The organism is Nocardia coffeae, from assembly GCF_019890715.1.
GTDB classification, from domain to species: Bacteria; Actinomycetota; Actinomycetes; order Mycobacteriales; family Mycobacteriaceae; genus Nocardia; species Nocardia jiangxiensis.
The window spans coordinates 345,411-576,096 of sequence record NZ_JAINZY010000004.1 but is presented as its reverse complement, the minus strand read 5'-3'; the positions used below and the strand labels follow the sequence as shown (position 1 = coordinate 576,096).

The following is a 230,686-nucleotide window of genomic DNA, read 5'->3' as shown; positions in this document are numbered from 1 at the left end:
TGGCTACGAGAAACTCGACCTGACCGGTGAGGCGAGCGCGTTGCGTCGCCGCCACCGGAATTGGTACCAAGCCTTGGTGCTTACATCGGAAGTCGAGTGGATCAGCACACAACAGATCGATTGGATTACCCGCCTGAAACTGGAACAGCCGAACGTCCGGGAAGCCCTGGAATTCTGCATCGACGACGATCTAGCCGCCGGTCTTCGTATGGCGGCCGCGCTCTACTGGTTCTGGGGCTCCCAGGGTCTGTACAACGAGGCAAGTCGCTGGCTCAACAAACTGATCGTTCGCCAGACTGGCGTACCCACCGTCGAATGGGTGGCAGCGCTCTACTGTGCCACAGTGATGGCCGGCGTGCAGGGCCACCACGAGGACGGCGCGACTCTCGTGAAGAAAGGGCGCACGGCCATCAAGCGGACGGACGACCGAATGATGCACGCCCTCGTCGATGCCGCAGACGGCATGCTGGCCCTCTACAGAGGCGATCCCACACGGTCACACCCTCACCTCGAGGCGGCCCTGGCCGAGTTCCGCGAACAGGGGAAAAACGCACTCGAAATCAGCGTCGGGTACGCACTGGGCTTGGCCTATGGCCTGTGCGGTTTGACGCAGCAAGCCACCGAATGCTTTCAGCATGTTCTCGCGATTACCGAGAGGCGCGGCGAGCAGATGTATCGGTCCTACTCGCTGTGGGCATTAGCAATCGTTATATGGCGACAAGGTAATGCTGACCATGCGGTGCGACTGCTTGATCAATCGCTGGAGCTGGCCCGGCAAGCGCACAATCCACGTGTCGCCTCATCGTGTCTTGCAGCGCTGGCCTGGATCACTTGTGAACTACGCGACGAGTCGAGGGCTGCGGTGCTGATGGGGGCTGCGGAAGGGTTGGCGCAGTCGATGGGGACTTCTGCCGTTATTCATGCGAGTTTGCTTGTCTATCAACAGGAATGCGAGGAAGAAATACTACAGAAACTCGGCGATAAGCCATTCGAGGCGGCCCGCCGGAGGGGACGAAATCTCGGTTTCGATGGCGCGATCCGCTGCGCTCTTCGTGAGGAGCCCATGAGTGCATCGGTGTCCGCCGCAGCTGCGTCGACGCGATTGACCCGAAGGGAACGCGAAGTCGCCGATCTGATCAGCGAGGGCATGACGAATCAAGCCATCGCAGACCGCCTGGTGATCTCGGTCCGGACCGCCCAAGGCCACGTTGAGCACATATTGACGAAATTGGGATTCACCTCCCGGACACAAGTCGCAGCCTGGGTTGTGGCACAGACCCATGGTTAGTCTCCTCTAATCCCACTATGGAGGTGTCGCTGGTCACGATGCAGGCGCATAGCGGGTCGAGGGCCGTATGCATGCGAGCAGCGACGAACGCGCGACCGCTCGATGACATCGGTGTTTCCCGCTCAGATAGTGGCCGCGTTATCCGGGCAAGTGTTTCAAACAGGTCCCCGTGCACTCGAGGGTCGATGATCTGGCCGTTGGCCAGTCCAGTCATGCTCGCGTAGCCCACTACCCCTTTCCGATCGACGACTGCGGCGGTCCCCACTGAAATCGTCGTACTCTGCCCGTTGTTCGCAACGAGACCGAATTCGGATCCCTCGGGAAGCCGGACCAGTGAGAGGGTGACGTCGGTTTCGATGAACTCGACGCCGTGGTCACCCCAATTCGAGACGACATTGACCACGTCAGACACCATCGCCGCCTGTTGGAACGGGGTCGGAAGCTCACCGTTCACCACCGGGGTCGGGAAGTGCCAGGTCTGCTTGCGCTCCGCGTTCTGGTGCGGCAGAGGAGATCCCGTCCACCCCACTTTTCCGCTGTAGTAGATGCGTGGGGCAACAGGCGAGTGCCGTGCGCGCTGCCGCAGCCTTCAACCGCGAAGTATGGGCTGGAAATCATTAGGGTCCCTCTGCACCGTATTCGCGGGTTTCGCGAATCAGACCGCCACCGATGAGGCGGTGAATGTCGTGGTGTTCTGCTAGAAGCATCAGTGAGTGCACGTCACGGCTACCACTCGCTGCTGGACCAGCACATCGCCGACCGGAGACCGATTCCCGGCCACAGCGGAAGCACCAATCTTTTCGCGATGGCGCTGACGCTCGGCTGCTCACGCAAGGAGATCGAGCGGCATCGAGCCAAGATCGGCGGGGCCACAGCCATCGTCGACCTTGAGCACCGCTCCTGGTTCGACATGCCAGCCACCGCACAACTCGATGGGCGTCCCTGGATCCGCGCAGCCGTGGGCTCGCGCCGACTGCCTGACAAGCTCAGCGAGCTGACCACGATGCCGCAGGCGCAGCCCATGTCGTGATCACTTTCTAAGCTTAGTCGTGGAAGTCGGACTGTGCTAGCCGGGGGCAGTGCGGCGTGTAGCGCGGTGGTGTTGATGTTCAGGGTCGAGCTGTCGTTCCTGGCGAAGTCGGGGTGTCGCGAAAGTTCGAGCGGAGCGGCGCGGACCAGCCGTCCTTCAAAGAGCTTTCGTCGGCCGCTGTGGCCGTTGACTCACATCTAGCGTTCATTATAGGGTGCGCCCATACAGAATGATGAACACGGAATGCGTCACGCCGTCCTTGGGGTGGCCGCCGCGTCCACTTAACTTCCGCACCGGAGCGAAGGAGAACGACCAATGGGACTCATGGACGGGCGGGTCGTGCTGATCACGGGCGCGGCGCGCGGCCAGGGCCGTTCGCACGCGATCCGGTTTGCCGAGGAGGGTGCAGACGTCGTAGCGATCGACGTCTGCGCACCGATCCCCCATGCGCTGTACCCGATGGGCACCGCCGACGAGCTCGCCGAGACCGCCCACGAGGTGGAGAAGCTGGACCGGCGCTGCCTCACCTATCAGACGGATGCGCGGGACAGCGGGCGCCTGCGCCAGGTCGTGGCGGAGGCGGTCGGTGAGCTGGGCCGCCTGGACACGGTGCTGATCAACCACGGCATCGCCCGGCCCCACACCACGGACGATGAGGACACTGACGAGGTGTTCGACACGCTGGTCGAGGTGAACCTTTCGGCAGTGTGGCGCACGGCCACCGCCACTATTCCGTACCTGAAGGAGAACGGTGGCGGCTCGATCCAGGTCACCGGATCGGCGGCGTCGCTGGTCGGCATCTACAACAATGCCGGGTACACGGCGGCGAAGCATGGTCTCGTCGGACTCGTGCGCTGCCTGGCCGCCGACCTGTCGCCATTCTGGATCCGTTGCAACCTGGTGTGCCCCACCAACGTGCCCACGCCGCTGATGATGAACGAGTCCAACCTGGAGCGGTTCGTCCCGGACAATCCGAACGCTACGTTCAAGGACATGGAGTTCCCATTGGCGTCCGTAAACCAGCTGCCGCTCGCCTGGGTCGAGCCGCGGGTAATCTCGGACGCGATGCTGTTTCTGGCCGCCGACACCGGGAAGTACATCACCGGCATCTCACTCCCGGTCGATGCAGGTATGACCAGCCAGCCCCCCGGGATCACCCATTTCCTGGGCAAGCGCCTCGCCGAGCTCGCCCAGGCGGCGGGGACGACGGTCGGCCCAGCCGCGCCCTGATTCGTGACATGACCTCTGCCTGGGGCGGTCAGGCTCGAAGGAGGGGATCCACACCGAGGCCCTCCCGTGGCCACCTCTCACGACCGCGGATTTGCGCGACCGGCCGCTGACAGGGAAGGCGCCGTCGACGGAGTGCACTCGTCGATGGTCGAACTGGATGTGGCTGCCGGACGAGACGGCGATTGACCGGGATCTGTTCTCCCGTAGGCACGCGGTTATGCGCCCGGTCGTGCTGCCGCGGTCGTTGAGGTCGTGGGGCTGCTCGACCGTCATCAAGCGAGCCCTCGCACCAGCGCCATCGCGCGGCCGCCTGATGTGATCGGCAGGCGGTGTCGGCCGAGGTAGATCACAACGGCGTTGACTCCGAGTGAGCGTGACCGTGTTCGGAATCGACGTCGCGGGAGACATGCTCACGACGAAACCGCACTTTTGCGCTACTCGTCCGCAGATGCTCGTCGGCAGTGTCGGGTCGCTACGGCAGCCTGCGTCTTCTTGCGGCTTGGACAAAACGACTTCCTGGTGATCGCCGTGTGGTCGCGTTCGCGAACTGCGCTGCCCAGTTCGACAACTCGGTGCAGGTCGGCGATGCTGGCCGACTGGATCGTGGTGGTCATGATCGGTATCGGCGGGCGTCCTCGAGCGCTGGAGTGCCGCTCCGGTGTTGTGGAGGCCGCCGCCGGGATCGCTTAAATCCGAGTCGCAACCGGACATCACGCTCGGATTGACCTGCGGTTGACCGCGTCCCACGCCAACGTTATGTTCGCAATAAGGTATGTACGTTCATAAAAGAAGACGGCCTGATCGGGGTGGGCGAGGGCCGGAGAGGCCTCCACGCCCCGGACAGCGCTCGTGGACGGGAGGACGATGGAGCCGGACAACTCGCGCGGTCTCGCGGCGCGGCTCCGCGCGGTCTCTTGGTGGCGTTGGGGACTGCTGGTTGCTGCGACCATCGTGGCCACCGTGGCCCTCGGGTGGGTGGGCGTCCAGTCTCCGGCGCTGTTCGCCGGGCTGGCCGTTGGAGTGGTGCTCGCCCTCGTCGGAATCGGGCCCCGCGGCGTGCCGCGGCGAGCCTCGACCGGGGCTCAGGCGGTGATCGGGGTGACGATCGGGGTCATGGCCCGGCCGGAGACGCTCCTGACCGTGTCCGAGGGCTGGCTTCCAGTCTTGCTCGTCAGTCTAGGCACGCTGCTCATCAGCACAGCTGCCGGACTCCTGCTCGGGATCCGGCGCGGGGTGACACCGCTGACCGGAATGCTGGCCCTCACTGCGGGTGGGGCGACCGGGCTCGTCGCGATGTCCGGTGACCTGGGCGGCGACGAGCGGATCGTCGCGGTGATCCAGTACCTGCGGGTCGGGCTGGTCACCGCCACGCTGCCGCTCGCCGCAGGGCTCGCCAGTGGTGCGGTGGATGGGGTAGGCACCATCGGGCCGGGCGGCTTCGCGCCCTGGTATCTCGGGCTCGCGCTGGTGGTTGTCTGCTCGATGGTCGGCGCGCCGATGGCAGAGTGGCTGCGGATCCCTGCCGGTACACTGCTCGGTCCCATGGTCGTGGCGCTAGCTCTATCGCTGAGCGGATGGACGTTCGGCGCTGTCCCGCCGGACTTGCTGGTAAACGCGACCTACGCCGTGATCGGCTGGCAGGCCGGGCTCGTCTTTACCCGGGAGGCATTGAGGACGGTCCTTCGACTGCTCCCTCTCGCATCCGTGCTGATCCTGGGGATCGTCGCGATGTGTGCGGGCCTGGGCTGGACTCTGTCCGCCGCAACCGGCACCAGTGTGCTCGACGGCTACCTCGCCACCACCCCCGGAGGGCTCAACGCCGTGCTCGCCACGGCCACCTCCTCCGGTGGGAACGTCGCATTCGTTGTGGCGGTCCAGGTGATTCGGGTAATCCTCATGCTCGTCGTCGCGCCGTTGTTGGCGCGCCTGGTGGGCTCCCGGCTAGGGTCCGGGCCTCCGGCGTGCGCTTGACCGTGCACGGAGATACCATATAACGTATAGGCGTTCGATATTATGAATGAAAGCTCTGCTCAGGGAGAGGTGCGATGATCCGGCACGAAAGGCTGCAGGGCGGACTGGTGTCGCAAATCGTCGTGGACCGGCAGGAGCGGCGCAACGCATTGGATCCGGAGCACTGGTCGGCGTTGACTTCCGCGATCGCGGAGGCGCGCGAGCAAGGCGCGCGGGCTGTGGTCCTCACCGGTGCGGGCTCGACCTTCTGCGCGGGGGGTGACCTCAACTCGGACCCAGCGGAGACCGGCGCGAGGTTGGAGGATGCCTTCGAGGCGATCCGCCGATCACCGGTGCCAGTGCTCGCTCATCTCAACGGCCCGGCGATCGGCGCGGGTGCCCAGCTGGCCGTCACCTGCGACCTCAGGGTAATGAGCCCGGCGGCCGACTTGCGGGTCCCTGCCGCCGCGATCAGCCTCCCGGTCAGCCCCGGCACGATCCGCCGGATCGTCGCTCTCGCTGGCGTTGGCGCGGCGCGTGCCATGCTGATCGGGGGGGACGTGCTGAACGCCGACCGTGCTTTTGCGCTCGGCCTCGCCGACCGAGTCGGCGAGCTCGCGGTCGCAGTCGAGTGGGCCGGGCGGATTGCGGGGTACGCGCCGCTGTTGGTCGCCTACTTCAAGGAGCAGCTGCAGGTCGAGGATCTCCCGGGGGATGCCTGCGAGTTCGAAGCGACCATCGGCTGGGTGAGACAGACGGAGGACTACGCCGACAGCGTGGCGGCGCGCAGGGAGCGACGCCGGCCCGTTTTCGTCGGACGCTAGGCCGTGCTGGCAAAATGAACGACTCGGAAGGACTGGCGATGCCCCCGGAAACGTTGCGCAAGCCCACCACCGACGAGCTGATCGCCCGGCTCGGGGATCTGCAGGGGTACCTGGCCGACACCGGTCTCGGTGCGGTGCTGCGCACCATGGTCGACGATCGGCTGCGGGCGATCGAGGGGCTGCTGCGCATCGGTGTCGGGACGTCGGCGGCGGATGGTGCGGACCTCACAGCGACTTCCCGCTCGGATTTCCTTCCAGACCATGTCGTTGACGGACTCGACGCCGAGTCGGTACGGGGCCGGGTCACATTCGCCGACTTCTACCACGGCAGCCTGGGCGTGGTGCACGGTGGCGCGACCGCGCTGCTGTTCGACCACGTACTCGGGCTGGTATCGCTTGGCGGTGGGCGGGACGAGACCCGCACGGCTTACCTGCACGTGGACTACCGCGCGATGGCGCCGCTCGGCGAGGAGCTCACATTCTCCGGCGGGATAGACCGGGTCGACGGACGCAAAGTGTTCCTGGCGGGGGAACTCTGCCGGGGTGACGTCGTCGTCGCGCAGGCACAGGCCCTCTTCGTCACCCTGCACCCTGACGTGGGGGCGACCACGCGCGGCAGCGACTGAGGACGAACCGACACCTAGTGCAGTGGGAGGATCCGTGTTCGACCCGATTCTCGAAGGACGTGCCCGGCATCGCTTGTCGATGACCGTGCTGATGACACCCGACATGGCCAACTTCTCCGGGCACGTGCACGGAGGACTCGTCCTCAAGCTCCTCGACCAAGTGGCGTTCACCTGCGCGAGCCGGTACGCCCAGTCCTATGTGGTCACCCTGTCGGTCGACCGGGTGGTGTTCCGAGAGGCGATCCACATCGGTGAGCTGGTGACGTTCCAGGCGTCCGTCAACTACACCGGCCGGACGTCGCTCGAGGTCGGGATCCGGGTGACCACCGAGGACATCCGACTGCACCAGGTGCGACACACAAACAGCTGCTACTTCACCATGGTCGCGGTCGATGACGAGGGCCAGCCGACGCCCGTCCGCGCGCACGTCCCAACGACGGACGAGGAGCGGCGCCGCTGGCGGGACGCGGAGAGGCGGCGTGAGCTGCGGCGCGCGGCAGAGGTCGACTGAGGCGACGACGAGCGACCGGCCCGCGTTCGGGGATTCTGAATCACTGCTCCTGTGCGGAGGCAGAAGCCTCGACGTGGACCGGCGGCAACTGCTCAAGGAGCAGACACTGCCACGGGGCTGGATCGCGGGGCAGAAGAGGGACGGCTTACGGTTATCCTCTTGGTAAACCCAAGCTTGGGCAGACTCCAGTCCCGCCAGGATACGGATCTCTCAGCGGTTGCCTTACCCGACGTCGCCACCGCGGCCTCCGAACTCCTCCATGCCTCATATCGGACGGTGAGCTCGTCGTCCTTGCGAAGGGGGCCGGAGTTCTTGTCAGCGGCGGGTGAAATCTTGTTGCTGGTCGGCCGAGTCGATGGCGGCGGGGTCGGTCATGATCGAGCTGACGGCTCGTCGGACGGACGGAGGTTTGCGCGGCGGTTGGTGAATGCGCGCGGTCGTGCGGAATTGGTGCATGTAACGGCGGACGAGGGTTGGGCGGCCGCGGTAGGCGCGTGCGGTGATTTCATCGAAGAGCACGGCGACTTGGGCGCATCCGGCGTTCCAGCGTTCATGCAGGTAAGGTTTGAATTCGTTGAGCAGGCTGGGCCCGTGGCTGGCTCCGTTGCGGGGTCAATAACTCATTCACTATGCCGCCGCGCGCAGCGGCGCACCGTGCCGACACGAGGCCGAGGCGGCAAATTTCCTTGATGGCAAGGCCTTCGGCGAGCAATGCGTGCACCGCGGCGTGACGTTGCCGGCGGCAATGGAGGGTCTGCGGGACCCGCCGGGCCGTCACCGTCCTGCGCCTCGTGGGCACCGCCGTCGATGTCGGTCCCCACGGCGAGCGCGGGGGGCAAGCAGGTTTGGTGGCGGGCCACCGCCCGTTCAACTGCCTCAGCCAGGTTGTTGGGTCGGGCCCGGGGCGCGGTGCCCGGATTGCTCTCGCTGCCGCGACGATGCCGAGCAGCAACCCTGTCGCGCCTGAATAGAGCGTGACGTCGCCGCGGGAAATCCCCCGCACGGCAAGATATCAGCGAGTGGGGCGGGGACCCGGACAACCGGGACGTCCGATCGGGCTGTCCATGAGGAGGCGGCGAGGGAAGATTGCTCGGCGTAACAGCGAGAGGGAACGGCGGCCAGCTTGCGCTGTAACAGGGCGTCTCGCTTTGCACGGGACAGGCCAGCGAGCTCCTAAGGGTCGATGATAACGACCATTCAGCCGCACCTCCTCCGACCATCCCAGCCAATGGGAACATATGTTCGACAGCAGCTAGTGGTACCCGTCAACGGCAACATCCCACGCACCGCCGCAGCCCCAGCAGGCTTGCGAGCCTTGCCGGGGATCCACCATCGACGATGGCGATCTTCCAACTCAGCCGGTTCTCGCCGAGCATTGGGGAGTCGGCGAGCACACTCCCATCCGACAGCGGAAGAAGGGTTTCGCGCTCGACGGCGCCGGGCGACTCAGAACAGTTCGGGCGTGGATCTGCCCGGCCGCCCCGAAGCCAGCCGAGGGCGGCGACCTGATCTGTCCGGATTGGCAACGCCACTATCGAACTTGGATGCGGTCGTGACGGAGTCTCTTGCGGCACAGTCGTTTTCATGTCTGCGCAATTCGGGGCCGCTACGCCCCAGCCGCCCCAGCGCGGTATGCTGCGGATTCCCCGGGACGGGCAAATCGACTGCGGCGCGGTCGGCGCCCGTATACGCTGAAAACCGTTGCGGCGCTGAGTAAATTAAAACGCGAGTATCGGTTGGGGTGTCCAGGACGATGCGACAGGAATGTGTTTGATCGGCCGGGAAGGTATCCTCGCTCTGAAGCGGGGAGCTTAACAAGACAGGGAGGGCCGATATGGAGAGCTCCGGCGCACACAAGCCTGCAAGCCGCGCGCGGTTCGCGCGCAGGGCAATGAGCGTGGCGGGGGTACTGCCTATCCCTGAGTCGTTGGTCGGGGCAATCCTGGCGTTTCGTGGCGAGTACGTAGGTCGCGCTTGGCTCGAGCGCTTGCCCGCGCGTATCGGCCGATATTTGCGACGGTGGCATTTGACCGCACGGACGATCGCCGACGGCGCGGCCACCCCGTGCTGCGTGTATTGCGTCAGCGAGGGCCAGGTACCGGTTGTGCTGAAGATCCCGGCCGATCCCGCGGCCGGTCGCGTCGAGGCTGACCTGCCGCGGTGGTGGACACACACCGGCGCCACACCGATTGTGCTGCATACCGATCCGGACTTCGGGGTGTTCGTCACGACCCAGCCAGGCACCATGCTCGCGGGCACGCCCGCCGCCGCCGACGCCACCGCTTTCTCTCAGCTGCTGACCCAGCTCCATCAACCTTCACCGGATCCGCTACCGCCGTTGGTCGACTTGGCCCACGTCATGGAGATGCGAGTCGGCTGGGCGCGGGAGCTGGCCACCGACCCCCGCTACACCGCGCCCGACCGGCAGCCCGCCGCCATCGCGGCTCTCGACGACACCTGTTCGGTGCTCGAAGTGCTGCTGCGCTCCACACCGGCTCGGCATGTGGTGCATGCGGATCTGCATCCAGGCAACATCCTCGAAGGCGGCGGAACCTGGTGTGCCATCAACCCTTTCGGTGCTATCGGAGACCTCCATTCCGATGCTGCCCTGTGGGCGGTCTGTCAGATCGGCCCCAGCCGTGTCCCGTCGGTTGCGGCACTGATGGACCAGCTCGACATGCACCCTCTTCTGAGCCTGAACAGGCTCCGGGCGTGGGCGTGGGTGACCTCGATCCTCGAACACCGGCCCCACCAGCAGCCACAGCTCGCTGCCAGGATGCGCACCTTCACTGCGGACTACACCCCGCTGCGCCCATCGACGCAGTACAGCCATGAAACTGAAACATGTTTCTGCGCAACGGATATCGCGCTGGACGAGCGTCGACGGATCAGGAACGACCACAAGCCGTCGACGCGACACTTCACCACGTGCCCGGTTCCACGCTGAGCGGCCGGATTAGAGAATGGTGTCGGTGCAATTGCTTGTGGTTGCGTGACAGGCGCACTCGTTGTTTCCGCGCCGCCTTGTTCATCCGGTAGGGTCCGGCCAGCAGGGGAAGTTCTCACGACGGCACGACGTCGACGGCATCTATCCCGCTGCGGCCGTGCTGTCCAAGGCCGACTGGGTGAACTCGCACAAGGACGTGGTGCAGAAGGTTGTCAACGCCCTCGTCGACACGATGCACTACATCCACACCCACAGCGCCGCCGATATCACGGCCCACAAGCCGCCGAAATTCGTCTCCAACACCCTGACCACCACAGGCCGACTACATGAAGACGCTCGACCAGGACAAGGACCAGTTCGTGCCCGACGGCATGATGCCCGACGGCGCCGCGCAGTCGGCTCTGTCCGTCGACCAGCTGGCCGGTCGTCCAGGCGAACAAGACCGTGGCTCCGGCAACTTGAAGCCGAGGCCCCGGCGATGAGGGGCAGCTCCGGGCACAACAGCCACCGTCCTGCCCGGAGCTGTCGACGTCCGCGACAATCAGACCTACTCATCGACCGATTCCACGATCACATTGGCTGCCGCAACGAGATACCGAACATCGACCTCCGGCAGTCCGAATGCGTCATCGTCCGTTCTGACGCCCGCAGATCGCGGTCGCGCTCGGGTTCCTCGCCTTCCTGACCGCCCTTGTCCTGCAACTGCCGGCTCGCCGCTACATCGCATGGACGTACTGGCTCGCGGAGGTCATGGTCGGTGTCTTCGGCACCATGGCCGCCGACGTGATGCACGTCCTCCTCGGTGTACCTACACCGTTTCCACCATCGTCTACGCCGCAGCCATGTCGACGGTGTTCCTCGCCTGGTACCGGATGATCTAACACACGCTGTCCATCCCACAGAGTCGATACCCCCAGCCTGAACTGTTCCGCGGTGCTGCGGTCATAGTCACCTTCGCCATGGGTACTGCTCTGGACGACTTCAGCGCCTACACACTGCATTCGGGTTACGCCGCCTCGGCGGTGGTCTTCGCCGCCGTGATCCTGGCCTCCGCTGCATCAGCTTCGACCAGGTCGGTGACGACCTGGTCGAAGCGCCCAGGGCTATTGCATATCAGCCCTCGCGTGCTGGCGATCGAACCGTTACCTCTCGCCGTTCTGACGAGAACCGCCATCGCGATCGTGATCGTGACTACCGGTGGCTCGGTGGTGGCCGAAGTGGGGCGGGGGGTCGAGGTCGTCATCGGGATCGGAAGAGGCGGGCGGGTGGTCGGTTGCGACAGGCAAATGGGCCGCGACGCCGACACAGGGAGCCGCTGCGGCAACCGCGCCCGAACCGCCTATTGCAGTGGCAGCGAATGCGACACTGACCGTAGTAGCCACAATTCGTTTCATACTGTGCATCAATCATTCCTTTGAGAGTCGAGAGTCATTGCGCGGCAACAAAACTCGTACGTTATCGATGTGATCCTGAGATTTCGCTGTGCCGCGCCGAGAACGATCTCAGTCACAACGACCGCATCGACTGCGGTGTCAGCGACCAGCGCGCGGTGCGGCAGGAGGGCGGGATCGATCGCCGGCCCGCTGCGTCATCTCGCCGGCCAGGTGGCCAGTGCCGGGTCGGCGCTGATGCGCCGGGAGTGATGTCGAAAGATGTTCGCCTCCAGCAGAGCGATCGATGAGGCCACCCCGACGTCGCTGTCACCGACCTCAGCCAAGCGGCCGTCGTCAGCACGCAGCTTCAGCAGCATGTCTGTCATAGCCGCGTGCGCGGCGAACAGGCACGGTGTGGAGTAGATCGCCACATCGACGCCGAGTTGCTCGAGTTCGCTCAACGACAGCCGCGGTGAGAGACCACCGGCGATCTGGTTGAACAGCAAGGGTTTGGACCCGATCACCCCGCGCACCTTCGCGATCCATTCGACACTGCGCACACCGTCGACCAGCAGTACGTCGGCGTCCGTGGCCGCCAACGCCTCGGCACGAAACAGGATCTCGTCCTCGTCGGTAGCGTCGGTGCGCGCGACGACGACCAGATCGGTGCGTGTTTCCAGCACCAGGTTCAGCTTCTCCAGGTACTGCTCGAGTGGCAGGATCTGCTTGCCGGCCACATGACCACAGCGTCGTGGACGCTGCTGGTCCTCGAGGATCACTCCCGACGCGCCGAGCGCCTCCAGTTGCCCGACGACATGGCACGCCACCTCCGGATCGACGTAACCGTCATCGATGTCGACCAGCACATGCTGGTCCGGAAACGCCCCACGCAATCGCTGCACGAACCCGACCATGTCGGGCCAGGCGATGAAGCCGATGTCCGGTAGCCCGTAATGGGACGCGGCGAACCCGAATCCGGAGACGAATAATCCGCCGAAATGCTGCGCCGCGATCGAGGCCGAATACATGTCGAAGATCCCGATCAACGGGGTGACTCCGCCCCGGGCGATCTCCTCACGCAACGCAGTGCCGTACCTCATGTCCTTCCGCCTTCCCGTACACGCGGACACACAACCCGGCAGGCCGGTGCCCATTCTGGTGGCTGACAGTCAAATGGATCACTACAACTTCGGGTCCGTTGCGCACTAAATGCGAACCAAGGACCCGACATGGCCGCCCGCACAACCGGGCAACAGACGCCAGCAACAAGGCTGCTCTTCGACCGCTGAGAGGACACTGAGAGCGCACAACCAGCCGACACAACAGCGGCTGGGGCTGCCCAGGCACTCCGGTGGTGCTCCGCCAAAGGACGTGAACCAGAACGGCTTTCCGCCGAGCATCACCGGTAATCAGGAGTAGCACCCATCGACGTGGTCGAATTCCTCAGCACCACTGGGACTGTCTGAGAGATCCGTACACGCCCTTCGACTCCGCAATGCCCGGCAGGGGTGCCGGTGAGCTGTTGCCGAGACTCCGCGACTGTCTGTAATCCCTTCTGGGATGAGGGCTTACACCCCATCTGCGCCCGTGCACTTTGCTGTCCTCGTCGCGTGCCGGTCGCGCGCATTGCCCGTCCACGTTCTACGCTTGCTGCTCCAGGAATGTGATGAAGACAAGGGGCAGATTCGTATGGCGAAGAAGGTCACCGTCGAATTGATCGACGATTATGACGGTAAGTCCGCGGCGCAGGAGACTGTCGTGTTCGGTATCGATGGTGTCGAGTACGAGATCGATCTGTCGGTGAAGAACGCGGGCAAGCTGCGCAACGCGTTCGAGCGGTGGGCTGAGCCCGCCCGCAAGGTCGGCCGGATCCCCAAGTCCAAGAGCACGGTCAGCAATCGCACTGTGGCGGATAAGGAACAGACCAAAGCGGTTCGGGAGTGGGCCCGCAAGAACGGCTATGACGTTTCCAGTCGCGGGCGGATCCAGGCCAGCATCCTGGAGGCATACAACAAGGCGAGTTAGCCTGGCGCCCGCACCGGCGTCGTGTCAGCGGGTGAGAGGCTGCCCGATTCGCCGGGCAGCCCTCGGAGCGAGCACCGACACGGTCACACGTGCTGCTACTGATCGACTCCGTCGACGGGGTTCTCACCGCCGAAATCGAACTGTCGGGCACGTGACCGGATCCGGTGCTGATGCGTACCGCGACTACAGGTCCGGAAAGCGACTATTCGGTATCAGCAGATTAACACTCACGTATCCGGTTGATCTTGGTCCGTGGAATGCTTGAGCGCATGTCAGCGCTATCCGCGGTCGACCAGGAACAGCCCATGGTGATGGTCGAACTCGAAAACCTTCGCGAGCACAGCATTTCACTCGCGTTCAACCCGCTTGGTGGGCAGAGCCCCGTCGCGATCGGGACCCTGACACGCATCGTGAAAACGTTACGGCCAGGCACATGGATCAGCGCGGAACATCGCATCGACGCGATCACCGATGTCCTGGCCGGAGCCATCGCGCAGTTGCCGGACGAAACGCTTCCTGGCGCCGCCGAGAACTCCCCGATCACCTGGCGCAGTGCGGCGCGGATCCTGTTCCAGGCACCACCACTGCCGTTCGAGGTGTTCGTCGCGGTCAAGAAGACCGACGCCGGCGTATCTGCTCCGTTCTCTGCCAAGGCTGCCCGCTATATCCAACACGCGGCGGGATTGCCCAGCGGCCAGGAGACGATCACAGACCTCACCCGGTTGCTGAACCACGAACTCGCACAGATTCTCTTACGAGAAGAGAAGGCGATGACTACTTCGGTCGGCGAGCCGGGACGCCCCAGGGGTCTCTGATTTGCACCACAGCCCGGACTGCCCGTAAACGGGCTGCCTGCTGTCGCGGATGTCGGGATCATCGCCCTGTGAGCCGTCCCCCGTGAATAAGGCTCGCTCGTTCGGACTGGCTGACTCGGCAATCGAGTCCGGCCGGAGCCCTGGACGGGAACCGGCCTCTACGCCCGAAACTCCTGCGCGATCCCGGCCACGACGGTGCGAGAGGTGTTCTCGGATAAGGCTATTCGGCTCAGTTCATCGGTAGCGGCCTGATAGCGGCAGATTCCGCCCTCCCGTTGCAAGCGCAGGACCCCCGGGACACCGTCGAGGAATACCTCCGGGGGCTCGGGCGGTTCACCAGCCAGCAGTTCCCCGAACTCCAGCAGAACGAAACTGGCGAGGTGAAAACCGATGTGACTGTTCACTTCTCGGCCAATGATGTGGATCGAGACCGTCTGTCGCTCGCTGATCTCCACCAGATGCGACAGCTGAGCGTGCATCACCTCCGGTCCACCTATGACGTGCCGCAGCGCCGATTCGAGGAGGTATATGCGAGCCTGAAAGTTATTGGTGTGGAGTCTTTCCCAGTGCTGCTCGGCCAACTCGACCCGCCGGGCGATATCGGCAGGCGAATCCCGCGGGTACAGGACCCTCTCCAGCGCGCAACGGTAGTCGGCGGTGTGCACCAACCGCGGCACCAGGGTGCTGCCGAATGCCGTTCCCGCTATCGCGTGCTGTTCTAGCACAAGCCGATCCAACTCGTCTGCGGACAGCAGATCGGCGAATGGACTCCACCAGCTCGCCGATCGCCGGGCTTCGCGCACCTGCTGCACCAGCCCGAGCAAGACCTCGCGGCCGTCCCCGGTGACCCCGTACAGGTCGCACAGGGCGTTGATGTGCAGGTTGGACACTCGCGTGTACTGGCCGTCCTCTATACGGCCGATGGACTGCGGAGACAGGAACACCGCTGTTCCTACCGCGCTTTGACTCATACCAGCCGCGATCCTAAGCGACCGCAGGCGACGGCCCAGCGACCGCCGAACAGGATCCAACATCCTCAACCCTCTCATGGTTCATGGTTTTCCACATCTGCGTGCACTCTTGCAACCGAGGTGCCCCGGCGGGCACAGCCGTAACCGATCACCTGTCACACGCTCCCGGCGCTGCGATTTCGAGCGCGCAGACCCGGCACAAGGCGGCGGACCTCACGAAGCGACATCCCGAATGCCCTGACCATCGACGCCGGGACCGTGCCGTCATCGGGAAGCCCAGCCAGAAACAACGCGTCACGCAGGCGGCGAGCGGAGGCGAACTCGGCTGTCGCGGTGATCATTTCCGCGCTCGCCTCCTCTTTCCCCGGCCGTAGCGCGTGCTTGGCCATCTGTAGCGCGATATCGGCGGCCACGACACGGTCCACAACGAGAGCGACCCGCTCCTCAGGCACCTGACACTCGGGCACCGGGCTCGATGCCGAATCGCAGGTAATCCCCTGTTGCCCACGTTGTTTGGCTCGGCACGAGCGCTCATCGCAATGGTGGTGCAGGTCCAGCAGTATCCGGCCCACGGGCTCGGGGACCGGACCGGGGTCGATACGGCAGTACTCGTACGGCACCTCAACCACCGCAGCGGCCGCCACCAGCGCATTGACCCGGTCGGCGGAAGAGTTGTACGCGCCCTCGACGCACTGCCGCGGCGGGCACGGCTCGATCCCGAACTCGTCGAACGCCTCGCACACCCGCGCATGCATCCTGCACTGCAGCGGGTCGCACCCACGCGTCAGATCAGCCCACGCAACCGCGATCGCCACCGAGACTATCGGGCCCGGATCCTCATCACAATCGTGCCAGGCAAATCCCCCAACACCACCACCGAACACCGCAAACCCCTTCCCGCGCACACCACTCCTCCCATCCCCGTCAGCGACCGCGCCCGGTTCCTCCCGCAACCGGGCCATGGCCGCACGCAGAACCGGGCATTCGTCGAGCGGGTGCTCGGCATGGAACTCGGCCAACTCCTGCGCGCGGACAAATGTCAACGAGTCGTGAAACTCCACCCCACACAGGTCCTCAGCGAGGCGACTGTCAGCGGTGACGAACATGTGCGGATACGCTCGATCAGCCACGATGATCACCACCCCGACAACTCGGATGTTCTCGATCGACACAGGACACGTTCGGTCCTCCGTTCCTTCAGATTCGGCCGCCAGCTTTATCGCTGCGGCACAAGAGATTTCGACGCAGATTCAGACCCTGGCCGGTGAGCCAGTACACCGGCTCACGACGCGTCCCCGCAGTGTGCGATGCGCTCGAAGCCACGTACCCGCCCTCGAGCAGCCAGCGCAGCGCGGAGATGGTCGGCCCAAGGGGGAAGCTGCCCGCCAGACTGCGGGCCGAGATCGGCTTCCCGATCAACCCCAACACCCGAGCAGTCCGGGGCAGGCTGCGCGAGAACTCCGCGTGATCACCGGCAGGACTAGACACCCGGTCCATCCCGCCGATCCACTAGATCGTCCCGCGTGAATTCTGTTGACCTGGAGACACTTCCGCCCCGAACTTGCCGCGGATAGCACTCCCGGTCGAGCGTGGCCTCTCATGGGCCGCACACGCGCCGCCCATGGTCGCGATCGGCCACGGCGCACTGTCTCTCCTGGTCAATCCCACCGCCGCCCCTCCCCACGGTTACTCACCGAGACGTGTGGAGCCGGTGACAGCCACACCCAGAATTCAGCCCGTACCTTGTCCCACAACGGACCCAGCGCCGGAAAACGCTCCCGCGCGGCCACCAGATCAGTGCCCGGCGCGAACATCACATCCTGCTCCGTACCACCAGAGATGTTGTGCACCTTCATGATTTCGATTTTCCTGTCATCCAAATGAGCGGGCCGCCACGTCGCCTCGACGCCGTCGACCTCGGTGTGATGCTCCTCGTCCATGACTGTCGCCTCCACCGCGCTACACGGTCTCGGCTACACACGGCACCGACCGCGCATCCTCAGTGCCCGAACAACTCTCGTGCACCCGCGCCCACGTCTCGGGCGGCACGACAGTCTCGAGATCGAACATCTCGCACACCCGCGCGGGCGACTGATCCACCGCACCCAGGTCGTAGACCACGACCACATCCGCACCCAGCCCAGCCGCGATCCCCAGGGCGTACCCGACCGGGTCAGCGTGATCCTGCGGCGGCCTGACCATGTAGACAAGCTCGTACCCCAACCTGACCGCACGCCGACGCACCTCGTCCGCATGCCACGGCGCATCCAACCTCGACACCTCAGGACGCACCACACCGACCGCCTTGGACCGATCTCCCCTTCCCGCTGTATCTCGTTGCACTACTTGTTCGTTCATCGTTTCGATGCCTTCGGTCGGATGAATGCCCGGCCCGCACCGGTGAGGGACCAGCGCCGGTCGAAGCTTCGGATTGTGATCAAGCCGCACGGCCATACAGGGCTTGCAGAGTGCATCCCACCTCCCAGTGCACGAGCCGGACCGAATAGCCCATATCGAGATCGGATGGCGCTGCGCTCACGCCAAGCATTGTTACGCGAAAACCGCAGGTAGGGACATGCAAGAGGGGCGCCCCGCGGAAAGTCTTACGAATTGCCACGATCGGTTCGTGGTTGCCAACTACGCTTGGTCGGAATCCGACCACGCTGGACGGCGGAATCCGACCGGCAACCAACGCAAGGGGTTTCGATGGCCATTGCCGCTGCGGCCGAAAACGATGAACCGGAGGAGTTGGGTTCGAGTCTGCCGCGCCGCGAGCTGGGGCGGCTGCTACGCGAGGCACGCGACGCCGCCGGGCTGACACTCCAGCAGGCGGCAGACCTCATGGAGTGGGGCAAGACCACGCTCCAGAACCACGAGACAGCCAAAACCGCCAAAATTCGAGAGCGCGAGATACGTGAGCTATGTGAGCTGTACGGCGTCGACGATCCCGACCGGATCGAAGGCATGCTCCAACTCGCACGGGAGACCGCTGGGCAATCGTGGTGGCGCAGCTTTGATGATGTGATGAAAGCGAAGTTCGATACCTACATAGGACTGGAGGCGGGCGCAAGCGTTCTGGACATCTTCCAACCACTCGTTCTCCCAGGTCTTCTCCAAACTCCGGAGTACACAAAAGCTTTGGATCGTCTCGCGTTCCCGAAGGACAGCAAAGACGCACTCGACAGGCGTGCGGCTCTACGCATGCACCGCCAACATCTCATCACTCGTACCCGGAAGCCCGCGCGCATCAGCGTCATCCTCACCCAGGCCGTGCTTCAGGGCATGGTCGGTGGTCCCGGTGTCATGGGGCCTGCACTGCGGCACGTCGCCGACCTGAGTACGCGGGATAATGTGGAGATGCGAGTTTTGCCGTCGCGCTCTGGCTTGCCCACGGGCTACGCGGTGTCGCAGTTCATCATCATGGGATTTCCCAAGGTGCGCGGCCGTAGGCAGACCGAACCTGCCATGGTGTATGCCGAGAGCTTCGCCGGGGACGTCTACCTTCAGGGGCGCGAGGATGTTGCCCGGTTTCGGAGTGTGTTCCGTAGCCTGCAAAGTGCGGCGCTGGATGTTCGCCGGAGCCGAGACATGATCAGAGAGATAGCAAGGGAGTATGACAGTGAGCGCTGACCTCACGGGGGCGCAGTGGTTCAAGTCGAGCCGTAGCAACGGGGGCGGTGAATGCGTCGAGGTGGCGTGGCTCGACAACGGACAGGTGGGAGTCCGGGATTCCAAGAACCCCACCGGCCCGGCCCTGGTGTTCATGCCGGGTGAATGGGATGCATTCACCGCTGGTCTGCACGATGGCGAGTTCAAACGTCCGGTGTCGTAGCTTCTTCAGGCTGCGCACTACACCACAGTCAAGCGGTCTCACTCCGAACTGGTGTCGGAGGCGGGACCGCTTTCTTCTCATTGCTGGTATTCCAGGCTCAGTGCGCGACAGGCCCGGCGTCGGTGAACTCTATTCACTGCTGGTGAAGGGTCCATGTCGGACCTTCGGGAGTGTCGGTGACGTTGATGTTGGCGGCAGCCAGGCGATCGCGCGCCATGTCGGCGGCGGGCCAGTCTTTGGCGGCGCGCGCTGAGGCTCGTTGTTCGAGTTGTGCGGCCACCAGGACGTTGAGCGCTTGATGAGTGGCTGTGGTGTCTGCGGGCTGGGCCCAGTGTGGGTTCAGCGGATCCAGGCCGAGGATGTCGAGCATTCCGCGCACCTGGGTGGCGATGTCGGCGGCTGCGCCTGTGTCGTTTCCGGCGAGTGCCTTGTTGCCTTCGGTTACTAGCTTGTGGATCTCGGCGAGCGCTTTGGGCACGGCGAGATCGTCGTTCAAGGCGGAGGCGAACGCATCGGTCCACTTGCCAAGCGGCACGTCACCCGCGGCATCGTTGACCTTGCGGACGAAGCTTTCCAGCCGCCGGTAGGCAGCGGCGGCATCGTCGAGTGCCTGCTCGGAGTACTCCAGCATCGACCGATAGTGTGCACTACCCAGGTAGTAGCGAAGTTCCACGGCCCGAACCTGTTTGAGCACATTCGGCACAGAAAGCACGTTGCCCAGCGACTTGGACATCTTCTCCCCACCCAGACTCACCCATCCGTTGTGCAGCCAGTACCGGGCGAAGCCGTCACCGGCGGCGCGAGATTGGGCGAGTTCGTTCTCGTGGTGCGGGAACACCAGATCGATACCGCCGCAGTGGATATCGAACTCGGCACCGAGATAACTGGTAGCCATCGCCGAGCATTCCACATGCCATCCCGGACGGCCGGGTCCCCACGGCGAGGGCCACTCGGGCTCTCCGGGCTTGCGCGCCTTCCAGAGGGTGAAATCCAGCGGGTCACGTTTGCCTACACCGAGGCTTTCCCCCTGCTGTTGGTCTTCGGGGTTGAGGCGTGCCAGCGCCCCGTAGTCGGGGAAACTGTGCACGTCGAAGTACACGTCGCCTTGTCCGGCGTAGGCGTGGCCGGTATCGATGAGCCGCTGAGTCAATTGGATGATCTGAGTGATGTGCCCGGTTGCTCGGGGCTGCGCTGACGGTGGCAGTACGCCGAGTGTGTCGTAGGCGTGGTCGAAGGCGCGTTCATAGGTGGCTGCCCATTCCCACCAGGGGCGGCCGGCCTCGGCGGCCTTGTCCAGGATCTTGTCGTTGATATCGGTGACATTGCGTACGAAGGTCACCTCATGGTTGTTGGCTCGTAGCCAGCGGCGCAGCACGTCGAACGCGACACCGCTGCGCACGTGTCCGATATGCGGCTCGCTTTGCACGGTAGCGCCACACAGGTAGATCGTCGCCTGTCCGGGGATCAGGGGAGTGAATTCCCGCAGGCTTCGCGTGGCGGTGTCGAACAGGTGCAGCGTCACGGGCGACGATGCTACCGCTCGCCGCTCGGGTTCGGGGCTTGCCATCCTGGGGTCCGCCGCCATCACGAAGCGAGTTGTTGTCGTGGCGTGGCACTTTGGCGGTCGTGCTCACGGTTGGCCCACCATTGCCGTCCCTCCGGCGGAAGAGTGTGGATGGGGTCGTAGTAGGCGTGCAACCGGCTCAATGCGTCGTGGTCGGCGGCCTCTGCCGCAGTGCGGTAGTTCTTGGACCAGTAGGAGATTCCGCGTATCCGGTCGTACTCGGCCGGTTGGTGCACCCATCGCTTGCCGACCATGGGCACATCGCAGACGACCCGTGGGGTGGCGAAACCCGGGAGGTACCCCATGATGTCCAGTTGCAGGGTTTGGGCCTCGGCTACCGAGACCCGCCAGTGCTCACTGAAGGGGACCATGTCGCACAGGTAGACGTAGTACGGCATCACCGCGGCCTCGTCGAGTAAGGCGAAGCACAGGTCGAGCTGCGCGCTCGGGCTGTCGTTCACCGACCGCAACAGGACTGCCTGGTTGCGGATGTGCCGGAGCCCGGCCTCCAGCAGGCGCCCGGCGGCAGCGCAGACACTCGGGGTCACTTGCTGAGCCACGTTGGCGTGGGTGTGCAGGGACAACTGGATTCCGCGACTATGGGCCGTGCCCGCTAGTCGTGCGATACCGGCGACCACGTGATCAGCGGCCCAGTGTTGAGGCAAGCCGATCAGCGCCTTGCTCGCCAGGCGTATGTCGCGAATGGAATCGATGTCCAGCAAGGCGTCGACGAAGGCTTCGAGCCGTTGCCATGGCATGTTGGCCAGGTCTCCACCGGAGACCACGACATCCCGCACGGTCGGTGTCGCCCGTAGGTAGGCGAGCATCGCATCCAGGCGTGCCTGCGGGCGAAGGGTGAATCCGTTCTTGCCGATCTGCGGAGTGGAGTTGCCTACCAGGTCCATTCGGGTGCAGTGCCCGCAGTACTGCGGGCAGGTGGAGACCACCTCCGCCAGGACTTTGGTGGGATAACGGTGAGTCAAGCCCTCGGTGGCCCACATGTCACGCTCGTGCAGTGAGTCTCTCTGGGCATAGGGATGGGAGGGGAACTCGGTGCAACGGTCGGAAAAGACCGGAAGCATGTAGCGGCGGACCGGGTCGCGATAGAAGGCGTCCGTGAGGCTTGCCGGTCCGCGGACCGGGGCCTCGGCGGACATCGTATTGATCATGTGGGGTGGGATCAGCATGGACATGGTCGCGCGTTCGCGTTGGTCGCGCTCGAGATCTGCGAAGAAGGCATCGCTCAGCAGCGTGTCGGTGACATCGCGGAGTTGCCGGATGTTCTTGACGCAATGGGCTCGCTGCCACTGCGGCGAATTCCATTCCCGCTCAGTCGTTGTCCGCCAGCCTGGGAACCGCCGATGGTCGGGTTCGTGCGTGCTCTGCCGCCGGTAGGAGTAGGGCTGTTGCAGATCGGGAGACATGTGTCGTCCTCGGATTGGTTTGGCAGGTGATTGGCTCGCTGGCCGAGGAGGGTCAGCTATCCGATGCTCGGTTTGGTATCGGTGATCTGGCTGAGCAGTTGCGTGGCTTCGCCTGCTCGTTCATTGATCGTGCTGGTCAGGGACTCGACCTGGTCGGCGAGGAATCCATCGGCTCCGATCAGTGCGGCTTCGGCGGTTCCCAATCCGCTGAACAGGCGTGCTGCGAAGCGATGGTTGGATGTATGCCGATGACCGGATGCGTCGAGGATCTTGTCGATCGAGACGGCGTGGTCGCGGGGATGCCAGATATAACGCTCGAGCCGGAACCGCAGCTCGACAGGCCCGAGTTCCCACCATGCAGAACGGATTCCGAGCTCGTTGTCGGTGATGTCCGAGAAGTCCCGCGTGTTGCGCAGATGCAGACGCTCATACAGCGCCAACAGCTCGTGCAGGCTTTCGTGGCTGCCCGGCGGCTCACCGTGCTGAGCAACAGTGTCCGCGGCCGGGACAACCTGCGGCGCAAGCCCTTTGCGACCTCGATCCAGCGCATGCAGGATCTGCGGACGATAGGCCCACCATTCAGCCATGACCATGTGCGCCAGATTTTCTCGGATGGATCGCTCGGAACGCAGCGGCGTCCTATCCAGCAGTGCGTCGGGGACACCGACGAACAGCGACTGGAATTCGCGGTAGGCGAAACGGTGCTGGCCCAGCAGGCGGTGTGTGTCGTTGAATTGCGGCCCGTGCTGCGCGCGTTCGCGTTCGGCAGTGACGGCGAAATCGCAAAGTTCTTGGTATGCCTGTAGGACGACTTCACGAAGGCAGTCCGAATACCACTGCCAGTCACCGGCTCCGGGCTTGCCGATCCAGTCCTGCATCAGAACGCTGTCGGGCAATACGGCGACCGTCTGGGCGAAACGTTCGACTGCGGCAGCGAGCGGAGAGGTGGTCACCTGGTGATGACGATCCCAAGTGGACTCGATGACACCGCTACTCCGGGCGACCTTACGCCAGCGAGCAGCCTCCTCAACCGTGACGCGATCACCGGGGTGGCGAGCGAGCGCTTCATCGAAGAGACCAATCGCTTTGCCGTACTTCTTGCTGCGTAGCGCTGCCTTGCCGCGGGCGACGAGGAACTGGGCTTTGAACACGTCCGGTGTCAGATGCCCTGGCGTGTCATGGAAGACCGTCTGATAGCCGACAGACAGACGAGTACGGCGCGGTGCCCCATTCCATTCGTGGTACCGCGTCTGGTCGGGTGCGAGCAATTGGATTGTCGGCGACCAGATGTATATGTGGTTATTGATGATATCGGTACTCGCCCGGTCCGGAGCCGTGGTGCCGACCCGGACCGGGAACGTGTGTTCCATGACGTCACGAACGATATCGGGATCCGAGTAGATCCGTCGATCATGATTGACACAACCGGAGCAGTCAGGCGAGTGCAGATCCAGCAGAACGGGTTTATCCTCGACCTCCGATCGTTTCAGTAGCGCGTGAAAGTCGTGTTGGTTTGCCCACTGAATCTTCAACTTTCTCATCTCCATCAACAGGGTCTTGCGGATCTTTACTGGCGGAGTCAGTGAAACGGAGGTAGATCATCGACCTCGATAGGTCGAGCTACCCGATCGTGATCGAGGCGACCGGTCCAGAGCCTGCGCTGTCGAGGGTCGTGCGGTGGTCTCAGGTCCCAGGCCGTGTCGATCATGTCGTCGTCTTATGCAGGGCCGGGAGGATGGGAGGTGGTGGCATTCGGGCAGGCATCGTGTACGGGTCGAAGGTGACGATCAGCCCTTCCAGTGCCCGCTGGAACGCCCCAGAACGCCACTTCAGCTCACCATCCAGCCGCATGTCCGGAAGAGCATCGATGAGCTGCTCGACCGCGCCCTGCGCGATCAGATACGCGGGCGACGTCGCGGGGCAGCCGTGCGGGCCCGCTCCCCAGGCCAGGTGCGAACGGTTCCCGAAACGATCGCCCGCGATGTGCGGATCGTTGTTGGCTGCGGTGATGCCGATCAGGACCGGCTCGTGCGGCGGCAGCCACACCTCGTCGAACAGCACAGGTGTCGTCGGATAGCGGACACAGAAGACCCGCATCGACGGGTCGTAGAACAGCTCCTCGTCCAGGCCATCGCGCAGAAGCATGCTTCCGCCCAGCAGACCACCACCGAACCGGTCATCGGAAATGATGTGACAGGCCGTATTGGTGATGAGATTCACCAACGGCTGAATACCCGCGCCGTAGCAGGACATACACGCGCCGACGAGCTCTGGATCGTCCAGGTCGTTGGGGTGACGGATTATGTGCGAGACGATGTCGTTGCCGAGGTGATGGCGTTTCGCTGCGGCGAACTGTTCGAACGCGGCTTTGGCCCGGTTCGCGCCTGCCACAGATTCCTCGCCGATCGCGTTGAACCGCAACATCATTCCTGCGGCGATCTCCCCGGCGAAATCGTCAGGACAGCCCATCAGGCGGTTCAGGACATCGAATACGAGGGGAAACGCGTAGTCATAGAGGAGATCAGCGCTGCCCTTCTCGCTGAACGACTCGATCAGCGATAGGGCGACGTCTTCGACCTCGTCATGAAGACGATTGGGATCGATGCTGTCGATCGCAGCCTTGATCGGTTGACGAACCCTCGTATGCTCCGGGCCGTCACAAAACCGAGTCGACGGATAGTACCCGAGCATGGCCAGGATCGGCTCGGACGGCGACAGCTTCGCCTGCCACTCGCGAGGATCCGCGGGGAAGTGCGCGGGATCGTGCAGAATTCGCAGCGCCGCTCGATACCGGACAGCCATCGTGGCGTAGATGCCCGGGGCGAGTTCTACCGGTACCAGCGAACTCCCGGTTCTGTACATTTCCTCGTAGTAACGGTACGGATCGGCTGCGAATTCTTCGGTGTACAGCTTTATCGCGGAGACATCACCGAAGGTGAATGCCGTCATGAATTCTCCAAAACCGACAAGAAAAGAACATGATCAGAGGACTCTTAAAACGCTTCTGCTTCGATGATCGACAAAGCACCCAGCGAAGGAGGAGTGATACCAACAATCCGCAAACCTGCCGCGTCGAGAAGGCGTTCGAACTCCTGCCGAGTGCGTTCACGGCCGGTCACGATGGACATCATGACGATATCCAGAACCTTGGACTGATCGGGCTCGTTGCCGGGCGGGACGATCATATCGTGGATGATGACTCGTCCACCGCGAGCCATTCCACGCCGACAATTCCGTAGAATCGTCAGGCACTGCTCGTCGGACCAGTTATGCAGGACGTACTGGATCACATACACATCGCCCCCGGCAGGAACGGAGTCGAAGAAGCTGCCGCCGACCACCTGCCAGCGGCTCGCGTCCTCGATTGCTCCCATGCGGTGATTCCTGATGACATGGGGCAGATCGCACAGAACCCCCTGGAGCCGCCGGTGCCGTTGCAGAATCAGCACCAGCAGCTCCCCCTGACCTCCGCCCACATCCACCACGGTGCCTGTCTCGGGCAGCCGGCAGTCTCGGACGAAGTTCTCGCTCTCGATCATCGAGTACTGCCCCATTCCGGAATGAAATTCCGTCCCCTCCGGGGTGTGAGAACCGAAGTATTCGAACAACGACTGACCGAACACATGAGCCACTGCGGGCTCGCCTGTCAGCACCGAGTGCAGTAGCTCGCCACCCGCGCGATAGATGGCCGGTGTCGTAGCCGCCATAATTCCCTCGCGCACCGACCGCCTCGAATCGGACCGCAGCGATGCCCCCCGCTCCATCAGCACGAAAACCCCGGCCGCCGTCTCGCAGAAAATCCCCCGGGTGGACAGCAACCGCAACACGCGATACAGAGCCTGTTCGTCGGCGCTCACACACTTGGCCAGATGCCCGACGTGCACGGGCCCATCCGCCAGCAGATCAGCCACCCCCAACTGAGCCACCACACGCAGACAGCACGCATAGATGTAACTGTTCGCCTCGGCGGTAAGAAACCTCGCCGACTGCCGATCCTTCAACATCTCCTCAGCCAGCGATTCCCGCAGGCCCGGCGTAGGCGTCGAATTATGTAGCGCCCCTTGCGAACGCCGCCCCGAGAAGATACTCATGTCAATTGTTCCTCTCCGGGAGATCTTTCGTGCAGCGGGAGAATCGCAGGGAAACACGCTGCACGTGCGGAAGGAACAGGAAAATACCGTAAGGGTGATCACTTTCAGCAAGCAGCATAGGATCACGGTATGAAAGAGCGCTGGTCGAGTTCCAGCTCTATGCACGTGTTCGAATTATTTGCCGCTCCGGAACGTGCGCGCCAGGCTATCGAGAAAGTTGCGGGCATCCTCTCCCCAGAGGGCGCGGGAAGAGAATAACTCGAACAATTCCCGGTAGTGGTCGACATCTTTTGGGTCGCGCAATACCAACTGACCCGTGAAAAGCTCAATGGTCACCAAATGCGCATCGTAAGCGACGAAGGAATGATATGCCCCGTCGGGAATATCCGCCGCTAGCGGAAGTATTCCAATGCTTATATTGGGCAGTCGTGACAGTGACACCAGTCGGTCGATTTGGACGGCCATGACCGAGTCTGAGCATAGCCGCCATCGCACGGCGGACTCGGTGAGTATGAACTCAAAATGCTTGCCCTGATCGTGCAGCACAGCTTGGCGACGCAGTTTCAGTGCGATCGCCGGATCGGTGTCGGCCGTCGCCGGTTCTACCGGAGTATTCATCGCCGCATGCATGTATTCCGGAGTTTGCAGGAGGCCAGTAATGAGCGCAGGCAGAAAGTATCGAATCCGCGTGGCGGCGCGCTCCAGAGAGGCCAGTTCGCGCTGTCGATGATGCAGCCCCCGACGCACCGATGCCCGCACATCCTGATATTCCGTATTAGCGACCCGAGCCAACGTGAGTAACTCTTCTCGCGTCGAGTGGTCGACCCCCAGGCCAGCAAGCATCTGCTCTACATCCGTCACGGATGGCAGTAGACGACCGGTCTCGATCCGAGACACCTTGCTCTGACTCATTCCGCAGCGTCGGGCCAGCCGTTCTCCAGACAGGCCCGACGCGTTACGCAGGTCACGAAGGGCGGAGGCCAAGCTTTTACGGTCCCGCCCGGCTTGCGTAGGATCAAGTTTCAAATTCGCTGTTTCGAACAGTAGTTGGTGAACGGTTCAGCGTGGCGTAACGCAGTCTCCTTCCACCTCACATATGGCGCGGGATCTATACCCTCCAGAAATTCCCGGCCAAGTTGGGTACCATCGGCGGCATAATACATTCGTACCACCTTCGCGTCATCGAACAGCCAGAAATCCTGAGCAGGCAGACCCGGATTCGACTGGCCGGTAAGATCGAGAATACGTACATCCTCACCGGCGGTGACAGTGTGTCGATATACCGCAAATTCATATCGCAGATAGTCCGTCAGCGGCCTAGTGATAACGTGAACGCGGGCGATATTGCGACCCGTTTCACGGAACTTGCGGACCCTCGCCAGCCATGGATCATCATCGGGTATATCGAGCTGCGCCGTGGTCAGAAAATTATCGTACTCGTCCTTCTCGCTACCCACGTTGTAGGCAGGTAAAGTCTCCAGCCGGAAAGCGTCCCGAGTGAAAGAATCGAAGAACTGTCGCCACGCGTCACCATCCAAGCGCACGAACAGCCTCCCGCAAGACACTCTCCGGAATCTCAACGACGGCCTCACCCGACGGCGTCTCTCTGTCCACTATGTAACCCTGAACAGCAATTCCGCCTGCACCAGTGGTGAACACCGTCGGACAGTCATCCCGACCGCAATTCCCACCGCCGATAATCGTCCACTCCGCCATCACAGCCTCCTAATCTATGCAAACACGCGACTTGACGTTGACAGATAAAGTGTGAAGCCGTCAAGCGTCATGCACGAACCCGCATAAACCGCATGCAAATGCCGCGATCCGATGCAGCAGCCCAAGCTATGAATCGGCCGGAACCGCCGCTGCCGAGTACCGCTCCTCCGGCGGGCCCTCCTGGAGCGTTGATCCGTCGAGGGCGGCGAGATCGCCGTAGATACAAACAGCGTCTGGCTGGCCTCTCCGCCCTGTACCACCACCTCCTTGCTGTGCGCAGGGACCGCAGCTGCGGGAATCGCGATCCTGTCCGCACGCCCAGGACCCTAGCGGCCCACATCGAGTCACATCGCTAGCTGGGGCAGGCATGGCCGATCCGAAATCGGCTGGCCCGCCACCTCAGAGGAGGAACAGGAGGAGTGACCGCACCCGCAGAACTCCCGCCCACGCTGCGAGACCGAGACACAGCCGTCGTCGACGTGGAGGGTAACGGCCAGAACCCGCCCGAGATCATCGAGATCGCGATCCTGTCGGTGACCGGATCCGCGGTGACTTCCGACGACATGCGCTCATGGCTGGTCCGGCCGCAGCAGCCGATCACGCCGATCGTCACCCGCAAGGTTCACCACATCAGCAACAAGGACGTCGCCGATTCTCCGGTGTGGGCGGAGTTGGCGCCGACGATTCAGATCGCGCTGGACGGCCGAATCCTGGTGGCGCACAACGCGAAGGTGGAGCACGGGGTGATCGGTCGGCACCTGCCCGACTGGACTCCGCCGATGGTGCTGGACACGCTGCGCCTGGCGAAGAAGGTGTGGCCCGGCCTGGAGGGCGGATACGGGCTGGACAAGCTGATCGCTCACGCGAACCTGGACACCGAGGCCATGCGCGAGCAGGGCTACCACCGTGCCGCCTACGACACGTGGGCCGCGTGGCAACTGCTGGTCCAGCTCACCACCGACAGCGGCATGGACTGGCCCGCCCTGGTCACCGCAGCCGCACCGCCGGAGTTCGTTCCCGAACCCGAACCCGAAGGAGGACTCTGGTGACCGAGAGCATCGAGCAAGTGACCCGGCCGGTCACGATCGCTCTGGTCGGGACGCACTCGACCGGCAAGACCACGTTCGTCAACGCGCTCGCGGATCGGCTGCGCCGCAACCGGGTTGATGTCGCAGTGGTCAACGACCTCGGAGTGAACGCGCTGGAACTCGGCCTGCCGATCCTGTGGAACCACACCTGGGCCTCCACCATGTGGATCATCACGCGCGGGATCAGCCTCGAGCTGGAGGCGTGGGTCAAGGCCGACGTCCTGTTGGTCGACAGGGGAATTCCCGACGCGCTCGGCTACTACGAGGCCGCCCTCGCCTACAGGGACACCCTGCCCGAGCCAGGACGGTTGGAACAGCTGGGCAGGATCGTGGCCGACCACGCGCAGCACTACGACCTCATCCTGCGCACGGAGCTGGATCCGAGCATCCCACTCGGCGCGGAGAAGCGCCGAGACGCCGACATGCGGTTCCGGGCCATGGCAGACCGATACGTGCAGTCGGTCCTGGACCGACTCGGCATCCTGCACGACGTGTTGCCCTCCGACGGGCACGCCCGCGCCCTGGTGGAGGCGACCGCGCTGATCGAGGGCCGATTGCCGATTGTCCGCAGGAGAGCAGTTCTCATGGCCTGACTCGGTGGAGGCAGGGTCCGAGCGGGAGGCCAGCTGAGACCTAACAGGCTGCCACCCCGATCTGCAACCGCCAGCGAACCCCCAGCCATTCCCGCCGATCCCACTCGCGCCGTCTCCAGCCGGGGTGACGCGCGGTGACCGTAGTCAGCGGCGCGACCAGAACACCGGGTGTGCCGCCGCACACCATCACGTTCCGCACGTAGTTATGTAGTGGTTCATTGCGGGTGGAGTCACAGTGCAATGGAGAACAAGGTCTCGTCTGATCGTGGCATCTGACCGGTAGGCAGGCCGTGCTCGGCAAACGATAGCGCGGTTCCGGGTGGGTGGACGATCAGGCCGCAGCGGCTGTAGAACCGGGCTTGTCCTGTGGCGGTGGTGAATTGGCCGTAGATGATCCGTGCTCCGGTTGCGGTGTATGTGTCGATGCTGCGTCGGATGAGGGCATGGCCGATGCCGACGCCTTGGTATTCGGGCATGACCGTGATGGTGTGGATCTTCGCCATGATTTCGACCGCATGCCGGGCGAGATCGGGGGCGGCGAGCCCGAGCGGACTGATTGCCCGGTACGAAGGGCCTGCGGTCAGTCCTCCGACGATCTCGTCGCTGGATACCGCGACAAGAGCGATCGAGCGCGCGGCCACCGCCGCAGGCAATCCTCCACGGGCCCAGGCGTCATCGAGTGTCTGGGTGTGATGGGGTTCGAGTCCGGTCGAGAGCAGTCCGGCTTTGTGGGCGAGCCACATTTGGCGCGCGGACCGTGTGGCATTGTTTGCACCGGCCATGGCGTTCAGTCCGCGAAATTTTCGGAACTCAGTGCGGGTGCGGGCGGGCCGGATATCGAACCACAGCTGCAGCCCATCGGTAACGGTGTCGTTCATCGAAGTCCCCTTCTGCTCATTGGACGGCGAATCTTGTTGTGTTGCCTCGTCTTCAGCGGTCACGTCGGGTTGTGGTGTGTTCAGGCGCCTGCGCGCAGACCGCGAAAGTCCGGCCCGAAGCCCAGTTCCTCGACCGGGGTGGCGGCGCCGTGCAGGCCGAACCAGTTCGGCGGGACGCTTGCGCCGGTCAGGCCCGGGTGGGGTATGTGCCGGTCGGGTGTGCAGCGGTGCAGTGGCCCGTTGGCGGCTTCGAGGATGTGACGCATGTGTGGGTCGATGTGGTTGACGAACAAGGTGGACATGGCGGTTTTGTCGTCTGCGGTGCGTGCGGCTTCGAATACTGCGTGCAGGGCGGCGAATCGGACCGCGACGCCGTGGTGGGCCCACCATTGGCGGCACCAGGTGTGTTGGCCTTCGCGGTTGTTGCCCGAGATCCGCACGGCAGTCACGGGCAGGAGCCAGTGTTCGACGAAGTCTACGTAGTGGGTGTACCGCGGTGGATTCTTCTTCTGGGCTGTGGGTTTGGGTGGTTGACCGAACCAGCCCGGTGGTACTGGATCGGAGGGAAGTGGTTGCAAAGCAACGTGTTTCGTGCGTGTGCATCGGTGCAAGGGACCGTTCGCGGCGTCCAGGATGACGCGGAAGTGGGCGTCGATGTGCGACAGCAGGTAGGTCGATACCGCGCTACCGCTTCGGCTGCGTCGGGTGGCTTCGAAGGCGTTGTGCAGATGAGCAATTCGGACTGCGACGGGTCTGTGGCGCCACCATTGAGTGCACCAGGTCATGGTTTGTTCGCGGTTGGCTTCGGCCAATCGCGTGGTCACGAACGGGAATAGCCAACTCTCCGCGAAAACAGTGAAGTCGCGGTATTTGGGCGGGATCGGCGTCTGCTTCGGTGTCCCGGCAGCTGCCGGCGGTGGGGTGGCGGGGTAAATCGGCGGTGTGGTCATAGTTCGGTTCCTCGTGTGCCGCTGTCGTTTTCGTCCTCTGGCAGTGAGTCGATGGCTGCGTCAGCGGTGGGGTCGTTGTTGAATCGCTTCAGGGAGGTGGTGATGATTGGGGCGAGGTCGGGGTTGTCCCACCAGAAGTGTTTTTTGATGAGGATGGGTTCGTGGCCCGGCAGGCGGATCAGGGCTCGGTCGCGGGGGAGTTTGTTGAGTTTGGCGATGTTGAGAACGGGTTCGGGGCGCCACGAGGTGGTGCGGTTGACCCCGCCGGGGCCGACGGAGCGGGAGTAGTCGGCGACGTCGTGGTCGTCGATGAGGCGGGCCCATTGTTCGAGGTAGGAGTCGTTGGCGATGTTGCCGCCGAAGATTTCGATGGATTGCGCGCGCATGGTGCGTAATCCGTTGACGCTCCAGAGGTCTTCGCCTTGCTCGATCACCTGCAGGATCGTCACCAGGATCACCCCGCTCCCCGCGGCGTACGTGTAGTAGGACGGGAGCTCATCGATGCGAGCGCAGTTCGCGGCCTCTTCCAGCACAGCCAGCAGCGGGACCGCCAGGCGTCCGCCGCGCCGGGATCGCGCGATCTTCAACGCGGCTTCCAAGATCTGCCCGACCAGCGCCGCGGTCAGGGCCCCGGCGGAGTCAGGCCCGGCGATAGACAGTGCGTAGAGGGTGTCGGTGCTGGTCACGAACTGTGCCGGTCGAAATTCGGGCAGCTGATGAGTGATCAGCTCGGCGGCGGTGTCGATGACGATCCCGTCGGCACCCTCGTACACGGTGAACCGCGTGCGCGAGGGCGGGGTCACCATCTGCGCGTACCCTTCGTCGGACAAGGTGTTCAGGAATCGTCTGGCCATGTCGTACAAGCCATCTCGCTGTCTGGAGTAGAGGGATTGCGCGTCCAGGATCCGGCGCGCGGGCACCAGGTGGCCCTTCGCGCGCAGGATCAGCGCCGGAGTCTGATCCTGGTCCGCCGAGAGCCATTCGGACACGTGCAACAGGTCCCCGCCGATGCAGGCGGCAGCGAACAGGTGTAATCCGAGGAGCTCCTGTGCGCCGCCGTCGAAGTAGGAGTCGACCTTGGCGCCTGATCTCTCGCTCGCCGATCCCGAGGCCGCGGAGACGAAGAACGCGGCGAGCTTGCGGGCCGCGGGCAGATTGTGCACTTGGGCCAGCAGGTTCACCCAGAACCCGCAATGTGGTGTGCCGGTGACTGCTTGCAGGTCACACATCCACACCGTGCCGCGCTCCTCTGCTCCCGCGACGGTGTGCTGGTAGAGGTCCGGCCTGTTACTCGTGGCCAGGACCGGACCCCACGCCGACAGGACCGCGGGGATCGCCCACGCCATGGTCTTACCGGTGCGCTGCCCTGCGGCGATGACCAGAGACTGCTCGGCCGGTAGAAACAATTCGACCCCGCCCAGGACGGTGCTGCCCAGTGGTGGCCCGGCCAACGTCCGCACCTTTTTGGGTGCATCCCTGAGGAGCCGTTTCGCGGCGATGGCGTTGTCCTGACGGCGGGCCAGGGTGATCGTGCGCGGGTGATCCATCGTGCGTGCGGCGGCGTCGATGCCGCTGCGCCGCGGCCACCGGCGCGGGGCATACAGTGTGAATGCTGTTGCTGCCGTGGCGATCACGGCACCGATCGCGGATGCTTGCCAAGGCCATCGATGCCTGCCGAGGATCACTTCGAGCACAGCGATGAGCGGATTGGCGACAACAGGCAGTCCGGCGCACCAGCTTCCCAGGCTCAACGCGATCCACGCCAGCACCACCAGGCCCACCACGGCCAGAAATGCGAGCAGTAGCCAGGTTTCCTCGCCCAGGGCGCCGGTGGTGCGGCGTCGAGTCTGTCTGGCCATCACAACATCGCCTCAGGTGACATCGACGCCCCCGTGAACAGTTGTGGACAGTCCTGTGCAGCAAGAGTTTTCACGATCCGACCTCTGCTCCGAGTTCGGCTTGCTCGGCTGGCTGCTGCTCGTGCTGTGTGGGTGAGTGCCAGTCGGTGCCGCGATTACCGGTCAGTGCCGCATCGACTGCGTCATCGATGACCGTGCCCGGCGAGGCGGTCAGCTCGCCGATGCTGCTGGCGGAAGCGGTTGCCTGCCCGCTTCGGTCCGGGCTCGTCTCGACGGTGGTATGTCGTTGTGGCGGGTCGAGGTTCCCGGGCGGACGGTCCGCAGGCTGGCTCTGCAGGCTGGAGTTGTCGCGTCCACGCTGGTAGGCGCGGTAGGTGATGTCGTGGGGCACACCGGCATCGATCGCATCGGCGCGGGCGGAGCGCAGCGCGACCTGTAGTCGGTCGAGTCGTTCGATGGTGGCTTGGTCTGCGACTGTGTCGCCGGTGAATGTCTCGGCGGTGCGGGTGTGTTCTGCGGCCAGGTCCTGGATCTGCCACAGCAGCCGTGCCTGCACCTCGGGTCCCAGGGCAGTCCGGGTGTCGGGGTCCAGGAGGGTTGTCTCGCGTAACTGCGGTGGTAGCAGGAGTGCTCGCTGCTCGGCGCGGCTGAGGTATTCCTCGGCCAGCAGCATTTCATCGGTCGCGGTGATTGCCGCATCCACCGACGCCAAGCTGATCGCACTGCTTGTGGTACGTGGGGCGCCGAGCGTCTTGTCCACCGCGGTGCGGTGGTCGGGGACTTCCTCGCGGGAGCCGTCGCGCAGGGACGCGCGGTCCGTGATCGGCTCTGGTCGGGATCGAGCCGCGTCCTGGTCGGATCGGGCCGGCAGTTCGTGTGCGTGGCCGGTGAGTTGGCGGGCGTGCCGCCCGGTCAGCCACAGCTCCGAGTCGGGGGCGAGGTCTCCGCGCATGTGGGCGCGACCGAGTTGTTCAGCTATCCCCCGGGCATGGTCGGGATCTGTTTCCCAGAGGTCGACCGAGTCTTTGAGGTCAGCCCACATGCGGCGTAACCGAGGATCTCGGTGCTGGGCCCATTCGGTGTCGAGCTGCTCGGCTGTCTGCTCGAATTGATCTGTCTGCCTGCCAGTTTCGCCGTACGGGGCGACTTGCTTGAGCAGGTGCTGGTGGGCGAACGCGGCGAACAGCTCGCGCACAGCCGGGTCGTCGATATCGGTGTAGTGGTCCGGGTCGGTGATCCCGGCCCGTGTGTCCGGCCAGCTCACGGCTGCACCTCCTGCCCCGTCGATCGCACCCCGGCAGAGGTGTCCGTACCGCTGGGGTGGACGCCCGGCTCCCAGGCTGTGGACCTGTCCCCGAGGTCTGTTGCGGTGACGGCGTCCTGGATCCCCGCTCCCTCGAGGCGAACATCGCTGTCCGATACGGGCTGCTGCTGCGGGGACGGCACCGCTCGGAGCCGGGGCGCACCAGCTTCGACCGAACCGGGTGCGTGGGTCGGGTCGCTGGTGGGTTGGGCGAGTTGCTCACGTAGTGCGGTGATTTCGGTGCGCGCCTGGTGTTCTCGCTGGAGTGACTGTGCGGCGACCATGGCCAGCACGGTTGAGCCGGTGTGTGCGTCGGCGAGCTCGGCGGTGAGTTGTTCGATCCGTCCGAGGTAGCGGTGCGCGGGAGCGTGCGCCCACGGCACACCCGACTCCCCCAGTTCCCGGGCGGCGTGGATGTGGTCCTCGGTGATTCCGGCTGTCGTGGCAGCGTGGCAGGCGTGAGCCAGCGCTGCGGCCAGTAGCTGCTGTCGGTTGGTGGGATCGTCGTCCAGGACAACGCCCTCGATGTGGCCTGCGGTGATCGCGGCCAAGTTCTGGACCTGCCGCAACCGAGCAGCCGCCACGGCATCGTCGGCGGCGCGGCGCCCGTATGTCTGGGTGACCGGTCCGTCGTAGAGAGCTGGCGGGACCGCCATTCTGAGGTACAGGCTCGCCAGCTTGTGTTCGACCGCGGCCTCGGTGTTGGCCTGTGCGGATGGAAACAGCGGTGGCGGAGAAGTTTCCGATGCGGGGATGGGGTTGGTGTTGGACATCGCGTCCTCGCTGGTGAGCGGACCGGACCGGTGTTTCCACGCGGTGTGCGCGGATTCGGCGGCGGTGTGGATGTCCCTCGCGGAGAAGTGAACTGCGTCGTAGGGGGCTGTGATGGGTGGCGTCAACAACCACCACAGCCAGGAACTCGAGGGGTATCGCGTACGGCTGCTGATGTGCCGTAGTGCGAGTGACCGCCAGGGCTACGGGTCCGGGCCGATGTCCGGGCCCGACGGTGAAGCGGTGGCCTCGGGGCTTTCGCCGGGCGCCCAGGTGCGTGTGGTGTCGGCGGGCAGCGCCGCCTCCACAGTCTGGCCGGTCGGGGCCGCGCCGTCGGCCCGGGTTCCCGCGGTGGTGGGAGTAGGGCTGATCAGGGCGGTGGAAGCGAGAGTGATCAGTTCGCTCGGTGTCGGCGGGATAGTGTGCGCGATGCCGATGGGCAGGTTGGTGTGTGGGTCGACCGGGATGTAGGGCGGGATCGCGGGGTCGGTGTCGCCGAAGGCGTAACCGCGCCAGGCGTGTTCGAGTTCGAGATCGTTCATAGTGTGCGCTGTGACCCGTGTCAGGTGCCGCCAATGCTCGGGCTGGGTGTTCCAGAACCGGTGGCCTTCGGCCGGGGTGAGCTCGGCGGCGGCTGCCAGAGCGCTGATCCGCAGGTGCAGCAGATTCATGTTGCGTTCGACCGCGGCGACCAGGTGTGGGCTGGGCTCGAATCCGTACTGGCCGGTGTCCAGGCGGTGCTGGCGGGCAGCGGTGAGCATCGCGATGCGTTCGAGGTGGAACATGTCCACGGTCAACATGTCGGTGAAGAACTCCGCCACATGTTCAGGAACCCCGGTCGTGGCGGATGCCGGAACTTGTTGCGGTGCAATGCTTATCGTATCTGCCTGCTGTCGGGCTCGGTGGATTGCCGGTTCGCGCAGCCCTGCGGACATCGCGGCCTGTTCAGCGTGCTCTCGCTGTGCGGCCAAGCCGTCCAAATGTGATTGCCATGCTTCGCGGGCCTCGGCGTCGGTGCCGTCGTAGCCGGTGTGGCCGCGATCGGCGACCCGGGTGTGCTCGGCGCTGAGGTGGGTGATGATTCCCAGGAGTTCGGTGTGCCATCGGGTGACCGGGTTCGATTCCGGTGTGGTCATGAGTGATGTCCTTCCGTTCGCTGATGGGCTGCGTGGTTCGGAAGTGTTCGGGGCGTTAGGGTTCCAGGCCTTGCCCTGGTTGTGGGCCAGTCGTGTCGGTGTCGCCGTGGGTGTGTGGGGTGGTGTCGGTTTCCCAGGTCCGTGGTCGGTCGGTGGCCGGGATCACCTCGGCGATCGCTGTGCCGATACCGCCGTCTGCGGGTGTACTGGCGGCGATCTGGTCCAGGGCGTGGCGGGCGCGAGCAAGGAAGTAATGCGGGGCAGGTGGGAGCAGTTCAGTGGCCGCATGCAGGCTGGTTGTCCGATGGTCGTGACCGAGCTCGTCGAACGACTCGCGTGCCTGCGCGGCGATCTCCGGGACCGCGTACTGATGCCAGAGGGTGTCGACCTCGTGGCGGGGAAAGCGCACAAGGTGATGGACCCGGGTGATGCAGTCGCGTGTACTTGCGCTCCAGATCCGGCCACGCTCTTGAGCAGTCAAGCCAGCGACCTGCGCGGTCCGCGCCGCACGCAACCACAGTGCATCCATGGTGTGCGCGAGCTGCTGCCGCGTGTGCGGCGTATCGACACCCGGGTCGGTTGAGTACAGGTGATCGCGGGCCACAGTGAGTGCGGCCATGTCGGTGACGTGGCGCAGATCGTCGGTAACCTGTTCGGCCGCACGGTGTCTGGTGTCCAGGATCGGGGTTACCAGGGGCTGGTCCGGGTGCCATTCGCGGCCGAGGTGTCCGCGTATCCGTGCCCAGGCGATCCACTGCAACGACACTCCCGCGGCGTGTGCGCGGATCTCGGCGGCCTCACGGTGCCGGTCGATCTGGCCTGCTCGCGCGACCATGTTCGCCAGCACACGGAAATCTCCGCCAGCGGCAGTGAGGGTGGTGTCCTGTCGCATCTGCGTGGCCTGGGCTGCCAAGCGCTGCACCTGACGCAGCCATCGGCTCGTCTGCTGAGGAAGGTCTCCGGCCTCGACCGGAACCCGGTGTCCCCAGACCGGATCGGTTCGGCGGATATCAGGTGTCATCTGTTGCGCCCACCGGTGGATGCCTTCGGGGTCGGACAGCTGGCCGGGTTCGGGCTCGATCCAGCGATGGCCGCCCTGCCCGCACAGCCGCACCGCGGCAATGCTGCTCTCGGGAATGCGCAGCAACCGCGCATGGTGGTGGGCCACTGCCAGATCCGTGAGATTTTCGTGGCGCCGACGGGCCGCGGTGTTGACGATCCAGTCCGGTCCGCCGAACGCCAGGACCCGCTCCAGCACCGCGGTGCTGGTGGCCAGTTCGTGGATCCGGTGCAGCGTCGTGGCCAACTGCTGGTCATGCGCGTCCGGTCCGCGCAGTGGGCCGCTCATCGCCGCGGCCTCCCCACACGCACCAGCTCGAGGTCCTTGGCTTCCCCGTTGCCGCTGGAGTCCTGCCGGGATGCTCGTGCGGCCGCGTTCATCGGCCGACCTCCGGGTGCGCCCCGGGGTGCTCGTCCGCCGACGCTGGCCGCGGTTCTGGCGGGGACCAGTGGGGCTGGTCGTTGTCGGGCATTGCTGCGCCGACCGCGTCCCCGATCCGGTGACCGCTGTCGGCGCTTTCGGTCCCGGTATCGGCGTCGGGTGCGGTAGAGATCGGGTCGGGGCCGGGCGGGTCGGGTGCTGGTCCAGTGGTGCGGGTGGGCCAGCCGTGGGCAGCGAGGTCCTCGGCCAGGTCGTTGACCATCGAGCGTGCGTGCACCAGGCCGTTGCTGAGAGTGTCGATAATCTTGTGCAGGGAATCGAAACGCTCGGCCAGATCTCCGACCAGGCGGCGTCCGGCCTCGGCCCGGTTGTTCGCGTCGAATACCTCTCGGCTGAGTAGTTCGATGCGGCCCAAGTGGCGGTGTGCGGGCTTGTCGTTCCAGGGAACTCCCGCGCTGCCGAGAGCTTCGGCTTCGATGATGTCGGTAGCCTGGACCCCGCCCTGCTCGGCAGAGGCTCGCGCATGGCGCACGTCGGCATCGATGCCGTTGGGATACAGGGCCCACCGCCAGCTCGGATCGCTGCTGTCCAGATCGTGCGCGACCGCGTCGCTGACCCACGCTGCCCGCAGCGCTGAGGTGTCCTGCACTGTGCGTAGAAGTTTCGCGTGCACCGCGTCGAGATCCTCGGCGCCGAACCGGTGCGCGATCGGCCCGTCCCGCAGCTCGGCGGGAACGGCTTCGGGCGGCCCGAACCGTGCCTCGGATGGTTCGCGCGGTGGGCCCGCGGGCTCGGGCATCGTGTGCCGAGAGGGACTCTGCTCGCCCGCGCCAGCCGGATCGCTGGGGTGATCGATGTTCTCGGACAGGTAGGAAGGTTGATGAAAGGTGTACTCGGACATCCCTTGTGCCGCCTTCGTGTTCCGAAGCGGACCGCACCAGTTCCTGGGCAGAACCGGTACGGCAGTGCGATGTCCCTCGCGAAAAAGGTCGATGGATTACCGGGCATGCGCGTCAGCCAGCGTCAATGACTCGGAAAAGGCTCGCGGCAGTAGCAGTGAGCGTGTGGGTTCCGTCCCAGCGCGATGCCCGCGCGGCCACTACGGGTCCGTGCCCGAACACCGTTCCCGGCGCAGCCGGGACGAGGACGGTCTCGGCGACGACTCTCGCATGTGCATCATCCCTCTCTCCTTGGTCGAAATGGTCTGTGTCCCAGTGGTGTTCACACTGCGGTCTCAGGGATCGGGTCCGCCCTCGAGATTCCGGTGAACGCTCGAGGCGATGTCGGATCCGGTGTCCGTGGCCTGTGTGGTGTTGGTGCCGGGTTCCCACACGCGAGTCACGTCGGTCTCGGGTAGCACGTCGGTGATGGCCACCCCGATGAGCGGGCTCCGCTGCTCGGTGAGCATGACATCGAGGGTTTCTCGGGCGGCCGCGAGGAACTGCTCCGGCGCCGGAGCACTCGCCTCGGGATCTGCGCCGGCCTGCGGTGCCGCGTGGCGTAGATCGCGCAGCGAGTTGCGCAACCGGCCCGCCAGCCCGGGGGCCGCATAATGCTGCCAGAGCATGTCGACCTCGGCGGGACTCAGCTGCAACAGCCCGCGCACGCGGCCAGTGATCGCCTGCTGGTCGATGCCCCAGGCTCGCTCCCGAGCTCGGGCACTGATCGTGATCATGCGTCCGGTGTGGGTGGCTCGCATCCGCAGCGCGTGCATGGTGCGGCTGTACTGGACCGCGATGATCGGATCCCGGACTGGGAGCGCATTCAGACGCCCGGCCAGGTGCTCGCGCACGACAGCAATCCCTGCCATGTCGGTCAGATGCTGTGTGTCGTGCGCGATCCGGTAAATCGATCGGCGCTGGGTCAGCGCGATCGGGTTCGGCAGCAGGTGGTCCTCGTGCCACCCGATACCCTGTTGTCCCAGCCGCGTGACCCGCTCGATCCAGCTGCCTGGTATGCCCGCTGCGTGCGCCTGGGTCTGTATCGATGCTTGGAGCCTGTCGAGTTCCGCTGTGCCAGTGGGGGTTCGAGTTAGGTTCTCTTCATCAGGCCGGTCGTCGATGCGTTGACCGCCTAATTCAGTGGCCCACGTGGCGAGTTCCTGGATCTGGCGCAACATCATCGCCTGCTTCTGCGGGACCTGCCCGGCACGAATCACCAGTCCCTGCGGACCTGTGATTACCGAGCCCCCGCGGACCGGGAAGGTGTTTACGAGATCGTCGTCCGACGTGCTCACGGTTCGACCTCCGGGACCGAGTCCACTACGGGATCGGCGATCCCCGAAGGGGTGCCCCCGGGCTCCCATCCCCGGTCGGTTCCGTCCGGTAGGACGGCGTCCACGGCCAGCCCGGCACCGATATCGGCCGCTATCTCCTCGTTCAACTGGCGCAAAGCGTTGTCGTACAGGCGCACCGCCACCTCCGCGACCTGTTTCCCGCTGCGGGCGGTCCTGGGATGGGCCATGGCGTGGTCGTGCAGTTCAGTACGGCTCTCGAGTTGTTCGATACTGCGCAGCACCGTGGTTTCGAGGTCGGCGTCGGTGTATTCGCTCCAGGCCCAGTCCAGGTGTTCTCGTGCCTCCGGTCCCAGAAACGGTGTCAGATAGTGCTGCTGTGCGGTCCTTGGCAAGTCCCACAACGATTCCCAGTCCGAGTCACTGACGTCGATCAGATCCGCACGCATCGAGGTCTGTTTGAACAAGGCAGCCATGTTGAGCACGAGTTGCTCGGCTTTCACAGAATCGCGGTGGGCACCTGGCTGGAACTCGTGGCTGACCAGCACCGCCGCCATGTTGTGCAATTGCCCAGCATCGGCCAGGAGTTCTCCGGCCACGACCGACCGAAGCCCCAAGGTCGGATCCTCGGGCTCCGCAGGTGTCCATTCGGTATCGCAATGCCCGGCAAGCCACGCCATCGTGGTCAACTCGCGCGGAACACCGACCTCATGGGCTTGGTGTTCGGCTTCCTCGCACCGCTGGTTCAGGCGCTGGATATCCGTCTGCCACAGCGCGACTGTCACCGACGGCCACGCGCTGTCGGCGAGGTCGTGGGTGATCGCGGTACCGGCGGCGGCCAAAGCATGGATCCGCTGCAGCAGCTGCACCGCACGAGAAGTGGACCTCTGCTCTGCCTCGGGCCCCGACGTCCCGGTGCTACCTTCGGCCGCGTGCCACGTAGGCCCGCTCACGGTTCGAGCCCGCCCAAACCGACCCCTGTCGGCGGTGAGGGATCCGGATCGGCTGGACTGCGGAACACGGGCCGCAAGTTCCCACCCAGCCCCGCGGCATCGACGGACTCGGCGATCTGATTACCCTCCACTGCGCTGAACTCGGCCCGTAGATCACCAGGCGAGCTGCCGGTGACGACTGCGGGGCTGGTGGGTTCGCGAAGCTGCTGCCAGATCCGTTGCACCATGTGCGCCGCGGATGGTGCGGGGTTGCCAGCCATTTCGGCTCCGATCCCGGCGTCGGTCAACGCTGATACCAGCACTGCGGCAGACCGGGTGTCCGCGCGGGCGACGGTGCGCCAGCGGTCCTTCAGCGCCGCCGCGGACATCTCTCGCACCCTGTTTGCCTCAGCGGCCCAATGGCTTTCACGCCCCCACAGATGCTCTGTCTCGTCCGCCGACAGGTTCAGTATGTGCGCGATCGCGGCCACCCGCCGCACCTGGGTGTCGAAGTTCCGGGCGAACAGCTGAGACGTGCCGGCCTCGGCGAGCGCGCCGCGCTGCCCGTACGCGGCAGCGACCGCGGCGATTTCACGCACCTGCCGCACCTCGTTGCCGAGGTTCGTGAGCAGCTGGGGCCGGTCGATCGGTGCGTGTTCGCGCCAATGCAGGTCCGCCCGCCACGTCATGCCCAACTCCCCGCGGTAGCGGGTCTGATCGATCCACTCCCGCGGAACACCACCGGCCACCGCCGCGGCCTCGAGTTCGCGGATCTTCAACACCTGCCGGTGATGGGCCGGGCTACGCGCCCCGTCCATGCGGCGGCCGGTGTCCGATTCGGTGTGGGCCAGAAGTTTTCGCGCTGCCATCGCTTCCTCGGTAATCGCCCGCAGGACTCGTTTCTGCAGCGTGCTGGGTTTGTTCATCTCGGCCTCCATCCCTCATCACCAGCCAGTGCATCCACGAATCAGCGGTAAAAGGGTTGTGTTGCAAGCGATCACGGCTATGGCTCCATTCCGGGTTCGGCCACATCCAGTCGCGCCGGTTCCGGTGCGGGCGCCGGTGATTCCGGGGTGGCTTCGGGCGCGAGTGGTGGTTCGCCGGCTGGCCAGGTCGCGTCGACGACTTCACCGATCCATGTGCCGGTGTCCGGGGCCGCGTCATCGCCGAGCCCGGCGGCTTGATACTGCTGCTCGCCGTAGATGCCGTACGCCAGTTCCTCGGCCAGGCCAGCAACAGGCGCGAAAGCCTCCGAGGGCCACTGCCCTCCGCCCTGCTGCGCGGTGTCGTCGAAGTCGTCGTCCGCACCATGGAAGATGCTCGCGAACGAGCGCCCGGTGTCCTCGGTGTACCGGTCGTCCCACGCCTCGGCCTGCTCGGCATAGTCCTGGGACAAGTCGCCGGCACTGTGCGCCGCGGCCCACGCCGCGGTGGACACACCCGAGGTGTAGGTGGCCCGATCATCTTCGGCGGCAAGGGTTTCCGCGAATCCGAGCGCGCGCTCGCGGCCTTCGATGAGCAGCTTCTTGTACTGCACATCCAGCGAATGCAGGTGCCGGGCGTAGGTGGCGCGAGTGTTGTAACCGTCGACTTGTTTGGTGTGGATCGTGTCCTTGCGGTTGCGCTCAGCCCGCTGCCCCTGCACGTGGAAGCCGTGCAACTGATCACGGCGTTTCTCGGTGCTCTCGTGCGCGGTCTCCCGGCGCCCAGCTTCGGCGGCATCGTTATCCAGCCGCGCCTGTTTGACCTGTTTCTCCAGATCGTGCAGCTCTACGCCCTGCTGGGCTCGATCCACGTATCCCTGCCATTGCAGACCGGCGATGCCTTGGCGGGTGTTGAATTCGGTGACCGATCGCGATTCCGCGCCGCGGCGTTGCAGCAGATTCATCGTCATCGCCGCGGTCTGCATCGCCTGGACGAACCCGGTCCGTACTGCTTGCCCGCCTTCCTCGACGGGATCCCCACTGCCACTCACGTTTTCACCTCCAATTGGGTGATCCGCCAACCCGACACCGGGTCCGCGCGCTGGGTGCGCGCGTAGACGATGAGCTCGATCGGCGGGCTGTTGTCGCTGGGACGCTGCGTCACCGCCAGCACACGCGCGACGCTCGTGGCGGTGTCCGGAGGATGGTCGTCCCCGGTGACCTGCACATCGGCTGTCACGATCACCCCGGCGCTGGCCCACTGCTGCCACATCAGCGGGGTGATGGGAGCCAGCACTGCCGCAGCCGGTTCGGCCCGCGCAGCGTAGTCCGGGCTCATCAGCGACGCGGCGTTGTCGAATGCGGCCTGCGCGGTGATGTGTTCGGCAGGACGGTAACTGAAAACAGTCGCGACGGCCGCGGTCATCACGCTCTGCGCCGAGCAGGCATCCACGTGGTCGAACGGCACGGGCAACACCGCGGTGCAACGCTGGCCCGCGCTGCGCGCAGGCGGGTGGCCGCCGGCACACGCGCTCGTGACCGCGCCCAGCGCACATATTCCGGCGATCAGGAACGTAGTCCTGGATGTGCCGGTCATGATGCGTTCCGGGGATCGTGGATCAGCGTGCCCAGATCGGCATGGCGCCAATCGATCAGCGCCCCGGTGGCGCACAATTCCACGGCCGGGTTGGCAGGCGCGTCCACCACCAACTCCAGCACAAGTCCGGTCGCGATCGCGGCGGTGTCGAGCACGACCGCGGTCATCGGGTGCCGGGGTGTGAGAACGAGCCGCACCATGGCCGCGCTCGCTGTGCAGCGTTCGCGCACCCGTTCGGCCAGCCACAGCGCGTGCATTCCAGCGAGTTCGGTCGCGATCGCCTCCGACTCGACGATCAGGTCGGCGTGGAACGGTGCGAGCCACACCGGTGTCCCATCCATGGCACACACCGCGAACCGGTCCCGCCGTGCCGCAGCGCACATCGCCAGGCGCGGCCCCCGCGCCGCCTCGGCAGCCACCCGCGCCCGCGCACCCGCCAACATCCCCCCGACACCATTGGCTCTAAACACAGCCTCCACCCGCTAACATCAAGTGACGCAATGGTTCCCACGATGGCGCCGCGAGGCTGCAAGCCCCGCCGGGGTTCGTGAGCGTTGCCGGGTGCGTGGTGCACGAATGCCGCGCCCGCAGCTCCTCATCGCATGTGCCGGCTCGGTGGCACGTAAGTGAACGTTCGATCGACGAATAGGTTTGTGTCATAGTCGATTTCCTTAGTCCCGACCCGCTGGTCCCGGTGCACTGCGGCCGGGTGCGGGTGCGGGCGGTGAGGTGTTGTAGCGGCGCACATCCAGTCGGTCGGTTCCTTGCACCGCGGCGAGCGGGGCGATGCGCACCGTTTCGGGGAAGTCCGGGGCGTGCACAACCATGTCCTGCCCGGATGCGTTGTGGCCCAGGTAGATCGCGACATGATGGGAAGCGCTCTCGCCCGGTTTGGTGAAGAAGATCAGGTCCCCCGGTTGCCGGTCGGCGAACGAAACCGGCCGTGCCTGGCGTGAGTCTTGCTGGTATTGGGTGTAGTGCGGCAGCCGGATCCGGCCCCCGGATGCCTGGTAGACCGCGTACAAGGTGAGCCCGGAACAGTCGAACCCGCCACCGGTCGGCCCGGTAACGTCTCCCCCAGCCCACACGTACGGGGTACCGATCCACCGCTGGGCCGCAGCGACCACCGCGGCCCCGAACGCCCCGTCGTCCCCGCTCAACAGCGCCCCGGATCCCTCGCTCCCGCAACCGGACGGCTGCTGCTCGCCGGTCGTGCCGGTCACCGATGGGGGGTCGATGCTCGCGAACATCGCATACAGTCGGCGCGCCAGTTCCATCTGTGTGGCGTAGACATCGGGGGCCGAGCGTTCGACCGCCTGCGCCAGCTCGGGCGATGACAAGCTCTGCCCCGCGTAGCGATCGGCCTGCTGATAGAACCAGTTGATCTGGTAGACCGGGTTCATCAGCGACACCATTCCCGCGCCACCCCACACGCTCGCGCGCATCTGGTGCGGGCCCACCGAGTCGTGGTCGTACCCCAGCCCGTCGTTCGCGTACCGCAACGATTCTGGAACAGCGGGATTGGCCAGGTTCCGCAACGTGCTCTCGGTCGCTTGGGCGGCGAGTTCGGCGATGATCACCGGTTCGGGCTCGCGGCGTTGTCTGCCGATCACCACTCCGTTGCGCGCTAGCTGTAACTGGCGATCGTTCAGCCCCGCCACCGATTGGCCCGTGGGCTCCTGCATGCCACCGCTCACCGCTGCCGCGCATGCTTGGCCCGGGTCCGCGCCGATCAGCACCACCATCACGATCAGCAACAGCACCGGGACCGACAAGCAGAGTCCGGCAAGGAGTTTCGGCGCGCCCACTACTCACCTGCCCGCCCTCCCCAACGCCTCGTGCCCGCCGCACAGCAGGCCGAGGATATGTTCTGGCCGGACACCGGGACGTTCGTCGGCGGGCTCACAGGTCGACCCCTGAATCTGGGTTCTGGGCCGGTGGTGGTGCGGATTGTGTTGTGGCGGTGTCGATGTCAGCTGCTGTGTCCGAGCCGTCGGGAAGTGCGGCGTCGATCATCTCGGCTGTGGTATTCGGTGCGTGAGGGTCGGCCGCGTCGGTGCTGGTCACCTCCGTCCCTGCGAGCAGATCGTCCAGCCTCTGTCTTACCTCCAGCGTCAGTGGCGGGACATGTCCGGAGGTGTTTTCCTCCATCGTCAGCGCGACCGGCCCGTACCAGCCGGTGGGATGGTGATAGCCCAGTCCGGCGAGTACCTGATCGGCCAGCGGGTTCGCGGCCAGGGCCGGGTCGTTGAAGTTGTCGGCGAACCAGGCCCGCACGCGCCCCATCCCCTGCGTGCTCAGATCTGGAACATGCTGGGCAATCGCGGCGCGCAACCCCGCATACTGATCACGCATGTCATAGAGCACGGTGCCATCCGGGGTGATCACCACGAAGTCCGCTTCATCACTCATCGCGGCCCGCCATCTTCGATGGGCAAGCTGGTAATCCTTAGCGATCGCACCACCATTCGGCATGCGAAGCTCCTAAAATAGTTGCGGCACAGTATATTTGATTGTTCTGTTCGGGTCATTCGCGTCTCCTTCACGACTTGGGTGTCAAGTGGTCGAAGCGGCGGTTGGTGTTGTGGATGTCCGCATCACGCTCGGCCGGGGTGAAGCTCATCCGGACCGGGATTCCTGGCTGGTTCGCCTCGCCGGTTTTGATCAGGAAACAGCCTGTGCCCGGCGGTGTTTCACGCACAGCGACCCCGTCGTCGCGGTCGTCGGTCGGCGGTCGGGGGGCGGCCCAGGAGGTGACGAGGAGTTTTTCGGTGTCGGTGATCGATACCGCGCCGCGGATCCGTTCGATCTCCTCGGGACCGACGGGGCCGATGATCTTCGCGCGGGCTCGTTCGAACAGGCCCAGCGCTTTGGCCGCCGCGGCTGGGGAATCGAACCCGGACAGGTCCTTGATGGTGTGGCTGCACATGATCAGCCCGGTCCCCAGTGGCCGGTTCAATCGCGAGAGCGCGTCGGTGCGCTCGACCATGAACTCCCCCGCGCCCAGAACTCGCCAGATCTCGTCCATGACGACCTCGAAGGTGCGCGGTGGCGCGAGCCCAGCATCGGCCAGCGCGTGCGCGGCCGCGACGGCGCCGAATCCTTCGGACCAGCACACCATCAGTGCCGCGGCCAGGAGTTTGGTGTCCCCCTCGGGAATGCGGGAGACATCGATGCAGACCGCAGGGCTGGACAGATCCAACGGTGTGCTGGTGTGGCGATCGAAGATCGCGCCCCACGGGCCTTCCACCAGCGCACGCAGCGAGCGACGCAGCATCTTCGTACTGGCCCGATAGGAAGCCGTATCGTCTTCCTCCGCGAACTGCCGTAGCCGGTCCGCGCCCTGCGAGATCACCTCCAGCAGGTCCGACAACAATGGCGGCGCACTGGGAGTGAATCCTCCTACAGGGCTGTAGAGTTCGCGAAGTCCCGCCATCAGGAGGGTTTCTTCGTAGTCCGCGACGCGGCTGCCACGCACCAACTCGATCAGCCCGGCGACGATATTGACCTGTCCGGCCTCCACCCGCGCGGCGACCTGCCGACGTTGATCACGGTCGGGCAGCCGGTCGATGACAGTGCCGAGCGCGCCGACCGCGAGCGGGTTGATCGTGCTGTACCCGTATCCCAGATCGATGACCTGCCCGCCGAGCAGCCGGACCAGGTCGCGATAGTCGGGTTTGGTGTCGCCCATGCACAGCGCAACCGACCCGGACGCGACAGCGCCGGTTACCAGTCGGCGGATCAGCGAACTTTTGCCGAATCCGTTGAGCGCCAGCACGAATGTGATGGGGGCGGTGATGAAGCCGCGGACGAACCAGCTCATCTGGTCGAAGTGCACTGGGGCGCCGGTGATGTAGTGGGTGCCGATCGGGGTACCGACAGTCGGGGCGGTCGCGCCGACGGCGAACGGCCACAGTCCGGCGACTTGTACTGTTGTGGAGCGCCATTCAGGTGTCGCGGGGACGACCGCCGCGCGACCGCCGCCGCGTCCGGCGTAGCCGCGGTCGGTGAGCCGCGCAAGTGGCCGGATGAATTCGTCGCTGCCGGTATCCTCGATCCGATGCAGTGCAGTGGCACGGCGATGGTCGTCCCGAGACAACGTCAGGCGCGCGCGAGCACCGCGAAGGCCACCCTGCCGGGCCTGCTGTTCGATGGCAGACCGCACCTTGATGGTCAGCACGCGAATTCCATTGAGCTGGGTGTATTTCGGCTGACGTTCGGTGCGTCGAGTCACTGCACTCATGCGCTCACCCGCCGGGAGATCGATAAGTGTTCAGGCAGGATCAGCCCGATCCCCAGGCTCGCGGCGAAAGTGGCTGCCTGCGCGGCATAGCAGCGCCGGATCCCCAGGCGCGAGGCAGCGGCCATGTCTTTCACCGAGGCCTCGATGCCGAGCATGTCCGCATCCAGCGGTGCGGTAGCGGTGATGTGCACCCCGAACCTGGCCAATCCGGCGCCGCGGACTTGTTCGTGCCTGGCTGCCCGGGTGTTGTCCACGCGCATCGATGCCGCGGCCGAGGCGATGCCGCGTTCGGTCTGTTCCGCCGCGAGCGCGTCGCGGAAGTCGCGGTCGACGAGATCGCTGGCCTCGGCCGCGGAATGCAATCGGTACACGATCGCGATCCGTTTGCGCGGCACGTCCGCGCGCGGGCGCAGAAGTTCTTCCAGACCGGTCTCGTATACCGCGCCCCGGGGCGCGAGGTCCATTTCCCAGGTCACCGACCGGGCTCCGTCGTGCAGGTAGTGGTCCCAGCGGTCCTCATGCGCCACCGGGCCAGCGCTGCTCCAGGACTGCGTTCGCACCAGATCCCGGCCAGCGGCTTCGATATCGCGCTGAGAGGCCAGGTCGTAGCGACTGCGGACCATCCCGATCACTTCCCACGCCTCGAGCGGGTTCGCCGGCAATCCCGCCCGCGACAGTTGCGAGAGCACCCCTTGCAGGCGTTGTCCGATCTCACGAGCCTGCTCAGCGGTATCTCGGCGCGCCCGGCCCTGCCCGAACGCCCGGAAGGTGATCGATATCCGTGCTTCCACTCGGACCCCGACGCCGCCGATATCCGCCGCCGCCTGCTGCATCACCGTGCGCGCGAACTCCGGCGCGTCGGGGCGGATCAGGCGCGCGACCTCACGCCGTTGGGTCAGATGGGTTTCCACCACATGGTCCAAGACCGTGGTCACCGCCACCACTTCCCCGCCGCGGGACTGATTGGCGAGGAACTGCCCGTATTCGCTGACCCAGCTGTCGATCTGGGTTTGGTCCACCAGTTCCTTGCCGCGGGGCAGCACCCGCAGCACCACGGTGAAATGGTCCGTGCGCCGGATGTGGATCAGCGCGAACCGTTTACCGCCGGGGGTCTCGTACTCGAACAAGCGCGAACCGGCCAGCAGCCCAGGCAATCTCGCTGTCCCCGGGATGGTGGAGAACCGCCCGGCGCGATACAGATCTTCGCCGCGAGCGCGCGCCAGCGCGAACTGGATCCGCAGGACTGCGATCTCCCAGCCGGTGCGCCCGCCGACCGTGATCGCCATCGGAGTGAATAACACTGCCGCACAACCGATCACGATGATCGTGGTCTGCAACGATCGGGTGATCATGAACGCGAGCATGATGAGCACGATCAAGGCGAGCCCGAGCATCGACACACCCCACGTCAGGCCGAAGAACCCTGCAGAGCGCGGACGCTCCCACCGCCCGTACATACGCGTGCTCATCGCCGCACCTCCATCGGACCCAGCGCATCGGGATCCACACCCGACTCCGCGGTATCACGAGCTGCTGGCGCGGCAGACGAACCTGCCTGCTGCACACCGTCATGCGCCGACCGAGCGGCGGTCACCGCGACCCCGGCCGCCCCGCCGGCGGCTCCACCACCAGCGGCCCCCGCACCGCTCGCGCTCGGCGCGGCGGCATTGCTCTCGGTCGGCGCAGCAGCGCCTGTTCCCCCGCTCGTGCCCGCACCGTCAGTCCCTCCTCCAGCAGTGCCGCCACCCATAGGGCGACCGCCACCCGAAGGCCCACCAGGAGGCGGGAGGCCACCCGAAGGAGCCGAAGGATTACCGCCACCGCCTGCGCCACTGTCGTTTTCGGTGACTTTTCGTGCTTCCGAGCGGTCGCCACCGGCGCTGCCCATCGCGACACCGGCCAGCCCTCCGGCCAGGGTGGCTGCTGCGCCGCTGCCGCCTCCCATGGTCGCCACGACCGGTGCGATCAACCGCATCAGTGCGGGCAGCACCACGGCCACCATCAGCAGCAGGATCAATCCGAGCAGCACCATCTGTGGATCTTGGTGTTGGGTATTGCTTTTCGCGCCGGCTGCGCTGAAGGCGATGGCGTAGCACAAGGCACCGACCGGCTTCCACAGCAGAAACGCGAGTGACCAGGAAAGCATCCGTTTGTATGCCTGCGAGCCCGGTCCGGTCCCGGCTGCGGCCGCGGCGATCGGCAAGGCGGCGACGACCAAGATCAGGAAGGCTTGACGCACGACCAGCATCACCAACTGGACCAACATGCTGATCAGCCCGAACAGCCCGATGATCAGTACTACGCCAGTCCCGAGACCAGCGTCGGTTTGCGAGATCCCGTTCAGTAGTTCGGCGGCGTTGTTGGAATCGCCGCGGGTAGCGTCGAAGATCACCCAGTTCGAGAATGCGTCGCCCGCTCGTGTTCCGACGGTGACGACTGCGGCGAAGGTCATCGAGGCGAACACTGCGCGGGCGAACATCAGGAATGCTTCTTGTGCTTCTCCGGCGACCCCTCCGCGTTTGGCCAGCGCCAAGCGCGCGGCGGCGAACATGATGCCAGCGGTCAGTAGCAATACCTGCAGTCCGCTGGTGTATCCGCGGATCGATGCCAGCGCAGGTCCCGGTTCACCGGTGGGTGCAGCCAGTGTTGGTGATGGCAGGTCAGTCCACCACGTCAAGTCGTAGCGAAGGAGTATCCCCATGCCTTTGATGAGGCTTTGCACGAAGCTGTCGAAGGCGGAGCTGACGGCCGCGTCCGCGGCTTGGCCGCCGAGTCGTAGACCTTTGCAGACCGTGCCGACGATGTCGGGCAGGTTACAGACGGTGTCGGGCAGTTGGGTTTTGGCGTCTGGCATTGCCGCGGTGCTGGTGAAAAGTGCTGGGTTCATTGGCTTTTCCATTGCCCGAAGCCGACCAGGGTGTCGAGGGGGACTGCCGGTTGCCAGAGAGTGTCGATGTTGTCGGGGACGCGGACGCGCCAGTCGGCGTTGTTCCAGATCATCGGCCAGGTGCCGTAGGCGAAGCTGTCTCGGGTGCGGACCGCGATCTGCACGACCGCGAAGTCCGGCCGATAGCCAGGCAGGATCCGAATCCCTTCGGGCACCGTCACGTACTGAGCGGCATCGGGAGTGCCGGTGCGGCTGGCAGCGAACCGATCGAGCAATGGCTGCCCACCGCCGAAGTAGCGTTCGCGTACGGCGCTCTGCCAGATCCCTTCCGGCGCAGCCAGGGCGCGGGCGATCGCGTCGCAGGCTGCCAGTGCCGCGCCTTGTGGTGTGTCGGCGAATCCCGATGCGAGCCCGTCGTGGATCTGCGCGGGACCGTCGCTGACCGAGACCGGGGCTGCGGCTGCGCCCCAGATGCGCTGCCAGTCGATGCCTGCCGGGGCTGCGGTCAGGTAGTCCAGGCTGTGTGGATCGGCGCGGCCCGCAGAGCTTTGCGGCATCGCCCGACCAGCGTCGTCGGTGACGTCTAGTCGGTTGCCGTACACGTCGGTGGTTGGTTCCCTGGGCTCGCTGGTCGGCGGCGGCCCGGGGGTGCTCGTGAGGGTGCGGGTGGATGCTGACCGCGGTATCGAGGCGCTGTGATGCGTGGTCGCGACGAGTGTGACGGTGGCGGTGAGGATTGCGGTGATGCTGATGATCGCGATCAGCCAGAGGCGGCGGGTGGACACAGGGCTTCTCCGATCTCAGTGCAAGGCCAGTACGACCATGTCGGCCGGAGTGGTGGGTACGGACGTGACCGCCTGGGTGCGAAGTTGGTCCGGCAGCAACAGCTTCCAGTCGCCGTTCTGCCAGACGACGATCTCGCTGTTACAGGTCAGGGAGTTGTCGGGTTGCCGGGCGTAGATGGCGATCTCGGCATGAGCGGGCGTGTAAGCGCGAACGCAGTAACCGAGCAGTTCTGGCGGGGTGTCGGCGGGCGCGGTGATCGAGACCTGGGCGCGTGCTACCGCCCACGCATCGCGCCCGGGTCCGGGGGCGAGCATGCGTTGCCCAACTGCCGGGAACTGGATGTCGGTGGCCACCGACATCCGCACGCTGGCCTGAATCGCGGCCAGGGCCGCGCCCGCCGGTGAGTGCTCGAACCCGGCCGCGACGGTGCCGTCGTCACGGTGCGGGCCTTGACCAGCGACCGGGAGTGTAATCCCTTGAAACACTGTCTCTCTCAGGTGCGTCGGCACTTCATGGAGGTCGGCTGCTGAGAGGTTGTGCCGGGCTGGCTGGGTCTGGTGGTGTGCGGCACTGCAGGCCGAGGCCGTGGTCAGCACGACAAGCCAGAGCGCACCGGCGACGGCCCGGCGGGGTATGTGTCGATGTGGATGTGACATCGTCTGTCTCCCAACCACTTTCACTGCACGGGTAGGAGCGCGCGGGCGAATCCTCCGGCAGCGCCGAGCATGGTCACCGCGAGCAGAGATCCCAGCAGTCCTTCTATGGCTTCCTCGCGGTAGAGCCGGACCGCTAGTTGGCCGCCGATCCACACCAGTCGCGCCACGCACAGCAGCAGCACGATCCAGTCCAGCCAGCTCAGCAGGGTGGTCACTTCCTGCAGCACAGGCCCGGGCAACGGTCTGCTGTTCACAGCGGATCCTCGACGGCCTCTGGTAAGTCGGGAGTGCCGAATCGGTCGGTGCGGTAGGCGATTTCGAGGGCCTGCAGGATGGTGTCCGCGGTGCGGTCGGGATCGGTCCACGGCAACCAGTGACCGGTGCCGGAGACGAGTTCGTATTCGGACCAGATCCGGTCCGCGAGCCGGATCGATTGCCCTGGGGGCACGATGCGGTCGTGTTCTCCGGCGACAACGAACGAGGGCACGCTACGCAGCTGCGCGGCGTCCTCGTCGCTCAAGGTTGCGCGGCGGCAGGCGACCAGGACATCGACCAGAACGGTGTGGTCACAGCGGAACAGGTGGGGTGGGCTGGCGCTCGTTTGTCGGAGCGTGCGCGCCAGCAAGACCGACACGGCGGTGATTTCCGCATCGAGGGACCCGGGCCACCATTGCTGCAAGTCTTCTGGCCAGGTGCGGTAGATGGCGGGCAGGCCGGGGAGGTCGGGGAATTCCGCGCTGCCGTTGATCAGCACGAGCCCGGACAGGGTTGCTGCGCGCTGCGGGTAGCGCTGCGCCCACGCTTGCATGAGCAGAGATCCGGTCGAGTGCGCGACCAGCACGACCGCGCCGACTGCGTGTGCCAACACGGTGTCCAGATCCTCAGCGAGCCGGTCCATCGTTGTGCTCGAGCGCCGGGGCGGGCGTCCGGAATTGCCCTGTCCGCGTTGGTCGTACACGATCTGGGCGATCCCACCCTCAACTCGGTCGTGCAGACAGCGCGTCAAGCGATCCCACACGCCCGAATCGGTGAGCAGACCGTGAACGTAGACGATGGTCGCCGCTGCCGGTCGCGGTCCCCAGCGTGTTGCTGCCAGCTGAACACCGTCGGTAGCGGTGATGGTCATCTCATCGTGGTCGGGATGCATTGCGAGTGCCTTCCACTCTCGAATGGATTGGATCCGAACGGAGTAACCCTGTAACGGTGCTGACTCCTGTATGAAAACCGTTCTGAGGCAACGGGTTCGGATCTCATTTGGAGGAGGTGATGATTTCGTTCATGATTCCGCCGGCGCTGGTGGCGATGATTCCGCCGACCAGGGCTCCCAGGATGATCTTGGGAGATTCGACCGCGCCGCCGTGCCATCGCTCCCACCCGAATTTGCCGCCCGCGTAGATGAGCGCGGCGATACCTGCGAGCATCGTCAGCCAGGCCAGCCAGTTGACGATGTGGATCAGGCCCGGGGAGCCGGGCGGGGCGCTGGGGGTGATCGTCACGGTGTCGAGTGAGACGAGGTCGGCCAGAAGTGTGTGAATCATGAGCGTGTGCCCTTTTCGTTCCGTGTCGCGGCGATGCGGTCGGTGATGGCAGCGCCCGCGCGGTGCACGTCGACAGGTACCGCGTGGGTGAGATGTGCGCGCCGTGGCGGCGGTGGATCGGACGGGGTGTATCTGGCCAGCTCGCCGAGCTCGTGTACCAGCAGGTCCTCGTGCCAGCCGATCGACCACACCGTCTCGGCCAGTTCGCTGACGGTGCGTCGGAACCGCCGCACGGGTGCGGGGGTGCGGCCGGGCCGTGCGGCGATCAGTACCAGCGCCACGATGGCGACACCATCGGGTGTCAGTCCGGCGTGCCATTCGCGTAGCCGGTCCGCCGCCGCGGTCAAACCGGGAATGCAGTCGCGGGCGACGAGAACCACCCGCTGAGTGGTGTGGGTTGAGCCCGGCCAGGCCATGCCCGTGTCTGCCGCGTGCACCCACCATCGGGCCAGCGTCGAGGCTCCGGCCCCGCCGTGGGCTCCCATCACCGCGAACAACGGTGGGTGCGGTCCGGTGATCGGCAGCGGGAGCTCCCGCACCAGGGCGAGCCGCTCGGTACTGGGCACCTCGATGGTGTTCGCATCCCATCGCCCGCGCGCGGCGGACTCATTCGTGGGGTCGATGGCACGTAATCTGTTGGCAGACATCGTCATTGCTGCCTCTGAATGTTGCTGATGACCAAACCGGTTGGGGTTCGGTGGGTGTTGACCAGCTGCAGGTAGTCCACGCGGGTGTGGTCGGGGTGTAACTCGACGACATGCACGTCGGCGGCCTCACCGGCCAGCGGGTTGATCGCCACGCAATGACGGGTCCCCGGAGGAATCGAGGCGATCCCCGCCGCCAGGGCCTGCGGCACGATCCCGCTGTCCGGTGCCACCGTGCGCATCGCCTGATCGACCGAACGCGTTGTGTAATAGTCGAATTCGAACGTCGCGATCAGCCCCGCGATCGTGTCGGCGTTCCCGGCCCGATCGGTCACCGTCGCACCGGTCAGTCCTGAGCACGCCGCGCTTGTTGCTGGTGTGCTCGTGCTTTGCGGCGCTGTGGTCGCCGCGGGCGCGGCGCCAGGGTTCCCGGCGGGGCGCGCTAGGAGTGCACCTGTGGTGACTCCTGTCGCCACGATCGCGGTCAAGCCCGCAACGATCGTCGCGCGCAGGCGTATTCGTGTGCGTGGTTGCGAGGTCGGGCGAGTGGCGGGCGCAGTTTGGTCGGTGAGCCATTCCCATTCGTCGCCGTCACCGGTGTCGGGGTTGCCGGGTGTGCTGGGGTGCAATGGGATCGGTGGCGCGGTGGTTGTGGTGATCCAGCCCCAGCCGTGGTCGTCGTCGGTGTCTGTACCAGTTGTGGTGTGGGGCATCGTGGTTACCTCCTTCCCGGGGTGGTTGTTCGGTGCTGGTGTGGTGGCTCGGCCCTTCGGGGAGACAGCTCAGGCCCGCGAGGGACTACCCGGCTTCTCTGACGCAGAGACAGGTCTCCGCCGAAGGGGTCTTTACGGACTCGCCGCCGCCGGTGACGGGCGCGCTGTGGTGACCGGGCCGGTCGACGTGGCGGGTGGCGAGTCGGTGGTTTCGGTGTCGGCCGCAGGTGGGGTGGTGTTGGTAGGTTCGGCTGTCGGGGACGAGGAAGGTTCGTTCGTGGCGGCGATGTCGTGGGCCAGGGCGGCGAACCAGTCCGCGGCGGCGGCGAAGACCGGTGTGCCCTGCGGTGTTGCGGGGTCGACGGTGTATGCCTCACCGTGGCTGGTGGAATCGCTGTATTGGGCTTGGGTGGCCACGCCGTACAGGTCGTTGTTGCTCACGGTGGAGGTGATTGCGCCGAAGGCTTGATCGACCCAGCCCAGTGCTGTGGTCGGTGGGACGAGTTCGGCGACCGCGCCGGCGACTTTCACCCCGAGGTCCGCGATCGCCGCGCCGGGATTGGTCATCCCGACTGCGGCCAGTTCCGCGATGGTGGCGGGAGTCAGGACCTTCTGCGCGACCGTGACCACAGTGTTCAGTCCAATTGTTCCGAGTCGGAACAATGCCGACAGGATTTGGTCCGGGCCGGGAGGTGGGGTGTTCGGATTCGAGGCTTCCGCGAGGCGCTGGCCGAGAGATTTGGTGGGCTGATACGACAGCTGATCGAGGCTGTCGCCCTGGATGTCCTGTCCCGCGACTCCAATCGCCGTTTTCCAGACCGTTCCCGCCAGCGCTTGAGCGACAGTGGTGACGGCGCTGAGGGGATCGTGCAGGTTCGATTGTGTCGTGATGTTCTGGATCGTCTGCGCGATCGGCGATTGCGCGGGAGTGTCACAGGCCAGATCACCCGGGACACACAAGTCCGCCACCCGGCCCGTCAGCGCACCGTAGGCCGGTGCCGACCGAGATGACTGGGCTATTCCGGCACCGTTGATCTGCTGGCTGGTCAGCGTGACCGTGTGCGTGCGGGAACCGCTGGTCCCTGGAGCCGGATCGGGGGTAGCTTGCCCTGGGCGGCCGGGGAAGATCGGTGTCCCGGCCGGGCGCCCGGGATTGGCGAACAAGGCGACCGCGGCGACAGCGTCAGCCGGGATCGCGCCGCTCCCAACTCCGATCCGTTGGGCGAACGCCGCTACGGCGGCGGCACCTTGGCGGTCGCCGACAACCCCGATCCTGGTGTGCGGGCAGCGGTTCAGGACTTCCCGGGCTTGGGTTCCCAGCTGGGCCGCGGCGGTGGTGACTGCTTGGTCGAAAGGTTGCTGTGTCGTGCCGTCGGCGGAGTATCCGTAGGGAACATATGCGTGTTGGATGTCGTGGCCGGCTGCGGATTCCAGTGGGGTGAAGAACTGTCCGAGGGCTCCGGTATCGGTGGTCGCCGCAGCATCGGGCGAGGTTTGATCTGCGCCTTGAACCCCCAGCACATACAGAGCCGGGCAAGTCTCGCCCAACGGGACAGTTGGCGACGCCGGTTGCGCTACAGCCGTTCCGGACAGCCCGGCCAGGAGCATCGTGGTCAACAACGCGCAGATCACGGTCGAGCGACGCCCAGGTCGGTGTTCGACGCCGTCCTTCGATTGATGGGTGTTTGCCTTGCGTGGCATGTTGTTTCACCTCCTTCGGCGGATGGATAGAGTCGAATCTGCTGTGGCAGAACGAGATTCATTCAGCTCTCAGGCTCCGGAGCAATTTCCATACGCCCAGGGGGCGTCGGTGGGTTGAGTGCTTGGCGGGAACCAGGTTCTCTGTGAGGCGGTCGAGTGCTGCGGCGGTCCCGTCGAGGGCGGCGCCGGTGTGGTCTGTGGCGTATTCGTTCCAGGCCACGCTCGCGCCCGCAGCCAGGTAGTGCCTGTACACCGCGTGTCCCTGCTCGTCGGGGACCAGGGCGTCGTGGGTGCCGTGATATAGGTGCACCGGCACGTGCGGTACCGCTAGACCGATCTTTTCCTTGGCCAGCACGTATCGCCACATCGGGTCGTTCCACGGGTCCGGGCGTTCGGACCAGCTCCCAACTGGCTGCTGATAGCGGTCTGCAAGGGCTTCTGCGCTGAGTTTCGCTGCGGCAGTGGTCATCCGGCGTCCTTCGTCGGTGAGCACGTGTCGCAGCGGTAGATGCTGATGAGCGCGAGACAGCCCGACGAAACCGGCCAGCACCAGGAAAGCCCACTCGTTCTCGGACAACCTCGCAGCGAGCTGTCCTGGATCGGCGAGTACTGCGCCGGCTGCGACCGCGCGCAAGCCGACCTCGGGCGCGTACTCCCGATGTTGTTCGGCCGCGGCGATCACCGCGCGTCCACCGTCGGCATATCCCCACATCACCACCGGTGACGCACTTGCGTGGGCGGCCGCCAAATGCGCGGTGGCGCGGGCGATATCGAGCCCGGTGTGGGCGGCCGCGTTCGCGGCGAGGAACGTGTACGGTCCAGCACCGACGATGCCCATGCCTTCGCCATCAGGCACTGCCACGATGAATCCGCGTCCAAGTGCAGCATCGATCCGGCTGGATTCCGGTTCGGTCCCGGCGGCCAACAGTTGCGAGGGTGCGGGACCACCAAGACCATGAAAACTACTGCAGTAAACCAGGATTGATGCGGAAGCACTCGCCTGAACATCTTCGGGTAGCAGCACCATTCCCGAGACGGGGATCTTTTCCAGGTAGGAATCTGTGGACACGTACACCACCTGCCAGGCTGCACGGGCATGATCCAGGCCGGGCGTGGTGGTTCGCCGAGTGCGGAGAAGGTCGCCGGGGCGGCGGTCGCTGGCGATGACCGTCTCGGCGTAATGGGTGTCGATCTGCGGGGTGGGATTCATGGGTGACTTCCGGCGAGGTCGTGGGCGCACGCGATCAGCCAGGCGATGCCCGAGGCGAGTTGCCCGTTGCTGGCGTAGCCGGTGTGTGCAGCGACGGTGTCGGCGAAGTGCGCCCACACCGCAGGGTTGGTCAGATCCGCGTTGTCGCCTGCGATCTGACCGACCGCGGCGGCGAGCTGCCCGACGAGTTTGGGAAGCGTCACGATCGGGTTGGCAGCTACAGTGGCGGTGATCTGGCCCCATCGAGCATTGGCCGCATTCGTCTGCTCCGCGGTGGGTGCGGGGTTCCTTGGGTCCGCAGCATCGACGAACCGCTGCGACAACGACTTTCGAGGCGTGTAATCGACGGTGCCGTTCGCGAGCGTGAAGTCGTTGCCGACGATGGTGGTCCACGCGGCCCCCAGCGCACTGGTCAGCAGGGTGTTGAGCGAGCCGAGCGCCGCAATGGGGTTACGCAGGTCGGCTTGGGCGACCAACCGCGCGGCGAACCGCAGGATCGCGGCGTGATCGGGTGCCGAACACGCCAGATCACCGGGAGCGCAGATTTCCGCGACACGGCCGGTCAACGCGCCGTACCCCTGCCCGTTGTTGCCGATGCCGGCGCCACCGACCGGGCGACCGGCGATCTGCACGCCGGACACCGCGGCACCGTTGGTGCCCGGCGGCGCATCTGGTCTGGTCTGGCCGGGTCGCCCCGCAATAACGGGTGCCCCGGCAGGGCGGTCGGGATCCGCGTACAGGATCACCGCCGCGATGCGGTCCGCGGGGATTGGGCCGCGGCCGTCCCCGATCTCCTGGGCGACCTCCGACCATGCCTGCGCGCCTTGCGAATACGCGACACCAGCGATTTTGGTGGACGGACACGTGGCGGCGACTTGCTTGGCATCGTCGCCGATCAGGCGGATCGCTTGGCTCGCCGAAGTCGCATAGGGCGCCGCTCCCCCGCCTGGGACCGCGCCGCCGAAGCCCGCGTCGTAGCCGATGTAGCTGCGCTGCACCAGATTCGACCCGAGCGCAACAACCGGTCTCAGAAGTTCCCCGAGCACACTAGTGTCCGAGGTCGGGCTCGCGCCGGGCGTTGATTGCCCGGTGCCCTGCACCGCCAGCACATATAGAGCCGGGCATCCTGTGATCGGCACCGCTGCCTGCGCGGGCGTTACCAGCGTCCAGGCCGTCATCACAGTGGCTGCGGCCGTGAACGCGGCCCGGGTAGTCGTCGTCACCGGCCCACCCCGACTCCAGCGCCGAATCCCGCGCCGACGGTGCCGCCGATGACGGCACCGATCGCTGCCGCCGGGATACCGATCACTGCCGCGCCAGCAGCAGCACCGGCAGCAGCACCCGCGGCCGTTCCTGCGACACCGCTGGTCACCGTGCCGATCACCGGCACCGCGACAACGGTGCCCAGCGCCGCACCGGCGATGCCCGCGACAGTGCCTCCGATCAGCCCGCCAACCGCCGCCCCCACAGCCACAACCGGAGCTCCGGCCACTGCGGCTCCAGCGGCACCACCAACCGCGGCACCTGCCACGGTCGCACCCGCCACCACATCCGATCGGCCAGCGGGCAATCCGACCGAATCCAGAGCAGTCGAGACCTGCGCTTCCGCACCGGCGGCTGTGTTGTTGATCGTGTCGCGCACATTCGGCGGCAACCAGGACGGCGACGGAGTCTGGAATTGGCCGATACGAATCATGTTGTCCGGCGGGCGAATCGGCGCAACGGGTGGCACCGGTCGCGGGAGATGAAGGTCCTGGACACGCACCGGCGTGACCGGTTCGTTGCGCGGCTCAGGCCGGGGAACAGGTCCGTTACGCACTGCCGCAGGCTGCGGGGAGTCAACGACAGGAGCCGGGGGCGGTGGTGCTACGGCACGAGGTGGCGCGGGGGCGGTGGTGCCCGGCTGCGCCTGGGTCGTCACTCCCGGCTGACCGGGTCCGGTGTCCGCTCCGGACGCCACTCCTGTGCCAGCGCACACCACGATGACCGCCATCGGCACCGCTGCGGCCAAAGCCGCCATTCCGCGGCCCCTGCGGGCAGTGACGACCGATCGGCCAGAGCTGATTTTGGGCATACCAAATAGACCCTTCTGGGCAAGATCATCGAAATCGGAGATAGAGAATGAGGGGTACCGAGCGGGGCCTCGCCGGTCCTGTGTCGCCAGGTGGAGGCCCCTCACCGAGACGGTGGTCAGTGCGGCAGCAACGACAGGATCTGTCCGGCCCAGGTCAGCCCGTCGGCCACCACGACCAGACCGTTCCATGCCAACGCCAGGATCGAAATGGGATCCACTGGTTTTCCCTTCTGTGTGGTTTCACTTGCAGAAACCACACAACACCCGAATCTGTCGAAAATCTAGGTTCTTAACTGATGCTGTTTGCATATATGCAGCCAGCATAGAAATGATGAAAAGCGCTTTCTTTCGTTCTTCCTGATGTTTTGATGCTCCGCGCATCAGATAAGTCTTTCCGCATCGGGAGGGAAAATTTTTGAATTGACGAGTCATCATCCGCAGACTCCGCCATCTCTGCTAACTATTCGCTACCCGCTGGCGAAGTCTTGGTGTTGCCCGCCCTTCCCAACTCTGGTAGTCGTAATAGTGCCAGGGGGAACCTTTCAGTTTATCCGTGGTCACCCATGTTCGAAAGCCCCAAGGGAGGGGGGCATCGCATGAGACAGCCCGATCCACCACGACGCCGCAAACCACACCGCATCAAACGTTCGAAGCCCGTGCTTTCGATCCCGGAGCTGCCCTTGTTCCTGGGGCAACTCCGCGACGAGCGCGAGCTCACCCGCCGCGTCGCCTCGGAAACGACCACGATCAGTGAGCCGTACCTGATCCAGCTCGAGAACGGAAAACGACATCCCAAACCGGAGACGCTCGACCTCATCGTCGCCGGCTACGGCCTGACCACCGCGCAGGCACGCCACGCCCACGAACTACTCGCGGCCCCGCTCCCGCTGCGCGACATCGCCAGCTACCGCCGCTACCTCGAGGAGACTCCCGCACTCACCGACCACCTCACCGATCTGGGTGAGCAGCACGTACCCGCCATGTACCTCGATCCACTGTCCAACGTGCTGGCCGTCAACAAACCCATGACCCTCGCGTTACCCGGCCTCGAAGACGTCGGCAACCTAGCGATCTACTGGTTCCGCCCCATTGCCCAACAACTCTTCCCCGACTGGCCCACGCAAGCGGACTACATCGTCGGCAGACTCAAGGCTGGAATGGGACGCTACCGAACCGCACTGCAAGCCAGAAAGCTCCTACGATCCTTGGGTAAGTCACCGGAGTTCGCGACCCGGTGGCTTTCGAGCACACGCATCGCATACAACTGGGAAACCAGCGATCACATACGTTGGAGAAACCCCAGCACAGGGGAGGAAAAGCTCGTCAGCGTGCACCGAGCAGAAATCAGCGAAAAGGCCGTGATGATTATGTACAGCGCGTACGTCAATCGGCACATCAATGGGCCCGGATAGTCATCTACCCAGCGACTGCTGTGAGACACAGCGCCGACCCGATTTCGTAGTTCCAGTGCGTTAACTGATGCAATTTGCATCAGTTAACGCACTGGAATCATTGAACGATGAGCGCTCTTGGAAAGCGAACTCCATCGGAGAGTGACCGGCACCAGACCGCGAGTCCGACTGCGTCGCCGAAACTCGACTGGCCCTACTGAGCCGCAAGACCAGCCTGTCACGTAGCGAGAGCGAATCCAGCTGCATCGCACTGGATTCGACAGGAGTGCATCTACTCAACGGATGAACATTGCAAGTGTGCAACGGCTTTCGCTACCAGCAGGAAGGCGATACAGTTGCAGCAGCGAGGGACTGACCGGTGCGCTAAACCTGTCAGGAGTTAACGATGGACAGAAACCCTCGAGAGCCACTCAGCGACAAGGCATTGCTGGAGCGTCTTCTGAACGAGCCGACAGTGTCGGTTCCCGACGCAGCCCAACTTCTCGGCGTCGGCCGCTCCACGATGTACGCTGCGGCACACTCGGATGAGATACCCGCGGTCCGCATCGGCAATCGGGTTCGCATCCCCACGATCTGGCTACGCCGACTACTCCAGATCCAGCCCGACAGCAAGACGGATACCGAGTAGAGCGCCTATCTCATAAGCAGCTTCGCGTGTCCGCCGAACCCGTCCCCGCCAGCGCGGAAATCGTCCCTGCCATCAGCCGCTGCCGCAGTGGCAACTCCCCCTCGACCGATGCGAGCGACCGTCGAGCCACCAGTGCGCGCAGGGGTTCTGCGCTCGGCGTTGATTGCACCCACTGGGACGACCAGCCCAGTCGCCGGGCTCTCGATCACCGATTTTCTGATGCCGCTATCGGCGAGTTGAACCATCGGCCGACTCATCAGGCCCGTCCGCCTTCGGCGGCGAACCGGGACCGCCACAACACTCCGAGAGAACTGAGCGCTGCCCCAACAGCACCGGGCGCGTGGCCCGGCGATCGCCCGGCCGACCGAACCCGATTCCCACACCCGACAAACGAACAGGAGATCGCAGGACCATGACGATCATCCCGTCGGACGCCCCGCTAGCCTTCACCCCCGATCCGGACCTCGCCCCGCAGGATGCACAGCCGATGCACGCCGACCCGCATGATGCACAGGACGATCCGCACCGTGCACAACAGCGTGCATTGCGCACGTGGCCGATTCTCTTGCTGGCCGCGCCTGCGTTCGTCGCGATCTGGTCCGGGTGGGTCGGCCTGGGCCAGATGACCGGGTTCGGTCCGGTGCGGTTGCTGCCCGGCATCGCGGATCAGGTCACGATCAACACCGCGATCACGCTGCCGATCGGCGTGGAATGCTATGCCGCCTACGCATTGTTCGCATGGCTGTCGGGCCGCATCCGCTCCGACCGAACCCGCAGGTACGCAAGGAACTCCGCGTTCGCAGGGCTGACTCTGGGCGCGGCCGGGCAGGTTGGTTACCACCTCATGAGTGCCGCCGGGGTCACCTCGGCACCATGGCCGGTGACCGTACTCGTGGCTTGTCTGCCCGTGGCCATACTCGGCATGGGAGCGGCGCTGGGACACCTCGTACACGCCGACGCGCATGCTGACTCGCAGCGTGCGCAGCCGATGCACAGGCCTGATCAGGTGCGCATCGCCGCCGCACGTGAGGTGCACAGCGAGACTCACTCGACGGCAACGGAACTGACCGCGATCCGCACCGGTCCACAGGTAGCGCACAGCGATCGGGTCACAATGCGCAACACCGACCGCTGGGCGGAGGTCGCCGTAACGCTGTGCGCCGGTGATCCATCCGGACGACGTGACCCCAACGCGGTCGCGGCGATCCTGCGCCTTCGTCACGAGCACGGCTGGCCGCACGCACGGATCGCATCAGACGTCGGGGTTTCCTCGTCCACCGTGTCACGCGTCTTGGCCGCTACCCGCGAACTCATCGACTGATCCATCACATCCACTACCACGAGAGATCGAGCATGCCTACCACCAAGAAAGATCAGGACGGCACGACCGCGAAGTCCCGCCGGGCGGAGCCGATCAGTCCACGAGTCGCCAAGAACGGCGTCACAACCTACGAATTCCGGATAGACGTCGGGATCAAATCGGATGGCACCCGTGATCGCCGCCGGTTCAGCTACGACACCAAGGCCGAAGCGCGACGCGAATACCGACGCATCTCGACCGAGGTCGCCGAAGGCCGCTACATCGCCCCCACCAAGACCACGGTCGGCGCGTACATCAAGGCGTGGTTGGACGGTCGGCGCGATGTCCGCCGGGTGACGGTCGACGGCTACCGCCACGCGCTCAAACCTGTCGTTAACCGCCTCGGCAACCTGCCGCTCCAGCGGCTCACCAAGGATCACCTCGATGTCCTCGTGACATGGCGACTGACTGAGGGGCGCCGCAGTGACACTGCGGTCAAGGGCACGGCGGCCGAGGTACTGGCATTCGTCGCCGCGCATCCCGACGGTGTGCGCTACGCGAACGTGACATCGAAGTTCGGCGACAAGGCAGGACGCTACCTAGACCGGATGCGCGCATCGGGCACAATCGTGCGACCTGAGCGCGGCCTGTACGCCCTCGCCCCCGGCACACCGCCCCCCGTCGAGCCACAGGGGGTTGCCGCTGGCACGGTGACCACGATGTTGATTCAGCTCTCCGCCGCGCTCGATGACGCGATGGAACAGGGCTTGGTGACGCGCAACGTCGCGCGGCTGGTGAAGCGGCCCGACATAGCCGACACCGAAATGCAGGTATGGACCCGGGAGCAGAGGCGGGAGTTCCGGGAGCACGTCAGGGAACACCGCCTCTATGCTCTCTTCCTGCTGTCACTGTGCGGGCTGCGCCGCTCGGAAGTCATGGGGTTGCGCTGGTCCCGCATCGAGGGGAACACCTTGCATGTCCGCCGTGGCCGCGTAGCGATCGGCACAGACGTGGTGGAGGAAGACCCGAAGTCATGGCGCAGCCGCCGGAGCCTGCCACTTCCGACCGACGTGGTGAACGCACTGGCCCGGTTCAAGGTCGCTCAGAAGGCCGAAGCGCTGGCTCTCGGGGCGTCGTGGTCGGACGAACGTCTGGTCGCGGTGCGCGAGGATGGCTCACCGATCCGGCCCGAGTGGTACTCCGACGAGTTCCAGCGACAGGCCAAGGCAGCGGGCCTACCCATGATCCGCCTGCACGACGCCCGGCATACCGCTGCAACCATTCTGCTGGACTCCGGCGCAGCTGTCCCGGCGGTGGCGAAGTGGCTCGGCCATGATCCGGCCGTTCTGCTCAGAGTCTACGGTCACGTCTACGACGAAGCGCTGGAGTCGACGGGCGCGGCCCTGTTCGGTGACGACACCGCAGCGAGCGCCACCGAGCCCGCCCGTCCGTCCGTTGGGACACTCTAGGGACACTGGACGCTTCGTACTCAATGGCGAATCCTTCGCCATATGATCAAAATAGCCTCTGACCTGGCAATCGACGAGTGGGCGCAGAGGGGATCGAACCCCCGACCGCTGGTGTGTAAAACCAGTGCTCTACCGCTGAGCTATACGCCCGGTACTCCGCTTCGCCGAGCGGAGTGGGTGGCCTCCGGAGGAGGCGCGGGTTACGAATCTAACGCAGTGAGGGCTTTCTCCCAAGCTGCCTGGTCACGGGGTTCGCCGGGGCCGTTCATCTCGGCGAAGCGGATGATGCCGGTCTTGTCGACCACGAAGGTGCCGCGGTTGGCGAAGCCGGTTTTGTCGTTGAAGACGCCGTAGGTCTGTGCGATGGCGCCGTGCGGCCAGAAGTCGGACAGCAGCGGGAAGGTGTAGCCCTGTTCGGCGGCCCAGATCTTGTGGGTGGGTGGCGCGCCCACCGAGACCGCGAGGATCTCGGCGTTGTCGTTCTGGAATTTCGGCAGCTCGTCGCGCACCTTGCACAGTTCACCCTGGCAGACGCCGGTGAAGGCGAGCGGATAGAACACGATCAGGACGTTCTTGTCGCCGCGGTAATCGGACAGGCTGACGTCCTGGTTGTTCTGGTCCTTCAGCGTGAAATCCGGTGCGGCCGTACCTACTTCGATGGGCATGCGCGAATCCTCCTGTCTGTGATGCGTCCCGCGCCTTCGCTGCGCGGCACGGGGCTCGCTTACTGGCCGCGGTGCGCGTCGAGTTCCGCGCTCACCGGACGGCCTCGATCCGGTGCGCTTGCGCGAGAAGACGGCACGCGCCCCGGTGAACCCCTGCCGCGCTGCGAATCAGCGCTGCTTGGAGGGTGTCTTCGGCTGGGTGAGCTTGATCCCTGTCCAGCCACCGAGACTGACCGGTGTGGTGGAGGTCAGTCCGGCCGGGGTCGCCGACTCGGCGATCTCGCTGGGATCCACATGCCCCTGCTCCCCCGTCTTGGGGCACAGAACCCAGACGAAGCCGTCGTCGGCCAGCGGGCCGATCGCATCCATCAGCTCGTCGACCAGGTCTCCGTCCCCATCACGCCACCACAGCAGGACGACATCGACAACCTCGTCGGTATCGTCGTCCAGCATCTCGGAGCCACTCCCCTCCTCGATGGCTGCCCGCAGCTCGTCGTCGGTGTCCTCGTCCCAGCCCAGTTCCTGAACAACAAGCCCGGATGAAATACCGAGCTTCTGAGCATAGTTGTGCGCGTCCGCCGCGGCGACCACGGTGGTGTCCTCCTCAACTCCAGACAATAGGTAGTTGCAAGCGAACATGGTCCAGCGCCACAACGCAAGCCGATCCGACCAAAAACTCGGCGAAATGTCGCGGGACAGTTCGGTGAACACGTCCGGGATCAGCACCACCCCGTGTCTGGAGCCAGGGCCGCCACTCCCGTGAAATCAGCAGGCCAAGCAGTACTCCTTACCGCGCTGAACAGGCATCGCGCGCCACGTTGAGGGCATCGTTCACCCGCTTGCTGGCGTCGTTGAGCGCGCCGACCGGCGCGGTGTAGGTCATCTTCCGCGATTCCGAGGCCAGCGTGCGAGCCGCGGCCACGTAGGCGCTGAATTTCTGTGCCAGATCGGTCGGCAGGGCGTCTCCGGAGGTGTTCACCCGGCCCTCGACCGTCTTGGCGGCGTCCTCGAGCGTCTGCGCCGCGGTGTCGCGCTTGGCTTCCTGATCGGGCGCGTTCGCGTCGTGCGCGTCGACGAACTCGTTGTACTTGGTGACCGCGACACTGGTCGTGCCCCGGAACGGCGTGCAGTTGTCACTGATCGCCTTCGCCTGCGCGGCCGCCTTCTGCGAGGAGGTGGCCGCAGCGGAGGACGAAGCCATCTCCGTCCGGTACGCCGAGGCCTCCACCTGGTTGGCGGTGGCGGTACCGTGGATGGAGCTCGAGCAGCCGGCCACCACCAGTCCCGTGCCGACCGCCACGGTCGCGCACATCAGTCCGAACCCACGTGGGTCCAGCAGCTTCATCGTCCTCCCCGCTTCTCGACATCGACTGTGTCCAAGGGCACTTATGAATGCAAATGTTGCCTCGTGCACGGTACTGGATTTCCGGCTGACATGATGACCTGGGACGCATCATCGGCAAGGATGTGAGATGCGCCCTATTCGTTCGCGTCGGGTAGCCCGCTTACCAGCGCAAGCTACCCGGGGAATCTCGACAACAGAGCCATCAGCCTGTCCACCCCTGCACGAGGAGCACTGATTTTGACCGACCTGCTGCACCCGATGTCTTCGTCCGGTCCCGCTGCCGACGGCCACGGCGACGCCGCACAGGCGCCCAGCCGGCCCGCTGGGGCGCGCGTGCGAGTGATCCGCGAGGGGGTGGCGTCGTACCTACCGGATATCGACCCGGACGAGACCAGCGAATGGCTGGAATCCTTCGACGAGATGCTCGATCGCGAAGGTCCGGGTCGCGCCCGCTATCTGATGCTGCGCCTGCTCGAGCGCGCCGGTGAGCGGCACGTCACCATTCCTGCCCTGACCTCCACCGATTACGTCAACACGATCCCCACCGAGAACGAACCCTGGTTCCCCGGTGACGAAGAGGTCGAGCGTCGCTACCGCGCCTGGATCCGCTGGAACGCCGCGGTCATGGTGCACCGCGCCCAGCGTCCGGGAATCGGTGTGGGCGGCCATATTTCGACCTACGCGTCTTCGGCGGCGCTGTACGAGGTCGGCTTCAACCACTTCTTCCGGGGCAAGGATCATCCCGGCGGCGGCGATCAGGTGTTCATGCAGGGCCACGCCTCCCCCGGCATGTACGCCCGCGCGTTCCTGGAGGGCCGGCTGACCACCGATCAGCTCGACGGGTTCCGCCAGGAGTACAGCCACGGCGGCCCGGGACACGGCCTGTCCTCATATCCGCATCCGCGCCTGATGCCGGACTTCTGGGAGTTCCCCACGGTGTCCATGGGTTTGGGCCCGATGAACGCCATCTACCAGGCGCGGTTCAACCACTACCTGCACGATCGGGGCATCAAGGACACCTCCGATCAGCATGTGTGGGCATTCCTGGGCGACGGCGAGATGGACGAGCCGGAATCGCGCGGCCTGATCCAGGTCGCGGCGAACGAAGCCCTGGACAACCTCACCTTCGTCATCAACTGCAACCTGCAGCGCTTGGACGGCCCGGTTCGCGGTAACGGCAAGATCATCCAGGAGCTGGAGTCGTTCTTCCGCGGCGCGGGCTGGAACGTCATCAAGGTCATCTGGGGACGCGAGTGGGACGCGCTGCTGGGCGCGGACCGCGACGGCGCACTGGTGAATCTGATGAACTCCACCCCCGACGGCGACTACCAGACGTACAAGGCCAACGACGGCGCCTACGTGCGGGAGCACTTCTTCGGCCGCGACCCGCGCACCAAGGAACTGGTGAAGGGCCTGACCGATCAGGAGATCTGGAACCTCAAGCGCGGCGGCCACGACTACCGCAAGATCTACGCGGCGTACGCGGCTGCGCTGGCGCATCAGGGCAAGCCGACGGTGATCCTGGCCAAGACCATCAAGGGTTACGGCCTGGGCAAGCACTTCGAGGCCCGCAACGCCACCCACCAGATGAAGAAGATGACGCTGGACGACCTCAAGGCCTTCCGCGACGTGCAGCGCATCCCGATCACGGACGCGCAGCTCGAGGAGAATCCGTACCTCCCGCCGTACTACCACCCCGGCATGGAGTCCCCGGAGATCCAGTACCTGCTGGGCCGCCGTCAGGCGCTCGGCGGTTATCTGCCCGAGCGACGCAGTGCGGCAAAGCCCCTGCAACTTCCCGGCGACGAGCCGTACCGCGGCGTGCGCAAGGGTTCGGGCAAGCAGAACGTGGCGACCACGATGGCGTTCGTGCGCCTGATGAAGGAGCTGCTGCGGGACAAGGAGATCGGCAAGCGGATCGTGCCGATCATCCCCGACGAGGCCCGTACCTTCGGTATGGACTCGTGGTTCCCTTCGTTGAAGATCTACAACCGCAACGGCCAGTTGTACACGTCGGTCGACGCGGAATTGATGCTTGCCTACAAAGAGAGCACCGTCGGGCAGATCCTGCACGAGGGCATCAACGAGGCCGGATCGACGGCGTCGTTCACCGCGGCGGGCACCTCGTACGCCACCCACGGCGAGCCGATGATTCCGCTGTACATCTTCTACTCGATGTTCGGCTTCCAGCGCACCGGCGATGGCCTGTGGGCCGCGGCGGATCAGCTCGCCCGCGGTTTCGTGCTCGGAGCTACCGCCGGGCGAACCACGCTGACCGGTGAGGGCCTGCAGCACAACGACGGTCATTCGCTGCTGCTCGCCTCGACCAACCCGGCGGCGGTCGCCTACGACCCGGCGTTCGCGTTCGAGATCGCGCACATCGTGCGCGACGGCATGCGACGGATGTACGGCGGCGGCACCACCCCGCCCGATCCGGCCGCGGTGCCGGGCACGCATCCGCACATGCACCAGGACGCGTTCGGCGGGGAGAACATCTTCTACTACATCACCCTGTACAACGAGCCCTATCCGCAGCCCGCCGAGCCGGACGGCATCGATATCGACGGTCTGCTCAAGGGCCTGTACCTGTACAAGCGCGGCGGCGAGGGTGCGGTGCGCGCGCAGATCCTGGTCTCGGGCGTGACGGTGCCCGACGGCCTGCGGGCGCAGGAACTGCTGGCCGAATGGGGTGTGCAGGCCGATGTGTGGTCGGTGACCTCGTGGAGTGAGCTGCGTCGCGAAGCGCTCGCCAAGGAGATCGCGGCACTGCGCAATCCGGGCGCCTCGGCGGAGGTTCCGTACATCACCCAGGCGCTGTCGCAGGCGCAGGGACCGTTCATCGCCGCCTCGGACTGGATGCGCGCGGTGCAGGACCAGATCCGCAAGTGGGTTCCGGGTGACTACACGACCCTCGGCACGGACGGTTTCGGCTTCTCCGACACCCGTCCGGCGGCACGCCGCGTGTTCAATGTGGATGCCGAGTCGATCACGGTCGCCGCACTGTCCGCACTGGGCCGCACGGGCGCGATCGACGCGTCGAAGGTAACCGAGGCCGCAGCCCGCTACCGCATCGACGACGTAGACTCCGCCGAGCAGTCCACCAACAACGAGGACTGAATTCTTGGCCTCCGCTCCGCTCCGGCGGGTTTTCGGCGCCCTCAGGCTCGTCGTTGCGCGGTCGAGACTCGGGCTTCGCCCATGCGCTTCGACCGCGCAACGACGAGCCGCGCCGAAAACTTCGGAGTCGGCGTGTTCGGCCTGACCGTCCCAGCGCACCAAGACGCTTCGCCGCTGGGCACGCTGCGATGCGGTCGCGTAGCGGCACGCGTCGCTGTCGGTGCGATTCACCTGCGGTGTCGGGGTTTCGGTGGTTGATATGGAGACGTTTCACGACTGAGAGTTGGTTAGGTTGAGTGCGTGCATTGCCCGGAGAATCGGCCGGTTCAACTCGTGCGGCGGGGGCCTTGCATGAAACGAGCCACTACAGAGGACTATTGAGCCGTGGATCGTAAACCGCCGAGGCCGCGCCGGGTATCCGAGTCCGGTACTTCCACCTCGCACGAGGTGTATCTGCCCACCGGGGCGCTGTCGCCGAATCGGCAGACCCGCGACCCGCTGCCGGACACGCTGCTCAAACGGGTCAAGCAGTTCTCCGGGAGGTTGTCCACCGAGGCGGTCGCTTCGATGGAGGATCGGCTGCCGTTCTTCGGCAGCCTGGACGCCGCGCAGCGCGCGGGCGTGCAGATGCTGGTGCAGACCGCGGTGGTCAACTTCCTGGAGTGGCTGCAGGATCCCGAGAGCGATATCCGTTTCAGCCTGGATGCCTTCCAGGTCATCCCGCAGGATCTGGCGCGTCGGCTGACGCTGCGCCAGACCGTGGACATGGTGCGGGTGGCCATGGAGTTCTTCGAGCAGTGGCTGCCGGCGCTGGCCCGCAACGATCGGCAGCTGGTGGCCCTGACCGAGGCGGTGCTGCGGTACGGGCGCGAGCTGGGTTTCGCCGCGGCCTCGGTGTACGCCAGTGCCGCCGAATCCCGTGGCGCCTGGGACACCCGGCTCGAGGCGCTGGTCGTGGACGCGGTGGTGCGCGGGGACACCGGACCCGAAATGCTCTCCCGCGCCGCCACCCTCAACTGGGATGCCACCGCACCGGCGACGGTTCTGGTCGGCACGCCGCCGAAGGATCAGGTGGCCGTGGTCGGCTCGGTGCACACCACCGCGGCCCGGCACGGTCGCGCCGCACTTGCCGTGGTGCAGGGTTCGCGGCTGGTGATGGTGGTCAGCGGCCATCTCGGCGACACCTCCTATCCGTCCCCCTTCCTGATCGATCTGCTCGCCGAGGCGTTCTCCGAGGGGCCCGTGGTGATCGGGCCGACCACTCGCACCCTGTCCGCGGCACATGCCAGTGCGGTGGAGGCGATGGCCGGAATGGAGGCCGTCGTCGGCTGGCGGGGCGCCCCGCGGCCGGTACATGCCTCCGAACTCCTGCCCGAACGGGCCCTGCTCGGAGATCGCGCTGCGGTCGAGGCTCTGAACGAGTATCTTGTGCTACCGTTGGCCGCCGCCGGGTCGGCTCTGTCGGACACCCTCGACGCCTACCTGGATTGCGGTGGAGCCGTCGAGACCTGCGCCCGCCAGCTGTTCGTTCATCCAAATACGGTTCGTTATCGCCTCAAGCGCATCGGCGAGGTCACGGGCCGGGATCCGCTGAATCCGCGCGACGCGTACGTGCTCCGGATCGCCGCGACCATAGGCCGCCTGACACGAACTCGTAACGAATCGCCAACTTCTGCCTCAGAGGACCCAGCCGGCCCGATCCACGAGGATCGGCTGTAACGCCGTACACGAGATCCTCGATGCCGGTAGCCGACTAGCCGTTTTGTGGAGTCCACACAAAAGCAGTCCACAAACATCATTCGCGTCGACATCTCCACAACCCCCGAAAACGGTGTTGTCTAGAGAAGTGATCGCGTTGTTCGCCCCAGGACAGGGCTCTCAGACACCCGGCATGCTCGCGCCTTGGCTCGACCTCCCCGGCGCGCGTGACCATCTCGAACTCTGGTCCAAGGCCGCAGGCCTGGACCTGGTGCAGTTGGGCACTACCGCAACAGCGGAGGAGATCACCGATACGGCGGTCACCCAGCCGCTGGTGGTCGCCGCCGCGCTGCTCGCCTATGCGGAGATACCGCAGAATGTGCTGCCGCCCGCTACGATCGTCGCCGGACACTCGGTCGGCGAGCTCGCCGCCGCCGCCGTCGCCGGCGTCATCTCCCCCGATGACGCGGTGATGCTCGCCGCGATCCGCGGTGCGGAGATGGCCAAGGCGTGCGCGCTGGAGCCGACCGGTATGTCCGCCGTGCTCGGCGGCGACGAGGCCGCCGTGCTCGCCCGGCTCGCGGAACTGGATCTCGTTCCGGCCAACCGCAACGCGGTGGGTCAGATCGTGGCCGCGGGCCGGCTCGATGCACTGGCCGAACTGGCGGCGAACCCGCCGGAGAAGGCACGCGTGCGTGCCCTGCCCGTCGCCGGGGCGTTCCACACCGCGTTCATGGCTCCGGCCCAGGACGCGGTGGCGAAGGCCATCGCACAGATTTCCCCCGGCGAACCGACCCGGACCCTGCTGTCGAACTTCGACGGCAAGCCGGTCACTTCGGGCAAGGACGCCGTCGACAAGCTCGCGGCACAGGTGACCCGGCCCGTCCGGTGGGACCTGTGCACCGAAACCGTTCGCGCGGCAGGGGTCTCCGGGGTGGCAGAGTTGCCACCCGCTGGAACCCTGGTCGGCATCGCCAAACGGGAGCTCAAGGGCACCCCGAATCTGGCGCTGAAGACCCCCGAGAACATCCCCGCGTTGTCCGACCTGTCGGCAACCGGCTAGCTTTTCTGCGGCTTGCAGTGATGCAACCGCAACCGGATGGATCGAAACGTTCGCCCAGCCGGTTCCGAAATAAGTGAACAGACCCCGTCGAAGAGAAGAACAAGAAGGGAGCCACGCAGTGGCCGCTCTGACCCAGGAACAGATCGTCGAAGAGCTCGGCAAGATCATCGAAGAGGTGACCGGTATCGAGCCCTCCGAGGTGACCATCGAGAAGTCCTTCGTCGACGACCTGGACATCGACTCGCTGTCGATGGTCGAGATCGCCGTGCAGACCGAGGACAAGTACGGCGTCAAGATCCCGGACGAGGATCTGGCGAGCCTGAAGACCGTCGGCGACGCCGTCGGTTACATCCAGAAGCTCGAGGCGGAGAACTCCGATGCCGCTGCCGAGCTGAAGGCCAAGTTCGGCGCGGACTCCGAATAGGACCGATACCGTGACCACTCCTTCCACTCTGAACGGGAACTTCCCCAACGTCGTCGTAACAAGCCTGGCGGCGACCACGTCGATCGCGGGTGATGTCGATGCGACGTGGAAGGGACTCCTCAACGGCGAGAGCGGCATCGACGTTCTCGAGGATTCCTTCGTCGAGGAATACGACCTTCCGGTCCGCATCGGCGGTCACCTGAAGGTTCGGCCCGAGACCCTGCTCAGCCGGGTCGAGTGCCGTCGCATGGCGTACGTCGAGCAGCTCGCGACCGTCCTCGGTCGCGAGGTGTGGAAGAACGCCGGTACTCCGGAGGTCGACCCGGAGCGCTTGGGCGTCGCCATCGGCACTGGACTCGGCGGCGGCGACGCGCTGATCGATTCGGTCGACAAGCTCAAGAACGGTGGCTATCGCAAGATTTCGCCACTGGCAGTGCAGATGGTCATGCCGAACGGGCCGTCCGCCGTCGTGGGCCTGGAGTTGAAGGCCAGGGCGGGAGTGGTCACTCCGGTCTCCGCGTGCTCATCGGGTTCGGAAGCCATCGCGAACGCGTGGCGGATGATCGTCATGGGCGACGCCGACATGGTCGTCACCGGTGGCGTCGAGGGTTACATCGACGCCGTGCCGATCGCGGCATTCTCCATGATGCGCGCGATGAGCACCCGTAACGACAACCCGAAGGCGGCCTCGCGTCCCTTCGACTCGGCACGGGACGGTTTCGTCTTCGGCGAAGCCGGTGCGCTCATGGTCGTCGAGACCGAGGAGCACGCCAAGGCGCGTGGAGCAACCATCCACGCACGGCTGATGGGCGCCGGAATCACTTCCGACGGTTTCCATCTGGTCGCCCCGGCCCCGGACGGGCAGGGCGCGGCACGCGCGATGACCCGGGCGATGCAGACCGCTGGTCTGAACAAGAAAGACATCACCCACGTCAACGCGCACGCGACCGCGACGCCGATCGGTGACACCGCCGAGGCGAACGCGATCAACCTGGCCGTCGGCAACCATGCCTCGGTCTACGCGCCCAAGTCCGCCCTGGGCCACTCGATCGGCGCCGTCGGCGCCCTCGAGTCGGTGCTCACCGTGCTCAGCATCCGCGACGGCATCGTGCCGCCGACGCTGAACCTGGACAACCAGGATCCGGAGATCGATCTCGATGTCGTGCACGGTGAGGCTCGCCGTCAGGACATCGAGTACGCGATCAACAACTCGTTCGGCTTCGGCGGTCACAACGTGGCGCTGGCCTTCGGCCGGTACTGAGTTCCGCCGTTCGACAACACAACGAATCCCCGTGTGGGCCTTCGGGATTGGTCGACCCCATTTCCGCCAGGCCGCACGGGGAATTGTCTCGACAGCCGATCAGCTGCTGCACTCACAGCCGCGTCAGCGACTCACCATCGCATCGAGGAGAGAACGCGATGACCATCATGGCTCCCGCTCAGGCGGATACTGCCACCGATCCCCGGGATCCGCTGGGCCGGTTGCAACGGTTCTTCGACCCCGGCACGGTGCTTCCGCTGCATCCCCGTGACAAGTCCGGCGTGCTCGCCGCCATCGGCGAGGTCGACGGTGTGCGCACCGTCGCCTACTGCTCGGACGCCACGGTCATGGGCGGCGCGATGGGCATCGAGGGATGTAAGCACATCGTCGACGCGATCGACAGCGCCATCGAGTCCGGACTGCCCGTCGTGGGCATCTGGCATTCCGGTGGCGCCCGCCTGGCCGAGGGCGTGGAGGCCCTGCACGCGGTCGGCCTGGTCTTCGAGGCCATGGTCCGCGCGTCCGGCCTGGTCCCCCAGATTTCGGTGGTGCTCGGCTTCGCAGCCGGTGGCGCCGCCTACGGTCCCGCGCTGACCGATGTGGTCATCATGGCCCCCGAGGGCCGGGTCTTCGTGACCGGTCCGGATGTCGTGCGCAGTGTGACCGGCGAGAATGTCGACATGGCCACGCTCGGCGGCCCGGATACGCACTACAAGAAGTCCGGTGTGTGCCACATCGTGGCCGACGACGAATCCGACGCCATGCACCGCGGCCGCCGTCTGGTCTCGATGTTCGCCGAGCAGGGCTCGTTCGACATGGTCGCCGCCGAACACGGCGATGTCGACCTGCGAGCGATGATGCCCGAATCGGCCAAGCGCGCCTACGACGTCAAGCCGATCGTGCACGAGCTGCTGGACAACATCAACGGCGAGTCGACGTTCGAGGAGTTCCAGGGCGGGTACGCCCGCAGCATGGTCACCGGCCTGGGTCGTCTGGCCGGACGCACCGTCGGCGTGCTGGCCAACAACCCGCTGCGCCTGGGCGGCTGCCTGGATTCCCAGAGTGCGGAGAAGGCGGCGCGTTTCGTGCGCCTGTGCAACTCGTTCGGCATCCCGCTGGTCGTGATCACCGACGTGCCCGGCTACCTGCCCGGTGTCGGCATGGAGTGGGAGGGCGTGGTGCGCCGCGGCGCGAAGCTGCTGCACGCCTTCGCCGAGGCGCGCGTTCCGCGCGTGACCCTGGTGACCCGCAAGATCTACGGCGGCGCGTACATCGCGATGAACGCGCGCTCGCTCGGCGCGACGGCGGTATTCGCCTGGCCGGGTTCGGAAGTCGCGGTCATGGGAGCCAAGGCCGCCGTCGGCATCCTGCACAAGAAGGCCATCGCCGCCGCACCCGAGGAGGAGCGCGAAGCGCTGATCGAGCGGCTGACCGTCGAGCACGAGCAGATCGCCGGCGGTCTGGGCCGGGCGATGTCGATCGGGGTGGTCGACGAGGTCATCGATCCGGCCAAGACCCGCTCCACCATCGCCGCCGCGCTGGCCGCCGCGCCCGCCCGGCCGAGTCACCTCAAGAACATTCCGCTGTAGCCTGGCGAACATATCTCTTCCACAACAAGGATTACGGGTGGTCTCCTCGGAGGCCACCCGTATTCCATTACCTCACAACAGAATCGAGGGGGACCGGATGGATGATATGCACGAGCGGCTGATGGCAGCCCTGGACGAGTTGCACGAGTCCTATGCCGAGCAGACCGCGCTGCGCGCCGAACTGGCCGAGGCGCGGGCCGAGCAGAGCGCCCTGGCCACCGAACTGCATTACACGCGAAGCGAATTGGATATCGCCTGGACCGATACCGCACAGTTGCACGCGGACTATCTGCGCATCCAGGGCGACTACGTGCAGATGCAGTACGAGCAGATCGATATGCGGCACGATCTCATCGAGGTCGAACACCTGGTCACGGTGCGGCTCGCGGCGCAGGAGGAGGAGCTGCGGTTGCTGCGGGGGCGCGAGCTGCCGCCGGAGGGCTGAACTCGCCGCGGGTCACGGCTCGGTCGGGTCGGGGTCGTCGGAGTAGCCGGTGACGGTGAGCTCGATGAGCAGCAGCATGGGCGAGTCGGCGGTGGGGACCAGGGTGCCGACGGCATCGACCACGGTCCAGCCGCCGCCGTTGCGGCGCAGCCGAATTCCGTTGACCCGCCCGCTGGTCTCCTGCGCCCGGACGCCCCGCTCGACCTCGGTCAGAATGCGGGCGACGTCGTCCGGATGCGGGGTGTCGCGGTCGTCGACCACGCCCTTCCACTGGATGCCCGGGACCGGGTCGGTGACCCACCGGATCAGCCGGACCTTCTCCACGTCGGCGAGCACCAGGTATGAGCGTCCGGGGCGCTGGCGGCCGAGTGCGGCGAAGGCCGCGGTGTCCACCGAAGCCGGTTCGGGCGCGAGGAATTCGGTGACGTCGTGCAACAGTCCGCGCCACCGCGTGAGTCCGGTTCCGGCGCCGTTGCGCAGGGCCAGGTGGTAGCGGCGTGGCGTACCGTCGACGCAGGCGGTGACATCACCCGCCCAGCGCATCCCTTCGCGGGGATCGCGCGTCTGCATGATCAGTTCCATCGAGCCGTCGCATCGCCGCACGTGCCGGAATGCCTCCGGAACCGTCCACTGCGAACGCCCCTCGGGCAATGCCCACCCGAACGGGTTGTCCGCCAGCTGAATCGTTCGTCGCTGGGACGAATAGTCCAATGCGACAACGGAATACGGCTCAGGCAGTTGATCCCGCGCAGCGGCGCTCCGCACCTGCACCGCGTAGACCCGACCGTCGATGCCGAATACCGGTGTGGCGCAAACAATCTCGGTCTCCCACGCACCGCTCGAACGACGTGTCGGCTCGACCTCGACGGACTCCCCGCGACGCCATACCTGTTCGATCGTGCGCTGCACCGTGGGCCGCAGCACCCGTGCCACGGACCGCCAGCGCACGGGGCGCTCGTCGACCGCGAGCACGGTCCAATCCTCGTACTCCCCCAGTGTTTCGATCAGTACCCGCCCGCTGTCCACTCCACCCCTCCTCCTCGATGCCGGAAATCGACTCTGCCACACGGGCTCGCCGGACTCCCTGAGAGCGTCGGCAGTGCGATATTCGGAGGCGGTGTGCGGCGGAGTCAGCCGACGTCGCGGCGCAACCAGGTGACTTCCGCGCCCTCACTGCCGCTGCGGAAGGGTTCCAGGTCGTCGTCCCAGGCGGTGCCGAGGGCTCGATCCATCTCGGCGGCGATCTCGGCGGGACCGTACCGGCCCCGCTCGCGCGCCAGACGCACGATCTCCCGCAGTCGCATCTCCCCGACCATCACATCGCCGTTGGCGCTCATCGCGCCGCACCACAGTCCCAGGCCGGGGACGAAACTGTAGCGTTCACCGTCGACGCCCTCACTGGGATCCTCGGTGACCTCGAAACGCAGAACCGGCCAGGCCCGCAACGCGTTGGCAATCTTCGATCCGGTACCGACCGGCCCCGTCCACTCGGTGGTTGCGCGCAGTTGTCCCGAGGCGGCGGGTTGTGCGGTCCAACGCAATTGCGCGGGCGATTTCAGGGTCGAGGAGAGCGTCCATTCGATGTGCGGGCACAGCGCGGCAGGCGACGCGTGGATATACACCACACCAGACGTCGCGTCCGCGAACTGACTCGTTCCGCGCACCAGTACACCTCCAGCCTCGACCTGGAACGTCTTCCCCAACGATCGGTCGAGCTGGCGTGGCCTGAGTTTACTGGAGTGCCCGAAGTTACGTGTGTTACTTTGCCGACGTGTCGCGATCCGCCGCGATCTCGGTGAGTACCGAGTCGCTGAGCGGCGGCCAGGCCGTGCGAGCCCAGTCGCCGAAATTCTCGTCGCTCAGCGCCACGCACGCCACCCCCTGCGCGGGATCCACCCACAGGAAGGTCCCCGATTGCCCGAAATGGCCGTAGGTGCGCGGTGAATTCGCACTTCCGGTCCAATGGGGAGTCTTGTTGTCGCGGATCTCGAATCCCAGCCCCCAATCGTTGGGGCGCTGCGAACCGTAGCCGGGCAGCACTCCGTTGCAACCCGGAAATTGCACGGCGATGGCCTCATCGAGAGTTTCCGGAGAAAGCAGACTCGGATTGAGCAACTCACCGGCAAAGAGCAGTAGGTCGGCGGTCGTCGACCAGGCGCCGTGCCCGGCCGAGCCGTCCAGATCCGAGGATTTCATCCCGAGCGGCTCGAATACCGCCTCGTGCAGGTAGTCCTCGAAGGCGATCCCGGTGTGATCGGCGACGAACTGCGCCAGCACCTCGAATCCGGCACTCGAGTAGATCCGCCGCGTGCCCGGCTCGGCCATGATCACCGTGGTGTCGAAGGCCAGGCCCGAGGTGTGCGCCAGCAGATGGCGCACCGTCGATCCCGGCGGCCCGGCGGGCTGGTCCAGTTCGACCGCGCCCTCCTCCACCGCGACCAGAACCGCATAGGCGACAAGCGGTTTCGTCACCGAGGCCAACGCGAACGTGCGATCGAGGTCCCCCTCGGTCGCCACCGCTCCCGCGGCCGTCGCCACCCCCGCAGCCGCATGCCCGACCGGCCATTCCCGAATCTGCTCCAACGCTCGCACGCAGACGAGCTTAGAACTCCGCCGCTGCCCCGAGATCGTTCCCCCCGACTCCCCAGGGCTTGTGCGTGGAAAGGCGGGTAGGCCCGTGGAGCGCCGTTCGAGCAGTCGCGGCGAGTTGCCCGTGCCCTTGCGAAATCGGTGACATCTCGGCAATGCGCGCGAGAGCGCACCACGGTGGTACGAGTCAGGCGCGGATGTCGTGGAGGTGGTGGGCGAGGTCGTGGAAGAAGTAGGTGGCCATCGAGTCGACGGTGAACAGGGATCCGTTGCTGCGGCGGGCAGCACGGGTACGGTCGGGTGTGGGGACGGATTCGAAAGCCCGAGAGACGGATTCGGCCGCTTCGGTCAGTTCGGCGGCCACCGTGGCGGGATTCTGCGTGAGATAGTCGTCGGCTTCGGCGGTGCGGTCCTGGTCCCAGTTCGCGAAAACGGGCAGTCCGTCGGCGAATCCGGTCTCCGCCTCGAAGGCGGTGATCGCGGGCGGGGTGGCGGGATTGCCCAGCGCGATGTCCAGGCGGTAGCGGAACATTCGGCACACGTCGCGGACGTGAGCGGCATATTCGATTGGGGCCCAGGTGTATTCGTCGGGACGAACGGCGATGTCCGGGCGTTCGAGTGCGGCGGTGAAACGTGCGGCGGCGGCACGGGTCAGGCCCGGCACCGCATCGTAGGCGGTGGCCGGGCCGTCGAAACCGCATTCGGGACAGGACCTGTCCAGCACCCAGGTCCAGTCCTTGTCTTCGGCAGCGATCGGCATGCGCAGTAATTTATCCTGGCCGCAAATCATCCACCACAAATAAGCTGCCAAACCTCGTCGAGATTCGGCCGTGGCCGAGGAGGTGGGCGACTCACTCCACCAGCTGATTCGCCTTCTCGAACAGTTCCAGGGTGATCGCGTGCAGGAAGTCGCCGACCTGTTGGGGCGCTTTACCCGCGAAGGCGCGGGCGTGGGTCCCCTCGAGCACGATGCCGAGTTTGAAGCAGGCCAGCACCGTGTACCAGGTGATGTCGCTCAGATCGCGACCGGAGAATTTCCCGTAGTGCGCGATCATCTCCTCGGCGGTGGGCAGCCCGCCGCGCTGACCGAGCGCGCCGAACAGCCCCGCGCCGGCGGTGCCGGGCTCGGGGCGGGTCGCGAGCTGCCAGCCCAGGTCCAGCAGCGGATCGCCGATGGTGGACATCTCCCAGTCGACCAGCGCCGCCACCTGCGGGCCGTCGTAGCGGAACATGATGTTGGCCAGATGGCAGTCGCCGTGCAGAATGCCGGGCTCCCAGCGGGCGGGCCGGTTGCGCTCGAGCCACTCGCCGATCCGCTCGACATCGCCGATCCGCGGGCCCGGATAGCCCTCGTTGGCACTGTAGGAGTCGAGTTCGGCGAGCCAGCGCGGCACCTGACGCTCCAGGAAGCCCTCCGGCTTGCCGTAGTCCTCGAGCCCCAGTTCCCGGTAGTCCAGCGCACCCAGTCGAGCGATCGCCTCCACCGCGGACAGGCCCATCTGCCTGCGGATCTCCGCATCACCGGCGTGCAGTTCGGGCAGTTCGGTCTGCGGATTGAAACCGATGATCGGCTCCATCAGATAGAACACCGCGCCCAGAACGGATTCGTCGGGGCAGGCCGCGATCACCTCGGGCGCGCGCACGCCCGTCCCGGCGAGCGCGCCCAGCAGCCGCGCCTCCCGGCGGATCACATCATTGCTCTTGGCGCGCAGATGTTTCGGGCCGCGCCGCAGCACGTAGTCGCGACCCGCGCGGGTGAATCGCAGCATGATGTTCTGGGTGCCGCCGCCGAGCGCGGTCACGCCCTCGAACTGCCCGCCGGGCAGTCCCTGCTCTTCCATCCATTTTCCGACGACCGCGAAGTCGACGACATCACGGTCCACATCGGCCGGTTGCACCACAGACATGTCCCACATTGTGCACCAGAGCCCGCGCAGAACTGAAGGCAGACGCCCTCAATAGGCCGTCCGAGCCGGCCGGTCACGCGGACTACGGTGAAGCCCATGCGCACGACCCGCCCCGGGGTCCGACCGGGGCCCGCATCCGATGACACCGATGACACCCGGCCGCCGGCCGCAACGCACGAGCTCGGGCTCACGCAGACGGCGGGATCGACGTACAGCACCTCGATGCCCGGCGGACCCGATCCGGATCGGGCGACCACCGAGGAACCGCCGATCGCCCTGACCGTGCTGTACGAGCGGATCGATCGCGCGGTGGATCCCGAGGCCGTGTTCCTGGCGCTGTACCGGGACTCGGAGACGACGTTCTGGCTCGACAGCACGCATGCCGAACCCGGGTTGGACCGGTTCTCCTATCTGGGTGATGCGACCGGGCCGCTGGCCGAGACGGTGCGGTACCGAGTGGGTTCGGGCCGGGTGGAGATCGATCGGCGGGCGGGCAGCAGTGCCGTATCGGGCACCGTATTCGATTATCTGACAACGCGATTGCGGCGGATCGAGATCGAATTCCCGGATGTGCCTTTCGATTTCGCCGGCGGATACGTCGGCTATCTCGGCTACGAGATGAAGGCCGACTGCGGCGCGTCGGCCCGGCATCGCGCACCCGCGCCCGATGCGCAGTGGATCTTCGCCGATCGCCTGATCGTGGTCGACCACGTTGCCGAACACACCTATCTCCTCACCCTCGCCGACGCGGATACCCTTGCCGCAGCGGCTCGTTGGCTGTCCTCGACCCGGTCTGCCCTGGCCACGATGCCCGACCGGTCCACCCCGCCCCGACTCGAGCTCGCCACCGACGAGCAGGCCGTGGAATCCCGGCTCACCCGCGGCAGACAACGCTATCTGGCCGATATCGCCGAGATCCGCGCACAACTGCAGGCGGGTGAGACGTATGAGGTCAACCTCACCGACAGCGCCTACGTCGAGCAGGACTGCGACGGACTCACGGTGTATCGGGCACTGCGGCGCTCGAATCCGGCGCCGTACGCGGCATTCCTGCGTTTCGGTGAGCTCGAGGTCGCCTGCTCCTCACCCGAGCGATTCCTCAAGGTGGACCGAACCCGCACGGTGGAGACCAAGCCGATCAAGGGCACCGCACCCCGCGGGCGCACGCCCGAACAGGACGAAATCCTGCGCCGCGCACTGGAATCCGATCCCAAGACGCGCGCGGAGAACCTGATGATCGTCGATCTGCTGCGCAACGATCTGGGCCGGGTCTGCGAACTCGGCAGCGTGCGCGTCGCGGCGCTCATGCACACCGAGACGTACACCACGATGCATCAGCTGGTGACCACCATCCGCGGACGCCTGCGCCCGGACGTCGACGCGGTCGCCTGCCTGCGCGCCTGTTTTCCGGGCGGCTCGATGACCGGTGCGCCGAAACTGCGCACCATGGACATCATCGACGACCTGGAAACCGAAGCGCGCGGCATCTATTCGGGCACCATCGGATTCCTCGGCCTGGGCGGCACGGCCGATCTGAACATCGTCATCCGCACCGCGGTCCGGTACGGCGGGCGCTGGCGGGTCGGCGCGGGCGGTGCGATCGTGCTGGATTCCGATCCCGAGCAGGAGTACCACGAGATGGTGCTCAAGGCGACCGCGGCGCTGCGGGCAGTGTGTGCGGTCACCGAGGCCGCCGGGGCGCAGCCGTGAACCGGCCTATTTCCCTCGTCCGCGACCGCGTCGGCGCGGATCGATCGGCTCCGACGGCGCATTCTCGCGTCCGGTGAGACGTCCGATCATCGAGACCCCCGGCAGCCGGGACAACCGGTTGTAGACCTCCTCGCCCATCGAGATCATCGCCTCGAGCCGTGGCAGCAGCCGGTCGTAGGCCGCGAACGCCGGATCGGCCAGCGCCAGGGTCCGGTCCAGGCGATCGATGGTCCGGTTGAGCCGATCGATCGCTATCGAGAGGTTCTCGATCAGATCCGGCAACTGGGCGGCGAGCTGCACCGAGGCCGGTGGCAACCGGACCGCGGTGTCGAATGCCTGCCCGGCGGTCACCTGCGCGGCGTCCAGAGCCTGTCCGGCCGCCCGCTGGGCCGCCTCCGCCGCGGCCTGGGCGGCGGCGATCAACTCACCCGCGCCGGGCACGCGGGGCGTTCCGGGCTTGCGGGCGGGCTCCTTCTGATCGCTCATACATCCATCGTGCCGCATCGGACGCCCGCCGCCCGCGCACGAGGAGACCCCACGGTCCGTGTCGGTGCCGCCTGGCATAGTTCCACGACGATGACCTTCACCGAGAACGGCGCGACGCCGATACCGACTTCGCTGCTGAGCGTGGAACTTTCGTGGCGCTCGGCCCATGCGTTGGACGCGCATGCGCTGTTGCTCGACGACGACGGCCTGGTCCGTACACCGCGCGACGCGGTGTTCTTCAACGCGCCCCGGCATCCGTCCCAGGCGGTGACGCTGGACCAGGAGCCCGAGCCCCGCTCGGCCCGCCTTTCGGTCTCGCTGCCCCGAACCGAATCCACCGTAGTGCGGATCGTGCTGGGCGTCTCGTCGGACGGGCCACTGCACGAGGTGCCGGATCTGACGGTCACGGTCCGGGACGCCGCCGGGTCAGTGGCCCGCCGCGACGTCCCGGCACCGCGGTCGAGCGAGGTGAGAGCGTTGTCGATCGCGGAGTTCAGCCGAGACGAAGACCACTGGACATTCCGTCCGTTCGACCGCTCCCGGGACGAATTGTCCCAGCTGTTCGAGGATTTCGGCATCGCCACGGATGCCGATGCGGTGCGCGGGCGAATTTCGCTGCGGCGAACCGGATTCGACCGGCGTATCGACGAAAATCCCACGGCCGCACCGCCGTCGAATCTCCGACCGGACTGGCATCCGCAGGACACGATCTTGCGCTGGTGGGACGGCACGCAATGGTCCGACAGGACCGTCCCGCTACCTCCGGCCGATGCCCGAATCTGCCCGCACTGCGGACGACGACGTAGCTGGCGCGTCCTGGGCGCGCCCGCCCCCTGCCGGTCCTGCGCCGCCGAGATCGAGGAGTACCTCGACACCTGGCGGGCCCGCGCCTGGCGCGTCCTGACCGGTGACGGGCCGGGCGGCACGGCGTGGGAGGAGCTGTGGACCGCCCTGCGCTACCGGCGGATCTCCGAGGACACCGGGCGCGCGGCGCTGCGTGGCCCCGGTCTGGCCTATGTCGAGCGGCTGGCCGCCTTCGCCGACGAGGAGATCACCGCGGCGGAGGTCGAGGAGTTCGACACCGCCCTGCGGGAGCTGGACCTGTCCGGCCCGCAGGTGGAGGAATTGCGACGCCGCATGCACCGCGGCCGCACCCTCACCCGGCTGCGTGCCGGGGAGTTGCCCGTCGTGCACGCGCCCGGGCTGCATCTGGATCCCGAGGAGCGCGTCCACCTGGACATCGAAGCGACCCGCATCCGGCAGTTGTCCCGCGGCGAGCGCGCCACCGCGGGACGGCTGATCGGCACGAACAAGAAGCTGCGTTTCGTCGGGCCGGAGGCGGGAATCGAAATGCCCTGGTCCCGAATCGTTTCCGTCTCCATCGCCGAGGGCCTGGTCGCGCTCGCGGCGACCTCGGCACGCGGCGGAGCCGAATTCGAGGTCGAGGACCCGGATCTGGTGGCCGCGATACTGGAAGGCGCTCTGCGCGTGGCCAAACGGCTCACCCTGGCCCCGGGGCGCCGGGACACCCGCGTGATTCCGCCGGAGATCAAGGCGCAGGTGTGGCATCGCGACGGCGGGGCGTGCATCGAATGCGGCGCCACGCACTATCTGGAGTTCGATCACGTCATCCCGCTGAGCCGGGGCGGGGCGACCAGTCCGGGAAATCTGCAGGTCCTGTGCCGGTCCTGTAATCGCGCCAAGGGCGCGCGCATCTGACTCGGCGGCGTTATCCGACGTTCGGCACCGGCAAGCGGATGCCCAGCACCGATCTGGTCAGCCCCGAGACCACATCGGCGGTCTGGTCGGCGGGGCTGCCGTCGGTCTGCGCGGAGATGGTGAAGCCGGGCCCGAAGGACGCCGAACCCACCTGCTGCGGACCGTAATCCGACCAGCCCCACTTGTTTCCGATCACGCCGGGCAGCCGAGCGGTACCCCAGTTCTGAGCAGTGCCGTCGGCTGCGACCGGACTCGCCGTGGCCATCCAGGCCAGCACGGGTGAGCCCGGATCGGTGGTCATCTTGCGGTCCAGGAACTTCGTGATGTCGGCGGTACTGGTCGAGGACTGCCCCCAGGTGGGACCGGAGCGGGTGGCGGGCAGACCGTATTCGGCGGCCTCGGCGTCGATGGCGTTCGGGTATTTCGCCGCGCTGGCGTCCGCCGCCGAATCATCGGAGTAGCGGATCATTCGCTCCGCGAGCTGACGGTCCTGTGCGGACCGGTCGCCGTGGCGCAGTGCGTAGTCGGCCATGTAGAGCTTCACCAGAGACAGCCCCGAGCGCGACTCGGTGTCGTTGGCGGTTCCCAATTGCAGGTTCAGGAAGTCCACGCGCAGCGAGATCGAGGTCCGCCCCGGAACTCCAGGCATATTCATACTGGTCGGCGTGGTGCCCGGCGGTACGGGATCCGCCGCCGCATGCCCGGCGAACAGACACAACCCGGCCGCGAACATTCCCGCCACAACCGCTCGACAGCGCATGGCCAGCCTCCTCGATCCACACTTCGGTTCCGATCGGAAACACCCAGCGTCAACGACATTGCGGATGCGAAACGTTAGCCAGAGTAGCGCGGCCGGGCGGCCCAGAAGTATCGACACGACAGCAGCGTGTCCGGCGGTTCATTCGAACACCCCTGATTACCACCTGTTTTCGAGATCCATCGCAACCCCCGGTCCGCCGGGCGTGTCCGAGCCATGAGGCCGTACCCGTCGCTGCGAGCCCGCGCGTGTCGCGATTTCCGAAGCGGGCAAACCGGTCTCGTCGGGGCCTGGGCGGAGTTACCCTGGCAGGAGCGTTGCGCCGGGAGCGTTCGCGCCGGACGCGACGTCAGGCGAGCCACTCTCCCCGAGGATCAACCATGAGCGTCAACGAAGACCACACGGTTCAAACCACCCCCGCCATCGCCGATCCAGCGCCGCTGGGTCTGGGCGCATTCGCACTCACCACATTCCTGTTATCGGCGGTCAACGCCGGGTGGGCGACCGCGTCCACCGGCGACGCCTGGGTCGGCTATGCCTTCGCCTACGGCGGGTTGTGCCAACTCCTGGCCGGGATGTGGGAATTCCGCAACCGCAACGTCTTCGGCGCGACGGCGTTCTCCACCTACGGCGGATTCTGGATCGGCCTGGGGCTGTGGTCCCAGCTGGTGGCCCCGCACGCCACGGGCGCGGGCGCCGCGCACGATCTGGGCTGGATCCTGTTGGCGTTCGCCATCTTCAACACGTACATGCTGATCATGGCCGCCCAGGTGAATCTCGCGGTGTTCGCCGTGTTCCTCACCCTGGAACTCACCGAAATCGTTTTGTTCGCAGGCAATTTCGCGGTCAGCGACACCACGGTGAAGGTCGGCGGCTACATCGGCGTGATCACCGCGCTGTGCGCCTGGTACGCCTCGGCGGCGGGCGTGGCCAACGGCATCGGCGGCAAACTCCGACTCCCGGTAGGTGCGCCGCTGGTCGCGTGACCCCTGCCGGTGGGCTCCGCGGAGCTCAGCGTCACACGATCGGCGACCGAAACCAGGCCGGGCCCGGTATCCACCGGGCCCGGCCTGTCGGCTGTCCGGGCCGTTCAGCCCGGGAGGGCGAAAATCACTGCTCCCCGGACAGATCCGCGGACAGGTCGGCCACCTCGACGCCCTCCGGAATCCGGACCTCCTCGATGGGCTCGGGGCGGTCGTCGAATTCCAGCCGCAACGCACGGCACATGGTGGCGTGCATGTCGTACAGCGCGGTGATGTAGGTCAGCTCCAGGATCTCCGGATCACTGAGACTGGCCTTCAGCACCGCGAACACCTCGTCGGGCACCCGGCCGCCGTCGTAGACGAGCCCGTCGGTGTAGGCCAGGATGGCTCGCTCGAGTTCGGAGAAGCAGGCGGCGATCTGCCAGTGCGGAATAGCGGCGATCTTCTCCTCGCTGACGCCCAGCGAACGCATCTGCTTGCAGTGCTGGGAGAACACGAATTGACTACCGCGGGCGTATCCGGCCCGGCTCTGCCCGAGCTCGCGCAGTTTCGGATCCAGTGTGGCATTGCGGTAGACCGCGAAACCCTTTACCGCGTGCCGGAATACGAGCGGGGACTGCGCGAATACGGTCCACCAATCGCCGGGAGTGGCGTGAATGGTGCCGTGGTCGACAGCCGGATCCTTGTCGGGGCCGAACAGCCGGTCGTAGAAGAACAGAATTCGTTCGTCGGTGACTTCGGCGCGGGGTACTTCGCGAAGACGCGGCATGGCACGTGATCCTCTCGGGTCCAGATGTGGTGATGCAGAATGATCAGAGTCCGGCGGACACGTTCCGGTCCGCGGCAGTCTTGGGCTCGTGCGCTACGTCGGCCTCGGTGAAAGTACGCGTCCAGCAGGCGAATTCGAGCAGTACGCCGTCGGGATCCTGGAAGTAGAAGGACCGCACGAAGGTCCCCTCGTGCACCTCGCGCGAAACACCCCGGGGGCTGTCGTCGTGATTGAGGATCCGGCTGACCTTGATGCCCTCGGCGGCGACCCGCTCGTAGTATTCGTCGAACAATTCCGGCGGCACCGCGAACGCGACGTGATTCATCGAAGCCACCCCGCTGACCAGCTCCCCCTCGTCGGGCAGACCCTTCGGCGCGGCGAGCCCGGGAGTGGCATCGGGTGCGTCGGCGAGCCAGAAGAAGGCGAGGCTGTTTCCGCCCCCGCAGTCGAAGAAGAAGTGCTGCCCCAGATTACCGGGCAGTTCTATAGTCTTGATCAACGGCATACCCAGTGTCCCCGAATAGAAATCAATGGTTCGCCGCATGTCGGAGCACACCAGCGCGAGGTGATTGATCCCGCCTAGTCGGTACTTCGGATTGGAGGGGCTCATGGCATTCCTTCCTGCTGTGAGGAGTTCGACGTCCGGAACCGATCCGCTGGCCGCAACCACGAACTCGTACGGTTTCGACGCCCACAATATGACTTGACAGTCATGTCATGTTGTTGGATAGTGTGGTCCGTGGCGAAGTCATCTGTCAATAGCCCCGCCGCAGCGGCCGAGACCTTGACCCCGCGCGGTCGCAAGACGCGCGAGGCGTTGCTCGATGCCGCGCGGACGGTCTTCGAATCGGTCGGCTTCCTGGACACCCGGGTCGAGCAGATATCGCAGGAGGCCAACGTCTCCTACGGCACCTTCTATCGCTACTTCGAGTCGAAGGAAGACGTCTTCGGCGAGCTGAGCACCCGGTTGTTCGAGGACATGCACCGCCGCGAACCCACGGCGGCGAATCTGTCCCCCGCCGCCAAACTCGTTGCGGCCAACCGCTCCTACTATCGCGCGTATCGACGCAACGCCCGGATGATGGCGATCGTCGAACAGGTCGCGACCTTCAACGAGGAGTTCCGCCGGCTGCGGCACGACCATCGCCGTCAGCTCATCGATCGCACGTCCAAGGCCATCGCGCGCTGGCAGGACGAGGGCCTGGTCCGGCCGAAGCTCGATCCCGAGCTCGCGGCGCGGGTCATGGCCGCGATGGTGGAACACACGATCTATCTGTGGCTGATCCAGGGCGAGGACGCCGACGAAAACGCCCTGCTGGACACGCTCGACCGGATGTCCGTCGGCGCACTCGGACTCGATCCGGACGAGCAGTAACACTTCGGCGCCGAGTCAGGAGGCACCCATGACATCAGCTCTCTCCCCCACGGGCGACGCGAGCACCACCCCCGGCCCGCTCGACGGCTACCGCGTCCTGGAGCTCGGCACGCTCATCGCCGGGCCCTACTGTGGTCGCCTACTCGGCGACATGGGCGCCGACGTGATCAAGATCGAGGCGCCGGACCGCCCCGACCCGCTGCGGGACTGGGGTCAGGCCCAGGGCGGTCACCAGTACTTCTGGGCCGTGCACGCGCGCAACAAGCGGTGTATGAGTGTGGATCTGCGCACCGACGCGGGCCGGGAGATCTTCCTGGATCTCGCCGCGACCGCCGATGTCGTGGTGGAGAGTTTCCGGCCGGGCACGCTGGAACGCTGGGGCATCGGATACGACGAACTCACCGCGCGCAATCCGCGGCTGGTGCTCGCGCGCGTATCCGGATACGGGCAGACCGGGCCGTACGCCGAGCGTCCGGGATACGCCTCGGTCGCCGAGGGCATCAGCGGTCTGCGCCATCTCAACGGATTCCCGGGTCAGGCGCCGCCGCGCATGGCGTTGTCCATCGGGGACAGCCTGGCCGGTCTGTTCGCCTTCCAAGGGGTGCTGGCCGCCCTGCTGGTGCGCGAGCGGACCGGGCGCGGGCAGATCGTCGACGCCGCGCTCACCGAGGCGTCGCTGGCCATTCAGGAGTCCACGGTTCCCGACTACCACAAGACCGGCCATGTGCGGCAGCCCTCGGGCACCCGGCTGGACCGGGTGGCCCCGTCGAATCTGTATCTGTCCAAGGACGGGCTGTGGGTGATCATCGCGGCCAATCAGGACACGGTGTTCCGGCGGTTGACCGCGGCCATGGGACGTCCCGAACTCGCCGACGATCCCCGCTACGTCGATCACGGCGCGCGCGGTGAGCATCAGGACGAACTCGACGAGCTGATCGGTTCCTGGGCAGCGGATTTCAGCGCGACGGACCTGATCCGGGAACTCGCCCGGCACGGTGTCGTCGCGGGTCCGGTGAACACCGTCGCGGAGGTCATGAACGATCCGCAGTTCCTGGCCCGCGGCATCTTCGTCGATCATGACGATCCGTCGCTGACCAGCCAGGACGCCGGATTCGATCCGGTTCCGGCCAAGGGCGTCGGCGTGGTGCCGCGCCTGAGCGAGACCGCGGGCGGGGTGCGCTGGGGTGGTGCGAGCCGTCCGGGGACGCATACCGACGAGGTGCTCACCGAAGTGCTCGGCTACGACGACGAGCGCCTGTCCCGGCTGCGCGAACAGGGCACGATCGCATGAGCGCCGCCGACGCCGTCGACATCCGCGAGGTCGGTCCGCGCGACGGACTGCAGATCGAGGAGCCGATCCCGACCGAGGCCAAACTCGAATTCATCGATGCGCTCGTGGCGACGGGAGTGCGCCGGATCGAGGTGACCTCCTTCGTCTCCCCGCGCGCGATACCGGCACTGGCGGATGCGGAAGCCGTTGCCGCTCAGCTGGATCGGTGGCCGGACGTGCAATTCTCCGCACTGGTCGCAAGCCTCGGCGGCGTGCGACGGGCACTGGCCGCGGGAGTCACGCACATCGAATACGTCGTCTCCGCCTCGGACGGGCACAGCCAGGCCAATGTCGGACGGGACAGCGCCGCGTCGGTCGCGCTCATCGCGCCGATCGCCGAACTGGTCCACGAGGCGGGCGGGCATCTCGAGGTGATCATCGCGATCGCCTTCGACTGCCCGTTCGACGGCCCCACCCCGCCCGAACGGGTGGCCGAGATCGCCCGGAGCGCAATGGCTTCGGGAGCCGACGCCTTGGCCGTCGCCGACACGATCGGCACCGCCTCGCCGATCCGGATGGTCGATGTCCTCGGCCGCGTCCGGGCCGCGGCGCCCGCGACCGTTCCGGCCGTCCACCTGCACAACACCCGCGGTCAGGGGCTGGCCAACGCCTGGGCCGCCTACGGTGTCGGCATACGTCAATTCGATTCCGCCGCAGGCGGTTCAGGTGGCTGTCCGTTCGCGCCGGGAGCCAGCGGCAATATCGCCACCGAGGAACTGGCCTACATGTTCGAGGACGGCGGAATCGCCACCGGCATCGATATCGACCGGGCCCTGGACGCGGCCCGGCTGATCTCCGGCCTGCTCGGCAAACCAGTCGCCAGCAATCTGCTCGCCGCGGGCGGCCGTTCCGTGCCCACCCGCTGATCCCCCTCGATGAGCAGCGAATTATCCACCCCGGGAAGAGGTCCCCATCGTGAATGAACTGGCCGATCGCTTCTTCGCCGCTGTCACCAGCGGCGATGCGGCAGCGTTGACCGATATGTACGCACCCGACGCACGCATCTGGCACAACGAGCAGAACTCCGAGGAGACCGTCGCGGAGAATCTGCGAGTGCTGCGCTGGCTGTCCCGGACGGTGGAAAACCTCCGCTACGAGGATATCCGGCGTTATCCGCTGCCCGAGGGCTTCGCCCAGCAGCACGTCGTGCGCGGTAACCTACCCGGACACGGGCCGCTGGAGATTCCGGCCGGATTGTTCGTGCAGGTGCGGGACGGCCGGATCACGCGTATCGACGAATATGTGGATTCGGCCGCGCTCGGGCCGCTCTACGCCGTATCGGCCGCTACCCGGGAGCAGTGATGACGACCATGGACCGGCCCGAGGGCCACATCGCCGAATTGACCGCGCGCATGCGGGAATTCATCGACGGAGAGGTCATCCCGCGGGAGCCGGTGCTGATCCGGGACGATGCGGCCGCGACCGCGGAACTCGACCGGCTGCGCACCCGGGCCAAGGAACTGGATCTGTGGGCGCTCGGGCATCCGGCCGAGATCGGCGGCGGCGGAGTGCCTTTCCTGGACTTCGTCTACCTCAACGAAATCATCGGCCGATCGGAATTCGGTCAGCTGGCGGTCGGTTCGGTTTCCATGCAGGACACCCTGATGCTGTACCGGCACGGCACCGAGGAACAACGCCGCCGCTGGATTCCGCCGATGGTGGCCGGGGACGTGCTGCCCTCGGTCGGGCTGACCGAGCCCGAGGTCGCCGGATCCGATCCGACGCTCATCGCCACCCGCGCCGAACTCGACGGCGATACCTGGATCATCAACGGGCACAAGTGGTTCACCACCGGTGCGGCGCAGGCCGCCTACTGCACGGTATTCGCCAACACCGAATCCGATTCCGTGCCACGGCATTCCCGGATCAGCGCGATCATCGTGCCGACCGACACCCCCGGGTTCGAGATCGTCCGCTCGATCCCGACCATGGGCCACGACCCCAGTGACCACTACGAGGTCCGGCTCACCGATGTGCGCGTGCCGGCCGAGGCTCTGCTGGGCGAGCGCGGCAAGGGTTTCGCGGTGGCACAGGATCGGCTCGGGCCCGGCCGGATCTTCCACTGCATGCGCTGGCTCGGGCAGGCCCAGCGGGCCTACGAGCTGATGTGCGAGCGTGCCAACACCCGCTACGCGCACGGTTCCCTGCTCGCGGAGAAGGGCGAAATACACCGGTACATCGCCGAATCCGCCGCCGAGATCCACGCCGCCCGGCTGATGACGCTCGACGCGGCCCGCGCGATGGACGCCGGGGAGGACTACCGGATCCGAGTCGGACTGATCAAGTTCTGGGGTGCGCGCATGCTGCACAACGTGATCGATCGCGCCATCCAGGTGCACGGCGCGCTCGGCCTCACGGCCGACACTCCACTCGAGCGCATGTACCGGCAGGCCCGCTACGCGCGCGTCTACGACGGCCCGGACGAGGTGCACCGCATGTCCACCGCCCGCCGACTGCTGCGCTCCCCCGAGGCAGCGCCGTGGCTGTGACGCCGGATTCCCCTGGGCCGGAAGCAATCACGCTGGCCGAGGGCGTCGGTGAGGTGCTGCGCGCAGCCACCGGACGCACCATCGGCGAAGTAATCCTGCGCCGATTCACCGGGGGCGCGAGCAAACAGGTCTACGCCGTCGAGGCCCGAGACGATGCGGGCGAGACCGTGCGCGCGGTGCTTCGCCGCGATCCTCCCGGGCACGGCGACGCCGCCCGGATGCGCGCCGAGGCGGCCTGTCTGCGGGCCGCCGCCGCGGCCGGAGTGCCGGTCCCGGCGGTACTCGCCGCCGCGAACACCGCACCCGGAATCGATGCGCCGTATCTGCTGATGGAGATGGTCGAGGGCGAGTCGATTCCCCGCAAGCTGCACCGTGATCCGGAGTTCGCGCCGGTGCGCGATCGGCTCGCCGCCGACCTGGGCCGGGTGCTGGGACTGATCCACCGCACCCCGTTGGACACCCTCGACACGCTCGACGACGAGGACCCGCTGGACACCATCGAGCAGATCTACCGGGGTCTGGACGAGCCCCGTCCCGCGGTGGAGATGGGTTTGCGCTGGCTGCGCGAGCATCGCCCGCCGCCGCGCCGGAAAACCCTGGTGCACGGCGATTTCCGGCTCGGTAACTTCCTCATCGCCTCGGACGGCGTGCGCGCGGTCCTGGACTGGGAGCTGGCCCACCGCGGCGATCCGGTCGAGGATCTGGGCTGGCTGTGCGTGCGCGCCTGGCGTTTCGGCGCACCGGCCCCGGTCGGCGGGCTCGGCACCCGCGAACAACTTTTGGACGGGTACGCACAGACCACCGGAACCCGGCCCGCGCCGGAGGAACTGCACTGGTGGGAGACGTTCGGCACACTGAAGTGGCTGGTGCTGAGCAGATTTCAGGCCGAACGGCATCTGGGCGGCCAGGAGCGCTCGGTGGAGCTGGCCGCCATCGGACGACGCGTCTGCGAATCGGAATACGATCTGCTGTCCGTGCTGGGCCTGCTCGACGAATCCGTCGAGGTCCCGGCCGCATCCGAACCGGCGGCCACGGTCCACGATCGTCCCCACCTCACCGAGATGCTCGATCTCGTCGCCGAGACGCTCACCGAGGAGATCGCCCCCACCCTGACCGCCGAACAGCAACGTCAGCGATTCCTGCTGCGGATCTGCGTCAACCTGCTCGGCACCGCGACTCGCGAACTGCACGCCGGACCGGCGGCCACCGCCGCGGTCGCCGAACTGCTCGGTGAGCTCGACTGCGATTCGGAAGCCGAACTCGCCGCGGGATTGCGTTCGGGTGCACTGTCGTACTCCGACAAGGAGGTTCGCCGAGTGGTCTCACTCGCGGTGCTGTCCCGCCTACAGGTCGCCAATCCCCGGCACCTGCTCTGACCGGAACAGCGCCCGCCTCAGCACGAGGCGGGCGCTGTTCGCATTCTGCCCGGACGAAACGTCGCTAAGCGCTCAAGCGAACCGGCAACGCCTGGTGACCGTTCATCACGAAGTTCTGCATCGGCCGCAGTTCATCTGCGGCAGATGCTAATCGAAGCTTCGGAAACCGGGACAGTAACGCGGGCAGGGCGATTCGCGCCTCGAGCCGGGCCAGGGGTGCACCCAGGCAGTGGTGCATCCCGTAGCCGAAGGCCAGATGCCCCCTGCTGCCGGTCCCCCGGTCCGAGGACGGGTCGAATTCGCCGGCGCTGCGCCCGAAGGCCTTCCGGTCGCGATTGGCTCCCGCGAACGAGGCCAGGATCGCCTCGCCCTTGGGGATCCGGACACCGCCGCCGAGGTCGAGATCCACCCGGGCGAATCGGAACGGCATATTCGCGATCGGCGACTGCCAGCGCAGACTCTCCTCGATCACCTCTTCCCACTCGACCTCCCCGGCGAGGGCTGCCGCACGGGCCTGCGGATGGGTCAGCAGCGCGAGGATCGTCTGGTCGATCAGATTCACCGTCGTCTCGTGCCCAGCGCTGATGATCAACGTCAGGGTGTCCAGCAGTTCCTGATCGCTCAGCAGCGGACCGGTGGCCTCGTCGGGGCCGGTGATCAGCGTGCTGGTCAGGTCGTCGCCCAGATGCTCACGCTTGTAGGCGATCAACTGCCCGACCAGCTCCAGCAACGCCATGAAATCCTTCTGCACCTGCTCCGGCGGGGCGGAAGTATCCAGTGTCCCGTCCGCGTGCTCGCACAGTGGAGTTCCGATCTCCGACGGCACCCCCATCAGTTCGGTGATCACCTTGATCGGCAGCGGACGCGCGAAATCCGCTCGCAGGTCCGCGATGTCGCCGTCCGGGGTGTCCGCGAGCGCGTCCAGCAGATCGCTGACCATCGCCTCGATCCTGGGCTGCAGGGCCTGTACCCGGCGCGTGCTGAACGCGGGACCCACCGCCTTGCGCAGGCGTGCGTGGTCCTCCCCCGAACTCCGCAGCATGTTGCGCAGGCCGATCCACGGAGTCATCACCCAGTCGGCCGGAATCCGGCCCTCCCGCAACGTCGTCCAATCCTGTGGTTCCTTGGAGACCTGCGGATCGGTCATCAAACGCCGCAGTATCGCGTAGTCGGTGACCATCCACACCACCACCCCGCCGGGCAACTCCACCCGGCCCGCCGGGCCCAGTTCTCGAATGCGGGCAATTTCGCCGTGGATATCGGTGCCGGCCGGGTCCAGCACGATGGGTTGATTGTCCGTCACGGGAACTCCTTACAAGCGGGCGGACGGTTCGAACCTCGACGACGTAGCGATCTGCATCGGCGCCGTGGCCGGGAACTCCACCGGCAGTGAAACCAGTGCGCGATGGAAAGGCCCCGGACGCCAGGATAATTCGCTCACCGGGATCGCGAGCTTCATATCCGGCAGGGCATCGATCAGCAGATCGATGGCATCCTGCGCGATCGTCCTGGCCATCGTCTGCGCCGGGCAGGCGTGCGGGCCCGCACCCCAGGCCAGATGCGACCGGTTGCCGGTGCGATCACCACCGGCGATGCGCGGATCGTTGTTGCAGGCCGCCAAGCCGATCAGCACCGGTTGATCCGCGGGCAGCCACACCTCGTCGACCAGAATCGGCTGGCGCGGATACATGATCGAGAAGTTCGTCAGCGGCGGATCCTCGAACAACACCTCGTCCAGCGCGTCCTCGGTGGAGAGCGCACCACTGATCAGCCCGCTGCCGAATCGATCGTCGCTGAGCATCAGCAGCATCGTGTGCAGGATCAGGTTGGCCAGCGGCTCGGTTCCCATGGAGAACAGCAGCGCGGCCTGGTTGATCACCTCCACGTCGTCCAGGCGCCCGGGGTCGGTGATCAGTGCCGAGGTGAGATCGTGTCCCGGACTGGCACGTTTGTCGGCCACGACCCCCGCCAGCGCACCGATGAACATCTCCTGCCCGGCCTGCGCGTCGACGGTGTCCAGCATCGCCGCCATTCCGGCCCATGCCTGCCGCGCCGCTTCGGTCGGGAAACCCATCAGGTTCGCCAGGACCTGGAAGGTCAGCGGGGCCGCGTACCGGCTGAGCAGATCACAGCCGCCCTCACCGCAGAAGCCGTTGATGAGTTCTTCGGCGGCATGGCCGATCAGGTCGTGCAACCGATTCAGATCGACCTCGCGCAGCGCCGAGAAGCTGCCGCGGAACCGGCGATGTGCCTCACCTGTGGTGCGCAACGCATTCGGACGGGCCTCCAGGAACGGCCGGACCGGGCAATCCTCGGGGACCGAGCGCTGCCAGCGACTCGGATCGGCCGGGAAGTGCTGGGGGTCGCGCATGATCCGTAACGCTGTCGCATAGTCCAGAACCAGCATCGCCGGGACGCCGGGCGCCAGCTCCACCGGCGCGATCGCGCCGAATCGCGCGCGCATCTCGTCGTAGGCGCGATGCGGATCGGCCGCGAACTCCGGCTCGTACAGCCGCACCTGGTCCCGTCTCGATCCGGTCGGCGATGTCTCGTACCCCACCGAAACCTCCTGCGGCGGCATATTCACCCGGCCACCACCTGCGCCTCGCTCGACGCCGAACTCCTGCTACCTCTGCCGATCCCGCACTCCACACGTCGGCCATGCACGCCGGTGATCCTCTTTTCTGCATCGCACTTCACGGAACATCTCGGCGCGCGAACCGCGCCGAACGGTTCGAACACCTCGAGGATGGATCGAATTCCGTTGCGGCAGACGCTACCTCAGCCTGGTCCAGGGCGCGCGAGATGATACGCGATCGGATCGGAGTACCTATTCCCAGCGGTTGCACACAGCACGGGAATCGATCCGCGGATCAGCACTGCGGAGGTATCGGAGACGAAAGACGCCCGCTCCCAGGGGGAACGGGCGTCGGTCGATCGGATTTCTCACGAGAACTGCTGGCGTAGCTCCCGTTTGAGAATCTTTCCGGTCACATTCTTCGGCAGTGCTTCCACGAACTCCACCCGGCGCGGCACCTGGAACCCGCCCAGTTGCTCGCGGCACCCGGCGATGATGTCCTGCGCCGTGGCGGTGGCGTTCTCGCGCAGGACGATCACCGCGCAGACGACCTCACCCCAGGTGTCGTCCCGCACACCGATCGCGGCCGCCTCCGCGACGCCCGGCTGCCGATACAGGGCCTGTTCGACGGTCAGCGAGGCGACATTCTCCCCGCCACTGATGATCAGATCCTTCTTCCGGTCGACGATGTAGACGAAACCCTCCTCGTCCTGGCGGACCAGATCGCCGGTGTGGAACCAGCCGTCGGTGAACGCATCGGCGGTGGCCTGCGGATCCTGCCAGTAGCCGAGCATCACCTGATCGCCGCGCACGATCATCTCCCCGACCTGTCCGGTCGGCACGTCGGCGAACTGGTCGTCGACGATGCGAATATCGGCCAGCCGCATGGGTTTTCCGGCCGAGGCGAGCAGTCCGGTCTCCCCCTCCGCCGCGCGACGATGCGCGAACTCGTCCAGATGCAGGACGTTACCGGCGAGTTCGGTCATCCCCATGCCCTGATAGAAGTCGCAGCCGAACCGATCGAGTCCGGCGCGCAGCACGGCGGCGGGGATGGCCGAAGAGCCGTAACCCACCGCCTGCAGGGTGTCGAGGGAATGTTTGTCCAGCTCCGGATCCTGCAGCAGGAAATTGATCATCGTCGGGGCCAAACCCGTTTGGGTGACCTGCCATTCGTCCACCAGACGCAGGAATGTCGCGTTGTCGTAGGACCGCAGGATCCCGACCGTGCAGCCGAGCAGATGGTTGATCATGACCACGTATCCGCCGATGTGACACAGCGGGAAGCAGAACAGGAATACCGTCTCCTCCGGCACCTCCCACTGCAGCGCCGACGAGGTCACGCCCGCGAGCAGGTTCCGGTGCGAGATCATCACCCCCTTCGGCGTTCCCGTGGTTCCGCTGGTGTACACGAGCCAGGCCGGGTCGTCGGGGTCCGGAGCATGCTCGGGCGCTTCCGCCGAAGCGCCCGAGAGGAATTCGTCCCAGGCGGTGGCTCCGGCGGCAGGTCCGATCGATACCACCGTGGTCACCGACGGTATGCGATCGCGAATACGCTCCACCACCTCGGCGAACTCCGGCGCGATGATCAGCACCCGGGCCTCGGAATGTTCCAGGAGAGAGACGATCTGGTCCGGATGCAGCCGGACGTTGAGAATCGTCAGCGCCATGCCCGCCATCGGGACGCCGTAATAGCAGTCCAGGTACTGCGTGCAATTCGAGGACAGGATCGCGATCCGGTCGCCCGGCGAAGCGACGCCCAGCAGCGCATTCGCCAAGCGGCGGCAGCGATCTCGCAACTGCCCGTAGGTGATCTGTTCCTGTTCGAACCGCAGCGCGATCCGCTCCGGGTGTTTGCGCGCACCGTATTCGACGATGTCACCGATCAACATCTGCTCTGCTCCTTGCCGATTCGAATCCGACGCACCATCACCGGATCGCCATCGGGTTGATCGGTGAGCCGACACCGCGGGTGAACGGCAGCGGGGGCCCGGTGTAGAAGAAGTCCCATCGCCCGTCGGCGGCGCAGGCCTGCGAAAGGTCTTCGAAGTCCAGCATTTCCGCGAGCGTCATGCCCATGTCGCGGATCAGCACCATATGCAGTTCGAATGCCGTGCCGGGATGTTCGCCCGGCATCACCTCCACGGCCCAGTTGTCCGATCCGACGACCGCGATGTCCTTGTCCCGCAGCCATTTCGCACACGCCAGACTCAGACCGGGCTCACCGGCCATGAAGCTGTTCGGGTCGCGCTCGGTCAGGAATTTCTTGCGCCACCCGGTCCGGAACAGCAGGATGTCGCCCGCGCCGATCTCCACGCCCTGCGCGGCGGCGACCTCGTCGAGTTCATCGGGCCCGATCGCGGTGCCGGCCTCGAGCCAGTCCACGCCGCGCGCTCGCGCGATGTCCAGCAGCACGCCGCGTCCGGCGATGCCGCCGGCCTGGGTGTGGATACCGCACTTGTCCGCGCCCTTGACCGTGACCCCGTCGCCGGGATGACCGTTGTAGAGCTGATCGTCGTAGTGCACGTGCGCCAGCGAGTCGTACTGCGAACCGGCCTGCAGCGGCATGAACACGAAGTCGTCGGCCCATTTGAACCCACCCGGCAGCACCTGCTCCTGCCCGTTCTCCGACATCAACCGGATCGGATTGATCCGCAGCCCACCCGGCTGCGGCCCGTCTCCGTCGAGCGGAATCCCCAGTGCGAACACCTCCCCCGTCCGGACCAGCCCCGCCGCAGCCGACACCCGTTCGGCCGTGAGCAGATTCGTGGTCCCCCGCTCATCGTCACTCCCCCACCGCCCCCAATTGCTGACCTCCTGGCCCAACGCGCGCATATCGGGAACTTCAGGCACCGCTGCCTCCTCTGGATTCCTCATGACGTGACAGTCATGTCAACTTTCTCGCCCAGTGTGATCGACCGCACTACCGGTGTCAATAGCGCATCGCCGGAGCACCCCCGGATCGCTCATCAGAGGCGATCCGAGCCGGTCGGACGACAGCTCTGCGCACATCCCACATTCGCCGGAGCGGCCGAAATGAATTCCGAGTCGGTCGACATGATCATCCACCGGCACACCGCGCCGCACGAGATCAGGGGTGAAAGCAAACTCCGAGCAGCGATATAAGCAAATAACGAGCAGCTCGTTCCGCAAACTTAGCCCGCCCGAACCGGTTGCCCGAAAACCGTTCGCCGGCAAGTGGTTCGACTGAAACAATGGCCATTTTCTTGCCTCCCATGCCAATCTTCTGGACTCTCGAAGAATGGTGCGATACCGTTCGTAAATAGTCGCGTAGACCTTGGGGGGCCGATGAACTTCGAAATCGATCTGGAAAATCTCGGCAAACTCGCCACGACAGTGCACAACCTCGCGAAAGACGCTGCCTGCGTGCAGGGCGAGCATCCGCCGGATCCGAATGCCGACAACCCGCTACTGTCCGCGACCGCCGCTGGACAGATCACGCGTGACCTGATCACCGACGCGCTGTTGCCGACCGCCGCGGCGCGTCTGCGCGAGACCGGCGACGTCATGACTTCCGTTGCCACACAGTTCAAATCGCAGGACGAGCGGGCCGCCGACACGCTGATCGCCGTGTACCGGAGCGCCACCGGCGAGTGGAACCCGGACACCTCGAAATGACCGCGGCCTCGCCCCTGGACTGGGTACGCACAGCCGATCCCGCCACCCTGACCAGTTGGGCGGACACCTGGGATCAGATCGGCTCCGGCCTCGAACAGGTTTTTCAGCGCTACGTCGACGCCGTGACGAAGGTCGACGGTGTTTTCTGGGAGGGCAGGACCGCCCGGGCCGCTCACGACCGCGCCACCGGCGACCTCAGAGCGGTGCGGACGCTGGCGGACAAACTCGGCGCGCTGGCCGAACGCGCTCGGCAGGGCCGCGATTCGATCGACGCCCCGTTGCGACGTGCGCGCGGACTCCTGGCCGAATGCGATCACAACGGGTGGCAGGTCGCCCCGATCAGCCTGACGGTCGGCCGCAGCGGAACCATCGGGAGTGCTGAATTGTCGCGAATGGGAACAATGAATCGCGACCTGCAGACCGCGATTCACGACGCGATGTCCGCGGATATCAGCGTTCGGGATGCGTTGAACAACGCCCGCAATGGTCTGGCGATCGCCTTCGCATCCCCCGCCGCCCTGGGGACCGATCAGGGCAGGAAAGACGCCCGACGACTCACCGAGAACCCTCAGCACCTGCCCCAGGCCGAGATCCAGCGCCTGATCGACGCCGGACACCTGACCCCCGAACAACTCGCGGCGCTGCACAGCGGTAACACCGTGACGATCCCGGCCGGGCAGATGGAGTACATCAACCAGCTCAGTAGATCACTGGACGGGAAGAGTCCCCAGGAAGTCCAGCAGATCATGGACAAGCTGCCGCCCGAGGCACGCAAGGGCCTGGCGAACGCGCTCCAACTGATCTCCACCGACAGCGTGACCTCCGGAGTGCAGCACAACCCGGCGATACCGGAAAAGGGTGGAATCAAGCTGCTGCCCAGGAAGATGCAACAGTCGCTCGACCGAAAGGATCTCGTCGCCTCGGGGTGGACGGTGAACACGTCGGTCGGATCGACGACGAAGTACACGAATCTCAACGGGGTAGCGGACAACCGAGCGATCGCCGAGATCGCCGCCACCGCCGACCCGGGCCTTCGCTACGGCAGTGATCTCGACAAGAAGGTCCTCGACGATGGAGCGAAGTACCTCCGAGCACAAACCGCTCTGGAACAGAACCCCGACTATCGATCCTTCGCATTCAGCGTCGACGGCCGGCCCGCGGACTACCACGCAGCGCTTACCGAACAGTTCTTCCACGCCGTAGGCGACGATAAACCGGCCGTCCAACATCTGGTTGCGGATCTCGACAGCAAGCCGAACGAACAGTTCCTCCACGATGCGCTGACACATCAATGGGCGGACAAGGGCAAAGCGGTGTCCACACTGTTCGACTTCGACGACCACAACCCGGCCATCGCCACTTCGAACAATCCGGTGGATATGGCTGCCTCCCGTCATCGCATGGCGATCATGAACTCGTTCGCGCAATTCGCCGCGGGCGACAACACACCCGGTCACATCGCCGGTGGCGACGACAAGTGGAAGCTCTACGACATTCCCGGCACTGACCGCAAGTCAGCGGGCCAGATCAATCCCGAACTCATGCGGTCACTGTCCAGTGGCATGAGTCCGTATGTCAACGATCTGATCAACGGAACGAACTCGGCGCATGACGGTTTCAAGGTCACCAATATCAAAGGCGACAGTTGGACCGACCCTTCGGGGAAAGGAACATTCAGCGGCTCAAAGAATATCTTCGCCCTGCTGGATACGGACAGCGAGGCAGGGAAGAATTTCAATGCTCATGCTTTGGCCGCCGCGCTCCAGCATCAGGTGAACTACGGTCATGATCCCAACAATATGCAGATGCGCAACCAGCTGTACAGCGCAGGACAGCTGCAGGGGTTGGTCGACGCGGGTTTGCGGGACCAGATCAGTGCGCACGTCAGTGATGCCAACCAGGCGGCACAAGATCACTACGGCCATAAGAAATTGGCCTACGAGGCCATCAAATCCATTATCGGCACCAGCTTTCCGATAGGCGACGGTGACGACAAGATCACCATGCATGCCCCATTCAGCGACGAGATATCGAAGATCCTCGGGCTCGGCGGAGATCCGCTGAAGGAGGCAATTATCGGACCGGCGCCGACTGCGGCCAACAACGACATCGGCCTGAATCCGCCGAACTTCGATCAACAAGCTTATGCCGTATTGGCGAGCACTCGAATTCCCGACGACCTCCGGTCCGCGCATTCGGAGCTGTTCGATGGTAACGGAAACTTGAAGTCGTGGTCCGATATCCGGTCCATGCCATACGATCCCTCGAATCCGAGTGCCACCAATCCGGCCAATGACGTCACCGCTTTGTTCGATCAGCTGGGTATCCGCGACGGGCACGAGACCGCCATGCGCGACGGTTATGGAGATATAGCAGGGATCCATCGCCAGAACGACAATTAGCCAGGGGGAAGAGTCATCCGACAGCGCAGACTGGTTCGTACGCACACATATGCCGGAATGGTGATTGCGACACTGATCATGGTCGGCGGTTGCATCGATTCATACGACTCCGCACCGGTTTCGACAACTCCGTCCGGCCCAGATCAGGATTACCTGAAACTGACCTGCTTGCCCGTGCCGGAGGACCTGCGGTGGGAATACTCGTACATGTACGACTCCGGCGGCCATTTGAAGCCGCTGAACGAGGTGGAATCCATGCCTGCCGATCAAGGACTCGGCCCGAGTCCGACCAGCGACATCCAAGTCCTGTACCGGATCATGACCGCTCGCTACGGGCACCCGCCGTCCTGCGGCGAGCCATACCCCACGGGGGCAGCGGGCAAATTGAATACCACCGTGATGGAACATAAGGCGCTGAGCTGCACAGACATTCCGGCCGACCTACGGCAGCGATATTGGAACCTCTTCGAGAGCAACGGTGATCTCATCAGCTGGCGGGTCATCCAGAAGTCTCCGTTCGACCCGGAGAACGGGTCCATCGAAGGCGAGGTCCCGGCCCTGTACTACGAGGTCGTCAATCGCCTCGGTCACCCGATATCGTGTCCGAAAGGTTGAACTCGTCGAGACAGTGCGGTCACCCTCACCTGGGGACCACGGACTGGATGACACTCGCGATATCGATAATTTTCTCGCATGCCTGCTCGGTGGAATTCGGATCCAAAATGCCCAGTTGAAAATCGAGCGTGCCGTCGGGGCCCGCCGTCTCCAGAAAGCAGGTCCCCGCACCATCGGGATGTATCAGCGCATCCCGACCGTTCACCTTGGCGTCGGTAAATTTTCCGGCATACCTCTGACGGAATTCGTCCATGGTGACGTTGGTAGACCAGATCCTCAGCTCACGCACGTCCATAACTGAGCCATCGACCGACCCCTTCTGATCGAACATACAGCCGATGAAAGAGTATCGGTCGTCGATCTGGTCTTTTCGCTCGCGCGTTGCGGGATCGAACCCGATTTCGGAGATGGCCGAATCCCCCACACCAATGCATGGGTCGAAATTCACCGCAGTTCGGCCGTGATTGTATTGAACGGCCGCCGGGGCAACGGAAGCGGCGATACTCGGCGTTGCGGTCTTGGTCGCGGTTGGACCAGAGCCGAAATTGCTGGAGCTGTCTTTCGCGCAGGAAGCCACCAGGACGAGCATCGGAAGCGCTACGGCTATAGCCAATCGAATGAGTTTCATTGCAGGCCGCCGGCATCCACGGCTGCGGTGGTCAGTTGCTTCAGGCGGGCAGCGTCGATCTGATCCGCCTCTGCGAACTGTTTACCTGCACGCAGATAGGCGACCTGAATCTGTCGCACGACGTCGGTCAGCTGGTCGATGACCGCCATTCCGACGATCGCTTTACCGACGAACCCGTCCTGCAGCTCCTGGGCGGACCTGAAGCCGCCGAACCCGGAGAAGTGCGTGGCGGACTTGAAAGTCTGCCGAACACGAGCCAGCTCGCTGAGCATCAAGTCGTATTGACGCTTCGCCTGCTGCGCTGCATCTGCAGAGATCGAGAAGCTACCGGCTGCGACTGCCTCGTTGAACACTTTGATCTCGGCGTTGCCGAAGTCGATCCGCAGTGTGCCCATCTCGTGCCCCCTTAGCACTCTGTTCGGAATTTTACCCGATAGTCACTCTCGACACGCGGACACGGTTCGGAAAAATATCCAGAAATCACCGCCTGACCAGCACGACTTTCGGATAAAAGATCTTGCACACCCGGCCGTGGCGAAAATCGGCACGGCGGAGCCGAACATCCACATGATAAAATGACCCGGCCAGGGTGTGTCGCAATAGCGTCGCCCACGGCCATCAGGGGGTAGCAAACATGTTCGATACGGACGATCCTAGGTCGACATCACCAGCGCCATTCTTGCCTCCATCGCCGATTACGTTGTTCCGGGCCGGGATACCAGGCGTGATGAGCACGCAGGACATCCAGGCGATCCAGGATGTTCAGCACAAGATCAGCAATTCCGTGGCGCAGGCCGAAACTGAGGAAAACCAGCTCAGCAACGAAGGTGCGGGCACAGATCCCGATTATGCAAAAACAAATGAACATTTCGCGAGCATGACTCATGAGCAGATCTACATCGCGGTGTTCGGCCGCTCGGACGGCTCCGGCGGTATGGATGTACGCCGGCTGCGTCAGTTGCAGCAGGACTGGCTCGATGCCGCGAGCGCTCTGGAGAACCTCTCGACCTTCAACCTGCTGGGGATGAACAACATCTTCAACCACGGGTTGTGGCAGGGCGTGAGCGGCAGCGCGGCGCAGGCCGCCGCGGAACGAATTGCGCACGCCGCCAATCAGATCGGGCAGGTTTTCGAGGTCGTCAGCCAGCGGCTGGATTCGATTGCCTGGGCTGCTGATGCCATCCGGCGCGCCGTCCCGCCCGTACCCGCGGGGGCGGCGACCGTGGCGACGAATCCCGACAACGCGGCTGAATCGATCGTGCCCGGCCTGATCAATCCGGCCTACGCCGATCGCATCGAGAGCCAGCGCAAGTCCGCGCGGGATCTGGCGGTCTACGTGATGCAGACGCTGTATACGCCAAGCTTTCCGCCGGCCGGTGCCGGGGTTCCGGCGTACAGCCAGGCGCCTCGAGTCGGCGGAACAGATCCTGGCACAACGAATCCCGGGGTTTCGAATACCAGCCGGGTCACAACGAGCGCCGAGGACACTCGGCGCAACCCAGGCCCGAACGCGCAGAAGCCGGATGCTTCGGACCATGAGCCCACCCGGCCGACGGCAGCAGATCCCGATAGCAGCAAGTCGGATGGAACGACACCGGCTGAGCCGAGCAGGCCGTCGACACCGGGCGATACGATTACGCCCGCGACAACGACGGCAGCCGGATTCGGCCCGGGCACCGACGTTTCGAGTGGTCCGGGTGCGGCAGCGGCAGGTGACTCCCTCAGCCTCGGTCCGGGTTCGGCGACAGGCGGTGGTCCGGGAGAGGCGCAGCCGAGCACCGCATCCGCCGCTCGAAGCAATCGCACGCCGGCGGCTACCGCGAGACCGGCTCAGGTGCCGACATCGATGGCGCCCCATGTCGGCAAGCACGGCGACAAGACGGAGGAAGACCGAGAGCATTACAGCCCGGACTACTTGCGGGCCGTGCAGCCGGACTGGACAGCGGGATTGGAGCCGCCGGTCGAGGTTATCGGAGCGGACTTCATCGCGGCCGATCCTTACTCCCACACGCAGGGAGCGCAGGCGTCCGAGGCGATGCGAGCCCAGTGCCCACCAGAGCCCGGGTCGACGACAGCACCGGAGACAAACCCGGAACTCACCGGTCTGTTCATCGAATACGGTTGGGGCGCAGGGCCGAACGAGGAGACCGATCGCTCGAGAGCGAATTCGGGCGACGCCACCGGGAAACAACCGGGTGCCGATCAGTGAGGACCCGATCGCGTTGGCAGTTCACGCCCGATGAGTTCGCGTATGTCTGGACAGCCGAGACCGGCTCGGATGAGATCCCCTTCCCGATCAACATTCTCGAAAGCCCCTCCACGGGCGAGGAATACACGAGACTACGCACGGAGATCTCCGCCCGCCATCCCCGTCACGGCGACCCCGACCTCGTCGGACCGCTACGCACCGTGGCCGACCCGGATCTACGGATCGTCTCCTGGGGTCGGTTTCACAACTCGGACAGGCGAATCCGAGCGCTCACCTCCGTTGTCGCCGATCTCGTCGTCGTACTGTTCCAGAAGCCCGGTGAATCAACGGATTTCGGCGGCGACTTAATTCTCGTCGTCGCCCGGCGGGAACGACTCGGACACCACGTCGCCGCCACCCTGCCGCCGATGCGCCCCGGAAAGACCGAGCAGTTGATCGGCTACACCCCTCGGGTTCGCGGCGACCAGCCGCCCCGCACATGGCGCCGCGACAACCTCGGACAACAACCGGTCGAGGAGCGAATCCGCCTGCTGCTACGCACACCTCGCACCGCAGAAGGCTACTTGCGTGTCGAATCCGACCTGCACCAACCGCCGCAATACATCAGCTGGCTCGATATCGCCCCCGACCACCGAGCCGCCGGCCGCTACCTGATCACCGTGGGCGACGACGACACGATCGTGACCCCCGCATCGGCCCAGGTCATCGCCCGGGAAGTCGATCGCCGCGCGCAGACGTGGACAGGGCTCCACTCTCGTCGCCGATGACGAACACGACCAAGTCGTCGTCGCTGGCCGGAACACCACATCGGCCGCCGGGCACACGTCGGCAGCGGTTGTCGGGCAACCGGGCGGGCGGACCGCCGAGGGCGACCGTTCGGTTTAGGTTCGCCGTCATGGACTCGATCCGAAAAGACTAGTGACACTTCGTGTTCCAGCCGGTAATGTTGATTCTGGTCGATCGACCATCGCACATGCTTGCGGATGCGGTTCTCGAATTCTGTTGTTGCGCAGGAAAATTAAGCGGTAGCCAACCATGACCTCCGAACACGAGTGCTCGACTTCCGCCGTGGTTATCGCTGTGAGTTTCCTTGCGAGTCGGCTGTGTTCGTAGCGGGCGGCTGCGGCTGACGTTTCAATCAACTTGTTGCCCAGTCACTTTCATTCGACAGAACCCACGAGCACTACCTGAGGCCCACGGCCACATCGTCACCGAAGCTAATCGTCGGAACTCATCGAGTTCATCTCTTTCGACACTTCGAGATACTCCGTGCGAATGCGCGATTTTCGTCCTGCGCGCACGAATTCACGGTGAATAGCGATACGCGGAAATTCGAAGTGCGCATATTCATTCGACTTCATTCCGGTCGGCGGCACGTGGGTGCCGTGCCGACCGGCCGAAATTGCTCTGCCTCCCGGATTCGGGAATGAAAGGTGCCGCAATGGAATTCGATGCCACATCAACGAAATTCGATGTCGTGCTCGGCATCGACTCGGCCAGTTTCTCGGCGGGAATCGCCGAGCTCTACAACGCCCCGGACAAGAAGGCATACGACGCCTTCTTCCAAGGCGAATACCAGGGCCAGGGGGTGGAGGGCACCTGGGCGGTGGTCGGGGACGCACCCGATTTCCGGTTCGAGGCTCCCACGCTGGAGAAGTGGCGCGACTCGGTCGACAAGAACGGACAACACCCGCCCGACGGTGACCTTCCGGCCGACAACGTCTTCGTTCTGTCGATCCCCAGCCTGCAGATGGCCGTCACCAAGCTGCCCACGGTGTCCCCGGAGGTCGAGTTCTACGGGCAGGTGACGCTTACTACCGATTCCGAGTCGAACACACCGACGGTGTCGCTCACTCCGCTGGCCGTCTGGGCGGACGAAAGCCAACTGGGACAGGCGAAGCCGTTCGTCAACGGCATCATCCTGCCGCAAGTGTTCAAGAAGCTCGCCACGGTCCTCGAGGGACACGAAATACCTTCGCAGCAGTTCCCGTTCGGGCAGACCACGCTCGAGCTCACCATCGTCGGCGTCCTCATCACCGACACGCACCTGATCGTCGTGGCCACGGACGGCGACACGACCGCCGTGGCGGTGCCGTCGGCATGGCCCACCGATCCGGTGTTCGCGATCGTCAACCGCGGCTACGCCTTGAACCTCGCACAGCAGGCCGCGGCGGCAAACAAGAACAAGACGCTCTACGACAAGCAGCCCGACGGAACGAACAAAACGGCCTCCCTCGCGGCCAAGGCGGTCCTCGCGAGCGTGGACGACATCACGGTCAGCTCGACCGATGCGACGTCGTGGTCGGGCGAGCTGAACGTGTCCTTCGACGTGTCGGCCACGGTGCTCGGCAGCACGTGCGCATTGAAGAAGGCCGGCAACAACATCCAGTAGAAGCCTCCGAATCCCGACAATACCGAGGACGGTGAACGCCGATGCAGTACAAGGTGACCCTGACACCGCAGGAACCGACATTGACCGTGAAAGTGTCGGCCGACTCGGCCGAGCAATTCACCGCCACGGTCACCGACCTGAACCTGACGCACGCGGAAGTCGAGCCGGACGGGAAGGGAATCGACAAAGTCCTCGAAGCCGCGGCCAAACCCCTGGTCCAGGCACTGGTCAACAAACTCGTCCCGAGCCTGATCGGTCGCGTGAAGGGCCAGAAGCTCTCATGCAAGCTCGACCATCCGGTCGGTTATCGGCTGAAGGTCCAGGACGTGCCGATCTGGGTGCAGGCGGCGAACCTCACGCTCGGTACGCACGAGACCCACCTGCTGGCCACCGGCCAGATCGAGGTCCGGTCATGACCGCGCACGGCCCGCTGTCCGTACCGACGCCGCCCGCCATGCCGCTGGCGCGCACGGTCGAGATGCCCACACACATCGGCTACCCCTCGGGCGCGCTGTCGCTGCGGTTCACCGAGGTGACCGTCGAGCCGACGCGGGAGCCGGACGCCGTGGCCGTATCGGACGGCGACCGCACGGTGCTGGGACTGCCGCCGCTGCTGGTGCGAGCACGGTACGCGATCGACGCCACGCCCGACCGCGTCGCAACCGTCGACGGCGGCGGCGACCTGTCGCTGCTGTCGGAATCGGCCACCGCGCCCAGATCCGGCGACGAGACCGAAACGCACCCGGAATGGCTCGACAACGCGCGGGACCAGCGAATGAGGTTGGCGCAGACCGAGAACGGCGCCAGTCTGCTCAACCTGTACGACCAGCACACGGATGTGTTCGCGGAGCTGTTCGACCCCAACTTGGGAACGTTCACCAAGGACATCTGGACCAAGGGCGATACGTCCACGATGGCGGCCGACACCCACGATGCGGTCAAGAACGATACGGGCCTGGTCAACGACCCGGACAAGACCTACTCCCTGCCCTCGGGCACCCCGGCGAACTACAACCTCAACGCTTTCGTCCGTCAGGTCGGGGCCTCCACCTACATCCACTACCTCGACCCCGACTACGACCCCACCGACCCGACGAAGCAGACGCTCCAACCCAAGTACCAGGAGGCTGTGGACGCCGTGGGCAAGTTCGCGGAAACCGTGAAGGGCACCGGGAACGACAAAGGCAACACCACCGCGATGACGTCGGAGCAGATCTACCAGACCGTGAACACGCATTCGGGTGAGCCGGCCGAGCTCCCGTCCGAGCAGTTGGCCGCGATGCGGAACCCCTTCGCCGACGACGTCTGGGAGGGCCGGGACGACGACGAGCGCGACCTGATCAGACAGTTCCACCGGCAAGCCCGAGCCGGCCGCGAGGAGTTGCGCGCGGCCGCGGTGCCGACCTCCCTGTTCGAGGGTTCGGGTACCGGCCGGATCACCGGAGCCGCCGTGGTGACCGATGCCGCCGGTGCGGTCCGCGTCGAATTCCCGGATTTCGACCTGGCGCTGGACGATTCGGCGTGGACGGGCGCGGCAGCCGATATCGCGCGGGATCGGCTCAACGCCGCGGGATTCCTGGCCGGCCTGGTGCGTGACGCCGTGGCCGAACGGCTGCGCGTCGCGGTCCTGGCGGGGGAACCGAGCCTGCTCACGGATCCGCCGCAATGACCGCCACGGAGATCGTTCCGCCCACGACCGTGCTGCGGCCGGGTCCGCGTGCGGACCCGATCGCGCAGGTGTGGCGCACGCTGCTGGCCACCGACCTCGACCGGTACCGCGCACTGCTGGACGAGGCGCTCGTACCGCAGCGCGACTACCTCACCGACACCGAGCGCGCGCTCTACACCGGTGGCAAGAAACTGCGTCCGATGTTGCTGGCCCTGTCCGCGCACCTGGTGCACGGGCCGGGCGAACTGCCGCTGAAGGCGGCCCGCGGCGCGGTGTCGCTGGAGATGCTGCACATGGCCACGCTCATCCACGACGACGTGATCGATCACTCGGCCGTGCGGCGCGGGCTGCCCTCGGTCAACTCCGCGCGCGGGGCCGGGACGGCGATCCTCTTGGGTGACATGCAGTTCGTGCAGGCCGTGCGCGGGTTCGTGGAGTGCATCGACGTCGAGCGCGACCTGGGCCTGGTCAAGTCCGTGCTGGACGTGGCCTTCCGGATCTGCTCGGGGGAACTGGACGAGCTGCGGGTGGATCCGTCGTGGCGCACAGAGGTTCTCGTGGAGCGCTATTGGCGCACGATCGACCGCAAGACGGCCGTGCTGTTCGCGCTCGCGTGCGAGAGCGGTATCGCGCTGGTCGACGGCCACACCCGCGACGTGCGCCGAATCGGCTGCTTCGGCCGCCGCGTCGGGCGCGCGTTCCAGATCATGGACGACCTGTTCGACCTGACCCAGGACGAGTCCGTCTCCGGGAAGCCGCGCGGCATCGACCTCGCCCGCCGCAAACCCTCGCTGCCGATCGTGTACGCGATGGCGGAACTGGGCGAGCAGCACCGGCTCAGCCGCGTCATGCGCGGCGCGCAGGCCATGCCCGACGACCTGACCGGACTGGTGGACGACGTCCGCACCACAACAGGGTTCGCCCGCGCGTACGCGGACGCGCGCACACAGGCCCTGGACGCGCTGGAGTACCTGCGGCCCTTTCCCCGCAACCCCTACCGCGACGCGCTCGAACGGATCGCGCTGCACGTCGTCGACCGAGACCGCTGATCACCACCAGCACCGCTCCACCGGGAGAACATCATGGGCGAAAGTCTGTTCCGATTCGTGTTCAATACGCTGCAACCGAGAATGGCCGTGGCCGGCACCAAGTTCTACCTGCCGACCGTGCTGTCCGGCCTGACCGACGACCACGGTCACAAAGTCCTGCCACTGCGGTCCGATTCCTGGCCGATCGGCCCGCTCCAGGATCAGGGCGCGATCGCCGTCGCCGGTGTGTTCGGGGACTCGTTCAAGGCGTACTGGTCCTTTCTGATCGCAAGACACCCGGACGAATTCGACCCGCGCGTCGAGGCGGATCAGTTCGACGTCATCGAGACGCCGGGTAACGACAAGCCGACACTGAACCTGTCGAACGTGACCGTCGACGGGCTCCAGAACGCCCGTCTCGAGCCGGACCTGGTCGTGGCGCGCGCGGGCAGCGGCTATACCTCGACCGTCACGATCGCATTCGGAACATTCCCGGAACTGCCGCAAGAGCTGACGATCACAGGCGATTACACGCTCACCCAGTCACTCAGCATGGCCGACGAGGGGACGCGGACGGTCACCGCGCAGCAGGAGAAGAAGGCTCCGTTCGCCTGGCCCACCTTCGATTACTCCTGTGCGGGGACGTTCAGCTTGTTCGTCACCACGCTGTGGGCCGAGGTCGACTGGACCCTCGAGGTCGACGGGCAAGGGCGGCCTATAATCGCGATCAGCCGAATCCGACTGCGCGGCAAGCAAGTCGGTGATGACCCGGCGCTGACACTGGGCCCGGTAACGGTCGACAAGTATGACCCGGGCCTGCAGCCGGATGTCTTGGAACCGGCCGTCACACAGGCATTCGGCGACCCCAACGCGCGCACGGAACTCCTCGCGCGCATCGGGGAAACGCTCAACGAGCAGAACAACCGGGACAGCCTGGCCCGGGAGCCGACAAAGAACCTGAGTTCGGTGCTCGACCGGTCCATCGGTCCAGCCGCCGGAGGAAATACGGTGGACGACAGCATATTCGCCCGCTTCGGCAGCGCGGTGAACAACTCGGCGAGCGACTACTATCTGCCCGCCGTGATCTTCGGGGTCACCTCACCGAAGCTGGATCCGTACCAGTTGAGCTCAATTCCATTCCAGGTCGAGGTATGGGACACGCCGGTCGATGTCGCGTTGAACGATTGCGCGCTGGCCGGGATCGCCGATGCGATCGCGCCCGCCGACGATCTGGTATTCGACCCGGGTGTCACTGCGCGCGTATGGTTTTCGACCCTGCCCGACAAGAGCACGGTGCGGTACCGCGACGCCGGCGGGCACGAACAGACCGGAACATTGACTGCGCCACTGCGGCTGACCGGCACTGCCGTGGTCACGATCGAGGGCCAGGACCCCATACAGGGGCCGTTCACCGTCACGGTCGCCTCGGCCACGGCCGATACCGTGCTTCCGACCAGCGGCGGCGCACACAACGCCCTGGACACCCTGACGATCACCTGCACGTCACTGAGCATCGACGCCGACCCCGGCAACATCGACATCAACGTGGACATCGGGGACAGCTTCAAAGATCTCATCAACCAGGAACTCAACACGACCGAGAACCGAAAGAAGATCGTCGACGAGATCAACAAGAGGCTCGGGGAGTCCGGCACGCTCACCGACCTCGGCAACACGATCAGCGAAAACGTCAGGGGCACAATCACTTCCCGGCTGGACGGGTGACGCTGTGACCACGCTGGACGATCTACTGGCCACCGTCGCGAACCTCGTCACCGCGGGCACATTCGCGATGGCGCCTGGCGCGCTGGATTCCGAGGGCATCCGCGTCCTGGTGACCGACTCGTTTCCGCTCACCGGCGGCAAGTGGGTGCTGACCGATGTCCAGGGGCCGACGCGCCAGAACGACGCCGTAGTGCTGACCGGCACGTCCGCGACGCTGCTCGGTGTCGACGCGCCCAGCCTGGCGTTGTCGTTCGACCTCGCCGACGCGGGCGCGCCCGCGCTGCAGGTCGTGCTGACCCCCGATCCGGATTCGTGGAATCCGGGCGTGTCCTTCCCGGACTGGCGGGACAACGCCGCGGCGCTCACCGACCTGGTGTTCGGACGGCCGCGACTGGTGTGGTCGAGCCTCACGCGATCGGAGGCCGCGGCGGGCCTCAATCTGGCGGCGGACGATGTGGCGAGCAAGGGCTCGCTGGCCGCTCTGGCCGTGTTCCCAGACCTGCGGTTGCCGCAACCGCGCGGGGCGATCACCAGCGGTACGCCCCCGACGACCCGGATCACGACCACGCCCTCCCCGGCGCTGACGATCGGCGGCCTGTCGCTGCCGCTGACCTTCACGGCGGCGGCGGCGGCCGAGCCGGGGCCGTGCCTGCAGTTCGACAGTGCCGTCCACATCGGCCACGGGGTGCCCGATATCGCGGTGTCGGCGCGCACCAGCGACCTGAGCGGCTACCTCATCCTCGATGCCGACCTCACCACGGCGTCCTCGTACGCGCTGTCGGCCTTCGCGGACTTCCTGCACGACGCACCGGTCGCCGACCTGGTGCAGGACGTGCTGACGGTGCCCGAGACCATCCTGCTGACCCACCTGAGTGCGGTGATCGGCCTCGACCCGGCCCGGTTGGCCTCGGTCGCGGTTACGGTCGGCACGGGCCGGTCACTGGACGTGATACCCGGCCAGGTGTCGATTCCGAGCGTCAGCGCGACGTTCACCGTCGAGGATCCGGTGGGGACGCTAACGATCTCGGCACTGCTGGTCGGCACGTTCCGGTTCCTCGACGAGTACGACCTCGAAATCTCGGCGTACTACGCGAAGTCGAGCATCAGATTCGACGGCGCGCTCGACCCGGACACCAGCATCCCGCTGTCCCGGATCGTCCAGAAGTACGTACCGAGCGCGACCTGGCTGCCCGAGCTGACGCTCGACCGGCTGGAAGTCTCCGCGGACCTGCGCGACCAGCAGTACTCGTTCGGCCTGGCGATCGCCAGCGACTGGCCGATCCCGCTCGGGCCCGCCACATTCCACCTCACCGGAGGCTCGCTGGACCTCGACTATCGGGCGAACACCGGGTTCGACGGCACGATCACCGCCACCGCCGCGCTCACCGGCCGCTCGGGAGAGCAGGTCGCCTCGTTCGACGCGTCGCTCGCGGTGCGCTCGACCGGGTTCGAGCTGAAGGGCGTGGTGCCGGAGGTGTCGCTGACGGGACTGGCCGGGGCGTTCTCCGGATCGGACGTTCTCGCCTCGTCGGGTCTGCCCGCGATCACCCTGAAGAATTCCGCCGTTCTGGTGCGCCATGGCCAGGACGCCGCCCGCGAACTCCGCATGACGAAGACCGCGAGTTACGAATTCGCCGTGGCGACAGAGGTTTCCGACGATAAGCTCGGGTCGGTCCAGTTGTTCCTCGCTGCCCGCCGGACCGGCTCCTCCGCACTGATGGCGGCCTACCGGAACGAACCGATGTCCGCCGCCGACACCAGCCAGGCCGGGTTCGTGGTCGGTATCGTGGTCGAGCCCGACTGGAACCCCGGGACGATCTGGTCCGACCTCGGCGGGGTTTTCGATTATCTGGAAATCCGCGACGCTGGGATCCTGGTGTCGACGGACACATGGACCGGGCCGTTCCCGGATCTGAAGCTGCCCCGACTGCCCGAGACGATCAATCCCGGCGTGACGTTCATCGGCTCGCTGTTGCTCACCGACAAGGCGCTGAGCGTCCTGTCCCATGTCCTGCCCGGGGATGTCGAACTCGACCTGTCCGCCAGCATCAACACGAAGAAACTGCTCGACTCGAGCATCCAGGGCATCCTGCCCCAGCCCGCCCGTTTCCACTCGGTCGACTTCACCAAGCTGGTCGTCACGTTGACGACGACCAGGTTCAGCGTCGAAGCCGACGTCACGTTCACCGTGCAGGACGAGAAGGTCCCCCTCGTCGGTCGCGGCGTGATCGGTCTGGCGCTACCACCGACTCTCACTCTGTCGGTATCCATCGAGCACTGGGTCGCCCCCTTCGGCATCAGCGGGCTCACCATCGATGAGTTCGGCCTCGACATCGGCGTCGAGGACACCGGACTGACGGTCGGCCTGCTCGGGAAGTTCCTGATCGGCACCGGGCCCGACGCCTTCGCACTCACCATCGGTGGCGAGTTGACCGATCTCGATGCGCCGAGCGCCTTCGTGTTCGGTCTCGATTCGACCTCCGGCCACGAACTCACGCTCGCCGCGATCGTCGGCCAGTTCACCGGCACGGACCTGCACAGCGTTCCCCTGTTGGACAGCATCGCGATCACCCGGCTCGACTGCTATGTGGTGGCCGACCCCAACGGCTGGACCGCTCCCAATGGGCATCTCTACCCGAAAGGCTTCGGGCTGGACGCCGACGTCCGGTTCTTCGAATGGACGCTCGAGATCAAGGCCGTGCTGGGGGACAAGGGGATTGCCGCGGCAGGCTCGATCGAACCGGCCATCGTCTTCGGCGATCTTTTCACCCTGTCGGACGCCACGGGCAAAACCGGACCCCACGTCGCGATCGATACCACGGCGCTGGACACACCCGGCAAGACGTACTTCGATGCGTCCGGGCAGGTAAAACTTCTCGGCCTGGTCGAGACGTTCACCGGCCACGCCGCCGAGGACGGGTTCGCGTTCTCGTTCCACACGAACCTGCTGAACCTGTTCACCACCGACGCGACCGCCGAGCTGTCCGAGAAGGGACTCGAGGGCAGCTTCAGCGGCGACTACAACTTCGACCTGACTCTGCAAGGCGATGTCAAGGTCGATGGAATCACCGTGATCCCGAAAGGTTTCGGGATTCATGGCCCCCGCGCGAGCCTCGATGTCGGCTGCGCGGTGTCCATGAGCGCGGCGAACCTGCACGCAAACCTCGACTTCACCTGGTGTGGAGTGCATTTCAACCCAGCCATGGACCTCACGGTCACCGCCGATGTGCTCACCGATCTCCCCAAGGCGATCCTGATCTGGATTTCCGACAATGCGGCCGCGTTCTTCGCGGGCATTCTGAACGACGTGAAGGCATGGCTCTCACTGCTCATGCAGGGCGTGCTGTGGCTCGGGCAGACCGCGATCGAACTCGTCAAGGTCCTGTTCATCCACTTCGAGCAGTCGGTGGCAAACGTCGCCGACACATTGCTCGGATTCGGCGAGTTCGACATCCCCACCCTCGCTTCTGCCCTGGTGGAGGTATGCGGCATCACCATGAACGAGGCCCTGAAGCTGCTCGAAAAGAACTGCGCCATCACCAAAGCGGCCAACGCCCTCTGAGCGCGCGAACTCATTGCGCCACTGAAGTTCTCAACGTTTCCTGTGAAATAAGCACCCTCCGAAAGGATTTCCCGTGAGCGACGTCGCAGTCGGACTGTCCACCGACACCCTGAACGACATCATCGAGCACGTGTATCAGCGCCAGTACCCGCAGTATTGGCGGGACAGCACCACATTCACCCAGAGCGGCACGACCTACGAGCTGTCCTGGGACGTCGTGCAGGTACCGGTGTTCGACCTGAAATCCGTTGTCGACCATGACGGTCTGGCGGCCCATCTCGTCGGCGACGGCGAACTCGACGGAATCACCCGCGCGGAACTCCTGCGCAGCGTCGCCGCGACCAACGAGACTCAGGTGTTCCATCTCGACTTCCCGCAGGTGAAGCTGACGCTGACGGTGGACGGCACCCCGGCCCAGGACACCGCCAGCGTGCAGATCGCCGCCACCGTCGACACCTCCGGCGACGACCTCGTCCTCGAGCCGCTGCGCGCGACCGTCTCGACCGGGCACAAGTTCCCCGACTGGGTGTACAACGACAAGGTCGTGGGTCGTCCCGGTCATGCTCGACGCGGCCCGTCGGTTACTCGCCGGTGTGCCCGTGCCGATTCCGGAGATCGAGGGCATCACGCTCACCCAGCCGGCCGTCGTGGTGACGGACGACCATCTCGTGTGCACCGCGAACGTCGCGGGCAGTTCGCTGCCGGCCGCGCAGAACGAAAATTGGCCCGACGAACCATTTTTCATCGTCCTCGGTCCCGACGCGGTCCGAGCCGTCACGGCCATCGGAACCCGAGATCTCGAAGGGCACACCGAGCAACCTCACGACGAGGCGGACGTCGGGATCGGCACGGCGTACTACAAGGCGACCATCACCATGCAAGACCTCCGCGTCCAAGGCCAAGTGGCGGAGGACAACACGATCAGCGTCGCGGCCACGGTGACCGGTAGCGGCTCGGCCGGCATCAACTGGGTCCTGTTCGGATCGACGGACGGATTCTTCGATCTGGACCTGACCCCGGACCCGGTCGCGACCGTTCAGCTGGCCCTCGACGACACGAAGCTCTCGGCGAAGACGACCGGGGTGAACGACTTCGACCTCCACCTCACCCCCACCTCGGGCGATATCGTCAGCGTCGTACTGTCTTTCGTCGCCAACGCCCTGACCGGATACATCAGCCCGTACGTCCGCGACGCCCTGACCGGACTGTCGTTCGACGTCTACACGGTGCCCACCCTGCACGTGGACGTCGACACCGTGCGTTTCGACGCCACGCCGCTGGACCTGCGCCTGTCCACCGACGACGGCACCGTCGCGATCGGCGGACGGCTGCAGATCACCGACCGCTGAGGGTCATTCAGGAACTTCGGGGCCGTCGACCTGCCATTTGTTCTTGTAACTGCGGGGCGACCCATCCCACCGCTCTGCGCGATAGGTTTGCCCTTCCCAGTAGAATTGGAGTTCGTTGATCGCGACAAGAGCGTAGGGCGCAGTGGTGAGGAATTGGGATGCGGCCTCGGCGGCAGCGTCGTAGAACCTCGCCTGCGCGCCCTTCTTGTTGTACGCGGGATTGTCATGAGGGTTGGGATCGGGCTTGTAGGTGCCGCGCAACTGTTGCCGTTCCGGCTTCTTCGGGCCGTCGGTCCGCGTTACCGAGACCTGCACAACCACTTTGATACCACGCACCAGGCTCTGGCCCCGGGACTTCAGCTCCTGTCCAACCGGGTAACCCGCATCGATGGCGACCTTCGCGATGGGCATGGTTATCGGACTCCTCCCCGAAGGCAGTGACACCCAGCCCTTCGCCGGTCGACCGACCTTCGATTGCCTTGTCTACCAAGGGTATTCATAACATAGTACGGCAGACCAGTCCCGATGACGACTACCTCACCACCGCACTGCCGATCATCACGAGACCGGAGTTCCCGGAGCCGACATGCCACGCACCACCAAGGTGACGGAAAGCGGCACCGCAGTGACGGTCGACTCCGCCCACGCGATCGGTTCACCGCGTAGCCGTCATACCCCAATGAATATGCCGCTGACACCATCTCAGCGCGCCTACGGGCACAGGAGCTGAATTTTCACCGTATTAAAATTGTCTCGCCAGTTCTTCGCTAGTTGTGTCATCCATTGACCGGACTTTTGGTTCTGGTACCACATCGACAAGTAGCAATTCTGAACCGTTGTATCGTTCTGCATTATCACAGGAAAGTTCTGCAATGGGCTGTCCGTGGGAAAGGTTCGATCTCCGAAGAAATGGTATCCGGACTTGTCGGCAATCGCTTCGGTCTCAGCTTCCAGTCGATGTTCGGAGGTTGTCTGATGGATTGTCGCCAAAGCGAGAACGATCGAGGCTGCCGCGATACCGGCGCAGACTGCATAGATCAATCGATAAGTCAGTCTGTCATTCGATCTGACCAAGCGTAGTGACAATGCGGCTGCGACGAGAAGCAGAACTCCGGCTGCCGCAACGTGCCACCAAGTGCCAGAAGCGAATGTCCTACCCCCGAGATCTATGACAACCTCGTATCGCCTCATGCCCATAACCTCAGTTCATAAGTCGGCACGTCGAATCCGATCGATGACCGCATCGCTCGCATGTGCGTCCCCCATCGCGGATCCCGCCTGGCCCGCCATCGATTCTCCCCCGGTTCCGCCCATTCGGCACCGGCAGCAGTTGCGGTAGCAAACTCAGTCGCGTACGAGTGCGGTTATCGGTCACGAAAATCCTTGCTGCCGTGCGTATCTTAAAACTCGTAATCTCTGCAGGATCGTTCACGCGGGACGTGTTCGGGCCAGAGCGACCAGACGATCACCATCGCCGGCAGGCCCACCGCCACGGCGTACCCCAGCACGATCACTCGCTCAGCCCGGCGTCGACGTTGAGCCAGCGCGCGAAACTCAGCCGGGGGCGGGCGGATTCCACGCAGGCGATCGACATGATGCCGTTCAGTTCCAGCACGTCGAGATGATCCGGGCCGGGGATGATGACGGCGTCAACGTCTGCCGCGCGCACTTGGTCGACCAACGGGATCACCGAGTCTTCAGGTGCCCAGACGAGGAGGTAGCCGAGATGCCGGGCGAGGCGTTGAACCTGGGCGCGGTCCCAGTGCGGCGCGACGCTCACCTCGAGATTGATCCAACCGAACGCAGTCGGTCGTGTACGCATCCGGTCCCCCTGCTGCCGTAGTGGTTCGCACCCACCGCCGGAGAATCGAGTTCGGCCCGGCGGCGGGGCCGAATTCGACGCTAAGCGGGCAACGTTGGCGCACCTACGGTTTCGGCGTCCACAGGTGTCCGCAGCCCCGTTAGGCTGGAGTGGTGGAAACAGGGGCGATCATGCGGGCCGCTCGTGAAGCGGCCGGTATCTCTGTGCGCGCGATGGCGGAACGGACTTTCTACAGCCGGTCGTATCTCTCGGCGATCGAGACCGGACAACGGCCGGTGCCTGCCGGGGTATCCGCCGCTTACGAGCGGGTACTGGGGACTACAGACCTCGGCCGTCTGACAGTCGCGGCGAGATCGGCCTCGAGCGTGGATGCCGGCGCCCTGTCCGAAGTGAGCGCGATGCTGGCCGCCACCCGGCGTATCGAGGATGCGGCCGGTGCTCTCGCAGTCCTCCCAGCGGTGCGCGGAATGTCGGCCATGACCGAGCAATTCGCGCGTGAGGCTCAGACGGCACGACCGGACGCGGTGGTACTCGCTTCCGAGATGACGCAGTATCGAGGCTGGCTCGAGCATGCGGTAGGCGCGGACACCGCCGCCCAGCGCAGCCTGACTACGGCGGTGGAACTGGCGGCGGAATCCGGCGACCCGGACCGACTTGTGCACAGTCTCGGTTTCGCCGGATATGTCGCGTGGAGCGCGACAGGCGATTACGACGAAGTGATCGCCTTTTCGGACGCGGCGCTGGCCGTCCGCGGCGCGCATCTAGTCCTTGTCGCCTACGCCCGGATGCGCCGGGCCGAGCTACTGGCCGCCCGCGGCGAGACGCGGGAAGCCCGCAGTGCGCTGGCCGCCGCCGACGCCGCGACCGAGGCCGCGCACGGCGTCGAACCACCGGAGGCAATGTATTGGTGGACACCAGGATTCGGCGGAGTGCAGCGCGGCGGCGTCCTGTCCTTGCTGGGGGATAGGGTCCACGCGATCGAGGAAGCCACGGACGGCCTGGCCGAAATGCCTGTCGAGCACCGCCGGACCGAATGGCTCGCATCCGCACTGCGCCGCGTCGACCCGGACATGAACCCGGTCAGTGGGTAGAACAGCAGCCCAGTTCGCGCGGACCGGCGCGACCTCGCCACCAGCGACCTCGGCCCTACGGGATGGCCTTCGCCCGGCGCTCTTGATCAGCGATCCCCTCAGGCCGTCTCAGGTTGCCGCGAGCAGCGCCATCAGCGGGAAACAGACGCATGATCTGCGGCTCAATGAGCGTTTGCCGTATCGACTCGACTGAACCGACCAAGCATTTTCGCTGGCAGCAGGGATTGTGGGGCGGGTGGGGCTCGAACCCACGACCAGCGGATTATGAGTCCGCGGCTCTAACCGACTGAGCTACCGCCCCCGACCGCGTGGTAACTGCGGGCAGGGCGATGGTACCGAATCGGGGGACTGTTCGCCTATTCGGATCGCCAGGAACTCGATGGTGTCCGGGACATGGCGTAGCAGATAGTGTGGCGGGTGAAGGGGACGGACGGGAGGAGCGACGTGGCGGATCTGTTCGTGCAGGTGTTGCGGGCGCATCAGTGGGTTTACGAGCACAGTGGCGGGCTGGTGGGGCATCGGCTGCTGGCGGGTAATCCGACGTTGCTGTTGCGGACGGTCGGGCGGAAGTCGGGGCAGGCGCGGACGAGTGCGCTGACCTACGCGCGTGACGGGCAGGACTATCTGGTGACCGCGTCGAACGGCGGATCGCCGCGGCCGCCGGGGTGGCTGGCGAATCTGAAAGCCGCGCCGGACTGCGAGATCCAGGTCGGCCGCCGGAAGATCGCGGTGCACGCGCGGGCGACCTACCCCGACGACGCGAACTACGCGCGACGCTGGGGGCTCGTCGACAAGGTGAATCAGGGGCGGTACACGCAGTACCAGAAGCAGACCAAGCGGCCGATCGCGGTCGTCGTGCTCAGTCCGCGCTGACGGACGCAACGTCCTGCCGCGCTTCACATCCCGTCGCGGCACCTGAATCATGCCCTGACACCGGCGCACCGAACGCGACCGGGCCGAATCCGGCTCGGACAGCTCTGTCCGCGAATCACCCAGCGGCCGAGTCGGACACCCCGCCTGCGAATACCCAGTAGCCGAGTCGGATAGCCCGGCCTGCGAATCACCGAGCGGCCAAGGAGGTTTCGCTCAAAACGCCGTTGCGATCTGCTCTGTGGCACCGAAAACACTCCCGCCCTGCGAATCTCGCACGCAACCGCCGCTCGACCGCAGCACCCGGCCGCATTCACCTGGTTCAGCTTTCGGAGTCGATGAGACCGAGATCGCCGAGGCATGACACCGGCCGCGGCAGCTCCGGCGCATCACACTCATCGAGCGACTCGCGAAACAGTCTCTTCCGCAACAGCTTCGGCCGCTCCAGCCGGTCTCCGACACCACGGAAAGGCTCCCGCAATATCTGTCGGTGGTCGCCGCCGAACGTTCGCCGGGACGACCGACCAGCGGCATCATCACCGCCAGCCGTACATGGCCGTGACGATCCGCATGATCGGCATGCGAGTAACGCACGCACCGACATTCCCGGACGCCCCGGAGCCCGGACGCATCCATCCGCCGCACAGCTCCCCCGCACGTCGCCGACGGCCACACCACCACGTCCAGCGACGCAACCGGCCTCCCCGATGAAGTCACCAGCAATCGCACCGACAACCCTCACGACGCCTGTGAACCAATGTTACAACTGATGGACAGATCTGTTAATTCGTAATAGATTCGATCATATCGGAACATATCGCTGGTCGGAGGGCCGATGAACTACGAACTGCTGTTCCCCGAGCAGGGGGCCGCTCCGGTGCGGTACGCGCTCACCGGCGCGAACGGCGGGTTTGCCCGCTCGCTGCTGATGCAGACCCGGGCGATGCCCGCGCTCGCTCCGGTGGCACTCGGCGACCTGGATCCCGACGGCCGCCGCACCACCTGCATCGAGCGCGGCTACCCCGACGCCGAGCTGATCACCTGCCATACGCCCGACGAGGTGCGCGCCGCCGCCGGCCCGGGTACCGCCCCGTACTACCTGGCCGCCGGCGCCCGTCTGACCACCGATGTCCCGGCCGGCACCGTCCTGACCCTCGACCATCTCGACACCGACGCTCGCTCCCGGCGCGACGCCTGGCAGAAGGGAGCCACCGCATGACCCGCGCGGTCCCACCCATTCTCGATGCCCACCACCACTTCTGGGACCTGTCCGGTCCGGGCGGGCACTATCCGTGGCTGCAGGATGCGTACAACCCGGACTTCTTCCTCGGCGACTACCACGGCATGCTGCACGACTTCGAGCCTGCGCAGTACCGCGCGGCGACCGCCGGATACGAGGTGCGCGGCACCGTCCACATGGAGGCCGAGCGCGCCCGCGACGAGCAGCTCGCCGAGACCGCTTACCTCACCGAACTGAACGAGCGCACCGGCCTGCCCACCGCTGTCGTCGGGCACGTCTACTTCACTCAGCCCGACCGGGACGAGGTCTTGGCCGGGCACGCCGCCAACCCGCTGGTCCGCGGTATCCGCTCCAAGCCGGTGACCTCGTCCGGGCCGGGCGAGTCCGTCGCGGGAACACCCGGCAGCATGCAGGACCCCGCGTGGCGCGCCGGGTTCGAAAGGCTTGCCGCACACGGCTTCTCCTGGGACTTGCGGGTGTCGTACTGGCATCTGGCCGAGGCTGCGGAAGTCGTCGCCGAACATCCGGAGATCCCGGTCGTGGTGAATCACTGCGGGCTGCCGCTGGACCGGTCCGACGAGGGCCTGGCCGCCTGGCGTACCGGCATGGCGGCGCTGGCCGCGAACGACCATGTGGCAGTGAAGGTTTCCGAACTCGGTCTGCCCGACGGGCGCTGGGACCGGGCCTCCAACATCACGGTCATCCGCGACACCGTGCGGATCTTCGGATTCGACCGCGCCATGTTCGCGTCCAACCTGCCGGTGTCCGGGCTCAGCACGACGTTCGACGAACTCGTCGACACCGTCCTCGCCGCCCTGCCCGAGGCGACCGACGACCAGCTCGCCATGCTGTTCGCCGGGACCGCCGCCCGCTTCTACCGGATCGGGGATGCGCTGTGACCGCCCCTGCCACAACGGAAGTCGACGAGGATCGGCTGTTCCGCAAGATCTCGCTGCGGGTCCTGCCGGTCCTGATGATCGGCTTCCTGCTCTGCTACATCGACCGGGTCAACATCGGGTTCGCCAAGGATCAGATGATCAGCGACCTCGGATTCAGCGATGCGGTGTACGGCTTCGGCGCGGGCATCTTCTTCGTCGGATACTTCCTGTTCGAAGTGCCGAGCAACATGATCATGCACCGGGTCGGCGCGCGCCGCTGGATCGCCCGGATCATGATCACCTGGGGCATCCTGTCCGCGCTGATGTTCCTGGTGCACTCGCCCACCCAGTTCTACGTCATGCGGTTCCTGCTGGGCGCGGCCGAAGCGGGTTTCATTCCCGGCGCGATCTACTACATGAGCCAGTGGTATCCGGCGCTGCGACGCGGCCGGGCCTGGGGCACGTTCTATCTCGCGCTGGCCGCGTCCGGCCTGGTCGGCGGGCCGGTGGCCGGGCTGATCCTCACCTTCGCACCGTCCGGCGGGGCACTGTCCGGCTGGCACTGGCTGCTGATCATCGAGGGCGCGGCGACCATGCTGCTGGGCGTGTACATCCTGTTCCGGCTTCCGGACCGGTTCGCCGAGGTGAGCTGGCTCAGCGACGCGGAGAAGGCACACCTGGAGGCCGCACTGACCGCCGAGTCGCAGGCCAAGCCGAAGCTCCGGCTCGGCGCGCTGCTCACCAACGGCAGGTTGTGGCTGCTGGTCGTCATCTACTTCGTCTACAACTGTTCGCTGTACGCGACGTCGTTCTGGCTGCCCACGCTGGTGGAGACCGCGGGCGTGCACGGGTCGCTCTCGATCGGCTTCGTCTCGGCGGTGCCGAGCCTGTGCGCCGCGATCAGCATGCTGGTGTTCGGCTACACCTCCGACCGCACCGGCGACCGCCGCAACCACCTGATCGTCGCGTTCCTGATGGCCACCGTCGGGCTGGCCATGTCGGTGATCTGGCAGGATTCGCTGCTCGGCATCGTCGGGTTGTCCCTGGCCTACATGGGTACGCTGTCCATTCCGCCGATCTTCTGGAACCTGCCGACCGCGATGCTGACCGGCATCGTCGCGGCGGCCGGCATCGCGATGATCAACTCCTTCGGCAACCTCGCCGGATTCGCCGCGCCGTACCTGGTCGGGTACGTCAAGACCGCGACCGGCAGCACCGGCGCCGCGCTCAATGTGATCGCCGGGCTGATGCTGGTCGGGGCGATACTGGTCGCGACCATCCGACGACGCTCACTCACCTCGGCGGACGTCGAATGAGTCGGCCCGCCACCGCGGAGACGCTCGCCAGAACGCACGGACAGCAGCCCTCCCGGACCCGCTGGCTCATCGTCACGCTGCTGTTCGTTCTGTACACGGTGAACTGCGTGGACCGCAGCTCGGTGTCGGTCGGCCTGCCGCACATCGCCAAGGACCTCGCGTTGTCCGGCACCGTGCAGGGCCTGGTGATGAGCGCGTTCTTCTGGAGCTATTCGCTGCTGCAGATCCCCGGCGGCTGGGCGACGGACAAGCTCGGCCCGCGCCGCGTCATCGGCGTCGCGGGAGTGCTGTGGGGCGTGTTCCAGGCGGTCGCCGGGTTCGCGGTCAACGGCGTGATGCTGATCCTGACCCGCATCGGGCTCGGCGCGTTCGAGGCGCCCTTCATGCCCCGGCCAGCCGGGTGACCGCGTCCTGGCTCACCCGCAAGGAGAACGCGCGGGGGATCACGCTGATCGACAGCGGCGCGCCGCTCGGCTCCGCGGTCGGCGGTCTGGCTGTCGCCGCGATCATCACGCTGACCGGCTCGTGGCGGCTGTCGTTCCTGATCGTCGGCGCGATCAGCGTGGTACTCAGCCTGGCCGTCTGCGCGTATATCCGTAACCGGCCACGCGAGCACTCCCGGGTCAACGAGGCCGAGGCCGCGCTGGTGGAGGCCGGGCAGACCGCAGCGGAACCGGCGGCCGACGCGCAGACCGGCCCGGCCGGCCCGCGACGTCCCGGACGTGCTGCTGATCGTGAACCACACCGGCGTCCCCGGCGACCGCGATCCCGCGACGCTGGCCGGATGGCATGCGGCCATGTCCACCCTCGCCGACCTGCCGAACGTCGCGGTGAAGATCTCCGGCCCGTGCGTGCCCGGCCGGCCGTGGACGGTCGAGTCGAATGCGTGGATCGTACGGGAGACCGTGGCCATGTTCGGCCCCGAGCGCGTCATGTTCGGTAGCAACTTCCCGGTCGACGGCATGTTCGCACCGTTTCGTACGATCTTCGACGGCTTCGCGGAGATCGTCGGTGATCGTCCGGACGCCGAGCGACACGAGATGTTCTACGGCACCGCGCAGCGCATCTACCGCCCGCGCCTGAGAGGAGACGGTGATGGATGACAGCGCGACCCCCGGCATGATCCCCGACCAACGTCGCGAGTTCCTGCTCCGGCAACTCCATCAGCGCACCGTGCTCAGCGTGCACGAGCTGACCGAATTGCTGTCGGTCTCGCACATGACCGTCCGCCGGGACATCGCCGCCCTCGAGCGCCAGGGCAAGGTCTTCTCCGTGCCCGGCGGTGTCCGCCTGGCCAGCCAGTTGCGCGCCGAGCCCTCGTACGACGACAAGTCCGGCACGGATCTGCCCAACAAGACGGCGCTGGCGCGCGAGGCGGCAGACCTGATCGAGGACGGTATGACGCTGTATCTGGACGCCGGCACGACCCTGCTCCAGATGGCGCCCAGCCTGCGCGACCACGACCTGACGGTGGTGACCAACGACTTCACCATGATCGGCGCCCTGCTGGACAGCGACGTCGACCTGGTTCACATCGGCGGCCGCGTGGAGCACCGCAACCGCTCCACCATCGGCACCCTGGCCACCGGCATCCTCACCCAGGTCAACATCGACCTGGCGTTCATCAGCACCAGCTCCTGGGATCGGCATCGCGGCTCCACCACCCCGTCGGAGTCCAAGGTCGTGGTCAAACGCGCCGCCATGGCCTCGGCGGCCAAGTCCGTCCTGGTCGCGGGCAGTGACAAGTACGGGACCGTCGCCATGTACCGGGTCGCCGACCTGCCCGAGTTCGACATCGTCATCACCGACGAGGATCTGGCCCCCGCCGCGGCCGCCGGGATCCGGGATCGCGGAGTGGACCTCCGGCTGGCCGCCCGCGTGCACTGAGCGAGGGTGCTCAGACCGTCAGGATCGTGCGCCCGACTGCGGTACGTGATTCGATGGCCGCATGGGCCGCCGCCGCCTCGGTGAGTGGGAAGCTCTGCCCTACAACGACTTCCAGATTTCCTGCGCCCGCCTCGGTGAGTGCGCGACGACCGAGGGCCTGCCAGTCCAGATCGTCCTTGGTCATCTCCAACAGGGTTCGCACCGTAATGCCATGCGCGGCTGCGTATTCGGCCGGGTTCTCCAGGAATCCACCGGCAGCGTTGCCGTATCCGAGGAAGCGGCCACCGGGCGCGACGACGCCCAGGGCAGCCGTACCGATCGGCCCGCCCGCGCCGTCGAGCACCACGCTCACACCCGCGCCATCGGTCGTCTCGCGGACTCGATCCAGCCAGCCGGGATCCTCGTAGTCGAGCGCCACCTTCGCGCCGAGACGTTGTGCCAGTGCGAGTTTCGTCTCACCGTGCGCCGCCGCGATGACCGAGGCTCCGGCCGCCGTCGCCCATTGCGTGAGCAGCGTGCCCAACCCGCCGCCCGCGGCGGTGATCAGCACCCACTCCCCCGGGCGGATCCGAGCCTGCTCGGCGAGCATCAGCGAGGTTCGTCCGTCGTGCACCAAGGCGGCGGCCCGGACGTCGTCCAAGCCGTCGGGGATCTCGACCAGCGTCTGCGCCTTCGCCAGCGCCTTGGTCGCATAGCCGCCGATGGGCAGCCCGCCGCCGATGCCGCTGGCCGCGGTGGCCGTGGCCACTCGTTTGCCGATCCAGCCGGGGTCCACGTCCTCGCCGACGGCCGAGACCACACCGGCGACCGCGCCGCCGGGCACGTACGGCGGCTCGACCGGGAAGAAGTCCCGGCCCCACCCGCCGCGCAGCCGCACGTCCAGGAACATCACATCGGCCGCCGCGACATCCACGACCACCTGCCCCGGTCCGGCGACCGGATCGGACACTTCGGTCGCGACCAGCACTTCCGGTCCCCCGAACGACTTCGCTTCCACCACATACATGTTCGGCCACATCCTCTCGTCTCGAACGATGCGACCAGCCTGATACCTCGAGCTATGTTGAGGTCAACCCCTGTTCGCCGAGAGCGAGAACACGTCGCGAAGGATTTGCCGGTCACCGTCGGATCCGATTAGGATCAGCGTCGAGGGGAGTACTTCCCAAGCGCTATACCGGTCAGTACGGATTTCACCGTTGAGATCCCCGGGTGGCCGCCCGTTCCAATGGGCGAAGGAGACCTCGGGTGGTTTGTCATACCCGAGGAGTCTCATGAGTTCGACCGTTCTGGCATCATCCCAGCTGCACACCATCGGCTCGCCCTGGCTGTGGGCGGCGACCATCGCCGGTGTGTTGCTGCTTCTGGTGCTGGATTTCGCCGTCACCCGTCGCCCGCACGAGGTGTCGATGCGCGAGGCCCTGCGGTGGACGTCGTTCTATCTGGCGCTGCCGGTCATCTTCGGCGCGGTGATCTGGGCGACGTACGGATCGCGACCGGGCACCGAATTCTTCACCGGCTATCTGCTCGAGAAGTCGCTGTCGGTGGACAATCTTTTCGTCTTCATGCTGCTCCTGGCGGCATTCGCGGTACCCGCGCGGCTGGCCCAGCGGGTATTGCTCTTCGGGATCGCGGGCGCGCTGGTGCTGCGCGGCATCTTCATCGCGCTCGGCGCCGCCGCCCTCGCCTCACTCGATTGGGCGTTCCTGTTGTTCGGCGCGATCCTGCTGATCACCGCCGCGAAGTTGCTCAAGGATGCGATCACCGGACAGGAGACCGAGGTCGAGGTCTCCTCACTTCGTGCGGTGCGACTGCTACGCCGGGTGATGCCGGTGACCGACGGCTATCGCGATACGCGACTGAGCGTGCGGGAGGCGGGACGACGTGCCCTGACCCCGCTGGCCCTGGTGGTCACCGCGGTGATGACCACCGACCTGGTGTTCGCGGTCGATTCGGTGCCCGCGGTCTACGGCGTCACCGGCGATCCGTACCTGGTGTTCGCCACCAACGCCTTCGCGCTGCTGGGCCTGCGCGCACTGTATTTCGTCCTGCACGCGGCGCTGAACCGGCTGGTGCACCTGGCCTACGGACTCGCGCTGATCCTGGCCTTCATCGGCGTCAAACTGGTGCTGCACTGGGCACACCAGATCTGGGCGTCCGTGCCGCAGATTCCGACCGCGGCCTCACTCCTGGTGATCGTCGTGGTGCTGGCGGCGGTTACCGTGACGAGTCTGTGGGTCACCCGGGGAGAGAACGAAAGCGATTCCACTCCAAAGACTTCCGCACAGTAGTGAAAGACCCGGAAGCACTACGGTTCAGTGCTCGTAATCGGTTGATCGGCCGGTTCGCCGCGACCTAGGGTGAACTGTGTTGTTGTCACGTTTTCGCCGCCCCGATCCGGCCCGCACCCGAGCGGCCGTCGAGCAGTTGGAGTTGTCCGAGGCGGTGTTCAAGACCTGCCCGTGGCAGCCCCGCGAACTGGTCGAAACCGGTCTGCGCCAACGGTTGCTGTGCTGCGGGGCAGCGGTACGTGACGGTCAGGTGATCGGGATGCCCTCACACGCTGTCGACGAGGCGTGGCACGGGCTGATCCTGTGCACTCGGCGCTATTCCCGATTCTGCACGGCCGCGTACGGGACGTTCCTGCACCATTTCCCGGAGGGCGACGGATCCGGCGGCGGCACCGGCGATTCCATGGCCACCCAACTCGGGCGCACCGTCGTGGCGTGGTCCATGGTGGCCCGGCCGGGCGAGGAGTGCGTGCTGTGGGATCTGGACTCGGAGGTCGGCGTCGAACACCCGTGGGGCGTACCGCTGGACCGGGTTTCCGCCATCGAATCGGCTCTGCGGGAGGGAAGTTCGAACTGAGCGATCCGAACGCTCAGTTGCTGCCTCCCCCGCAGGAACTTCCGCCGCCACACGAGCTACCACCACCGCCGCAGGAGCTGCCACCGCTGGAACTGCCGCCCCCGCACGAGCTGCCACCACCGCATCCGCCCGCCGAACAGCTGCCGGAACTGCAACTCCCTGCGCCGCAACTGCTTCCACTATCGGAGCTGGACCAGTTGGAGCCGGTACTGCCGTAATCCCAACTACTGCTGCGCCGCCCCCGCGACGCCGACTTACCGGTTTGTTTCAGCGCAGCGGCGATCAGGACGACGTAGAGCATCACGATGCCGACGATTACCAGGACTATCCCCATGCACCGCACGGTAGAACCGTTGGCTGAAGACCGGCCAACGATTCGCTTGGCACTCGGCGAAACTCAGGTGAGTTTGACCCGCGCGGCGACGAACCGGGCGACCGCCGGGGCGAACCGCTGGAAGTGGTACTGCAGATGGGCTTCCGGAGTCACCGGGACGACGTCGCGGCCGACCTGCACCGCTCGCACGATCTGCTCGGCCACCTTCTCCGGGCCGTAGTGCCGCTTGCGGTACAGCTCATCGTATTTCGCCTGCTTGGCCGACTCGTCGGAGGCGGAAAGACCCGAGAATCGGGTCGTGGCAACGATATTGGTGTGCACGATACCGGGGCAGATGGTGTGCACCTCGATACCCTTGCCCGCCAGTTCGGCGCGCAGGCAGTCCGAGAACATGAACACCGCCGACTTACTGGTCGAATAGGCGCTGAAACCGCGCTGCGGCATATAGGCGGCCATACTCGACAGGTTCACGATGTGCCCGCCGAGCCCGCGCTCGGCCATCGCCGCGCCGAAAGTGCGGCAGCCGTTGATCACCCCGCCCAGGTTCACCCGCAGCACACGGTCGAAGTCCGCCGACGACGTCTCGAAGAAGTCCCCCGCCTGGCCGATTCCGGCGTTGTTGATCAGGATGTCGGGCACCGCATGCTCGGCGATCACCGCGGCGGCATGCTCGGCGACAGCCTGCTCGTCCGAGACGTCGACCGAATAGGCATGGGCCACACCGCCTTCGGCCTGCACCAGCGCGACGGTCTGTTTGGCCGCATCCAGATTCAGGTCCGAGACCACGATCTCCGCGCCGCGGCGAGCGAACGACAGCGCCGTCTCACGCCCGATGCCGCTGCCACCGCCGGTGATCACGACGAGCTGATCGGAGAACTCACCACGTTCCCGACCGCGCGCCACCTCCGCGCGCCGCAGCCCGCGCGAGGTCGCGCCCTCGGTGAGCGAATCGACGAGTTCGGTTGTGGCCGTGGCCAACAGCTCCGGATGCGAGAACGGCAGCCAGTGTCCGGCCGCGACCTCACGACGCCACAGTCGCGAGGTCCACTGCGGTTCGTCCGCATATCCCGCGGGTCGCACCGCCACGTCGCGACGAGCGATCACCAGCTGAACCGGCACCTCGGTGTACCGCTCGCGAGCATTGACCAGGCGGGGCAGGATATTCGCGCGGTAGATGCGCATCCCGTCGAAGAAATCCTCCTGGAACCTCGGGCCCAGACGCACGTTCGCGGGTGCGGTCTCGTTCATGAGTCCGACGAAACGCTGCCAGATCGTGGCCGCCGACAGCGGCCGCAACAGCACGCGCGGCACGCCCGGAGTCATGAACAGGAAGGTGTACGCCGAGGACAGCAGTTGCGTGAACGGTCCCCACGCCGCGCCGCGGGAAAGCTTGGCGCGCATCCACTTTCCCATGTGATCCAGATTCGGACCCGAGACCGAGGTGAACGAGGCGATCCGCGCGGCGGCCCGCGGCTCGCACACCGCCTCCCACATCTGCACCGAGCCCCAGTCGTGCGCGAGCACGTGGACGGGCCGATCCGGGCTGACCGCATCGGCCACGGCGAAGAAGTCCCCGGCGAAGGCGTCGAGCCGGTAGTCGCTGGTGCGGTTGGTGCGGGTGGAGCGGCCGTGGCCGCGAGTGTCGTAGGCGACAACGTGGAATCGCCCGGCCAGCAACGGAATCACCCGATCCCACAGGTGATGGTCGTCGGGCCAGCCGTGCACCAGCACGATCGTCTCGGCGGCGGGGTCGCCGTATTCGTAGACGGCCAGGTCGAATTCGCCGTTGCGGACGATTCGCTCGGCATCGGGAACGGGGGTCTGATCGGTCACGATATCTCCCTTCTGGGCCGGTGGGCGCGGTGCGAGCGGGCGCGGAACCTCACAGGTCCAGCACCAGACGCTCACCGGCACACCGGGATACGCAGATGAGCAGGTCGCCGGCGGCTCGCTCGGCGTCGGTCAGTACGGTGTCGCGATGGTCGACCGGTCCGGACAACGCGTTCACCCGGCAGGTGCGGCAGAAACCCTGACGGCACGAATACGGGCTGTCCGGGCGGACTTTCAGCACTTCCTGCAGCACGGTGCGATCGGCGGGCACCTCGATCACCTCGCCGGTGCGGGCCAACTCGACCTCGAACGCGGTGCCGTCCCGGACCGGCAGCGGCGAGAATCGCTCGGAATGCAGCTCCACACTGGACATCTCGCGAACGCGGTCGGCGATCAGCGTGGTCATCGGGACCGGACCGCAGCAGTAGACCGCGGTGTCGGCGTCCACTCCGGGGAGCAGATCCCCGGCCTCGGGCAACCCGGATTCGTCATCGGTGCGAATACGCACCCGCGAACCCAGGAGTTCGAGCTCGTCGAGAAACGCCATCGAATCCCGGCTGCGTCCGGTGTAGACCATCGACCAGTCCACGCCGAGCCGATGCGCCATCCGCACCATCGGCAGAATCGGCGTGATCCCGATGCCTCCGGCCACGAAATGCACACGGGCGGTATCGGATCCGTGTCCGGGCAGGACGAACGGGAAGGCGTTGCGCGGACCGCGCACGGTGACCGAGCTGCCGACCGTCAACGACTCGTGCACCTCACGCGAACCGCCCTCACCGTCCGGAATGCGCCGCACGGCAATGCGATACGCATGCCGCTCGGCAGGGTCGCCGCACAGCGAGTACTGCCGCAACCGGCCCGAGGGCAGTTCCAGATCCAGGTGCGCGCCGGGCCGCCACGGCGGCAGCGCGCGACCGTCGGGTGCGGCGAGCAGCAGGCTGACCACGTCGGTATCGTGCGCCTCCACCTGCCGCTGCGTGACCGTGAGCGCGATCCGGCGATCGTCCACCGCCCCGGCGGCGGTGCGGCGGTTGATCAGCGCCGTCCAGCGCATCCGGGTCTCGGCGACCGCATCGATGACGCGAATCGCCCGATCGCTGCGACGCCTGCCGTACAGATCGGACGGCGGCAGCAGCGGAACCCGCCGGCCGCTCACGACGCCATTGCCTGTGCGGCAGGCGATTTGGCCAGGTAGGCGACCGCCTGCGCGGTGGAGCCGACCGTGCCGGGATCGTAACCGGGCCGCAGCACCGTGGCCGCGCTCCACAGCAGCGAGGGCACCCCGGGCAGCGCACCGCGCCACATCGCGCCGAACACCCGCAGCACCAGACGCGGATACCGCATGTTCGGCAGCGAAGGATCTTCGTGCACAAGGTATTTGGTGCCGCGCAGCAGCAGGGTCAGGAAGATCGGGAAGACGATCAGCATCAGCGCGGACCGGCGCAGATAGCCGACCTCGAAGTACTGCGCCACATCGTGCGCGACATGCCGGTGTTCGACCTCCTCCGCGCCGTGCCAGCGGAACAGGTCCAGCACGCGCGGGTCCGCGCCGAATCGCTCGAGGTCGGCATTGAGCACCCAGTCGCCGAGGTAGGCGAAGAAATGTTCCAGGGTGGCGATGAAGCCGATGCGTTCGACCAGGGTCTGGAATTGCGCGGCGGCTCCCTGGCCGGGCCGCGGGCCGAGGGTTTTGCGGAACAGGAACTCCATCTGGCGCACATAGGCGTCCACGGCGATGCCGTGCGCGGTGAGCACCTCGTGCAACACCACGTTGTGGGTTTCGGCGTGCATCGATTCCTGGCCGATGAAGCCGAGCATCTGCTCGCGCAGTTTCTCGTCCTGCACGAGTGCCAGCGCCTCGGAGAACGCCAGCACGAACATCCGCTCCCCCTCGGGGAGCAGCAGATTCAGCGCGTTGATCACGTGCGAGGCGATCGGCTCATCCGGCATCCAGTGCAGCGGAGTGTCGCGCCAGTCGAACTGCACATTGCGTGCGTGCAGGGCTACCTCGCCCGGATCGGTCCCGTCACGAGGCGTCCACTGGGGAAGTAGCTTCATCGGTACTCCTGGTCTCGTCGTGCGGCGTCACCGCCGCCGATACCCGAGCGTAGCAAAATTTCGGGTGTATATGCGACTGGGAGTTACATCTACAGATTCGAGGCTGTCACCGCTTCTCGACCAGGGGAAACTGCGCGGCCTTGCCGGTCGAGTCGATGGTGGTGGCCTTGGTGTAGAGGTTCGCGGGCTGGGCCGGATCGGACAGGACGACATGCACCGGCTTGTCGACATAGTTTCCGGCGGCGCAGTTGGGCGTGCAGGTGTTGTCGTGTTCGGTGCCGTCGCCCTCGGCCTTGTCCGCGGCCCAGGATTTCCAGGTGATCTTCTCCACCTGCACCCCCAGGTCCGCGCAGGCCAGGATCAGGCTCGGCGGGCGAACGGTCGGTTTGTCGAACGAACAGTCCTGGACCTCAGGCAGGGCGTTGGACTGCCCCGCGGACCGGACACCGGTGCCCGGCGACGGGGAACTCGGCGAACCGCATCCGGCAACCGCGGCGATCACCGCTATCGCCGCACAGCATCCGATGCGCACACGCCTGCGATTCGTTCTCGTGTCCACCATGTTCGCACTCCCAAGTCCGTCACCGATCACCGCCGGGCGGCCGCCCGCAGCACCGCCGCGGGTTCCGGCAGGCTAACGCACACCGATGACACGCCGCGACACACCCGCCGTGGACGGCCCGGAACATGGTGTGATCGATGTCGGGACGAGACTCTCACGGTGGCGCAGAATTGTTGACAATGCTAGTAATTGGAGAACATCGATTCGGACCGGACGCCGTTGCGCGAGCGCGCGCGAGGACCGACGACATGGCCACGCTAGGAGAAAAATTGATCAGGCTGTACCGGGCGCCGGCGGCCTAGGAATCACATATGGTGACGATCCTCGGAGGCGGCATCGCGGGTACCGTGCTGGCGGGCGGTCTGGCGCGAGCGGGCCATCACGCCGTCGTCTACGAACGCCGGCCCAACGTGCGCGGGGGCGCATTCCTGTTCCTCGATGCCCATGTGCACCGCACGCTGGCCGATCTGGGCGTTCCCGCCGATCAGCTCGACAGTGCGTCCTACCCCGTCGACGGATTCCGGGTCGGCGCCCCGGCCGCGGACGCGCCTGAGGCGCCCTCGGCCGGGCATCGGCTGTATCACCGCACCGATCTGATGCGGGTACTGACCGAATTCGCTTGGGCCGCAGGCGCGGACATCCGCTACGGGACGGCGATCAGCGATCTGGACCCGGACACCGGCGTGTTGTATCCCGGCGGGACCGCGGCCGAACTGCTCATCGCCGCCGACGGCATCGACTCGATCGCGCGCACCCGGCTCGAACCCGAGCGCGTCGCCGAATACGCCGGTCAGGTGGTGCTCTACGCGACCGCCGCGCCCGGCACCCGGCCCAACACCACCCCGTCGGTCCTGCATTTCCACCAGCACGGACAGGACACTCCGGCCACCTTCGGACACTTCTGGAACGACAGCGTCGCGGTGTGGTTCGTGCGACTGACCCGAGCGCCGATCGCGGTGGGCTACACCGGATTTCAACCGCTGGCCCGATGGGTCGAGCCGATCCGCACCGCACTGCCGGAGATTCCGTACCTGTTGGACACCATGCTCGACCACACCGCGATGGTGCACGTCTCCAATGCGCGCTGCGTACCGCTGACCAAGGCTCTGCCGCCGCGCCTGCCCGTAATCCTCTGCGGCGACGCCGATCACGCGCTCAGCCCATCCTCCGGCGCCGGTGCGCGCGATGCCATCGACGATGCCGCGGCGCTGTGCCGCGCCCTGCTGAACGGTGACGATCCGGCCGACACCATGACGCGTCGGCGCGCGGAGGTACTCGCCCAACTCGGTTGAGCCGCAACGCCTCAGAACGCGAAGACGTGGCTGCTGCGGTCACCGGCCTGGCAGGCGTTGGGGTACGTCTGGCGGAAGCTCACCCTGATGCCGTGCCAGATGCCGTCGGCCGAGAGGGTGACCGGGTCGTAGATCATCGGGCAGAAGCGCAGGGCCTCGCCGCGCAGATTGTCGAAGTCGCCACCCGCGGCCTCGAGTTCGTCACACGCGGCGGCGGACTGCGGATGGTTGCCCGTGCTGATCGGCGAGCAGGTCAGCAGGACGGTGTGCGGCACCGATGCGTGATTCTGGGACACGCTGAGCAGCAGAACCGTGGGCGGCAGATCGGTGGGACGAGCCTGGGCGGGGGCTGCGGTCACCGCAGCCAACCCGGCCACAGCGGCTGCGGTGACGGCAGCCGTGCGGAGTGGAATCATGAGGTTTCTCCTGATCGCGGGCATATCTGCGTCAACCCCCCTATCGGCTCGGCCCAGCGGAATGTTTCAGGCCGAGCCCTCGGCACCTGAACCGGCGATCGTGTCGTGCCAGCGATCCGCCCACACCCACAGCCGCTCGAGCGCCCGCCCCAGCTCGACGCCCGGGTAGGTCAGCTCATAGGACTTGTCGGGGCGTTTGACGATGATTCCGGCGGTCTGCAACGTCTGCAGACGCACCGACAGCATGCTCGACGAGCAGTTGTCCATCCGGCGGCGCAACTCCAGAAAGCCCAGCGGACCCGGTTCCAGCTCCCAGATCACGCGCAGCATCCAGCGCTGGCCCAGCAGCTCCATCGCCTGCGTGGGCGCCGCGGCCGGATCCCGCCGCGGTGTTTCCGGATCTCTTGCGCTTCTCATTCAGAACTACCATAGTTGCTTCTGAAATAGAAGCAGTCGACCAAGGAGGCCGAGTGAATTCGAGCAGAATCGCGCTGGTGACCGGGGCGTCGCGCGGCATCGGAGCGGCCACGGCCCGGATTCTGGCTGCTCGCGGCGATCACGTGATCGTCAACTATCGCGAGAAGCGCAAGCGCGCACAGGATCTCGCCGACGAGATCGCGGCGGAAGGCGGCAGCGCCTCGATCGCCGGGGCGGACCTGTCCGACGATGCCGCCGCGCAGGCGCTCACCCGGGAGATCGTCGACCGGTTCGGACGCCTGGATGTGCTGGTACTCAACGCATCCGGCGGACTCGAGCGCGGCGCGGCGGCGGACTACGCGATGTCCATCAACCGCGACGCGCAGCTGCGACTGGTCCGGCTCCTACTGCCGCATATGCCCGCGGGTGCGCGCATCGTCTTCGTCACCAGTCACCAAGCACACTTCCACGGTCGCAAACCCGTACCCGCCGACTACGAACCGATCGCCGCCAGCAAGCGCGCCGGAGAAGACGCGTTGCGCGATCTGATCACCGAATTCGACTCGCGCCGAATAGGTTTCACCGTCGTCTCCGGCGATATGATCGACGGCACCATCATCGTGCGCCTGCTGCAACGCCGTGATCCGGACGCGGTCGCCGCCCGGACCGAACACGGCACACTACCGACCGTGGACGAATTCGCCACGGCCGTAGCCGATGCCACCACCGGCGATCAGCCACTCGGGCACACGGTGTACGTCGGCGGCGCGGACTACCTCGCGCACAGCTGATTTCGGGCCGGCGGCAACGGTATCTAGTCCGGCCAGACCGGCGCACGCTTCTCCAGGAACGCGGCCATACCCTCGCGAGCGCCGGGCATCTGGGAAGCGGCGGCCATGACCTCGACGGCGAGCGTGTAGGCATCGACTTCGGGCCGGTCGAGCTGCGCGTAGAGGGTGTGTTTGCCGAGGGCCTTGCTGGCACGGCTGCCGCGGGTCGCGCGGGACAGCAACTCGGCGACGGCGGTGTCGAGATCCTCGTCGGGAACCGCGCGGTTGATCAGACCCCATTCCGCGGCGGTGCGGGCGTCGATCGGATCGCCGGTCAGGGCCAGTTCCATCAGACGTTTGCGACCGACGGCCCGCGCCACCGGGACGGCCGGAGTGTGGCAGAACCAGCCGCCCTTACCGCCCGGCAGTGCGAAACCCGCAGATTCGGCGGCGATCGCGAGATCACAGGAGGCGACGAGCTGACATCCGGCCGCGGTGGCCAGGCCGTGCACCCGTGCGATGACCACCTGCGGCGCGGCCTCGATGGCCGTCATCAGATCGGTGCACAACTTCAGCAGCTCGCGCACACCGACCAGATCCCGGGACGCGACGTCGGCGAAGTCGTGACCGGCCGAGAACACCGGGCCGCGAGCGCCCAGCACGATCCCGGTCGCATCACTGGCGCCCGCGGTCCGGAAGGCGATCAGCAGTTCGGTCAGATGTTCGGCCGAGAGCGCATTGCGCCGCTCCGGGCGGTTCATCGTGATGTGGACGGTGTCACCGTCCCGGTCGACGAGCAGATGCTCGAACTCCACGGTGGTCATACCCCCACGGTAGTTCCGCCCGCACCGGACATCGACCGAATGCGCTGCATACCGAGCCCTCCCGGCTCCCCATTGCGGTCGAATTTCGCCGTCGCGGACCTCGTCGTCCCGCTCGACCCGGACGCCCTCGACCGCCGATATTCGCGACGCCCACCATCGGCGGCCTCGGTCACCGAGGGCGCGGGGCCCAGTGCCGAGGCGATCAGGCGGCGGGCTCCAGCACCGCGTCGCGCGAGAGCAGGTCGGCATAGAAACCGTTGCGCTCCAGGAGTTCCCGGTGCGTGCCGCGTTCGACGACGTGTCCGGCGTCCAGGACGACGATCTGATCGGCATCTCGGATGGTGGACAGGCGGTGGGCGATGGTGATCGTGGTGCGTCCGGCGGACAGGGCGTCGATGGCGACTTGGACCTCGCGTTCGGTGCGGGTGTCCAGGGCGCTGGTGGCTTCGTCGAGCACCATGATCGGCGGATTGCGCAGGATGGCGCGGGCCACGGCCAGGCGTTGTTTCTCGCCGCCGGAGAAGCGGTAGCCGCGTTCGCCGACGAGGGTGTCGTAGCCGTCGGGCAGGCTCGCGATGTGCTCGTGGATCTGTGCGGCGCGGGCCGCGGCGATCAATTCCTCGTCCGTGGCATCGGGCTTGGCGAAACGGAGATTCTCGGCGACCGAGGCGTGGAACAGATAGGTCTCCTGGGAGACCACGCCCACGCTCGCGGACAGTTCCGCGAAACTCAGATCCCGCACATCGATGCCGTCGATGGTGACCCGGCCCGAGCTCGCGTCGTACAGCCGCGCGACGAGATATCCGAGAGTCGTTTTGCCCGAACCTGTTTCACCGACGATGGCCAGTGACGTCCCGGCCGGGACGGTGAGATCGATATCGTCGAGCACCTGCCGATCCTTCGCATCGTAGGCGAAACCCACGTGCTCGAACCGCACCGTGCCCGCCACCTCGGCACGCGGCATCGACATCGGGTGCGCCGGCTCCTCGATATCGGGGCGCAGGTCGAGATATTCGAAGATCCTGCCGAACAACGCCATCGAGCTCTGCATATCCACGCCGGTGGACAGCAGCTGCACGGCCGGACGCAGCAGGCTCGTCTGCAAGGTGGTGAAGGCGACCAGGGTGCCGATCGATACCAGCGGATGTCCACCGGCGGAGGTGAGTCCGGCGACCCAGTAGATCACCGCGGGCATGGCGGCCATCACGATCTGGATCGTGGCCTGCCGCCAGCGTCCGGCCATACTCGAACGGATCTCCAGATCGACCAGTTCGCGCGACTCGCCGGTGAAACTGTCGATCAGCGCGGGCGAGCGACCCATGGTGCGCCCCAACAGAATTCCGCTCACCGACAGCGATTCCTCGACGATCGCCGACATTCCGGCGAGTTTGCGCTGTCGCGCGGCGGTGATCCGCCGACGTTCGTCGCCGACGCGTCGGCTGATCCACACGAAGAACGGCAACATCAGCAGCGAGACCGCCGCCAGCCGCCAATCCAGGGCGAACATGGCGATGATCGCCGCGATCACCGAGGTGAAGTTCGAGACGATGGAGGTGGCCGTCGTGGTCACCGTGGACTGCATGCCGCCGATGTCGTTGGCGATGCGTGATTGCACTTCGCCGGTGCGGGTCGCAGTGAAGAACGCCAGCGGCATGCTCTGCAGCCGCGCGTAGACCGCGGCGCGCAGATCGTGCATGACCTGCTGGCCGACGGCGGTGGAGATATAGGTCTGCAACACGCTGAACACACTGGTCAGCACGACGACCGCGACCATGCCCGCGGCCAGGACGGTGAGCAGTCCGGTACGGCCGTGCGGCAGGGCGTCGTCCAGGATCTGACGCAGCATGAACGGGGAGGCCAGCGAGACCACGGACGAGAGGCCCACCAGCGCGGCGACGAGAGCCAGGCGCGCGCGGTAAGGCCGGAACAGCCGGAGGATCCGGCCGATACGGGGTGGAGATTGGGCTGCCATAGGCGCCTCCTTCCAGGTACTACCACTCCTAACTGAGCTTGGCTCACAATTATTCCACAGAACTATGAGCTAAGCTCAGGATCATGGCAGAGGCCACCGAATCCGAACTCCCCGAGCTGTTCCTGCAGGTCAGCAAGCGGATCCGCCGCAGTCAGGCGGCCCGGCTGGCTCCCCTGGGTCTGACACCCGCCCAGAGCCGAGCGTTGCGGATCATCGGCCGGTCCGAGGAACCGCTGCGGATGTCCGCCCTCGCGGACCATCTCGGCATCGTGCCGCGGTCGGCGACCACGGTGGTCGACGCGCTCGTCGCGGCGGGACTGATCACCCGCGCACCCGATCCGGCCAACCGGCGTTCCACTCTGGTGGTCCCGACCGAGGAGGGACGTCGCACGCTCTCGCGCATGTCGCAGGCCCGGCGCGAGGCAGCCACGGAGACGTTCGCACCGCTGTCCGACGAGCAGCGAGAAACGTTGCGAGCGTTGCTGGCGGCGTTGGACGTGCAGGATCGCTGCTGAGCGCGGACGGACTATCGCTATTCGTGCGGCAGGTCGTACACGGGACATTCGGCGACGCCGATCGTATCCCGGGTAATCGCCTCGACCTGCTCCTGAGCCTTCTTCGGATCACTCACCCAGGTCTTGTAGAAATCGAACGGGCAGTCGGCGATGCCTTTGTCGCCGTCTCCGGAATTCCAGACCCCGGTATAGCCGCGATGCAGCAATTTGAACAGATGATTCTGCGCCTGATCGTATCGGCGGGCGGCACGAATTTCGGGGATCGACAATTGCGCGTATTGGATCCCGTACTCCTCGGTGCCGGTCTCGCCGAGCGTGCGTCCGTCGAAACCGATGATCGACGAATGGCCGAAGTACGTGTAGACACCGTCGAATCCCGAGCAGTTGGCCACCGCGACATAGCAATTGTTCGCCCAGGCCATGGCCTTGGCCATCAGCACCTGCTGATCCTTCGCCGGGTACATGTAGCCCTGACAGCGCACGATCAGTTCGGCGCCCTTCATCGCACAGTCGCGCCAGATCTCCGGGTAATTCCCGTCGTCGCACACGATCAGCGAGAGCTTCATCCCCTTCGGGCCATCGCTGACGTAGGTCTCCGCACCGGGATACCAGCCTTCGATCGGGTTCCAGGGCAGTACCTTCCGGTACTTCTGGACGATTCGACCTTCGTCATCGATGAGCACGAGCGTGTTGTAGGGCGCCTTGGCCGGATGCTCCTCGTGCCGTTCGCCGGTCAGCGAGAACACACCCCACGTCTTTGCTTTCCGGCACGCCGCGGCGAAGATCTCGGTCTCCGCACCGGGCACGGTGGTGGCAGTGGCGTACATCTCTTCGCGGTCGTACATTATTCCCATCGTCGAATACTCCGGGAATACAATGAGGTCCATGCCGGGCAGACCGGTCTTGATGCCCACCACCATATCGGCGATCTTCTTCGCGTTCTCGATCACTTCGGATCCGGTGTGCAGTCGGGGAATCTTGTAGTTGACCACCGCGACCCCGACCGTGTCGGGACTCGAGCCGATATCTCCGTGACGCATGAGAGTCGCCCTTCCGCTGATTCCGGCGCACTTCACCGGATGTCATCGGAGAAAACTATCCCGCATGCCGGAGGCGTCGTAATGTCCGCCGTGTAACAAGGGCATTTCCGGGGAGGAATGCTACAGCGACACCGGATCGCTCACCTGGATCCGATCCAGCAGAGCTGTGAGCAATTGTGTGAGCGGTTCACTTCCGACGGCGATCGAGGAAATGCCGCCCTCTGCGAGCGCCTGATTCATGACCTTGTGCGTCAGCTGGCCGCGCCGGGTCGGGTGCACCAGCACTCTGCGCCGGTCGGCGGCGTCGACGTTGCGGTTCACCAGATTGTCGGCGATCATCGCGTCGATCAGACGGGTGAGCGTGGCGGCATTGAGTTGGGTGACTTCGACCAGTTGGGACATCGAACGGCCCTGGCCATCGGCGACAGCGTTCAGCACATGCCAACGCCCGGGAGACGTCTCACCGAGGCAGGTGGCGACAGTCTTGTCCAGATCCTGCGATACCCGCCGCATCAGTCGGGCAAGCTCGTCCAGCGCGGCAAGGGCGGTACTATCGTCCACAATCAGCACTATACAGCGCCGTATGAGTCATTTTCAGTTGCAAGTATTACGGTGGTGGTTGCCATGACCGGTCGGAGCCTTCGCGGTCGTCGCGAATCGGTCGATCTCGCACTGGCGGTGCCGCTGAGCGGCCCGGCGGGGATGTTCGGACCGTCGTGCGAGGCATCCGCCGAACTCGCGATCGAGGACATCAACGCCGCGGGCGGCATCCTGGATCGGCCGGTGCGGCTGCATCCGATCGACGCCGCGGCGCCACTGCCGGAGCTGACCGCGCACGTCGACCGGATGATCGGTGCGGGACTGATCGACGGCGTCGTCGGCTGGCATCTGTCGAACGCGCGCAAGGTGATCACTCCGCAGACCGCCGGGCGAATCCCCTACGTCTACACCACTTTCTACGAGGGGGGCGAGGATTCCGACGGTGTGTACATGGTGGGTGAGACCCCCGATCAGCAGCTGTTCCCCGCGCTGCGGTGGATGCGCGCCGAATTCGGCATCCGACACTGGTACATCGTCGGCAACGATTACATCTGGCCACGTGAGACTGCCAGGGCCACAGTGGAATTCAGCTCCGAGTCGGATATCGACGTGGTCGGCGCGACGTTCGTCCCGCTGGGCGGGCGCGATTTCGCCGCCGCGCTTGAACTTATCGGATCCTCTGCGGCGCAAGGCGTTCTGCTGCTTCTGGTCGGAGCGGACTGCGCAGCGTTCAATCGAGCGTTCGCCGCGGCCGGTCTCGACGAGTGCCGGATGCGGCTCGGCATGATGATCGGTGAGGATGTCCTGTATGCCGGTGGCGCCGACAGCACTCGCGGATTGTTCACCGCCTGCGGCTATTTCGAGAGTGTGGTGTCCCAGGCCGGGATGGACTTCGGGGCCCGGTACGCAGACCGTTTCGGGGCGCACGCGCCGGCGCTGAACAACATCGGCGAGTCCTGTTACGAGGGACTGCTGTTGTTCGCGTCGCTCGCCGAGCAGGCACGCAGTCTGGACCTGCGCGCGATCGAACGCACCGCCTCCAACGCCACTTACCACGGTCCGCGCGGGGAGGTCCGGGTGCGCGGCGTGCACACCACGCAGCCGGTCTATCTCGCCGGAGCCGATCGGCTGGATTTCACGGTGCACGCCGAACTGACCTCCTGACCTGCCACCTGCTTGGGGCCGAACATTGTTCGACCCCAAGCAGTTTCATGGAATTTCAGTCGCGCACCGGCATGGCCTGCAGGCCCAGGTCCGCGGCCGCGACGGTGTCGGCATAGGACGGCGACTGGCACTGCTCAGCACAGTTCTTGGTCAGCGTGCACGTGAGCGAGGACACCGTTCCGCCGTGGAAGGGGCAGTGGTGCACCATGTCCGGCAGTTCGTACCGCTTGCCGTCCACCACATCGAGCAGGGTCTGCCCGGCCCACAGCGGCTCCTTCTCGATCTCCTCGCGCAGCGGATTCGGCCGCGCCAGATAGTATTTGCCGCGCGTGAGGACCGCGATGATCGGCGTCAGCACGACCGCCACGGCCAGTGCGAGATACGGCGACCACGCCGCCAGCAGGCTGCCGAACGCGCCGAAGTACGCGAGAATCGACAGCACCGACCCGGCGAGCATGGACCCGAATCCGACCGGATTGATCGGATACAGATAGGCCCGTTTGAATTCGATGTACGGCGGGCTGATCTTCAATATCCCCTTGTTGATCACCAGATCGGCGACGATCGCGCCCACCCACGCGATCGCGACGTTGGAGTAGAACCCCAGGATGGTGTTGAGCAGGGTGAACATGTTGCCCAGCATCAGAGCCAACGCGATCGCGATATGCAGTGCCAGCCACACGACCCGGCCGGGATGCAGGTGCAGCACCCGGCTGAAGAAGTTCGACCACGACAGCGATCCGGAATACGCATTGGTCACGTTGATCTTGACCTGGGACAGCAGCACCATCACGGTCGCGATGGCCAGCGCCATCGCATGACTGTGGATCAGCACGCCGTAGCTGCCGAGGAACTGCTCGATCGGCTCGGTGGCCCGGGTGAAGCCGACCTGTCCCGCGATGTAGAAGGCGAGGAAGGCCCCGCACAGCTGCTTGGCGGCGCCGAGGATCACCCACCCCGGACCTGCCGCCAGAACCGCGGACCACCAGCGCAACTTGGGCGTCTCCGACTTCTCCGGCATGAACCGCAGATAGTCGACCTGTTCCCCGATCTGCGCGATCAGCGACAGCGCGACTCCCGCGCCGGCGCCGACCCCGATCGCGGTCACCCGCGCGCTGCCACCGTTGCCGGCCCACGACAGGAAGCCGTCGAATCCGGACGGATCGCCGATCGCGATCATCACCAGCGGCGCCGCGAACAGGATCAGCCACAACGGTTGCGTCCACACCTGGAACTTCGCCAACGCCGACATCCCGTACAGCACGAGCGGAATGATCAACAGCGAACCGATGATGTAGCCGAGCGGGAGCGGAATGTGAAATGCCAGCTTCATCGCCTGGGCCATGATCGATCCCTCGAGGGCGAAGAAGATGAAGCAGAAGCTGGCATAGATGATGCTGGTCAGAGTGGATCCGAAGTAGCCGAATCCGGCCCCGCGAGTCAGCAGATCCATGTCCAGGTTGTACTTGGCGGCGTAGTAGGCGATGGGGACGCCGGTCAGGAAGATCGTCACGGCGGCGACCAGGATCGCAATCACGGCGCTGGATGCACCATGGGTCACGGCAATCGACGCACCGATGGAGTAGTCGGCCAGGTAGGCGATGCCGCCGAGCGCGGTGACCGCGCAGGCCAGCGGGCTCCAGCGGCGGAAGGACTTCGGCGCGTACCGCAGCGAATAGTCCTCGATGTCATCGCGAGCGGCCCAATCTTGGAAACGACGCCATCGAGAGGGCGTCGCGGACGGCGTCGGTTGTGTCGTCATGATGTCGTTCTCCTCGCAGTCGAGGCCGTTGGCTACACGGGCTCGGTGAGGACAGACGCTATAGTCGATATTTTCAATTGACTATAATTCATATGAAAATTAATGACCGGGAAACACGTTGCGGTTCTCGTAACAGCGGCTTAACCGCACCGTTTCGCGGCCGTGACATATCCGGCTTTCCATTGTGTCCGTCCAAAATATACTCAAATGAAACTGATTGTCGGCACAGCCCGGTCAGCCGGAGGTCCCTCGATGCCCAGCTACGAATTCACCTGTCCCACATGTGGCCGCTTCGACGGCCGCCACCCCATCACCGACGTCCCCGAATCCGCGCCGTGCCCGGTGTGCCACAACCAGTCTCGGCGACGCATCTGCGGTGGCGCCCTGCTACGTTCCGGCTCGACGGCCACCCGATTGCTCGACGCTACCGCCCGCACGGCGTCCGAACCGCCGCGCGTCGCCGCGCCGCCGCCGCGCCGCAGCCCGAGGGTCACTCGAAATCCCCTGCACCGCAAGCTCCCCCGCTCCTGACGGCTTCCACGCTTTCGACGCCGAAGAGAGGTATCCCATGCCCGAGTTGCTGTACCCGTTGGATTCGTCCAAGCGGTTCACCGACCAGAAGTTCGTCGGCCACAACCGGTGGCATCCCGACATCCCCGCCACGGTCACCGTGCGACCCGGCGACGAGTTCCGGGTGCACGTGCGCGAATGGTTCGACGGGGCGATCCACAACGACGATTCGGCCGACGACGTCCGCAACGCCCCGCTCAGCACGGTGCACTGCCTGTCCGGGCCGTTCGCCGTCGAGGGCGCCGAACCCGGCGACCTGCTGATCGTCGACATCCTCGACATCGGCCCTGTCCCGCAAGAGGATTCGGGCCCGCTGGCCGGTCAGGGCTGGGGTTACACCGGGATCTTCGCCACCGACAACGGAGGCGGCTTCCTGACCGAGCACTTCCCCGACGCCTACAAGGCGATCTGGGATTTCAGCGGGCACACCACGACCTCCCGGCACATCCCCGGAGTGAAATTCACCGGAATAATGCATCCGGGCCTGATGGGCACCGCACCCTCGGCCGACCTGCTGAGCACCTGGAACACCCGGGAAGCCGCACTGATCGCCACCGACCCCGAGCGGGTGCCGCCGCTGGCGTTGCCGCCCGAACCCCGGGACGCGATCCTGGGCTCGTTGACCGGTCCCGAATTCGATCGTGTGGCCGCCGAGGCAGCACGTACCGCCCCGCCCCGCGAGAACGGCGGCAACCAGGACATCAAGAACCTCACGCGCGGCAGCCGCGTCTTCTATCCCGTCTTCGTGGACGGCGCGAAACTGTCCGTCGGTGATCTGCACTTCTCGCAGGGCGACGGGGAGATCACCTTCTGTGGCGCGATCGAGATGGGCGGTTTCATCGACCTGCGCGTCGATGTGATCAAGAACGGCATGCAGTTGTACGGGGTCACCGAGAACGCGGTCTTCCTGCCCGGCAACGAGGGCCCGGTGTACTCCGAGTGGCTGGCCTTCTCCGGAACCTCGGTCACCCTCGACGGCGAACAGCGATACCTGGACTCCCAGTTGGCATTCGAACGCGCCTGTCTGCATGCCATCGATTACCTGACCAATTTCGGCTACAGCCGCGAACAGGCTTATCTGCTGCTCGGCGCGGCCCCCATCGAGGGACGCTTCTCCGGTGTGGTGGACATCCCGAACTCCTGTGCCACCGTTTACATTCCGACGGCCATCTTCGATTTTCCGATAGCTCCGACCGCTTCTGGCCCGGTACGCATCGACCCGGGTATCGGAGCGCCGCGAACTGCCCGCTAGCAGGCCGAGTCCACCGGGTGTCGTTCATACCCCGCAGGGAATTGTCCGACGCACACCGCTCGGCGAATCCTGAAGCGGTGAACGACATCCGATACGGACTACTGCTGCCCGCCGGGCAGGCTCAACTCGCCGCCGGGGGCTCGGCTCGCGCACTTCTCGATCTGGTGGTGAGCGCCGAGCAGCGCGGATTCGATTCGGCGTGGCTGGGTGATTCGCTGCTGCGTGCACGGGTCGAACCGCTGACGCTGCTGGCAGCCGCCGCCACGGCGACCGAACGCATAACCCTCGGCACGGCCGCGTTGATTCCGGCCTACCGCAATCCGGTGCACACCGCGCTCGTGCTCGGCTCACTGGACCTGGTGTCGCAGGGGCGAATCGTGCTCGGCGTAGGGGCCGGATTCCCGGGCATCAGCGAACCCGAGTTCGAACTGTCCGGGGTGGATTTCCGGACCCGGTTCTCCCAGCTGGACGACACCGTCCGCCTGTGGCGGCAGCTGTGGTCGGGCAATTCGAATCCCTTCCACGGCAGAGTATTACATTACGACTGGCTACCGGAGGCTCCTCGCCCGCATCGCTCCGGCGGGCCACCGATCTGGCTCGCCGGAGCAACCCCCGCCGCCCTGAAACGCACCGGCCGCCTGTACGACGGCTGGCTCCCCTACCCACCCGACCCCGCCGACTACGCCACGGGCCTGACCACCATCCACACCACCGCCGCAGCCGAGGGCCGCGACGAAACAGCCATCACCCCAGCTCTCTTCGCCACCGTCTATATCGACGAAGATCCCATCCGAGGCCGCGCCGCCCTCGACGACTACTGCCGAACCACCTACGGCATGCCCGTGGAACAGGTCGAGCAGATCCAGGTCCTGATGACCGGCTCAACGAAAGATATTGCCACACAACTGAACCAGTACACCGCAGCAGGAGCCCGCCACCTCCTGATCCGCATAGCCGCCATAACCCCTGACTCCTTCACCACCCAATTCGACCAGATCACCGACCTGATCCACGCCTGACGCCGATCGGCCGGGGAGTGAGTTCGTTCGCTGCACGCTCGACAAACCCGGCGGGGGCATGGACGCCCGCCACGACTTCCGCCAACAACTCCCCCGCACGATGACGATGATTCACTCGCGGAGTACCAGTGGGATCAATATGCTCCGGCGCAATCCACGCAGTTCGACCCGGAAACTGCGAATCATCCTCCAGAACAACAGTTTTCCAACCAGCGTCACTGTCATTGATCAACGAATGACAGTGATCACACGCCAAAACGAGGTTCTCGATATCAGTCGGACCACCCTTGCTGAAATCACGCACATGGTGGACCGCACACAACGATGCGGGAGCGTCACACCCCGGCCGGGAACAGCCACTCAGCGCCGCGATCAACGAGAGTCGTTGCGCGGATGAGGCAAGGCGCCGCATCCGACCCAAATGCAGCGGTAAACCACCGTGATCGAACACCGCCAGATACGGACGCGACCGCTCGGCCAACCGCAACGCCTCGGTGACCGCCACCGTCCCACCGGTCGCCGTCGTCGCCACCCCCGACAGGCGCTCCACATCCTCCACACGCATCGTCAACACCGTCGTGACTGGAATGCCTCGATGCGAACCAAGCTTGCTGGTATCCACCAGCTCACCCAGCAGCAGCGCGAACGCGTCATGGGTGCGTTGGGCGGCGGTGCGGGAATCACGCTGCGCCGCCGCAGCAATCAACGTCGGATCCGCACCATCCACATCAGCCCTGGGGCTGGCCGGATCATCCGGATTCCCCACACCCGGTCGCGCGTACTTCGCGAGTACGGGATCGAGTAACGCCCGCAGTACTGGGTCGATCTCCCCGCTGATCGGGGACATCCCATCCGCACGCTGTCGGCCGATTCGGATTCCGCGCATGCGTGCGCGATCAGACTCGTCGGTGACTTTTCCGTCCGGATCCAGATACGCCAGGATGCCGTCTCCGACCTTGCTCATATCATCGGGCGACCCGGTCTCGGCGAATTCGGTCAGGATCTGTTCCGCCGCCGCACGATCGACCTCATCAGCGGCGCGAGGGATCCGGGTCATCACCGCCGCAACACCCCGCGCGTGCTCCACCGAAATATCCCCGGACCGCAACGCCGCCGCCGCACAAGGCAACTCGGGATCTCGCTCCACACCCGCCAGGTCACGGAACGTGCCCACTTTTGTTGCGGCACGCACGCGTGCACCGGCTTCGGCGTTCGACAGGCGCAGGGTTTCCATCAGGAACCGTTTGATCGTCTTAGCACCCGAATCCGCCGGAATCGACCGGGAATCCACCTCGATCAACACCCGATGCTGCACCGCAACCAACATCCGCGCCGCACGCTCCACCCCACGCAGCAACTCCACCACCCCACGATCCGACAACGGAGTCAGCGATTGTTCGACCAACTCACCCACCGCAGCCAACAGCACGTCGGCTGTCGACCCTCCAGGCTCCACCCCCATCGAATTCATGTTCGAATTTTACCGCGAAGCTCACCCCGAAACATCCCGCAAATCCATGTGAAATCAGAATCTTCACTCTGGACATTTGATCCAATTATGCTTGCACACAACATTTTTCGGAGAACCACTGGTCAAGTCCAGGCAACGATACCGAATCCAGCCAGATACTGCGCAGCATGCCCATGAACCCGACAACGACGTCGAGGATGTCGAACTCGTCGGCACATATTCTTCACTGGAATCCACGGGGGAGGGCGCCGATCGGCTACGACGGATATCCGGTTCCTCGCATCACCCGATAGGTTCAGCACCGACCGCAATGAAATCGATCTCGGCTGCAGCTGGCCTGCGCTACCTACACCCACCCCTGGCCGCCGCGAGTGCGCCGGACCCGCGAGCAGATCGCCGAATTGGGTTGCGGCGAAAGACTGTTCGTGTCCACCGACGTCGCCCAGTGGATCGCCGACAAGCTCGATGCCATCGACGATCCCCAATTCCGGGCCATCTACCTCGACTACGACGCGGCATTCGAGTGGCCCTCCGACGACCCGCGCCTGGTCGACCTCGCCGCCCGCAGCCGGCGGTGGCTGGCCGCCGGATCCACCGGAGCCGGCCGGACAAGCTCGGCGCTGGACCCGAAACTGGTTCGCCTGGTGAGCGAAGCGATCGGAATCACCTCACCGGCCTGGGCACGACCGACACGGATCACATCGATCGAAGCCGATAAATGATGAAACTCGGAACATCGGTCAGCGGGCCCAATTCGGCGGGAAACCGCTGTAGTGCCTCCGCCGACGGTCGCGATTCGGTGATCGCATCGATCACGAATCCGGCCGCTGAGAACTCCGCCATCACCGCTGCCAGCGGTCGACGCCAAAAGTATTGCGTGACTTCGACATCGGATTTTATCCAGGTGTCGGAGACGAGTTCGGCATCGAAGTAGGACCCCTGCTGGGTGTCCATCGCGGGGGCGAACGGGTGGTCGACGGACAACACCACCCACCCACCAGGTCGCAGAATTCGAGCGAACGAGCGCAGCGGAACCTGCCAGTCGCGCAGATAGTGCAGCACGAGCGAACTGGTGATCCCGTCGACGGACGCGTCGGGCAACTCCAGTGGCTCCGCGAGATCGGCTTGAAAGAACCGCCCCCGGCCCGCACATCCGGCCGCGGCCTCGGCGACCATCGCGGCACTCAGATCGACACCGATCACCTCCGCCCCCTCCGACAGCAACCACCGACTCTGCCCACCGGCCCCGCACCCCGCATCCAGAACCGTCAGCCCGGCGAGCGGCCGCGGCACCAATGACCGCAACGCGGGCCGCTCCAGCCACCCGTTGTACGGCCCGTCATCGGTGGTGGCAGCCCACACCGGCGCAAGCCGGTCATAGGCCGCACGAGTACGAAAGGTGTGCTCCGTCTGGGTAATCCGCTCCATCCCCACACCTGCCATCATGCCCGACCCCATCCGAGCAGGACCACATGCCGGTTTGCACTGCGCGGCAGCGGGATCGCCCGCCTAGGGCAGGCGCTCAGTAGCCGATCGTGAAGCGACGCTGAACGAAACGAGGTAGTTCGGCTTCGTCGAGCAGGGCCACTGCGGCGTCCTCGATGGAGATGTGGCTACGGCCGTCGGCGTCGACTATTCGCTGATCCTCGCCGATGCGGAAACGGCCGGTGCGCTCACCGGGTGCGATCAGTTCGGCCGGGCTGAAGTAGGTCCAACGGCGGTTCGACAGGCGTAGTATGTCCAGGGCGTCCCGATGGCCACGTACGGCAGCCGCGTAATCGGCTGGGAGACCGATACTTTCGAGATCCTGACGCAGCTGGACCTCGTCGTCCGCGCCGACCCTGCCGGGTTCGTGTTCGAGACTGCCCGCGCCACCCACCACGATGAGCCGGGTACGTGGATGGGTTTCGAGGGCTCGCAGCAGGGAACGGGCGGCGGTGGCATAGACCGTCGGATCGGCGATCGACCGGGTGACGGTGTCATCGAAATCCTGTGCGGCATTACCGGGTTGGTAACAACTGACGAGCACGTCCAGGCCCGGGAGCTGGGCAGTGACGGCCTCGCTGTCGAAGATATCGAGACTCGCCCAGGTCAGACCCGGCTGCTTCGGGCGGGCGTCCGCAGCACCGCGAGTGAAGGCCCTGACCTGATGACCTCGGGACAGAGCCTCCGCGACCACGCGTTGCCCGATATTGCCGGTAGCACCGACGACTCCGATGAACATGCCTTCTCCTCACACGCTGCGCGGAAGCATTCCAGATACGCTGCGAATAAACTATACGGCGTGCAGTAATTTCTCAACGTATATACTCTTCACGCTGCTGTAGGGTGACGCCGTGGCCACACCGACGAGGCGGGAACGCCGCCGCACCGAGACGACCGAGGAGATCAAGGAGGTCGCCCTCCGACTCATGGCCGAGGGCGGTCCCGGTGCGATCACATTGCGCGCGATCGCACGGGAGATGGGGATGACGGCCAACGCCGTCTACAGCTACTTCAGCACCCGCGACGACCTCGTCACCGCTTTGATCCAGGACGTCTACGGCGAGTTGGCCGATACGGTGATCGCCGCCCGCGACGCGTGCGCACCGGACCTCGCGGCCGCACGAATCATGGCGTGGGCCTGCGCATTTCGCGAGTGGTCACTGGCGAACCGGGAGGGGTTCCGGCTGATCTACGGCGATCCGGTGCCCGGCTACCGACCGCCCGAAGGCGGTGCGGCTCCGGAGGCCGAGCATCGGGTGTGCGCCGGACTCACCGAATTGGCTGCGGGCGCATGGCCTTCGGCCGAACCGCTGTACACCGACTACGGATTCGACTGGTCGGACTTCGACCCCACCTTGGTCGGCGAGGTCCGCACCGAGTTCCCACACCTGCCACCCGCGGTGATCGCCATCGCCCTGCGCATCTGGGGCCATCTGCACGGCCTGGTCTCGCTGGAAATCCGCGGCAATCTCGTCGCACAGACAACCAACCCGGACAAGCTCTACCGCAACGAGGTCCACGCACTCATCCGCTCGTTCGGCCTGGATCCCTCGACAGTCGCAGCCCACATCGACCCAACCGGCCCATAAGCCGCCCGAGCGTCACCAGTTCTCCACAGCCTTCGTGCCGAAGTCCACCACGCTGCGGATATAGGTCTTCTGTTCGACCGAGGATGAGCGGCCGCACGACCTGCACATGCACGCTAGGGCGCGGTCGTGTCGGCGCGGCAGGTCAGGTCGGCCGATGGGCGGGTTCCGGTGTCCAGGTAGGTGTTGATCGCATCGTCTACGCATCGGCTCAGTTGAGGGCGGAACGTCATGTGTATTCGGACGTTCTGCAACGTGACCAGGCGTGTGGCAGGCATGGCACGGTGCAGGTGGACGCCGTTCTGGTATGGAGTGCGCGGGTCGTCTGTGGCCTGGATGATCAGTGCCGGGACGTCGTTGCGGACGACCGTTGCCGGCTCGGCCGGACGCGGCCAGTAGGCGCAGGGTTCGATGTTGTTGGCGAAGGCTCCGAAGACCGGTTGGGCGGTGCGGGTCGCCTGGATGTTGTTCCAGTACCAGGCCGGATCCTCGGGCGCGGCGGTGTCGCCGCAGGCGATTTCGGCCAGCGCGGAATCCTCGCCGTCACGCAGTGCCTGCACCAGGCTGCGCAGCTCGGAGCCGTGTGTGGTGGTCGGCGAGCCGGCCGCGGCATCGGCGATCTCCCGGATGACCTGGGCCAGTGACTCGTCGAGCCGGAAATTGTCCAGCAGGTCGTGCAGCAGGAACGGTAGCCAGTGGTCATCGATGGCGAAACCGTCGAGCACGATCGGACGCCGGGAAGCCGTGGTGATCAATCGCTCGATCGTGTGCCGCACGTCGGCGGGTGTCGCGCCGAAATGGTATGTGCCGCGCTGAGATATGTACCGTAGGACACGCCGTAGTAGCTGATCCGGCTCTCCCCCAGCGTCTTCCGGATCACATCCATATCTCGTGCGGTGTTCCGAGTGGTGAACTGCCGCAGCCGCGCCGGGTCGTTGCGCAGACAGCCGACCGCCATGCGTGCCGCCTGACCCGAATCATGCAGGAAACCGGCGAGATCCACGCCCGCGGAGTAGGTCATCTCGCCGACGGGCCATCCGCAGCTCGCCGCGGGCCCGGACGCCCCGACACCGCGCGGATCGAATCCGATCAGATCGTAGTGCGACCGCACATCCGGGCTCAGTACGTCACCGAGCAGATCCACGGTGTCCAGCCCGCTCGCGCCCGGACCACCGGGGTTGGCCAGCAACACCCCTCGGCGATGCGCGGGATCGGTGGCACGTACCCGCGACACCGCAACGGCCACGGTGCGGCCGTCGGGATGCGCGTAATCCAGTGGCACGTACACCTGCGCGCACTGCCCGCCGACATTGTCCAGGTCCGCGATCCCGCATGACTTCCATTGCGGCCGTTGCTGATCGACCCAGCCCGCGTCGTCCGCGTAACTCCACCAACGCGATCCGGGCTCTGCCAGCAGCACGACAAGTACCACTACCACCAATGTCGATTGGATCAGTCTCGCCAACAACCGATTACGCCTCTTCCGCGCTCGCAGCTCACCGCACGGGAACCGTAACCGAATCGAGGGCGGTCCGCCGGGTGGTCGTCTCGGCACGGGGAAGCGTCACCGCACGGGAAGTCTCGCCTGCGCGGTCGCGGACTCCATCGGTGGCGCGCCCAAGGTTTCGCCGGGTGCCGGGCGGTGGATCGTGGCGTCGGTGGCGCGCAGTTCGCGGCCCGAACCGCCGTGCCGGGCCGCGACGATCTCGGCGGCGACGGCCACGGCGGTCTCCTCGGGGGTGTGACCGCCGAGGTCGAGGCCGATCGGGGAATGTAGCCGGGAGAGTTCGGATTCGGTGAGTCCGGCCGCGAGCAGCCGGGCGGTGCGGTCGCGGTGGGTGCGGCGTGAACCCATCGCGCCCACGTAGGCGACGCGGCGCCGCAGCGCCACCTCGAGTACCGGCACGTCGAACTTCGCGTCGTGCGTGAGCACGCAGATCACCGTGCGCGAATCGACGTGCGTGCTTTCGAGATACCGATGCGGCCAGTCCACCACGACCTCGTCGGCCTCGGGGAAGCGGGCTTTCGTCGCGAACAGTGGGCGGGCGTCGCACACCGTCACGTGGTAGCCGAGGAATGCGCCGATTCGCGCGACCGCGGCCGCGAAATCGATGGCCCCGAACACGATCAGGCGAGGCGGCGGCACGGAGGATTCGATGAATACCGTGACTTCTCCTGCACCGCAACCGATCATTCGCACGCCGGTGGCACCGAGATCGAGCATCGCCCGCGCCTGCGCCACCACCGCCCGATCAGCGCACGCTACCGGCCCGCCACCCTCGGTGTCCTCGGACGGCTCCGAGACCCAGTCCGGCCCGACCGCGAGCGTCGCCCCCGAGCCCATGTCACGCACGAGCGCGACGGGACCGTCGGCCCGCAGGGCCTCGAGCAGTGCGTCGTGATCGCGCGAGCCGACCGGGTGCACGAAGACCTCGAGCACCCCGCCGCAGGTCAATCCGACCGCGAAAGCGTCGGAATCGCTGTAGCCGAACGCTTCCCGCTGCGGTGTGCCGGTTGCCAATGCCTCGCGGCACAGTTCGTAGACCGCGCCCTCGACACAGCCGCCGGAGACGGAACCCACGACGGTGCCGTCCTCGTCCACCGCCATCGCCGCGCCGACAGGGCGCGGTGCGCTGCCGGTGACGCCGATGATGCTGGCGACGGCGAATCGTGTTCCCGCAGAATGCCATCGCAGGATCTGCTCGGTCAGCTCGCGCATGATCACTACCCTCTCAACAGGACTTCGATTCCGGAGATGGCGAAGTAGCAGGCGAAGATCGCACTCACCACCCAGACCAGCCAATGGATTTCGCGGAATCGTCCGCGGGCGGCCTTGATCACCGTGTACGAGATCAGCCCCGCGCCGACGCCGTTGGTGATCGAATAGGTGAACGGCATCGCGACGATGGTCAGGAAAGCGGGCACCGCGACCTCCATGTCGGACCAATCGATCTTGCGCGCCTGGGTCATCATCAATGCCCCGACGAGCACCAGCGCGGGCGACGCGGCCTGAATCGGCACCACCCCGGCGATCGGGGTGAAAAATATTGCCAGACAGAACAATCCGCCACTGACCAGGCTGGTCAGACCGGTGCGCGCACCCTCACCGACACCGGTCGCGGACTCCACGTAGACGGTGCTGCCCGCGCCGCCGCTCGCACCGCCGATGATCTGCGCGAGGCCGTCCATCGTCAGTACTCGGCCGACTCCGGGCATGGTGCCCTTCTCGTCCAGCAGTCCGGCCTCGTCGCAGACTCCGAAAACCGTTCCCATGGCGTCGAAGAAGCCGGTCAGCACCAGCGTGAACAGCACGACGCCCGCGGTCAGCGCGCCGGCGCGGACGAAGCCGCCGAACGGGTCGACATGCAGCATCAGCCCGAAATCCGGGGCGGCGAACAACCGGGACGGCGCCTTGGGCACGACGGTCCCCCACGACTTCGGGTCGATCGTGGCCACCGCGTTGATCACCACGGCCAGCACCGTGGCGACCGCGATGCTGATCAGAATCGCTCCCGGCACCTTGCGGATGTACAGCGCGATCATCAGCAGCAGCCCGACCCCGAACACCACCACCGGCCAGCCCTGCAGATGTCCGTCGGGCCCCAGACTCACCGGCGGCCCCGAGGCCGAACCGTGCCCGACCACACCCGCCGAGACCAGGCCGATCATCGCGATGAACATCCCGATCCCGACGCCGATCGCATTCTTCAAGGCCAGCGGAATGGCGTTGATGATCATGGTGCGCAGCCCGGTCGCGGCCAGGATCACGATGATCACGCCCATCAGCAGCACCAGGCCCATGGTCTGCGGCCAAGTCATATGCGGCGCGGCTTGGAAGGCGACCACCGGGACCACGCCCAGGCCCGCGGCCAGGGCCAGCGGGACGTTGCCCACCAGACCCATCAGCACGGTGGACAATCCGGCGGAAAATGCTGTGGCCGTGGTGAGTTGCGCGATGCTCAGGTGCTTTCCGTCGATGTCGGTGGCGCCGGCCAGAATCAGCGGCACCAGCAGAATCACGTAGGCCATCGCCACGAATGTGGTGATGCCGCCTCGGATTTCCCGGGTGACGGTGCTGCCGCGCGCGCTCAGCCGGAAGATCCGGTCGAGCGCGGACCGCTTGGCGGTGGTGGCAGCAGGGGAAGTACGAGTCTGTACCTCGGTCATTGGCGTGCCCTCCTCGGGGCTGGAACGAGTACGCCGCGCTCTGCGTGTGATGCAGAGCAGTCGCGGCATCACGCCGACCTGCAGTCCGGCCGTCATCGGACCTGTAGTTCGGAATGCGGTTGTGGGGGCCCGGTCCACGCCGGGCGAGAACCCCTGTTGATCAACAGCTTCGGATGATGTCCTCGGGACGGACCGGAACCCGGCTCAGGTTCCCTGTCCCGCCGGCGGCCTTGCAGGCGTTGCGAATTGCCGAGACGACCGCGGGTGTGGACGAGAGAGTGGGAGGCTCTCCCGCGCCGCGCAGCCCGTAGGGGGCGTGCGGGTCGGGATTCTCCAGAATGTCCAATCTCTGTGTGGGAGTGTCGAGAATCGTGGGAATGAGATAGTCGGTGAACGAGGGATTGCGCACCTTTCCGTTGGTTACCTGAATTTCCTCCATGACCGCCAGACCCAGACCCTGGACGGATCCGCCGTGGATCTGGCCTTCGAGCGAGAGCCGGTTCATGATCCGGCCCACGTCCTGGACCGCGTCGAGAGCCACGACCTTGACCAGGCCGAGTTCGGTGTCCACGTCGACCACGGCGCGATGCACGCACACGGCCAGCTGGGTGTGGCTCCGGCCCTGTCCGGTCACCGGATCCATCCCGGTGGTGGGCCGGTGATGGTATTCGCGGGTTTCTTCGACGACCCCCTCATCGAGTACGTCGACCAGTGCCGCGAGCACCTCACCGGCTGCCGAGACCACCTTCCCGCCGACCAGCCGCGCCGCACCCGAGATACCCTGGGCCGCAGCGAGTTCCAGGACGCGGGCCCGCACGGCCTCGCAGGCGGTCTTGACCGCGCCACCGGTCATGTAGGTCTGGCGGGAGGCCGAGGACGACCCCGAATCCCCCACCGCGTTGTCGGCCGGGGCGATGGTGACCCGGTCGATGCCCAGTTCGGTGCGAGCGATCTGCGCCTCGACCGTGACCAGGCCCTGCCCCACCTCGGCCGCGGCGGTGTGCACCAGCGCAACCGGTTCTCCGGCAGTGACTTGCAACCGCACTCGCGCGGTGGACAGGTCGTCGTAGCCCTCGGAGAAGCAGATGTTCTTGATGCCCACGCCGTATCCGACGCCGCGAACGACGCTTTCGCCATGGGTGGTCTGGGACGCGCCGCCGGGCAGGTTGCGGATGTCCGAGATATCCGAATCCGGTGGCAGCGGCATATCTTTCAGCCGTCCCAGCATCGGCGCGAGCGGGGTCGGGGCGTGCAGTACCTGCCCGGTGGCGAGCTTGGACCCCTGGGTGACGGCATTGATCTGCCGCACGTGTACCGGGTCCATGCCGAGCGCTTCGGCGAGTTCGTCCATCATCGACTCGTGCGCGAAACACGCTTGTACCGCACCGAATCCGCGCATGGCACCGCACGGCGGATTGTTGGTGTAGACGCCGTAGGCGTCCACCTCGAGATGCGGGAATTCGTAGGGGCCCAGGGCGAGTGAGGATGCGTTGCCGGTGACGTTCAACGTCGCGGAGGTGTACGCGCCCCCGTCGAGGATGATCCGCACCTTCGCGTAGGTGAGTTTTCCCGCCCGGGTGGCACCGTACTCGTACCACAGATGCGCCGGATGCCGATGGACGTGGCCGAAGAAGGACTCCTCGCGGTTGTACATCATCTTGACCGGCCGGCCTGTGTGCATCGCCAGCATCCCGGCATGGATCTGCATCGAGAGGTCCTCCCGGCCACCGAACGCGCCGCCGATCCCGGCCATGGTCATCCGGATCCGGTCCTCGGGCAGGCCCAGGCACGGGCCGATCTGGGACAGGTCGTTGTGCATCCACTGGGTCGCGACGTAGAACTCGAGACCGCCGTCCTCGGCAGGGACCACCAGACCCGATTCGGGGCCCAGGAATGCCTGGTCCTGAATGCCGACCTCGTACTTCCGCGAGATCACCACGTCGGCCAGGGCCCGGCCGACGGCGATATCGCCCACGCGGACCGGCTGATGACGCGCGATGCCGCCGCGCTCCTGGACCCGATTGGCTTCCGGATCAGCCACCACCGCAACGGGATCCACGATCGGATCGAGCACCTCCCACTCGATCTCGATCAATTCCATCGCGCGGCGGGCGATTTCGGGATGGTCGGCGGCGACCAGCGCGATCGGCTCGCCGTGATGACGGACCTCGTCGATCGCGAGGACCGGCTGATCCCAGGTGTGGTCCAAGCCGTACATCTTGCGGCCCGGCACGTCCTCGTGGGTGAGTACGGCGTGCACGCCGGTGACGGCCAGCGCGGCGGCGGTGTCGATGCGCAGGATGCGGGCGCGCGGATGCGGGCTGCGCAGGGTCATCCCCCACAGCATGCCGTCGATCCACAGGTCCGAGGCATAGGCGAACTCGCCCTTGACCTTCAGGGTTCCGTCGGGACGCAGCGGGCTGCCGCCGACGCCGGCGTTGCCGGGTGCGGCCACCTCGGCCGGGAAGCGCGTAGAGCGGGTCATCGAAACTCCTGATCCGGTCCGTGATTTCGGCGAGACGGTCATCAGCGGTCCTGTCCGCGCAGCAGCCGATCACGGGCCGAGACCCCGGCCGCGGCGATGACGTCCTGTGCGACGGTGCGCAACTCGCCGTTCTCGACCACGGTGCGCCCGCCGACCAGCAGTCGCGCCAGTGGCGGAGTCGGGCCGAAGACCAGCGAGCACACCGGATCGGCGATGGCGGAACGGAATCCGTCGACCCGCCAGATCGCGATGTCGGCCAGCTTGCCCGGCTCGAGACTGCCGATCTCGGTGTGCCGACCCAGATTTCGCGCCCCGCCGAGAGTGCCGATCTCCAGCGCCTGGCGTGCGGTCAGGGCCGTCGGCCCGTACAGCGCACGCTGAAAGAGCATGGCCTGGCGCATCTCACCGGCCAACGAGGTCAGCTCGGAGGAAGCCGCGCCGTCCACACCCAGTCCGACCGGGGCGCCCGCGGCCAGCAGATCCCGCACCCGGGCGATTCCCGCACCGAGCCGGGCATTGGAGCTCGGGCAGTGCGCGGAGCCGGAGCCGGTCTCGGCGAAACGCTGAATATCCTTGTCGCGCAGATGAACCGCGTGCGCGAACCAGACGTCCGGGCCCAGCCAGCCGATCTTCTCCATGTATTCGACCGGGGTGCAACCCATCTGCTCACGACAGTGCCGATCCTCGTCGAGCGTCTCGGCCAGATGGGTGTGCAGGCGAACACCCTTGTCGCGGGCCAGGATCGCCGACTCGCGCAGCAGTGTCTCGCTCACCGAGAACGGTGAGCAGGGCGCGACGGCCACTCGCAGCATCGAATCGAAGGAGGGGTCGTGGTACTTGTCGATCACCGCCGCGGTCTCGTCCAGGATCCGATCGATCGTCTCCACGACCTCGTCCGGCGGCAGACCGCCGTCGGATCGACCGCGGTCCATCGAGCCCCGGCAGGGGTGGAATCGAAGCCCCACCTCCGCGGCCGCACGCACCTCGGCCTCGAACAGATCGCCACGGCCCGAAGGGAATACGTAGTGGTGATCGGTGGAGGTGGTGGTCCCGCTCAGTGCCAGCCAGCCCAGTCCGGCCACTGCCGCGCCATGGGTGATGTCGGCATCGATGCGGGCCCAGGTCCGGTACAGCCCGGTCAGCCATTCGAACAGCGTGGCGTCCTGATACAGGCCCTGGGTGGCCCACTGGTAGAGGTGGTGATGGGTGTTCACCAGGCCCGGGGTGACCAGGCACCCGGTGGCGTCGATACGCTCGGCGTCCTCGACGATCGGCGCGGGTCCACAGCCCAGGGCGGTGATCCGGCCGTTGTCGACGGTGAGGTGTCCGTTGTCGATCTCCTCGCCGACAACCGGTGCGATATAAGCGTTTTCGATGATGATCCGGCGGCCCGCAGACGATGGCGCCGCCGGATCAGCCTGCGATACCTTACTCATCGCGCTGCCGCCTTTCGCCGTGCGGCCACCCGCACCGCGTCGAGAATCTTCTCGTAACCCGTACAGCGGCAGAGGTTTCCGGCCAGCGCCTCGCGGATCTCCGCATCGGTCGGCTCCGGATTCCGCTCGATCAGGTCGTGCGCCTGCACGATCAGCCCCGGTGTGCAGAATCCGCATTGCACCGCACCGGCCTCCACGAACGCCTGCTGCACCGGATCGAGCCGGTCGGCCGACCCATCGGCATGAGTGGCCAGGCCCTCCACCGTGCGCACCGAACGTTCGTGCGCCTGCCCGGCGGCGACCAGGCACGAGCAGGCCGGTACGCCATCCAGATAGACTGTGCAGGAACCGCATTCGCCTTGTTCGCAGGCGTTCTTGGAGCCCGGCAGCCCCATCCGCTCGCGCAGCAGGTACAGCAGGCTCTCGCCTTCCCAGACGTCGTCGACGGTCTCCCGGACGCCGTTGACATGGACATTCACCCGCATCAGGCCGCTCTCCTCTGCGCCGCGAGATCGTTCCAGGCCCAACTCAGGGTGCGGCGCGCCATGACCGAGAGGGCGTGCGTGCGATAGTCGGCTGTGCCGCGCACATCGTCGATGGGTTTCGCCGCGGCCGCGACCAATGCGCCGAATTCGCGGGCGATCGTCTCGGTCAGCGGGACCGGATCGGCCCAGGGCAGTTCGCGCGCGAGAAAATCCTCCGCCGCGCGAGCCCGCAAGGGTGTCGGGCCGCAGGAACCGATTCCCGTTCCCGCCGTACGCGTTCGGGGATGTAATGCGATCGCGAAGGAACATACCGCGATGACCATGGCGTTGCGAGTGCCCACTTTCGAGAAATACTGCGGACCTGAATCGGGTTCGAGCCAGATCGCGCGAATCAATTCGTCGGGTTCGAGTGCATTCTTCTTGACCCACACGTAGAAATCGTCGATCGGAATCATCCGGGAACCGCGCGCGGCCGAGGTCACCTCGATCACCGCATTCGCGGCGAGCAACGCGGGATGGCTGTCACCGGCCGGCGACGCGGCGCCGAGATTACCGCCCACGGACCCGCGATTGCGGATCTGCGGCGAACCCACCGTGCGCGCGGCCTGGGCCAGTCCGGGTACACGTGTGCCCAGCTCACGGATGATCTGCACGTACGGAACACCCGCGCCGACGCGCACCCGGCCATCGATTTCCTCGATATGCCGCAATTCCGCGCACGGATTCAGATCCAGCAGTGCCGCCGGACGCCCCTTGTCGAAATTCAGCTCGACCATCACATCGGTGCCGCCCTGAATGGGGAGCGCCTCGGGAAAGGCGGCCCGCAATTCGAGCGCCTCGGCCCAACCGCCGGGTCGCAGGAATTCCATCACATCCCCCCGGCATTTCCGGGTGTGCACTGCCGCACCGTCATCTGACCTCCATCGGCATGAAACGTGTGAAGCCAGTACACCCGGCCGAGCCATCGCGCGGCCACGACCGGAACTCCGAACTGTGCGCTGGTTCACACGGGGTCGTTCGTACTTATCTCCAAATGCGATGACGCCCGCGTTACGGCGAGGTCACCAGTGCCCTCGATACGGCGACAATCGGGCGCGCAGGCTGTTAGCGTCCGGAATCATGCGTCTACGTTCCCTGCTCGCCATGACGGATCTGGGGCTCGAACTCGTCACCGGCGAAGAGGAGCTCGACCGGTTCGTGCGCTGGGTCGTCACCCAGGATCTGCCCGATCCCAGCCGCTATCTGTCGGGTGGCGAACTGGTGCTCACCGGTATGCAGTGGCGCAGCGGTCCGCAGGACAGCGAGACCTTCGTCGCGGCACTGGCCCGGTCCAAGGCGGCGGCGCTGGCCACGGGGGACGCCCGTTACGGCGAACCGCCCGAGGATGTGGTGCAGGCGTGCCGCAAGTACCGGATTCCGCTGTTCCGGGTGGATGAGCGGGTGGCGTTCGCGACCGTCACCGAACGGATCACCCGCATGCTGTCCACCGGCCGGGCGGCGGATCTGACCGCGATCCTGGACCGGCATCGCCAGCTGGTCTCCGGCACCGGCCTGGGTTCGGTACTCGATCTCATCGAACGCGATCTGGACATGCGCTGCTGGGTGATGTCCACGACCGGTCGGGTCGTGGCCGGACCGGCCGAGCCGCCGCCCGCGCGCACGGTCACCGAATTCCTGTCCGCGCGGCGGCTGCCGCACGTGGTCCGCGCCGAGCCGCAGCCGTATTCGCTGTTCGCGGTGGACGAATTCGGCACCTCCCGGGTCGCGGACTGGCTGCTGGTGTTCGATTCGGACTGTTCGGACTGGCCCGAACAGCGTCGCGCGCTGGCCGGAGAACTCGCGGCCATCGTCTCCCTCGAACGGGTCCGCAACGACGATCGCCAGCGCGCCGAGGGCCGCCTGGCCGAGGAACTGGTCCAGCTGATCGTCTCCGATGCCAAACCGGCGGAGATCATTTCGCGACTGGAGCTGACCGGGCTCGGGGTGACCGACAGCTATGTCGCGGTAGCCGCAGCGGCCGAGGATGTGCTGCGGCCCAGGGAGTTACGCGCGCTGTTGCGCGAAATCCTCTACGGCAGAACACCTGCCGCCGGTCTGGTGGACGGCGAGGCGATCGCGCTGATTCCCGCCGACGCCGACGCACGCACCGAGATCGGTTCGGCGCTGCGCACCCTCGAACCGGGTCTGGGCGGTATCCGCCTGTCGATCGGCGTCAGCGGCATCGTCGACGGCGAGGGGCTGCGCGGTGCGGTCGAGGAGGCCCGCTACGCCCGGCGGATGGCCGCCGGACGCGGGCGCGCGGGCGCACTGGTCGGCCACGACGAACTGGCCACCCACATGATGCTGCTGGCCAGCGTCCCCGACGAGGTGCGCCGGATGTTCCGGCTGCGCCTGCTGGACCCGCTGGTCACCTACGACCAGGACAACGGCGCGGATCTGGTGCACACCCTGCAGATATTCCTACAGACCAACGGTTCGTGGACCCGCAGCGCAGAACTGCTGCACCTGCACGTCAACACGCTGCGCTACCGCATCGCCCGGATCGAGGAGCTGACCGGCCGCGATCTGTCCCGGCTCGAGGACCGGGTCGACTTCTTCCTGGCACTCGCGCTGGGTTGAGCCGATCCGGCGTACCGTGCTGGCCATGGCATCGCCACAACCTGCCCTTTCGACGCCCGGGACGCGCACCCTGGCCCAGGCGTGCCGGGCCGACGTGCCGGCGATGACACGGCGACTGCTGGCGGCGATCTTCACCGACAACCCCGAATGGACCGACTACACCTCGGTCCCCCGCGCGGATCTGCGCGAGGGCTGCCGCCGATACCTGACCCGGATCCTGGATCTGCTCGGCGGCGCGAGCGGCGATCCGGAAACCGACGACGTGGCCGCGGCGATCGGACGACATCGCGCCGAGCAGGGCGTGCCGATGGAGGCGATGCTGCGAACCTTCCGGCTCGGCGGCGGCATCGTCTGGGAGACGTTGCTCGACAAGGCCGGAAGTGTTGGGCCACAGGAGATCCGGGAATCCGGGACGGCGATGTGGGCGGTGGTCGACGGGCTGTCCTCGGCGTTGGTGACCTCGTACCGCAATACCGAGCTGGAACAGGTCCGGCGGGACGAGCGCCGCCGCCACGCACTGATCGAGGATCTGCTCTCGGGCCGGGCACACGATGCCGCGTTCGCCGCCCGCGCCGCGCGCGAGCTGAATCTGCCCACGCAGGGTGCATATCTGGTGGTCGCGGCCCGCGGGGCGGGGCGGCCACTGCGGGCGGGCACCGAGACGGCGCTGTCCGCCTCGGGCATCCGATCGGTGTGGCACGACCGAGTGGACACCACGATCGGGATCGTCTCGCTGGAACATCGCACCGACGAGGCCGTCCTGCAACAACTTCGGCCGCAGGTGCGCGGGCGCGCGGGGGCCTCGCCCGCGGTGCCGGGGCTGGCGCAGGTGGATTCCGCGCACGCGCTGGCGCTCATCGCACTGCAGACCTTGCCCGGGGGCGCAACGGGTCTGGTGTCGCTCGAGCAGCGGTACCCCGAGGCACTACTGGTCCGCTCCCCCGATCTGACCGATCTGCTGCTCACCCACACCCTCGGCCCGGTGCTCGAACTACCGGACAAGGAGCGCGACATCCTGCTGCGCACACTGTCGATCTGGTTGGCGGAGAACCGTTCCGCGGCCAATGCGGCGCCGCGACTGCACTGCCATCGCAACACCGTGATCAATCGGTTGCAGCGGATCTCCGGGTTGCTGGGGCGTCCGCTCGAGGATCAGCGCGCGGCGCTGGAACTGTCGCTCGCCCTCGCCGCGCTCGGGCTCGACACCTCCCGGTAGCGCCGCGGCAGTCGGCCCCCCATTGGGCGCAGCGCCCAGTTTGGGAACGGAATTCCTGGGCTTGCGGTGCATTGTTTGTGCTCCGAGTGGCGACAAGACTCGACCTGGATGACTCGCGCCACAACCGGGCGCGGTCGTATTCGTTCGAGACGAGGAGCACCACGAGTGCCGGAATTCGATCTACTGGTGATCGGCGGCGGTCCCGGTGGCTATGTGGCCGCCATCCGGGCCGCTCAGCGCGGCCTGACGGTCGGGCTGGTGGAGAAGGAACGGCCCGGCGGGGTCTGCCTGAACTGGGGCTGCATTCCCACCAAAGCCATGTTGCGATCCGCCGAGGTATTCCAGACAGTCAGTGCCGCAGCTGATTTCGGCGTCTACGCCGATGACGTCCGCTTCGACTTCGCCGCCGTGCGCCAGCGCAAGGACGGCATCGTCAAAGAGCTCACCGACGGTGTCGCGGGACTGCTGAAAGCCAACGGCGTCACCGTGATCGAGGGCCACGCGCGGTTCACCGGGCCCACCACGGTGCAGGTCTTCGAGGCCGGAACCTCGCCGATCTTCGCTGGTGGCCCCCGCTACGCCGCGGCTCCCGGCGCGGCGGCGATCCGCGAGATCACCGCCACCGACGTCATCGTGTCGACCGGTTCGGTACCGGCGGTACTGCCCGTGCCGGGGGCGGATCTGCCCGGTGTGATCACCTCCGACGGCGCGTTCGGGCTGACCGAGGTACCCGAGCGCATCGTCGTCATCGGCGGTAGTGCGGTCGGCGCGGAATGGGCCAGCCTGTTCCACGCCTTCGGCGCGGAGGTCACCGTCGTGGAGATGCAGGATCGGCTGGTTCCGTTGGAGGACAGCGCGATCGGGACCGCCCTGGGACGCTCGTTCACCAAACGCGGCATCACCGTGCTGACCGGGTCCACGGTCACCGGCATCACCGAGGCGGCCGGAGCGTTGCGCGTCGCGGTCGGCGGGCCGCAGGCTCGTGAGGTGGACGCGGACGTGGTGCTCGTCGGCGTCGGCCGTCGTCCCAATACCGCCGCGCTCGATCTGGATGTCGCCGGAATCGACACCGACGCACGGGGTTTCATCCCCGTCGACGACCAGATGCGCACCGGTGTGCCGCACGTCTACGCGATCGGCGACGTCACCGGCAAGGCTCTGCTCGCGCACGTCGCCTCGCATCAGGGCCTCACCGCGGCCGATGCCATCGCCGGGCACGAGACGCACATCGACTACACGGTCATCCCGGCCGCCACGTTCACCCATCCGGAGATCGCGAGCGTCGGGCTCTCCGAGGAGGCCGCTCGCGCCGCGGGGCACGAGATCGTCACCGCCTCCTTCCCGTTCGCGGCGCTGGGCCGGGCCAAGACCTTCGGGGATACCGAGGGCATGCTGAAAATCGTTGCCGGGCAGCGCCACAACGAGGTGCTCGGCGTGCACATCATCGGACCGTCGGCCAGTGATCTGATCACCGAAGGCGCACTGGCCATCTCGATCGAGGCCACCCTCGACGAACTCGCGGGCACCATCCACGCCCACCCCACCCTCGGCGAGATCGGCATGGAGGCGGCCCTGGCCGGTCTCGGACTGCCGGTTCACATCGCGCCGCCGCGTAAGCGACCCGGAGGCGGCAGCAGAGCGTGACCACACCGGAAACGCTGTGCCGCATCGAACTCGAGGAGCACCACAAGTGACCACCGCAACTCCCCGCAAGCCCGGCCACAAGGCCACCCGTCCGGCCGACGGACGTCCGGCCACCGCCGCCAAATCCGTTCCGGCACAGGAATCGGAATCCGCGACCGCCGACGACACGCCCGCCACCGCCTCGGCCCCGCGCAAGTCCGCTCGTTCGAAGAAGACGGCCCAGGCCGAAACCGGCTCGGCAGCGCCGCTCGCCGATAACACGGCGACCGAGGCATCGACGGTCGAAAGCCGTATCGCCGCAACAGATCCCGAGTCGCTGCGCGACCTGTATCGCGACATGCTGTTCGTGCGTCGCTTCGAGGAGCGCACCGCCCAGGCGTATCAGCAGGCCCGGATCGGCGGCTACTGCCACCTGAACCTCGGCGAGGAGGCGACCGTCGTCGGGCTCGGCGCGGCCATGCGCCCGACCGACTACCTGTTCACCAACTACCGCGAGCACGGATACGCACTGGCCAAGGGTATCGAGCCCGGCCGGGTGATGGCCGAACTGTACGGCCGCTCCACCGGCACCTCGAAGGGCTGGGGCGGCTCGATGCACATGTACGACACCGCGACCCGGCTGCTCGGTGGTTACGCGATCGTCGGCGGCCAGGTCCCGCTGGCCATCGGCGCGGCACTGGCCATCGACTATCGCGGCGAGGACGACGTGGTGGTGTGCCAGATGGGCGAGGGCACAACGAATATCGGCGCATTCCACGAATCGCTGAACATCGCGGCACTGTGGCGCCTGCCCGTGGTGTTCCTGGTGATCAACAACTACACCGGCATGGGCACCACGGTCGAGAAGTCGTCGGCCGAACCGGATCTGTGGAAGCGGGCCGCGGCCTACCGGATGCGCGGTGAGCGGGTGGACGGCACCGATGTGCTGGCGGTCCGCGAAGCGGCGAGCGAACTCATCGAATCCGCACGGAGCGAGGGCAAACCGGCGCTGCTCGAAGCGGTCAGCCATCGGCTCAAGGGCCACTCGGTAGTCGACCCGGCCAAATATCGCAGCACCGAGGCGGTTTCGGAAGCCCGCGAACACGACCCGATCACGCTCTGGCACGCCCGGCTGCTCGCGGCCGGTGTGCTGAGCGAGGAGTCGGCCGCCGCGATCGAAGCCGAGGTCACCGAGAAGGTTGCCACCGCTGTCGAATTCGCCGAATCGAGCCCGCATCCGGACCCGTCCAGCCTGTTCGACTACACGTATGCGACCCCCGTCCCCGGGGAACTGCGCCGGCTGCCCGCCGACCCGCTGTTCCCGGCCGAGGCGCTGAGGTGACCCGTGCCCGTCACCCCGCATCGCGACGGCCCGTCGCTCACCCCGAAAGGTAATTCCGTGCCCGTCATCACGTATCGCGAAGCTCTGCGCGAGACGCTGCGTCAGGAGATGCGGCGCGACGACGATGTCTTTCTCATCGGGGAGGAGATCGGCGTCTTCGAGGGCTCCTACAAGATCACCGCCGGTCTGCTGGCCGAATTCGGGGAGAAGCGGGTCCGCGACACGCCGATCGCCGAGGAGGGTTTCGTCGGCGCCGCCATCGGCGCGGCGATGCTGGGGCTGCGGCCGGTCGTGGAGATCATGACCATCAACTTCTCGCTGCTCGCGCTGGATCAGATCGTCAATCACGCGGCCAAGATCTACGGCATGTTCGGCGGACAGACCAACGTGCCCATGGTCATCCGCACGCCCGGTGGCGGCGGTCAGCAGCTCGGCGCGACCCATTCGCAGAACATCGAGCTGTACTACGCGTTCGTCCCGGGCCTGAAGGTGGTCGCGCCCAGCACACCGGCCGACGCGGCCGCGCTGCTCAAGGCGGCGATCGAGGACGACGACCCGGTGCTGTTCCTGGAGAACCTCTCGCTCTACAACACCAAGGGTGAAGTGCCCGAGGACATTCCGCCCGCGCAGATCGGCAAGGCGGCGGTCACCCGGGAGGGCTCGGACATCACGCTGATCGGCTACTCCCGGATGGCGACGGTATGCACCCAGGTCGCCGAACGCCTTGCCGCCGAGGGCATCTCGGCGGAGGTGATCGACCTGCGCAGCCTGCGTCCACTGGACCGCGACACGCTCGTCACCTCGGTCCGCAAGACCGGCTGCGCGGTGATCGGCGAGGACGACTGGCTGACCTACGGCATCGGCGCGGAGGTGGCCGCATCCATCTCCGACGGCGCGTTCGACTACCTCGATGCGCCGGTGCGCCGCGTGGCCATGGCCGAGGTGCCGCTGCCCTACGCCAAACCGCTCGAGCGGATCGCCCTGCCGTCCGCCGACTCGCTGTACACCGCCGCCATGGAAACCCTTGCGGCCGTGGGCCGACGGCGGGCCTGAGAGGACCAGATATGCCTGAGATCATCATGCCCCGGCTCTCGGACACCATGGAGGAGGGCGTCATCGCGTCCTGGCTCAAACAGGTGGGAGATCCGGTGGCCCGCGGCGAGGTCATCGCCGAGATCGAGACCGACAAGGCTCTGATGGAGCTGGAAGCCTACGACGACGGGGTTCTCGAACAGATCCTCGCCGACGCGGGAGCGCGGGTGCCGATCGGGGAACCGATCGCACTCGTCGGGGATGGCAGCGGGACCGCGCGCGTCACGAGCGCCGCGGCACCGGAGACCTCGGCCGCTACCGGCGGCTCCGAGGTCTCCCCCGCTGCGCCCACACCCGATGCTTCGACGCCCGCAACGGGTTCCGTATCGCCGACACCCGCGGCCACACCAGGATCCGCGACACCGGACGATCGCACATCCGGCGGTTCGGCCACCGCGGACGGCCTGCGTCCCAAGTCCTCGCCGCTCGCACGGAAGATCGCCCGCGAAATCGGGGTCGATCTGGCGACCGTGACCGGCACCGGGCCCGGCGGGCGCATCACTCGCCGTGATGTCGAATCAGCGAAGCCCGCAACCGATTCCGGAACAGCCCCGGCAGCCGCACCGGCGGCGGCCACCGCCGAAGCCGCAGTAGCGCAACCGGTTCCGGCGTCGGGCGACTACGACGAGATTCCGCTGACCCGCATCCAGCAGGTCTCGGCCACCCGTCTCACCGAGAGCAAGCAGCAGGCCCCGCACATCTATCTGGCCAGCGCGATCGACGTCACCGATCTGCTGGCCTTCCGGGTGCAGATCAACGCGACGCTCGAATCCGCCGGAAAGGGCAAGGTCAGCGTCAACGACCTGCTCGTCAAGGCGGTCGCGGCCACCCTGCGCACGGATCCGTCGGTGAACGTCAGCTTCGCCGGTGACAAACTCCTGCAGCACAAGGGAATTCATCTCGGCGTCGCGGTGGCGACCCCGGCCGGGCTGCTCGTCCCGGTGATTCACGACGCGGACCGCAAGAGCGTCTCGGAGATCGCGGCCGAGAGCCGCGACAAAGCCGAACGCGCCCGGACACGCAAACTGCGTGCCGAGGAGATGTCCGGCGGCACCTTCACCATCTCCAACCTGGGCATGTTCGGCATCGAACAGTTCACCGCGGTCATCAACCCGCCCGAATCGGCGATCCTGGCCGTCGGCGGCGCGAGTGACGAACTGCGACTGGATGATTCGGGCGCGGTGGTGGCCCGCAAGGTGCTGCGGGTCACGCTGTCCGCCGATCACCGGGCCATCGACGGCGCGGTCGCGGCGAAGTTCCTGCAGCAATTCAAGGATCTGCTGGAGCACCCCCTGCGGATCATCACGTAGCAGCCCGCTCGAGGCAGTGGAGAGGGCGACGGCGCCCCGGTTCACACCGGGGCGCCGTCGCCGGCTGTTGCCGAAGCCACGGACACAGCTACCCGCGCACCGTTGAGCGGGTGGAATGGTGGCCTACAACAGTTTTCGCAGTGCCAGGTCGGTGGCGTACTTCTCGATCAACGCCCGGTCCAGATGCGGGATGTCGCGCTCGGCGCCCAGTTCGGCGGCCTGCACCGCGGCCTGGAACTTCTTGGCGGGCAGAGCCGCACCGCGCTGCGGCCTACCCGGAGCGCGGTAGGCGTGCAGCAGCGGCAGCAACGAATGCCGGCGTTGTTCCTCGGGCAGCCCGCGCACCGCGGTCTCGAACCTGCGGAACCATTCGCCGTAGTCGTCGATCCGCTCGATCGCATGCCCCGCCTCGATCAGCCAGTCCACGAATTCGTCCAGTGAGATGCCGTCATCGTGCGGGTTGAGCACATCGAAGGTCTCGAAACCGGCGGTGACCTGGGCGCCGAGCGCGGTGATCGCCAGGGCGGTGAAATCGGCGGGCAGCCCGTCGTAGTGTGAACGCTGCCGCTCGCCCCGAGAGTCGGTGGCGTAGAAGGATTTCGGCGCCAGTCCGGTGGCCAGCAGGCTCAGCAGCAGCCGGGTGAACATATCGGGGACGTTCAGCTGACCGGCGTAACGCGAGTGGGCCAGGATCATGTCGGACCGGAAGACCGCCACCGGAAGACCGCACAGATCGTGCGCCTCCCGCAGCAGCACCTCACCGGCCCACTTGCTGTTGCCGTAGCCGTTGGCATAGCCGTCGTCGATCGAGCGCACCGCGCTGACCTCGCGGATGTCGCCGTCCTCGGTGAACGCCTGGGGCGCGACCTGCGCCGCGACGGCCACCGTGGACAGATAGGTGACCGGCTTGATCGTCGTGGTCAGGGCCAGCCGGATCACCTCCGCGGTGCCCACCACGTTGGGACCGAACAACTGCCCGTACGGCAGCACGTGGTTGACCAGGGCCGCCGGATGCACGATCAGATCGACCGTCTCGGCGAGGCGAGTCCAATCCTGTTCACTCACACCGAGATTCGGCTCGCCGATATCACCGGCGAGCACCTCGAGGGTGTGTTCGGCCAGTGCGCGATAGTGCCGGGCGAGTTCCGGATCGCCGCTGTCGAAGACCTCGTCCAGCCGGGCGCGCGCCGCGGCCGCATCGACGCCGCGCACCACACAGATCAGTCGGCCGCCCGACGCGGACAGCCGCTCGAGCCATTCCAGGCACAGGAACCGGCCCAGATAGCCGTTCGCACCGGTCAGCAGCACCGTGGCGGGAACCTGCGCGGCACGCGGCAGGTCCGGGGCGGCATCGAGTGTCGGGCGGTCGATGAACTTGTCCAGGGTGAGATCGGCGGCGCGAATCCGCGTTCCGGTCCCGTGCACACCGGCGACGGTGGGCCGGGTACCGCCGGAATCGCGTTCGGCCTCGATGTATCGGGCCAGCGCGGTCAGGTCGGTGGCGGGGCCGACGATCACACCGACCGGGACCTCCACTCCGAAGATCTCCTGCAGCAGTGTGGAATACGTCAGCGCCGAGAGCGAATCGCCGCCCAGATCGGTGAAGTGCACGTCCGGGCGCAGATCCGTGGTCGCGCAGCCCAGCAGCGCTCGCGCGGCGCGCCCGACCGTCTCGAGCACCGGCAGATCGGCGGCCTCGCGGCGCAGTGCGGCCAGTTCGTCGTCCTGTTCCCGCGCCAGATCGACGTAGAGCTGCTCGAGCCGCTCGCCGTAACGCTCTTTGAGCTTGGGCCGCAACTGTTTCGCGATGCCCGACAGCAGTCCGTTGTCGAGGGTGAACGGCTCGGTCTCGAGCAGGAAGGCGCGCGGGATCTCGTAGGAGTTCAGCTCGGCCACGCGGGCCACGCGTTGAAGCGATTCGGTGATCGCCGCGGTCAGATCGGCGGTATCGGGATGTGCGGCAACCGATTCGGGCGTCGGTACGATGACCGCGAGCAGATACGCGCGCTCACTGCTGCCGTACAGATAGATCTGGTGGACCAGCGGACTGGCCGCGTAGACGGCTTCCAGCTTGGCGACCGTGACGAACTCGCCCTGCGAGAGTTTGAGCACGTTGTTGCGCCGGTCGACGTAGAACAGGTGATCGGGGCCGTGTTCGGCCATGATGTCACCGGTGCGGTAGAAGCCCTCGGCGTCGAAGATCTCCGCATTCAGTTCGGGGCGCCGGAAATAGCCGGGGAAGAGTGTCTCGGCCTTGATCAGCAGTTCCCCGCGCGGATAAGGCTTGTCGGTGCTGAAATAGCCCAGCTCCGGGACGTCGATGAGTTTGTAATCGGTCACCGTCGGCCGGACGACGAGGTTGTCGACGATGACGCCGCCGGAGGACTCGGTCGAGCCGTATCCATCGATCAGGCCGAATCCCAGTACCGAGGCCATGAATTCGTGCAGTTGCGCCGAGAGCGGCGCACTGCCGGTGATCGCCATGATGAAGCGTCCGCCCAGAACCTCGTCGCGCAGTTCGACTTTCACCTCCTGCTCGACCGTCTCTGGTACGCCCCCGGCGGCCACGCGGCGATCGACTTCACCGCGGAAACGCTGGAACAGCATGTCGCATATGCGCGGGACGAAGAACAGCACCGTGGGGCGCGCCAACGCCAGATCGTCGAACAGCGTGGACATATCGCTGCGGGCGGCGAAATACACCGTGCCGCCGCGACCCAGGCAGGACAGCAGCGAACCGCGTCCGGCGACGTGGCTCATCGGCATGAAGCTGAACCCGATCGACGGCAACGGCACCTCCACGCCGTTACGCCACATCCGGGTCACCATGCGCTCGGAATACATTGCGCCCTTGGGTGTTCCGGTACTCCCCGAGGTGTAGACCAGCAGGGCCAGCGCATCCTCGTGCGCACCGGTGTGCAGTGGCGCCTCGGGGAGTTCGCCGCCCTGTTCGATGACCTCCGCGAGGACCCGCACGGATACCGGACGATCGGCCAGGCGAGCGCGGGCGGATTCGACCGCGGCGCGATGATCGTCGTCCTGCGGATGATGGTCGAAGACGATCAGCGTGCTCGGCAGTTCGGTGGTCAGCACCAGATCCACTGCGGTGTCGAGCTGTTCGACGCTCGCGGCCAGCACGCGCGGCCGGGTCTCGGTGACGATCGGGGTCAGCTGCGCCGCGGACGCACCGGTCTGCAACGGCACCGACACCGTGCCCAGTGCGGTGCAGGCCAGATCCACCACCGTGTAGTCGGTGCTGGTGAATCCGAGAACGGCGACGAAATCGCCTGGCCGGACCGGTGATTCGGCATCGTGATACCAGGCCGCGGCGACAGCGGTGACGCGCCGCCACATCTCGCCGTAGGTGATGGTGTCGTAGCGCGGCAGCAACCGCCCGCGAGTGTGACCGGTCTCGTCGGTGACGAACTCCATCGCCCGCCCGGCCAGCGCCGGACGGTCCGCATACCCCCGCACGAGCATCTCGATCGACTGTGCCAACGACACGTCCGTGCGAGCCACCGCCGCGCCGACATCGGCATCCGGAATCGCCGCGCGAACCTGCGGGTCGCGGGCGACCAGCTCCATCATCCGCCGCCCCAGTTCCTGCCGCGCTGCCTCGTCCATACCTCGACCTCCCTCGAATTCGTCCGACGCCCCGATGCCCCGCCGCGGACATCCCAGCGATGCATGTATTCCGCAATTAGTTTCAGATACCAACTATCCCAGTCCGGTGACCAGGCAAAGTCAAGTCCGGGACCAGCACTTTCGGTATCCGGCAAGCTCAGGACCACTGTCTGATATCTCACTCACCCCCGTGCAGTGGTCTGTGCTACCCGCACCGAAATATTCAGCACGGGCCGCCGAATTGGTCATGTTCGGGCTCCGGACCGTTCAACCGGCCCCCCTACCGTCGGATCATCGGGCCGTACCCGGGCGGAGGTTTCCATGCTGAACGCACGTCTGCGAGCGACCTGGGTCGCCAATGCCGCCTCGGGGGCGGCCGCCGTCACGGTGGGAACTCCGTTCCGCACCCGGTCGGCGTTCACCGTCCATCGATCCGATCGCGTTCGGGTGCACCAGGATTCGCTGGTCGCCTCCGAACTCGAGGTGGTGACCGTCACCGACAGTTCCGCGATCCTGACCTGGACGACCCGGGCCCGCGATCACGCCGGACGGCTGCGCCCGGCGCCCGCGGACACCGAGATTCGCATCGCACCCGCGGACGCCACGCATCCGCCCCGGCGATACAGCATCGACTCTCGTCCCACCGCATACCACTACGCGCAGATCGAGGGACTCGAGCCGGGCCGCGCGTACCGATTCGAGGCGTATTCCGGCGGCTGCCGCGCCGTCCCGGCCCGGACCCTGGTCACGCGCCGCGCCGGATCACCGGAGACCACGGGCGTTTTCACCACGCTCACCCCGCCGCCGGGCCCGCTGCTGCGCACGATCGCGCTCGCCAACGACGTGCACTACGGCGAGAGCACCAGCGGCCTGATCGTGGCCGGATTCCCGAACGGGCTGCGGCACGACACCGACAGCCATCCGCAGATCATGCTCGACGCGCTGCTGAGCGATCTGCGCGCACCCGATCGCGGCACCGATCAACTCATCGTGGCCGGTGACATGACCGATTCCGGCACGCTCGAGCAGTCCGCAGCGGTGCGTGCGCGCCTGGATGCCTGGGGTGCGGCGGGCCGGGACTACTTCGTCTGCCGCGGTAACCACGACGTGTCCCGCGAGGGCGACCCCTGGGGATCGGTGTTCCACGCCCGGGGACGACTGGCCGTCTCGGACGTCGACGGGCTGCGCATCATCGGCCTGGACACGACCCGCCCGCGCGGCTCCGGCGGCACGCTCACCGCACCACAACTGAGCAATCTGCGCGAGGTGCTGGCCACCGATCCGGACCGGCCCACCCTGATGTTCGGGCATCATCCGGTGACTTCCTCTGCGGCGGTGAGCAATCCGGCCGGACCGGGATTCGTGCTCGACCGCGCCTCGGCTGCTGTGCTGCACTCGCTGTACCGCGGCGCGCCGGGCGTGTTCCTGCATCACACCGGCCACACCCACCGCAATCGAGTGGGCCGCCCGGACTCCCCCGTCAACGTGGAATTCCTCGAAGGCGCGGCGGTCAAGGAGTATCCCGGCGGCTATCTGCTGCTGCGCATCTACTCCGGCGGCTACATGGTGAATTTCTACAAGACCCGCGCCGAGCCCGCACTCTGCTGGAGCACCCGGACCCGGCGGCAGTATTTCGGGCTGCATCCCGATCACGCCCTGGGTAGTTGCGCCGACCGCAATCACGCGGTGCTGCGGGACTTTTCGGGGTTGCGGTAGTCCCACCCGGTCACGGGGGTATTCGTCCGGATCGACGGGTATGTCCCACACGATGATCATCTTTGCGCCTACGCTGGCTCGCGGAGCAAGTACCGACCGGTCGTCGCACGCGCTGAGTATCTCAGTGCGCCAGTATGATTGAGGAGAGTAGTAGTGCGAACCGATGGAGATACCTGGGATATCGTCAGCAGCGTCGGCATCACCGCCCTGGGAGTCGCGACATTCCGGGCGACCGAGACCGCCCAGCCCGATGCTCTGATCCGCGACGACTGCGCCCGGTTGTTCGTCGAGGCCGCGGCCGAGCCGCGCTCACTGCAGGCCCTCGCCGCACCCGGTGACGCGGAATTCCTGCCCGTGGCACGCCTGATCGGGGTGCGCACGAAGTTCTTCGACGAATTCTTCCTCGCCGCGGCCGCCTCGGGTGTGCGGCAGGCGGTAATCCTCGCGGCCGGGCTGGACGCGCGCGGGTACCGGCTCGACTGGCCGGTGGGCGCCAGCGTCTTCGAGATCGATCAGCCCAAGGTGCTGGACTTCAAACATCAGGTGCTGGCGGACAACGAGGTGGTGCCCCGGGCGGTCCTGCGCGCCGTCCCGGTCGATCTGCGCGACGACTGGCCCGCGGCCCTGTTCGACGCCGGATTCGACGCCGACCGTCCGACCGCCTGGTCCGCCGAGGGCCTGCTGCCCTATCTGCCGGGCGCGGCGCAGGACGCCCTGTTCGAGCGGATCGATACGCTCTCGGCCCACGGTAGCCGCGTGGCCGTGGAGGGTTTCTCCGGTCGTCCCGATATCGCGCGCATCTCCCAGGCGGCCACGCAGGAGATGGCGACCAGCCCCTTCGGCGACGTCGACGTCACCGAACTGTTCTACAACGATGAGCGGACCGATCCGGTCCAGTGGCTGACCGACCGCGGCTGGCAGGTCGATTCGGCCGACGTCACCGAACTCTCGGCCCGGTACGGCCGCCCGGTCCCCGAACTTCCCGGAGGTTTGGCCGATATGCACAACGTGGCCGCATATCTGACCGCGACGAAGTAGTCGGGCCGACCCCGGTCGGCTACGCGGTGACCGCGAGCCGCTGGACCAGCCAATCCCGCAGCGGGGCTGCGTATTCCTCGCGTTCGAGGGCGAAATCCACTGCGGCGCGCAGGTATCCGCCCGGGTTGCCGATGTCGTGGCGAACACCGCGGTGCACGACAACGTGGACAGGGTGTCCCTCGGCGATGAGCAGGGCGATGGCGTCGGTGAGCTGGTACTCCCCGCCCGCGCCCGGCTCGATGCGGCGCAACGCGTCGAAGATCGCCCGATCGAGCAGGTAGCGACCGGCTGCGGCGAGGGTCGACGGGGCGTCTTCGACGGCGGGTTTCTCCACCATGGCGTTGACCCGCAACACATCCGGGGCATGCGCGTCGGGTGCCGCCGCGACGTCGAATACACCGTACGCGCCGACCTCTTCGCGGGGCACCTCGAACGCGCACAGCACACTGCCGCCCCAGCGGCGGCGCACCGCGGCCATCGTCTGCAGGACGCCGTCCTGCTCGGACGCGGCAACTCCGGCGGGCGGGCGGACCAGATCGTCGGGCAGCAGCACCGCGACGGCGTTCTCGTCGGGCGCCAGGACCGATTCGGCCTGCAGCACAGCATGTCCCAGTCCCAGCGGACGCTGTTGCAGCACGGTGTCCACCTCGAGCAGTTTGGGCGCGCGACGCACCCGTTCGAGCAGACCGAATTTGCCGCGTTGGGCGAGCGTGCCCTCCAGCTCCGGATCCTCGGTGAAATGCTTTGCCACGGAACTCTTTCCGGGTGAGGTGACGATCACCATCCGGTCGGCGCCGGCCTGTGCGGCCTCCTCGGCCACCAGCTCGATTCCGGAGGTGTCCACCACCGGAAGCAGTTCCTTGGGCACGGACTTGGTGGCGGGCAGGAATCGGGTGCCCAGCCCGGCCGCGGGCACCACGGCCGTGCGGAACTGGCGGGGTGTGGTCGGGGCGGCGTGGTCCATGTGGATCTCCTTCGAGTGCCGGATTGCCGTTCGCGATTCGGTACCGACGCTAAGGAGCCAACCTGTACGGAAGATGGGAACAGCCTCCCGTTACCTGGAGAACGCCCCCGACCTGCGTGATCTCACTCACACCGCCCCGCGGGCGCTACCCGGTGGCGCCCACCGGCGCGCCACTCGCGACCGGATCGCCCACCGGCCGCGCCCGAACCAACGCCACCATCACCGCCGAGATCAACGCCGCCACCGCGAACACGGTGAATCCCCAGTTCGACAGCTCGTGCGCGACCAGGACACCACCCAGCCAGGGCCCGAATACCGCGCCGAACCGGCCGATACCCGAGACCCAGCCCAGTGACGTGGCCCGGATGCTCGGCAGATAGTAGGTGCCGACCGAGGCGTAGATCAGCGTCTGCGCGCTGAACAGGAATCCGCCGGTGAGGAAGACGTCCACGTAGGTCAGCCACAGCGGCATGTGCACCGCGAGCAGCCCGATCCCGATCATGGTGGCCGCGAACCAGATGACCGTCACCCGCCGCGGGCCGAACCGATCGGCGAGCCGCCCGGCGACCAGCATCCCGACGATGCCGCCGAGGTTGATCACCAGCAGGAAGCTGATCGCCGAACCGAGGTTGTAGCCGTGCGCGCGCATCATCGTGGGCAGCCAGGTGTTCACGCCGTAGACCAGCAGCAGTCCGCCGAACGAGGCGATCCAGAACAGCAACGTCACCGAACGCAGTGCGGGAGTGAACAATTCGGAGACCTTGCCGCGTCGCTGCTGTGCGTCGCGTTCGGGCGTGTAGGCCGCGAGCGAAACCCCGAACCGGTCCGCGACCTGCTGCGCTCGCTCGGTGCGGCCCGAAGCCATCAGATAGGTCAGCGATTCGGGCAGCAGGAACATGATCGCGGGGACCGCGATGACGACCGGCGCGGCGCCGAACCAGTACACCGAACGCCAGCCCAGCGACTCGACGATATTCATCGCGACCGCCCCGGCGATCGCGCCACCGGCCTGATGCGCGGTCATCAGGAAGGTGACCGCGATGTTCTTGCGCGCCGCCGGGGCGTACTCCATGACCATCGAGATCGCGGTCGGCAGCAGCACGCCCAGCCCGATACCCGCGGTGAATCGCGCGGCGCCGAAGGTCGACACGTCGGGCGCCATACCGCAGACGGCCGCGGACAGCGTGAACACCAGCACCCCGCCCAGGATGATCTTGCGGCGGCCGATCCGATCGGTGATCACTCCCGCGGCCAGCGCGCCCAGCAGCATGCCGAAGGTGTTGAAGCTGCCGATGTCCCCGGCCACGGCCGGACTCAGACCGAAGGCCTTGTCCTTGAACACGCCGGGCAGCGTCGCGCCGTAGACGAACAGATCGAGTCCGTCGAGCAGAACGAGGAACCAGCAGACCGCAGTGACCTGAAGCCACAGCCGCCGGGAGGGGGCGGCCGAGACGCCACCGGATTCGAGCGAGGACACCTGTGTCCCTTTCGTAGAGCTACATCCAGTGATGGAGGTTACATCGGTAGCAATATCATCAACAGTATTTCGAGCAGAATTGTTAACATTCTGCTGTCGAGCGACCTCGCCGAGATCGCGGCGCGGCCGACCGATCGGCGCGGCAGCTGCCTAGTCCTGCGAACCCGCGAGATCCTCGGCGGTCGGCGTCCCGTGGGTGTGGAAGGACTCGATCGTGCGCAGACCCCACGCCTGCCCCTTGGCGCGTTCGGCCTCGGTCCAGTCCACCCGTTTCCAGTCCGGAGCCAGAATCAGCCGCGCACCGGCATTGCACAGTTCGATGCGGTTGCCACCGGGCTCGTAGACGTACAGGAAGAACGTCTGCTGAATGGCATGCTTGTGCGGGCCGGTCTCGATGAACACGCCCTGATCCAAGGCGACGTCGCAGGCCCGCAGGATGTCCGCGCGGCTGTCGGCGGCGAACGCGATGTGGTGCAGCCGCCCCGACAGCCCCAGGTTGTCGCGGGTGTAGACCAGGTCGTAACTCTTGTTGGTGAACGTGGTCCAGGTGCCCGCGACCGAACCGTCGTTCAGCACGATCTGCTCGGTCGTCATCGCGCCGAGGGTCTGCTCGAGGAAGTCGCGATTGTCCACGGGACTGCGGCCGAGGAAGTTGACGTGATCGAGCCTGCGCGCCGGGACGCCGCCGCTGGGATAGGCGCCGGCCTGATTCTTCAGCGACGGACGGTCCTGCTCACCGCACTCGTACCACTCCGCCTCGTAGTAGAGACCGAATTCGTGACCGTCCGGATCGGTGAACAGGTAGGTGGGTCCGAAGCCGGATTCGCCTTCGGCCCAGCCGATTCCGCGCCCGGCGGCCTCCAGCGCCGCGACCCGCCGGGCCAGCGCCTCGGGGCTGGTCGCCCGCAGGTGCGTGCGGCCGATGCCGCCGTGCCGGTGCGCGCGCAGGGTGAGGGTGTGGTGCTGATAATCGTCCCAGGCGTGCAGATACACCTCGTCCTTGCTCTCACCGACCACCCGCAACCCGAGGAAATCGGTGAAGAATGCGACGCTGCGCTCCAGCGTCGGCGTCAGCAGCTGTACGTGCGCCAGATGCGCGATGTCGTGACCGGGGGCCATCTTCTAGTCCTCCTCGAGCAGCAACGCGCGCCTCAGGCGCGCGCAAAAACCTTGCCTGCGAACAATTTCCGAGCGGTGCGGACCACACCGGCGCTGCGCACGAGCGGCGGCTGCACGGTCCGGTCCAGGTCCATGTCGACCAGCAGATGTCCGGACGGATGTTCCACATCCACCCGCCGCAGATCCGCGGGCCAGGCCGCGGTGCGGTCGTGACCGACCGCACCGGGCGTCCGCATCGCGGTCACCGCGCTGATCGCCGCGAACACCCCGAGCGCGGTATGCGGGCGCACGGGGATGAACGAACGCGTGCACACCCGGCCGCCGTCGCGCGGGGAGGCGAGCAGAATCGTCTTGGGCACAGAGGATTCCGCGACGTCGCCCAGGCCCATCCGCTCCGCGGCCGCGCGGCGCAACCGATCCACGCGTTCGGTCAGCGCGGCGTCGGCGGCCAGGTCGTCGGGCGATTCGTAACCGGTGAGCCCGAGGCTCGCGGCCTCGGCGACCACGACCGGCATCCCGTTGTCGACGCAGGTGATCTCGATGCCCTCGACGGTATCGCGCACGCTGCCGGTGGGGAACAGTCCGGAGGTGGCCGAACCCGCGGTGTCCTCGAAGGCGAGCGTCACCGGCGCGGCCGTGCCGGGCACGCCGTCGATGCGGGTGTCGCCGTCGTACACCGGACGGCCGTCGCGCACCGGGAACGTCGCGGTAGCGATTCCGGCGGAATTGACCAGATATATTCGTACCGAACAGGTTTCGCCCGATGCGGCGACGATTCCGGATTCGACGGCGAACTGCCCGACCCCGGCCAGGATATTGCCGCAGTTCTGCCGGTCCGAGACCGTCGCCTGTTCGACGCCCAGTTGCAGGAACAGGTAGTCCACGTCGACACCGGGCCGCTCGGACGGCGACACCACCGCGACCTTGCTGGTCAGCGAGGTCGCCCCGCCGATGCCGTCGATCTGGAGCGGATCCGGCGTGCCCATGATCCGCAGCAACAGATCGTCGCGCTCGGCCGGATCAGCGGGCAGATCCGAGGCCAGGAAGTACGCACCCTTGGAGGTACCGCCGCGCATCCACACGCACGCGATACCGTCCCGGTCCGCGCTCGGCGGGACGGCCGTCCCCTCATCGGCGGCCGCCTCGCCGAGCGGATCCGGGTGCCTGGTCATGACTGCTCCCGGGTGGCTCGGTAGTCCTCGTAGGAGACGTAGCTGATGCCGAAATCGGCGAGCCGCTCGCGCAGCCCGTACCGATCCAGACCCAGCTCACCGTTCGTGAACGCCTCGCGGGCCGCCTGTTCCTTGGCGACCCGCGCGGCCGAGAGTTCCAGTGTCCCGGGAACATTCGCCTGCGGCACCCGGACCACGCCGTCGTCGTCCGCGACGATCACATCGCCGGGATTGATCACCTGGCCCTCGATGACGACCGGCACGTTGATCGCGCCCGCGGTGGCCTTGACCGTGCCCTGCGCGCTCACCGCGGTGGACCAGGCCGGAAAGCCCATCTCGCGCAGTTCCGCGACATCGCGCACGCCACAGGCCAGCACAACGCCCCGCACGCCGCGGCGTTGCAGCGCGGTGGCGAACAGTTCGCCGAAAAGCCCATCGCTGCACGGTGAATTCGTCGCCACCACCAGCACGTCACCCTCGCGGCACTGCTCCACCGCGACGTGGATCATCAGATTGTCACCGGGCCAGCACAGGACGGTGACCGCCGTGCCGCCGATCCGCGCGCCGGACCAGGCCGGACGCAGCCGCGGACCGAGAAAGCCGGTACGCCCCTGCGCCTCGTGGACGGTGGCGGTGCCGAACTCGCCGAGTGCGGCAGCATCCTCGACCGAGGCCCGCGGGCACCCGGTCACCACGACGTTCTCCATCACTGTCTCTCCGAATCCCGCGTCGCGCCCTCGTCTGCGAAGGCGATGTCCTGTAATGCATCTCGGGTGGCAGCGGCGATGCGCGGCGTGACGCCGAGTTCGCTCAGCTGCCCGGCCGCGGCCGCCATCTCCTCGGCGCGGCGTGCCGCGTGGGCGTAGGTGCCGGTGATCAGGCGGTCCAGCGTGTCCTGGTCGAAGGACCGGAATTCGGCGGCGATGTGGTCGCGGAACCAGTCCGCACAGCCCGCCGCCTCCGCCCCGGCCAGCCCTTCCACCACCGCCGCGGCCAGACCCTTGTACACCACGCTGCGCAGCAGCTTGCGCGCACTGGCCACCCCGACCGGCCCGGGGACGAGTTCGACCGGAACGCCGAGCGCGTCCATGATGTCCGCGAAAACCATTGCCGCCGAGCCGGATACCTGCATGGGCGTACGAATCCCGCGACCGGGCACCGGAGCCATGATCGCCACGTCGACCAGATCCACTCCGGCCTCGGCGGCCAGTTCGGCCAGCCGTACCTTCGCCGCCGGGGTGCCGGTGTTCGCCTCGGCCCACACCGCCCCGGGCGCCAGTCCGGTGAGCGCCTGCCGCAGCGCGGATTCGGCCTCGTGCGCGGTGGTCAAGCTGAACACCAGATCGACCTCGCGAACGGCGTCCGCGTCGCTCGAGCACTCCCGAACACCCTGAGGTGCGGGCACTTTCGGATCGAACCCGCGCACATCCGCACCCAGGGCGGCCAGATCTCGGGCGAATTCCGCTCCGGCTTCGCCGAATCCGAGTACCGCCACCCGCAGCGGCTCGGGCCCACTCACGAGAGCCGGGCGGTGACGTGCGGGTAGTGGCGAACGAAGGCCTCGGCGCGACTGTTCTTCAGCAGACCCAGGTTCGGGCCCGCGTTACGTTCGAGCTGGACGCCGCGGCGGGCGGCCAGATCCTCGTAATAGGTCCACATGTGCTGCTGAGCACCCAAGCAGCGCATGGCCTTTCGCTTGGTCTCGAAGACCTCGGTGATGTCCAGGAGCACATCGGGGCGGAACTCGCACATCTCCGGCTGATGCGGTTCGAAGCTGAACACCGGCGGCGCGCCCAGCGGTTCGCCGGGTGCGTCGTAGCCGACCGCCTGAGCCAGGACGCGAGCGTCGAGAGCCATCCGGGCCGCGGCCGGATGGTCGCCGTTGTAGGGGTCGGCGAGGGTGTGGGTGAGGACCACCGTCGGGGTGGTCTCTCGGTAGACGCGCACCAATTCGTCGACCAGCTCCGGAGATTCACGCAGCGGATAGTCGCCGGCGTCGAGGAATCGGATATCCGCGCCCAGCACCGCGGCGGCCTGCTCGGCCTCCCCGCGGCGCAACGCCTTGATCTCCTCGAGCTGCTTACCCTCGCGCCACGCCTTGGCCGACTCGCCGCGCTCGCCGAAGCTCAGGCACACCACCGTGGCCCGCTCACCACGCGCGGCGGCCAGTGCGATCGCACCTCCGGCCCGCCAGACGAAATCTCCCGCGTGCGCACTGACCACCAGTAGCGATTCGGACGTGTTCTCGGGCATCGACTCACCTCACTTGCTCCGCGATCGCTCGACCCACTCGGCCGAGCGGCAACATGTCGCACGACACGTTCCGCATCGACGGTAAGTATTGCCGACAAAAATGTCAACAATCCTGTTGCCGAAGAGGGTCGGGGCAGGTCCGGACCGGTGCCGAAGAAGGTCAGGTGGCCCGGCTCAATGCGCCGATCACACTGTCGAGATGATCGCGCATGGCCTGTTCGGCGGCGATCGGATCGCCCGCCACGACCGCGTCCACGATCGCCAGATGCTCGGGGAGCGAGACCTGCGGGCGGCCCGGCCGCAGGGACAGCTGGAACTGATGCCGCACGATCTGCGCGTTGAGCCGGGCGATCAGATCCGTCGCGGTCTCCTGTCCGGCGATTTCCCTGAGCACAGCGTGCAGTTCGTGATTCAGCGTGGAGTACTCCAGCAGTTCGCCGTCCTGCACCGCGGCGGACAGTCGCGTGGAATACCCACGCAGCCGATCGGCGTCCGCCGGGGTGATGCGCTCGGCGGCCTTGGCCGCGATCAACCCCTCGAGCACCTTGCGGCACTCGAGGATCTCCACCGCCTGCTGGTGCGAGACCGAACGCACCCGCGCGCCGCGATTGTGGATCCGCTCGATCAGCCCCTCGGCCACCAGTTCGTCGATTGCGGCGCGCACGCTACCGCGGGTGACCTCGAACTGTTCGACGAGCTCGGACTCGACCAGCCGCTGTCCCGGAGCCACCGCACCCTGCGCGATGGCATGCCGAAGCCGTTCCACCGCAATGGCCTTGCCCTGGGTTCCACGTTCGAGTCCACTGGTCTGCGACACTGACAACCGTCCTGGCGATAGGTGATACTCCGATTGTCAATGATTATGCCAACAATTCGCCGGACGTCGCCGAGGCGCCGCCGCTCACGGGGAATGCAGATGCGTGCGCTGCCCTTCATTGTCCAGGATGCACAGGATTTCCGCGGGGCCGTCCAGGGAGCCGAACGCGTGCGGGACCATGCAGGAGAATTCGGCCGCCTGACCGGCCTCGACCCGCACCCGGCGCTCGCCCAGACGTAGTTCCACCGCGCCGGACAGCACGGTGAACCAGTCCCTGCCCGGATGAACGCGCTGCTCACCGGCCGGTTTGGTCAGGCGCATCTTGGCCACGGTGACACCGTTCGGACCCGAGTCGCGAGTGAGCAGCCAGGTGGTGACGCCGCGGACGGTATCGCGTTCGGGGCGGATCACCACATCCTCGTCACCGACCGGCTCCACCAGCTGATCGAGTGTGGTGCCCAACGCCCGAGCAATGGGCGCGAGCTGATCCAGCGCGATGCGCCGGTGGCCGGTCTCGATGCGGCTGAGCGTGGACGGGCTCAGATAACAGCGGCCGGCCAGTTCGTCCAGGGACCAGCCGCGCGCCACGCGCAGACCCCGGATCCGCTTGCGGACCATGCCGTCCAGATCACCGTCTTGCGTCATAGGCAAGATTGTATGCCCTCTGAGCAAGCGGCGGGTAGCGTCGAATCCATGAGCCACGATCACGATCACCAGCACGGCGGCCACGACCACGACCACCATCACCCGCACGGCGGCCACGACCACGGCGACGAATCCGCCCTGGCCGACCTGCTCGATCTCGACGCGGAGGCGCTGCCCGAATACCTCCCCGAGGTGACGGCGCTGATCCGCGATCACCTCGACGACCGACCCGTCCGGCGCATCCTGGACATGGGCGCCGGCACCGGCAGCGGCGCACTCGCTCTGGCACAACGCTTTCCCGATGCCGAGATCACGGCCGTCGACGTCTCCGAGTTCATGCTGACGCGACTGCGAGACAAGGCCGGCGCCCGCGGCGTCGCCGAACGCATCCACACCCTGCGCGCCGATCTCGACGCCGCATGGCCCGAACTCGAACCCGTCGATCTGGCCTGGGCGGCGAATTCCCTGCACCACACGGCAGATCCGGATCGCGTGCTGACCGACCTGTTCGGCACGATCCGCCCCGGCGGTCTGCTGGCCCTGGCCGAACTGAACTCGATGCCCCGATTCCTTTCCACCGCAGGCGAACTCGGCGAACTCGAGGATCGCGCACACGAGGCCTTGGCCGCCGAGACAGCCGACCACGTCCCGCATCTCGGTTCGGACTGGGCGAGCCTGCTCACCAAGGCCGGATTCGAGATCGACACCGAGCGCCGCATCGTCATCTCGCTCACTCCCCCGCTGCCCGAAGCCGCCGCCCGCCTGGCCCACCGCACTCTCCAGCGCATGCACACCGGCCTCGCCGAGCGCCTGTCCCCGCAGGACGCGACCGCGCTGGATGTCCTGCTCTCCGACGGGCCCGACGGCCTCGCCCGGCGCTCCGATCTCACCGTCCGCGACGAGCGGCCGGTCTGGATCGCCCGCCGCCCCTGAGCGCCATCGGCGAGACGAATCTCATTGCGAGGGTGCGGGTTCGGCGAAGGCTCTGCCGAAACGCACGACGAGAGCCAGGATCACGGCCAGGCACGGCAGAACCCACAGGGCCGCATCGAGTCCGACCAGATCGGCGAGATGGCCGATCAGCGGTGGGCCCGAGACGAATCCGCACCAGCCCAGGGCGGCGACCGCGGCGATCGACGGGCCCGGGTTGGCGTCCGCGGCCACCCGGCCCGCGGCACTGAAGGCGCTGGGTACCACCAGACCCAATCCGAGTCCCATACAGGCGAATCCGAGCAGGGCCACGACGGGCTGACGCAGGATCAGCGCCGCGCCCATACCGCAGGCGAACACCATGGCCAGCACCGGAAGCAGTGCGGTGGGACGGAATCGGCGCTGTAATCCCGTGCCACTCAACCGCATCGCCACCATCGCCAGCGCGAAAGAGGCGTAGCCCAGACCCGCCGTCGCGGCACTGGTGCCGAGTTCGTTGCGCAGGTAGGCCGCAGACCAGTCCGCCGCGGCCCCTTCGCACAGCATCGAGGCGAACGCGACCGCGCCGAGCAACCCGATCACCGCCGACCATCGGCTGCGATCCGAGGCGCGGTCCGCGCGCGACCGCGGGGCCGAGGTATCGCCGATCAGGTACCGCGACAACACTTCCACGGCCACGACGGCCAGTACGCCGAGTACCGCGAGCTGAGCGGTCAGGCCGATCCCCAGGCCCACCGCGCCGGAACCGATCAGCCCGCCCGCGAACCCCCCGACACTCCACATGCCGTGCAGCCGGGACATGATCGGGCGGCCCACCGCCTTCTCGACGGTCACCGCCTGGGTGTTCATCGCGACGTCGACCATTCCCTGCATCAGTCCCCAGAAGTACAGCGCGACGAACAGCAGAACCGGCGAATCCGCCAGTCCCACACCGATTCCGGCGACGGCGTAGCCGGCGATGGAGATCCGGATCAGCCACGGGCTGCCCAGTCGCGGCAGCAACCAGCCGCACAGCACCATCGCGGTGACCGATCCGATCGGCAGGCCCAGCAGCGCGGTCCCCAGGGTCCCGTCGCTCAGGCCCAGCGCCTGTTCGACACCCGGGATGTGCGCGGTCCACGAGGCGAACAGGACAGCCTGCACGAAGAAGGTCACGCCGACCGAAATCGGCGCTGCCCCAGAGGTTCTCGATGCACCGGACCGATCCTGTTCGGTGCGGCAGGGCAGATCAGACACAGTGCACCTCGATACCGTCCGCACGTAACGCCGCGACCACGTCCTCGGGCGCGTCGACATCGGTGATCACCATGTCCACAGCCGTGGTCGGGCAGACCACCGCCATCGCGGTGCGGGCGAACTTGCTCGAATCGACCATCGCGATGGTGCGGGCCGAGGCGGCCATCGCGGCCCGCTTGACCGCCGCATCGCCCAGGTCGTAGGCGGTGACACCACGACGCGGATCGAATCCGCAGCAGGTCAGCAGCATGGTGTCCAGCCGCAGTTGCGCGAGGTTCTGCTCGGTCATCGGGCCGACCAGGGAGGACTCCCCCGCGCACACCGTCCCACCGGGCAGCAGCAGTGATACGCCGGGTGCGCAGGCCAGCGAACCGAACTCGGACAGGGCCAGCGGCACGACCGTGAGCCGCCGCTGCGTCAGACAGCGCGCGGCCGCGGAACCCGTTGTGCCACCGTCGAGTACGACCGATTCACCGTCGGAGATCCGGGCCACGGCCGCCTCGGCGATCCGCGCCTTGGCCTCGGCGCGCTCGAGCTCGCGCATCGCGAAGGGCAGCCCCTCCCCGCGCAGCATGGCACTGACCGCACCACCGCGCACCCGCCGCAGCACCCCGGCCTGCTCGAGTTCGGCCAGGTCACGCCGGATCGTCACCTCCGAAGCGCCCAGCGCCCGCGACAGGTCGGCCACGCTCACCGCTTCCGCCGACCGCAGTGCCCGCACGATCTGCGCCTGCCTGGTCTCGCCGTATGCCATCGCTCGAACGTACATCAGATGTGATCATTCGAAAGCAAAAACTGATCGAATCGACCGGAACGAGCCATCGCGGCTTTTTACTCACGGTGATCGTGGCCGATGGCAATCCCGCCGTGACGGCGGAGAATTCTGCGGACCGGTGCACCGGGCGCACCCCCGCGTCCGGGCTGTCCGTACGACGACGGGAGGTTGGGTGACCACGTCACTGCCTGTGAAACTCAAGCACGCCAAGGATATTCATCCCGGTATCGACTTACCGTCGATGCACGAGGCGGTGCGAGCCGAACGCACACTGTGGTCCCCCGCCGAGTTACACGACCTCACCAGCACCGTGGCCGCCGAATTCGGTACGCGCCTGCGGGATATCGTGCGTTTCGACCCCGAGCAGCGCTGGTGGACCCGGCTGGCCTTGACCATGGGCGTGGAGGTGTGGCTGCTGTCGTGGACGCCCGGCCAGGGCACCGAGCCGCACGATCACGGCGGCGCGGCCGGCGCGTTCACCATCACCCTCGGCGAACTCGACGAGCAGTACCGGCACAGCGGCGGCCCGGTCCGCGCGGCGCACTGGCACAGCGGCGACACCGTCGCCTTCGGTCCCGGCCGCGCCCATCAGCTCAGGAACGGCGGCACCGGCCCGGCCGCCACGATCCACGCCTATTCCCCGCCGCTGCGCCCGGTGCGCGAATACCGCGCACTCACCGACTTCGCCGGTGTGGAACAGTCGCGATAGTCGAGCAGGAGGTATCGCGATGAGCATCGAGGACAAGCTCGCCCGCGCACGGGCCGGACTGGACCGGGTCGATCCCGAACGCGCCGCGGCACTACAGCGCGAGGGCGCACTGGTCGTCGACATCCGTCCGCACGCGAATCGCCTCGCCGAGGGCGAGATTCCCGATGCCGTCGTGGTGGAACGCATCGTGCTGGAGTGGCGGCTGGATCCGCACGGCGATCACCGGCTGCCGGATCTGACCGCCGAGACTCCGGTGGTGATCGTCTGCAACGAGGGCTACGCCTCGAGTCTGGCCGCCGCCGACGCCCAAGAGCTGGGACTGCACCGGGCCACCGATCTCGTCGGCGGCTTCCGGGCGTGGAAATCGTCCGGATTGCCGGTGGTTGCTGGGGGATCGCCAGCAGTTCCGTAGAGCTCGATCTAGGCGCGGGCAGCGGCGAGGAAGGCCCGGATCAACTCGGGTGATTTGACGCCCCGCTCGCTCTCCACGCCACTGGAGACGTCCACGCCCCACGCCCCGGTCGCCTCGACCGCAGCGCGAACGGTGTCCGGGCGCAGGCCACCGGCCAGCACCCAGCGGCCGGCGGGAGCGGCGAAATCCGGTGCACCCCAATTCCACGCCTTGCCCGAGCCGGGGTCCGGGGCGTCCAGTAGCAACAGGTCCTCACCGAGTTCGCCGAGAAGCGGCGTCCGCTGCCCCGCCGCGACCGCACGAATCAGGGTGCGGCCGGGCGCGCGCAGCGCCTCGTAGTAGTCCGGCCCCTCGTCGCCGTGCAACTGGATCGCACGGATACCGCTGTGTTCGGTCAGTTCGCGAACCTCCTCGACCGATTGGCCGCGGAAGACGCCGACGGTCAGCACATGATCGGGCACGCGAGCGGCGAGCCGGTGCGCGGTCGGCGCGTCGACGGTGCGCGGACCGGCCGCGAAGACGAATCCGACCGCGTCGGCACCGGATGCGACAGCGACGTCCACATCCCGCTCGGTCCGCAGCCCACAGATCTTGACGAAGAGATCGGCCATATCCGCAGTCAACCAAAACGCCCCGGGCACGCGACGGCCGGACCCCACCGGCCCACATCGCGACCAGGGCATCTACGCGCGGTCGGACACTGTCGCAAGGCCACGTAACGGAAAGGTTGCCAGGAGTTGTCCAATCGCCCGGCAAAACGTAGTAGCGTGGTATCGGTATCGAGGGCTGGAGGCACCTGCGACGTGTGCGCCGTCCTCGACACCACAGAGGGAAAGATTCACTCCGGTTCACCCCGGCGCTAGGCGGTGCCAGCGCCGAGTTCTCGTGTGTCCATCGCCTGTTCGGTTCGACAAGTCCACACCGATGTTCTGCCTCGTCACAAACTCACAGCACCGTAGCTGAGGAGGAATACCGTGAGCAGCACCATTTCCCAGGCCGATTCGACGGTTCGCGAACTGCCCGTTCCTGGCGGTCCACTGCATATCGTCATGGTGGCGCCGCCGTATTTCGACGTGCCACCGGCGGGTTATGGCGGCGTGGAGGCCGTGGTCGCCGAACTGACCGACGCCCTGATCGATCGCGGACACCGGGTGACCCTGCTGGGCGCCGGAAAGAACGGTACGAGAGCACGTTTCGTCCCGGTGTGGGAATCCACGATTCCCGAACTGCTCGGCCAGGCGGCTCCGGAAGTCCACAACGCGCTCAAGGTCCGCCAGGCGGTCGAACGGATCGCGGCGGTCGATCACATCGATATCGTGCACGACCATACCTTCGCCGGGCCGCTCAACGCCCCCACCTACAGCGAGCTGGGCATTCCGACCATCGTCACCGTGCACGGGCCGGTGGACGGCGATCCGGGCGAGTACTACCGCGCCCTGGACGACACCGCCCACCTGGTCGCCATCAGCGACCGCCAGCGCAGTCTGGCCGCGGATCTGAACTGGGTCGGGCGCGTCTACAACGCCGTGCGCCCGAGCGAATGGCCGTTCCGCCAAGAGAAGAAGGACTACGCGCTGTTCCTGGGCCGGTACGCCGAATACAAGGGCCCGCACCGGGCGCTGCGGGCCACGCACGCGGCCGGCCTGCGGCTGGTGCTCGCCGCGAAATGCAATGAGCCGGAAGAGAAGGCGTTCTTCGAATCACAAGTGCGGCCGCTGCTCACCGACGACGACAGCGTCTTCGGTGAGGCAGACGCCGTCGCCAAACGCCTGCTGCTGGCCTCGGCGCGCTGCCTGCTGTTCCCGATCGGCTGGGAGGAGCCCTTCGGCATGGTGATGATCGAGGCGATGGCTTGTGGCACACCGGTTGTCGCGTTGCGCGGCGGCGCGGTCGAGGAGGTGGTCGAGGACGGCGTCACCGGCATCATCTGCGACGACGAGGCCGAACTTCCCGCGGCCCTGGAGGCGGTGCGCGATATCGACCCCGAGAAGTGCCGCCGCCGGGTCGAGGAGCATTTCTGCGTCGATGGGCTCAGCGCGGGTTACGAGGCGGCGTATCTCAAAGCCCTTGCCCCACAACGTACTGCGGCCTTGCTCGGCGGCTCGGTCAGCACCATGGTCGTACGGCCCCCGACCGTCGCGCAGACCCAGGTGAGCAACGCATGAGCGCGGCGATCGCAGACATCGAGGAGGTGGCGTCGTGAGCGCACCGCAGGTCTTCAATGCCGGACCGCCCGTCGGGCTGGGCGGCGGTCAGTCGACGATCACGCTGGTCGAGGCGAATACCTTCTGCCTGTCCGACAATCTCGGCGACATCCATCCCGGCACCGCCCAGGGCCTGTTCTATCGGGACACCCGCACGATCTCGCGCTGGGAGCTGCGGGTGGAAGGCCAGCACGCCGAGCAGCTGACGGTGCTGACCCCCGAATCGTTCAAGGCGCGCTTCGTGATGCGCGTGCCGCCGCGGGCGGGTGTGGCCGACAGCACGCTGCTCATCGTGCGCAGCCGCCTGATCGGCGACGGGCTGAAAGAGACCGTGACAGTGCACAATCTCGGCCACGAGGACACCGCCCTGCGGCTGATCCTGCACGCCGAGGCCGATTTCGCGGATCTGTTCCTGGTCAAGGAGGGGCGCAGTCATCACGGCAGCGCCGAGGTCACCGTCGCCGGATCCGAGCTGCACTTCACCGATCACGCAGATCCGGGCCGCGGCCTGATCATCAGTGCCACAGGCGATCCCGTGGTGCTGCCGGGCGCACTGAGCTGGCGGGTAGTGGTGCCCGCGCGCAATCAGTGGCGGGCCCAGGTGTTCGCCCAGCCGGTCGCCGGGCACCGCCGGGTGCAGATCTCCTGCGGCGAGGAGGACAGCCCGATCACCCGGATGACCGCATGGCGCGCCACCTCGACCGATCTCACCGCCACCGACCCGCGCCTGACCTACATCCTGCGCCGCACCGAGAGCGATCTGGGCGCGTTGCGCATCGATGAGGGCGGCGGCCTGCCCACCTACGTCGCGGCCGGTGCGCCCTGGTTCATGACCCTGTTCGGCCGCGACAGCCTGCTCACCTCGTGGATGGCGCTGCCGCTGGACTCCGAACTGGCCGTGGGCACGCTGCGTCAGCTGGCGAGGTTGCAGGGCACGACGGTCGATCCGATCACCGAGGAGGAACCCGGGCGCATCATGCACGAGATGCGCCGCGGGCCCGCCGGTGAACGCGTCCTGGGCGGCAGCGTCTACTACGGTTCGATCGACGCCACGCCGCTGTTCGTGATGCTGCTGGCCGAGTGCCGCCGTTGGGGCGCAGAGGAATCCGCGGTGGCCGAGCTGATTCCGGCCGCGCGCGCGGCCCTGGACTGGCTCGAGCATTTCGGCGACTGCGATGACGACGGACTGGTCGAGTACCGCCGCAAAACCGATCGCGGGCTGGTCAATCAGGGTTGGAAGGACAGCTTCGACTCGATCAGCGACGTCACGGGGCGGCTGGCCGAACCGCCGATCGCCCTGTGCGAGGTGCAGGGCTACACCTACGCCGCCCGGCTCGCGGGCGCGGAACTGGCACGGGCGCGCGGTGACGAGGCCGCGGCCACCCGCCTGGAACATCAGGCCATTGCGCTGAAGGAGCGTTTCGATCAAGCGTTCTGGGTTCCCGAAAGGGGCTGGTACGCACTGGCTCTCGATCATCGCAAACGCCCCGTCGACGCGCTGTCCAGCAATGTCGCGCACTGCCTGTGGACCGGCATCGTCTCGGACGAACGCGCCGAACAACTGATCGCGCACCTGGCCGATCCGGATATGGACAGCGGATTCGGGTTGCGCACCCTGTCCGCGGCGATGGGCGCGTACAACCCGATGAGCTATCACAACGGTTCGGTGTGGCCGCACGACACCGCTCTGGCGGTGGCCGGACTGATGCGGTACCGGCACATCCCGGGCGCCTGCGAGCTGGCCGAACGCCTGGCGAGAGGGCTGCTGGACGCGGCGCTGCACTTCAACGGGCGGCTGCCGGAGCTGTTCTGCGGGTTCGGCCGCGACCAGTTCCACTCGCCGGTGCCCTATCCGACCTCCTGCTCACCGCAGGCCTGGGCCAGCGCCGCGCCACTGCTGCTGGTGCGGTCGTTCCTGGGCCTGTCCCCGGACGTGCCGAACCGGACCCTGGACATCGCACCGCATCTGCCCGCGCGCTGGGGACAGCTGATGCTCAGCGATCTTCGGCTGGGTCCGGTCACGGTCGGCATCGAGGCCGAGGGCAACACGATGCGCGTGGAGGGACTGCCCGGGGACTGGATGTTGAACGGGGAATGCTCCGAGGTCGAGGAACGCGTCACCGTCGACGTGCGATAGCCGGACGACGTTGCGGCTCAGTCCTTCTCGCTGATTTCCGCGAGCCGGTCCACTGAACCGAGGAGTTTGTCCGCGGTGGTGGCGCGCGCCCGGACCTGACGCTTCTCGTCGGTGAGCAGCGTCCAGTCGTAGGTGTGGGTGACCCGGGTGCGACCGGGGCCCAGCAGTTCGAGCTCCCAACGCCACAGATGTCCGGGCGGCTCGTGGCCGGGTTCGGAAGGCCGCCAGGCGATTCGGCGGCCCTCCTCGAACTCCACCACGTGGTTCTCCCGGATCTGGCCGATGGTGAGCTGCATGGTGAACACCTCCCCGGCCGCACGCACGCGCTGACCCGCGGGTGCGGTGGCGAGGTTGTCGTTACCGTCCCATCGCGGCTGCTGCGCGGGATCGGCGATCAGCTCGAAGATCCGCGCGGCGTCGGCCGCGATCTCGCGATGGACGGTGACGATACGGGGCACATCGACGTCGTCGGTCATGCTCCGATCGAACCACGATGTGCCCGAGCGGCCAGGTTCAGGCCGCCTGGTTCTCCGTCGGTCCCGGTAGGCGCCGGTGCACCGGGCCGGCCACCCGGCACAGCTCCGCACGCAGGGCGCGGTGTTCCGGGCACAGAGACCGGGATCCGTGGCGGATGAACGCCGGATCCAGACGCTGAGCGAAGGTCAGATGATCACGGCGCCAGCAGTCGCCGCAGACGAGTTCGTTCATGACGGACCTCCTCGTTCCCCCCTGCACCCGGGGGGTGGCACAGGGGTTCCCGATCCGAATGTCGTTCAGCCCTCTCGACGCCGATATCGGCCGAACCGTTACGGACCTCACCTGCAGTGTAGGCGGGATTATCCGCGCAAGGGCACCCTCAGGGGGCGATGAGCCGACGGGCCGCGAGCACCGTGGCGGCCCGGAGTTCGCCGACGTCGGCGCGATTGTCGTGCAGCGCGTGCACCGCCGAGGTCCGGGCCAGATCGGTGAGCAGCGTGAGCAGGGTGAGCGGATGGAAGGTGTCGGTGATCAGTCCCGCGGCCTGACCCCGCCGGAGCTCGGCGAGCTTGGGCGTCACCGCATGTCGGATGGCCTCGTCGGCCGCGGGGATCTCGGTGTGCTCGATATCCGCCCACGCCTGGAGCCGGGCGTCGTCCGGATTGCGCAGGTAGTGGTCGAACAGGCGGCCGATGTAGGCGGGGATGTCCTCGGCGTCCAACGCGGTCTCGGCGGTCGTCTCACTCACCCATTGCGCGGTCACCGCCGCGTACAGCTCCTCCTTGCCGGTGAAGTACGCGTACAGCCGGTCCTTGCTGGCGTGGGCGGCCGCGGCGATCCGGTTGATTCGCGCACCCGCGATTCCGTACCGGGCGAATTCCGCCTTGGCTGCGGCGAGAATTCGCTCCTTCGTGGCATGTCCGGCTGAGCGCATTCCGGAATCCTATCTTGCCGAACCATTTGGTTCGGGTGTAGATTTCGCGAACCAAATGGTTCGGCAAGAGTGGAGATGCGATGACCGAGACGATCCGACCCTGGCGCGAGCTCGCGGCGTTGCCCGAGGGGGTTCCCACCGCGGAGCTGGACCAGCTGTGGGCCGGACTCGAGACCGTGCGCGCCGAGGACATCCTGGGCGAATGGAAGGGCGCGGCCTTCCGCACCGGTCACCCGCTGTGCCGCGCGCTGGACCACAGCCGCTGGTACGGCAAGACCTTCCTGTCCCCGTTCGAGGCCAAGCCGCTGATCTGCCGGGCCGAGGACGGAACGCTGTTCTCCGACATCCAACTCGGCGGCGGCGGTGAGGCATCGCTGTGGAACATCGAGTTCCGCGGCGAGGTCACCGCGACGATGGTCTACGACAAGCGCCCGGTCTTCGACCACTTCAAACGCCTCGACGAGAACACCCTGATGGGCATCATGAACGGCCGCCCCGATCTGGTGCTCGCCGACGGCGAATACTTCTACTTCCTGCTCGAGCGCGCCTGATGCCCACCACATCGGCCGCGATCTCTCGCGATCCCCGCACCGAATTCACCATCGAACCGGTCGAGATCGACCACCCGCGCGCGGACGAGATCCTCGTGCGCGTCGTGGCCGCCGGGATCTGCCACACCGATCTGGTCTCGCGCGCGGCCGGTGCGCCCGATCGGCCGATTCTGCTCGGGCACGAGGGCGCGGGCGTCGTGGAAGCGGTCGGCGCGGATGTGCGGGGCGTGCGGCCGGGCGATCAGGTCGTGCTGAGCTATCGGCATTGCGGCGCGTGCCGGAACTGTCGTCTCGGTCGTCCGGCGTACTGCGCGAGCGCGACGAAACTGAACCAGTTCGGGGCCCGCCCGGACCGCACGCCACGAGTGCGGATCGGCGCGACCGCCGTGCGCGACGGCTTCTTCGGTCAATCCAGCTTCGCCGGATACGCCCTGACCACCGCGGACAACACCGTGGTCGTCCCGCCCGGCACCGATCCGATCGTGGCCGCTCCGCTGGGCTGCGGATTCCAGACCGGTGCGGGCGCGGTGCTCAACGCACTGCGGCCCGAGCCGGGGGCCTCGCTGGTCGTCTACGGTGCGGGCGCCGTCGGCATGGCCGCGCTGCTGGCCGCGAAGACGCTCCCGGACGTCGATGTGATCGTGGTCGAACTCTCCCCCGAACGCCGTTTCCTGGCAATGGAATTCGGCGCGTCGGAGGCGTTTGATCCCGCCGACGGGGATACCAGCGCTACCATCCGCGAACGCACCGGCGGCGGGGCCACCCACGCACTGGACACGACCGGGCGACCCGAGGTGCTCGCGAATGCCGTGGCGGCCTTGGGAATCGGCGGCGTCGTCGTGGTGGTCGGTCTCGGCGTCGGGGTCCCGCCCATCGATCTGCGCGATATCGTCCTGTCGGGCAAGACGATTCGCGGATGCCTCGAAGGTGATGCGGCGCCCCAGCGGTTCATCCCCGAATTGCTCGCACTGCACGCTGCCGGGCGACTGCCGCTCGAGCGGCTGGTGCGCGGCTACCCGTACACCGAGATCAACGCCGCGCTGGCCGATCAGCGCGCGGGACGAGTCGTCAAACCAGTTCTGACCTGGTAAAGGACGGCCGCCTGAGCACGCGACGCCGCACGCACCGGACTCGGATCCGTGTGAGCCGAGGGTGCCCGAAGGATGCGGCGCGTGCGCCGGCCGTTCCCGCCGGACCGAGACCATCGGCCCAGCGGGCGCGCGTGCGTGATCGGTCGGTGCGCCTTGCTTGGGTAGGGTCGCGGGCAGGCCGGGCGCATCCGGCGGGTTTGTCGGGAGGAGTGCCGCACCATGCCGCTGTTCGGGCGAGATGCCGAGCTGAAGGATCTGAGCGCCTACCTCGAGGGGCCCGGGGAACGCAGTGGCGTGCTGATCGAGGGCGGGCCCGGTATCGGAAAATCCGCGCTGGTGGCGGAGAGCGTCACCACGGCGGCCATCGCGGGGGTGCGCGTGCTGCGCACCGCGGGCACCGAGGCCGAACAGGATTTCGCCTACGCCGGACTGCACCGGCTGCTGTATCCGCTGCGGCGCGGTCTGGATGCCTTGCCGAAACGCCAATCCGAGGCGCTGGCAACGGCTTTGGGGCTGGCGGACGGCACCGGCGAGCCGAGCGCGTATCTGGTCGGGCTCGCGGCGCTGACCCTGCTGTCCGACGCCGCCGCCGAACGCCCGCTGCTGATCGTCGCCGAGGACGTGCACTGGCTCGATCGGCTCAGTGCCGAGGTCCTGGCCTTCCTGGCCCGTCGCGTCGACACCGAACCCATCGTCCTGATCGCCACGATCCGGGACGACGCGAACTCACCGCTGAGCGACGCGGAACTCGCGCGCCTGCCGCTCGGTCCACTGCCCGACGACCAGGCCGCGGCACTCCTGGATTTCGCCGCGCCCGATCTGCCCGCGGCCGTGCGCCGGCGGCTGCTCGCCGAGGCCCGGGGAAATCCGCTCGCGCTCGTCGAATTGCCCACCACGGCAGCCGATCTCGACGAATCCGCGCTCACCCTGCCGCTGCCCGAACGACTCGAGCGCGCCTTCGTCGCCCGCACCGCCACACTGCCACCGGCGTGCCGCTGCGCGTTGTTGCTCGCCGCGCTGGACGACAGCGGCTCGATCGCCGAAATTCTCGCTGCCACAAGCATTCTCCAGCAGACTCCGGCCGATCCCGAAATCCTCGCGCCCGCCACCGAGGCCCAGCTGATCGACCTGAGTCCGGACACGCTGACCTTCCGGCATCCACTGATGCGCTCGGCCGTCGCCGCCGCGGCCACGCCCGAGCAACGCCGCGGCGCCCACCTCGCCCTGGCCGAGGTGCTCACCGATCTGCCCGACCGCAGCCTACGACATCGTGCCGCAGCCACGCTGGGCCCGGACGAGCAGATCGCCGCCACCTTGGAGAATTTCGCCGAGCGGGCCCGGCATCGCGAAGACGCGATCACGACGCTGGAACGCGCGGCGGCCCTGAGCCGGAGCCCGGCCCGGCGCGCGGACCGTCTGCTGCGCGCGGCCGAGACCGCGGTCGACGCCGGCCGGCGTCCCACCGCCGAACGTCTGGTCGCCGCCGCGCGCACCGTGGCGCTGACCTCCGGACAGCAGGCCATCGCCAACTGGCTGCTCAGCGGATTCGACGACGGTGTACGCGAAGACCCGTCGCGCATAGGCGAACTCGCCGATCTGGCTGCATCGGTTGCATCGGACGGCCACGTCGATGCGGCGAAACGCATCCTGTGGGGTGCGGCGATGCGCTGCTTCTGGTCCGAACCCGGCCGCGACGCCCGTCGCACACTGCTCGCGGTCGCCGATGAACTACCGGTCCCGGACGACGATCCCCGCCTGGTCGCGGTCGCCGCATACGTCGCCCCGCTCGACCGTGGCGGACCGGTCATCGCGCATCTGCGAGCACGGGCGGCGGCGACTGGGCACGATCCGGAGGTGGATCGCTTCCTCGGCAGTGCGTCACTGCAGGTGGGTGCGTTCGACCTGGCCGCGCAGTTCTCCGCGGCCGCGGCGACCGGGCTGCGCGCGGTCGGTGCGCTGGGCGCGTTGCCGCGTGCGCTGACGGTGCAGTCGTGGAGCCTGACCCGGCTCGGCGATCTGGCCGCCGCCGCACCCGCGGCAGCCGAGGCCGCGGCCTTCGCCCGGGAGACCGGCCAGCCGTTCATGCACGGTCTGGCCATCGCCGTCCAAGCCGAAATCGCCGCGCTCCGTGGGGATTACGACCAGTCCGGCACCCTGCTCACGGAGGCCGAGCGGATCGGGCTCGCCTCCGGCGCGCGGCCGGTGCTGGCGACCGTGCAACTCACCCGCGGACTCGTCGCACTCGGCGAGGGCCGATTCGACGACGCCTTCACCGATCTGCTCCGGATCCACGATCCCGGAGACCCGTCACATTCACCGGCATTGCGCACCTACTTCCTGGCCGAACTCGCCGAGGCGGCGATCCGCTCCGGAAACACCCGGCACCTGCGGGATCTGCTCGACGGGCTCGAACCCGCCACGCGATCCACCTCCTCCCCCGCCCTGCACATCGGTATGCGCTACGCACGGGCCGTTCTGGCCACCGACGACGCCGAGGAACGGTTCGCCGACGCACTGGCCGCGGCTGCGCCGGCCTGGCCCGCCGAACGCGGCCGCCTGCACCTGGCTTACGGCGAGTGGCTGCGGCGACAGCGCCGGGTCATCGAGTCGCGAACCCATTTACGCACGGCCAGAGCAACTTTCGACGCACTGGGCTTCACCGCCTGGAGTGCGCGCGCCCGCCGCGAACTGCGCGGCGCCGGTGAAACGAGCCCGCACCGCACCCCGGACGCACGCGAGATGCTCACCCCGCACGAACTGAGCATCGCCCAGCTCGCCGCCACCGGCCTGACCAACCGCGAGATCGGGCAGCAGCTCTACCTGTCCCACCGCACCGTCAGCACCCACCTCCACCGAATCTTCCCCAAACTCGACATCAGCTCCCGCACCGAACTCGCGCACCTGTTCCCGCCGGAAGCCACACCGAACAAGTAACGCCCGCCTGCGCCGTGCCCACGGGACAACCGAAGGCGACGGTGTCCGAATACCGCACACGGTTACGTCATTCGACGGACGCGCTGTGGTCGGCGCACTGCCTAGCGTCAGCGGCGCGGACCGGGTGATCGTGAGTTGTCGACTCTCCCTCCCGTCCGCTGCTCGTTGACGACACTTCGGCAGGAGATCGGATGACCCTCAACAGACGACTATTCGGCGGAGCGCTCGCCGCGGGCGCGGCAGGGCTGGCCGCAACGTCGCTGAGCGGATGTTCCCCGGATTCCGGCGGCGGGAGCGCCGCCACGACCACCGTGGGTCAGCAGCTGCGCGCGGGATCGGGTGCGCACACCACGCTGGGCGCCATCAAGCACGTCGACGCCGGTGTGCTCGACATCGGATACGCCGAGTTCGGCCCCGCGACCGGTCGGCCCGTCGTACTGCTGCACGGCTGGCCCTACGACGCCTACAGCTACGCCGACGTCGGGCCGCTGCTGGCCGATGCCGGATACCGCGTGCTCGTGCCGTATCTGCGCGGCTATGGCCCGACCACCTTTCTGTCCCCGCAGACCGTCCGCAACGGACAGCAGTCGGCCATCGCGAAGGACATCGTGGACTTCATGGACGCACTGCACATCGACAAGGCCATCCTCGGCGGATACGACTGGGGCGCAAGGACTGTCGACATCATCGGCGCACTGTGGCCGCAGCGGTGCAAGGCGCTGGTCGCGGTGAGCGGCTACATCGTCACCCAGCAGGCCGTGCAGCAGCAGCCGCTGACGCCGAGCGCCGAACTCGGCTGGTGGTACCAGTACTACTTCGCCACCGAACGCGGCCGCGCGGGCTACGCGCGGTACCGCCACGACTTCAACAAGCTGATCTGGCAGCGTGCCTCACCGGCCTGGAAGTTCGACGACGCCACCTACGACCGCAGCGCCGCGGCCTTCGACAATCCCGATCACGTGGACATCGTCATCCACAACTACCGCTGGCGGCTGGGCCTTGCCCAGGGCGAACCGCAGTACGACGCCTACGAACAGCAGCTCGCCACCGGACCAGCGATCAGTGTGCCCACCATCACCGTGTCCAGCGACTTCGACGGCGCGGCCGCGGACGGCAAGACGTACGCGAGCAAGTTCACCGGCAAATACGTCCATCGAGTGCTCGACGGTATCGGGCACAATGTCCCGCAGGAGGCGCCGAAACCGTTCGCCCAGGCCATCATCGACGCGGATCACCTGTAGCCCGGAATACGTCATCGCAGCGTCATCCGGCGGATGTGGCACGACCCGCACCTGGACGATGCTCGACATGCGGCCGGACGGGTTCCGAACCAGCCGCCCGCACCCCATCGACCGGTCGTCGCCTTCCCCCCACACGGCGGCCGGTCGAGCCCGCCACATCCACCTGCTCGATCTCGAGGAGCAACGCATGACCACGGTCCGTTTTCATCTCATCTCGGCCCTGTCGCCCGCCGAGGTGATGGACGTGCTGACCGACTTCGGCCCCACCCGCACCGAGGTGTGGCCCACGATCGACGCCGAGCACTTCGTCGTCCACAATCGCGGCGAGGGGTGGGCCGAGGTCACCGAGGGCACCGAGGCCGCCTGGGAACGCGCCCGCTACGACTGGGATCCGGCGGGCGATACGGTCACCGTCACCACCCTGGACTCGAAGGTCTTCGGCCCCGGCGGCGGCTGGATCTTCCGGACCACCCCCGAGCCCGAAGGCACCCGCGTCGAGGTCGAACTGACCCGCGATCCGCAGGCGTTCAAGGGCAAGGTCATCGCCGCGCTGCTCCCGCTGATCGGCCCCGCCACCTTGCGCAAGGGTCTGCAGAAACCGTTGCAGGCCAAGTAATCCCACGCCTGCGCCCAGGGCTTTCATGCTCGAATGCAAGCTGGTGAAACACACATCGGGCCGGTCGTCACGACCGGCCCGATGTGTGTCTCATCCGAAATCTATTCGCCCCCGCCGGAATTCGCCTTCCGATCGCGGTATGCCTCCAGGAGTCGCAACCAGATCTCGCTGATGGTCGGGAACGACGGGACCGCATGCCACAGCCGATCGATGGTGACCTCACCGGTGATCGCGATCGTGGCCGAATGCAGTAGTTCGGCGACTCCCGCACCGGCGAAGGTCGCACCCAGGATCGTGCGACGCTCCGGATCGACCAGAATACGGGCTCTGCCAACGTATTTCGGATCGAACTGGATCGCTCCGGCGACATGGCCGATCTCGTAGTCGACCACCTCGACCGTGCGCCCGGCGCGCGCGGCGTCCTCGCTGCTGAGCCCGACCGCGCCGATCTCCGGATCGGTGAAGACCACCTGCGGCACCGCCAGATGATCCGCGGTGCCGACATTACGTCCCCAGGCGCCGGTGTCCAGTGCGATCCCGGCCGCCCGATCCGCGATGACGCCACCCACGATCCGCGCCTGATATTTACCCTGATGGGTAAGCAGCGCACGATGATTCACGTCGCCGACCGCGTACAACCATTCGCCGTCGACCTCGGTGGCGGTGAACGTGTCGTCGGTGGTGATCCACGTCCCGGGCGCCAGGCCGACGGTGTCGAGTCCGATGTCGTCGGTGCGCGGTGCGCGACCGGTCGCGAACAACACCTCGTCCGCGACGATCCGGCTGCCGTCGGTGAGCGTCACGTGGACCTCGCCGTCCGGCCCGTCCGGGCGTTCGGCCGTCTCGATACCCGATCCGAACCGCAGGTCGACGCCCGCGGCCCGCAGCCGATCGGCGACCATCTCCGAGGCGAAGGGTTCCACCCGCCCCAGCAGCCCGGACCCGCGCGCGACGAGTGTGACCTGGGCGCCGAGCGCCTGCCAGGCGGTGGCCATCTCGGTGGCGACCACACCGGCGCCGAGGATCACCAGGCGTCCCGGCACCTGTTCGGCACTGGTCGCCTCCCGACTCGTCCAGTACCGCAGTGTGTCCAGCCCGGCCAGCGGCGGCAGAGCCGCGCGAGTGCCGGTGCACACCACCACCGCCTGCCGGGCGGTCAGCTCGGCGGTCTCCCCCTCGGGAGTCTCGACCGTCACCCGACGCGGCCCGGCGAGCCTGCCGTGCCCGCGCAGCAGCGTGATACCGGCCGAGGTGACCCAGTCCACCTGCCCCTGGTCGTTCCAGTCGGCGACCATGTAATCGCGATGCCGCAGTACCGCGGCCGCATCGATCGGCCCGGTGACCGCAGCGCTCACGCCCGGGAACCGCGACGCCTCGCCGTACAGCAGCACCGGCCGCAGCAGCGCCTTGCTGGGTTCGCAAGCCCAGTAGGAACATTCGCCGCCGACCAGTTCGGATTCGACGATGACGGTGCTCAGTCCGGCGGCGACGGTCCGGTCGGCGACGTTCTCACCGACCGGGCCCGCGCCCAGCACGATGACGTCGTAGGTCTTGTCGTTCTCGTCTGTCATGCCTGTACTTCCGATCGTGGGGGGGTCAGCGGCCGGGTGCTCGCTCCGTGACCTCCGGTGGGAACCAGCCGTTGCCGTCAGGGCCCTGGAACGCGGCGAAGGAACCGTAGCTCGCCCGCTTCGGGTGCGACCCGGCGACACGCTCGGTGGGAGAGTCAGCGGGTCGCCCGCGCAGCCTGTTCGATGACGTCCGCGACGGTGTCCGGATGTGAGACGGCGACCGAATGCGAGGCGGCGACCTCGGTGACGTGGGAATGCGCCCGCTGCGCCATGAATCGCTGCGCCTCCACGGGAATGTTCTTGTCCTGCGTGGTGATCACGTCCCAGCTGGGTTTCTCGGTCCAGGCCGCGGCGGTGGCCTTCTCCTCGAGCGCCGACTGCGCGATCGGCCGTTGTGTGGCCGCCATCAGCGCGGCCTCGTCGGCGGGGACGTCGGCGGCGAACTGATCGTGGAATTTGTCCGGCTTGATGTAGAGATCGGTGCCGGTGGTGCCGTCGGGGTTGGTGAACGGGGCCGGGTTCAGGGCGTCGGGCAGGGTGGAGCCCGGGTACTTTCCGGTCAGTTCGAGGGCGTTCTCCCCCGGCGCGGGCAGGAATGCCGCCACGTAGACCAGGGCCTTGACCTGGGCGATCCCGGCTCCGGCCGCACTGATCACCGAACCGCCATAGGAATGGCCGACCAGGATCACCGGGCCGCCGACGTGATTGATCAGTGCCCGCAACGTGGTCGCGTCACCGGCCGGGCCGCGCAACGGGTCGGCCGCCGCGAGCACCGGATAGTTGTCCTTGCGCAGTCGTTCGATGACGCCGGTCCAACTGGACGCGTCGGCGAAGGCGCCGTGCTCCAGGATGACGGTCGGCTTCACGAAACCGTCATCGGCCGGCGCGGCGTTGGTCTTCGAGCCCGCGGCACACGCCACGGCGAGTGTGCCGACGACCGCGCCGGCGGCGAGCGCCGTAACAGCCCGGCTCACCCGCCGCCGCAGATGGCCCTGTCCGATGATGTCGCCCATGTGGATTCGCCCTTCGAGAAGTTGATGCAGGTCGAGCGTTTCCACTGTGGCCGCATCGACTTCCCGGGCGCATCCGTCGACCGACGCTGTCGACGACGTAGGTCACCGGTGCCGGAGAATGGTCGCCGGCGCACTCGCCGAGCGGCGATCAGTCCTGTGTCAGACGGACTTTCACCGCCGTGCGATGCCCGAATACCCGGCGGCCGTTGCTGGTGGCGTTCATCGCGATCACCGCGGTCCCGGTATCCGGATCCAGCGATTTGACCGTGCCGGCGAAGGTGATCGTCGCTCCCAGCAGCGCCTCGACGTAGACCGGGCTGGCGAACCGGACCGAGTATTCCTGGACCGCGCCGGGATCACGCAGCCAGGAGGTGATGTATCCGGCGCCCAGGCCCATGGTCAGAATGCCGTGGGCGACAACGGTATCCAGTCCGATGAGCGTCGCGAACTCGTCGCTCCAGTGGATGGGGTTGCCGTCGCCGGAGACACCGGCGTAGTTCACCAGATCGCCCCGGTTCAGGCGGATCGTGCGTCGCGGCAGCTCCTCGCCGACCGACACCTCATGGAAGTGGCGGCCTCGCGGCAGCGGCGGATCGATGGTGACGAGCTGGTTCCGGCTGCGCGCGGACGTCCGGGCGAGTGTCGCGGGCAGGATGGATTGGGTGCGGTCCGGCACGATATTCGACATGTCGTGCGCGACCAGGCCGCGCGCGGTGGCCGCCACCGTCTCGGCGGTCTCGCCGCGACGTCCCAGGAACAGCGTGCTGTACGCGGTGTGCACCAGTTCGTCGCGCTGATTCGACACCCGATTCTCCAGCACCAGCATGTCGCGACCACGCACCTGATGGAACGAATCCAGCGATACGTCGCAGGTCAACCGGTCACCCGCCACGATCGGGCGGTGGAATCGCAGAACCTGGTCGGTCTGAATCAGCTGGCTCAGATCGCAGCCGACCGCGATCCGTTCGAGCAGTTTGCGTTGTGCGTGCATACCCATCGGCGAGACGAATGTCAGCGGCGCCAGCAGTCCCCCCGACTCCAGGGCGAACTCATCCTTCTCGTCGTGATGTGCGGGGTGGTAGTCCTGAACCGCCTTGGCGTATTCGCGAATCTTCTCCCTGCCGACCACATAGTGATCCTCGGTGACGTAGTGGTGGCCCACCAGTGCCGTCGCATGTGCGGCCGGGTCCGGTGCCGGTGACTCCAGAGTCGCTAGATGATCCACATAGCTAACATACGGCAAATATCTTGCGGGGAAGGGCGGCTCGCGCCGGAAATTCCCTTTTTCCCTCCGACTCACTACTACCGCACCGAAATCCCCTGCCGGACAACATCACTCGAGACATACCAGAACCCACACCGGACACGAAAACGGCCCCGCCGACGAAAACGGCGGGGCCGCCACACATCTCAGCCCGCGGTGATCTGTTCGTAGTAGGTCCACGAATGCCCCTTGGCCTCACACGACACGCTGCCGTGGAAGCCGGTCGAGCACGTCGCCCCCGCATAGCTGACACTCGAGCCCCACGTGTCGTGACCGGTGGCCACGGTGGAGATGTCCGGATTTCCACCGGGCAGCGTATAGGGGGTCCCGGCCGCGAACCCCGGATGGGCCGGTGCCCACGGGACGTTGATCACGACCTGGCTCACCTGGAACGGGATCGGCAGATAGCTACCACCGATCTTGATCGACATGAGCTTGGGCGAGGTATCGCAACCGACCGCGCCATCCGACGAGATCGCACACTGGAACGACCCCATCGAGAAATAGACCGGCCCGGCAGCCGCCTGCGCGGTGTTGGTGAACAGCAGCGGAGCCAGCGCACCGGCGGCACACGCGGCCACCGCCGCCTTGATCGAACGTTTCATACGTACTCCCTCCGCAAAATGAACTCGAACAACAGCGAGACCCGTCGGCAACCGGAGACGTGACAAACTCCAGCGTCGCCGAGGCCACGCAGAGACCTCGCAGACACTACCCAGCCACCCGCGACCGCCGCACGTTTTCCGCCACCCCCACGCGCGCCGCCCTCGCCCCAACCGAACAAAGCGCGCAGGTAGGACCGCGATTTGGGGTCCCGACCAGCGATACGCTAAAGTTTCTCCTCGGTCGACCGATACGGACGACCAGGAGCAATCCCCTATAGCTCAATTGGCAGAGCAGCCGACTGTTAATCGGCAGGTTTCTGGTTCGAGTCCAGATGGGGGAGCATAAAACGGCCCCTGACCGGCGAAATCAATTTGCCAGTCGGGGGCCGAATTTGTATCAGGCCCCTTCCAGCGGGAGTTCGGTCGTAGCAGAGTTGCCGAGCGCGCCGCATCGGTCCCTGCCTTGCCGGTGCCGATCCAAAGTCCGGCCACCACCGCGTTGTGGATCACGGTCGCCGCGTCGTGATGAACCTTCCCCTCGGATGTACGTGTGCCGAGTCATCGCAGGGTCGCCGCGCGGGAGCACTTCGCCGGTCACACGGCCGCACCATCGCCCGGCAGTGGCGCGGCCGCCGAACCGGACGACACCAGCCGACCACCGATCGGCGCATCGGCGACGGTCCGATTGCGACCGCTGTCGAGCGCACCCGCCTCGGCACACTAGGGTGGCGCGAGACCCTCAGTGCTGCTGAGATTCTCGCTGCAATCCGACATCGCGAACGCCCGAATTCGAATTCGATGGCGGCCACATCCCCACCGGCACTGATGGTTTCGGCGAATCGACTACCACTCGATGCGCGGCGGAATCCTTCCCAGTAGTGAAAAGCTTTGATCGCCAAGGTATTTGGACGGCATGATGTGAGAGAGAAAGGCACGCGATCGAACACCGACGTGTTACAGTTTCGCGCGCCCCGACATGTTAATGATCAACCTCTCGTTCTCGACAAAGGAGCCCCAGGTGGCTGATTCGTTGCTGGCCGACAAGGTCGTCGTCATCACTGGCGCCGCGCAGGGCATAGGCGCCGCATCCGCGCAGCGAATTGCCGACTACGGCGCGAAAGTGGTCGTCGCCGACATCAACGAGGACGGCGGTAACGAGACGGTCGCTTCGATCACGAACAGTGGTGGCGAAGCCTTCTTCCAGCGTACCGATGTGACCTCCGCTACCGACGTCGAGGCGATGGTTCGCGCGACGGTGGACCGGTTCGGCCGGTTGGACTGCGCGGTCAACAACGCCGGAATCGAGGAGCAGGGCGAGACGCTGCACGAGAGTTCGGAAGCAGCGTGGGACAACATGCACACCGTGAACCTCAAGGGCGTGTGGCTGTCCATGAAGTACGAAATCCGGCACATGCTCGCGCAGGGCAGCGGCACGATCGTGAACACCGCGTCGGTGGCCGGTCTGGTGGGACTGCCACTCGGCATCGGGTCCTACTCGGCGGCCAAGGGTGGTGTCGTGGCGCTGACCCGTACCGCGGCAATCGAATACGCGAAACAGCGCATCCGGGTCAACGCCGTATGCCCCGGCGTGGTCCGCACCGCCATGCTGGACAGCGCGATCAACGCCGGAATGTTCACCGAGACCGAGGCCGCGGCGCTGCATCCCACCGGGATCCTGCTGACCCCGAACGATGTCGCCGAGACCATCGCCTGGCTGCTGTCCGACATGTCCGCAGGTCTGACCGGGCAGGCGATCGCGCTCGACCACGGCATGCTGGCCGGCTGAGCGCGGGGAGCTCCACCCTTGAATACGCCGAATACGCCGCCCTTTCGCTCCGACGCCCCGTCCTGCCCGGTCGCCCACGGCTCGCCCACCGCTTCGAACGACTCGCGAGTACCGATGTACGCACCGGAGTTCGCCGCCGACCCACACCACGCCTATCGTGAAATGCGTAGGCAGTACGGCTCTTTGGCGCCGGTGGAGCTGGCGCCCGGCGTATCGGCCACACTGGTGGTCGGGTACCGCGCCGCGTTGCGAGTCCTGAACGATCCCGAACACTTTCCCGGCGATCCGCGCACCTGGCAGAAGGATATTCCGGGCGACTGCCCGGTCCTGCCGATCATGGAGTGGCGCCCCACCGCGAGCAGGAGCGCCGGGCCCGACTTCGTTCGCTATCGGCAGGCGATGACCACGAGTATCAACCAGGTCGATCTGTACGCCGTTCAATCCGCCGTGGAGCAGATCGCGACTCCACTGATCCAGAGCTTCTGGCCGGTCGGCACCGCCGATCTGATCAGCGAATACGCCTTTCCGCTGACGTTCGCGGTCGTCAATTCCCTGCTCGGCTGCCCACCCGAGATCGGGCAGCGGGTCGCCGCCGGTATGGCGGCGATGTTCGAGGGGATCGGCGCCGAGAAGGGCAACCAGATGATCGGCGAGGCGCTGCAGGATCTGGTGACTCTCAAACGTGACCGGCCCGGAAACGACGTCACCTCGCGGTTGTTGCAGCACCCGGCCGAACTCGACGACCTCGAGATGGTCAGCAACCTGGCGGGCTTCTACGGCGCGGGAATCGAACTGCAGCAGAACCTGATAGTCAACACCCTGCTGCTGATCCTCACCGACAGCCTCTTCGGCGGAAATGTGATGGGCGGCAGCATGTCCACCCGCGACGCCCTGGACGAGGTCCTGTTCAACGACCCGCCGGTGGCGAACCTCCTGATGACCTACCCCCGTCAGCCGATCCTCATCAACGACGTCTGGCTGCCCGCGCATCAGCCGGTCCTGGTCAGCATGGCCGCCTGCAACAACGACCCCACGATCCGCGCCGACGACCACACGGGCAACCGATCGCATCTGGCGTGGGGCGTCGGCCCCCGCACCTGTCCCGCACAATCGCTGGCCTACGTCGTCGCGCAGGAAGCCATCGACCAACTACTCGACGCACTGCCCGAGATGCAGGTAGTGGACGACTCGCCGACCTGGCGCCCCGGCCCGTTCCACCGCTCCCTGGCCGCTCTGCCGGTCACCTTCCCACCCTCCCGCTGACCACAAACCTCGTTACGGGCCGGGCGGGGCGCTCGGCCATCTGCCACAGCGACCCAGCTAGCTCCGGGCGGACAACGCCCGGGAGAGCGCGCTCATGCTGATGCCGATTGTCGCGTGGAGCTGCTCCTGACTCGCTCCGGCCCTGCTCATCACGGCCAGCGACTGGTTGACCGCCGCAATGTGAGCGGCGAAGTCGTGGGCGTCGCTGTCGGCCAACTTCGCGGCGTTCAAGGCGGTCCGCAGCCGCGTCTGCTGGAAGCCCAGGGCTTCGATCGCACGCGCGGCGATGTCGGGGCTCAGCACGGGTATCGCCATCGCGGTCTGGGCGACCAGGCATCCGTCCGGCAGGCCGGGGTCGGCGATGCGCTGCAGTGTGACGTCGAAGAACTCCCGTATCGCCCGCAGTGGCTCCTCGGACGCATGGGACAGGGCCTGGTCGTACCTGTCGCCATAGCGCATGGCGTAGCGGTCCAGGCAGCGCAGATAGAGCGAATCCTTGTCGCCGAGCGAGGAGTAGATGGAACTGCGGTTCAATCCGGTCGCCCGCGAGAGGTCGTCGAGAGATGTGTCGGCGTAACCGGCTCGCCAGAACTGGACCATCGCCGCATCGAGCACGGTGTCCATATCGAACTGCTTCTTTCCGGCCATCGCGCATACACCTCGTTCTCGAGCCGTTGTGACCTGCCCATCATATCTTGAACTAATCAGTCCAAGATGCGTAGGCTCGAGACATGACCGACGCCGCAACCGCCACGAACCGCTCTCGCGAACAGAACTCGATCTCCGGGTTGCCGCTGCACGACCTCGCGGGATTCACTCACCGCTGGGTCGACGCGGAAGGCATCCGGCTCCATGCCGTGGAAGGCGGTCGGCCGACCGGCCCTGCCGTCGTCCTGCTCGCCGGATTCCCGCAAACCTGGTGGGCTTGGCGCACAGTGATGGCGGGCCTGGCCGAGCGATTTCACGTGATCGCCATCGACCTACCGGGACAAGGCCACTCCGACCGCCCCCACGACAGCTACGACACGCACACCGTCGCCTCGCGCGTCCAGGCCGCGGTGACCGCGCTCGACGTGCCGAAGTACTGGCTCGTCGCCCACGACATCGGGGCCTGGGTCGCATTCTCGCTGGCCTTGAAGTACGAAGAGCGCCTGCACGGTGTCGCGCTGCTCGACGCCGGCATTCCCGGAATCACCCTCCCGGACGCCATCCCGACGGATCCCGAACGGGCCTGGAAGACCTGGCACTTCGCGTTCCACCTGGTGCCCGATCTTCCCGAGACACTGCTCGCCGGTCGCGAGCGCGACTACGTCGACTGGTTCCTGAAGGTCAAAGCACTGTCCCCGAACACGTTCGACAGTGCCGAGATCGACCATTACGCCGCGGCTGTCGCGGCCGAGGGAGGTCTGCGAGCGTCTCTCGCCTACTACCGCGATGCCGCGGAATCGGCGCGCAAGAATCATGACGCCCTCGAACGACGGCACGTGACCGTCCCGGTCCTGGGAATCTCCAGCTCCCACGGCTCGATCCCCGACATGGCCGCTTCCATCGACCCCTGGGCGGACAACGTGACCGGCGTCGTCATCCCGCAGGCCGGACACTTCATTCCCGACGAGCAGCCCGCCGCGATTGTGGACGCGTTGACCGCGTTCATCGATCACGAACGCGTGGGGTAGTTCGGGCAGCCCCATCATCGACCCCTCGCCACCCTCGCCGCATACCGCCGACGAATCAACGAACAAGGACGGGAAGAATGGATTTCGGAAAGTAACGAGGGGTTTTCTCATACCGGCGGATCGGTTGTCTCACTCATATTCCGACCACCGTTGTTCGATTTGTCGCAGATTTGCGGATCGGCAATATCGGCATTGCACATGCCGGATTTGCCTGTTCGGCCATCCGGATAGATCTTCCCAGGTCAGATAGGACTTTCCGGGCCGTAGGGCACCGGTGAACAGTGGCAGAAGTCCCGTACTCCGCAGCGCGGCGCGGGCACCGCAGTCACATCGAGGCCACATAGGAAACTCCCCTGATTTCTCGGTCGGAATCCCACTGATCGACGGCCTGCCGGTCGCTGTTACACGCAGTGCGTTGTGCGATCGTTCACTGTGTCGAATCGACGATTTCCTGGGTGCCTATGACCGTGAGCAGATCGAGCAGGTCGGCGCTGTCCGTGCCGACTGCCGGGGTGAACCAGAGCAGTCGCTGTCGACCGTCCTCGCTGAACAGGTTGAGGCAGTTGACCTGGATCAGTCCCAGGGTGGGGTGGTTCAGGCGCTTGCGGTCGTCTCGCCGGAATGCCACGTCGTGGGCGGCCCACAGCGTGGCGAATTCGGCGGAGCGGTCCAGGAGCGCACCGATCATCGAGCGGGCCTCGGTGTCCTTCGCGTCCCGCCTGGCAGCGGCCGCGCGTAGGTCGGCGACGAACGCGCGGGACTGGACTTCGTGGTCGGCTTCCGGATAGAGCTGCCGCGCTTCGGGTTCGGTGAACCACCGGTGGACGAAGCTGGCACGGGCGCCCCGGAAGACGGACTGATCTCCGATCAAGGCCACCGCCAGCGGATTCTGCACCAGGGTGACATGCAGATCGGTGATGACCTGTGCGGGTGTCGATTTCAGACGTTGCAGCAGATCGAGCATGCCCGGGTGGACGTGTGCGGACGCTCCCGCGTGCACCGGCACCGGGCGGTCGGCCAGATGGTAGAGGTGGTCGCGCTCATCGGCAGTCAGGCGCAACGCCCTGGCCAGGGCGGCGATCATCTGCTCGGAGGGCTGTGAACCGGCTCCGCGCTCGAGCTCGTTGTAGTAGTCGACCGATGCGCCGGCGAGCTGGGCGACCTCCTCTCGCCGCAGTCCGGGCACGCGACGACGGGGCCCTGCGGGGAGTCCGACCTCGGCCGGGCGGATGCGTTCGCGCCGCGAGCGCAGGAAGCACCCCAGTTCGGTGTATTTCGCAGACCCCATGTTCTCCATTCTGCGTCGGCCGGGGGTGCGGACACAGGGGATGACATCCCCTGGTTCCGCTGCTCGGCGCCGCACAGCATGGAGACATGAACGCAACTACTTCCACTCGCTCGTCACCGGCCACACGGGTCGCCATCGTCACCGGCGGCTCACGCGGCATCGGCCGGGCGGTCTCCCGCCGACTCGCCCGAGACGGCCTGGCCGTCGTAATGAACTACGCACATGACGCGGATACTGCCGCGGAGGCGGTGGCGGCCATCACCGCCGACGGCGGGCGGGCGATCGCGGTGCAGGCCGACGTAGCCGACGAGAACGCGGTCGCCGCGCTGTTCGACCGGGCGGAAACCGAGTTCGGCGGCGTGGATGCCGTGGTGAACTCCGCGGGCAGCCTCGCTCTGTCACCCATCGCCGATCTCGACCTGACCGTGCTGGATGCCCTGCACCGCACCAACATTCGGGGCGCCTTCGTCGTCGCCCGGCAGGCAGCACGGCGGCTCCGGCCGGGCGGCTCGTTCGTGGCGTTCTCGACCTCCGTGGTCGGTACGCAGTTCCCCGGTTACGGCGCGTATGCGGCGAGCAAGGGCGCAGTCGAGGCAATGACCTTGATCCTCGCCCGTGAGCTGCGTGGACGGGACATCACCGTGAACACCGTCGCCCCCGGGCCCACGGCCACGGATCTGTTCCTCGAAGGCAAGACCGACGAGGAGGTCGAGCGGCTCGCGAAAATTCCGCCGTTGGAGCGGCTCGGCACTCCCGACGACATCGCCCGCGTCGTGGCCTTCCTGACCGGTCCGGAAGGGCACTGGGTGAACGGCCAGATCCTGCGTGCCAACGGCGGCATGGTGTGACGCCGCAGCCGACTTCGGCTCTCGGACAGACACTTTCACATCCACAGCAGACATCGATTCAAGGAGAGAAACCTATGCCTTTCGCCAATTTCAAGGTCCCGGCCGGCACCGTCACCGAGGAGGACAAGAAGAAGATCGTCCAGCGCACCACCGACCTGTACGCGGAGATCTACGGTGAGCGGGCCCGCCCCACCACCGTCGTGCTCATCGACGAGGTGGCCGACGGCGGCTGGGGCGTCGGCGGCAACGTGCTGACCGCCGCCATGCTCAACGGTGATGCGTGACAGCGGAGCTGCTCACACCTCGCTTTCCTCCGCCGCGGCGCGCGCGGTCGTTTCGCCGACTGCGCGGGCCGCGGCGAGGAAGGCGTCGACCAGTGGGGATTCGCGGGATTCGGCTACGGCGAGGCAGACCTGGTCGGGGGTCAGTTCGGGGATGGGGACGTAGCTGATGTCGGGGCGGGAGTAGAAGGCGGTGGCCGAGCGGGGCAGGAACGAGATGCCTCGACCGGCTGCTACGTGCTCGAGTTTCTCCTCGACGCCGCGCACGAAATGGCCGGTGGTGGGGTGCGGGTGGCGGGTGGGCTGGGTGTGCGGGTCGACGTGCCAGATCAGCGGCTCACCGGCCAGGTCGGCTTCGGTGAGGAGTTCCTTACCGGCCAATCGGTGGTCGGCCGACAGGACCACCACGCGCGGCTCGGTGAACAACGGCGTCACGCGCAGACCGGTCTCGTCGATCGGCAGGCGCACGTAGGCGACGTCGACGCGGCCGTCGAGCAGCATCGCGGCCTGGTCGTCCCATTCGAGCCGCTGCACGTCCACGATCACGTCGGGATGGTCGACGCCGAAGGCGCGGACCGCGTGGGTGACCACGATGCCCATTCGAAATCCGACCACCAGCCGCCGGCTCCCGCGAGCGGCCACGGCCACCCGACGTCGCGCCGCGTGCGCGGAGGCCAGCAGCGGCCGGGCGTCGGCGAGCAGTTGCGTGCCCGCGCCGGTCAGCCGCACCCCGTGACTGTCCCTGGCGAACAGCGGTGCGCCGAGATCGTGTTCCAGCGCGCGAATCTGCCGACTCAGTACGGGTTGCGCGATATGCAGGTCCTCGGCGGCTCGGCCGAAGTGCAACCGGTCCGCGACCGCCACGAAGTAGCGCACCTTGCGCAGGTCCAGATCCATCGCCACCTCCGGGCTTCCGGCAATGCCTTCAGGGTATCGCCGACGCTGAAAGAGGTCTTGGACACCCCTTCCGACCAGCGGCATCGTAGAAATTGTCCAACCGCGCAAGAGAAAGAGGACGAACGAGATGACCCTCGAAGACAAGCGTGTGGTGCTCCTGGGCGGCACCGCCGGTATCGGCCTGGCCACCGCCCAGGCAGCGGCCGCGGCGGGGGCACGGGTCGTGGTCGTGTCCAGCAACCCGGACAACGTGGCGAAAGCACTGACCCAACTCCCGGCCGACGCGCAGGGCGAGACCGTCGACCTGACCCAGGAGTCCGAGATCGAGGCGCTGTTCGCGCGCCTGGGCGCGTTCGATCACCTCGTCTACACCGCGGGCGAATCGCTGGCGCTGTTCCCGTTGCAGGACGTGACGATCGATACCGCGCAGCGGTTCTTCCAGACCCGCTTCTGGGGTGCCTACACGAGCGCGAAATACGCTGCGCCGCATATCAATACCGGTGGTTCGATGGTATTTTCCAGCGGCGGCGCGGTGCAGCGGCCGATGCCGGGCTGGACGGTGTCGGCGAGCATCCTGGGTGCGATCGAGGCGCTGGGCCGGGCGCTGGCCGTGGAGTTGGCGCCGATCCGGGTGAACGTCGTGCGTCCCGGACTGGTGCGCACCGAACTCTGGCGGGAGTTTCCGGCAGAGGTGCGGGAGGAACTGTTCCGCACACACGGCGGCACATTGCCGGTCGGCCGGGTCGGCGAGGCGGAGGATCTGGCTCGTAGCTATCTGCACCTGATGGAACAGGAGTACGCCACGGGCAGCATTCTCACCGTGGACGGCGGCGGCGTACTCGTCTGAAAGATCGCTGCGACCGGGCGAATCGCCGGCCGGTCGCAGCGGGTGAAAACAATACCGGAAACACGCCGAACAGCAGTTCCCACAATTCACCGTTTCACCTGGCACGCAACGGCCTAAACTGTCCGACCAGAACATGCGGAAAGCATTCGAGGTCGGGGAACGAGCAGAGAAACAGGAAAGGCGTTGCGCCCAAGGAGGTGTGGAATGTCGGAAACTGATCTTCGGCGTGTTTCGGGTCTGATGTTGGCCGCGAGCATGGTTCCACTCGCGGTCGTTCTCGGAGCCGGACAGGCCGGTGCTTCACCTGTCGAACCCGCGGGAGCGCCCGCGCCCGCCGCACCATTCTCAGCAGTGCTTCCACAATTCGAACTGGGCCAACCCCCCGCCTCGCTGCAGAGCGCCTTCGCTCGGCTCACCCAGCCCCTGGCCGGGATCGTGCCACCGGATGTGCTGCCGCATATAGTGCCCCCGATTGCGCTGCCGGATATCGCATCCCGGGTCGCACCACCGAAAATTACTCCCGCAGTGGCAGTTCCGAAAAATATCCCCGCCACGCCGAATATCATACCGCCGGTTGCGGTGCCGAATATCGCGCCCGGATTCGCGTTACCGAATATCGCCATACCGAACATCGCGCCCCCGGCCGGGCTGCCGAACATCGTTCCCCCGGTCAGGCTGCCGAATATCACGCCATCGGTCACCCTGCCGAACATCATCTCCTCGGTCACGAAAGCGGCGGAGAACCCCCGAGTCGGCAATGCGGCCACGGCCATTCCGCTCGTCTCCGATGCGACCGCGGATCCGACGCAATCGGTACAGACGTTCTGCAGCTATATCCCGGCAAGTCCCGCGCGATGCAGTGCCACCGTCGTGGACGCGGGTCTCGGCGCGGCGATCGGGGCGGGTATCGGCGCCGGACTGAGCATCCCGCTGGCGATTCCGGCCGCCATGGCCGGCGCGGTGATCGGCGTGATCGCCGGAATTCCGTTCCTGCCCACCGGCCTGGTCGTCGGCCCGCTGCTCGGTGCGGCGGTCGGCGCTGCCGTCGTCGCCGGACCCGCGGCCGTACTCGGCGGGGCGATCGGGGCGGCCGTCGGAACGATCGTGGGCATCACCGCGCCCCTCCCGGCGAAGGCCCCGCTCCCCCACCCATCCGCCACCTCGGTGCAGCAGACACTGCGACCGGCCGCGGTGCACTGACACCGTCGGACCGATTTCGATCAGCTTTCGCACGGACAGGCCGATCCGACACCCGATCACACGCGTGTCGGATCGGCCTGTTCATGCCGACGATCCTGTGCCTCACTGATCCAATCGCGCGTTGAGGACGCGAGCGACCTGCGCGATCGCACCCGGTTCGGTCATCGCCAGGTGGGTGGCATCGATGTCGACGTTCGCGATATTTCCGGTGATCAGCGGCTCCCATCCCCGATGACCTGCCACGTCGGGCCGGCGGTCCCGCGTCGCGGTGAAGTAGAGCATGTCGCTGTCCACGACCGGCGGTTGCCAAGCGCCCGCGGCCCGTATCGACAGGTTGTAGGCGTCGGTGAGGCGTTCGATCATCGCCGCGTCGATGCCCACCCCGTCACCCAGATGCGTACGGATCAGCTCCGCGGCCTCTTCCGCGGTCGCATCGGGCCGCACGAAATCGATGCCCAGAACCGGACCGAGGTTGCTGATCAGTTCTCCGGCCATGACATCCGAGACCGATTCCTCATCGATACCGTCCGCCTCGGCGTCCAGCACCGCCAGCAGCGCGATCTGTTCACCGGCCGCGCGCATCTCCGCGGCGATGGCGTGGGCGATCAGACCACCCAGCGACCAGCCCAGCAGATGGTAGGGACCGTGCGGCTGGATCGCTCGGATCTCCTCGACGTAGCGCCGGGCGATGTCCTCGATCGACCTCGGACCGGGGAGTTCGCCACCGATCTGCGGCGCCTGGATGCCGTAGATCGGCCGACCGGCGGAGAGGTGTTCGCCGAGCGTGTGATAGCACCACGACAGGCCGGAGGCGGGGTGGATGCAGAACAGCGGCGGTCGCGTACCGGTGGTCCGGATCGGCAGCAGCACATCGAATCCCGAGGTGCCTGCGGCCGCGGCCTGACCCGAGCGCATCGCGGATTCGATCCGCCGGGCCAGATCGGCCGGGGTGGGGTCCGACAGCATCCAGCTGATCGGGAACTCGTAGTCGAGTTCCTTCTTCAGCTCGGTCACCACCTGCACCGACCGCAGCGAGTTACCGCCCATGGCGTAGAAGTCGTCGTCGACGCCCACCCGGTCGACTTCGAGCACCTGCCCGAAGATCCGGGCAACCACACCTTCCAGCCACGACGCGGGCTCCCGGAAATCCCCGGCCGCGAGCACCGGATCCGGTAGTCGCGAGCGGTCCAGCTTGCCCGACACGGTGAGTGGCACCGTGTCCAGCATCGTCAGCGTGGCGGGCACCATATAGTTGGGCAGTTCGCTCGCCGCGTGCGCCAGCACCGCTGCGGTGTCGATGGTGGAACCCGCGGCGGGCACGAGATACCCGACGAGCTGAGCCCCGCTGCCATTGGAACGCACCGCCGCGATCGCCCGTGCCACGCCGGGGTACTCGGCGAGCACCGTCTCGATCTCACCGAGTTCGATGCGCAGGCCGCGCAGCTTCACCTGGAAATCGGCGCGGCCCAGGTATTCCAGTTCGCCGTCGTGACGCCAGCGCACCACGTCGCCGGTGCGGTACATCCGCTGCCCCGCGTCGAACAGGTCGGGGATGAACCGTTCCGCGGTCAGGCCCGGACGCGACTGGTAGCCGCGGGCGACCTGAGCTCCCGACAGGTACAGATCGCCGGCGACGCCGGGCGGCACGGGACGCAGCCGCGAGTCCAGGATGTAGGCCCGGGTGTTCCACACCGGCCTGCCCGTCGGCATGCTTCCTTCGTCGGCTTCGGTCACCCGATGGCAGGTCGCGTGGACGGTGGTTTCGGTCGGGCCGTACAGATTGTCCAACTCGGTCTCGGGCAGGATCCGCCGCACCGCGGCCACCATCTCCGAGCCGAATGCCTCACCGCCCACGAGAATCGCCCGCAGCGACCCCAGCGGCTGTGCCGGCGCCGCGTCCGCGAACACCGCCAGCATCGACGGGACGAAGGAGGTTACCGTAACCTGTTGAGCAGCAATGGTTTCGGCGAGGTACGCCGGATCGCCATGCCCGTCTGGCCGCGCGATGACCATCCGCGCACCGACCATGGGCGTCGCGAACAGCTCCCAGACCGACACGTCGAACGTCATCGGCGTCTTGTGCAGCACCACGTCCGCCGGTGTCAGCTCGTAGGCCGCACACAGCCACCGCAACTGGTTCATCGTCGAACCCTGCGATACCGCAACACCTTTCGGGCGTCCGGTCGATCCCGAGGTGAACAGCACGTAGGCGATGTTGTGCGGCCGCACCGGGGCGATCCGATCGGCGTCGGTGACCGGCGCCTCGTCGAATCCGGACAGCTCCAGCCCGTCGAGGGTGGACAGCTCCAGCACGGGCGCGGCGGTCGAGAGCATGTACGCGATGCGCTCGTCCGGCAGGTCCGGATCGACCGGCACGTACCCGCCACCGGCGGCCTGTACCGCGTGCACGGCGGTGACCTGGTCCAGCGAACGCCGCATTCGCAACGCCACCAACGACTCCGGACCCACGCCGCGCGAGATCAGCCAACGCGCCAGCCGGTTCACCCGCGCGGCGAACTCCGCGTACGTCAGCGACTGCTCGCCACTGATCACCGCGGTCCGATCCGCATGCCTGCGTGCCGATTCGGCGAGGACCGAGGCGAGCGTGTCGTCGGCCGGAAGTGCCACTTCCGTCGAATTCCAGCCCGTCAGAACGGCTTCCCGCTCCTGCGCGTCGAGCAGATCCACCTCGTACACCGGCCGCGCGGGATCCGCCGCCGCGGCGTCGAGCACCCGTAGCAGGCGATTCACCGTCGCGGTCACCGTGGCGGCGTCGAACAGGTCGGTCGCGTACGTCACCGCACCGTCGATCCCCGCCGGCGCGCCGTTGGGGCCGTAGGAGTCCGACACCGTGATCTGCAGGTCGAACAGGGCGATATCGGTGTCGGTCGTCAGGGTCGACGCCGACAGACCCGGCAGTTCGAACTCGGCGGCGGCGAGGTTCTGGAAGGCCAGCATCACCTGGAACAGCGGGTGGTGGGCGTGCGAGCGCACCGGGTTCAGCACCTGCACCAGCCGCTCGAACGGAACGTCGGCGCGGCCGAACGCGGCCAGATCGGTCTCCCGCACGTGTTCGAGCAATTCGGTGAACGTCATCGCCGGGTTCAGCCGCGTGCGCAGCACCAGGGTGTTGACGAACATGCCGACCAGATCGTCGAGCTCGGGTTCGCCGCGGCCCGCGTACGGGGTGCCGATCGCGACGTCGTCGGCGTCGGCCAGTCGGCCCAGCGTGGCCGCGAGCGCGGCATGCAGGACCATGAACAGCGTCGTGTTGTGCGTTCGCGCCACGGCCTGCAGCCTCGCGTGCAGATCGGCGGACACGGTGAACGGCACACTCGCGCCCGCATAGGTCTGCACGGGCGGACGCGGCCGGTCGGTCGGCAGTTCCAGCAGCGCCGGCAACTCCGCCAATTCGGTTGTCCACTCGTCGATCTGGGCGCGCAGCAGCGACTCGGGATCGTCTTCCGAGCCCAGCACCGCCTTCTGCCAGATCGAGTAGTCGGCGTACTGAACCGGCAGCGGCGACCAGTTCGGCGCTTCGCTACGCGTGCGCGCGGTGTACGCGGTCATCATGTCCCGCGCCAGCGGAACCAGCGAGGACCCGTCACAGCAGATGTGGTGCACCACGATCGCCAGCACCGATTCGTCCTGCCCCAGTTCGAACAGCCTGGCCCGCACCGGCGTCTCGATCGTCACATCGAACACCGCTCCGGCGAACGCCGACAACGATTCGGCCAGTTCGGATTCCGCGATCGAGACCACGGTGATCGGCGAGATGGCCGCCGCGACCGGAAGGACGACCTGGGACGGCTCGCCCTCCGAGTACGGGTACACCGTCCGCAGCACCTCGTGCCGGTTCAGCACGTCCTCGATGGCCGCGCGCAACGCGTCGAGATCGAGCCGTCCCGACAGCCGCAGCGCGATCGGAATGCTGTAGGCCGCCGAGTCCGGTTCGAGCCGGTTCAGGAACCACATCCGCTGCTGTGCGTACGACAGCGGAATTCGCCGCGGCCGCTGCTGTGCGGTCAACGCCACCCGGCCGGTGTCGGCATGCGATTCCGCACGCGCGGCCAGCCGTGCGACGGTCGGCGCCTCGAAGATCATCGCCACCGGAATGGTCGCATCCAGAGCCGCGCCGATCCGCGCGGCGACCCGGGTGGCGACCAGGCTGTTGCCGCCCAGATCGAAGAAGTCGTCGTCGGCTCCCACCGGACCGCCGATACCCAGCACGTCGGCGAACACCCCCGCGACCACTTCCTCGACCACCGAGGCCGGAGCCCGGAACCGCTTGGCCTGGACCACGGGTTCGGGCAGGGCCGCGCGATCGATCTTCCCGTTGGGCGACAACGGAATCCGGTCGATGATCATCACCGCGGCAGGCACCAGGTAGGACGGCAGCGCCTCGGACAGCCCAGCACGCAGCTGTTCGGCCGAGATGCTCGACCCGGGTTCGGGCACCACATAGGACACCAGCATCGCCGGACCGACACCCGCACCGCGGGACAGGGTCACCGCGTACGCCACGTCCGCGCGCTCCCGCAGCACCGCGTCGATCTCACCCAGCTCGACCCGGTAGCCACGGATCTTCACCTGGAAGTCGTTGCGGCCCAAGAACTCCAGATCACCGTCGGAGTTCCGGCGCACCACGTCGCCGGTACGGTACATGCGATGTCCCGGCTCGGCGAACGGGTTCGCCACGAATCGCGCCGCACTCGTCGCCGCCCGGTTCAGGTATCCGCGCGCCAGCGCCGGGCCCGCGAGATACAGCTCGCCGGCCACCCCGACCGGCGCCGGCCGCAGCCGGGCGTCCAGAACCAGTGTCTGCACACCGGCGAGCGGGCCGCCGATCGTCGGACGCTGCCCCGGGCGCAGCCCGTTGGTCGACGTGGTGACCATCGTGGTCTCGGTCGGGCCGTAGAGCACCCGGAACTGGCGGACACCGGCGAGATCGGTTTCCGCCCAACGGTTCACCAGATCCGCCGGGACCTCGTCGCCACCGGACATGACCAGGGCCAGATCGTCCATGCCCGCCGGATCCACCGAGGCGAGCGCGGCCGGGGTCAAGAACGCATCCGTGACCCGTTGCGACCGCAGCAGCTCCGCCAGTTCCTCACCGCCGTACATCTGTGTCGGAGCCACGATGAGCGCACCGGCCCGGCCGACCGCCAGCAGGATCTCCAGCAGCGAAGCATCGAACGACGGCGAGGCGAAGTGCAGCACCCGGGACGTGTGCCGCCGTTTCGGGGCGCCACCCAGCGAAGAGACGAAATCCGCCGTGCCCGAATGTGTTACCGAGACGCCCTTGGGCACACCGGTGGATCCGGAGGTGAAGACCACGTACGCGGTGTTCGTCGCGCGCAGCGGACCGCGACGTTCGTCGTCACCGATCCGGCCGCTCGCCGACGCGTCGATCCGGGCGGCGACCTGCGCGTCGCCGAGGTCGATCCAGTCCACCGAATCGGGCATCGCCGCACGCGCCGAGGGCACCGTAACCCCGAGTGCCGCACCGGAATCCGAGACCATCTGGGCGATTCGCCCGGCAGGGTAGGCGGGGTCCACCGGCACGTACACCGCACCGGTCGCGACCACCGCCCACCAGGACACCACCGATTCGATCGATCGCGGCACCGCGACCAGCACCGGGCTCTCCGGGCCCGCACCACGAGCGATCAGCAGCCTGGCCAGCCGGTTCGCGCGTTCGTCGAGTTCGGTGTACGTCAACGTGGTGGTTCCCGAGACGAGGGCGATACCGTCGCCGTTCTCCCGCACGGCCGCGGCGAACAGATCCGGCAGCAGTTCGGGTGGCCGTTGCCGCGCCGCGACGCGCGCGCCCACCTGCGAGGTGAGCATCGAACGTTCCTCGGCGTCCAGCCATTCGATATCGCCGACCCGGACGTCCGGATCGGTGGTGACCGCCTCCAGCACCCGCATCAGACGTGCGACGAATCCCGCCGCGGTCGCCTCGTCGAACATATCCCGCGCATAGCTCATCATGCCGGAAATGCCCTGTGCCGCACCGACTTCACCGGCGTCCTCGGACAGGATCAGCTGCAGGTCGAATTGGCTCGCGCCGGTGTCGACCTCGGCCCGGGAAATCCGCACACCGGGCAGCGTGACATCCATCGTCGACATGTTCTGGAAGGCCAGGACCACCTGGAACAGCGGATGACGAGCCGGGGACCGCTCCGGATTCAGCTCCTCCACGACGCGCTCGAACGGCACGTCCGCATGATCGAACGCCCGCAGATCCGTCTCCCGGGCGCGCATCAGCAACTCGGTGAACGGCTCGCCGATATCGACCCGGGTCCGCAGGGCGAGGGTATTGACGAACATGCCGACCAGATCGTCCAGACCGGGTTCGCCACGTCCCGCGATCGGGGTGCCGATCACGATGTCCTCGCTGCCGCCCAGGCGACCGAGCACCGTGGCCAAGGCCGCGTGCACGACCATGAACAGCGACGTCCCGTGCGCGCGGGCCAGCTCGAGCAGCCGCCCGTGCACCTTCGCATCGATGCGCACCGGCACCCGGCCACCCGACAGCGAGGCCACGGCCGGACGCGGCCGATCGGCGGGCAGATCGAGCCGGTCGGGTGCGCCCGCGAGCGCCGAGCGCCAGAATTCCAGCTGTTCGGACATCAGCGAGGCCGGATCGTCCGCGGTGCCCAGCATTCGGCGCTGCCACCAGGCGAAATCGGCGTACTGCACGGCCAGCGGCTCCCACTGCGGGGCGCGCCCGGCCAGGCGGGCGGCGTAGGCCGCCATCACATCACGTGCCAGCGGGCCCATCGACTGGCCGTCCCCGGCGATATGGTGCACCACCAGCACCAGCAGGAATTGCGCTGTGCCACTGTCCTTCTCGGCGTCCAGTTCGAACAGTCCGACGCGCATCGGCACCCGCGCGGTCACATCGAATCCGCGCCGCACGAACTCACCGACCGTCTCGGCGACCGCATCGTCCGGGACGCGCATCCGCTCCACCGGCACCGCGGGCTCGTCGAGTACGACCTGTCGCGGCTCACCGGAGGATTCCGGATAGATCGTCCGCAGCACCTCGTGCCGGGTCATCACGTCGCCGAGGGCATCCGCCAGCGCCGCGACGTCCAGTTCTCCCGACAGCCGCAGCATCACCGGGATGTTGTAGGCCGCCGAATCCGGCTCGAACCGGTTCAGGAACCACATCCGCTGCTGCGCCAGCGACAGCGGCACCGGATCGGGGCGTTCCTCGGCCACCAGCGGCAGCCGTCCGGCTCCGCCGAGAGTCGCCGCGAGCACGGCCAATCCGCCGACGGTCGGCGCCTCGAACACCAGCCGCACCGGCACGCGCACATCCAGCGCCGAACCGATGCGCGCCACGACGGTCGCCGCGCTGAGCGAATCGCCGCCCAGTGCGAAGAAGTCGTCGTCCGCGCCCACTCGCTCGACGTCGAGCACCTGCTCGAACGTCTGCGCGATCAGTTCCTCGGTCCCCGCGGCGGGTGCGCGGAATTGCGTTGCGGCGGTGACCGGTTCGGGCAGCCGGTCACGATCCAGCTTCCCGTTGGCGGTCAGCGGCACCTCGTCCAGCACCAGCACCGCGGAGGGCACCAGGTACGGGGGCAGCGCGTCGGTCAGTGCCGCGCGCAACTCATGACCCGAGATCCGCGTCCCGGCCGCGGGCACGACATAGGACACCAGCGCCACCGGTCGCCCGCCGTCGCTGCGCGGCACCGTGACCGCGTACGCCACGTCCGCGCGCGCGCCCAGCACCGCGTCGATCTCCCCCGGCTCGACCCGGGTGCCGCGCACCTTGACCTGGAAGTCGTTGCGCCCCAGGAACTCCAGCTGGCCATCGGCGGTGCGCCGGACCATGTCGCCGGTGCGGTACATCTGCTGCCCCGCCGCGCCGAACGAGCAGGCGACGAACCGTCCCGAACTCAACCCGGTCCTGCCGACGTACCCGTCGGCCAGTCCCGCGCCGAACAGATACAGCTCGCCCGCCACACCGTGCGGCACGGGCCGCAGCCAGGTGTCCAGCACCAGTGCCGCGACGGGCCCGACCGGCTTGCCGATCGTGATCGGAGCGCCGGGAACCAACCGGTCGCTGGCGGTCGCCCAGATGGTGCTCTCGCTGGGGCCGTACAGATTGACCATGGTGCGATACGGCGCCCACCGCTCGACCAGATCCGGCCCGACCGGTTCACCGGCCGTCGCCAGCACACACAGTGCGTCCAGGCCGTCGGGCGGTACGGTCGCCAGCGCCGAGGGCGTCACGACCGCGTGCGAAACATGTTCGCGCGCCAGCAGTTCCGCCAGTGCGGGACCGGCGTACACATCCGCCGGCGAGACGACCAGCCGACCGCCCGAGCCGTGCGCCAGCAACAGTTCGAAGATCGAGGCGTCGAAGCTCGGCGAGGCGACCTGCAGCACCACCGACCTCGGGCCGACGTGCAGTATTCGCCGTTGCGCGGCAACGAGATCGGCCAGTCCGCGATGGGTGACCAGGACGCCCTTGGGGGTTCCGGTCGAGCCGGAGGTGTAGCTCACCCAGGCGAGCTGATCCGGCCGAATCGGTTCGCCGCGTTCGGCATCGGTGATCGGACCGGCGGCCGCGACCCGGTCACCGAACGGCTGCTCCTGATCCAGGATCAGCCAGTCGACGCCGTGCGGCAGCGAGGTCCGGCCGACCTCGTCGGTCACCCCGAGCGTCACCGTCGAATCCGCCAGCAGGAAATCGATCCGCTCCACGGGCAGGGTCGGATCGATCGGCAGGAATGCCGCACCGGTCTTCGCCACCGCCCACAGGCTGACCACGGCCGCGGGCGACCTGGACAGCACGACGGCGACGATCCGCCCCCGACGCGCCCCGTGCCGCAGCAGGATTCGAGCCAGCCGGGTGGACAGTTCGTCGAGCCGGCGATAGGTCGTGGCGACCCCGCCGTATCGCATCGCGACCGCATCGGGGTCGTCCGCGACGGCGTCGGCCAGAATCCGATCCAGCGTGCCCGGAATCTCGTGTTCCGCATCCACTATCGGCCGCGCCGGTGACGGTTCCTCGTCCAGCGACAGTTCACCGAGTCGCACCGACGCGTTCGCCGCGAGCCGGCACAACAGCGCGACCGTACGGTCGAGAATGCGCCGCGCCGAGGCGGTGTCGAATTCCCGGTCGTGGAATCGCAGGACGATCCGCAGTCCGCGCGCCTCACCCTGCTCGTCCGGGACCGGTTCCACGACCAGGCTCAGCGGGTACGGCGTCGCGTCCACGCCGGTGAGTTCGTCCACCCGCAGACCGGCCGCGTCGACCAGCTGTTGCAGTGCGGTCCGGTCGACCGGGAAGGACTGGAACGTGATCGCGGTGTCGAACAACTCGGTCATACCGACGCTGCGGTGGATCTCGGGCAGGCCGATGTGGTGGTGGTCCAGCATGCGCGCGTGCCCCGCCTGGATGCCGGTCAGCAACTCGCGCACCGTCATCGCGGGTTCGAACCGCACGCGCACCGGAATCGTATTGAGGAACATGCCGAGCGTCTGCTCGACCTGCGGCAGCTCCGCGGGCCGGCCGGACACCGAGGCGCCGAAGATCACATCGGTCTCACCGGTCAGCATGCGCAGGTTCAGTGCCCAGGCCGCGGAGACGACGGTGTTGACCGTAACCGCCGCATCCGCTGCCGCCACGCGGAGCTCCTCGAAACGATCCGCCGTCAGCTCGGCCTCGACCTCCCCGGCGGAGACCGAACCCGTCGTGCCGGATCCACGCGAAACCCTGGTCGGCGAGTCGACATCGGAGAATGCCTGTGCCCAGGCCGCTTTGGCGACAGAGCTGTCCTGCCGGCGCAGCCAGGCCAGATAGTCACGATAGGACGGCGCGGGTCCGGCGGCGCCGATGTGCGCGGGAGATCCGTAGTAGTCCAGCAGTTCTCGCATCAGCAGCGGCATCGACCAGCCGTCCAGGATCACGTGGTGATTCGTGACCAGCAGCCGGAATGATCCCGGGGCCAACCGGATCAGGGTGAATCGGACGAGCGGAGGAGCCGACAGGTCGAACCCCGCCGCCGCATCCGCCGCGGCGATGCACTCCGGCGACGCCGCATCGTCGTCGTCGGTGAGATCGATGTCCCGGAACGGGATCTCGGCATGGTCCAGCACGATCTGGCACGGCCCGGCCGAGGTCTCCACGAAGGCGGCCCGCAGGATGTCGTGCCGGTCGACCACGGCCTGCGCGGCGCGGCGCAGGCGGTCGGCGTCGACCTCGCCGGAGAAATCGATCGCCGTCTGAACCGTGTAGTCGTCCCCGGCGTCCGGATCGTACGTCGAGTGGAAGTGCACGCCGGACTGCATCGGCGACAGCGGCCAGATGTCGGCCAGACCGCTGTACCGCCGCTCGAGCCGATCGATGTCCCGTTGGTCGAGTTCGACGAGCGCAGCGCCGTCGGATTCCCGGGGAGCCTGCGCGCCACCCGCCAGTGCCGCGAGGGCCGCAACCGTCTTGGCCTCGAACACATCTCGCGGGGTGAGATTCAGCCCGGCGGATCTGGCCAGCGCCACCATCCGCATCGACACGATGCTGTCCCCGCCGAGGGCGAAGAAGTTGCTGTCCGCGGACACCGTGTCGAGGTGGAGCACGTCGGCGAAGAGTTTCGCCACGATGCGCTCCTGCGGTGTGGACGGCGGCCTGCCACCCATCGCCTCGGGACCGAAGGCACGCTGCTGCAACGCTTTCCGGTCGATCTTTCCGGTCGGCGTGCGCGGCATCCGATCGAGTTGCACGATCGCCGCGGGATTCATGTACCGGGGCAGCGTGCGCGCGAGCTCATCGGTCAGCGCCGGTAGGTCCACCCCGGCAGGCGACGCGGAGACGACGTAGCACACCAGAATCGGTTCTCCCGCAGGTCCTTCCACCACGACCGTGGCGACGCTCGCCACATCCGGGTAGCCGGCCACACGGGCGTCGATCTCCCCGGGCTCGATCCGCAGACCGTGAATCTTGACCTGCTGATCGGAGCGACCCAGGTATTCCAGGGCCGGACCGGTGCGACCGCGCACCCACCGCACCGAGTCACCCGTGCGGTAGATCCGCTCACCGGTGGCCGATCGCGGATCCGCGACGAATCGCGAGGCGGTCACGTCGGGTCGATCGACGTACCCGCGCGCCAGACCCGGTCCGCCCAGGTAGAGCTCGCCGGCGACACCCATCGGCACCGGCCGCAGCCACATGTCGAGAACCAGCGCGCGCACGCCGTGGATCGGACCGCCGATCGTCACCTGATCACCGGGCAGCAGGGCATCCGAACCGGTCGCCCAGATCGTGCTCTCGGTGGGTCCGTAGTGATTCATCAGCAGCCGCCCGGGGGCCCACCGATTCACGGTGTCGGGCCCGGTCGCCTCGCCGACGACCGCGAGTGTCCGCAGCGACGGGATCCGGGACGGATCCATGGTGTTCAGCACCGACGGGGTGATGATCGCGTGGGTAATCCGTTGCGCCCGAATCAATTCCTCGAGATCGACGCCGCCGTACACCTCCGGCGGCGCGACCACCAGACATGCGCCACTGCCGTGTGCCATCAGCAACTCCGACACACAGGCATCGAATCCCGGCGACGCGACCTGCAGCACCGCCGCGTCGGGTCCTACGCCGAACGCCTCGGCCTGCGCCGCGACCAGATCGGCCAGACCCCGATGAGCGAGATGCACGGCCTTGGGTTTACCGGTCGATCCGGACGTGTAGATCACGTACGCGGCGTTGTCGGGCGACAGCTCGCCCGTGGGCACGGCCGTGCCGGAAGCACGGATCGACTCGGCCTCGGCGTCCAGTACCAGCCACTCCACGGTGTCCGGAAGAGTCTGTGCCACAGCACGTGTCGTCAGGCCCATCCGGGTTCGGGTGTCGGACAGCAGTTCCGCGGTGCGCGCGGTGGGGTTGTCGGGATCCAGCGGGAGGAAGGCGGCGCCGGTCCGGGCCGCCGCCCAGATCGCGACGATCAGTTCGGCCGAGCGCGGAATAGCCAGTGCGACAATTGATTCGGCACCGGCACCGCCCTCGGTCAGCAGCTGTGCCACCGCCTCGGCGCGCTGCGCGAGTTCCGCATAGGTCCAGGTGGTCGCCCCGGATCGGACGGCGACCGCATCCGGATACCGTCGCGCGGTTCCCCACAGGATCTCGCGCAGTACGGTGTCGGCGACCGGCTCGGCACCGTGCACCGAGATCAGTTCCGCGCGTTCGGCATCCGCAGAGGAAGTGACCGCGGCCACCTTCCGCGCCGGATCGGTGACGATCTGGGTGAGCAGCGACTCGAATCGTTCGAGCAGCACCTTCGCGCGGTCCGGATCGAACCGGTCGAGGGCGAATTTCAGTGCCACCGTGTAGGTCCCGGACGCGCCGTCGGCCGAATCGCCCGCCCGACCCGACCTCGGCGGGGTCACCTGCAGACTCAGCGGATACGGCGTGGCGTCGTGGGCGTCGATGTCGATCAGACGCAGACCCGCGTCACCGAGGTTGCGCGTCAGCAGTTCCTGGTCGACCGGGTAGGACTCGAGCACCGTCGCGGTGTCGAACATGTCCGCGATGGCGGTGACCCGCTGCAGCTCCGCCAGGCCGATGTGCCGATGTTCCACCATGGCGGCCTGTTCGGATTGCACCCGAACGAGCAGATCGGCGACCGTTTCGCCCGGATCGAGCCGCACGCGCACCGGCAGCGTGTTCACCAGCAGACCGACCATGCGCTCCACATCCGGGATCTCCGGCGGACGCTGGGAGACGGTATTGCCGAACACCACGTCGGACCGGCCGGTCAGGGCCGCGACCAACAGCGCCCACGCCACCTGCAGCGACGTATTGGCCGTGACGCCGTGCGAACGGCCCAGGTCCGCGATCGCGGCGCTGGTCGCGACAGCCAGATCCAGGGTGACCTCGCCGTTGCGCACGGTCGCGGCCGGATCCGCAGCGGTGGTGACCCGCGTCGGGCTGTCGATCCCGGCGAGCGTGTCCCGCCACGCGGCCACGGTGGCCTCGTGATCGCGCTCCCCCAGCCAGCGCAGATACTCCCGATACGACCGCGGAGGCGCGAGTTCGGCAGTGTCGCAATCCGATACGTACAACGCGAGCAGTTCCTGGATCAGCAGGGGCATCGACCAGCCGTCCAGCACCAGGTGGTGATTCGTGACGATCAGCCGATACGCATCCGCTCCGGTGTGCACGAGGTGGAAACGCATCAGCGGCGGGCGGGCCGGATCGAACGCGGCGGCCTGCGCGGTCGCCAGGCGATCGAACGCGGCGGCGCGCTCACCGGCGTCGGCGATCTCCGCGACGCTCGTGGCATGCCATTCGACCGAGGCGTCGCGCGTGACGATCTGACGTGGCCCCTCGGCACTTTCGACGAAGGCGGTCCGCAGACTGTCGTGGCGGTCGACGAGCAGCTGTGCGGCCCGCTGCATCCGCTCACCGTCCACCGCACCGGTGAACGTCAGCGCCGCCTGCACGATATAGCCGTCGACGTCGTCGTCGGCATAGACCGCGTGGAACAGCAGCCCGGACTGCAACGCCGTCAGCGGCCACACGTCGGTCATCGACGGGTATTCGCGCACCCAGCCGTCGATATCGTCCTGGGACACCTCGACGAGCGGGAAGTCCGACGGCGTGAAAACCGGCGCGGTATCGGACCGCGCGTGCTCGGCAAGTCCGCTCAGCGCCTTCGTCCACAGCCCGGCGATTTCGGCGACCTCGTCGTCCCGCAGAATTCGCGAGGCGAAATCCCAGGTCGCATCGAGATGCAGGCCGTCGGGTCCCGTCTCGGCGATCGCGTTGACGTCCAGTACCGCCGGCAACGTCATCGCCGGATCGCTCGTCCCGGTCAGTGCGGTGAATTCGGTGGTCGGCGTCCAAGGCCCGGAAAGTTCGGCGGTACCCACCCGACCGAGGTAGTTGAAGCTGATCTGTGGTTCGGGCAGGCCCGCGAGTTCGGCGCTGCCCCGGGTATCCAGATAGCGCAGCATGTCGAAGCCGATGCCGTTGTCCGGCACCGCTCGCAGCTGCTCCTTCACCTGCTGCAACGCCAGCCCCGCGGCCGCGCCGCCTGCGAGCGCGTCGTCGAGGTCGATATCGGCCAGTCCGATCCGGAGCGGGTAGCGGGTGGTGAACCAGCCCACCGTCGCGGCGAGATCCGCGCCGGGCACGGCGCGCTCCTCGCGGCCGTGTCCCTCGAGCGAGATCAGCTCGTCCGGGACCGTTCTGCCGTGCCGACGTCGCCACACGCCCAGTGCCAGGAGCAACGCCGTCAGCAGCGGATCGTTGGCGTTGCAGTGGAAACGTTGCGGAATGGTGGTGAGCACGGCGTCGGCGATCTCCGCCGGGATCCGCTGATGTACCCGGTCCGCCGAAGCACCGACGTCACGACCCGGCTCCAGC

At 66.6% G+C, this 230,686-nt stretch carries 204 protein-coding genes, 3 tRNA genes and 1 pseudogene (2 of these 208 only partly in view); 94 read left to right on the top strand and 114 right to left on the bottom strand.

The features are described 5' to 3' along the window. The 3 genes from K7711_RS19405 to K7711_RS19395 all read left to right on the top strand — a co-directional run. Positions 1-1,288 carry the 3' end of a protein kinase domain-containing protein gene (locus tag K7711_RS19405; protein ID WP_222970804.1) on the top strand. Its footprint begins 1,979 nt before the window's first position, so only the last 1,288 of its 3,267 coding nucleotides appear in the window; its start codon lies off the left edge, out of view; the stop codon is at positions 1,286-1,288. Positions 1,289-1,997: 709 nt separating this feature from the next. After that, positions 1,998-2,318, top strand: coding sequence for a hypothetical protein (locus K7711_RS19400; RefSeq protein WP_222970803.1), 321 nt, complete (start codon positions 1,998-2,000; stop codon positions 2,316-2,318). Between the two features lie 315 nt (positions 2,319-2,633). Then, complete coding sequence (locus tag K7711_RS19395; protein WP_222970802.1) at positions 2,634-3,548, top strand: mycofactocin-coupled SDR family oxidoreductase; 915 nt, start codon at positions 2,634-2,636, stop codon at positions 3,546-3,548. Positions 3,549-3,982: 434 nt separating this feature from the next. On the opposite strand, the gene K7711_RS19390 is transcribed toward K7711_RS19395, so the two are convergent. Continuing rightward, positions 3,983-4,162 (bottom strand): hypothetical protein, encoded by a 180-nt coding sequence (locus K7711_RS19390; protein ID WP_222970801.1) that lies wholly within the window; start codon positions 4,160-4,162, stop codon positions 3,983-3,985. 250 nt (positions 4,163-4,412) lie between these two features. Here K7711_RS19390 and K7711_RS19385 point away from each other — a divergent pair, with 250 nt between their 5' ends. The 7 genes from K7711_RS19385 to K7711_RS19355 all read left to right on the top strand — a co-directional run bounded on the left by K7711_RS19385 (position 4,413) and on the right by K7711_RS19355 (position 11,824). Then, positions 4,413-5,519, top strand: coding sequence for an AbrB family transcriptional regulator (locus tag K7711_RS19385; RefSeq protein WP_222970800.1), 1,107 nt, complete (start codon positions 4,413-4,415; stop codon positions 5,517-5,519). 74 nt (positions 5,520-5,593) lie between these two features. Next, the gene (locus K7711_RS19380; RefSeq protein WP_222970799.1) at positions 5,594-6,322 is read left to right on the top strand and encodes an enoyl-CoA hydratase-related protein; all 729 of its coding nucleotides are present in this window, start codon (positions 5,594-5,596) and stop codon (positions 6,320-6,322) included. Positions 6,323-6,336: 14 nt separating this feature from the next. Further along, positions 6,337-6,948: a PaaI family thioesterase gene (locus tag K7711_RS19375; RefSeq protein WP_222970798.1), complete on the top strand. Its 612-nt coding sequence runs from the start codon at positions 6,337-6,339 to the stop codon at positions 6,946-6,948. Between the two features lie 79 nt (positions 6,949-7,027). After that, entirely contained in the window at positions 7,028-7,459 is a 432-nt protein-coding gene (locus tag K7711_RS19370; RefSeq protein ID WP_222970916.1) for an acyl-CoA thioesterase, read from the top strand. Between the two features lie 2,026 nt (positions 7,460-9,485). Continuing rightward, entirely contained in the window at positions 9,486-10,406 is a 921-nt protein-coding gene (locus K7711_RS19365) for an aminoglycoside phosphotransferase family protein (RefSeq protein WP_222970797.1), read from the top strand. Positions 10,407-10,732: 326 nt separating this feature from the next. Beyond that, positions 10,733-10,888 (top strand): hypothetical protein, encoded by a 156-nt coding sequence (locus K7711_RS19360; protein ID WP_222970796.1) that lies wholly within the window; start codon positions 10,733-10,735, stop codon positions 10,886-10,888. A gap of 477 nt (positions 10,889-11,365) precedes the next feature. Next, a complete protein-coding gene (locus K7711_RS19355; RefSeq protein ID WP_222970795.1) occupies positions 11,366-11,824 on the top strand; it encodes a hypothetical protein in 459 nt (152 codons plus the stop codon). 170 nt (positions 11,825-11,994) lie between these two features. Here the strand turns inward: K7711_RS19355 and K7711_RS19350 are convergent, their stop codons facing one another. Further along, entirely contained in the window at positions 11,995-12,879 is an 885-nt protein-coding gene (locus K7711_RS19350; RefSeq protein WP_222970794.1) for an isocitrate lyase/PEP mutase family protein, read from the bottom strand. 589 nt (positions 12,880-13,468) lie between these two features. On the opposite strand from K7711_RS19350, the gene K7711_RS19345 reads away from it, so the two are divergent. Continuing rightward, positions 13,469-13,804 carry a histone-like nucleoid-structuring protein Lsr2 gene (locus tag K7711_RS19345; protein ID WP_222970793.1) on the top strand — a complete coding sequence of 112 codons (336 nt, stop codon included), beginning with the start codon at positions 13,469-13,471 and terminating at the stop codon, positions 13,802-13,804. Positions 13,805-14,109: 305 nt separating this feature from the next. Further along, on the top strand, positions 14,110-14,619 hold the full coding sequence (locus tag K7711_RS19340; protein WP_222970792.1) for a hypothetical protein: 510 nt from the start codon (positions 14,110-14,112) through the stop codon (positions 14,617-14,619). A 158-nt stretch (positions 14,620-14,777) separates the two neighbouring features. Here K7711_RS19340 and K7711_RS19335 read toward each other — a convergent pair whose 3' ends face one another. From K7711_RS19335 to K7711_RS19315, 5 genes are all read right to left on the bottom strand, one after another. Then, positions 14,778-15,653, bottom strand: coding sequence for a helix-turn-helix domain-containing protein (locus K7711_RS19335; protein WP_268929335.1), 876 nt, complete (start codon positions 15,651-15,653; stop codon positions 14,778-14,780). 92 nt (positions 15,654-15,745) lie between these two features. Continuing rightward, positions 15,746-16,720: a hypothetical protein gene (locus K7711_RS19330; RefSeq protein WP_222970790.1), complete on the bottom strand. Its 975-nt coding sequence runs from the start codon at positions 16,718-16,720 to the stop codon at positions 15,746-15,748. A 67-nt stretch (positions 16,721-16,787) separates the two neighbouring features. Continuing rightward, entirely contained in the window at positions 16,788-17,087 is a 300-nt protein-coding gene (locus K7711_RS19325; protein ID WP_222970789.1) for a hypothetical protein, read from the bottom strand. A 161-nt stretch (positions 17,088-17,248) separates the two neighbouring features. Next, entirely contained in the window at positions 17,249-17,530 is a 282-nt protein-coding gene (locus tag K7711_RS19320) for a hypothetical protein (protein ID WP_222970788.1), read from the bottom strand. 19 nt (positions 17,531-17,549) lie between these two features. After that, positions 17,550-17,948: a hypothetical protein gene (locus K7711_RS19315; protein WP_222970787.1), complete on the bottom strand. Its 399-nt coding sequence runs from the start codon at positions 17,946-17,948 to the stop codon at positions 17,550-17,552. Between the two features lie 348 nt (positions 17,949-18,296). On the opposite strand from K7711_RS19315, the gene K7711_RS19310 reads away from it, so the two are divergent. Then, a complete protein-coding gene (locus K7711_RS19310) occupies positions 18,297-19,220 on the top strand; it encodes a helix-turn-helix domain-containing protein (RefSeq protein ID WP_222970786.1) in 924 nt (307 codons plus the stop codon). Further along, positions 19,210-19,422, top strand: a complete 213-nt coding sequence (locus K7711_RS19305; protein WP_222970785.1) for a DUF397 domain-containing protein — start codon at positions 19,210-19,212, stop codon at positions 19,420-19,422. Before K7711_RS19310 ends, K7711_RS19305 begins: the two co-directional genes overlap by 11 nt. Before the next feature lie 133 nt (positions 19,423-19,555). On the opposite strand, the gene cysS is transcribed toward K7711_RS19305, so the two are convergent. The 7 genes from cysS to K7711_RS19270 all read right to left on the bottom strand — a co-directional run bounded on the left by cysS (position 19,556) and on the right by K7711_RS19270 (position 28,045). After that, positions 19,556-20,944: a cysteine--tRNA ligase gene (gene cysS / locus K7711_RS19300; RefSeq protein ID WP_222970784.1), complete on the bottom strand. Its 1,389-nt coding sequence runs from the start codon at positions 20,942-20,944 to the stop codon at positions 19,556-19,558. Positions 20,945-21,006: 62 nt separating this feature from the next. Further along, on the bottom strand, positions 21,007-22,410 hold the full coding sequence (locus tag K7711_RS19295; RefSeq protein ID WP_222970783.1) for a KamA family radical SAM protein: 1,404 nt from the start codon (positions 22,408-22,410) through the stop codon (positions 21,007-21,009). A 56-nt stretch (positions 22,411-22,466) separates the two neighbouring features. Then, complete coding sequence (locus K7711_RS19290) at positions 22,467-23,951, bottom strand: DinB family protein (protein WP_222970782.1); 1,485 nt, start codon at positions 23,949-23,951, stop codon at positions 22,467-22,469. Between the two features lie 163 nt (positions 23,952-24,114). Continuing rightward, complete coding sequence (locus K7711_RS19285) at positions 24,115-25,359, bottom strand: cytochrome P450 family protein (RefSeq protein ID WP_222970781.1); 1,245 nt, start codon at positions 25,357-25,359, stop codon at positions 24,115-24,117. A 44-nt stretch (positions 25,360-25,403) separates the two neighbouring features. Next, positions 25,404-26,501, bottom strand: a complete 1,098-nt coding sequence (locus K7711_RS19280; protein WP_222970780.1) for a methyltransferase — start codon at positions 26,499-26,501, stop codon at positions 25,404-25,406. A 174-nt stretch (positions 26,502-26,675) separates the two neighbouring features. Continuing rightward, a complete protein-coding gene (locus K7711_RS19275) occupies positions 26,676-27,485 on the bottom strand; it encodes a helix-turn-helix domain-containing protein (RefSeq protein WP_222970779.1) in 810 nt (269 codons plus the stop codon). A 38-nt stretch (positions 27,486-27,523) separates the two neighbouring features. Further along, positions 27,524-28,045 carry a DUF6879 family protein gene (locus K7711_RS19270; protein ID WP_222970778.1) on the bottom strand — a complete coding sequence of 174 codons (522 nt, stop codon included), beginning with the start codon at positions 28,043-28,045 and terminating at the stop codon, positions 27,524-27,526. Positions 28,046-28,636: 591 nt separating this feature from the next. On the opposite strand from K7711_RS19270, the gene K7711_RS19265 reads away from it, so the two are divergent. Together K7711_RS19265 and K7711_RS19260 are read left to right on the top strand one after the other, a co-directional pair. Further along, positions 28,637-29,266, top strand: a complete 630-nt coding sequence (locus tag K7711_RS19265; protein WP_222970777.1) for a 3'-5' exonuclease — start codon at positions 28,637-28,639, stop codon at positions 29,264-29,266. Further along, positions 29,263-29,898: an AAA family ATPase gene (locus K7711_RS19260; protein WP_222970776.1), complete on the top strand. Its 636-nt coding sequence runs from the start codon at positions 29,263-29,265 to the stop codon at positions 29,896-29,898. The genes K7711_RS19265 and K7711_RS19260 overlap by 4 nt, the downstream gene beginning before the upstream one ends. Before the next feature lie 230 nt (positions 29,899-30,128). Here K7711_RS19260 and K7711_RS19255 read toward each other — a convergent pair whose 3' ends face one another. The 30 genes from K7711_RS19255 to K7711_RS19110 all read right to left on the bottom strand — a co-directional run bounded on the left by K7711_RS19255 (position 30,129) and on the right by K7711_RS19110 (position 59,767). Further along, positions 30,129-30,776 carry a GNAT family N-acetyltransferase gene (locus tag K7711_RS19255; RefSeq protein WP_222970775.1) on the bottom strand — a complete coding sequence of 216 codons (648 nt, stop codon included), beginning with the start codon at positions 30,774-30,776 and terminating at the stop codon, positions 30,129-30,131. An 80-nt stretch (positions 30,777-30,856) separates the two neighbouring features. Next, entirely contained in the window at positions 30,857-31,726 is an 870-nt protein-coding gene (locus tag K7711_RS19250) for a DUF4913 domain-containing protein (protein WP_222970774.1), read from the bottom strand. Further along, entirely contained in the window at positions 31,723-33,585 is a 1,863-nt protein-coding gene (locus K7711_RS19245; protein ID WP_222970773.1) for a type IV secretory system conjugative DNA transfer family protein, read from the bottom strand. Before K7711_RS19245 ends, K7711_RS19250 begins: the two co-directional genes overlap by 4 nt. 70 nt (positions 33,586-33,655) lie before the next feature. Beyond that, entirely contained in the window at positions 33,656-34,849 is a 1,194-nt protein-coding gene (locus K7711_RS19240; RefSeq protein WP_222970772.1) for a hypothetical protein, read from the bottom strand. Next, positions 34,846-35,787, bottom strand: a complete 942-nt coding sequence (locus K7711_RS19235; protein ID WP_222970771.1) for a hypothetical protein — start codon at positions 35,785-35,787, stop codon at positions 34,846-34,848. Before K7711_RS19235 ends, K7711_RS19240 begins: the two co-directional genes overlap by 4 nt. Before the next feature lie 75 nt (positions 35,788-35,862). Beyond that, complete coding sequence (locus tag K7711_RS19230; protein ID WP_222970770.1) at positions 35,863-36,795, bottom strand: hypothetical protein; 933 nt, start codon at positions 36,793-36,795, stop codon at positions 35,863-35,865. Positions 36,796-36,850: 55 nt separating this feature from the next. Beyond that, on the bottom strand, positions 36,851-38,143 hold the full coding sequence (locus tag K7711_RS19225) for a hypothetical protein (protein ID WP_222970769.1): 1,293 nt from the start codon (positions 38,141-38,143) through the stop codon (positions 36,851-36,853). Between the two features lie 88 nt (positions 38,144-38,231). After that, positions 38,232-39,137 (bottom strand): hypothetical protein, encoded by a 906-nt coding sequence (locus tag K7711_RS19220; RefSeq protein ID WP_222970768.1) that lies wholly within the window; start codon positions 39,135-39,137, stop codon positions 38,232-38,234. 333 nt (positions 39,138-39,470) lie between these two features. After that, a complete protein-coding gene (locus tag K7711_RS19215) occupies positions 39,471-40,472 on the bottom strand; it encodes a hypothetical protein (RefSeq protein WP_222970767.1) in 1,002 nt (333 codons plus the stop codon). Continuing rightward, on the bottom strand, positions 40,469-41,338 hold the full coding sequence (locus K7711_RS19210; protein WP_222970766.1) for a hypothetical protein: 870 nt from the start codon (positions 41,336-41,338) through the stop codon (positions 40,469-40,471). The genes K7711_RS19215 and K7711_RS19210 overlap by 4 nt, the downstream gene beginning before the upstream one ends. A gap of 80 nt (positions 41,339-41,418) precedes the next feature. Further along, a complete protein-coding gene (locus K7711_RS19205) occupies positions 41,419-42,327 on the bottom strand; it encodes a hypothetical protein (RefSeq protein ID WP_222970765.1) in 909 nt (302 codons plus the stop codon). Positions 42,328-42,404: 77 nt separating this feature from the next. After that, the gene (locus K7711_RS19200; protein ID WP_222970764.1) at positions 42,405-43,376 is read right to left on the bottom strand and encodes a hypothetical protein; all 972 of its coding nucleotides are present in this window, start codon (positions 43,374-43,376) and stop codon (positions 42,405-42,407) included. Continuing rightward, positions 43,373-43,921: a hypothetical protein gene (locus K7711_RS19195; protein WP_222970763.1), complete on the bottom strand. Its 549-nt coding sequence runs from the start codon at positions 43,919-43,921 to the stop codon at positions 43,373-43,375. Before K7711_RS19195 ends, K7711_RS19200 begins: the two co-directional genes overlap by 4 nt. Further along, the gene (locus tag K7711_RS19190) at positions 43,918-44,262 is read right to left on the bottom strand and encodes a hypothetical protein (RefSeq protein WP_222970762.1); all 345 of its coding nucleotides are present in this window, start codon (positions 44,260-44,262) and stop codon (positions 43,918-43,920) included. Before K7711_RS19190 ends, K7711_RS19195 begins: the two co-directional genes overlap by 4 nt. A 330-nt stretch (positions 44,263-44,592) precedes the next feature. Then, positions 44,593-45,729, bottom strand: coding sequence for a C40 family peptidase (locus K7711_RS19185; RefSeq protein WP_308014824.1), 1,137 nt, complete (start codon positions 45,727-45,729; stop codon positions 44,593-44,595). A gap of 94 nt (positions 45,730-45,823) precedes the next feature. Beyond that, positions 45,824-46,396: a hypothetical protein gene (locus K7711_RS19180; protein WP_222970761.1), complete on the bottom strand. Its 573-nt coding sequence runs from the start codon at positions 46,394-46,396 to the stop codon at positions 45,824-45,826. A 67-nt stretch (positions 46,397-46,463) separates the two neighbouring features. After that, on the bottom strand, positions 46,464-48,164 hold the full coding sequence (locus K7711_RS19175) for a putative type IV secretion/conjugal transfer ATPase (protein WP_222970760.1): 1,701 nt from the start codon (positions 48,162-48,164) through the stop codon (positions 46,464-46,466). Further along, entirely contained in the window at positions 48,161-49,633 is a 1,473-nt protein-coding gene (locus tag K7711_RS19170; protein WP_222970759.1) for an SCO6880 family protein, read from the bottom strand. Before K7711_RS19170 ends, K7711_RS19175 begins: the two co-directional genes overlap by 4 nt. Further along, a complete protein-coding gene (locus K7711_RS19165; RefSeq protein ID WP_222970758.1) occupies positions 49,630-51,051 on the bottom strand; it encodes a TrbL/VirB6 family protein in 1,422 nt (473 codons plus the stop codon). Before K7711_RS19165 ends, K7711_RS19170 begins: the two co-directional genes overlap by 4 nt. Further along, positions 51,048-51,836 carry a DUF8175 domain-containg protein gene (locus tag K7711_RS19160; protein WP_222970757.1) on the bottom strand — a complete coding sequence of 263 codons (789 nt, stop codon included), beginning with the start codon at positions 51,834-51,836 and terminating at the stop codon, positions 51,048-51,050. The genes K7711_RS19165 and K7711_RS19160 overlap by 4 nt, the downstream gene beginning before the upstream one ends. 15 nt (positions 51,837-51,851) lie before the next feature. Next, the gene (locus K7711_RS19155) at positions 51,852-52,493 is read right to left on the bottom strand and encodes a DUF8175 domain-containg protein (RefSeq protein ID WP_504740508.1); all 642 of its coding nucleotides are present in this window, start codon (positions 52,491-52,493) and stop codon (positions 51,852-51,854) included. Positions 52,494-52,513: 20 nt separating this feature from the next. Continuing rightward, positions 52,514-52,747: a hypothetical protein gene (locus K7711_RS19150; RefSeq protein WP_222970755.1), complete on the bottom strand. Its 234-nt coding sequence runs from the start codon at positions 52,745-52,747 to the stop codon at positions 52,514-52,516. After that, positions 52,744-53,619, bottom strand: a complete 876-nt coding sequence (locus tag K7711_RS19145; RefSeq protein ID WP_222970754.1) for an alpha/beta fold hydrolase — start codon at positions 53,617-53,619, stop codon at positions 52,744-52,746. The genes K7711_RS19150 and K7711_RS19145 overlap by 4 nt, the downstream gene beginning before the upstream one ends. Positions 53,620-53,743: 124 nt before the next feature. Continuing rightward, a complete protein-coding gene (locus K7711_RS19140) occupies positions 53,744-54,031 on the bottom strand; it encodes a hypothetical protein (RefSeq protein WP_040831636.1) in 288 nt (95 codons plus the stop codon). After that, the gene (locus K7711_RS19135; RefSeq protein ID WP_222970753.1) at positions 54,028-54,684 is read right to left on the bottom strand and encodes a hypothetical protein; all 657 of its coding nucleotides are present in this window, start codon (positions 54,682-54,684) and stop codon (positions 54,028-54,030) included. Before K7711_RS19135 ends, K7711_RS19140 begins: the two co-directional genes overlap by 4 nt. After that, positions 54,681-55,388 carry a DUF8176 domain-containing protein gene (locus tag K7711_RS19130; protein ID WP_222970752.1) on the bottom strand — a complete coding sequence of 236 codons (708 nt, stop codon included), beginning with the start codon at positions 55,386-55,388 and terminating at the stop codon, positions 54,681-54,683. The genes K7711_RS19135 and K7711_RS19130 overlap by 4 nt, the downstream gene beginning before the upstream one ends. A gap of 132 nt (positions 55,389-55,520) precedes the next feature. Next, positions 55,521-57,089 (bottom strand): cutinase family protein, encoded by a 1,569-nt coding sequence (locus K7711_RS19125; RefSeq protein ID WP_222970751.1) that lies wholly within the window; start codon positions 57,087-57,089, stop codon positions 55,521-55,523. A 58-nt stretch (positions 57,090-57,147) separates the two neighbouring features. Then, on the bottom strand, positions 57,148-58,116 hold the full coding sequence (locus tag K7711_RS19120; RefSeq protein ID WP_235747481.1) for a lipase family protein: 969 nt from the start codon (positions 58,114-58,116) through the stop codon (positions 57,148-57,150). Positions 58,117-58,295: 179 nt separating this feature from the next. Beyond that, positions 58,296-59,522 carry a cutinase family protein gene (locus K7711_RS19115; protein ID WP_308014823.1) on the bottom strand — a complete coding sequence of 409 codons (1,227 nt, stop codon included), beginning with the start codon at positions 59,520-59,522 and terminating at the stop codon, positions 58,296-58,298. Beyond that, positions 59,519-59,767: a hypothetical protein gene (locus K7711_RS19110; RefSeq protein ID WP_222970749.1), complete on the bottom strand. Its 249-nt coding sequence runs from the start codon at positions 59,765-59,767 to the stop codon at positions 59,519-59,521. Before K7711_RS19110 ends, K7711_RS19115 begins: the two co-directional genes overlap by 4 nt. Positions 59,768-60,969: 1,202 nt before the next feature. Between K7711_RS19110 and K7711_RS19105 the strand changes: the two genes are divergently transcribed. The 4 genes from K7711_RS19105 to K7711_RS19090 all read left to right on the top strand — a co-directional run bounded on the left by K7711_RS19105 (position 60,970) and on the right by K7711_RS19090 (position 65,182). Next, positions 60,970-61,785 (top strand): MmyB family transcriptional regulator, encoded by an 816-nt coding sequence (locus tag K7711_RS19105; RefSeq protein ID WP_222970748.1) that lies wholly within the window; start codon positions 60,970-60,972, stop codon positions 61,783-61,785. A gap of 385 nt (positions 61,786-62,170) precedes the next feature. After that, positions 62,171-62,413: a helix-turn-helix domain-containing protein gene (locus K7711_RS19100; RefSeq protein ID WP_222970747.1), complete on the top strand. Its 243-nt coding sequence runs from the start codon at positions 62,171-62,173 to the stop codon at positions 62,411-62,413. A 412-nt stretch (positions 62,414-62,825) separates the two neighbouring features. Next, positions 62,826-63,734 (top strand): helix-turn-helix domain-containing protein, encoded by a 909-nt coding sequence (locus K7711_RS19095; RefSeq protein ID WP_222970746.1) that lies wholly within the window; start codon positions 62,826-62,828, stop codon positions 63,732-63,734. A gap of 32 nt (positions 63,735-63,766) precedes the next feature. Next, positions 63,767-65,182: a tyrosine-type recombinase/integrase gene (locus tag K7711_RS19090; RefSeq protein ID WP_222970745.1), complete on the top strand. Its 1,416-nt coding sequence runs from the start codon at positions 63,767-63,769 to the stop codon at positions 65,180-65,182. Between the two features lie 78 nt (positions 65,183-65,260). Here K7711_RS19090 and K7711_RS19085 read toward each other — a convergent pair. The 4 genes from K7711_RS19085 to K7711_RS19070 all read right to left on the bottom strand — a co-directional run bounded on the left by K7711_RS19085 (position 65,261) and on the right by K7711_RS19070 (position 67,192). Then, positions 65,261-65,332: transfer RNA gene (locus tag K7711_RS19085), tRNA-Val, on the bottom strand. A 50-nt stretch (positions 65,333-65,382) separates the two neighbouring features. Further along, the gene (locus K7711_RS19080; protein ID WP_222970744.1) at positions 65,383-65,847 is read right to left on the bottom strand and encodes a peroxiredoxin; all 465 of its coding nucleotides are present in this window, start codon (positions 65,845-65,847) and stop codon (positions 65,383-65,385) included. 168 nt (positions 65,848-66,015) lie between these two features. Then, on the bottom strand, positions 66,016-66,438 hold the full coding sequence (locus K7711_RS19075; RefSeq protein WP_222970913.1) for a DUF3052 domain-containing protein: 423 nt from the start codon (positions 66,436-66,438) through the stop codon (positions 66,016-66,018). A gap of 196 nt (positions 66,439-66,634) precedes the next feature. Next, positions 66,635-67,192: an Rv2240c family protein gene (locus K7711_RS19070; protein WP_235747376.1), complete on the bottom strand. Its 558-nt coding sequence runs from the start codon at positions 67,190-67,192 to the stop codon at positions 66,635-66,637. 237 nt (positions 67,193-67,429) lie between these two features. Between K7711_RS19070 and aceE the strand changes: the two genes are divergently transcribed. The 7 genes from aceE (at position 67,430) to K7711_RS19035 (ending at position 76,789) form a co-directional block, all read left to right on the top strand. After that, entirely contained in the window at positions 67,430-70,309 is a 2,880-nt protein-coding gene (gene aceE / locus K7711_RS19065) for a pyruvate dehydrogenase (acetyl-transferring), homodimeric type (protein ID WP_372460159.1), read from the top strand. Positions 70,310-70,693: 384 nt separating this feature from the next. Then, on the top strand, positions 70,694-72,028 hold the full coding sequence (locus K7711_RS19060; protein ID WP_308014822.1) for a PucR family transcriptional regulator: 1,335 nt from the start codon (positions 70,694-70,696) through the stop codon (positions 72,026-72,028). A gap of 127 nt (positions 72,029-72,155) precedes the next feature. Next, entirely contained in the window at positions 72,156-73,070 is a 915-nt protein-coding gene (locus tag K7711_RS19055) for an ACP S-malonyltransferase (RefSeq protein ID WP_222970743.1), read from the top strand. A 118-nt stretch (positions 73,071-73,188) separates the two neighbouring features. Further along, positions 73,189-73,494, top strand: coding sequence for a meromycolate extension acyl carrier protein AcpM (gene acpM, locus K7711_RS19050; RefSeq protein ID WP_222970742.1), 306 nt, complete (start codon positions 73,189-73,191; stop codon positions 73,492-73,494). A gap of 10 nt (positions 73,495-73,504) precedes the next feature. Beyond that, positions 73,505-74,755 (top strand): KasA/KasB family beta-ketoacyl-ACP synthase, encoded by a 1,251-nt coding sequence (locus tag K7711_RS19045; RefSeq protein ID WP_222970741.1) that lies wholly within the window; start codon positions 73,505-73,507, stop codon positions 74,753-74,755. Positions 74,756-74,913: 158 nt separating this feature from the next. Continuing rightward, positions 74,914-76,344: an acyl-CoA carboxylase subunit beta gene (locus K7711_RS19040; protein WP_222970740.1), complete on the top strand. Its 1,431-nt coding sequence runs from the start codon at positions 74,914-74,916 to the stop codon at positions 76,342-76,344. A gap of 97 nt (positions 76,345-76,441) precedes the next feature. Further along, positions 76,442-76,789: a hypothetical protein gene (locus K7711_RS19035; RefSeq protein ID WP_222970739.1), complete on the top strand. Its 348-nt coding sequence runs from the start codon at positions 76,442-76,444 to the stop codon at positions 76,787-76,789. Between the two features lie 12 nt (positions 76,790-76,801). Here the strand turns inward: K7711_RS19035 and K7711_RS19030 are convergent, their stop codons facing one another. From K7711_RS19030 to K7711_RS19010, 5 genes are all read right to left on the bottom strand, one after another. Beyond that, positions 76,802-77,815: a GAF domain-containing protein gene (locus K7711_RS19030; protein ID WP_222970738.1), complete on the bottom strand. Its 1,014-nt coding sequence runs from the start codon at positions 77,813-77,815 to the stop codon at positions 76,802-76,804. Positions 77,816-77,919: 104 nt separating this feature from the next. Further along, positions 77,920-78,453: a DUF3145 domain-containing protein gene (locus K7711_RS19025; RefSeq protein WP_222970737.1), complete on the bottom strand. Its 534-nt coding sequence runs from the start codon at positions 78,451-78,453 to the stop codon at positions 77,920-77,922. Between the two features lie 94 nt (positions 78,454-78,547). After that, a complete protein-coding gene (locus tag K7711_RS19020) occupies positions 78,548-79,381 on the bottom strand; it encodes a serine hydrolase domain-containing protein (protein WP_222970736.1) in 834 nt (277 codons plus the stop codon). A 184-nt stretch (positions 79,382-79,565) separates the two neighbouring features. Further along, positions 79,566-80,138, bottom strand: a complete 573-nt coding sequence (locus K7711_RS19015) for a DinB family protein (RefSeq protein ID WP_222970735.1) — start codon at positions 80,136-80,138, stop codon at positions 79,566-79,568. 91 nt (positions 80,139-80,229) lie between these two features. Continuing rightward, on the bottom strand, positions 80,230-81,285 hold the full coding sequence (locus K7711_RS19010; RefSeq protein WP_372460158.1) for a phosphotransferase family protein: 1,056 nt from the start codon (positions 81,283-81,285) through the stop codon (positions 80,230-80,232). 96 nt (positions 81,286-81,381) lie between these two features. Between K7711_RS19010 and pabB the strand changes: the two genes are divergently transcribed. After that, positions 81,382-82,995 carry an aminodeoxychorismate synthase component I gene (gene pabB / locus K7711_RS19005; protein WP_222970733.1) on the top strand — a complete coding sequence of 538 codons (1,614 nt, stop codon included), beginning with the start codon at positions 81,382-81,384 and terminating at the stop codon, positions 82,993-82,995. A 6-nt stretch (positions 82,996-83,001) separates the two neighbouring features. Here the strand turns inward: pabB and K7711_RS19000 are convergent, their stop codons facing one another. Continuing rightward, entirely contained in the window at positions 83,002-83,481 is a 480-nt protein-coding gene (locus K7711_RS19000) for a hypothetical protein (RefSeq protein WP_222970732.1), read from the bottom strand. A 90-nt stretch (positions 83,482-83,571) separates the two neighbouring features. Here K7711_RS19000 and K7711_RS18995 point away from each other — a divergent pair, with 90 nt between their 5' ends. After that, on the top strand, positions 83,572-85,200 hold the full coding sequence (locus K7711_RS18995) for a TerD family protein (protein ID WP_222970731.1): 1,629 nt from the start codon (positions 83,572-83,574) through the stop codon (positions 85,198-85,200). 10 nt (positions 85,201-85,210) lie between these two features. Here K7711_RS18995 and K7711_RS18990 read toward each other — a convergent pair whose 3' ends face one another. Then, on the bottom strand, positions 85,211-85,960 hold the full coding sequence (locus tag K7711_RS18990) for a hypothetical protein (RefSeq protein ID WP_222970730.1): 750 nt from the start codon (positions 85,958-85,960) through the stop codon (positions 85,211-85,213). 377 nt (positions 85,961-86,337) lie between these two features. Between K7711_RS18990 and K7711_RS18985 the strand changes: the two genes are divergently transcribed. Continuing rightward, complete coding sequence (locus tag K7711_RS18985; RefSeq protein ID WP_040820642.1) at positions 86,338-86,943, top strand: acetate uptake transporter; 606 nt, start codon at positions 86,338-86,340, stop codon at positions 86,941-86,943. Positions 86,944-87,067: 124 nt separating this feature from the next. On the opposite strand, the gene K7711_RS18980 is transcribed toward K7711_RS18985, so the two are convergent. Both K7711_RS18980 and K7711_RS18975 read right to left on the bottom strand, forming a co-directional pair. After that, positions 87,068-87,709 (bottom strand): carboxymuconolactone decarboxylase family protein, encoded by a 642-nt coding sequence (locus K7711_RS18980; RefSeq protein WP_222970729.1) that lies wholly within the window; start codon positions 87,707-87,709, stop codon positions 87,068-87,070. A 43-nt stretch (positions 87,710-87,752) separates the two neighbouring features. Further along, a complete protein-coding gene (locus K7711_RS18975; protein WP_222970728.1) occupies positions 87,753-88,319 on the bottom strand; it encodes a VOC family protein in 567 nt (188 codons plus the stop codon). A gap of 129 nt (positions 88,320-88,448) precedes the next feature. On the opposite strand from K7711_RS18975, the gene K7711_RS18970 reads away from it, so the two are divergent. From K7711_RS18970 to K7711_RS18945, 6 genes are read left to right on the top strand one after another with little or no spacing between them, the layout of a single operon-like run. Beyond that, entirely contained in the window at positions 88,449-89,084 is a 636-nt protein-coding gene (locus tag K7711_RS18970) for a TetR/AcrR family transcriptional regulator (RefSeq protein ID WP_222970727.1), read from the top strand. Positions 89,085-89,112: 28 nt separating this feature from the next. Next, positions 89,113-90,375 (top strand): CaiB/BaiF CoA transferase family protein, encoded by a 1,263-nt coding sequence (locus tag K7711_RS18965; protein ID WP_222970726.1) that lies wholly within the window; start codon positions 89,113-89,115, stop codon positions 90,373-90,375. Beyond that, positions 90,372-91,280, top strand: a complete 909-nt coding sequence (locus K7711_RS18960; protein WP_222970725.1) for a hydroxymethylglutaryl-CoA lyase — start codon at positions 90,372-90,374, stop codon at positions 91,278-91,280. The genes K7711_RS18965 and K7711_RS18960 overlap by 4 nt, the downstream gene beginning before the upstream one ends. A gap of 49 nt (positions 91,281-91,329) precedes the next feature. Next, positions 91,330-91,716, top strand: coding sequence for a nuclear transport factor 2 family protein (locus K7711_RS18955; RefSeq protein WP_222970724.1), 387 nt, complete (start codon positions 91,330-91,332; stop codon positions 91,714-91,716). Continuing rightward, positions 91,716-92,903: an acyl-CoA dehydrogenase family protein gene (locus K7711_RS18950; protein WP_222970723.1), complete on the top strand. Its 1,188-nt coding sequence runs from the start codon at positions 91,716-91,718 to the stop codon at positions 92,901-92,903. Before K7711_RS18955 ends, K7711_RS18950 begins: the two co-directional genes overlap by 1 nt. Continuing rightward, entirely contained in the window at positions 92,894-94,279 is a 1,386-nt protein-coding gene (locus K7711_RS18945; RefSeq protein ID WP_308014821.1) for a phosphotransferase, read from the top strand. The genes K7711_RS18950 and K7711_RS18945 overlap by 10 nt, the downstream gene beginning before the upstream one ends. A gap of 64 nt (positions 94,280-94,343) precedes the next feature. On the opposite strand, the gene K7711_RS18940 is transcribed toward K7711_RS18945, so the two are convergent. The 4 genes from K7711_RS18940 to K7711_RS18925 form a co-directional block, all read right to left on the bottom strand. Further along, positions 94,344-95,582, bottom strand: coding sequence for a cytochrome P450 family protein (locus K7711_RS18940; RefSeq protein ID WP_222970722.1), 1,239 nt, complete (start codon positions 95,580-95,582; stop codon positions 94,344-94,346). Positions 95,583-95,591: 9 nt separating this feature from the next. Next, positions 95,592-96,839 (bottom strand): cytochrome P450 family protein, encoded by a 1,248-nt coding sequence (locus K7711_RS18935; RefSeq protein WP_308014820.1) that lies wholly within the window; start codon positions 96,837-96,839, stop codon positions 95,592-95,594. A 386-nt stretch (positions 96,840-97,225) separates the two neighbouring features. Further along, complete coding sequence (locus K7711_RS18930) at positions 97,226-98,746, bottom strand: long-chain-fatty-acid--CoA ligase (RefSeq protein ID WP_222970721.1); 1,521 nt, start codon at positions 98,744-98,746, stop codon at positions 97,226-97,228. A 37-nt stretch (positions 98,747-98,783) separates the two neighbouring features. Then, positions 98,784-99,689: a cyclase family protein gene (locus K7711_RS18925; RefSeq protein ID WP_222970908.1), complete on the bottom strand. Its 906-nt coding sequence runs from the start codon at positions 99,687-99,689 to the stop codon at positions 98,784-98,786. Positions 99,690-100,163: 474 nt separating this feature from the next. Between K7711_RS18925 and K7711_RS18920 the strand changes: the two genes are divergently transcribed. The 3 genes from K7711_RS18920 to K7711_RS18910 all read left to right on the top strand — a co-directional run bounded on the left by K7711_RS18920 (position 100,164) and on the right by K7711_RS18910 (position 103,510). After that, complete coding sequence (locus K7711_RS18920; RefSeq protein ID WP_222970720.1) at positions 100,164-100,493, top strand: hypothetical protein; 330 nt, start codon at positions 100,164-100,166, stop codon at positions 100,491-100,493. Next, positions 100,490-102,895: a TPR repeat domain-containing protein gene (locus K7711_RS18915; protein ID WP_222970719.1), complete on the top strand. Its 2,406-nt coding sequence runs from the start codon at positions 100,490-100,492 to the stop codon at positions 102,893-102,895. Before K7711_RS18920 ends, K7711_RS18915 begins: the two co-directional genes overlap by 4 nt. A 168-nt stretch (positions 102,896-103,063) precedes the next feature. Next, positions 103,064-103,510, top strand: coding sequence for a hypothetical protein (locus K7711_RS18910; protein WP_222970718.1), 447 nt, complete (start codon positions 103,064-103,066; stop codon positions 103,508-103,510). 25 nt (positions 103,511-103,535) lie between these two features. Here K7711_RS18910 and K7711_RS18905 read toward each other — a convergent pair whose 3' ends face one another. Together K7711_RS18905 and K7711_RS18900 are read right to left on the bottom strand one after the other, a co-directional pair. Beyond that, a complete protein-coding gene (locus K7711_RS18905) occupies positions 103,536-104,138 on the bottom strand; it encodes a DUF3558 domain-containing protein (RefSeq protein WP_222970717.1) in 603 nt (200 codons plus the stop codon). Beyond that, on the bottom strand, positions 104,135-104,533 hold the full coding sequence (locus K7711_RS18900) for a hypothetical protein (protein WP_222970716.1): 399 nt from the start codon (positions 104,531-104,533) through the stop codon (positions 104,135-104,137). Before K7711_RS18900 ends, K7711_RS18905 begins: the two co-directional genes overlap by 4 nt. 332 nt (positions 104,534-104,865) lie before the next feature. On the opposite strand from K7711_RS18900, the gene K7711_RS18895 reads away from it, so the two are divergent. The 8 genes from K7711_RS18895 to K7711_RS18860 all read left to right on the top strand — a co-directional run bounded on the left by K7711_RS18895 (position 104,866) and on the right by K7711_RS18860 (position 116,723). Then, entirely contained in the window at positions 104,866-106,347 is a 1,482-nt protein-coding gene (locus K7711_RS18895) for a hypothetical protein (protein WP_222970715.1), read from the top strand. Next, positions 106,344-107,114, top strand: a complete 771-nt coding sequence (locus tag K7711_RS18890) for an ESX secretion-associated protein EspG (RefSeq protein WP_222970714.1) — start codon at positions 106,344-106,346, stop codon at positions 107,112-107,114. The genes K7711_RS18895 and K7711_RS18890 overlap by 4 nt, the downstream gene beginning before the upstream one ends. 674 nt (positions 107,115-107,788) lie before the next feature. Beyond that, entirely contained in the window at positions 107,789-108,739 is a 951-nt protein-coding gene (locus tag K7711_RS18885; RefSeq protein ID WP_222970713.1) for a hypothetical protein, read from the top strand. 41 nt (positions 108,740-108,780) lie between these two features. Then, positions 108,781-109,155, top strand: coding sequence for a hypothetical protein (locus tag K7711_RS18880; RefSeq protein WP_222970712.1), 375 nt, complete (start codon positions 108,781-108,783; stop codon positions 109,153-109,155). After that, positions 109,152-110,408 carry a hypothetical protein gene (locus tag K7711_RS18875; protein ID WP_222970711.1) on the top strand — a complete coding sequence of 419 codons (1,257 nt, stop codon included), beginning with the start codon at positions 109,152-109,154 and terminating at the stop codon, positions 110,406-110,408. The genes K7711_RS18880 and K7711_RS18875 overlap by 4 nt, the downstream gene beginning before the upstream one ends. Further along, the gene (locus K7711_RS18870) at positions 110,405-111,457 is read left to right on the top strand and encodes a polyprenyl synthetase family protein (protein ID WP_222970710.1); all 1,053 of its coding nucleotides are present in this window, start codon (positions 110,405-110,407) and stop codon (positions 111,455-111,457) included. Before K7711_RS18875 ends, K7711_RS18870 begins: the two co-directional genes overlap by 4 nt. Before the next feature lie 33 nt (positions 111,458-111,490). After that, entirely contained in the window at positions 111,491-113,161 is a 1,671-nt protein-coding gene (locus K7711_RS18865) for a hypothetical protein (protein WP_222970709.1), read from the top strand. Between the two features lie 4 nt (positions 113,162-113,165). Continuing rightward, positions 113,166-116,723, top strand: a complete 3,558-nt coding sequence (locus K7711_RS18860) for a hypothetical protein (protein ID WP_222970708.1) — start codon at positions 113,166-113,168, stop codon at positions 116,721-116,723. A gap of 10 nt (positions 116,724-116,733) precedes the next feature. Here K7711_RS18860 and K7711_RS18855 read toward each other — a convergent pair whose 3' ends face one another. Next, positions 116,734-117,285, bottom strand: coding sequence for a hypothetical protein (locus K7711_RS18855; protein WP_222970707.1), 552 nt, complete (start codon positions 117,283-117,285; stop codon positions 116,734-116,736). On the opposite strand from K7711_RS18855, the gene K7711_RS18850 reads away from it, so the two are divergent. Continuing rightward, the gene (locus K7711_RS18850; protein ID WP_222970706.1) at positions 117,284-118,072 is read left to right on the top strand and encodes a hypothetical protein; all 789 of its coding nucleotides are present in this window, start codon (positions 117,284-117,286) and stop codon (positions 118,070-118,072) included. The two genes, K7711_RS18855 and K7711_RS18850, sit on opposite strands and share 2 nt — an antisense overlap. A gap of 3 nt (positions 118,073-118,075) precedes the next feature. Here the strand turns inward: K7711_RS18850 and K7711_RS18845 are convergent, their stop codons facing one another. Then, positions 118,076-118,483 (bottom strand): hypothetical protein, encoded by a 408-nt coding sequence (locus K7711_RS18845; RefSeq protein ID WP_222970705.1) that lies wholly within the window; start codon positions 118,481-118,483, stop codon positions 118,076-118,078. Between the two features lie 1,099 nt (positions 118,484-119,582). Continuing rightward, positions 119,583-119,852, bottom strand: coding sequence for a hypothetical protein (locus tag K7711_RS18840; protein ID WP_308014819.1), 270 nt, complete (start codon positions 119,850-119,852; stop codon positions 119,583-119,585). A 194-nt stretch (positions 119,853-120,046) separates the two neighbouring features. On the opposite strand from K7711_RS18840, the gene K7711_RS18835 reads away from it, so the two are divergent. Further along, positions 120,047-120,985 (top strand): helix-turn-helix domain-containing protein, encoded by a 939-nt coding sequence (locus K7711_RS18835; RefSeq protein WP_222970703.1) that lies wholly within the window; start codon positions 120,047-120,049, stop codon positions 120,983-120,985. 227 nt (positions 120,986-121,212) lie between these two features. Here K7711_RS18835 and K7711_RS18830 read toward each other — a convergent pair. Further along, a tRNA-Ile gene (locus K7711_RS18830) sits at positions 121,213-121,286 on the bottom strand. Positions 121,287-121,429: 143 nt separating this feature from the next. Between K7711_RS18830 and K7711_RS18825 the strand changes: the two genes are divergently transcribed. The 7 genes and pseudogenes from K7711_RS18825 to K7711_RS18795 all read left to right on the top strand — a co-directional run bounded on the left by K7711_RS18825 (position 121,430) and on the right by K7711_RS18795 (position 127,176). Further along, a complete protein-coding gene (locus K7711_RS18825; protein WP_222970702.1) occupies positions 121,430-121,858 on the top strand; it encodes a nitroreductase family deazaflavin-dependent oxidoreductase in 429 nt (142 codons plus the stop codon). 832 nt (positions 121,859-122,690) lie between these two features. Continuing rightward, positions 122,691-123,074: a hypothetical protein gene (locus K7711_RS18820; protein ID WP_222970701.1), complete on the top strand. Its 384-nt coding sequence runs from the start codon at positions 122,691-122,693 to the stop codon at positions 123,072-123,074. After that, positions 123,071-123,994, top strand: coding sequence for an amidohydrolase family protein (locus K7711_RS18815; protein ID WP_222970700.1), 924 nt, complete (start codon positions 123,071-123,073; stop codon positions 123,992-123,994). The genes K7711_RS18820 and K7711_RS18815 overlap by 4 nt, the downstream gene beginning before the upstream one ends. Next, on the top strand, positions 123,991-125,289 hold the full coding sequence (locus K7711_RS18810; RefSeq protein ID WP_222970699.1) for an MFS transporter: 1,299 nt from the start codon (positions 123,991-123,993) through the stop codon (positions 125,287-125,289). Before K7711_RS18815 ends, K7711_RS18810 begins: the two co-directional genes overlap by 4 nt. Next, a pseudogene (locus K7711_RS18805) lies at positions 125,286-125,887 on the top strand (MFS transporter); the annotation flags it as partial. The gene K7711_RS18810 and the pseudogene K7711_RS18805, both read left to right, overlap by 4 nt. Next, the gene (locus K7711_RS47665) at positions 125,880-126,392 is read left to right on the top strand and encodes an amidohydrolase family protein (RefSeq protein WP_308014833.1); all 513 of its coding nucleotides are present in this window, start codon (positions 125,880-125,882) and stop codon (positions 126,390-126,392) included. The pseudogene K7711_RS18805 and the gene K7711_RS47665, both read left to right, overlap by 8 nt. Continuing rightward, positions 126,385-127,176: a DeoR/GlpR family DNA-binding transcription regulator gene (locus K7711_RS18795; protein WP_222970696.1), complete on the top strand. Its 792-nt coding sequence runs from the start codon at positions 126,385-126,387 to the stop codon at positions 127,174-127,176. Before K7711_RS47665 ends, K7711_RS18795 begins: the two co-directional genes overlap by 8 nt. Positions 127,177-127,186: 10 nt before the next feature. On the opposite strand, the gene K7711_RS18790 is transcribed toward K7711_RS18795, so the two are convergent. Further along, positions 127,187-128,182 (bottom strand): zinc-binding dehydrogenase, encoded by a 996-nt coding sequence (locus K7711_RS18790; RefSeq protein ID WP_222970695.1) that lies wholly within the window; start codon positions 128,180-128,182, stop codon positions 127,187-127,189. Between the two features lie 265 nt (positions 128,183-128,447). Here K7711_RS18790 and K7711_RS18785 point away from each other — a divergent pair, with 265 nt between their 5' ends. From K7711_RS18785 to K7711_RS18775, 3 genes are all read left to right on the top strand, one after another. Beyond that, complete coding sequence (locus tag K7711_RS18785) at positions 128,448-129,464, top strand: TerC/Alx family metal homeostasis membrane protein (protein WP_222970694.1); 1,017 nt, start codon at positions 128,448-128,450, stop codon at positions 129,462-129,464. Between the two features lie 79 nt (positions 129,465-129,543). Further along, the gene (locus tag K7711_RS18780; RefSeq protein WP_372460157.1) at positions 129,544-130,041 is read left to right on the top strand and encodes a UCP032817 domain-containing protein; all 498 of its coding nucleotides are present in this window, start codon (positions 129,544-129,546) and stop codon (positions 130,039-130,041) included. 17 nt (positions 130,042-130,058) lie between these two features. Continuing rightward, positions 130,059-130,259, top strand: a complete 201-nt coding sequence (locus K7711_RS18775; protein WP_222970693.1) for a hypothetical protein — start codon at positions 130,059-130,061, stop codon at positions 130,257-130,259. Positions 130,260-130,438: 179 nt separating this feature from the next. Here the strand turns inward: K7711_RS18775 and K7711_RS18770 are convergent, their stop codons facing one another. The 4 genes from K7711_RS18770 to K7711_RS18755 all read right to left on the bottom strand — a co-directional run bounded on the left by K7711_RS18770 (position 130,439) and on the right by K7711_RS18755 (position 134,828). Beyond that, on the bottom strand, positions 130,439-132,208 hold the full coding sequence (locus K7711_RS18770) for an SDR family oxidoreductase (RefSeq protein ID WP_222970692.1): 1,770 nt from the start codon (positions 132,206-132,208) through the stop codon (positions 130,439-130,441). Positions 132,209-132,257: 49 nt separating this feature from the next. Then, the gene (locus K7711_RS18765; protein ID WP_222970691.1) at positions 132,258-133,364 is read right to left on the bottom strand and encodes a PDR/VanB family oxidoreductase; all 1,107 of its coding nucleotides are present in this window, start codon (positions 133,362-133,364) and stop codon (positions 132,258-132,260) included. Next, positions 133,361-134,266, bottom strand: coding sequence for a metal-dependent hydrolase (locus K7711_RS18760; RefSeq protein ID WP_222970690.1), 906 nt, complete (start codon positions 134,264-134,266; stop codon positions 133,361-133,363). Before K7711_RS18760 ends, K7711_RS18765 begins: the two co-directional genes overlap by 4 nt. 106 nt (positions 134,267-134,372) lie before the next feature. Next, positions 134,373-134,828 carry a hypothetical protein gene (locus tag K7711_RS18755; protein WP_222970689.1) on the bottom strand — a complete coding sequence of 152 codons (456 nt, stop codon included), beginning with the start codon at positions 134,826-134,828 and terminating at the stop codon, positions 134,373-134,375. Positions 134,829-135,139: 311 nt separating this feature from the next. On the opposite strand from K7711_RS18755, the gene K7711_RS18750 reads away from it, so the two are divergent. Beyond that, positions 135,140-136,120, top strand: coding sequence for an FAD-dependent oxidoreductase (locus tag K7711_RS18750; RefSeq protein WP_222970688.1), 981 nt, complete (start codon positions 135,140-135,142; stop codon positions 136,118-136,120). 11 nt (positions 136,121-136,131) lie between these two features. On the opposite strand, the gene K7711_RS18745 is transcribed toward K7711_RS18750, so the two are convergent. Together K7711_RS18745 and K7711_RS18740 are read right to left on the bottom strand one after the other, a co-directional pair. Continuing rightward, positions 136,132-136,536, bottom strand: a complete 405-nt coding sequence (locus K7711_RS18745; protein ID WP_222970687.1) for a subtilase-type protease inhibitor — start codon at positions 136,534-136,536, stop codon at positions 136,132-136,134. Positions 136,537-136,602: 66 nt separating this feature from the next. Further along, entirely contained in the window at positions 136,603-136,953 is a 351-nt protein-coding gene (locus K7711_RS18740) for a winged helix-turn-helix transcriptional regulator (RefSeq protein WP_222970686.1), read from the bottom strand. Positions 136,954-137,006: 53 nt separating this feature from the next. Here K7711_RS18740 and K7711_RS18735 point away from each other — a divergent pair, with 53 nt between their 5' ends. Then, positions 137,007-137,744: an SDR family oxidoreductase gene (locus K7711_RS18735; RefSeq protein WP_308014818.1), complete on the top strand. Its 738-nt coding sequence runs from the start codon at positions 137,007-137,009 to the stop codon at positions 137,742-137,744. Between the two features lie 23 nt (positions 137,745-137,767). Here K7711_RS18735 and K7711_RS18730 read toward each other — a convergent pair whose 3' ends face one another. Next, positions 137,768-138,547 carry an enoyl-CoA hydratase-related protein gene (locus K7711_RS18730; protein ID WP_222970685.1) on the bottom strand — a complete coding sequence of 260 codons (780 nt, stop codon included), beginning with the start codon at positions 138,545-138,547 and terminating at the stop codon, positions 137,768-137,770. A gap of 202 nt (positions 138,548-138,749) precedes the next feature. Then, positions 138,750-140,519, bottom strand: a complete 1,770-nt coding sequence (locus tag K7711_RS18725; protein ID WP_222970684.1) for an ABC transporter ATP-binding protein — start codon at positions 140,517-140,519, stop codon at positions 138,750-138,752. An 83-nt stretch (positions 140,520-140,602) separates the two neighbouring features. Between K7711_RS18725 and K7711_RS18720 the strand changes: the two genes are divergently transcribed. Beyond that, positions 140,603-141,034, top strand: a complete 432-nt coding sequence (locus tag K7711_RS18720; protein ID WP_222970683.1) for a MarR family winged helix-turn-helix transcriptional regulator — start codon at positions 140,603-140,605, stop codon at positions 141,032-141,034. 17 nt (positions 141,035-141,051) lie between these two features. Here K7711_RS18720 and K7711_RS18715 read toward each other — a convergent pair whose 3' ends face one another. Both K7711_RS18715 and K7711_RS47660 read right to left on the bottom strand, forming a co-directional pair. Next, positions 141,052-142,074 carry an aliphatic amidase gene (locus tag K7711_RS18715; RefSeq protein WP_222970682.1) on the bottom strand — a complete coding sequence of 341 codons (1,023 nt, stop codon included), beginning with the start codon at positions 142,072-142,074 and terminating at the stop codon, positions 141,052-141,054. A 120-nt stretch (positions 142,075-142,194) separates the two neighbouring features. Next, positions 142,195-142,635 (bottom strand): MarR family winged helix-turn-helix transcriptional regulator, encoded by a 441-nt coding sequence (locus K7711_RS47660; RefSeq protein ID WP_222970681.1) that lies wholly within the window; start codon positions 142,633-142,635, stop codon positions 142,195-142,197. 63 nt (positions 142,636-142,698) lie between these two features. Between K7711_RS47660 and K7711_RS18705 the strand changes: the two genes are divergently transcribed. Beyond that, on the top strand, positions 142,699-143,778 hold the full coding sequence (locus K7711_RS18705) for a substrate-binding domain-containing protein (RefSeq protein WP_222970680.1): 1,080 nt from the start codon (positions 142,699-142,701) through the stop codon (positions 143,776-143,778). 55 nt (positions 143,779-143,833) lie between these two features. On the opposite strand, the gene K7711_RS18700 is transcribed toward K7711_RS18705, so the two are convergent. Next, positions 143,834-145,540 (bottom strand): purine-cytosine permease family protein, encoded by a 1,707-nt coding sequence (locus K7711_RS18700; RefSeq protein WP_222970679.1) that lies wholly within the window; start codon positions 145,538-145,540, stop codon positions 143,834-143,836. Between the two features lie 252 nt (positions 145,541-145,792). Between K7711_RS18700 and K7711_RS18695 the strand changes: the two genes are divergently transcribed. The 3 genes from K7711_RS18695 (at position 145,793) to K7711_RS18685 (ending at position 148,381) form a co-directional block, all read left to right on the top strand. Beyond that, positions 145,793-146,071, top strand: coding sequence for an FmdB family zinc ribbon protein (locus tag K7711_RS18695; protein WP_222970678.1), 279 nt, complete (start codon positions 145,793-145,795; stop codon positions 146,069-146,071). Positions 146,072-146,108: 37 nt separating this feature from the next. Continuing rightward, positions 146,109-147,362 carry a formamidase gene (gene fmdA, locus K7711_RS18690; protein WP_222970677.1) on the top strand — a complete coding sequence of 418 codons (1,254 nt, stop codon included), beginning with the start codon at positions 146,109-146,111 and terminating at the stop codon, positions 147,360-147,362. 77 nt (positions 147,363-147,439) lie between these two features. After that, a complete protein-coding gene (locus K7711_RS18685; RefSeq protein ID WP_222970676.1) occupies positions 147,440-148,381 on the top strand; it encodes an LLM class flavin-dependent oxidoreductase in 942 nt (313 codons plus the stop codon). Here K7711_RS18685 and K7711_RS18680 read toward each other — a convergent pair. Then, on the bottom strand, positions 148,359-149,852 hold the full coding sequence (locus tag K7711_RS18680; RefSeq protein WP_235747373.1) for an HNH endonuclease signature motif containing protein: 1,494 nt from the start codon (positions 149,850-149,852) through the stop codon (positions 148,359-148,361). The genes K7711_RS18685 and K7711_RS18680 overlap by 23 nt on opposite strands. Before the next feature lie 425 nt (positions 149,853-150,277). On the opposite strand from K7711_RS18680, the gene K7711_RS18675 reads away from it, so the two are divergent. Continuing rightward, positions 150,278-150,574, top strand: coding sequence for a hypothetical protein (locus K7711_RS18675; protein ID WP_222970675.1), 297 nt, complete (start codon positions 150,278-150,280; stop codon positions 150,572-150,574). On the opposite strand, the gene K7711_RS18670 is transcribed toward K7711_RS18675, so the two are convergent. Continuing rightward, on the bottom strand, positions 150,549-151,214 hold the full coding sequence (locus tag K7711_RS18670) for a class I SAM-dependent methyltransferase (protein WP_308014832.1): 666 nt from the start codon (positions 151,212-151,214) through the stop codon (positions 150,549-150,551). The genes K7711_RS18675 and K7711_RS18670 overlap by 26 nt on opposite strands. A gap of 160 nt (positions 151,215-151,374) precedes the next feature. After that, positions 151,375-152,076, bottom strand: coding sequence for an NAD(P)-dependent oxidoreductase (locus K7711_RS18665; protein WP_222970673.1), 702 nt, complete (start codon positions 152,074-152,076; stop codon positions 151,375-151,377). Between the two features lie 112 nt (positions 152,077-152,188). Between K7711_RS18665 and K7711_RS48950 the strand changes: the two genes are divergently transcribed. Continuing rightward, the gene (locus K7711_RS48950) at positions 152,189-152,926 is read left to right on the top strand and encodes a TetR/AcrR family transcriptional regulator (RefSeq protein ID WP_308014817.1); all 738 of its coding nucleotides are present in this window, start codon (positions 152,189-152,191) and stop codon (positions 152,924-152,926) included. Between the two features lie 113 nt (positions 152,927-153,039). On the opposite strand, the gene K7711_RS18655 is transcribed toward K7711_RS48950, so the two are convergent. The 8 genes from K7711_RS18655 to K7711_RS18620 form a co-directional block, all read right to left on the bottom strand. Continuing rightward, positions 153,040-153,678 (bottom strand): alpha/beta hydrolase, encoded by a 639-nt coding sequence (locus K7711_RS18655; protein WP_222970672.1) that lies wholly within the window; start codon positions 153,676-153,678, stop codon positions 153,040-153,042. Further along, positions 153,675-154,361: an alpha/beta fold hydrolase gene (locus K7711_RS48945; protein ID WP_222970671.1), complete on the bottom strand. Its 687-nt coding sequence runs from the start codon at positions 154,359-154,361 to the stop codon at positions 153,675-153,677. The genes K7711_RS18655 and K7711_RS48945 overlap by 4 nt, the downstream gene beginning before the upstream one ends. Before the next feature lie 126 nt (positions 154,362-154,487). Then, entirely contained in the window at positions 154,488-155,642 is a 1,155-nt protein-coding gene (locus K7711_RS18645) for an XdhC family protein (protein ID WP_222970670.1), read from the bottom strand. Between the two features lie 5 nt (positions 155,643-155,647). Continuing rightward, positions 155,648-157,090 carry an NCS2 family permease gene (locus K7711_RS18640; protein WP_222970669.1) on the bottom strand — a complete coding sequence of 481 codons (1,443 nt, stop codon included), beginning with the start codon at positions 157,088-157,090 and terminating at the stop codon, positions 155,648-155,650. A 160-nt stretch (positions 157,091-157,250) separates the two neighbouring features. After that, complete coding sequence (locus K7711_RS18635; protein WP_235747372.1) at positions 157,251-159,575, bottom strand: xanthine dehydrogenase family protein molybdopterin-binding subunit; 2,325 nt, start codon at positions 159,573-159,575, stop codon at positions 157,251-157,253. Positions 159,576-159,616: 41 nt separating this feature from the next. Then, positions 159,617-161,011, bottom strand: coding sequence for an 8-oxoguanine deaminase (locus tag K7711_RS18630; protein WP_222970668.1), 1,395 nt, complete (start codon positions 161,009-161,011; stop codon positions 159,617-159,619). Then, the gene (locus K7711_RS18625; protein WP_222970667.1) at positions 161,008-161,496 is read right to left on the bottom strand and encodes a (2Fe-2S)-binding protein; all 489 of its coding nucleotides are present in this window, start codon (positions 161,494-161,496) and stop codon (positions 161,008-161,010) included. Before K7711_RS18625 ends, K7711_RS18630 begins: the two co-directional genes overlap by 4 nt. Beyond that, complete coding sequence (locus K7711_RS18620; RefSeq protein ID WP_222970666.1) at positions 161,496-162,365, bottom strand: FAD binding domain-containing protein; 870 nt, start codon at positions 162,363-162,365, stop codon at positions 161,496-161,498. Before K7711_RS18620 ends, K7711_RS18625 begins: the two co-directional genes overlap by 1 nt. A gap of 250 nt (positions 162,366-162,615) precedes the next feature. On the opposite strand from K7711_RS18620, the gene K7711_RS18615 reads away from it, so the two are divergent. From K7711_RS18615 to K7711_RS18590, 6 genes are all read left to right on the top strand, one after another. Further along, complete coding sequence (locus tag K7711_RS18615) at positions 162,616-164,115, top strand: PucR family transcriptional regulator (protein ID WP_222970665.1); 1,500 nt, start codon at positions 162,616-162,618, stop codon at positions 164,113-164,115. A gap of 25 nt (positions 164,116-164,140) precedes the next feature. After that, positions 164,141-165,331 carry a PucR family transcriptional regulator gene (locus K7711_RS18610; protein ID WP_222970664.1) on the top strand — a complete coding sequence of 397 codons (1,191 nt, stop codon included), beginning with the start codon at positions 164,141-164,143 and terminating at the stop codon, positions 165,329-165,331. 165 nt (positions 165,332-165,496) lie between these two features. Beyond that, positions 165,497-166,975, top strand: a complete 1,479-nt coding sequence (gene lpdA / locus K7711_RS18605; protein WP_222970663.1) for a dihydrolipoyl dehydrogenase — start codon at positions 165,497-165,499, stop codon at positions 166,973-166,975. A 46-nt stretch (positions 166,976-167,021) separates the two neighbouring features. Then, entirely contained in the window at positions 167,022-168,296 is a 1,275-nt protein-coding gene (gene pdhA, locus K7711_RS18600; protein WP_308014816.1) for a pyruvate dehydrogenase (acetyl-transferring) E1 component subunit alpha, read from the top strand. Between the two features lie 66 nt (positions 168,297-168,362). Beyond that, complete coding sequence (locus K7711_RS18595; protein ID WP_222970901.1) at positions 168,363-169,349, top strand: alpha-ketoacid dehydrogenase subunit beta; 987 nt, start codon at positions 168,363-168,365, stop codon at positions 169,347-169,349. Between the two features lie 11 nt (positions 169,350-169,360). Next, positions 169,361-170,698, top strand: coding sequence for a dihydrolipoamide acetyltransferase family protein (locus tag K7711_RS18590; RefSeq protein ID WP_222970662.1), 1,338 nt, complete (start codon positions 169,361-169,363; stop codon positions 170,696-170,698). A gap of 123 nt (positions 170,699-170,821) precedes the next feature. On the opposite strand, the gene car is transcribed toward K7711_RS18590, so the two are convergent. Next, positions 170,822-174,322, bottom strand: a complete 3,501-nt coding sequence (gene car / locus K7711_RS18585) for a carboxylic acid reductase (RefSeq protein ID WP_222970661.1) — start codon at positions 174,320-174,322, stop codon at positions 170,822-170,824. Between the two features lie 321 nt (positions 174,323-174,643). Here car and K7711_RS18580 point away from each other — a divergent pair, with 321 nt between their 5' ends. Continuing rightward, complete coding sequence (locus K7711_RS18580) at positions 174,644-176,038, top strand: metallophosphoesterase (protein ID WP_222970660.1); 1,395 nt, start codon at positions 174,644-174,646, stop codon at positions 176,036-176,038. 153 nt (positions 176,039-176,191) lie between these two features. Then, entirely contained in the window at positions 176,192-177,076 is an 885-nt protein-coding gene (locus tag K7711_RS18575) for a class I SAM-dependent methyltransferase (RefSeq protein ID WP_222970659.1), read from the top strand. A gap of 19 nt (positions 177,077-177,095) precedes the next feature. Here K7711_RS18575 and K7711_RS18570 read toward each other — a convergent pair whose 3' ends face one another. From K7711_RS18570 to K7711_RS18530, 9 genes are all read right to left on the bottom strand, one after another. Beyond that, on the bottom strand, positions 177,096-178,040 hold the full coding sequence (locus tag K7711_RS18570) for a UTP--glucose-1-phosphate uridylyltransferase (protein WP_222970658.1): 945 nt from the start codon (positions 178,038-178,040) through the stop codon (positions 177,096-177,098). A gap of 145 nt (positions 178,041-178,185) precedes the next feature. Next, entirely contained in the window at positions 178,186-179,517 is a 1,332-nt protein-coding gene (locus K7711_RS18565) for an MFS transporter (protein WP_222970657.1), read from the bottom strand. A gap of 150 nt (positions 179,518-179,667) precedes the next feature. Further along, positions 179,668-180,636, bottom strand: a complete 969-nt coding sequence (locus K7711_RS18560; RefSeq protein ID WP_222970656.1) for a VOC family protein — start codon at positions 180,634-180,636, stop codon at positions 179,668-179,670. A 32-nt stretch (positions 180,637-180,668) separates the two neighbouring features. Beyond that, positions 180,669-181,808 (bottom strand): 4-oxalomesaconate tautomerase, encoded by a 1,140-nt coding sequence (locus K7711_RS18555; RefSeq protein ID WP_222970655.1) that lies wholly within the window; start codon positions 181,806-181,808, stop codon positions 180,669-180,671. Beyond that, on the bottom strand, positions 181,805-182,515 hold the full coding sequence (locus K7711_RS18550; protein ID WP_222970900.1) for a 4-carboxy-4-hydroxy-2-oxoadipate aldolase/oxaloacetate decarboxylase: 711 nt from the start codon (positions 182,513-182,515) through the stop codon (positions 181,805-181,807). Before K7711_RS18550 ends, K7711_RS18555 begins: the two co-directional genes overlap by 4 nt. Continuing rightward, positions 182,515-183,327, bottom strand: a complete 813-nt coding sequence (locus K7711_RS18545; RefSeq protein WP_222970654.1) for an NAD(P)-dependent oxidoreductase — start codon at positions 183,325-183,327, stop codon at positions 182,515-182,517. Before K7711_RS18545 ends, K7711_RS18550 begins: the two co-directional genes overlap by 1 nt. Next, positions 183,324-184,061 carry a PIG-L deacetylase family protein gene (locus tag K7711_RS18540; RefSeq protein ID WP_040820563.1) on the bottom strand — a complete coding sequence of 246 codons (738 nt, stop codon included), beginning with the start codon at positions 184,059-184,061 and terminating at the stop codon, positions 183,324-183,326. Before K7711_RS18540 ends, K7711_RS18545 begins: the two co-directional genes overlap by 4 nt. A gap of 160 nt (positions 184,062-184,221) precedes the next feature. Then, a complete protein-coding gene (locus K7711_RS18535) occupies positions 184,222-184,878 on the bottom strand; it encodes a GntR family transcriptional regulator (RefSeq protein WP_308014815.1) in 657 nt (218 codons plus the stop codon). Between the two features lie 84 nt (positions 184,879-184,962). Beyond that, positions 184,963-185,523: a helix-turn-helix domain-containing protein gene (locus K7711_RS18530; RefSeq protein ID WP_222970652.1), complete on the bottom strand. Its 561-nt coding sequence runs from the start codon at positions 185,521-185,523 to the stop codon at positions 184,963-184,965. A gap of 48 nt (positions 185,524-185,571) precedes the next feature. On the opposite strand from K7711_RS18530, the gene K7711_RS18525 reads away from it, so the two are divergent. Beyond that, positions 185,572-186,456: a class I SAM-dependent methyltransferase gene (locus K7711_RS18525; protein WP_222970651.1), complete on the top strand. Its 885-nt coding sequence runs from the start codon at positions 185,572-185,574 to the stop codon at positions 186,454-186,456. Between the two features lie 21 nt (positions 186,457-186,477). On the opposite strand, the gene K7711_RS18520 is transcribed toward K7711_RS18525, so the two are convergent. Together K7711_RS18520 and K7711_RS18515 are read right to left on the bottom strand one after the other, a co-directional pair. Continuing rightward, complete coding sequence (locus tag K7711_RS18520; protein WP_308014814.1) at positions 186,478-187,689, bottom strand: MFS transporter; 1,212 nt, start codon at positions 187,687-187,689, stop codon at positions 186,478-186,480. Then, on the bottom strand, positions 187,682-188,443 hold the full coding sequence (locus K7711_RS18515) for a DeoR/GlpR family DNA-binding transcription regulator (RefSeq protein ID WP_222970649.1): 762 nt from the start codon (positions 188,441-188,443) through the stop codon (positions 187,682-187,684). The genes K7711_RS18520 and K7711_RS18515 overlap by 8 nt, the downstream gene beginning before the upstream one ends. A 193-nt stretch (positions 188,444-188,636) precedes the next feature. On the opposite strand from K7711_RS18515, the gene K7711_RS18510 reads away from it, so the two are divergent. Both K7711_RS18510 and K7711_RS18505 read left to right on the top strand, forming a co-directional pair. Then, entirely contained in the window at positions 188,637-189,173 is a 537-nt protein-coding gene (locus tag K7711_RS18510; protein WP_222970648.1) for a cysteine dioxygenase, read from the top strand. A gap of 19 nt (positions 189,174-189,192) precedes the next feature. Then, positions 189,193-189,585, top strand: a complete 393-nt coding sequence (locus tag K7711_RS18505; RefSeq protein ID WP_222970647.1) for a rhodanese-like domain-containing protein — start codon at positions 189,193-189,195, stop codon at positions 189,583-189,585. A gap of 8 nt (positions 189,586-189,593) precedes the next feature. On the opposite strand, the gene K7711_RS18500 is transcribed toward K7711_RS18505, so the two are convergent. Continuing rightward, positions 189,594-190,196 (bottom strand): phosphoribosylanthranilate isomerase, encoded by a 603-nt coding sequence (locus K7711_RS18500; protein WP_222970646.1) that lies wholly within the window; start codon positions 190,194-190,196, stop codon positions 189,594-189,596. A gap of 438 nt (positions 190,197-190,634) precedes the next feature. On the opposite strand from K7711_RS18500, the gene K7711_RS18495 reads away from it, so the two are divergent. After that, positions 190,635-191,750 carry a glycosyltransferase family 4 protein gene (locus tag K7711_RS18495; protein ID WP_222970899.1) on the top strand — a complete coding sequence of 372 codons (1,116 nt, stop codon included), beginning with the start codon at positions 190,635-190,637 and terminating at the stop codon, positions 191,748-191,750. A 34-nt stretch (positions 191,751-191,784) separates the two neighbouring features. Next, the gene (locus K7711_RS18490; RefSeq protein WP_222970645.1) at positions 191,785-193,926 is read left to right on the top strand and encodes an amylo-alpha-1,6-glucosidase; all 2,142 of its coding nucleotides are present in this window, start codon (positions 191,785-191,787) and stop codon (positions 193,924-193,926) included. A gap of 17 nt (positions 193,927-193,943) precedes the next feature. Here the strand turns inward: K7711_RS18490 and K7711_RS18485 are convergent, their stop codons facing one another. The 3 genes from K7711_RS18485 to K7711_RS18475 form a co-directional block, all read right to left on the bottom strand. Further along, a complete protein-coding gene (locus K7711_RS18485) occupies positions 193,944-194,402 on the bottom strand; it encodes an SRPBCC family protein (protein ID WP_222970644.1) in 459 nt (152 codons plus the stop codon). Positions 194,403-194,439: 37 nt separating this feature from the next. Then, positions 194,440-194,634 carry a hypothetical protein gene (locus K7711_RS18480; RefSeq protein WP_222970643.1) on the bottom strand — a complete coding sequence of 65 codons (195 nt, stop codon included), beginning with the start codon at positions 194,632-194,634 and terminating at the stop codon, positions 194,440-194,442. Positions 194,635-194,782: 148 nt separating this feature from the next. Continuing rightward, positions 194,783-195,337 (bottom strand): TetR/AcrR family transcriptional regulator, encoded by a 555-nt coding sequence (locus tag K7711_RS18475; RefSeq protein ID WP_222970642.1) that lies wholly within the window; start codon positions 195,335-195,337, stop codon positions 194,783-194,785. A gap of 80 nt (positions 195,338-195,417) precedes the next feature. Here K7711_RS18475 and K7711_RS18470 point away from each other — a divergent pair, with 80 nt between their 5' ends. The 5 genes from K7711_RS18470 to K7711_RS18450 all read left to right on the top strand — a co-directional run bounded on the left by K7711_RS18470 (position 195,418) and on the right by K7711_RS18450 (position 201,770). After that, positions 195,418-195,888, top strand: coding sequence for a DUF4334 domain-containing protein (locus K7711_RS18470; protein ID WP_222970641.1), 471 nt, complete (start codon positions 195,418-195,420; stop codon positions 195,886-195,888). Further along, positions 195,888-196,979 (top strand): NAD(P)-dependent alcohol dehydrogenase, encoded by a 1,092-nt coding sequence (locus K7711_RS18465; protein WP_222970640.1) that lies wholly within the window; start codon positions 195,888-195,890, stop codon positions 196,977-196,979. The genes K7711_RS18470 and K7711_RS18465 overlap by 1 nt, the downstream gene beginning before the upstream one ends. 219 nt (positions 196,980-197,198) lie before the next feature. Beyond that, a complete protein-coding gene (locus tag K7711_RS18460; protein WP_222970639.1) occupies positions 197,199-199,913 on the top strand; it encodes an ATP-binding protein in 2,715 nt (904 codons plus the stop codon). A 191-nt stretch (positions 199,914-200,104) separates the two neighbouring features. Then, entirely contained in the window at positions 200,105-201,154 is a 1,050-nt protein-coding gene (locus K7711_RS18455; protein ID WP_222970638.1) for an alpha/beta fold hydrolase, read from the top strand. Between the two features lie 187 nt (positions 201,155-201,341). After that, complete coding sequence (locus tag K7711_RS18450; protein ID WP_222970637.1) at positions 201,342-201,770, top strand: SRPBCC family protein; 429 nt, start codon at positions 201,342-201,344, stop codon at positions 201,768-201,770. Between the two features lie 101 nt (positions 201,771-201,871). Here the strand turns inward: K7711_RS18450 and K7711_RS18445 are convergent, their stop codons facing one another. From K7711_RS18445 to K7711_RS18430, 4 genes are all read right to left on the bottom strand, one after another. Continuing rightward, positions 201,872-203,341 carry a dihydrolipoyl dehydrogenase family protein gene (locus K7711_RS18445; RefSeq protein WP_222970636.1) on the bottom strand — a complete coding sequence of 490 codons (1,470 nt, stop codon included), beginning with the start codon at positions 203,339-203,341 and terminating at the stop codon, positions 201,872-201,874. Positions 203,342-203,496: 155 nt separating this feature from the next. Then, the gene (locus tag K7711_RS18440) at positions 203,497-204,399 is read right to left on the bottom strand and encodes an alpha/beta fold hydrolase (protein ID WP_308014813.1); all 903 of its coding nucleotides are present in this window, start codon (positions 204,397-204,399) and stop codon (positions 203,497-203,499) included. Positions 204,400-204,502: 103 nt separating this feature from the next. Beyond that, a complete protein-coding gene (locus K7711_RS18435; protein ID WP_222970635.1) occupies positions 204,503-205,579 on the bottom strand; it encodes a fused (3R)-hydroxyacyl-ACP dehydratase subunits HadA/HadB in 1,077 nt (358 codons plus the stop codon). 185 nt (positions 205,580-205,764) lie between these two features. Next, positions 205,765-206,223: a hypothetical protein gene (locus K7711_RS18430; protein ID WP_222970634.1), complete on the bottom strand. Its 459-nt coding sequence runs from the start codon at positions 206,221-206,223 to the stop codon at positions 205,765-205,767. Between the two features lie 268 nt (positions 206,224-206,491). Between K7711_RS18430 and K7711_RS18425 the strand changes: the two genes are divergently transcribed. From K7711_RS18425 to K7711_RS18415, 3 genes are all read left to right on the top strand, one after another. Beyond that, a tRNA-Asn gene (locus tag K7711_RS18425) sits at positions 206,492-206,564 on the top strand. A gap of 677 nt (positions 206,565-207,241) precedes the next feature. Beyond that, positions 207,242-208,009 carry a glucose 1-dehydrogenase gene (locus tag K7711_RS18420; protein ID WP_222970633.1) on the top strand — a complete coding sequence of 256 codons (768 nt, stop codon included), beginning with the start codon at positions 207,242-207,244 and terminating at the stop codon, positions 208,007-208,009. A 114-nt stretch (positions 208,010-208,123) separates the two neighbouring features. Beyond that, positions 208,124-209,272 carry a cytochrome P450 family protein gene (locus K7711_RS18415; RefSeq protein ID WP_235747368.1) on the top strand — a complete coding sequence of 383 codons (1,149 nt, stop codon included), beginning with the start codon at positions 208,124-208,126 and terminating at the stop codon, positions 209,270-209,272. Positions 209,273-209,329: 57 nt separating this feature from the next. Here the strand turns inward: K7711_RS18415 and K7711_RS18410 are convergent, their stop codons facing one another. Next, positions 209,330-209,920: a TetR/AcrR family transcriptional regulator gene (locus K7711_RS18410; protein ID WP_222970631.1), complete on the bottom strand. Its 591-nt coding sequence runs from the start codon at positions 209,918-209,920 to the stop codon at positions 209,330-209,332. An 83-nt stretch (positions 209,921-210,003) separates the two neighbouring features. On the opposite strand from K7711_RS18410, the gene K7711_RS18405 reads away from it, so the two are divergent. Beyond that, on the top strand, positions 210,004-210,948 hold the full coding sequence (locus K7711_RS18405; RefSeq protein WP_222970630.1) for an alpha/beta fold hydrolase: 945 nt from the start codon (positions 210,004-210,006) through the stop codon (positions 210,946-210,948). A gap of 427 nt (positions 210,949-211,375) precedes the next feature. On the opposite strand, the gene K7711_RS18400 is transcribed toward K7711_RS18405, so the two are convergent. Continuing rightward, the gene (locus K7711_RS18400; protein ID WP_222970629.1) at positions 211,376-212,236 is read right to left on the bottom strand and encodes a helix-turn-helix transcriptional regulator; all 861 of its coding nucleotides are present in this window, start codon (positions 212,234-212,236) and stop codon (positions 211,376-211,378) included. A gap of 86 nt (positions 212,237-212,322) precedes the next feature. Here K7711_RS18400 and K7711_RS18395 point away from each other — a divergent pair, with 86 nt between their 5' ends. Next, positions 212,323-213,084, top strand: a complete 762-nt coding sequence (locus K7711_RS18395; RefSeq protein WP_222970628.1) for an SDR family oxidoreductase — start codon at positions 212,323-212,325, stop codon at positions 213,082-213,084. A 74-nt stretch (positions 213,085-213,158) separates the two neighbouring features. Then, positions 213,159-213,368, top strand: a complete 210-nt coding sequence (locus K7711_RS18390; protein WP_222970627.1) for a 4-oxalocrotonate tautomerase family protein — start codon at positions 213,159-213,161, stop codon at positions 213,366-213,368. 12 nt (positions 213,369-213,380) lie between these two features. Here the strand turns inward: K7711_RS18390 and K7711_RS18385 are convergent, their stop codons facing one another. After that, entirely contained in the window at positions 213,381-214,262 is an 882-nt protein-coding gene (locus tag K7711_RS18385; protein WP_222970626.1) for a LysR family transcriptional regulator, read from the bottom strand. A 127-nt stretch (positions 214,263-214,389) separates the two neighbouring features. On the opposite strand from K7711_RS18385, the gene K7711_RS18380 reads away from it, so the two are divergent. Continuing rightward, positions 214,390-215,109 carry an SDR family oxidoreductase gene (locus tag K7711_RS18380; protein WP_222970625.1) on the top strand — a complete coding sequence of 240 codons (720 nt, stop codon included), beginning with the start codon at positions 214,390-214,392 and terminating at the stop codon, positions 215,107-215,109. 351 nt (positions 215,110-215,460) lie between these two features. Next, the gene (locus K7711_RS18375) at positions 215,461-216,309 is read left to right on the top strand and encodes a hypothetical protein (RefSeq protein WP_222970624.1); all 849 of its coding nucleotides are present in this window, start codon (positions 215,461-215,463) and stop codon (positions 216,307-216,309) included. 102 nt (positions 216,310-216,411) lie between these two features. Here K7711_RS18375 and K7711_RS18370 read toward each other — a convergent pair whose 3' ends face one another. Next, positions 216,412-230,686 carry the 3' portion of a non-ribosomal peptide synthetase gene (locus K7711_RS18370; protein WP_222970623.1) on the bottom strand. The gene runs 3,785 nt beyond the window's last position, so 14,275 of the gene's 18,060 nt are visible here — the last part of the coding sequence; its start codon lies beyond the right edge, outside the window — the gene reads right to left on this strand; the stop codon is at positions 216,412-216,414.

Excerpts from the sequence above, each read along its gene's own strand:
- K7711_RS19395 (WP_222970802.1), top strand. The coding sequence starts at position 2,634 with ATGGGACTCATGGACGGGCGGGTCGTGCTGATCACGGGCGCGGCGCGC.
- K7711_RS19390 (WP_222970801.1), bottom strand. The coding sequence starts at position 4,162 with ATGACCACCACGATCCAGTCGGCCAGCATCGCCGACCTGCACCGAGTT.
- K7711_RS19385 (WP_222970800.1), top strand. The coding sequence starts at position 4,413 with ATGGAGCCGGACAACTCGCGCGGTCTCGCGGCGCGGCTCCGCGCGGTC.
- K7711_RS19380 (WP_222970799.1), top strand. The coding sequence starts at position 5,594 with ATGATCCGGCACGAAAGGCTGCAGGGCGGACTGGTGTCGCAAATCGTC.
- K7711_RS19375 (WP_222970798.1), top strand. The coding sequence starts at position 6,337 with ATGAACGACTCGGAAGGACTGGCGATGCCCCCGGAAACGTTGCGCAAG.
- K7711_RS19370 (WP_222970916.1), top strand. The coding sequence starts at position 7,028 with ATGACCGTGCTGATGACACCCGACATGGCCAACTTCTCCGGGCACGTG.
- K7711_RS19360 (WP_222970796.1), top strand. The coding sequence starts at position 10,733 with ATGAAGACGCTCGACCAGGACAAGGACCAGTTCGTGCCCGACGGCATG.
- K7711_RS19355 (WP_222970795.1), top strand. The coding sequence starts at position 11,366 with ATGGGTACTGCTCTGGACGACTTCAGCGCCTACACACTGCATTCGGGT.
- K7711_RS19350 (WP_222970794.1), bottom strand. The coding sequence starts at position 12,879 with ATGAGGTACGGCACTGCGTTGCGTGAGGAGATCGCCCGGGGCGGAGTC.
- K7711_RS19345 (WP_222970793.1), top strand. The coding sequence starts at position 13,469 with ATGGCGAAGAAGGTCACCGTCGAATTGATCGACGATTATGACGGTAAG.
- K7711_RS19340 (WP_222970792.1), top strand. The coding sequence starts at position 14,110 with ATGGTGATGGTCGAACTCGAAAACCTTCGCGAGCACAGCATTTCACTC.
- K7711_RS19335 (WP_268929335.1), bottom strand. The coding sequence starts at position 15,653 with ATGTTGGATCCTGTTCGGCGGTCGCTGGGCCGTCGCCTGCGGTCGCTT.
- K7711_RS19325 (WP_222970789.1), bottom strand. The coding sequence starts at position 17,087 with ATGGACCGGGTGTCTAGTCCTGCCGGTGATCACGCGGAGTTCTCGCGC.
- K7711_RS19320 (WP_222970788.1), bottom strand. The coding sequence starts at position 17,530 with ATGGACGAGGAGCATCACACCGAGGTCGACGGCGTCGAGGCGACGTGG.
- K7711_RS19315 (WP_222970787.1), bottom strand. The coding sequence starts at position 17,948 with ATGAACGAACAAGTAGTGCAACGAGATACAGCGGGAAGGGGAGATCGG.
- K7711_RS19310 (WP_222970786.1), top strand. The coding sequence starts at position 18,297 with ATGGCCATTGCCGCTGCGGCCGAAAACGATGAACCGGAGGAGTTGGGT.
- K7711_RS19295 (WP_222970783.1), bottom strand. The coding sequence starts at position 22,410 with ATGTCTCCCGATCTGCAACAGCCCTACTCCTACCGGCGGCAGAGCACG.
- K7711_RS19290 (WP_222970782.1), bottom strand. The coding sequence starts at position 23,951 with ATGAGAAAGTTGAAGATTCAGTGGGCAAACCAACACGACTTTCACGCG.
- K7711_RS19285 (WP_222970781.1), bottom strand. The coding sequence starts at position 25,359 with ATGACGGCATTCACCTTCGGTGATGTCTCCGCGATAAAGCTGTACACC.
- K7711_RS19280 (WP_222970780.1), bottom strand. The coding sequence starts at position 26,501 with ATGAGTATCTTCTCGGGGCGGCGTTCGCAAGGGGCGCTACATAATTCG.
- K7711_RS19255 (WP_222970775.1), bottom strand. The coding sequence starts at position 30,776 with ATGAACGACACCGTTACCGATGGGCTGCAGCTGTGGTTCGATATCCGG.
- K7711_RS19250 (WP_222970774.1), bottom strand. The coding sequence starts at position 31,726 with ATGACCACACCGCCGATTTACCCCGCCACCCCACCGCCGGCAGCTGCC.
- K7711_RS19245 (WP_222970773.1), bottom strand. The coding sequence starts at position 33,585 with ATGGCCAGACAGACTCGACGCCGCACCACCGGCGCCCTGGGCGAGGAA.
- K7711_RS19230 (WP_222970770.1), bottom strand. The coding sequence starts at position 36,795 with ATGACCACACCGGAATCGAACCCGGTCACCCGATGGCACACCGAACTC.
- K7711_RS19225 (WP_222970769.1), bottom strand. The coding sequence starts at position 38,143 with ATGAGCGGCCCACTGCGCGGACCGGACGCGCATGACCAGCAGTTGGCC.
- K7711_RS19220 (WP_222970768.1), bottom strand. The coding sequence starts at position 39,137 with ATGTCCGAGTACACCTTTCATCAACCTTCCTACCTGTCCGAGAACATC.
- K7711_RS19205 (WP_222970765.1), bottom strand. The coding sequence starts at position 42,327 with ATGAACAAACCCAGCACGCTGCAGAAACGAGTCCTGCGGGCGATTACC.
- K7711_RS19195 (WP_222970763.1), bottom strand. The coding sequence starts at position 43,921 with ATGACCGGCACATCCAGGACTACGTTCCTGATCGCCGGAATATGTGCG.
- K7711_RS19190 (WP_222970762.1), bottom strand. The coding sequence starts at position 44,262 with ATGGATGGGACACCGGTGTGGCTCGCACCGTTCCACGCCGACCTGATC.
- K7711_RS19180 (WP_222970761.1), bottom strand. The coding sequence starts at position 46,396 with ATGCCGAATGGTGGTGCGATCGCTAAGGATTACCAGCTTGCCCATCGA.
- K7711_RS19175 (WP_222970760.1), bottom strand. The coding sequence starts at position 48,164 with ATGAGTGCAGTGACTCGACGCACCGAACGTCAGCCGAAATACACCCAG.
- K7711_RS19170 (WP_222970759.1), bottom strand. The coding sequence starts at position 49,633 with ATGAGCACGCGTATGTACGGGCGGTGGGAGCGTCCGCGCTCTGCAGGG.
- K7711_RS19165 (WP_222970758.1), bottom strand. The coding sequence starts at position 51,051 with ATGAACCCAGCACTTTTCACCAGCACCGCGGCAATGCCAGACGCCAAA.
- K7711_RS19155 (WP_504740508.1), bottom strand. The coding sequence starts at position 52,493 with ATGTCACATCCACATCGACACATACCCCGCCGGGCCGTCGCCGGTGCG.
- K7711_RS19145 (WP_222970754.1), bottom strand. The coding sequence starts at position 53,619 with ATGACCATCACCGCTACCGACGGTGTTCAGCTGGCAGCAACACGCTGG.
- K7711_RS19140 (WP_040831636.1), bottom strand. The coding sequence starts at position 54,031 with ATGATTCACACACTTCTGGCCGACCTCGTCTCACTCGACACCGTGACG.
- K7711_RS19135 (WP_222970753.1), bottom strand. The coding sequence starts at position 54,684 with ATGACGATGTCTGCCAACAGATTACGTGCCATCGACCCCACGAATGAG.
- K7711_RS19130 (WP_222970752.1), bottom strand. The coding sequence starts at position 55,388 with ATGCCCCACACCACAACTGGTACAGACACCGACGACGACCACGGCTGG.
- K7711_RS19125 (WP_222970751.1), bottom strand. The coding sequence starts at position 57,089 with ATGCCACGCAAGGCAAACACCCATCAATCGAAGGACGGCGTCGAACAC.
- K7711_RS19120 (WP_235747481.1), bottom strand. The coding sequence starts at position 58,116 with ATGGTGCTGCTACCCGAAGATGTTCAGGCGAGTGCTTCCGCATCAATC.
- K7711_RS19105 (WP_222970748.1), top strand. The coding sequence starts at position 60,970 with ATGAGACAGCCCGATCCACCACGACGCCGCAAACCACACCGCATCAAA.
- K7711_RS19100 (WP_222970747.1), top strand. The coding sequence starts at position 62,171 with ATGGACAGAAACCCTCGAGAGCCACTCAGCGACAAGGCATTGCTGGAG.
- K7711_RS19095 (WP_222970746.1), top strand. The coding sequence starts at position 62,826 with ATGACGATCATCCCGTCGGACGCCCCGCTAGCCTTCACCCCCGATCCG.
- K7711_RS19090 (WP_222970745.1), top strand. The coding sequence starts at position 63,767 with ATGCCTACCACCAAGAAAGATCAGGACGGCACGACCGCGAAGTCCCGC.
- K7711_RS19080 (WP_222970744.1), bottom strand. The coding sequence starts at position 65,847 with ATGCCCATCGAAGTAGGTACGGCCGCACCGGATTTCACGCTGAAGGAC.
- K7711_RS19070 (WP_235747376.1), bottom strand. The coding sequence starts at position 67,192 with ATGAAGCTGCTGGACCCACGTGGGTTCGGACTGATGTGCGCGACCGTG.
- K7711_RS19040 (WP_222970740.1), top strand. The coding sequence starts at position 74,914 with ATGACCATCATGGCTCCCGCTCAGGCGGATACTGCCACCGATCCCCGG.
- K7711_RS19035 (WP_222970739.1), top strand. The coding sequence starts at position 76,442 with ATGGATGATATGCACGAGCGGCTGATGGCAGCCCTGGACGAGTTGCAC.
- K7711_RS19015 (WP_222970735.1), bottom strand. The coding sequence starts at position 80,138 with ATGCCGATCGCTGCCGAAGACAAGGACTGGACCTGGGTGCTGGACAGG.
- K7711_RS19010 (WP_372460158.1), bottom strand. The coding sequence starts at position 81,285 with ATGTCTGTGGTGCAACCGGCCGATGTGGACCGTGATGTCGTCGACTTC.
- pabB (WP_222970733.1), top strand. The coding sequence starts at position 81,382 with ATGCGCACGACCCGCCCCGGGGTCCGACCGGGGCCCGCATCCGATGAC.
- K7711_RS19000 (WP_222970732.1), bottom strand. The coding sequence starts at position 83,481 with ATGAGCGATCAGAAGGAGCCCGCCCGCAAGCCCGGAACGCCCCGCGTG.
- K7711_RS18995 (WP_222970731.1), top strand. The coding sequence starts at position 83,572 with ATGACCTTCACCGAGAACGGCGCGACGCCGATACCGACTTCGCTGCTG.
- K7711_RS18990 (WP_222970730.1), bottom strand. The coding sequence starts at position 85,960 with ATGCGCTGTCGAGCGGTTGTGGCGGGAATGTTCGCGGCCGGGTTGTGT.
- K7711_RS18985 (WP_040820642.1), top strand. The coding sequence starts at position 86,338 with ATGAGCGTCAACGAAGACCACACGGTTCAAACCACCCCCGCCATCGCC.
- K7711_RS18980 (WP_222970729.1), bottom strand. The coding sequence starts at position 87,709 with ATGCCGCGTCTTCGCGAAGTACCCCGCGCCGAAGTCACCGACGAACGA.
- K7711_RS18975 (WP_222970728.1), bottom strand. The coding sequence starts at position 88,319 with ATGAGCCCCTCCAATCCGAAGTACCGACTAGGCGGGATCAATCACCTC.
- K7711_RS18965 (WP_222970726.1), top strand. The coding sequence starts at position 89,113 with ATGACATCAGCTCTCTCCCCCACGGGCGACGCGAGCACCACCCCCGGC.
- K7711_RS18960 (WP_222970725.1), top strand. The coding sequence starts at position 90,372 with ATGAGCGCCGCCGACGCCGTCGACATCCGCGAGGTCGGTCCGCGCGAC.
- K7711_RS18950 (WP_222970723.1), top strand. The coding sequence starts at position 91,716 with ATGACGACCATGGACCGGCCCGAGGGCCACATCGCCGAATTGACCGCG.
- K7711_RS18930 (WP_222970721.1), bottom strand. The coding sequence starts at position 98,746 with ATGTTGATCGGTGACATCGTCGAATACGGTGCGCGCAAACACCCGGAG.
- K7711_RS18925 (WP_222970908.1), bottom strand. The coding sequence starts at position 99,689 with ATGCGCGCGTTGGGCCAGGAGGTCAGCAATTGGGGGCGGTGGGGGAGT.
- K7711_RS18920 (WP_222970720.1), top strand. The coding sequence starts at position 100,164 with ATGAACTTCGAAATCGATCTGGAAAATCTCGGCAAACTCGCCACGACA.
- K7711_RS18915 (WP_222970719.1), top strand. The coding sequence starts at position 100,490 with ATGACCGCGGCCTCGCCCCTGGACTGGGTACGCACAGCCGATCCCGCC.
- K7711_RS18905 (WP_222970717.1), bottom strand. The coding sequence starts at position 104,138 with ATGAAACTCATTCGATTGGCTATAGCCGTAGCGCTTCCGATGCTCGTC.
- K7711_RS18900 (WP_222970716.1), bottom strand. The coding sequence starts at position 104,533 with ATGGGCACACTGCGGATCGACTTCGGCAACGCCGAGATCAAAGTGTTC.
- K7711_RS18895 (WP_222970715.1), top strand. The coding sequence starts at position 104,866 with ATGAGCACGCAGGACATCCAGGCGATCCAGGATGTTCAGCACAAGATC.
- K7711_RS18885 (WP_222970713.1), top strand. The coding sequence starts at position 107,789 with ATGGAATTCGATGCCACATCAACGAAATTCGATGTCGTGCTCGGCATC.
- K7711_RS18880 (WP_222970712.1), top strand. The coding sequence starts at position 108,781 with ATGCAGTACAAGGTGACCCTGACACCGCAGGAACCGACATTGACCGTG.
- K7711_RS18875 (WP_222970711.1), top strand. The coding sequence starts at position 109,152 with ATGACCGCGCACGGCCCGCTGTCCGTACCGACGCCGCCCGCCATGCCG.
- K7711_RS18870 (WP_222970710.1), top strand. The coding sequence starts at position 110,405 with ATGACCGCCACGGAGATCGTTCCGCCCACGACCGTGCTGCGGCCGGGT.
- K7711_RS18865 (WP_222970709.1), top strand. The coding sequence starts at position 111,491 with ATGGGCGAAAGTCTGTTCCGATTCGTGTTCAATACGCTGCAACCGAGA.
- K7711_RS18850 (WP_222970706.1), top strand. The coding sequence starts at position 117,284 with ATGCTCGACGCGGCCCGTCGGTTACTCGCCGGTGTGCCCGTGCCGATT.
- K7711_RS18855 (WP_222970707.1), bottom strand. The coding sequence starts at position 117,285 with ATGACCGGGACGACCCACGACCTTGTCGTTGTACACCCAGTCGGGGAA.
- K7711_RS18845 (WP_222970705.1), bottom strand. The coding sequence starts at position 118,483 with ATGCCCATCGCGAAGGTCGCCATCGATGCGGGTTACCCGGTTGGACAG.
- K7711_RS18820 (WP_222970701.1), top strand. The coding sequence starts at position 122,691 with ATGAACTACGAACTGCTGTTCCCCGAGCAGGGGGCCGCTCCGGTGCGG.
- K7711_RS18815 (WP_222970700.1), top strand. The coding sequence starts at position 123,071 with ATGACCCGCGCGGTCCCACCCATTCTCGATGCCCACCACCACTTCTGG.
- K7711_RS18795 (WP_222970696.1), top strand. The coding sequence starts at position 126,385 with ATGGATGACAGCGCGACCCCCGGCATGATCCCCGACCAACGTCGCGAG.
- K7711_RS18790 (WP_222970695.1), bottom strand. The coding sequence starts at position 128,182 with ATGTATGTGGTGGAAGCGAAGTCGTTCGGGGGACCGGAAGTGCTGGTC.
- K7711_RS18785 (WP_222970694.1), top strand. The coding sequence starts at position 128,448 with ATGAGTTCGACCGTTCTGGCATCATCCCAGCTGCACACCATCGGCTCG.
- K7711_RS18760 (WP_222970690.1), bottom strand. The coding sequence starts at position 134,266 with ATGAAGCTACTTCCCCAGTGGACGCCTCGTGACGGGACCGATCCGGGC.
- K7711_RS18755 (WP_222970689.1), bottom strand. The coding sequence starts at position 134,828 with ATGGTGGACACGAGAACGAATCGCAGGCGTGTGCGCATCGGATGCTGT.
- K7711_RS18750 (WP_222970688.1), top strand. The coding sequence starts at position 135,140 with ATGGTGACGATCCTCGGAGGCGGCATCGCGGGTACCGTGCTGGCGGGC.
- K7711_RS18745 (WP_222970687.1), bottom strand. The coding sequence starts at position 136,536 with ATGATTCCACTCCGCACGGCTGCCGTCACCGCAGCCGCTGTGGCCGGG.
- K7711_RS18740 (WP_222970686.1), bottom strand. The coding sequence starts at position 136,953 with ATGAGAAGCGCAAGAGATCCGGAAACACCGCGGCGGGATCCGGCCGCG.
- K7711_RS18730 (WP_222970685.1), bottom strand. The coding sequence starts at position 138,547 with ATGACCACCGTGGAGTTCGAGCATCTGCTCGTCGACCGGGACGGTGAC.
- K7711_RS18725 (WP_222970684.1), bottom strand. The coding sequence starts at position 140,519 with ATGGCAGCCCAATCTCCACCCCGTATCGGCCGGATCCTCCGGCTGTTC.
- K7711_RS18720 (WP_222970683.1), top strand. The coding sequence starts at position 140,603 with ATGGCAGAGGCCACCGAATCCGAACTCCCCGAGCTGTTCCTGCAGGTC.
- K7711_RS18715 (WP_222970682.1), bottom strand. The coding sequence starts at position 142,074 with ATGCGTCACGGAGATATCGGCTCGAGTCCCGACACGGTCGGGGTCGCG.
- K7711_RS18705 (WP_222970680.1), top strand. The coding sequence starts at position 142,699 with ATGACCGGTCGGAGCCTTCGCGGTCGTCGCGAATCGGTCGATCTCGCA.
- K7711_RS18700 (WP_222970679.1), bottom strand. The coding sequence starts at position 145,540 with ATGACGACACAACCGACGCCGTCCGCGACGCCCTCTCGATGGCGTCGT.
- K7711_RS18695 (WP_222970678.1), top strand. The coding sequence starts at position 145,793 with ATGCCCAGCTACGAATTCACCTGTCCCACATGTGGCCGCTTCGACGGC.
- fmdA (WP_222970677.1), top strand. The coding sequence starts at position 146,109 with ATGCCCGAGTTGCTGTACCCGTTGGATTCGTCCAAGCGGTTCACCGAC.
- K7711_RS18680 (WP_235747373.1), bottom strand. The coding sequence starts at position 149,852 with ATGAATTCGATGGGGGTGGAGCCTGGAGGGTCGACAGCCGACGTGCTG.
- K7711_RS18665 (WP_222970673.1), bottom strand. The coding sequence starts at position 152,076 with ATGTTCATCGGAGTCGTCGGTGCTACCGGCAATATCGGGCAACGCGTG.
- K7711_RS18645 (WP_222970670.1), bottom strand. The coding sequence starts at position 155,642 with ATGCGCGAGCTGACCGAGCAGATCCTGCGATGGCATTCTGCGGGAACA.
- K7711_RS18640 (WP_222970669.1), bottom strand. The coding sequence starts at position 157,090 with ATGACCGAGGTACAGACTCGTACTTCCCCTGCTGCCACCACCGCCAAG.
- K7711_RS18635 (WP_235747372.1), bottom strand. The coding sequence starts at position 159,575 with ATGACCCGCTCTACGCGCTTCCCGGCCGAGGTGGCCGCACCCGGCAAC.
- K7711_RS18630 (WP_222970668.1), bottom strand. The coding sequence starts at position 161,011 with ATGAGTAAGGTATCGCAGGCTGATCCGGCGGCGCCATCGTCTGCGGGC.
- K7711_RS18625 (WP_222970667.1), bottom strand. The coding sequence starts at position 161,496 with ATGCGGGTGAATGTCCATGTCAACGGCGTCCGGGAGACCGTCGACGAC.
- K7711_RS18620 (WP_222970666.1), bottom strand. The coding sequence starts at position 162,365 with ATGGAATTCCTGCGACCCGGCGGTTGGGCCGAGGCGCTCGAATTGCGG.
- K7711_RS18615 (WP_222970665.1), top strand. The coding sequence starts at position 162,616 with ATGCGTCTACGTTCCCTGCTCGCCATGACGGATCTGGGGCTCGAACTC.
- K7711_RS18610 (WP_222970664.1), top strand. The coding sequence starts at position 164,141 with ATGGCATCGCCACAACCTGCCCTTTCGACGCCCGGGACGCGCACCCTG.
- K7711_RS18590 (WP_222970662.1), top strand. The coding sequence starts at position 169,361 with ATGCCTGAGATCATCATGCCCCGGCTCTCGGACACCATGGAGGAGGGC.
- car (WP_222970661.1), bottom strand. The coding sequence starts at position 174,322 with ATGGACGAGGCAGCGCGGCAGGAACTGGGGCGGCGGATGATGGAGCTG.
- K7711_RS18580 (WP_222970660.1), top strand. The coding sequence starts at position 174,644 with ATGCTGAACGCACGTCTGCGAGCGACCTGGGTCGCCAATGCCGCCTCG.
- K7711_RS18570 (WP_222970658.1), bottom strand. The coding sequence starts at position 178,040 with ATGGACCACGCCGCCCCGACCACACCCCGCCAGTTCCGCACGGCCGTG.
- K7711_RS18560 (WP_222970656.1), bottom strand. The coding sequence starts at position 180,636 with ATGGCCCCCGGTCACGACATCGCGCATCTGGCGCACGTACAGCTGCTG.
- K7711_RS18555 (WP_222970655.1), bottom strand. The coding sequence starts at position 181,808 with ATGACCAGGCACCCGGATCCGCTCGGCGAGGCGGCCGCCGATGAGGGG.
- K7711_RS18550 (WP_222970900.1), bottom strand. The coding sequence starts at position 182,515 with ATGGAGAACGTCGTGGTGACCGGGTGCCCGCGGGCCTCGGTCGAGGAT.
- K7711_RS18540 (WP_040820563.1), bottom strand. The coding sequence starts at position 184,061 with ATGCCCGAGAACACGTCCGAATCGCTACTGGTGGTCAGTGCGCACGCG.
- K7711_RS18530 (WP_222970652.1), bottom strand. The coding sequence starts at position 185,523 with ATGACGCAAGACGGTGATCTGGACGGCATGGTCCGCAAGCGGATCCGG.
- K7711_RS18525 (WP_222970651.1), top strand. The coding sequence starts at position 185,572 with ATGAGCCACGATCACGATCACCAGCACGGCGGCCACGACCACGACCAC.
- K7711_RS18515 (WP_222970649.1), bottom strand. The coding sequence starts at position 188,443 with ATGGCATACGGCGAGACCAGGCAGGCGCAGATCGTGCGGGCACTGCGG.
- K7711_RS18505 (WP_222970647.1), top strand. The coding sequence starts at position 189,193 with ATGAGCATCGAGGACAAGCTCGCCCGCGCACGGGCCGGACTGGACCGG.
- K7711_RS18500 (WP_222970646.1), bottom strand. The coding sequence starts at position 190,196 with ATGGCCGATCTCTTCGTCAAGATCTGTGGGCTGCGGACCGAGCGGGAT.
- K7711_RS18495 (WP_222970899.1), top strand. The coding sequence starts at position 190,635 with ATGGTGGCGCCGCCGTATTTCGACGTGCCACCGGCGGGTTATGGCGGC.
- K7711_RS18485 (WP_222970644.1), bottom strand. The coding sequence starts at position 194,402 with ATGACCGACGACGTCGATGTGCCCCGTATCGTCACCGTCCATCGCGAG.
- K7711_RS18480 (WP_222970643.1), bottom strand. The coding sequence starts at position 194,634 with ATGAACGAACTCGTCTGCGGCGACTGCTGGCGCCGTGATCATCTGACC.
- K7711_RS18475 (WP_222970642.1), bottom strand. The coding sequence starts at position 195,337 with ATGCGCTCAGCCGGACATGCCACGAAGGAGCGAATTCTCGCCGCAGCC.
- K7711_RS18470 (WP_222970641.1), top strand. The coding sequence starts at position 195,418 with ATGACCGAGACGATCCGACCCTGGCGCGAGCTCGCGGCGTTGCCCGAG.
- K7711_RS18465 (WP_222970640.1), top strand. The coding sequence starts at position 195,888 with ATGCCCACCACATCGGCCGCGATCTCTCGCGATCCCCGCACCGAATTC.
- K7711_RS18460 (WP_222970639.1), top strand. The coding sequence starts at position 197,199 with ATGCCGCTGTTCGGGCGAGATGCCGAGCTGAAGGATCTGAGCGCCTAC.
- K7711_RS18455 (WP_222970638.1), top strand. The coding sequence starts at position 200,105 with ATGACCCTCAACAGACGACTATTCGGCGGAGCGCTCGCCGCGGGCGCG.
- K7711_RS18450 (WP_222970637.1), top strand. The coding sequence starts at position 201,342 with ATGACCACGGTCCGTTTTCATCTCATCTCGGCCCTGTCGCCCGCCGAG.
- K7711_RS18445 (WP_222970636.1), bottom strand. The coding sequence starts at position 203,341 with ATGACAGACGAGAACGACAAGACCTACGACGTCATCGTGCTGGGCGCG.
- K7711_RS18430 (WP_222970634.1), bottom strand. The coding sequence starts at position 206,223 with ATGAAACGTTCGATCAAGGCGGCGGTGGCCGCGTGTGCCGCCGGTGCG.
- K7711_RS18415 (WP_235747368.1), top strand. The coding sequence starts at position 208,124 with ATGTACGCACCGGAGTTCGCCGCCGACCCACACCACGCCTATCGTGAA.
- K7711_RS18410 (WP_222970631.1), bottom strand. The coding sequence starts at position 209,920 with ATGGCCGGAAAGAAGCAGTTCGATATGGACACCGTGCTCGATGCGGCG.
- K7711_RS18405 (WP_222970630.1), top strand. The coding sequence starts at position 210,004 with ATGACCGACGCCGCAACCGCCACGAACCGCTCTCGCGAACAGAACTCG.
- K7711_RS18400 (WP_222970629.1), bottom strand. The coding sequence starts at position 212,236 with ATGGGGTCTGCGAAATACACCGAACTGGGGTGCTTCCTGCGCTCGCGG.
- K7711_RS18395 (WP_222970628.1), top strand. The coding sequence starts at position 212,323 with ATGAACGCAACTACTTCCACTCGCTCGTCACCGGCCACACGGGTCGCC.
- K7711_RS18390 (WP_222970627.1), top strand. The coding sequence starts at position 213,159 with ATGCCTTTCGCCAATTTCAAGGTCCCGGCCGGCACCGTCACCGAGGAG.
- K7711_RS18385 (WP_222970626.1), bottom strand. The coding sequence starts at position 214,262 with ATGGATCTGGACCTGCGCAAGGTGCGCTACTTCGTGGCGGTCGCGGAC.
- K7711_RS18380 (WP_222970625.1), top strand. The coding sequence starts at position 214,390 with ATGACCCTCGAAGACAAGCGTGTGGTGCTCCTGGGCGGCACCGCCGGT.